Raw genomic sequence first — 230,686 nt, 5'->3', positions numbered from 1 at the left:
CCTCCGTCAACTTACCGAAAAACTACGACAGTTTATCGGTAGCGGTAAATGCACGCTTATCGTCGATGTTGCAATACGTATTGTGTGTTTCTCGCTTTGCGCACTACTTAAAAGTGATGGGGCGAGATCGAGTTGGTTCATTTGATAACGCTAACTTGATTGAGCGTGACCTGCAAAGCTGGTTGCATGCTTATACCACCGCCTCTGATGAAGCCTCCGACGAAATTCGGGCGCGTTACCCGCTTAACGAAGCCAAGATTCAAGTTAAAGAACAAGCCGGTAAACCTGGCCATTATTACTCCATTATCCATTTGCGTCCGCATTTTCAGCTCGACCAAATGATCTCCAGTATTCGCCTGATAACTGAGTTATCTCCAAGCTATAACCAAGCAGGATAAACAGATGCAACAACAAATAAAGCAGTTGATTCAACAAGGACAATTAAGTGAAGCAATCGCCCAAACCATTGCTCACCTAAAAGTGATGCCTAAGGACTTAGATACACGCAGCAGTTTTATTGAATTGTTATGTATTGATGGACAGCTAGAGCGTGCTGATCAGCAGCTGGACTTGTTGGTTAAGCAGCATCCACAGTGTGTTCCTGGTGCTTTAAACATGCGCCAACTAGTGCATGCCGCGCAATCGCGGGTAGATTTTGCAGCTGGTAGAGATACCGCAAGTTTGGTGACGGGCGCGTCGCAAACTTTAGCGCCTTTGGTGGAAGTGCGCTTGGCACAGTTAAGTGACAACAAAACTGAGTTTGAACAAGCTGCTCAGCAACTAGAAAGCTTACGCCAATCAGCTGAAGTAGAGATTAACGGTAAAAACTGTAACGAGCTGCGTGATTTAGATGACAGCTTAGCGGGTTACCTAGAAGTATTTGGCTCTAATGGTTTGTATTACTTTGTGCCGTTCTCTGACATCACTTGGTTAAAGCTACTGCCTGAAACTACTTTGTTTGAGCACATTTGGCGCCGCGCCGAGTTAGATATTAAAGAGGGCCCTTCCGGCGAAGTGTTCCTGCCAATGACCTATGTAAACAGCCAAAGCGATGCAGAAAAGCTGGGGAGAGAAACCGATTGGCAAGCCATTTTAGGCTCTGAATTTTACCAAGGACGAGGGCAAAAAATGTGGTTAGTAAATGATGACGCATTAGCCGTTTCTCAGTTGGAATCGTTCTCTGTAGAAACAGCCACCGAGGCTGCTGAGTAATGAGCACTGTTCAACCCGCTTTGCAGCTTTCATTACTCGACAGGTTAAGTAATAACTTGGATGAGAATGCTGCAAGCAGTGATATCTATTCAAGCTACGGGCGACAAGCTTATCGGCGCAGTATTCGCCGTGATCTAGAGGCTTTGCTTAACGCCAAGTTGCATTGGCATACCTGGCCTGAATGGTACAGCGAGTTGGACAAATCTTTATTTAGTTATGGTTTGCCAGACTTCTCATCTATGCCTTTGAGCAGCCAAGATGGCCGCGAGATGTTGTGTCAAATTGTAGAGCACACCATTCGCAAATTTGAACCTCGTTTTATTGATTTATCGGTGACAACCGTAAGTGAAGAGCAACCGCTTGATCGGGTATTGCGCTTGCGTATTCATGCTCTTTGTCATGCCGATCCTGAGCCAGAGGAAATGACCTTTGACTCTGAAGTTGAACCGGTATGCCTTGGCATAAGAATAGTTGAGTAGAGCATGAGTGACGAGCTGTTAAAGTACTACAACCGCGAACTAGCTTACTTACGCCACATGGGGGCTGAGTTTGCCGAGCGTTATCCCAAGGTGGCCGGCCGTTTGCGCATGAGCGAAGAAAATGTGGAAGACCCACATGTTTCTCGTTTACTCGAAGGAGTGTCGTTACTTACGGCACAGGTAAGACAAAAGCTTGATGACAGTTTTCCAGAGTTAACCGAAGCCTTGTTAGGGCAGCTATATCCCGATTACCACGCGCCAATTCCGTCGATGTCGGTAATCAAAATGAGCACCCAAAATGTTACTGACTATAGCTTAATGATCCCCAAAGGCACCGAGTTAGAAACTCAAGTGCCGGGTTACAAAAGTTGTCGTTTTAATACTTGCTACGATACCGAAATGTGGCCAGTAGAAGTTACTCAAGCGAGCTTTGAAGGCGCGCCTTTTAAAGCGCCACGCCCTAACTTTCAAAACAATGCTGCAGCGGTAATAAAACTGCGCTTAAGTTGTGAATTTGATGATGTGGCCTTTAGTGATGTGGGTGTGCAAAAAATGCGTTTCTACATTCACGGACAACCGCAGCTTAGTTACAAGCTTTATCAACTTATTTTCCAATCTAGTGTGGGATTGGCGTTTGCCTCTCCGGGCAGTTTACAAGCGAATCACTACTTGCAGGCTCGCCATATTAGTGCGGTGGGTTTTGCTGATGATGAAAAAGTGGTGCCTTATGAGCAGCGAACTTTTAATGGCTATCGCTTGCTAGTTGAGCACTTTATTTGCCCTGAAAAGTTCATGTTTTTTGAGCTACAAGATTTAGATCCTAGTTGGTTTGGTGACCAGGATGAGGTGGATTTATACATTTATCTTGATAGCGATTCAGACATATTGGCAAAGCAACTTACCGCCGATAATATTTTGCTGGGCTGTGTGCCAGTGATAAACCTATTTGAAGATGAGCTGGAGCCTTTACGTTTAGATCCCGCTCGTTTTGAGCACCGCTTAGTGCCTCGTTATCGAGATGCAGATATATCCGAAGTGGTTCGAGTGACCGAAGTTGAAGCCTTCGATCAACACGATAACAGTGTTGACGTGACGCCGTTTTACGGTAGCCAGTTACCGCATTACCCTCAAGCGGGTAATTTGTTCTGGACGCTACGACGTGAACTAAATAAATGGGCTGGTGGACACGACGAACCCGGTGTTGAAAGCTACTTAGCAGTGGTTGATGGTGACGCTAAAGCCTTAGATATCGAGCAGCATGAACAATGGTTGGTATCAGCTAAAGCATTATGCAGTAACCGTAATTTGCCAGCGCGCTTGCCTTTTGGTGGTGGACAGCCATCGATAGTGGTGCCAAGCCGTGCCGATTCGCTTAAGAATGTCCGTTGCTTATTGCCCTTTAGCGAGCCTATTCGCCCCGCTATGTTTGATGCTTCTCGTTGGCAGTTGGCTAGTCATCTAACCCTTAATCACTTTGCCCAGCCTAACGCGGTTAAGTTGCTACAAGAGCTATTACAGCTTTACGATTTTAAGCAATCACCACAAACCAAAGTATTGATTGAAGCTATCGCTAAGGTAAACATCGAGCGGGCGACAGCTCGGGTTGTGCAAAATGGCCGGGTGGGTTTTTGCCACGGTTCAGACATTATTTTGGAATTTGTTAATCAAGAGCTATCCGGTATTAACTTGTTCTTTTTTGGCAACGTATTGGCGCACTTTTTCGCTCAGTACACCACCATAAACAGCTTCACCCGTTTATCGATTAAACACTTGGGTGCCAGCAATGTATTACATCGTTGGCCCGCCATGGCTGGTGACAAGGAGCTGATATGAAGCTGTTTGACACCTTAAACAGTGGCAGCGAGCAAGACTTCCACCACAGCGTGGTTGCTATTCAAGCTGGCCGAGGTGCACAGCACAACGGTGTGGGTTCTGATACTTTACCCAAGAATGAGGCCTTACGTTTTAAAGTGCCGCAAAACTTAGGTTTTCCGGGTAAAGCCTTGGAGCGGGTAGAAGCGCCTGTTTCTGAAAATCAGCCTTATTCAGTGTTTGTTAACTTTTTTGGTTTAACTGGGCCAAGTGGTGTGATGCCCCGTCATTACAGTGAATGGGTAATGGATCGTTGCAAGCAGAAAGACGAGTCGATGCGAGACTTTCTGGATATTTTCCATCATCGCCTGATTTCTTTATATCACCGCGCTTGGGAAAAGTATCAGTTCCCTCTGCAGTATCAGCGTCAGCAGCAAACCAACAAGAAAGACCCTATTTCTAGTGCCTTGCACTCTTTATCTGGTACTTCAAATCATACCCAACAATACCTAGGTGGTTTGTTTGCTCAGTCTATTCGTAGTGCTCAAGGTTTAAAGCAAATTGTAGAGCTTATTTCAGGCTGCAAGGTTGTGATTAATGAGCACTTAGGGCAATGGCTATCGCTAAGCGATGAAGAGCAGACCAGCTTAGCGAGCAGGGTTAATCCAGAAGGGCAACATGCGCAACTAGGACGCAGTGCCACCATTGGCAGCAAGGTTTGGGATGTAGGGTCTGCTTTAGAAATTGAAATTCATGCAGCCAATGCACAAGGGGCTCAGCAACTTCTGCCGGGCAGTAAAACACTTTCATTATTACAAGAAACCGTCGCCGAATACTTGCCCGCGCACGTGCGTCCTCGTTGGAGCCTAATGGCCCGTTATCGAGATATGCCTAGTTCGCGTTTAGGTAAAACCGGTTTGGGCTTAGGTCAAGGTAGCGCGCTAACCATTAACAGTAAGCGAATGGACGAACAAACCAAAATCCCCATCGCGTAGTAGATTTTGTTTAAAGGATTATAGGAAATACAGATGTCGACAATGACTTTAAAATCAATGGTTGAGAAGCTATCGCCCACAGCCAAGCAGAGCCTAGAAGCGGCCGCTGCGCTGTCTAATAGCCGCAGTCATTTTAGTGTAGAGATCCAGCATTGGTTATTAGCGATGTGCGAAGGCCAAACCGAAGATCTTATGTTGGTGGCGGAGCATTTTGCGGTAGATATTGATGCATTAACTGCCGATCTAAATCGCAATCTAGAGCGGGCTAAAACCGGTAATCAGCAAACTCCTGGTTTATCGCCGCAAATTGTCAGTTTATTGAGCGCCGCGTGGATGGCCGCCACCATTGAATACAACGCAGACAATATCGCGCCTATCCACATTATTCATGCCTTGCTAAACGACGATACTCTTAGCTTTAGCACCATGCATTTCTTGAAGCAGTTAGAAAACATCGACCCAGCTCAGCTGGCGCATGTATGGCCGACGCTTAATCAAAATGCCGAAGCTGCAACTGCAAGCCAAGTTAAAGGCTCGGGCAAAACACCAAGTTTAGATCAGTTTACTATCGACCTTACCGAGCAAGCACGCTCTGGCAAGCTTGACCCAATACTTGGTCGCGACGAAGAAATTCGCCAGATGATCGACATTTTAACCCGTCGTCGCCAAAACAACCCGATACTTACTGGCGAAGCCGGTGTAGGTAAAACTGCAGTAGTTGAAGGTTTGGCGCAGCGTATTGCTGATAATGATGTGCCCGAATCACTGCAAAACGTAAAGATTCATGTTTTAGATTTAGCCTTGCTACAAGCTGGTGCGGGCATGAAAGGTGAGTTCGAAAATCGTCTTAAGTCAGTAATCAGTGAAGTGAAGAGCTCAGCTACACCTATTATTGTGTTTATCGACGAAGCGCATACCTTAATTGGTAGCGGCGGCCAAGCTGGCCAAAATGATGCAGCCAACCTGCTTAAACCCGCGCTGGCACGTGGTGAACTGCGCACTATTGCGGCGACTACTTGGGCCGAATACAAAAAATACTTTGAGAAAGATGCAGCGTTAACGCGTCGTTTCCAAGTGGTTAAAGTAGAAGAGCCAAGCGAAGAAAAAGCCATTGTGATGTTACGTGGCTTACTACCTGTGATGGAAAAGCACCATCGCGTATCAATTAGCGACCAAGCCTTGCAAGCCGCAGTACGTTTATCTAACCGCTACATTAATGCTCGCCAGTTACCCGACAAAGCCGTTGCTTTGCTTGATACCGCATGTGCCCGCGTGGCGATGAGCCAAGCTGCTACCCCTAGCCAAGTAGAGCGTTTACAGCGTAAACAACAACAGTTGGTTGCGCAAATCGAGCAATTGGAACGCGAGCAGTTAACGGGGTCTGAACATCAAGAATTGCTGCAGCAGCTCAATGTAGAACTGGCCGATACCCAAAGTGCCTTTGAACAAGCAGAAGCTACCTGGCGGGACGAGCAGGGTATGGTGCTTCAAGCTAAGCAACATGCCGATAGCATTCTCAATACCGAGGAAGAAACCGAAGAAAAAGCTCGAGAGCAGCTGGTAGAAATTAAAGCGAGCTTGGCAGAAGTTGCCCAACCAATGGTGTTTTTAGAAGTAGACGAAGTACTAGTCGCTGAAGTTATTGCCGATTGGACTGGTATACCACTGGGTCGCATGCAATCAGACGAAGTGGAAACCATATTAAGTTTGCCGCAAAAAATGGGCGAGCGAATTGTTGGTCAAGACCACGCACTAGAACTCATTAGTAAAGTGGTTCAAACCGCGCGTGCTCAGCTAAGTGATGAGCGCAAGCCAAACGGTGTGTTTTTACTAACCGGGCCAAGTGGTACTGGTAAAACAGAAACAGCCTTAACCCTAGCCGAGCAAGTATACGGCAGCGAAGATAACTTAACGGTTATCAATATGTCGGAATTCAAAGAGGAGCATAAGGTTTCTCTGTTGGTGGGTTCACCTCCTGGTTACGTAGGCTATGGTGAAGGTGGTGTTCTTACTGAAGCCGTGCGCCGCAAGCCATACAGTGTAGTGCTGCTAGACGAAATGGAAAAAGCCCATCCGGGCGTGCAAGACATTTTTTACCAAGTGTTTGATAAAGGCACCATCAAAGATGGCGAAGGTCGAGATATCGACTTTAAAAATACCATCATCATCATGACTTCTAACGTGGGTACCGAAACCACTACTGGTTTATTTGAAGATGAAGAAACTGCTCCTGATATCGAAGGGCTAAAACACGCTCTAAGTGATGATTTGCTCGCAGTATTTAAGCCTGCCTTTATTGGTCGCCTAAACCTCATCCCATTTGTGCCACTTAACCGCGACACGCTAAATCAAATTGTGCGTTTACAGCTGGGTAGAGTTGAGCAGCGATTTGCTCGAAATCACCAAGCAGAATTGAGTTTTTCTGAAGCTGTCATCGAACACCTAAACAGCCAGTCTCAAAATGCTGATGTTGGCGCAAGGGCAATTCAAAATAATATTCAAAATGAATTGTTGCCTGTGATCTCTAATAAGGTATTAGAAGCCATGTCTCAACGTCTTAATATAGAGAAAATTAGCGTAGATTTAGTTGAAGATACTTATTGTGTCGAAATGTTGTAATTAGTGTTTTCACTATTGATTAAAATATTTATAATGTACCACTTAATTGGGTTGTGATTGTTATTCAGTTTTCGATGTTTTTGACATTTATTAAATTGTTTTACGGTTTCGACTAATAAAATTGCGCGTGTTAAAACGCTGCATTAAAACTACCCATCAGGGTTATTTTTACTTAATTAGCTAAAGGAAATTAGCATGCAAGCGAATACTTATTTGAAGTACGGTGATATCAAGGGTGAAGCGACAGCTGAACAGTACAAAGACTTAATTACTCTTTTGTCTGTAGACTGGTCAGTAGCACGTGAAATCTCTTCACACACTGGTACTGCTCAAGATCGTGAAGCGAGTGCAACGCGTTTATGTGACATCAACATCACTAAAATGCAAGATAAAGCTTCTCCAGATCTTTTCAAAGAAGCCACTATTGGTAAGGGTAAGCCAGCGGTTTTCCACATTACTAAGCAAGGTGAGAAAATCGAAGAAATCATGAAAATTGAACTGACTGACGCAATGATTTCTAGCTACTCAGTATCAATTCAAGATGACCGCCCAGTTGAAAACATCACTATTTCTTACACAGAAATGATGATGACTGTTACACCTACCGATGACCAAAACAATGTTCAAGCTCCGCTTGTTTACGGTTACAGCGGTGTTAAAGGCCAACAAATGTAATTGGCTTTCTGCGGGGTAGTTAATCTATCCCGCTTATTTTTTTACTAGCGTGAACATGAAGCATATGGAAAAGGCAAGTCAAAGTAAGAATATCATTCAAATAGAAACACCATTGGGTAAAGATGTATTACATCTTACTCAGTTTGATATTCAGGAAGGTATATCTTCACCTTTCTCTATTAATGTTTATTGTTATACAAATGGACAGATAATATCTGAGTCCGACGTTATTGGAAAACCGGTTACCATTAATTTAGATTATCTAAAAGGTAAAGCCAGTGTTACCCGTTTTTTTAATGGCGTTGTTGCCAGTATTACTTCTCTAGGCAGTCGTGTTCCTAGTGAAGCAGAAGGCGAAAAATACCAAGATTACCAACTACAGATCGTGTCGAATTTACACTTTCTTAAGCAGCGAAGTAATTGCCGAATTTTTCAAAGCTTAAGCGCTGACGAAATCGTAAAAAAGATTTTTGCAGAACACGGCGTGCAAGTAAAAAGTGAACTTAAGGGCAGTTACCCAACTTTGGGTTACAAAGTTCAATACAACGAAAGTGACTTTGCCTTTGTGCATCGTTTGCTTGAAGAAGCAGGCATCTTTTACATTATTGAACACAGCAAGGCCAAGCACAGTGTTGTATTGGCTGATGCTTTGAGTGCCTACCGCGAAGCAGAAGAAAGCAAAGTAGCCTTTACCACCGGCTCATTGTCAGAATCTCACGTGTTCTCTTGGAGTGGTAACCTAAACATCACTCCGGGTATTGCGAGTAAAGGCGGTTACGACTTTATAAAACCAAGCGCAAAACCAAAGGGTGAACAGCAAAATACGGCGTTAACCAAACAACAGCAAAATGGCGAAGTGTTTGAGTATTATGCCGGTTCCGAATTTAACCCTGTTTTGCAAAATGCTGCCAACGTAGCTTTAGAAGCAATGCAGCGAGATGCCTTAGTGTGCCGAGGTGGCAGTACTTGCGCTACTTTTAGCGCTGGTCAGTACTTTGGTTTTAAATCACATGAAGATCCCGCTCAGGTAGGGAAAAGCTACTTAATAACTCAACTTAGTTTAAGTGTTGCCATTACCAGCCAAACTGGCGCAGCTAAAAACAGCGGCCAAGTGCTACACAATCAGTTCTCTTGCATCCCGGCTGACGTATTGTTCAGACCATCCCAAACCACGGCTCGGCCGGTGATTCATGGCGCCCAAACAGCCTTGGTGACGGGTGATCCGGGTGAAGAGATCCATGTAGATAAATATGGCCGTATTAAGGTGCTATTCCACTGGGATCGCGAAGGCAAAAGTGACAGCAACAGCTCGTGTTGGATTCGGGTTTCGCAAAACTGGGCAGGCAGCCGTTACGGCGCATTCTTCTTGCCAAGAGTGGGCCAAGAAGTACTGGTTAGCTTTTTAGAAGGCGACCCTGACCAACCGGTGATTACAGGCGCGCTATACAACGGCGACCAGATGCCACCTTATGGCTTACCCAGTAAGAAATCGCAGTCTGGAATAAAGACTCGCTCAACCAAAGGCGGTGGCGAGAGTAACTTTAACGAAATTCGTTTTGATGACGATGCTGGTAAAGAGCTGCTTTACATCCAGGCAGAGAAAGATCTGCAAACCGAAATCAAACAAAACCAAACTGAAAAAATTGGTAAAGACCTCAGCATTGACGTTGCCGAAAACCAGTCTGAGAAAGTAGGTAAGAACCTAGTAATAGATGTTGGCAAAAATATCGATTTAGTGGCTGGCAGCAAAATCACCATTAAAGCGGGTGGCGCTTCTATCACCCTTTCAAGTGGCGGCAATATTGATATCAAAGGTACCTCGGTATCGATTAACGGCACCTCTATCGCGCTTAAAGCGCCAGCTATTTCACTGAACTAAGGGACATAATGGGTAAGCCAGTAGCAATGCTTGGGTCATTTCACGTATGTCCTAAAGTGCAAAATAAAGTACCGCATGTTGGTGGCCCAGTGGTTGGCGGCAACGGTACGGTAACCGCTGGCGGAATGCCGGTTGCTTGCGTGGGCGATAAGTTGGTGTGCATTGGACCGCCAGATACGATTAAGTCGGGTTCCTCTTCGGTTACGGTTGGTGGTAAAGCAGTTGCGCGATTAGGCGATTCAACCGCCCATGGCGGCAAAATTGTAGTAGGTAACCCTACGGTGTTAATAGGCTAGGCATGAACTTGCAGCTAGACATTGAGGCCCTGCAGCTTGGTGAATACAGCGATTCAAACGCTATTTTCGGTTTAAGCGATGATGAGATTGCTGCAAGCGTAAGCATTAAGGGCGAGCAGGCCCTACGTCACTACAGCTTTAATGAAGTAGAACGAGCCAAGCTAGCCAAGCTGAAAGTCGATGCTGATGCGGTGTTTGTATTGCTGCCAGAAGCGCCTTTAGAACAAGCAAAAAGCCAAGTTTATCAAGATACCTTGGCATTAGTGCCTCAGTTAGCGCAAAGCAAAAAAGTGTATTTATTTCCCTATGGTCGCTGCGCCATGCAATTAGCGCTGCGCCAAGCGCTTAAGTTATTTAATCAGCAGTTGGCAGGCTCAATTCAAGTGCTGGCTTATCATCAAGATGAGCGTTTAGCTGCAACGCAAGCTCTCGAGCAAACCGCTAGCATTGCTAGTGAGTGTTTCATCGCTGCTCGGTTACAGCCGGCTAAGCGTGGTTTTGCTGTGCCTTGGGCCAGCTATGAGGTGCAAACCTCAGATAAAAGCATAGCTGCAACAGTGGCGGCGTTAATCCAACGTTATCGTGGCCAGTGCGGACAAGAGTTAACTCAGTGCTATATGCCAAGTGCCTTAAGCAGTGAGTTAATGGATGGCTGGTTAGCGGCTTTTCAATGTTTTGAAAATAGCGTTGGTTCGCGCAGCCAAGTGATATTTGCTGACGCCAGAGTCGGGGACTTAGCGGCCTGTACTGGCTTGTTTAATTTGTGTCATTTATTTACTCACTATCAGCAGCAAAAACATGCTGGTTTGAGTTTTCAATTGGATATTTCTGATCAGACTTACCGCAGTGCAATGATGCTCGCGTGGGTCGCCTAGTGGTGTAAAACAGCAGTATGGATGGAACCCAAAAAGAAGTAGTCACTGGAATTGACGGCTTTGCTTATGACTTTTTTACTGGCAAACGTAACGTGGGCAACAAGCCTGCCTTTAGTGATGCCCAAAAAGCAGCAGCATTTTTAGCTAACTTTGCAGGTGCTGCTGATAGCAACGGCAAAGGTTTACGCCGTTTATACCGTTTGGTCACTACTACGCCGGCTGGCGATCCGCATCAGAAATTAATTACCGCGTTAACGAATGGTGAGGTGTGGTTTCAGCGCCAAGCTGAAAAAGCTATTCCTCAACATTCTCCAGCTTCGAGGCCCTCTTGGAGTTCATCCGTCCCAAATGAACCCAAAGCTCCAGGAGGGCGCTCGAAGACCCAACAGCAAGGTAAAAACCAAAATAGCAGTGATGACGTCACTCAAGCTGTTGACCATCCCGATATTCAAACTTGCGGTGATCCCATTGTAATGAGCAGCGGTGAAGAAGTGCTGCAATTAGACGATGTGTGCTTGCAAGGTCATCGTGAGTTAGTTTGGCAGCGCACTTATCGCTCAAGTCTTTCGCATCAAGATGTGGGTTTAGGTTTAGGCTGGCGAAGTAATTTTCACTACAGTTTGGAACAGTTACAGGGTGAGCAAGCGGGTTGGTTGTTTACCGATGCACTAGGGCATCAGCAGCATTTTCCTTATGTGGTCGTTGGTGCTAAAAGTAGCCAGGTTAAATCGGGCATGGTGTTGCAACATCAGCTTGAAAACATTGTTATTAGCAGTGCCAATGGCAAAACTTTGCAGTTTTCTAAACAGCAAGAGCAGTGGCTGCTTACTAAAATAAGTGATGGTGTCGATACGCATTATCGACTTAGCTACTCCGTTGCTCCTCGCTTAACCCAGATTGAAATCAACCATAGCCAACAACTTTTCCTGCGTTATGATCTAGAAGGTCGGCTGGTTGAATTACTCAGCTCTAAAGCCGAAACAGCGCAAAGCTATGCAAGTTATACCTATGATGAACAGGGGCATTTAAGCACTGCGACCAACCGTTTGGGTCAGCAAGAACAGTATCGTTACCAGCAAGGTTTATTGATTCAACGAACCCGCGCTTCGGGGTTTTCTCATTACTTTTCTTGGGATGGCCGTGAGCAAAACGCGCGTTGTATCGAACAATGGGGCGATAACGAGCATTATCACTATAGATTTGAGTATGAGCTAGAGCAAGGCCTTAGCCGCAGTTTTGATAGTTACGGAAACTGTTGGACTTACTGGCATAACGCACAAGGTCAAATCCTTAAAAAGATTTCGCCCGACGGTGCTTGTTGGTTATTTGAATACGACGAACTACAACGCAAAATCAGTGAAACAGACCCAAATGGCGCGACAACTCGTTACCATTACAATGCGCACGGCCAGTTAGACGCTGAGCTAGCGCCAAATCAAAATCTTACTCGTTATAGCTATAATCGCTTGGGTTTTGTTACACAAGTCGACTATGCCGATGGCTCATCGCTTAAGCGTGAGTACAACAGCCTTGGTTTGTTAACTTCCGAAGTTGATGTACAAGGTGTGGTCACCGAATACCGCTACGACGCGCAAAGCCGCTTAGTGAGTAAAACTGCTAGTAACCAGCCCAATCAACAATTTTGGTGGAATGAGCAAGGCTTGTTGAGCGCCAAGCAAGTGGGTGATGCGTTAATTCGCTATAGCTATAACGCCATTGGTGAGTGCAATGGCGAAGTAGATGGAAAGGGCTGGGTTGGTCAATACAAACGCGATGAGCGTGGCAATATTGTTGAGGTCTTGTCTTATCATCAGGATTCGCCAGAGCAATGTCAGCGTAGGGCCTATGGCTATGATGAAGCAGGGCGAGTGACTAAAGTGACCGACTCGCTAGGGCGAAGTACAAGCTACGAATATCAAGGCTTGTCGCAGCCAGCTAAACAGATTAACCCCGACGGCTCATGGTTAGCTTTTTGTTACGATAAAGAGCGTAACCTTACCGCCATTACCCGCAGTGACGAGCAGGTTTATCAACTGGAATATGACAGTTGTGAACGTATTAGCAAAACCATTGGTTTTGATGGCCGCGAGCAGCATTACCAATACAACCTAGCGGGTCAGCTTACTCAAGTTGCCGAAAATAGTGAGCGGCTGATTCAGCTAAAACGCAATTCTCTAGGTCAGGTAACCGAGCAGCGCAGCACCGCTAATGGCATTACCCTGATTAACGATTTTGCTTATGACTTACAAGGTAAGTTGAGCCAAGCCAACAATGCTGCGCGCAAACTACGTTTTAGCTACTTCGCTAATGGCCAGTTGCAAGAAAACTGGCAAGACAATTGGCAATCTATTTATCAATTGAATTCACAAGGATTGCGCAGCCACACTCAGCTTCCCGACGGCAATGCCTTAACTTATCACTACGATGAACAAGGGCGTTTATCTGCGATATGGTTTAACCAGCAGCCTGTGATAAGTCGCAGCTTTAACACAGCTGGTGAAGAAGTAAGCCGCGAGCTAAGCAAGCGCCACCAACTGTATCATCACTATGATGCACAAGGCCGTTTGTTAAGCCAGCAATGGCAGTTAGAGCAACCTGAACAAGCGCCAAGCTGTATTGAGCGTCATTATCGTTTTGATGCGGGTGACCAACTTTTAGGCGTGAGTGATAGCGAGCTGGGAGTTAATAACTACAGCTATGATGCACTTAGCCAACTCACCAAGGCTACTAGCCACAATGCTAATAACCAGCAATTTGAGCTGGATAGTTTTGCCAACCCCAAACAAGCCGACATGTTAGGTGACAAGCTGCTAGGTGATGAGCAGTGTAGCTACCGTTATGACCGCTACGGTAACCAAGTACTCGCCAGCCAAAGTAAGGTGCGTCAGCAACGCGTATTTAACGGCTTAAACCAATTGGTTAGGCTTAGCCAAGGCCGTGATAACACCGTTTACCACTACGATGCTTTAGGCCGTCGCAGCTGCAAAATTACTGCCCAAGGGCAAACCGATTATTTATGGGAAGGTAATCAACTAATTGGTGAGCATAGCCAAGGCCAATTTACCTGGTATGTCTACGAGCCCAATAGCCATCGCCCCATAGCGATGATTAAACAGGGTCAGATTTATCATTACCATCTGGACCATATCGGTACCCCAATTCGCTTAAGCGACGAGCAAGGCAAGATAGTATGGCAAGCCCATTACCAAGCCTATGGTTCGATAGAGCAGCTAAGCGTTAAGCAAATAGACAACCCACTGCGCTTTCAGGGCCAATACTTTGATGAAGAAAGCGGTCTTCACTATAACTTTCACCGCTACTACTGCCCGCAGCAGGGCAGGTACATACAACAAGACCCAATTGAATTACTCGGTGGCTTAAATCTTTATCAATACACCCCAAGCCCGACAAATTGGGTAGACCCTTTAGGTTTAGCCTGTAAAGAGGGTAATAAAAAAATTGGCCGAGTACGGAAGCCTAGCAAACCTTACGCGCCAGGTGAAAGCCCCTTAGCTAAAGCAGGCCAAGCAATACTTGATGGCTTAGGTGCGCTAGAAATAGAAGCCCTAAATGAAGTATTAGATGATGCGCTCGATGTTGCCGTTGAACATGGCGCTCAATACCCAGAGGGTAGTTTCGGTAGAGTTGCCACTGGTATTGCTTATGCAAGTTTAGCCGCAGTGATGCCTACTAGTGCTTTAGATGTAGTACCCGGCGGTAAGGCCGCTAAATTGCGTAAAGCGGCTAAAGTCGTTGATACTGGTGGTGATGCAGCGCAAGTAACCAGTAAAACAAGAAAGGCTAGGCGACCAAGAGACATTGCTCATCGGCCAGCCGATAGCCGCTCACCGGATTCATTTGCCGATGAATTTAGTTCACTCAACCACCAAAAAGCGGCGGCGGGTGAGCATAATGCTCATGCCTTGCTAACCGAAAAGGGTTATAAGCCTTTAGGCAACACTGATGGTACATATACGCCGGGTAAGCAGGGCATAGATGGTATTTACCAACACCCCAACCCACCACCAGATTTTGTTATCATCGAAGCCAAGTACGGTAAGTCGAGTTTAGGTAAAACCAGTGATGGTAAACAAATGAATGATAAGTGGGTGAATGATAAACGCTTGGATAATGCAGGGATGACGAGAAAGCAGCGGCGTAAAGTTTTAAGTAGCTTGCGAGATGGTGATGGTAAGGTAGAAAAACTGTTAATTCGCAACAAAGCAGATGGCTCATTGGTTGTTAAAAAATTAGATGCTGATGCAAAGATTGCAAGTAGTGGATTAGAGTTGAATTTTTAAGGAAACGTGATGCTAAGAGAAGCTCTACGAGATAAAGCTTATTATGATGAATACGTTGATTTTGAAGAAGACTGTATTCAAGAGGATTTAGAAAAACTAAGTTCCACCGTTGATAGCCGAATCGTTGTTCAGATGAAGGTTGCTTTTGGTCTAGTTAATTTATTTATGGGGCTGATGCATGTTCGTTATGCGAGAGGCGATGACTTAAGCCTGTTTAAGGCTCACTTGAAAAAGGTTTTACATTGCAGAGAACAGCAAAAATATTTTGCTGATGCTTTACCTGAAAACGAGCAAAAAGAACGCATCAATTGGGAAGAGTTACACCAAAGTGATTTAGAGCAAAGTCTAAAATGGTTTGCTTTTGCTTACTGCCTAAACATGGGCCAAACATACTACCAAGAGGTCTTAGATTTAATTGGAAACCAAGGTCGAGATGCCTTGTTTGATAACATCGCGGTTAGGCTGGGCGATACCGAGCGCGAAGTGGCAGAGAGCGTCTTGTTCAAACGCCGCTTCAATAAACTGTATAAAGTAATTGAAGCAGAGCCTGCGCAGCGCCCTCAGCTGATGTTGGCTTACTTAGAGGCGTGGTACAAGTTAGAAGGTAGCCCTGAGCTACATTTAATGGATACAGATACTTACAAAGGCTACTGGTGCTGGGAAGCGGCATTAGTCACTAAGCTTTATGAGATAGACGATAGCCTCTATATCGACCACCAATACTACCCTAAAGATTTGGTTCACTGGAGTGAGCAGTGATTCGAGACCAACGCCGTGACGAAGCCTATTTTAGCGAGCTGATAAGCGATTTAGATGAAGCCTTAGCAGAAACCCAACAAGCTTTAGATAATGAGGTTTTTACCTCGCTGAGTGAACAAGTTGATGTTACCCAGCAACTCTACCAACTCGCCATCATGCGGGCAGTAAGCCATTACTCTTATGGCAGCGATATGGCCTCGCTTAAGTCATCTGTGTTGGCGATATTGCCTTATCGTCAACAGCTGAGTGCTACTGCAGATAAACTGCCCGCAGCACACCAGTGTTACCGCCATGACTTTGAGTGTTTAGGTGGTGTGGGTGAAGCTTGCGGTTCGGCTAATGTTAATCGCTATGTTTATGTTTTATGGTGGTTAGCCTTGTTGGTTGCTGTAGATGCAGAGAAAGCACATATTCAACAAGCTATAGACATAATTGGTGAACAGGGACGTGATGCACTATTAGATAGTATCGCCAACAAGCTAGGTGATACAGACCGCCCCATGTCTCCCACACTTTATTACCCCACTGTTTATCAACCTTTATTGGATGCCATCAACAGTGATGGAGAGGTTCAGGCAGAGCATCTTAATGTTTTTATTCGACAGTGGTACGACAGCCTAGAAGATGCAGATTGGTATGATAATCATTTGTGCGAGTGCGAATTTGAATATACCGACTATTACGTTGGTTACTGGTGCCTTGAAGCAAGCTTAGTTGCCTCGCTTTTCTGTATTCCAGCAGATGCTATTCGTGAGCATGTGATGGTGCCAGTTGAGCTAGTAAGTAACTAATTTTTAGATAACTAAGGAGATCTATATGTCGGCAGGAAGCTTTTCTTTTAAGAAGCCAAGTAGAAGCGTTCATTCAGTATTTTTGCATTGTAGCGCTTCAGATAACGCCGCTCATGATAACGTAAAAACGATGCAATCTTGGCACGTAAAACGTGGCTTTAGTGAAATTGGGTATCATTTCTTTATTAGTAAGAATGGAGATATTCATGAAGGACGCAGTATAGAAAAAGTACCTGCTGCACAGAAAGGTCATAACACTGGAAGTATTGCTATTTGTTTGCATGGTTTAGATGTAGCAAAATTTACCGAAGCTCAATTTTCTTCACTAAAGTCTTTATGTTCACAAATAGAGAGTAGCTATGGAGAAAAGAAAATAGTGTTCCGAGGACACTGTGAAGTGTCAGCTAAAACATGCCCTGTATTTGATTACAAAAAAGTATTGAGCCTAGATGAGAATGGCAAAATAACTAAGACTTCGGGAACCATCTCAAGTTACTTAAGTAGCCAATTTATCTTCAATGGTATTCTGGAGTTATTTGCGAAAGGACAAAAAGTTCAGGAGCTACAAACCTTCTTAAATGATGCTGGCTTTCCGACAAAAAAAGATGGTGTTTTTGGTCAAGCTACTCAGCAAAGTGTAGAAGCGTACCAGAAATCAGTAGGTTTAAAAGCTGATGGAATAGTAGGACCTAAAACTCTAGAAGCAATGGGGACTCTGAAAAGAGGCTGTAAAGGTAATGCGGTGAAGTTACTACAAAAACAACTAACCGTAAAAGGCTACAAACTGTTGGCGGACGGTAAATTCGGTCTTGGTACAGAAAAACAAGTTAAAGCATTTCAGTTAAGCAACAAGCTAAAGAATGATGGAATTGCAGGGAAGAAAACTAAAGAAAAGCTTTTTGGTCGTTCTGCTGGTCAACTAATTTAAGGTTTATAGTATGAGAAAAGTCGTATCTGTTCTAAGCACTTGTCTAGGACTTGTGGTCCTAAGCTTCATGGGAGTAGCGTCGTCGAGTGCGACCCAATTGCAATGCTTAGGTACTGAGCCTTTTTGGGGTTTAGATGTAGAAGATGGAGTGATTAAATATAGTGACATTGATGACAATATCACCATGTTTGAACTAAAGGAAAAGCTAGCTTCGATCAATCACACTAATCGTTGGATTATACAGGGTGCTGATTCTAAAGAAGGAAAAATTACAATTTCACTTAGTAAAACAGAGCAATGTTCAGATGATATGTCTGATTTTGCTTATGAGTATGATGTTACGTTTGCCATGGGTGAGAACGTCTATAGTGGTTGTTGTAATCGCATGAAATAACAATTGCCCTAGAGCAACAAGTAGTGGTTGCTCTAATTTGATTTTCAGTCAATATGCAAAAACTACAACTAGGTTTTAGCTTTAAGCTAAACAGCGTTTAAAGGCGCTCTACTGTTGGAATATTAAAGTAGGCATCGGGATCGCTGAGGCTGTAACAGATTCTGTGTATCTGCCATCTAGTTAATGTGTTTTTCTAGACGTTCCTCGAACTCGATAATAAACCGACTCATAGCTTGGCGCCAGTTTTGAATGGGCATTGTCCATTTCTTGCTGGCGTCTTTGATTGCTAAGTACACCATCTTGGTTGCGGCCTCATCGTTTGGGAAGAGTTTCCGCTTCTTTAGTGCCTTGCGTATTACGCTGTTGAGAGACTCAATCGCATTGGTGGTGTAAATGGCCCGACGGATATCTTCAGGGTAGTTAAAGAGCGTATTGAGGTTCTGCCAGTGATTGCGCCAAGATTTGGAGATTTGCGGATACTGGCTATCCCAGACTTCGCTAAAGCGCTCCAGCTCAAGTAAAGCTTCATCTTCTGTAGCTGAGCGATACACACGCTTCAGGTCGGCTGTAACCGCCTTGTAGTCTTTCCAGGATACATACTTCAATGAGTTTCGCACCATATGGACTATGCAAAGCTGGATATGTGTTTGGGGGAAGACGGTATTGATCGCATCAGGGAAGCCCTTCAGGCCATCTACACAGGCGATAAGTATATCTTCAACACCACGTTGATTGAGTTCAGTTAGAACACTCAGCCAAAACTTAGCACCCTCGTTTTCGGCTATCCACATGCCCATTAACTCTTTCTGGCCGTCGGTGTTAATGCCCAAAGCAAGGAAGATAGATTTATTGATAATGCGTTTGTCTTGGCGGATTTTGACCACGATGCAGTCGAGATAGACGATAGGATAAATGGCATCGAGTGGTCTAGATTGCCACTCCACAATTTCCTCCATCACCGCATTTGTGACACGCGAAACTAGGCTGGGTGATATCTCGGCCCCGTACCACTCATCGAAAGCATTCACGATGTCACGCGTACTCATACCTTGCGCATAGAGCCACAAGATCTTGTCATCCATGGAGGTAAATCGTGTTTGATGTTTTTTGACCAGCTTGGGGTCAAAAGAGCCAAGGCGATCCCTAGGAGTATCAAGCTCAAACTCTCCGTCTTCGGTTTTTACGCGCTTAGTGCTCTTTCCATTGCGGGTATTATTCGACTTGGAAGGTTTGTGTTTTTCATAACCAAGATGCTCATCCATTTCAGCGTTGAGTGCCGCTTCAACAGTGATTTTTTTGAGCATCTGGCTGAATTCAGTTAAATCATCGGGAGTTTTGATTCCCTTTGCAGCTTCTATAGCAAAAGCTTCAAGTGCTTTCTTATCCATGTGCCTATCCTTAGCCATTACGGCTTTAAGTTTAGACAGTTACACAGAATTTAGGACAGGCTCGGATCGCTTTCTTTTAGCTGCTTGAGTTGAGTTTTGCGCTTGAGCCTTTCGCTAACGCTTTCACCAAATACCGCTTGGTGTTCTGATTCTATTATGGCGTTTGCTTGCTCGGTGCTGAGTAACCCCAGTAACTTTGCTGCGTGAAACAGGCCTTCAACTCGGTACTTTAGTTTGTTATCTGGTTTACCCGCTTTGGTGCTCAAAAACACGCTGCGTAGCTCAGCTTTACAAAATACTAAGTAGTTTTCTTTGTCCATGTTTAGGTCATTCCTAAAATTAATTAGCAATCTAGGCCGCAGGCTACGCCACTGGCCCATGCCCATTGGAAGTTAAAGCCCCCCAGCCAACCGGTTACGTCCATGACTTCGCCAATAAAGTAGAGGCCTTTTACATTATTGGCTTGCATGGTTTTGGAGCTGAGTTCGTTAGTGTCTACGCCGCCAAGGGTGACTTCGGCGGTGCGGTAGCCTTCGGTGCCATTCATGGTGATTTGCCAATTGTTTAGCTTGGCAGCAATACTGTCGCGTTCGCCATGGCCTAGCTGATTAAGCGCTTTGGCTAGCGTGTTTTCGTCAAATAGTGCTTCTACCAGGCGTTTGGGCAGCCATTGGCTTAAGGTGTTTTTTAGGCTTTGTTTGGGATGTTGCGATAATACCTGTTCGATCAAGGAGGCGGCATCTTGCTTGGGTAATAGGTTGATGCTTACCGCTTCACCGGGCTGCCAATAGTTAGATATTTGCAATATGGCAGGGCCTGATAAGCCGCGGTGGGTAAATAATAGCGCTTCGCTAAATTGCTTGCCGTTAGCGGCAGTAATGCAGCTTGGCACCGCGATACCCGAGAGGGCTTCAAAGCGCTCTTTTTGATCGCTATGCCAAGTAAATGGCACTAAACCGGCTCTAGTGGGTAGTACCTTAAGGCCAAACTGTTCTGCCAATTTGTAGCCAAATGGAGTGGCACCCAGTTTAGGCATAGATAGCCCGCCGGTTGCGATTACCAAGGAGCTGGCTTGGTAGCATTGACCGCCAGCGTGCACTTCAAACTGTTGTTCATCGAGTTGTTTTACGTATTTGATTTCGCTACGTAGGCTAATGGTAACGCCCGCCCAATCGCATTCGGTGAGCAGCAAGTCTACGATGTCTTTAGCACTGTCGTTACAGAACAATTGGCCATGATCGCGTTCGTGGTATTCGATGCCGTGGCGCTCGACTAACTCAATAAAATTACTTGAGGGGTAGCGTGCCAGAGCGGATTTAACAAAGTGGGGGTTACCACATAAGAAGTTGTCTGGGCTAACACTCTGATTAGTAAAGTTACAACGACCGCCGCCACTAATAAGGATTTTTCGGCCTGCTTTTTTGGCGTTATCAATCACCAACACCGAGCGCCCACGATAGCCTGCGGTAGCCGCACACATTAAGCCTGCGGCGCCTGCGCCAATAATGATAACGTCGAATTGTTGTGTCATAACTTGCCCCTGAAAAATCAGGGGCATTGTACCGCTAGCCTAGGTATTGAGCTAGCAAATGATGTGAGCTTAGTTTAACGCTCGTCCAGCCCCTTTGCTAAAGGCTTCTGCATAGAAGGTAATCCCGCTTACTGGCGCTGGCTGTGGTGCTTCTGGTTGCAGGCTTGGGTTAAGTGGGTAACTTAGGCCGTCGAAGCGCAGTAAACGTAAACCTGGAGAGGCTCCGCCGCCAGATACTTCTAGTAGCAAGTCTTGCCAGCGAGCATTACTCGAAGTGGCAAGATAAAATGGAGTATGCACCAATGTAGTTTTGCTTAAGAAACGGTGATTGTTATCTTTGGCTTCAAATATCAATAAGCTACATCCACCACTGCCGCACCAGTCTACATAGGTGATGATTTCGTCTTTACCATCGCCATTTAGATCAAACTTCCACCATTGGTATTTGGTGCCGTTTAGTTCGGTGCGGTGCAATTTAAAGTATTGTTTTAAGGCTGCTTCAACTTCAGGGTCGTAGTCGCTACTGGCCATTAAGGTAGCAGGTTCAAAGGTACGTTGGTGGTAGACTTTTTTGCTGGTGCCTAAAGCCACTGGAGGGCCATCCATTTTCATCATGTTTAGCCCAGCACTGCCTTGCTGTAGTGATTCTGGGTTGCGTAAACGCAGTAGTCGCCCGTCCCAGTCAAATATCATGTCGCTTTTTACTTGCTGGTGGTTACTTTGGCTTAAGGTTAAGGCCAAGCTGGATTCATTAAGCGGGTACCAGTAGCCCTTCTCGCTAAAGGTTTTTTCTTCTTCAAGGTAGGTGTTTTGCAGTTCGGCACTAAAGTCGGCGTTTAGGCTTAAATCCACTACGCGACCAGAGCCAGATGCAGTGGGAAGCTTAACTTTGTAGTAGCCAGCAAGTTGCTCCAAATTCTGTTGGAATGGGCGTCGTGCACAACCTTGGTAGATTTTGCCTTTATAGGTTAACTCGGCGCTATAGGAATAAATACTATCCACCATAGTGCCTAAACATTGCTGTTTAGATACGCTAAGGTAGAGTTCGCTGCCGGCTTGCCAATAATGCAAGCCCTTATCAATACCGCTGCGGGTAATGGTTTTATTGGCTGCCCCTGACATGGTGTTGAGCAATAATTTGTTGTCTTCAATATCTATTCTCCAACCTGGCTCATTGCCCCACGCACTAAGCTCGGCAATATCAAGCTTGCAGCCTGGGCCTTCAGAAGCCAAGTATTGCCATTCATCAGGAGTTATTTTGGCTAGGTAGTCGGCTTGTGGAGCTTGCTTGCCCACGTTGGCAAAACGGCCCATAAGCTCTACGTAGATGCTTGCGTTGTTGGCAAAACGGCTCAGTACTTGTTTATCTGCTGAAGACAGCTCAACCCAGTATTGTTTATCCCCCTGACAAGGAGTGAAGATAGCACCTGGTGCGCTAAGGGTGAGGCTCCCTTTTAGCGGAGTAAGCGGGTTAAGTTTTGCCGGTACTTTAACGGGCTCTACTTTTTTTGGGGGTTCCGGCGGAGGCGTTTGGGAGCACCCTAACAATGTGATACAGCTAAAAATTGCTAAGCTAAGTGTTTTAACAAGCCTCATTACCTTTCCTTAAGATGACAATTACAACTTAAAAGTGCCGATCAAATATTCAGCAACTCCATTTTCTTTGTTGCTAAGTGTTTGTTCTAAGTGAGGTAAAGTCAACTTCAAACGGTCATGCGCGTTGGCCATGATCACACCTTTTCCTACTAGACTAAGCATTTCTTTATCATTAAGGCCATCACCAAAGGCAATACAGTGCTCTGGCGCTATCGATTTCTGCGCCAATACCGCTTTTAGCGCCTCGCCTTTATTGGCTTTTTGCGCCATTACCTCTAAGCAATCGGGTAGTGAAAAGGTGATATTTAGGCTATCGCCAAAGGCTTCGATGAAGTCTTTTTCTAGCTTGAGTAATACCTCGTGATCCGCCACAAAAAATAACTTACAAATGTGTTGGTGTTCTAAGGTGGAGAAGTCAGTTAACTGATAATCAAAGCCTGAGTGTTGATTAAACGAGCGGACATAGTCGTTTTCTTGCTCAACGTACCAGTTATCTTCATGGTAAATATTTCGATGGAGTGTGTAGTGGGAAGATATATCCAAAATGCGGTCAATTTCTTGCGAAGTTAAGTCGGCCCTAAATAGCACTTCACCTTGCTTATTATGCACTCTGGCGCCGTTAGAGGTGATTAAGTACATCGGAAAATCAAACTGCTCGGCAATGGGACGCACATCAATGTAATGGCGACCGGTGGCAATTAAAAACTTAACGTTTTGCTGGTACAAGCGGGTAATGGTTTGCAGCGTGTATTCTGAGATTTGGTGCTCGCCGTTGAGCAATGTGCCGTCGAGATCGGTGGCTATAAGCTGATACATAGTGATGCTCCTTAGCTAGCCCGCAAAAGCGACGTAGCCCTTAATTAGCGTGCTGTTCGAAAAAGTTGAGAATACTGCTTAAAGCAGGGTTTCGCATCGAGTCGCTTTCGAACAGTATTTCGTGTTTTGCGCCAGCAATAATCTTGAATTGTGCTGATGCGCTGCTTTTAGTTCCTAGCGCTTGAAAAAAAGCGCGCTGGCCCTCAGCGGTTACAATTTCATCTTGTTCTGCTTGTAATAATAGTAGTGGAACGCTGATTGTGTTGGCGCGTTCAATGATTTGTTGCATGGCGGTAAAGCTTTGGTCTAACCAGCGATTGGTTGGCCCGCCTAGCTGAATCTTGGGGTGGGCTAGATACACGGCTTGCATCTGCTTAAAGCGTTGTTCACTGTGGGTTAAGTGATTATTTTTAAAGCTGCAGTGTTTGTAATCAGATTGGCCAACTGCATAGTAGGGGCCACGCTTAAGTTGCCGTTCAAGCTTGCTCATAATGGCTGCTAAGCGGGTTGCAATTGATTTGGGTAACATGCCTAAATTAATCCCAAACATAGGGGCAGATAAGGCAGCAGCATTAAAGGTGTTGGGAAACTGTTGTAAGTAATGAGCGGCGATAGCGCCGCCCATCGAGTGCGCCAATATAAACCGCTGTTGGTAATTGTGCAGCAAATCGTGCTGTTCAATAAGCGTGGCTAAATCATCAACGTAGTATTGAAAACTGGCTACATCACCGGGTTGCCAGTGGGCGCTTTCACGATCAGATAAACCTTGGCCTCGGTGGTCGATAATGAACACATCGTAGCCTTGTTGGGCGAGGTCATAAGCTAGTTCATGGTACTTTAAATAGGCTTCGGTTCGCCCTGGTGAAACCACAATTACCTTGTTGCTGGGTTCGGCGGCCGTTAGTTTTAGGTACTTTATGCTTAAGCCTTGCACACCAACAAAACTGGCTTCGCTGGCATATTTAGCGCAGTAAGGTTGGATTTTTTGTGGGTACACCGTGGCCAGCTCGTGCTCTTGGCTAAGTTGATAAATGGATGTACTCATGGTGCTAACCTCTGCTGGCTAAATATCAACATTTATCTATACAACAGGCGTATGAATAAGAACAGAAATATCTAGTGATTAACCTTAATACAGGGGCAATCAGTGATTAATCACCAAACCCCGCACGGGCTAGCGTTACTAGCATCGGAATTAACAGTAGCACCCCAAGCTCTAAACGAATTAGCCAGATGACCGAGGAGTGTTGGCGATAGCTAATCATCGATGGTTTGCCTTGTTTTAAGGCTTTGCGCCATCGATAAAAGGTGGCTGAAGGATAAAGGGACAACAATACCACAACAAAAAACAGTAGCATTTTTAAGGCGAAGAATGGGTTGTCGAGGTAAGTATGGCTAGTGCTGTGAAACAAAAACAGCCGTAAAGCGCCGGTGATAAAAATCAATACCGTAGAAAAAGCGTGGGTGGCGTCGGCCAACAGCAACTTTTTTACATCATCTTGGGTCATTCCGCGGCGGAACAAAAAGGCTTCAGAGTACAGCGCACCTGCCAGCAAAATAATTGCTGTCACATGCAGTCCTGCATTAATCGCCTCTATTAGACTCATTGATCGTTATCCATGAAATAGTAATGTTTTAGAAAGCGCTACCGCGCGATGGCGGATAGTACTGCAAATCCCAGCCCGATGCTATACCCTAACAGCCCTAAGTCATTGACGTCTAGAGTGGAGAAGGAAGGTTTTATGAAAGGAAAGCTACTGGCTTATGGCTTGCTGGTTCTACCGCCACTATTCTGGGCCGGAAATTTTGTTACTGGGCGTTATATTTCAGAACAAGTGCCAGCGATGTCTTTGTCTTATTGGCGCTGGACTTTAGCCATGCTGATTGCCATGCCCTTGCTTTATCGCAGTATGTGGCGTCAGCGAGAAGTGATTAGCCAAAATTGGCTACGTATTTCGATTTTGGCATGCTTAGGTGTGGCGGGGTTTAACTCCTGTGTTTATATCGGTTTACAAAATACCACTGCCACCAACGCACTGATTATTAACTCGATGATTCCGATATTTATTTTGCTAGTGAGTTGGGTTTGGCTCAAACAAGGTATTACCCTGCGGCAAATGGCGGGCATTGTATTGTCTTTTGTTGGTGTATTGGCTTTGTTGGTGAAAGGGCAGTGGCAGCAGTTGGCGACTTTTAGCATCAACCAAGGCGATGGTTGGATTGTTTTATCCTCTTTAGTGTGGGCGCTTTATTCCATTGGCTTACGCTATAAACCTGCCGAGCTAGGTGGAGCAGCATTTCTAGGTTGCACGCTGGTTGTTGGGTCCTTAGTGCTGAGTCCATTTTATTGGCTAAATTTACCTGAAGCCGCGTTTGAAGTGTCTAATGATGCTATTGCAGCATTGGCTTATGTAGCGGTTTTTCCTTCTCTGCTGGCTTATTTGGCTTGGAATTATGGCGTTAAAAGCGTGGGAGCCAATATCGCTGGCCAATACATTCACTTAATGCCCTTATTTGGCGCCGTGCTGAGCGTGACTTTTTTGGGTGAGCAACTAGCGGCTTATCATGCTTTAGGGGCACTGCTAATCGCCGCTGGCTTACTGGTAGCGTTACTGCCCTTCGCTGCTATCCGCGGGCGGTTCGCCAGCTTCAAAACTCACTAGTCGGCTTCCTTGAATGGTGAGTTCACCGGTTAAGTCTTGAGTAAGATCTTGAAACTGCTTACGTTTTATTTGAAAACGGCGAGACTCACCGCCTTCCACTGGGGTAAATTCCACAAAATAGCGATAACGCTTATGCCTATCTTCATTTTCTTTACCGGGACGAGTAATGGGGATCTCATCGCGTTTTGATACAGTTACCCAAAGGCTGTGTAGCGGTTGGGCTGAGTCCCAGCGGCGCTGCTGAACGTTACGCCATAATTGATATACCACCATACCCACGATGATGAGCATGACTAAAAACCACCACCAAGGCATTAGCGCTTCCTCCTGCTTTGCTGTGTAATACCAATCGTACTAAGTAACAGTTTCTATCTGGTTAAAATGCTCGATAACTGCCTTAGAATTTTTGATTGTAGAATAACTACTTATCGAAAAATCCTGCCTTGTTCTCGAGTACTTTTCCTGCCTTATTGCTGATCACTTACTTAGTGTGATTGGTATAATCATAGTTGTTTCCTGTTTTGCAGCCTTAGCTGCTGGTTTTACTAAGTTTTTGTCGGATAGCCCCAATTCGTCAAGCCCAAATGCTTATTGTGTTGTTTGTTTTCTCGTTATTCCGCTCAAAAGCGCTTAGTATTCCTGCTAGAGATATAGCAATAAAGGAATCTAGCTTGGGTGGTTGTTACCACAAGCCCCTATTCTTGGGCTTCTCTACATTTTTACAACTAAGCTTGCTGCTTAGCGTGTTGTTTACTGCTGCCTGTTACGCAAACCCTAAAATGGAAGCCGCATTAGGCAAAGGCGCCTGGGGAGCCTGCCCGCAGCTGAATATTGAAGGGCTTAAGGTAAGCAGCTTTCCACTGATATTAAGGATTGAGCATCTAGAGCTTGATGTGAGTTGTTTGCTGGGCTCAGGCAAGCAGGGAAGCGCCACCTTTGAGCCTGCCCAATGGCAAGTACCGGTTAAACAACTATTTACTCAGCTTCTCAGCATTCCTGTGGCGTTTAATGGCAGCCGCATTGAAGTTGAGCACTTAACTGTAAGGCACAGTAAGCAAATTCTTGTTGAAGGAAAGCTAAAGCTAAGACAGCAAGACCAGCAATGGCAGTTGAGTTTAAGCGAAATGCAAGGCAGCCAAATTGAGCTAAGCATTGCTACGCAAGCGCAGACCTTGCAGCTAAGCGGGCAACTAGCGTCGCTTTTGCTGAAAACCTTAGCTCAGCACTTTGAGCAAGCTTGGTTAGCCGACGAGCGCTTAGCCAAGTTGCAGTTTTCTATTGCGGCAAATTTATCGGATGAGCTACTGGTTAACGCCAATCTAAAACTGCCGAGCTTAGCAGCAACACTCGATGCGCAGTTGTCTGGTTGGGAAAACTGGCAGTTAGCTGCTTCCCACTCAGGCTTTAGCTTTGATGAAATAGCACTGCCGGCTGCTGATTGGCAGTTTCAGCAGCATAAATGGCAGCTGAATGTTGCAGAGTGGCAGCTTAAAGGGGAGGGGCGTTGGCAACTGCAGCCTGAGTTGGCGATTACCGGCCGCTTAAACGGTGAAGACTTAATTGCGCTTCAGCAGCACTTTTACACTTTGCCTAAACCAGCCAATCTATTGTCAGCTGCGGCTGAGCTGCGGTTTACTTGGCAAAAAGGGCAACTTAGTGGGGAACTTAAGGCTCAGAATATTAATGCCCTATGGGGAGAGCTTCGCTTTGACGGTGGAAAGTTAACCAGTGAATTTAATTTTCAGCCTCGGTTGGGCTGGCAGCATTCTGGATTATTCACCTTAGCGCAATGGGATATCGGCATACCTTTATCGCAGTTAGCCCTCAATTGGCAGCAAACAGAATTTGCCCCATTGGCGCAGTGGCAGAGTGTAATGATGCGAAATATTGGCTTTAAGGTGTTGGGCGGCGAAGCGAAGATAGCTCAGCTAGCGCTGGCATTACCTAATGTCGCCAATCTTGAGTTGGAAAAGGTGCAACTCGCTGAGTTAGTGAAGCTTTATCCCGAACTAGGCTTAACCATGCAAGGATCGGTATCGGGCAATCTACCAGTACATTTTGCTGAGCAAGGTATCGCGATTGCAGCGGGGAGGCTGGCCGTTGAGGAGCCAAGAGGGCATATTGCACTTACTCACCAATCGCTGGTGGCAGTTAAAGCACAGCACCCGTCGCTCGATTTTGCGTTAAGCTTATTAGAAGACTTTGATTATGAAACACTTGCAGCCGAAGTTGATTTTGCCGAAGATGGGCAACTCGACATGCAGGTAAAACTTATTGGGCGCAATCAGCAGGTTAGCCCACGGTTGGTGACCTTGAACTACCGTCACCAAGAAAATATTTATCAGCTACTACGTAGTTTGCGTATTGGCGAACAACTGTCAGGACAACTGCAGCAATGGATAGACGATACTTCTTCTTCCCCCTCGTTTTAGTGTTAGGCCTAGCGGCCTGTACACCTAAGGTAGAGGTAGCGGTAGATAAGCCGATTACGGTTAATCTAAATGTAAAAATTGATCATGAAATTCGAGTGCGCGTTGATAAGCAACTTGATGATTTATTTAGTGATGAAAGCGGACTGTTTTAGGAGAGCATGATGAAAAGGAATAGCTGGATACTAGCCTTACTGTTAAGCCTTAGCTTTTCTGTAGCGGCCTTGGATTTAGGTGAAGCAAAGAATAATGGTTGGGTGGGTGAGCAAACCAATGGTTTGTTAGGCATAGTTAGCCACAATGCTGAAGTAAAAGCCTTAGTGGATGGTATTAACCAAAAGCGTTTAGCCAAATACAAGCAAATTGCTAAAGAAAACGGTTTAACCGAGCAACAAGTGGCTGCACTGGCGGGCAAAAAAGCAATTGAGCGCAGTGATAGTGGCGCTTATATTCAATCTCCCTCGGGCGATTGGGTAAAGAAACCTTAACTACGACATTTACAGCGTAGTTAGGGTCTGTTGATCTTTGGTGTTGAAATTTTGTTCGAGATAAGCGGGCTTTAATCGCGGCGAGCACTTAGAAGCCTAGTGGGCTAAGCAAGAAGTGCTTAACAAAGAGTAAAGTTCGCTTATCCGAACCCTTCGGGCAGCATTTCTTAGCCATTTATTCAGCGTTAGCGAGTGATTATTAAGACCACTTAACTGCACACTCACTGCCTTGCCTAAATGGCTAATTTATTGCTGCAAAAACCATCAGCAAAGATCAACAGACCCTAGTGTTGCTTGAGGTAGTGAGTGATTTCAGCTACTACCTCAAGGTAGCAAGTTAAGCATTTTTCAAGATCTGCTTGCGGTTGTTCACTCTGCTTCAACTGCTTAACCCAAGTACTAAGCGCAGGGCTACAAACCAAAGCGGCTATGCCTTGAAGCTGTTGTAATAAGCCACTATTTACTTTGCCGTCTTCAATGGCTTGTCTAATTTGTTGAGCTTCTTGTGCGCTGCCATTAACAACATCTGCTAACCACACTTTTAGCAACTGTTCGTTGCCAAACTGCGCTTTTAGTTTAAACCAATCTATAGGGCTCTGTTGGCTCATGGCTTAGGTGTGTAAATGGCAGAAGGAAAGGGCGTTATGTTGCTGGTTTCGTGAATTTTAGATTTGCCCGGTTTGTCCACTTCATCAATGCGTAAGATGTTATGCATAGGTACCATGGTGCGATTTACCCCTGAGAACTCTGTCTTTAACTTTTCTTCGCTGGGGTCAACGACCAACTGGGCGCGAGCATCAAATACAAAATCACCCACTTCAATAAAGCCAAATAAACTGGCTTGATTTACCTGTTTAGCATATAGCTCATAAGTTTTGCCGTTACAGATGAAATTCACTCGATACAGCTGTGACATGAGATACCCGTTTAATCGACTTTTAAAGCAAAGTATTGGTTCAAAATACCTACAAATAGGCATAAATCCAAACGATTGTACCTGTAAAAACAAAAGCAAAGCTAGTGAAGAAGTGCGCTATTTACACTTATTTGCAAATTGAGCTAAGGCTATGTTGTAAAGGCCTTTTAAGTATAAGTTTGTTTAGTAATTGCTCAATTTTTAGGCGGGGGGAATAGGCGGTGTTATAAATGAAAAAGGCAGCTAATGCTGCCTTTTATTTAATTTTCTTGTGAATCTAATCGGTCTTCAGAACCAATTGCAGCTATTTCGTTTGGGTCTACGCCTAATTCTTGGCATGCATCTAAAAACGAGGCTCCTGTATGACACATTAATATGTCGATGGCAGGTAGCATATTGGGTGCTTCTGACATGGCCAACTCCGGCATTTGTTAATAAAAAGATAAGATAGTGGCGACACTCTCCCACAGTTTAGCAGATCTCCCAAGAGAGCTAGATCACGTTATTAGCGATGGATTGATGAATAAAACAGCAGTATTGCCGCTGTGGTGTGATTATTGTCCAGTTATTCTTTTGTTAATCAGCCACCTAGTAGATGTTGTGAGTTTGTTACTCAAGAAAAAGGTTTGTGGTATTAAATGCAAGTTAATACACTGGTCGGACTAAAATTTGCGAATACAGAAAGGACAAGCAATGCTCGAATACTATCCAATGGTAAAACACCTACATATGAGCTTGGCAATGCTAAGCATATTAGGATTTATTTTTCGCTGGATGCTTGCCTTATTTGGTTCGTCATTACTCGAGCGCACTTGGTTAAAAGTGCTACCGCATATTATTGATACTGGTTTGCTGGTTGCGGCTATTTTGCTTTGCGTGATGCTGCAACAATATCCCATCGCTCAAGATTGGCTAACTGCTAAAGTGGTGCTGTTGGTGGTGTATATTGTGTTGGGGATGTTTGCCCTTAAGCGAGCGCCAAATCAGCTAGTGAGATTATTGGCCGGTTTAGCCGCTATTGCGGTATTTGCCCAAATACTCGTAGTGGCTTTTAGTCGTTCTCCGTTGGGCTTATTTGCTTAGGTATTGCTTATGCTGTTTGGTGCTTTGCGTTCACTGTTGCTTACTTTGTGGCGCTTCTCGATTATTTACAGTTCGATTGTGATTGCCTGGCTGTATTGCCACATTATGAACGTTGATTTCGAGATTGTGGATACCGGCGCCAACCAACATAAAACCATAATTGTTGGTTTGTACTTGGTTTACCTTGGCTTATGGTGGTGGTTAAACCCCTATTTGGCGCGAAATCGCCGCCAACATTAACGGTAGCGCCAATAGGCCGGCAGAAACAATACCAGTACAGTTAATACTTCTAATCGCCCTAACAGCATACCTAAAGACAACAGCCACTTGGCTGAATCTGGTAACAGATGAAAGTTATGGTCGGGGCCAATGACTCTACCCAAACCTGGACCTACGTTAGCTAAGGCGGTCATTGCGCCTGACAACGCAGTGACCGGATCCAAACCCAGCAAGGCTAAGCCGCTGGCTAACAAAATTAGAGTGAAGAAAAAGGCAAAAATAAAAGCAACCAATGAGCGGATATGCTGCTCGCTTACCACTCGGCCATTGTAGCGGTGCGGGTAAATACCATTAGGATGAACTAGCTGTTTAAGTTGGCGCGAAAACAAGCCGCTAGCCAGTTGAAAACGGAATATTTTGATTCCTCCAGACGTAGAGCCCGAACAGGCACCAACCAGCATTAAAAAGATAAATAACACGGTGGTGAAGTTTCCCCAGTGGCTAAAGTCGGTGAGTCCGTAACCAGTGGTGGTAACAATTGAAATGATATTAAAAATGCTGATGCGCAGCGCATCTAATAGTGAAAAGGTACCGTGTAACCATAACCAAACGCTCATCATGCCGCCCACCACTAAAATTAAGCTCACAAAACCCCTAACTTGGGCGTCTTTCCAGATGTAATGAGGATCTTTATGGCGAATCGATTGCACCAAAAGCAAGAAAGGCAAGCCGCCGAGTAACATAAATACGCTGCCTACCCAGTGGCTGGCATTGCTAAAATGCGCCATTGATTGATCGGAGGTGGAGTAACCGCCGGTTGAGATGGTGGTCATTGAATGATTAATCGCTTCAAACCAGTCCATGCCAGTTAGGTGATAAGCGCCGGCGCAAAGAATGGATAGTAACAAATACACCTTGAGCATGTTGCTGGCGACATTTTTGGTTTTAGGGGTGTTTTTATCAGACCAGTCAGATGATTCGGTTTGGAATAAACGCATCCCGCCAACATTCAAAAACGGCAAAATCGCCACACTTAAAACAATAAAGCCTATTCCACCGAGCCATTGCAGCATAGAGCGCCATAGCAAGGCACTTTTGGGCATTTGATCCAAGCCAGCCAGTACTGTAGAACCGGTGGTGGTTAGCCCAGACATGGTTTCGAAAAACGCATCGGTAAAGCTTATGTGGTCTATTCGATACAGCGGTAGTGCCCCAAATACAGAAGCGACTAACCAGACCGTGGTGGTGAGCAAAAACATGCCACGCACCGAGAGTTTAAAATTGGGCCGTTTACCCCAGCGAATCAGGGCAAATGCCACCGATTGAGTGATAACGATAGTATAGAAAAACTCGACGTAATCTGGCTCATCATAAGCCATGCCTATGGCTAAGGGCGCTAACATTAGTAGGCTGAGTTTGGACAATACCAAACCCGTCACAAACATGATGGGCCTGAGATCGGGGGCAATCATCATGTGAAAAAACCTACAGGAAGAACGGACTAGGCTGGAATAGACGCTCAACTTCAGGGATAAATTTCTTATCCACTAAGAACATCACTACGTGGTCATCTTGCTCAATCACCGTATCGTCGTGGGCAATGATCACTTCGTTACCGCGCACTACTGCACCAATGGTGGTACCGGGAGGAAGTTTTAACTCACCAACGCTTCGCCCCACCACTTTTGATGTATTGCTATCGCCATGCGCAATCGCTTCAATAGCTTCGGCTGCACCGCGGCGCAGTGAGTAAACATTTACGATATCGGCACGTCGAACATGGGTAAGCAGGGCTGAGATAGTCGCTTGCTGCGGTGAGATAGCAATGTCAATAGTGCCGCCTTGTACCAACTCTACGTAAGCACCACGTTGAATTAGCACCATCACTTTTTTGGCGCCCATGCGTTTGGCTAACATGGCCGACATGATGTTGGCTTCATCATCGTTAGTAACCGCGATAAATACATCAACTTGTTCGATGTTCTCTTCGCTGAGCAACTCTTGATCTGAGGCATCACCACAAAACACGATGGTATTGTTTAGCATTTCTGCCAGTTGCTCGGCGCGGCGTTGGTTACGTTCGATAAGCTTAACGCTGTATTGGCTTTCTAAGCGCTTAGCTAGCGCGGCGCCAATGTTACCGCCGCCAACAATCATCAAGCGACGATAGGGTTTCTCAAGTTTCTGCAATTCGGCCATGACTTTGCGGATATGGTCGCTGGCTGCAACAAAAAAGACCTCATCATCTGCTTCAATCACAGTGGTGCCCTGTGGGCGAATTGCGCGTCCTTGGCGGAAAATTGCTGCTACTCGGGTTTCAATATCAGGCATGTGGTCGCGTAATACCGATAAGGCATTACCTACTAAAGGGCCCCCGTAGTAGGCTTTAATCGCTACCAGACCTACTCGACCTCGGGCAAATTGCATCACCTGCAGTGCGCCAGGGTAGTCAATTAAACGGCTGATGTAGTCGGTAACCAGTTGCTCGGGCGCGATTAAGTGGTCGAGCGGAACCGCCTCATTACAAAATAGCGCTTCTTTCTCGGCAAGCAACTCTTCAGAGCGAATTCGCGCCACTTTGTTTGGGGTATTAAACAGTGTGTAAGCAATCTGGCAAGCCGCCATATTGGTCTCATCGCTGTTCGTTACCGCGACCAACATGTCGGCATCGTGCGCACCCGCCTCACGTAATACGCTGGGGTGGGCGGCATGACCAAATACAACCTGTAAATCAAACTTATCTTGCAGCTCTCGCAAGCGGTCTTGGTTAGTATCTACCAGGGTGATATCTGATTTCTCACCCACTAGGTTTTCTGCTAACGTGCCACCTACTTGGCCCGCTCCAAGAATAATGATTTTCATTTGCTAACAATACCTTAAGCGTTTATTGCTATTTTTTAGTGTTACTCTTGATGGCGCGAAAGGCAAGCCTAAGGAAGGGTTTTCCGTAGTCGAGCATAATAAAAACCATCCATGTTATTGTTGCCGGGTAAAAGTTGCCAACCAGGTTGGGTCGCTGTTTCATCTTGGTTAATTGGCACCAGTTCAGCATCCGCGGTTTGTTGCAAAAATGCCGCAATTTGCTGGCTATTTTCGTCGGGCAACACCGAACAGGTCGCGTAAAGCATGACTCCGCCAGGTTTTAACTGTTGCCAAAGCGCTTCTAAGATGTCTTTTTGTAGTTTCACTAACTCCGCAATATCGCTATCACGGCGTAACCACTTGATGTCGGGATGGCGACGTATAACGCCAGTGGCGGAGCAGGGGGCGTCTAACAAAATCCGGTCGAAAAGCTGATCGTTCCAACGTTCTGGTTTGCTGGCGTCGTTACAATGCAAAGTAGCTGTTAAACCTATTCGCTCAAGGTTCTCTGTAACACGGTTTAAGCGGGCTTGTTCGGTATCTACCGCAACCAGTTCAGCTAATGCTGGTTGTAGTTCTAGAATGTGACAGGTTTTACCGCCTGGTGCGGCGCAGGCATCTAATACACGCTCACCGGGCTGCGCATCCAATAAGCTGGCTGCCATTTGCGCGGCGCCATCTTGAACCGAAGATGCACCTTCGGCGAAGCGTGGTAACTTATGCACGGGCTGTGCTTTGTCTAAACATAAGGCTTGCTGCGCCAGCGTGGAACTTTGGCTGGCGATATCTAAAGCCGCAAGCTCTGCTTGATAAGCATCGCGTTCACCTTGTAGAGCGTTTACCCTTATCCACATCGGAGCATGTTGGTTATTAGCTTCGAGTATTTGCGCCCATTGTTCTGGATAAGCGGCTTTTAAGCGTTTGCTTATCCAGCTTGGGTGGCAATATTGTAAGCTGTCGTTGGCGGTGAGCTGGGGCTCTAATTGCTCGCGTTGGCGCTCGGCATTTCGTAATACGCCATTCACCAGTTTTTTTAGGCTATGCAGTTTTAACTGGCTGGTGGCTGATACAGTCTCCGACACCGCCGCGTGAGCTGGCACTCGCATGTAGAATAGCTGGTACAAGCCAACCATTAGCAAAAAGTGACCATTGCGGATTTTGCCTTTTAAGGGTTTATCCATTAGCTGCTGTAGTACCGCTTCAAAGCGCGGTAGCCAACGCAACACTCCAAAACATAGCTCTTTTACCAAGGCGTGATCGCGCGTCACTACTTGAGGCAATACTCGTGGCAGCATTTGGCTTAGCGACTGGCCTTGGTCTACCACTTGATACAAAATGTTGGCAGCCGCTGCGCGGGCATTTATTTGCTTAGTTTTTGGCTGTTCAGCCATTAGCAGTCTCCAGCTTTGCACCCAGTTCAAACCACTCTTTTCGAGCATTTAGTACGTCTGCGGCGGCTAAGGCCTTTTTACCTGGGATTTGAATTATCTCAAGGCGCAAAGCATCTTTGCCGGTGGCCACTACAATGCCGTGTTTATCTGCCGCAATGATAGTGCCTGGAGCCTGTTGGCCAGAGTGCTGTTGTACGCTAGCTTGCCATACCTTGATGTTTTTATCCGCTAGGGTGAAGTAGCTCATTGGCCAAGGATTAAAGGCGCGAATGCAGCGTTCGATAAATTCGGCATCTTGTTGCCAATCGATACATGCTTCTGCTTTGCTAAGCTTTTTGGCGTAATTTGCTTGGCTATCGTCTTGCGGTGTAGCGCTCAACGCTCCGTTGGCTAAACCTTCAACAGCTTTAACCAGCGAGTGCGGGCCTACTTCGGCCAGTTTGTCATACAGTGATGCACTGGTTTCATCTTTGGCGATTTCAACTTCATCTAATAACAGCATGTCACCGGTATCTAAACCTATGTCCATTTGCATGATGGTCACGCCCGAGTGGCTATCGCCAGCCCAAATTGAGCGCTGAATCGGTGCCGCTCCGCGCCAGCGAGGTAATAAAGAACCATGCACATTAATACAACCTAAACGCGGTGTATCTAAAACAACTTGAGGCAGCAGCAAACCGTAAGCCACTACTACCATTAAATCGGCGTTTAACGCGGCTAACTGCTGTTGTGCTTCTTCGCTCTTAAAGTTTTCCGGTTGGAAAACTGCAATGCCGTGCTCAAGCGCTAGCTGTTTTACCGGGCTAGCTTGCAGCTTTTTACCGCGACCCGCCGGGCGATCTGGCTGGGTGTAGGCGGCAACGACTTGGTGGTCACTGGCAATTAATGCGCTTAGATGGCGCGCCGCAAAATCCGGCGTGCCGGCAAAGATGATCCGCAATGGCGTCATGCTGTGTTGTACCTTTGTGGTTGCTTACTTGCGACGAGCAAGTTTTTCGAGTTTGGTTTTTACTCGTTGGCGCTTAAGAGGCGACAAGTAATCGATAAACAATTTACCTTTTAAGTGGTCTAGTTCGTGTTGCACACAAATAGCCAGTAGGCCTTCAGCCTCAAATATTTGCTCGTTACCGTCGGCATCCAAAGATTTCACTTTGATTTTTTCTGCTCTTGGCACTTGGGCACGATATTCAGGAACCGATAAACAACCTTCTTCATTTAATGCTTCGCCATCAGTTTCGATGATTTCAGGATTAATTAACGCAAGTCGTTGATCTCGCGTATCTGATACGTCAATCACTACAATTTGCTGGTGAATGTTGACCTGTGTCGCAGCTAGGCCAACTCCTTCCTCTTGATACATGGTTTCAAACATGTTTTCGATTATAGTTTTAACTTTATCGTCAATATTATTAACGGGTTGCGCTATAGTACGCAGGCGTTCATCAGGAAAACGCAATACTTCAAGTACAGCCATAACTTCTGTCTTCAATCAGGTTTTGGTAGATTGTCGGTAATTCTAGTCATTTATGTGACTAAAAAACAGCTTTGGATATAGGGATGTCGCTGGGAGACACTATGAAAGGGAAAAAATTAGTTTGGCTTTGGGCCTCTTTGTTGTTTTTAGTGGGAGGTGCTATTGCTGACACACTGAAACTTAAGGAGGATTTTCCCGAAGTCTATGTTGTGAAAAAAGGCGATACCTTATGGGATATCTCTGCCTTGTATTTACATTCTCCGTGGCTTTGGCCGCGCTTGTGGCAATACAACCCACAAGTTGAGAATCCGCACCTGATTTATCCAGGTGATCGCTTATCGTTGGTTTATGAAGATGGTGAGCCTCGTTTAGTGCGTAAGCGTATTGTAAAAGTAACGCCCAAGGCACGTATTGAAGAAAAGGCTAGCCCTATTCCTACGGTGCCACTGGCCTCGATTAGCGCATTTTTATCACATGACCATATTGCCGATGAAAATATGCTGAAAGGCGCACCTTACGTGCTTGGTGACAATGATGCGCAGTCGCGTATTGCCATTGGCCGTGCGATGTATGCCCGTGGTGAAACCAAACCTGGCCAATACTACGGTATCTACCGTATTGGTGATAAATACCGTGATCCTGAAACAAAAGAAGAGCTAGGCCAGGTGCTTAACTTTATTGGCGTTGGAGTGTCTGAGCGTCAGCATGAAGACAACATCACCCAGTTTAAGGTGACGCAGGTATTAAAAGAAATTCGCCAAGGCGATATTATGCTGGAGCTACCAGACCAAGATCGTTTGCCTGCTTATTTCATTCCAAATAACAAACAGTTGGAAAGCAGTGGCTACATTCTTTCTGCTGCTACTGATACCTCGGTAATGAGCCGTTACGATGTAGTGGTGATAAACAAAGGTACTCGCGATAATGTAGCTCCAGGTGATATGTTTGCGGTGGCGCAGCCAGGGAAAGTGATGATTGATAAAGTAAGACGCAAGTCTTACGAGGAAACCGCTAATCACTTCGACCGCGCTTTTAACAGTGATGATCAACGAGTATCGCTGCCTAACGAGAAAGTGGGTGAGCTGATGGTATTTAAGAGCTATGAGAAATTGAGCTACGCAATCATCACCGATAGCAAAGTTATTCTTCGCCCACATTATTTGGTGGAGAACCTATAGTTGCTACCGAAAATATCGGTAGTTCAATATCTTAAACTTGCAGGCGTGCCTCGTTTTTCGGTGGCACGTTTGCAAGCTGCATTAAGCCAATGCAGTATTGAGCAGTTATTTGCTGCTGATGCTAGCCAATTGGCTGCTTGGCAGTTTAGCCCTGAACAAACTTCTGCATTACTGCAACCCAAACAGGCGCGCATTGATCAAGCACTCACCTGGCTTGAACAAGACGATTGCCATTTATTGGGGTGTTTTGATCCTCGCTACCCGGAATGCTTACGCAATATCCAACGCCCGCCTCTGTTGCTATTTGTACGTGGTAATCCCGCACTATTAGATAAACCTCAGCTAGCAATAGTCGGTAGTCGTCATGCTAGTGTTTCGGGTTTAAATCATGCCAAGCGTTTTGCTCAGCAACTTGCAGAGCAAGGAATCACCATTACTAGTGGTATGGCGTTGGGAATTGATGCCGCGGCTCATAAAGGGGCGCTGTTAGCTAGAGCTGATGCCACTATTGCTGTGGTGGCAACGGGCTTGGATAGGGTTTACCCTAAACGACATCAGGCGCTAGCGCATCAAATTAGCGAGCAGGGTGCAATAGTGAGCGAGTTTTGGCCCGGTACCGCCGCCAAAGCCAATCATTTTCCAAGACGTAATCGCATTATTAGTGGCTTAAGTTTGGCAACCTTAGTGGTGCAAGCGGGGTTACCCAGTGGCTCCTTACTGACTGCGAATTACGCCGTTGAACAAGGCCGTGATGTATTTGCTATACCGGGTTCTATTGATGATCCCTTGCATGCCGGTTGTCATCATTTGATTCAACAAGGAGCTAAATTGGTGACTTGCCCGGTCGATATAATAGAAGAGTTGGGTGTTTTTTCTGGGCAAACAGCTTTACCGTTGCATGCGGTGGAGCAAAATATGCAAGAACAAGATTTGCCTTATCGGCAATTGTTGGATAACGTAGCTTATGAGACTACAACAATTGATGATTTAGTCTTAAGCACTCAACAACCTGTTGATGCTGTACTGGCTCAGTTAACTGAGTTAGAGATATTGGGTGTTGTGGCCGTTGTGCCAGGTGGTTACGTCAAGCTGAGGAGGAACTAACTATGTTTGATATCCTCATGTATCTGTTCGAAACCTACATTCATAGTGATGTAGAGCTGTTGATGGATCACGATGAGCTTACAGAAGAGCTTAGTCGCGCAGGGTTTCATAAAGAAGAAATCTATAAGGCACTAGATTGGTTGGAGCAGCTTGCAGCCTTGCAAGATAGCGACAAACAGCCTTATTTAAATCCTTCGGAGATTCCCTCATTACGGGTGTATACCGCACCAGAAATTGCCAAGTTGGATGTACCGTGCCGAGGCTTTTTACTGTTCTTAGAGCAGATGAAGGTACTTAACGCGGAAACCCGTGAAATGGTGATTGACCGCGTAATGGAACTTGATGGACCAGAGTTAGAACTGGAAGATTTAAAATGGGTCATTTTAATGGTGCTATTTAATGTTCCGGGCAGTGAGTCGGCTTATCAGCAAATGGAAGAGTTATTATTCGATTTGGGTGATGGTCCGCTGCACTAAATACTGACTCAACGATAAAAGGTGCGCTGCAATTAAGGCCGTGCACCGATTATTGCTTCGATAAAAGCGGTGCTTGCGTCGAATCAATAGCCTATTCGCGCCATTTTGTTATGCTTAGCAAAGTTTAACGAGGTGTCAGCATGTCAAAGATAGATCCAAAGTTATTTTCTGCCCACGAACACGCCTTAGAAAAAGAATACGATGTTTGTCCCAAATGCGGTGGTGAACTGCAGCATCGAAATAGTAAATCTGGACCGTTTTTAGGTTGCAGCCAATATCCGAGTTGTGATTATAGCCGTGCCTTGCATCAGCAAGATCATTCTTTAGATAAAGTGCTGCCTGGGACCGAGTGTCCAGAATGTGGTGAAGAGTTAATGCTGCGCCAAGGGCGTTACGGCATGTTCATTGGCTGTAGTGCTTTTCCTAGCTGTCAGCATATTGAATCGGCTCAACCGCAGGCACAAAGCACACCTGAAATAAACTGCCCTTCATGCAATAAAGGCAAGTTAGCGGCCAGGCAATCCCGCTATGGTAAAACCTTTTACGCCTGCAACGCTTACCCTAAATGCTCTTATGCGGTGAATGACCAGCCTATCGCCAAGCCTTGCCCGGATTGTGGTTGGGAGCTATTGGTTATAAAGAAAACAGCAGCTGGTAAGCGAGAAGTCTGTCCGCAAAAATCCTGCAGCTATAAAAGTGCGCCTTTGGTGGAGGCTTAACAGCTGAAGTGCTATAAACTGTGCCCACAAAAAAGGAGAACTGATTGTTCTCCTTTTTGCTGCTAGTCGCGCTCTAGGCTTCTACGTCTAGCTCTTTAAGTTTACGGGTAAGGGTATTACGCCCCCAACCAAGCAGTCTGGCTGCTTCTTGCTTATGGCCATGGGTATGTTCTAAGGCGGTAGTTAGCATGATGCGCTCAAAGTCGGGCATCGCTTCACCAAGAATGTCTATTTGGCCGGAAACTAGTTGCTGAGAAACCCAGCTTTTTAACAGCGAACGCCAATTAGCATCGGCTGTCTCACCTGTTTCTGCCGCTACTGGTTGGCTCAACTCTGGCGGTAGGTCTGCTGGCAGCACCTCTTGGCCACTGGCCATTACCGTTAACCAACGACAAACGTTTTCTAGTTGCCTAACGTTACCTGGCCACGCTAACTGCATCATAAAGCGTTGGGTATCTTTGTGTAGTAATTTGCTTTCTACGTTCAATTCTTTTGCGGCTATTTCTAAGAAGTGCTTAGCTAAAGCCGGAATGTCTTCACGGCGCTCACATAACGACGGTAAGTGAATACGAATTACGTTTAGGCGGTGGAATAAGTCTTCTCGGAAATCGCCTTCGGCTACTTTTTTCTCAAGATTTTGGTGGGTTGCAGCGATGATTCGTACATCAACTTGCACTGGTGAATGGCCGCCCACTCGGTAGAACTGTCCGTCGGCTAGAACGCGCAACAAGCGGGTTTGAATATCCAGCGGCATGTCGCCAATTTCATCCAAAAATAGAGTACCACCATTGGCTTGCTCAAAACGGCCATGGCGGATGTTGTTAGCACCAGTAAAAGCGCCTTTTTCATGACCAAATAGCTCTGATTCAATAAGATCTTTAGGAATAGCCGCCATGTTTAACGCAATAAAGCTGCCGCTAGCGCGAGGGCTATGTTTATGTAAAGCGTGGGCTACCAACTCTTTACCGGTACCTGATTGCCCGTTAATCAGCACCGAAATACTTGAGCGTGATAAACGACCAATGGCGCGAAATACTTCCTGCATCGCCGGTGCTTCACCGATGATTTCTGGCGCTGGCGAACTAGGTTTGTTGTTCGCTTTGTTACCTTTCTGTTCTCGAGAAACCGTTACTGCTCGTTCGGTTAAGGCCACCGCTTCATCGATATCAAAAGGTTTTGGCAAGTACTCAAATGCGCCACGTTGGTAAGCGTTTACCGCGCTATCTAAGTCTGAGTGGGCGGTCATAATAATAACCGGCATCTCAGGGAAATGGCTTTGTATCTTTTCTAGTAAGCTTAAACCGTCCATACCAGGCATGCGAATGTCTGATATCACTACGTCGGGTTGTTCATAATCTAACTGCTGAAGCATCATTTCGCCGTCGGCGAAACTCAAGCAGTCGTAACCCGCAGTTTTTAACGCTTTTTCTAACACCCACCGAATGGAGCTGTCGTCATCAACGACCCATATTGTTGCTGCCATGTTAGTACTTCCTTAACGTCTGAGAGGAAGGTGAATGGTAAATTCGGTATGACCTGGCCAACTGGCACATTCAATCTTCCCTTTATGCTGATTAATTAAATTTTGTGCAATCGACAACCCTAAACCGGTACCACCTTCTCGACCTGTCACCATGGGGTAGAATAGTGTGTCGAGCAGTTCGATTGGAATGCCTGGTCCATTGTCGATAATTCGGATTTCTGCCGCTAATTTAAAGCGCTGGCCGGCAATAGTGGCTTGATGAGCGGTGCGGGTAATAATATTAATATTACCGCCTTTCTCTTCTAAAGCTTGAACGGCATTTTGTACGATATTGAGGAAAGCCTGCAGTAGTTGTTCATGATCCATTTCAAAATCAGGAATGCTTGGATCGTAATCGCGCTCAATACTAATACCTGCTGGTAGATCAAGTTTAACCAGTTGGCGTACCTTCTCGAGCACAGAATGCACATTATGCAGTTGATGTAAGCCTGGGCGCTGTGGGCCGAGCAAGCGATCAACTAGCTTTCTTAAGCGGTCAGCTTGCTCGATAATAATGCCGGTGAATTCTTTGAGCTCTGGGTTAACCAGCTCTTTTTCTAGCAACTGTGCCGCGCCACGCAAGCCACCAAGCGGGTTTTTAATTTCATGAGCTAAGCCGCGAACCAGTTCTTTGGCTGCTTGTTGCTGGGCGTGTTGATAAAGTTCTTGAGAGATCTTCTTTTGCTGGCCAATGGCGCGCATTTCCAGCATGAGTAAATTTTTATTTTGGCTGTAGATACGTGTGGCTGATAACTCAACCAGCGCATGGTGGCTATCGAAAACCAGTGTCACCTCATTATCTGTGAAGCTTTGTCCAGAGCTACACACAGTATCCAATTTACTCAGATCCAATGAGCTATGTTTTACTTGAGTAGCAAGCGGCTCATCAATTAGCCGCTTAGCACTTTGACCGAGTAGTTGTTCAGCTGAAGCATTAACGTATTGAATCTTTAGCTCCGCATCAAGCAGCACTATGGCAGTAACTTGATTTTCCAATACTAAGCGCTCGAGCCCAGAAATATCTAACACTACTCTCTCCTGAATGATGCGCACCATTTTGGTGCTTCTGCACTGAGTTTAACCTCAAAAAGCAGAGAGTGACTAATTAGCCTCCCCCTGCAGCGGCCGCTCCAGCGCCAAATGCGTTAGCGCGGTGCAAAAATACGGTTATGGGCTTAGACGATGCAATTTCCTTGCCTGAATCATCAACTAGCTGCACCTGTATTGTATGGGCACCGCGATCAATGTTGGTGAGTTGGAAACTACCCATTTTAGTGATTTGCCCTTGAGGGACGCCATCAAGCACCAATTTGTAGCCCATGCTGTTTAACGGAAGCGGGGTAGAGCTAGCACTAATTGAGATCTTTCCTTCGTTATCTCGAATGGTTTGCTCATGGCTCGGGCTAGTGATGTTAACTTGATACTGAATAGGTTTTTGTTTCTTTTTAATTGGAGTGCGTGGCGTAACAATGGGGCCGTCGGTAGCCGGAGGAGCTACATCAACTTTGAGTTCAGTGGCGCCAACTTGCGGGCGGTCTGAGAAATGCGTTACGCCATTTTCGTCTACCCACTGGTAAATTTTGTCAGCAGCTTGGACGCCAAAAATAGTGCCACAGATTAATAAAGCTAAAGCAAACCATTTGCTCATTGATAAATCCTCCATTCAATTTGCTAAAGGTGGGCAAAAAAGTATTGAAAAGCAATAAAAAAACCCGCTTTAAAGCGGGTTTTTTAAGCCGTGTAACGTTTTGTTTATACGCTGTAGTACAATTCAAACTCAAGTGGGTGAGTTGTCATGTTGATGCGCTCAACGTCAGCAGATTTCAATGCGATGTAAGAATCGATGTAATCGTCGCTGAATACGCCGCCAGCAGTTAAGAATTCACGGTCAGCATCTAGGTTAGCTAGTGCATTTTCAAGTGAAGTTGCCACTTGTGGGATTTCAGCTGCTTCTTCTGCAGGTAGGTCGTACAAATCCTTGTCCATAGCGTCGCCAGGGTGGATTTTGTTTTTGATCCCGTCAAGGCCAGCCATCAACATTGCAGAGAATGCTAGGTATGGGTTAGCTGTTGGGTCAGGGAAACGTACTTCAATACGACGTGCTTTAGGCGATGGTACTACAGGAATACGGATAGACGCTGAACGGTTACGTGCTGAGTAAGCAAGCATAACAGGTGCTTCGAAACCAGGTACTAGACGCTTGTAAGAGTTAGTTGAAGCGTTAGCAAAAGCGTTAATCGCTTTAGCGTGCTTGATGATACCGCCAATGTAGAACAATGCAGTTTCAGATAGACCGCCATACAGGTCGCCAGCAAATAAGTTTTCGCCGTCTTTCCAAATTGATTGGTGAACGTGCATACCGCTACCGTTATCACCAACAACTGGCTTAGGCATGAAAGTAGCTGTTTTACCGTAAGCGTGAGCTACGTTGTGAACAACATACTTAAGAACTTGAGTTTCATCAGCTTTTTCAACGATTGAGTTGAATTTAGTTGCGATTTCGTTCTGACCGGCTGTAGCTACTTCGTGGTGGTGAGCTTCAACAGTTTGACCCATTTCTTCAAGCACTAGACACATTGCTGAGCGAAGGTCTTGTGAAGAGTCAACTGGAGCTACTGGGAAGTAACCGCCTTTAACACCAGGACGGTGACCAGTGTTGCCGTCTTCGAAGTGCTTGTCTGAGTTCCAAGATGCTTCATCAGCATCAATTTTGTACATAGAACCTGACATGTCAGTTTTGTATTTTACATCGTCAAACAAGAAGAACTCTGGCTCTGGACCGAAGTATGCTGCATCAGCAATACCAGTAGAACGCATGTACTCTTCAGCACGCTTAGCTACAGAACGTGGGTCACGGTCGTAACCTTGCATAGTAGAAGGCTCTAGGATGTCACAACGAATGTTTAAAGTAGCTTCTTCTGTGAATGGGTCTAATACAGCAGTAGCGGCGTCAGGCATCAATACCATGTCTGATTCGTTAATGCCTTTCCAACCTGAGATTGAAGAGCCATCAAACATTTTACCGTCTGAGAAGAAATCTTCGTCAACTTGGTGAGATGGAATAGATACGTGTTGCTCTTTACCTTTAGTATCAGTAAAGCGTAGGTCAACAAATTTAACTTCTTGCTCTTTAAGCAAAGCTAAAACTTCTGCAGACATGTTTTTAACCTCCAGTGTCATCAAAATTGATGGTTCAATCGATTTAATAGTTATTTATACGAATAATCGTAGTTGTGTTGCTTCAAGCTAAAACTGTGCCAACACATAAAGTGCTGATTTACCTGGCTAAAAAATACTATGGCATCAATTTAGTGCAGAGCTTTGCCCTAATGTGGTGCTATTCTTGTCCATTTTGGTGCAGTGAGTTTTTGGCCCTTGCTATCATACCCTAATTGGGTAGCGAGAAAACCGTGATCAACTTAAAACTATGAGAATTTGTCGTTTATATGTACAATGGCGCACTTTTTACTTTTACCTCACAATATGAAGGGCTGAAAGCCGTGCTAGATAAGTTAAGAAACATCGCCATTATTGCTCACGTAGACCACGGGAAAACCACCCTGGTAGATAAATTACTGCAGCAATCTGGAACCCTACAAACGCGTGGTGATGCTGAAGAGCGGGTAATGGACTCAAACGATCTTGAAAAAGAACGTGGTATTACCATTTTGGCAAAAAACACGGCGATTGAGTGGAACGATTACCACATCAACATCGTAGATACCCCCGGACACGCCGACTTCGGTGGTGAGGTAGAACGTGTTTTATCTATGGTTGACTCTGTATTGTTGTTGGTAGATGCCCAAGAAGGCCCAATGCCGCAAACCCGTTTTGTTACTCAGAAAGCATTCGCTCAAGGTTTAAAACCTATTCTGGTCATTAACAAAATTGACAAGCCAGGCGCTCGTCCTGATTGGGTAATGGACCAAGTATTTGATTTGTTCGATAACTTAGGTGCTACCGATGACCAGTTAGATTTCCAAGTGGTTTACGCATCTGCGTTAAACGGCTGGGCTAGCTCTGAAGAAGGCGTAGAAACAGATAACATGGAACCTTTGTTCCAAGCTATTGTTGATAATGTTGCTCCTCCTGAAGCTAGAGAAGGTGAAGGTTTGCAAATGCAAATTTCTCAGCTTGATTACAACTCTTATGTTGGTGTTATTGGTGTTGGTCGTGTATCACGTGGCAGTGTTAAACCCAATCAACAAATCACTGTTGTGGGTGCCGACGGCAAAACCCGTAATGGCAAAGTGGGTCAAGTATTAGGTTATCTAGGACTAGATCGCCATGAAGTGAAAGAAGCAAATGCCGGTGACATTATCGCTATCACTGGTTTAGGCGAGCTAAAAATCTCTGACACCATTTGTGACCAAACCAATGTTGAAGCCTTGCCTGCACTGTCAGTAGATGAACCTACCGTAACCATGACTTTCCAAGTAAACACTTCTCCGTTTGCTGGTAAAGAAGGTAAATACGTTACCTCTCGAAACATTCTTGAGCGCTTACAGCAAGAGTTAGTGCATAACGTTGCACTACGTGTTGAAGAGACTGATGATCCAGATAAGTTCCGTGTTTCTGGCCGTGGTGAGCTACATCTAGGTATTTTAATTGAAAACATGCGTCGCGAAGGCTTCGAGCTAGCGGTATCTCGCCCAGAAGTAATTCTGCGCACTGTAGATGGCCAGTTAGAAGAACCTTATGAAGTAGTGACTATCGATGTTGAAGAAGAGCATCAAGGTAGCATTATGGAGCAGCTTGGTTTGCGTAAAGGCGAGCTAACTGACATGGCGCCAGATGGCAAAGGCCGTATTCGTATGGACTTTATGATCCCATCTCGTGGTTTGATTGGTTTCCAAACCGAGTTTATGACCTTAACCTCAGGTTCTGGTCTGCTTTACCATACTTTCGATCATTACGGTCCACACAAAGGTGGTGTAATTGGTCAACGTCAAAACGGTGTGCTTATTTCTAATGCAACCGGTAAAGCCTTAACGTACGCTTTGTTTAACCTTCAAGAGCGCGGCCGTCTGTTTACTAAGCATGCTGATGAAGTATATGAAGGTCAGGTTGTGGGTATTCACGCTCGTGACAACGACCTAACAGTTAACTGTTTGAAAGGTAAGCAGCTAACTAACGTACGTGCATCAGGTACTGATGAAGCGCAAGTTCTTACGCCGCCAATTATCATGACCCTTGAGCAAGCGCTTGAGTTTATTGATGATGACGAGTTAGTTGAAGTAACGCCAGAGAATATCCGTATTCGTAAGCGCCACTTAACTGAAAACGAGCGTAAGCGTGCGGGTCGCCCACCTAAGGCTTAGTCTTGATTTAGTGCTAAAAGGCAGCCTAGGCTGCCTTTTTTGTTGTCTAAAATTTAGCTTCAATACTTAGATATCCTTTGCTAGAGGGGTTAAGCCTATATGTCCAGCTAATAGTGGTGGGCTAGGTTTCACGGTTTGTTTTTATTGACTGGTTATGTGCTTATCCGTCGATTGTTGGTCGTCGAATCTGAATGTTCACCGACAGCTCTACAATAGCGGGCTAACAATATGCACAATGTTCTCTAGCAAGCGGCGGTAGATAGGCCGCTTACGCCATGCGATAGGGTTAATTCGAGTGCTTTGCTTGAGGTAGTGCCGAATGATCCGCTCTAAGTCCTCAGCATAGGATTTATCATCAATAATTGAAGTTACTTCAAAATTTAACCACAAGCTGCGCATGTCTAGATTTACTGTTCCCACTAAGGCAACTTGCCGGTCGATTAATAAGCTTTTGCTGTGCAGCAAGCCACCATTAAATTTGTAGATATTTACCCCTGCATCGAGTAATTGCTGATAGAACGAATGGCTAGCGTAGCGGACCAAAAATGAATCATTCCTAGCGGGAAGAATTAAATTCACTTCAACCCCTCTATTGGCTGCGGTAACTAGCGCCATTTGTAAGCTTTCGTCAGGGACAAAGTAAGGGCTGGTTAATACGATTTGTGTTTTTGCTAGATATAACGAAGTGAGTAGCAGTTGGATGATGTGGTCACCAAAAATGCCAGGCCCAGATGGCATAATTTGCATTCGCTGTTGACCTGCCGGTGCACTGAGAGTGACAAAATCAAGTTGCTCGATAAGTGCCTCTCCGGTTTCCATTTCTATGTCATAGGCAACTACGGCTTGTAAGTTTAGGGCCGCAGGGCCTTCTACTCTCAGCATTAAATCTATCCATTCTCCAACTCCGCTTTGTTGGTTAAAAAAGCGTGGGTCTACCAAATTCATCGAGCCGGTATAGGCAATCTGTTGGTCAATCGCTACAATTTTTCGGTGTAGGCGTAAATCGATGCGTTGCAACAACATTCGCACTGGGTTGGCATGAAGGGCTTCCACTACTTTTACTCCAGCTTCCTCAAGCTGAGATGAAGCAGTAGAATTGAGAAACTCACTCGAGCCCACAGAATCGACAAGTAAGTAAACATTTACTTTACGCTGTGCAGCGTCGCCTAGAGCCTTAAGTAAAGGTTCAACTAAGCCGCCTTGTTGAACAATGTAAAATTCCATGTAAATAGTGGACTGGGCTTGTTGGATATCAGCGGTTAGTTGGGTCAAGGTCTCAAGCGAGTTGTCGTAGTTAATTAGATTATTTCCCCCCAGTATTGGCAAGCCCAATAAACGACGGGTGAGTTGATTTAATGGTTCAGCTACATTGGAACAGGACTGTTTTACGGCGTGTGGGGAGCGATTAAACTGGTGTATACTTTGTTTGTATTTGGTTTCCATTAAGCGAGCACGTTTGGCCCTTAGCCGCCCTAGGTAACGTTCGCCAAACAGTTGATAACAGATAATTCCTACTAGTGGCAGCGCAAATATCAGCAGCAACCAGGTTAAGGTAATACCCACAGGCCGACGTTTTAACATTACTTGCAGTGCCACTGCAATAATTAGCAAGGCATAAATAATTATCCCTAAGTCAGATAGGTAGGTATTAACCACCGCTTAGCCTTTAAACAATAAACCTATAAATAACTTAGCATGAAGGGCGCAAAAAAGCCGCTAACTCAAACGAGCTGCGGCTTAGTGTTTACTCAGCGATAAGAGCTTAGTTATCTAGCGCGTCGGTGGCTACTTTATAGCTTGGGTCTTCAATTAAGTTAACTTCTACCGCACTTCCTGCTTTGGTTAGTAGTTTACGACACTCTGGGCTAAGGTGCTTTAGGTGAAGAGTTTTACCTGCTTTTTCATAGCGTTCTGCTAAGGTATCAATCGCTTCAATGGCTGAGTGATCACTTACCCGAGACTTAGCAAAATCAATCACCACATCTTTAGGATCGTTAGCTGGGTTGAACAGCTCTAAGAAGTTAGCGGTTGAGCCAAAAAACAAGGGGCCATCTAACTCGTAAACTTTATGGTCGTCATCAACGCTCGAGGTTGTTACGTAAATGTGCTTGGCATGGTTCCATGCAAATACCAACGCAGAGACGATTACACCAATGACTACTGCTACCGCTAAGTCGGTAAATACGGTAACTACAGATACCAACACAATCACAAAGAAGTCAGCTTTTGGCACTTTGTTAATCATGCGCAGGCTAGCCCATTCAAAAGTGCCTAGCACAACCATGAACATGACACCGACTAAAGCGGCAAGAGGAATCATTTCTATCAGTGAAGAACCAAATAGAATGAAGCCCAATAGGGCCAAGGCAGCGGTGATGCCCGATAAACGGCCACGACCTCCAGAGCGAATGTTAATCATGCTCTGACCAATCATCGCACAACCGCCCATACCACCAAAGAAGCCAGTGGTTACGTTAGCCACTCCTTGGCCTATACATTCTTTGTTACCGTGTCCACGGGTGCCGGTCATCTCATCAACGACTGTTAGTGTAAGTAGCGATTCAATTAAGCCAATAGCCGCCAGCACGATGGCATAAGGAAAGATGATTTGCAGGGTTTCAAGATTAAAAGGTACGCTTGGAATGGAGAAACTAGGTAAGCCGCCAGCAATAGTTGCGTTAGCGTCACCGGTCATACCGCGGACAAAATCTACCACAGTGCGAGTATCTAGGTTTAATACTTGCACTGCTACGGTCACACCTACAATCGCAACCAGTGAGGCTGGGATTGCACTGGTAAGTTTAGGCAAAAAGTGAATGACCGCCATGGTTATGGCCACTAAACCTAGCATGATCCAAAGTTGGCTGCCTTGCATCCATTCTAGTTCGCCAAAGGCATTTGGCACTTTAAATTGACCAAGTTGGGCTAAGAAAATCACAATTGCTAAGCCGTTAACAAAGCCTAGCATGACCGGGTGTGGCACCATGCGGATAAACTTACCCAAATGGAAGACTCCGGCCAAAACCTGCAAAATCCCCATGAGCACCACGGTGGCAAATAAATACTCCACGCCGTGGTCAGCAACCAAGGCAACCATTACTACCGCTAATGCGCCAGTGGCGCCTGAAATCATACCAGGACGCCCGCCAATTACAGCGGTAATTAAACCCACCATAAACGCTGCATATAAACCCACTAGCGGTTCTACGCCAGCAACAAAGGCAAAGGCAACCGCTTCAGGGACTAAGGCTAGTGCAACTGTTAAACCGGAGAGTAAGTCATTCTTGACTGTCGCTCCCCGAAATTTAGGAAATTCAAACATGTTCTTAGGATCCAATAAAGAACGAAAGGAAATGGGGCGGGAGTCTAGCACTTTATGTGATTCAGTTCAAAAAAACATCAGTTTTTGTTTGGTTTTTTTTAGCTAAGTTTGGGGCTTAAGCCCTTGTTAAACTTGAGTTGCGTCTTTAACTAGTTCATCCTTTAGCGAGATAATGCAAAGGAGTGAAATGAATCATGAGCGGGCAGAAAAACACGCCTAAGTGGCAAGCGCTTTTCCAGCAAAGTAAAGCGTTTGCGCTTTTCTTGTTTGAGCGGATTAAACAAGAAAAACTGACCATGATCGCCGGCTCATTAGCTTACGTTACTTTGCTGTCTTTGGTCCCTTTGGTGGCAGTAACATTTTCTATGATTAGTGCCTTTCCGGTGTTTTCAGGCTTTCAAACCTTAATCGAAGATTTTGTGTTTAGTAATTTTGTGCCTGCCTCTGGCGAGGTGGTGAAACAAAGTTTACGTGGCTTTGTTGAAAACGCCTCAAAAATGACCGCAGTAGGTATTGCGGCCCTGGCTGTTATTGCCCTGATGTTGATTTCGGCGATAGATAATAGCCTTAATATGATTTGGCGGGTTAAGGAAAAACGTCGCTGGCGCAGTGCTTTTCCTATGTATTGGATGATTCTAACTTTGGGTCCCTTGTTAATGGGCGGCAGCTTGGCATTGAGTTCTTACATCTTCTCAGCACAGTTGTTCGACCATGAAACCTTGATAGGTATTTGGAATAAACTGCTACGTATGGTGCCGTTACTATTTTCTATCGGGGCATTTTGTTTGCTTTATTTACTAGTGCCAAATAAGTCGATTCGCTTTGTGCATGGATTAAGTGGTGCAGTAGTGGCAGCCTTGTTATTTGAGCTGGGCAAACGCGGTTTCGCTTTCTATGTGGCCTCATTCCCTTCTTACCAAGTTATTTATGGCGCGATAGCCACTATCCCCATTCTGTTTGTTTGGGTGTATGTGAGTTGGATTGTGGTGTTAATTGGTGCTGAAATTACTGCCGCACTGGGCGAGTTTAGCGAGGCTCAACAACGGGAAGAGGGCAGCAGTACCATCGAGGAGTCTGAATGATTGCATTAATTCAACGGGTGACACAAGCCAGCGTGTGTGTGTCTGATCAAACTATTGGTGAAATAGGCCCCGGTTTATTGGTATTACTTGGAGTAGAGCAAGGAGACGACCAAACCAAAGCCACCAAGCTTTGTGAGAAAGTGATTAAGTACCGCATTTTTGCTGATCAACACGGTAAAACAAATCTTAACGTACAGCAGGCCGGTGGTAGTTTGTTGGTGGTATCGCAATTCACATTAGTTGCCGATACCGATAAAGGTTTGCGTCCAGGTTTTTCCAAAGGCGCGAGTCCCGAGCAGGCAAAATATCTTTATGAGTACTTTGTTAGTGCATGTCGAGAGCGTGGAATGGCCACCGAAACAGGTGAGTTTGCCGCCGATATGCAAGTATCTTTGGTTAATGACGGGCCAATGACATTTTGGTTGCAGTTTTAATTTTCATCAACAAAATCGAAACTTTGCGGCGGCTCACATATCAGATTTGCTGCCTGTAAAGGCAATTGACACAAATGACTTTAATCGGTCATATTAAGAGAAAGCGCTTTCACGGGTGGACTTAAAATCTGATCGTGCCCAGATAGGTTTCATGTGATAGCGCTTACAAATGCAGAGAGGCTAAAGTAACAATGGCAACAATCAAGGAAGTCTCTGATCTAGCGGGTGTTTCACAGGCAACCGTATCCAGAGTAATGAACGGTAACAACAAGGTTTCCGATGTTAATCGCGAGCGAGTGATGGCCGCGATGGATAAATTGGGTTACCAACCGAACTCTTTTGCGCAAGCTCTGGCTACCAACCGTTCTTACAGTGTAGGAATTGTAGTTGGTACTTTATCTGGCCCATTTTTTGGCCCCATGATGCACAGCATTGAATCGGTATTGCGAAAAGAAGGTCAGCACCTTATTGCCACTAGTGGGCATGACAATATTGAGCAAGAACGTGAAGCTATTCGTTTTCTTAACTCACGACGGGTAGATGCCATTTTGCTGGTGGTTCAAGCCATGAGTGATGATGAGTTGATTGAGTTGTGCTCTCGCAACTCCAATGTGTTTGTATTAAACCGTTATGTGCCTGAATTAGCGCACCGCTGTATTTATTTGAACAATGAGTTAGGTGGATATTTGGCCACCAAACATTTAATTGATTTAGGCCATACACGTATCGCATCGATTACTGGTCCTTTAGTGCACTTTGATGCACGAGAGCGTCTGCAAGGTTATCGCAATGCACTTAGTGAAGCTGGCTTAGAGTACGATCCTCAGCTTATTGTTGAAGGTTTGTACCAAGAAGATGGTGGTACCAAAGCGGCGGCTAAGTTGTTTCAACGTGGTATCGATTTTACTGGGGTGGTGTGTGGTAACGATAACATCGCTATTAGTGTTTATGACATTTTGTCGCGCGATAACGAATCACCGGCTGAGCGTATCTCGGTGGTGGGCTACGATGACATGTTCTATTCACGTTATTTGCGACCTAAGCTCACCACCATTCGCTTCCCCATTGAGGAAATGGGCACCATTGCCGCCAATATGGTGCTGCAAAATTTAGCCGATAAAAATTTAGTAAATGGTGTGCAGTTAGAGCCCTCGCTTATTGTGCGTGAGTCTACCGCCCCTCCTGTTAGTTAAGCTTATCAACATGTAAGGAGTTGAATGTGAAATATCCCACCCATCATTAAACGACTCCTTGCTTGGTGTTAGCTATATGCTTTCTCGTAAGTTTATAGCTAACGTCGATCTCCAGTGAAAACTGGTCGTCTTTAAATCCAAAAAATATCAGTAATATGTGACCCATTGGGCGCAGTTAGAGGTTGTTGTATGTCTTTTGATTTTCCAATGTCGTCCCCATTTCGCCGTAGTGATTTCATTTTTGGAGTCGCGACAGCTGCCTTTCAAATTGAAGGCGCTAACCAAGAAGATGAGCGTTGCGAATCTATATGGGATCGCTTTTGTGCCACTCCAGGAAAAGTCGCCAACGGGGATGATGGCACCATAGCTTGTGATCACTACCACCGCTGGGAAGAAGATCTGGAGATGATTGCAGAGTTAGGTGTTGATGCTTATCGCTTATCGATAGCTTGGCCGCGGATTATGCCGGTAGAAGGCCAGGTAAATGATAAGGGTATCGCATTTTACCAACAGTTAATTGCTAAGCTTAATCAGTTAGGCATTAAGCCCTTTGTTACCTTGTATCACTGGGATTTGCCACAATATCTCGAAGATAGAGGTGGCTGGTTGAGTCGTGAAACTGCATATAAATTCGCCGAATTTGCCGACATCATGACCAAAGCACTTGGTGATTCAGTATATAGTTATGCAACCTTTAATGAACCTTTGTGTAGTGCATTTTTAGGTTATCGTTTTGGCCAACATGCGCCGGGTTTAACTGAAGATAAGTTTGGCTTTCAGGCTGCCCACCATATTCTTTTGGCACATGGTTTAGCTCTGCCAAAGATGCGTCAAAATGCTCCAAAATCTGAGCATGGCATCGTTCTTAATTTTACGCCCGCTTATCCAGCAGATCCGAATAATGCTGCAGATGTGTTGGCTGCCGACTTTGATGAACAGCAAGGTATTCATTGGTTTTTACAGCCAATCATCGAAGGGCAATACCCAGAAGCTATTCGCCAGCAGCAACCACTCTGGTGGCCAACTATTCTGCCGGGTGATTTAGCGCTAATAAAACAACCCATCGACTTTTTAGGCATCAATTACTATACCCGCCATGTGATTAAAGCCACCGAAAATGGTCCCAAACATGTCACTCTAGAGGGCGTTGAGCGCACTGATATGGGATGGGAAGTCTGTCCGCAGGCTTTAACGGAGCTACTCACCAAGCTAGATGAACGTTACTCACTACCGCCTATTTTTATTACTGAAAATGGTATGGCAGGGGCAGATACCCTAGAAGACGGCAAGGTGATTGATCAGCAGCGCTGCGATTACTATCAATCGCATTTAAATGCAGTTGCTGATGCAATGGAACAAGGTGTTGAACTTAAAGGTTATTTTGCTTGGAGCTTAATGGACAACTTCGAGTGGGCCTTTGGTTACGAAAAGCGTTTTGGTATCGTTTATGTCGATTACGATACCCAGCAACGAGTACCAAAGCAAAGTGCTACTTACTTTCAGCAGTTTCTAAAACAACGCGCAGGAGCATAATTATGGCATCACTGTCATTTAAAGATCTTCGTAAGAGCTACGGTAAAGTCGAAATCGTTAAAGGTTTCGACATAGAGATGAGTGATGGTGAATTTGTTGTATTACTCGGTGCGTCGGGTTGTGGTAAATCAACCATCTTAAGGATGGTGGCCGGCTTGGAAACCATCACTTCGGGTCAAATTAAAATGGGCGATAAGTGCCTGAATGATGTTGACCCGAAAGATCGCGATTTAGCGATGGTGTTTCAAAGCTACGCGCTTTACCCACATATGACGGTGTACGAAAACATTGCATTTGCACTTAAGGTTCAAGGGGTTAAGAAAGAAGAGATTAAGAAGTCGGTAGAGTGGGCTGCCGAGATGCTGCAGCTAACGGATTACCTTAATCGCAAACCTAAGCAGCTGTCGGGTGGTCAACGCCAGCGAGTTGCTATGGGGCGCGCCATGGTACGCACACCTAAGCTATTTTTGTTTGATGAGCCACTGTCTAACCTAGACGCTAAATTGCGTGGCAAAATGCGTGCAGAAATAAAGGATATGCACAATAAGTTGGGTGTAACCACTTTGTACGTGACTCACGACCAGGTAGAAGCAATGACCCTTGCTGATCGCATTGTGATAATGAACAAAGGGATTACTGCACAAATTGGCACGCCTTATGAAGTATTTACTCAACCTAAAAACCAGTTTGTTGCTGGCTTTATCGGTTCTCCGTCGATGAATATGATCCCAGCTAAGGCCAAGCAGGTGCAAGGTGAGTGGTTTTTGGAGTTAGCAGGCCAAGAGATTAAAGCTCCTGAGAAGTTTGTTGGGAAGTTGCAAGAAGGCCAAGCGCTAACCTTGGGCATTCGCCCTAACGATATTCATTTGCACGAAAAGCAGCTTGAGCCTAGCCATGTGATTGCCGCTAAAGCTACTTTCACAGATAGTGAATTATTGGGCGCAACTATGCATGTTAAAGCGGAGTTTGGTGGGCAAAATATTATTATTGAAGCACCCGCAGAGCACGGTGATTTACCTGGTGCATTAGATATTTTCTTAGATGCCACCTTTGTACACTTGTTTGACGGTGAAACTCAAGAGTCTTTAGCTCAGCCTTAATATTCTCTAAGCAACGATACACAAAATAGAAAAGCCAGCATTGCGCTGGCTTTTTGTGTTTGTTGCGAGGCTTAGCCTAGCACTACTTCTACTTGATGTTCACCATCGTTAAATACCGGAAGCACCTTACCGCTAATTGCTTCACCGTTAACTTTAATGCTTGCTACGCCTGAGCTAACACCTTGAGGGTTACTCACCGTGATATTGTACTGGGCGCCACGGTAGCGACGTTTCACGCTAAAGCTTGGCCAAGCTTTTGGAATACATGGGTCAACTTCTAGGCCTACCAGAGTAGGTTTAATACCTAGTATGTATTGGGTTCCCGCCACGTAAGTCCAAGCTGAGGTGCCAGATAACCAAGCATTGCGCCCCATACCAAATTGTTTGTGCTCTGCACCTAATATGTTTTGTGGGTAACAGTAAGGTTCTGATTGGAACACATCCAAGTTGTCGTTATGGAAAGCCGGGTTAATTTGGTTGTAGTATTCAAATGCTCGGTCACCGTTGCCAGCAATGGTTTCTGCCATCATTACCCAAGGGTTAGAGTGCAGGAAAATGCCGCCATTTTCTTTTGCTCCCGGTGGGTAAGTACTTACCCCACCAAGCTGAGGATCAAAGCCGTTGTAGCCAGGGCCCGATAACATAATGCCGTACTTGGTATTGAGTTTGTGATTTACAGCATCTAGGCCTGCCAGCATTCGGTCGCCTTCGGCAAAACCTGAAATAACCGGCCAAGATTGTCCGTTGGTATACAAGCTACCATGCTGATTTTTATGAGAACCAATCGGCTCGCCTTCGTTGGTAAAGTAGCGTACCCACCATTCACCATCCCAAGCATGTTGGTTCACCCGTTGCTTCATTTCTTGGTAGTAGCCGTTAAGCAGCTCTAAGTTTGCTTTATCATCGATGGCTGACGCAATGTCGATTAGCTCTTTTAAGGCTTTACCAAATAGGTTGGCTACAAATAAAGATTCTGCGCCACTTGGTAAGTTAACCGTATCGTTCCAATCGGCAAACCCTAATAGAGGCAGGCCATGCTCACCAATATTATTCCAAGTAAAATCAATGGATTTTAGTAGGTGCTCGTAAACACTACCTTGGCTGCGGTCGGCCAGCTCTAGGGTTTTGCTGTAGTAAGTAATGGGTTTGTTTAAGAATGCTAAATCACCAGTTTCTTTTAAGTATTGCGCAACGGTAAGCACGATCCATAAGTGGTCATCACCATAGTAATCTGGGCAATCAGGCTCTTCACGTGAATCACCTTCGTTGGCTTCCATAGTGAGCGGGAAGTACTGGTGCATGGCAGAGCCATTTTCTAGCTGCACCGACAGCAAGCGCTCGGCAAACTCGCGTGCTTCTTGCGGCATGTGCGCCATTACCCCAATTAAGTCTTGCGAGGAGTCACGGAAACCAATACCACGAGCACCATAACCTAGCTGGTAAAGCGACAAGTAGCGAGACCAGTTTTTGGTGGTATGGCATTGACGTGGATTGTGCACGTTTAGCATAGAGTTCATGGCGTTGTCTGGGGTGTTTACTTGCATGACATCAAGGTAGTTTTCCCAGAAACCGCTTAGCTCGGCAAAGGCTTGGTCAACGGCTTGTTCATTGCGGTATAAAGCAATGTCCGCTTCGGCCTCTTGCAAGCTAGGTACTTGGCCAAGTTGAGTGATTACTCGCTCTGTTTGCCCTGGTGCCAGTTCGCCCAGCTTAACCAACAATGCGCCCACGTTATCGCCGCGGTCACACTCAGAATTACTTAAGCTTTCTTCCTGTAACGACAAGGGCTTAGACCAAGAACCAAACTCGTTATCGCCTAAAAATACGCGTCGGTCGCCTTCCCATGAATCTACCGGGCGGTTACAGCTTAGGTAGTTCACCGCGCTATCACGTTTCATAAAGGCGTACTGCTCTAACACTACATGGCCGCTATCTTCAGCGTGAGCCTTCAGGGTCATGGTTTGTGGAACCCAGTCGGCGTTAACTAGCTGCTTTAATGCATCGAAGTGGGTGAATTCATACACCGGCGCTACATCAACTGCTTGTGTTTGCTGGCTAATGTTAGTCACCTTAATATCTTGCAATAAGGTGTTAGAGCCTTGTGGTACAAAGATTTTCACATCAATTTGTAGACCTTGTGCTTCCACAACCCAGCGGGTGTACGACAAACCTACTCGGCATTCAAACTTGTCTAAGGCTTCTAAACAGGGCGTATAAAACGGAGAAAATAGCTGGTAGCCCTGCTCAGTTTTACGACGTATGTAAATGGTTGAGCCTTTGAACTCAGACTGAGGCAGCTGAGCAATATACTTGGTGATACGGTTTAACGCCGGATCTTGCTTACATACTACGGTGCCACCAGTGGTATCAATTAAGCCACCAAAGTCTAAAGTTCCTACGTAGTTCGCCCATTTTATCGGCGTTTTTGGCGTAGTTAGAACGTATTCTTTGTTTTGGTCATCGAAGTAACCGTATTGCTTGTTCATATTTACCTCAAATTATTAGGCTGAATGCTGTTCTGATTTGGCTGTTGAGCTAACCAAAGGCAGTGAAAAGATCATCCCAGGGCGGAAGTAGCGACCAGCGGTGTACTTCAATCCGGTATGGTGAAGGGCGTAAAACAGCGTTTGGCTGTCTAACTGAAAGTGTTGACACACAGCGGCACTGCGCAGCTTAAATTCGCTGAGCTGGCGTGGAATATCGGCGGCGATTCGGCCATCTTCATAAAGTAAACCTAGCTCGATAAGCGCTTTGCTAAGCTCGGCTGCTGCGGGCTCATCTAGCTGGGCAAACTGCTTGGCGTCAAAGCGGCAACTGGCGTTAAAGCCCTCTGGTGCCGCAAAAGGAACGCGTGCGTCATGGTACAAATTTCGGTAGCAGGCGCTAAGTAAATCCGCCGCTTGCTGTTGCATGCCTAAGGCAGCCATGGCGTTGACCAAAGAGTATTGCACCCCAATCCACACATCGTGAGCTTGAAAATTATCCCACTCTTTAGTTTCGCCGCTGCGGCTAACTAAATTGGCTGCTCCTACTCGCGCGCTGTTTATTTGGTAGTTGTGTTTATAAACGTACTCTAAGGCGCGGCGTTGTTGTTGCTCGCTAGAAACTGCAGGCAATTGCAACATCCGGCAGTAGCTATCGGCCAATAACTGGTCGGCAAAGCTGTCGTCACTGTCTAGGCTTAGCTTATCTAACCATGAGGGTTGCCAAAAATCGCCCAAGGCAACTAGCGCTAATTTACGAAGTTGGCGGCATAATTTTGGATTTTCGGCGTCAATAGGCCAAGTTTGGCTGCTATGGTGCTTAGCCCACAAGCGCTCAACGCTTGTTGTAAGCTCACCAAGTTCTAACAGTTCAGGAGTAGATAACCAGCGGTTAAGCGCTTCCACCAGTTCCACAGAGCAGCTGTTTTGTTTTAGCTTTAACTGCTGAGCAAATGGGCAGTTGCGTAAGCTGGTGATCAGTTGCTCGCGCCGTTTTTCTGTTACGTCACCAATTTGCAAAGGCGTAACATAAAAGTGGAAGTAGCCGGCTTTTTCATCCCATAAACTGGCCTGAAATTGCTTACGAGCGCGACTGGCAAGGTAGCGGTATTCTTGTGGAATACTGGCTTTGTTTAGCAGTTCTGCAATGCAGGCGTAAGCTTCTAAGCTGGCTATCCACAAAGAACCGCAATATACCGAAATACCGTGCGAAGACAGGTTATCAAAGGTGTCGTCGGTACCACGGGTTAATGGGAAACATTGCCCAGGCTCAACCATTGCTTGTAGGTAATGCATGGCTGCTTGGCAAGCTTCCCAGCAATCTTGCAGCAAAGCCTTATCGCCGTGAAAGCGGTAATGGCGCAACAGCATTAAGATGTATTTGGGGGCTAAATCTTTCCACTCTTTAACGTTGTGCCAATCATAGGCATCGGGTTTAGCATCAAAGGGGCTGCCGAGATCATGAATCACCGCGCCGCGCACTGCGCGAGGACCTTCGGTTTTGCTATTGGGTAGGTCTGCATGCGGCAGGCCTACATACTCGTGGTGGCGACGAACAATGCTGTTCTCCGCTAAAACAGCCTGTGAGAAGTGGCGCATTACTGCCCCATCTAAGCGTGGGAAGCACTGTAACAGCGAGAATGAACCGTAAAAGTAAACATCTAAGGAATTGAAAAATGGATAGTCAGCACACTCTCGTACTAAGAATCGATCTTGTTCATCCCACACTGTAGCTTCAGCCAAAAAAGACAAGGTGTTTAGCGCTAGCGTGCGGGTTTCGGCCTTGCCGCTGGTGGACATGGGTAGCGTATCCAAGCATGCATCGGGCATTAATTGTTGATTAACCGTCGCTAGGGCTGCTTGCACTTGAGGTTCTATTTCAATGGCGTGCTTACAAATGGCTAAGGCGCGGCCTTGCGACTCTGGGTAGAACTGGCGGTATTTTTTCTGGCTGCTTAAGCCGGGTAATTGAATATGCGGGAAGTCGAGAACCAGCGAGAATAAGATCTCAACACTTTCGCCTGGGGCTAGCTCACCGCTAACACACAAGGCGCTCGAGCTTAGTTCGCGCCCGCTATAAATGCCACGGTCAACCGCCTGTGCAAAGCGTCCACTGGCGAGTGCTCCAGCAATCTGTTGGGCACTGGTGTTGCTATAAAAATAAGGTTTTGCACTTACGCAACACTGCGTTGGCGCCGATACCGAGATACAGCTTTGGCCATCAAAGTCCACGCCAGGGCTGGCTTTACCGCTCATTTCTATGGCGCAGTGATGGCTGCTTTCAGTTTGCCAGCTGGTGGCATGGGCTTGCTGAGCATTGGCTGCTCTTACCAAACTACATGCCGCATCTTGAACCCCGGGGCGCTGTTTTATTGCTTGAAAACCAGAAAGATTTTCTAGGCATCTTACTAGGCTAAAGCTTTGGCGCTGGTCGCTGGTGTTGTGTAATACCACTCGGGTATAACTTACTGGTAACGCTGCCCAATCTTCATGATTAGGAATAACCGGACTGTAGTGATACTTACTCACCTGAATTGCTTGCTGGCCGCTAAACTGTTGTTTAGCCACTGGATAAAGAGCGCTGTAATCTATTTGCTCGCAAGGCCAAGCCGCTACACCGTTATATTGCGGGGACTCCCAGTCGCCAATTAAGGCCTGCTGTGATTGCTGCTGCAGGCCTAGGGCACCATCGTAAAAATCTAATAGCCAGCTTATGTTTAGCTGAGTAGGCCGCTGAGCGCTTGCAATCAGTTGTTGAGTCTTGCTGGATAGCTCGACCTGCCAGCGCTCTAAGTTTGCAGCATTCCACTGATAGAACTCTGGTTCACTAAGTAGCTGCTGGAGTGTTGCAAGTTGCGCATCTACACTCATGTCTACTGTAAATAACGGTGCTTGCTCAGCCTTGCTTAGCGGAAAGAATTTTTGCTTTTGTTGGAAATCGCTGAGGTTAACAATAAGCAGCTGTTGCTGGTCGGCCGGAGTTTGGCTTAAGTAGAAGTCTTCTAAACGCAGGCTATCACGCTGTTGGTCGCTTAAATGCAGGCCGGGCAGTATATGTAATAGCGGCGTTGTACCCGCTGGGGTAAAGGTATAAGCACTGCCAATGCCACCTAAAGCAATTCCTGTATCTGCTGGAGTCGTACTTAAAGGTACGTACCAAGGTTGAATAAACTCATCCGCTAACCCTGGGCTCATCAAGTCGTTTACTTGGCCGTGATAACTGGATTGTGCGGTATAACGATGCAACATTGATTTAACCTCTTAAAATACCTAGATGTGTAAGCGCTTTCACATGGCATGTTAACAGTTGCAGTTTGCTTGTTTAGCGCCTCAATTCGAAAAAGTGATCGGCTTCAATAAAAGATTTCGTAATAGGAAAGCTATGAAAGAAGCCGTCATTTTTTGTTAGTTTATATCGATTATTTATGTTCTATGGTTGGCTATGAGCCATATAGATTAGGGGATTTGGGACTTGTTCTGTTAAATGAACTTGGTTTTTCAGCTTGTACATCTATTGGTGAAAACGGTTTGCCTATTAAAAACATGGGTTAAGTTTGTTAATAACTAAATAGTGTGGAGGTCATGAGTATCCAGGTGCCACTTCTGAGGGAGAACTGTGGGCGTTAACATTTGTTTTATGCTTTTTGCTTAACGTTGAAGTAATAACGCAAGTGAGTTTATCGCCAGCCCATTAAATGCCTAGTTTGCATCGCGTGTTTTGGTTTATTGCAGCGTTATATATTGTATAAATGATCACTTTGAAAAAAAATTTTGATACATCTCACATAGTTTGTTTTTTGTAATGAACTTCTCTATGTGAAAAAACATCATTTGTTTCATGAGTATTTCTCTGCCAATTTTGCACGTATTTTTATTTATATAAATCAACCACTTGTGTGTGTAAGTGCTTTCTTGTATTGGCGGTTTTTTGAAGTATATTTCATGAAACAGAACGTATGAAATTTGGTTGAAATGTGATCACTGCTATTTGCAAGCGTTTTCATTAGTGATGAAGGTCACTTATTTATCTTATTTTGAGCTCTATACTGCTAAACCATGGCTAGTTGGCCATATATAAAAAAAGCTTCCAATAAAATTTCAAGATTCACACGGAGTTGAACAAAATGAAAATGAAAGCGCTTACAATTGCAATTGCAGTCGCGTCCGCGGCAACCTCACTTAGCTCATTCGCTGGTACCCCCAATTTCTCTGGTTACGGCCGCTATGCTCTTGAAGCATCTAGCGACCCTATCGTTCAGTTTAAAGGCGAGCACGGCGAAATTAATGGTGCTGGCCGTCTAGGTAACGAAGATAACTGGATGGAGTTTATGCTTACTCAAGGTTTTGAGAATGGCGATGCTAAGTTTGACATGAACGTCATGTTAAACACTCCTGGCTACTCTCCTACTTGGGGCGATACTATCGGCCTAGCTCAATTCTACGGTGGTGGTAAAGGTATCTTTGCTTCTCAACCAGATGCTTATGTATGGGCAGGCAAACGCTTTTACGGTCGTGAGCAAGGTGGCTTAAGTGATTATTTCATGCTTAGTGCCGACGGCTCTGGTGCGGGTGTTGATAACCTCAACTTAGGTTTTGCGCAACTTGATTTGGGTTGGTCGCAAGGTGGTGGCGGTACAGATCCGGGCAATAAAAACGGTTCTGTTAACTCTTTGCATGTGAACCTTCACGACATTAAAGTAGGCGAGCAAGGCGCACTTAAATTCCGCGCTAACTATGCCTTTACCACTTCTGATTTGAATGACCAGATCGAGAATAATGACGCATGGCAAGCATTTGCTTCTTACCGTCAAGGCTTGAGCAATGGTTGGTTCCAAGTGGCGGCTCGTTATGAAACTGACGCAGCAGCACTTATTTCTTCTAACTCTGCCGGCCAAAACTGGTCTAACTATGAAGATAAAGAAGCGGCTTCTTACGGTGTGTTCTTAGATGGTGCAGTTAACTTCGGTGAAATGACAGCTATGGAATACAACGCTAACTACTTGTTAGTTGATTGTAAGGAGACTGGTTGTTCGTTTGATGAAAAAGAAGAGTATTCATTTGCTGTGCGTCCACAGCATCATTGGAATGAATACATGGCTACCGCTATTGAAGCAGGCATGCACTTTACCCAGCGTACAGAAGTTGGTGGCTCTACCAACGACAGTGACGCTTGGAAAATCACCTTGTCGCAAAACTTCCAAGTGGGTCACTTCATGTGGTCACGTCCTGTAGTTCGCTTCTACGCGGTAACAGGCCAAGTGACAACTGATGGTAAAGAAGATGTAGATCTAACAAAAGTTGGTGCCATGGTTGAAGCTTGGTGGTAAGCCGAGCTAAGCTGAGTACTGTTTATTAAGGTACTCAACCAAGGAGTGGGCGCTAAGTGTTTAGCGCCCACAATAAAGAGGTGGTAATTTGAAAAAAGTATTAACGGTAATTGTGGGCTGTATATTAGCTAGCGGCTGTTCAAGCTCTGGTGATGAGAGGCCTTTTGAAGTCACTGATCCGTTTCGCACTTGGAACACTCAATTTGTAGATGAGGCAAAAATTGCTGCCAATCTGCAGTCAAATAATGTTTCTCCATTGCTTCCCGCTCAACTGCAATACCAGTTATTAGCTTTAGATAGAACAAACCGCATCGATATTACCGAAAAATCACCAGTGGTACGTTTCCCTGAAGGCAACTCATATACAGCTGCGTTGTTAATTCCTGAAAACATCACTCAGTTTACCTTTTATTTAGATAGCATTGTTGGCAGAACGGTATTTGTACCTACTGTTATTTTCTATGATGAAAGGCTTAAAGAAGTGCTCAGAGTTGAAGACACTACGCTCAACGAGGAAGGGTTCCTCAGCATAAAGCAAGAATTACAGCCAGAGCAAGCTAAGCGTGCTCGTTATATATTGGTTTATAGTCAGGCCTCCGAGTTTGCTGGTAGAACCGAATTGATTGATCCTAAAACTGTCTATGAAGAAAAAACTGGCGGAGGGTTGCCAGCTACCTTTAAGTATTACTCTAAGCATTCACCAATTGGTAACTTAGATATTCGCTTTGCTGACGTGTTGTTTAGTTCGTCTTTTGTTACTGCACCAGCAAGCACAACCCAACAGAATGTTACGCCCGTTGAGCCAGCGCCAATAAAAGCTGAATCAGCGAGCACTGCCGCGGCAGCAACAGCAACTACAGCAGTAGTAGCTAGCCAAACTAAAGAAGAAATGCTCAGCGATACCGAGAACTTTTATCTTGAGCAGATTAGCAAAGCGGTAGAAAAGAATGACCTCTCTAGGGCCTTAAACCTAGTGGAGGAGGCAGAGCGTGCTGGTTCAACTAAAGCTCAATCCCATTTCATGGAACAGCTAAAGAAACAGCAGCAACAGTAGTGCAGTACACAAGTGTGTTTTTTTCTAATCCCTGTTTATACGGCGCCTAGTGCGCCGTTTTTTTGCTTGAAATTTATCGGGTGATCCCATGAAAGTATTTAGATAGCTTGCTGGATCTTACTATCTGTTTTGGTTGACTATACGGCTTGTACATATTCGTTCGCTGTCAGAAAAGATGGTTTGTTTTATCTGCTAATTAGTTTACCGGCAAGTTATTCATAGTGAATTCACTGTCGTTAAAAATAAGCTTACTTTGGTCTCGGCCATTTTGATTAATCACGTAGCCAGCAGTGCGAAGCGCCATAATGTAGGAGGATAAGGGGCTATAGTTAAACAGAGTATCGTTGGTGTCTAGGGCTACATTTAGGTCTAGGTAGCGTAATAACTGCAGTGGACTGTTCACCGCTGTTAACTCAAATGGCAGTAGTTTAGCGGTACCCGATAAATGTATGTCGCCCACTAAAGCGAGGTTTTGGAAATTGGAATTAACCTTTAATGCTAATTGATCGAGCTGCCATTCGAGACCCTCTGAAACAGCGTGTTGCACCAAGCCATCTAAATTTTGTTCTGAACCTTGTTGTTGGTTAGCGTTTGCTAACGCTACTAGGCTCTGCATCGGCACACCACCGACCTTGGAAGTAAGAATTAGGTCATTCAACTTGAAGCGTTGTTGGGCTTCTTTAAAGCTAAATTGTTCTAAAGAGCTATTTACGCTCATGTATGCACGTTGTTGTTGTTCACTAAATTGGTTGGTTACCGCCAGTTTTTTTAAGTCTAACTCTGTTTCACCTTGCTCTAATTGTAGCTTTAACTCATCAATAGACCACTTTGCGTTTTCGACTAAGGTCCATCCTTGGCGCTGGCTAAAATGTTCCTCGGCTTTTACTTGTCCGAGATGAATATGGTCGCCGTTCTGAGAGTTGTCATCTAGCAGCATCCCTTGCCACAGAACCTCTGCAGTGCCGGCTGAAAAATTTAGGTCACTAGTTGCCGATAGCTGCAGTGATTTGAAGTGAAGTTTTAGCTGGGGATAGGTGTGCTCAAAATCATCAATGCTGAGTGTTTGCTTCAAGGATTGAGTGAGTATGTTAGCCTGCCATTGGCCGAGATGGGGGATCTTGCTTAACTGAAAGTCGCGTAGCCAGTGTTGGTAATCTCCTTGCGAAGCATCTACCTGCCATTCACCACTTAGCCATAAAGGCCAAAACCTTACTTTGTGTTGCAAAACGACACTAAATGGATAGGGCTCTAGGCCTAAGTCTGCAAGATTACCCTCAATCTGCCATTGCTCTTGGCGAGATAACCAGTCTTTGTGGGTTATTGTTTGTTTATACGACCACGAATGTTGTTGGTTGAGTTGAGCGAGTAGCTGAGCGGCCTGTTGTTGATATTGGTACTGGCTAAAAAACTGGCATCCCACAGCGCTGGCTAGCAGAAGAGTTAACAAAACTACGCTTTTTTTGAACATTGAACAGTAACCTACATTAATATCGTTTTGCCTAAGTGAGCATTCTATATGTAATTGCTGGGCAATAGTAAGCTTGTCTACCTAGTTCTTAAGTAAGGAGTTCCTCTAGTTGTCTTACACCTTATTAGCTTTAGTCGCTGACTTATACACGCCGCTGCTAATTATTGCGCTGTTCGGGATGGGGTGGCAGCAATTCAAAACCAATCAAAAGCACCAGCAGCTTAAGCAAGTAGTTGTGTCTTTGTTACTGAGTATATTAACCAGCTATTCGTTGATGATTGCAGATAACTATTGGCAGTGGTGGCCTGCATTCGGTTTGGACTACAGTACTCACACTGCTGTTGCGTTTAGTTTGCAGCTGGCTATTCACCGCGTTGCTAGCAAATTTCGTTGGTTCACTTGGCTTGCTTATCTTAGCTACTTAGTGTTGATGTGGGCATTGAATTACCACAGTGTGATGGACATGCTAACTACCATGTTAAGTGTTGGTTTATTGTTGCAGTTAGGTGCAGTATGTAAAAATGCTAGGGTAAGCAACCATTAATTGTCCACCATGCTTAGTGAATCATTGTTAATGGTAACTGCCGATTATAAAAGCGTTAGGATTAGTGCTAGCAAGCAAGAAGGGAAAAGCCATGTTTAAGGTTGTCTGTCCGGATGCATCGGGTGAAATGGATAAGTATTATCGATTTCGATGGGAAGTATTGAACAAACCTTTGCAACTGCCTTTAGGCAGCGAGCGAGATGCTTACGATGATCATAGTATTCACCGTATGATTCGAGACCGCCAAGGTGAACCTTTAGCGGTAGGGCGTTTGTTTTTAAGTGATAATAAAGAAGCACTTATTCGCCATGTTGCGGTTTGCCCTGAGCAGCGCAAGCTAGGTTTAGGTACTTTATTGATGATGGCACTTGAGGAAGCTGCTCACGATGAAGGCGTGAAGCGAATAGTGGTAAATGCACGAGGTGATGCACAAGCTTTTTTCATTAGTTGTGGCTTTGAACCGGCGGGTAGCCCTACTTTTGACAAGGTGAAAGTCAAAGTTCAGCAAATGGTTAAAGAGTTGTCTCCGGAACATCGCTTTGTCAGGCAGCCCAAGCTATGTACTCAGCTACAGCAGATGTTTAACCAACAAATCCCGTTAAGCGAAAAAATGGGGGTGCGTTTACATCAATACACCGGTAACGAGTTGACCACTAAGTTACCCATTGCCGGAAACGGCAACCCTCATTCCACCATGTTTGCTGGTAGCATATACAGCCAGGCAGTGTTGTCGGGCTGGGGGATGATTTGGTTGATGTTAGAAGAGCATGGGTTTGCTGGTGACATCGTATTAGCCAAAGGGGAAATTAAACATCGTAAAGCGATTGACCAAGATGCTTTAGCAAAGGTGAAGAAGCGCCAAATGAAAGGCAGTTTACTGCCGCTCATCGAAGGCAAAAAGTGCAAAATGACCGTTACTGTACAAGTGTGTAATAACAATCAGGTGGCCGCCGAGTTCAAAGGTTTTTATGTGATTTTACCCCGGCTACAACTTGATGCTTAATTGACCGCATTCCTGCCTAAAACGATCTGCCCTTTTGTATGAATCCAAGTATATTTAGTTTATAAATATACTTGGCTTACTCAATCAGGAAATCTTATATGCAACATCTTTATCGCTTTAGTCTTAAGCAGTTATCGGTGTTTGTATGCATAGCAGAAACACAAAGTGTGAGTGTAGCGGCTCACCAATTGGCGATGACTCAATCTGCTGCCAGCATGGCCTTAAATCAGCTAGAGACGGGCTTAGGCCAAAAACTGTTTGAGCGACAGGGCAAGCGCTTGCGTCTTAATCACTGGGGGCATTGGTTACGCCCTCGCGCCAAGCGGGTTCTAATGGAAAGCCAGCATATTATGCAAGGTTTTGCTGGCCAGCAGGTGATTAGTGGTGAGTTAGCTGTGGGGGCTAGCCAAACCATTGCCGAGTACTTTTTGGCGCAGATTATTGCGGGTTTAGATAAAAATTATCCAGACCTAGCGATTAGTCCACAAATTAGCAACACCGAAGCAGTAATAGCTGGCTTACTCGACTACCGCCTGCAACTTGGCATTATTGAAGGGCATTGTTCAGATAGTCGGATCACTCAGCAAGTATGGTGTGAAGACCAGCTGGTTGTGGTGGCGGGTAAGCAGCACCCTTTAGCCGAACTTGAGCAAGTAAACTTATCGCGATTAAGCCGGGCGCGTTGGGTACTGCGTGAAACAGGCTCTGGAACCAGAGACATATTTAATGGCGCTATTCATGGCAAAATTACCAAGTTAAAAGTATGGCGAGAGTATAGCCACGTGCCTAGCTTAGTGGCGTTGGTGGCCGATGGCGCTTATTTAAGCTGCTTGCCTTTGCGCAGTGTTGCACAGGCGATTAAAGCAGGAGACTTAATTGCTTTAAATACACCAGACTTAGATATGCGCAGAAGCTTTAACTTTGTTTGGCGAAAAGACAGCAGCCAAAACCCACTGCGCGACTGCTTTATCGAATACGCGAACTCGTTGCCACTAGCTTTGCCGAGTTAAACCCTTATCTTTCTCTGTTTTTGCTATTGTACGTTGGAGTCAGCGAGGGGATAACGACACTGCGGTATGCTGGGCGCTCGGATAAAGTCTTGTTGATCAACCGAGAAGCGGCGCGGTGAAAGGTAGTGATCAAAACTTACTTGGGGCTTGCTCCATGCACCATTTACTGTGTGAACTAAACGCCAACAAGGTTGATCGGTGACCACAAGCCTCAATTGATTGTAGCGCTTCTTAGCTAAATCAATTTCGCCTGCCAAGGTGAGTCCATAGCGTAGTCCGGATAACGCTTGAGGAGCTAAACTTAGTCTGCCTTGTTCTAATTCGGCGCGTAGCGCCAAGTTGGTAAATTGGGTGATGCCTTTAGGCAAGCTTTGCGGATCTTGCCAAAACACCGGCCAGCCATTTGCGATAAATGGATTGGGTTTTTCATAATATTGCCTTGGGCTTTCTATTATTTGGTCGAGGGTCACTTCTAAATCGGCACCAGGCAGTTGAATCAATTGACTATGCAAATCGATCGAACCATCAATGTTTGCGCCAAAATCACTAAGTTTACCGCGTAGCTTTCCCGCGAGCTCTAAGTCTCCTACCAAACTAAATTGGTGGTTATTTGCTAAGCGCGCTAAAGGGCTAATGTCTAGTAGTAAGCCAGACAGTTCGGCTTGCCAAGGTTTGTGCTCTTGGTCTAACAAGGCTTGTCCCTGCAACTCAAATTGGCCTAATGGTAATTCACCATACAGATTAAAATAGCCAATATTTTGGTCGGCCCCTAAATCGAAGCTAACATGGCTAAGCAGCATGCCACGATAAGCAAGTTCTGGAGCTTCAATAAATACTTGGCTTTGTGGCTGCCACAGTTGATCGATGTTTTGCCATTGGCCATCGCGAATCAGCTGTAATTGGCGAAGCTCTATATTTAAACCAGTCACCGAGAAAGGGAATTGTTCGGCATAAGACAGCAATTTAACTTGTTGAAGTTCCAGCTGTTCAATATTCAGTTGCTGCAGCGCTGCTGGAGCTTTAGTTGTGTTTTCGTCTAGGTTTTTCTCTTGGTTGCTTGTTGTAGTGCTGTCACTAGCAGGTAACCAATTGGGTTGGATCGGAATTTCATTATTGCTTAGCAGCAATTGGTGGAGAGTCAGCGCTTGCTGTTGCCATTGATAACTGAGTGCTAAACCTAGCTGCCCTTTAAATAGCTGGCTGCGTAAAGCATCTACTGAAAATAGACCGTCGCTAATGTGTCCACTCGCGGTGAGGTCACTGAACTGAATGTGGTCAACGCCTAATTCATCGGCAATAAAGGCATATTCACCACGCAGTTTTTGGGCTTGAAAAGGCCAAGGGCTGACTATGTTTTCTAGCTCTGCCGTTAGTTTGTTCAGAACCACATTGTGGCCTTGCAACTGTGTGGCTACGCTAAGCTGATTTAATAGTAAATTATCAATGTGAATGCTGCTTAACCAAGCAAGCTCAGGCAAGTTATTTAACCAAGTTTGCTCACTGGCTGTTGGGGCTGCAGCTTGATTTTCTTGAGCACTAGGTTCTGGAGCAAAGTGCTCTAGCCTAAAGTTGTTTAAGGCGAGCTCACGTATTGTAAGTTGCTTATTGCTCAGTTCGGCCGAGGCATAAACCGAGCCTTGTAATAGATCGCCACCGATGTGCTCTATTACTAATTGCTGCTGGCCATAGGCAAGGCTTAGCTGTGGCAGCATGATGTCTTGCCATGGGGTGGTAAGTCGCTGAGCCGAACTGTGTAAGGTAAATTGCCAATGGCTTGGCGCGGGTTCGTTAAGATCAATCTGCCAGTCTTCTATCGCCAACTCAAAGCGCTGCAGCTGATAAGACTGTTGTTTATTTTGCCACAGTAAGTCGCCGTCTTTGAGCAATAGTTGTTTAACTTGAATGGTGTTTAACCAGCTAATGTTGCTGGCTTGCTTTGGTGTACTAGTCTCGGAGTCTTCGTTCAATAATTGCTGGGTAAGTGCCAATTGTGGCTGCTCGATTAGTAGGCTATCTATTCGAATTTCGCCTTGCAGCAAGGGCATTAAGGCTAAATTTAGTTTGGCTTGCTTAGTGAGCATGGCGGCTTGACTAGACTTGGCGAGCTCTAGGTCAAATACCTCTATACTAAAAGGTTTGCTCAGTGACCATTGAGTTTTGTTGTAGTTAAGTTGCCAGTCGCTTTGTTGATTGAACCAATGCAAAAAGTCGCTTTTGTAGCGATCGGGATGAAAAGAAAATAAGAAAAAGACCGAGGTTGCCAACAACAGCAATAATACAATGGCAAGCAGGTCGAAAAAGCGTTTCATATTAGCGCAAACTCCATGCGACTTATTAATGATGTATCGTATTTGTTCAACAATACTTGAGTATTCACATATTTAACAGCGCAGGCTTCAACCCTTTTACCGAAAGCGTGGGGCAAACAACATGCTTAGCCTTGCTTGTTGTTTTTACGTGGAAATACCAAATAAATCCCTGCCAGTATAAATAAAATACCTAGGGCTTTGGGCCAGCTAAATGCTTCACCAATCCACGGTAAACTAATGGCTGCTACATACACGATAACATAGCTTAAGCTAAGCATGGGGTAAGCAATGGAAAGCGGCAGGTGTTTTAATGCCATTACCCAGCACAACATGGATAAGGCATAAAAGCTTAAACCGATTATTACGCTGATGTAGTAAGGCAAATAATTTGTTACTAAAGCACTATACTGTGCGGAGTGCCAAAGCTCCTGCAAGTTTGGATATTGCAGGCTTAATTGGGTCATGCCCCATTTCATGGCTAATTGAGCCAGTGAAATAAAGACGACACTTAGTAAGGCCAGCAATAAACTTCGCGGATGGTGTTTCATAAAAGTTGTTCCACTCCACCAAGAAAAGCGACCCCTAATACAATTAGCCCCACGCCACACCACTGACGCGGTGTAACCGTTTCATTAAATGCAAACTTGGAGATGAGCAGCATGATGACAAAATTGCTGCTTAGCAGAGGGTAGGCGACCGATACGTCCCACTGGCTCAATACACCCAGCCAAAAAATAGCCCCCAAGCCCAAGAAAACAATGCCTAATAATAAAGGTTTGGACAGTAGTTTCTCGAGCGTGCTTAAATTTGGTTGAGCGGCAAATAACAAGGCCGCACGTTTCTGCCAATACTGACTTAATGAGCTACAGCCAATCGAGGCCACAATCAGCATTATGTTAAGCATAAATTAGTCAGCAACTGCTTGGTAATAAAGTGCGGTATAGCGACCTTTGTCGATACGTTCAGTGGTTTCGGGCAAACTGCCTTTCATATCAGGTTTGTCGCGATAATAAACCATTACCGGGGCATGCTGGCGTTGTTGCTCAATAAATTCAGCTAAGTGCTTAGTTTCGATAAAGCGATGCTGGGAATCTGGGTATTCCAAGCCATAACGCACCTCGCCTTTTTGGCCAACGAGGTATACATCTTCTCGCTTAAAGTACCAGTTAAGTGCCGACATAGTGTCGGGGTAATCGGCTACTAACACCGTATTGGGTTCGACTAAATGGGCAATCTGCTGCATAAACTTCGCCGGCATTTTTGAGTAGATACTTACATTTGGGAAGGTTGCCCAAGCCAGCATGAATAAGCCCAAAGGCATTAGCATGTAGCTGGCGACTTTGCCGTTTAGGCTGGTGGCTTTGATAGCCACAAAGGCCATGGCCGACCAAAAAGCAAAGATGCTAAATAGTAACCAGGGACGGTAAGCTTCTTCGGCATCTAGTGGCAGTTTGCCCGCGTAATGCAGTACCAAGGTGGTAACGGCAAGGAGTGCAAATAAAATTGCATTTAACCAGCTTCCCCAGGTTAAACCCTTACAAGATTTGGTAAAAGCCTGTTGAATACCAAAGGCAAACAAGATCGCCAGCGGTGCCATTATTGGCAAAATATAGGTAGCGAGTTTGCCCTTAGCCATGGAGAAGAATAGCAGCGGCAATATCGCCCACAACAAGGCGTAGCGTAACAGTGGCAAGTGCATTTGGCCTTTTAAGTGGCCAATTGCACTGGGCGACCAAAATAGCCAAGGTAAAACGCCAGCCGCTAAAAACGGCAGGTAGTACCAAACTGGGGCTGAGTGCTGGGCGTTATCTGCAGCAAAGCGCTGAATATGCTCAATCCAGAAAAAGTAGTGCCAGTAGTCCGGCTCTGCAGCATGAATGGCTAAGCCCCATGGCAGACAAACTAAAACGGCAAGTAGCATTACCCACCAACCCCATTTCAAAATGGTGTTAAATTGCTTATCCCAAATCATGTAGGGAACCACCACCAGTACCGGTAACGCTAGGGCCAAAAAGCCTTTGGTAAGTACCGCACAGCCACAATAAAAACCGGCCAAACCATAATATTTGGTTCGTTGGCGCAGTTCTTCGCTGCGAATGGCAAAGTAAAAAGCAGTAAAACTGGCGGTTAGCCAAAGGTTAAGCATGCTGTCTAATACGCTGTAGGTGCCCACGCCAGACACCATAAACATGCTTAAATAAATGCCGGAGCTTAACCAAGCTACTGGGCGGGAGGCAAAGCGAGCAAGCAGTAGGAATATACAAAAAGCTGCCCCTAAAGCGCTAAAGGCTGAGGCTGCACGCACCGCAAAGTTAGTTTCGCCAAAAACAAGTTGCGAAACCGCGTTCATCCAGTAACCCATGACTGGTTTTTCGAAGTAGCGTAAGTCGTTAAAGCGAGGAACTATCCAGTCGCCACTGCTCACCATTTCTCGAGAGATCTCAGCGTAACGTAGTTCATCGGGAGACCAAAGGTCACGCAGACCCAAAGGTAATAGGTACAAAATGATAAAGAATATCGGCACCCAAGTAGCTAGGTTAATTCGTAAGTGGCGCATGGTACTTCCTGATTTAACTGGTATGAGGACGAACAACCGAGGCTTGATGACTTAACCAGCCTTCGCGCCCATCCATTTCTATATTTAATATGCTGTCTTGTGGCCAAGTGACATAATCTTGATCTAACAACTCACACAGCGGTACAAACTCAATGCCTTGCTGTTTAGCGCTAATGATCAGCTGCTCAAACATCTCTGCGCAAACAATGCCTTCAACCTCAGCATGAATGGTGTAAACATTTAAGGCATCGGCCTTAATTCGATCAAGAATGGCTTGGTTGTAGTTATCTTCGTCTACACCGTCTTGGCCAATTAATTCATCATAGGTCGGCAAAGTAACTGGAATTTGCGGTGCCATTCCAGGTTTGGGAACAAAAATAGATTCACCTCGGCAATCACTATTGTAGCGAAATGGAAAGGCTTCTTTTTCGTCTAGAGTGGTTTCGGTACAGCGCCAACCGGCTACTGCACTGCATTGCACGTCTTTTCCGGTGATTTCTTCAAGCAGTTGGTAACCCTTACGGATTTCGTTACCGAGTTCGGCTTGCGACATGCTGTCGGTTTTCATCTGCCACTTGTGGTGATCCCAAGCGTGCAAGCCAATTTCATGACCCGCTTGGTCGGTATCTTTAATCACCGAAGCAAGCTTTTTACCGATCACAGGGCCAGGCCAAAAGGTGCCTCGAAAGATAATATCCCAACCGTATAAGCTGGCGGCTTTTGAGCGGAGCATCTTCTTTAAGAAAGCAGGACGCAAAAGGCGCCAAATGTGGCGCCCCATGTTGTCGGGTCCAACGGTGAAGAAGAACGACGACTTAATATTGTGGCGTTGAAAGATGTCTAATAACTTGGGCACGCCTAAGCGCGTGCCACGGAAAGTATCAACATCTATACGAAGGCCAACTTTAATGGTGTCTTTCGAACTCATTATTACTCATCAACAGCTGTTTTTAAGAAGAAGTCGAGGGTTTCCTCGATGGTGTCTTCCATCATAATGCTTGGTTCCCAATCAAGTAAACGCTTGGCGTTGCGAATGCTTGGGCGACGATGCTGCACGTCTTGGTAGCCATCACCGTAGAAGGTTTTACTTTCTACCAAATGGTAGCCGGCAAACGGTGGGAATTTTTCACGCAGTGGGTGAGCATCAAACTTCTCAACCAGAGTTTCAGCCATTTGTTTGATACTGGCTTCGTTGTCTGGCGAGCCAATGTTGATGATCTGTCCATCACATAAGCCGTCTTTGTTCTCAATAATCCGGAACAAGGCTTCAATGGCCTCAGAAATATCAGTGAAGCAACGTTTTTGCTCGCCGCCATCAATCAACTTGATGGGTGTGCCTTCAACTAGGTTCAAAATTAGCTGGGTAATCGCGCGGCTAGAGCCAACTCGTGCTGAGTTCAAGCTGTCTAAGCGTGGGCCCATCCAGTTGAATGGACGGAACAAGGTAAACTTAAGGCCGTCTTTTTTACCATAAGCCCAAATAACTCGATCTAATAACTGTTTAGAGGTCGAGTAAATCCAGCGCTGGCGGTTAATTGGACCAGTAATTAGCGGTGAAGTATCTTCATTAAACTCATCATCAGTACACATGCCGTATACTTCAGAGGTAGACGGGAAGATGATGCGCTTGTTGTACTTTACACACTCACGAACAATTTTTAAGTTCTCTTCAAAATCTAATTCAAATACACGTAACGGATTACGGGTATATTCAATCGGAGTCGCAATCGCTACCAGTGGCAATACAATGTCACACTTCTTAATGTGGTATTCGATCCATTCGTTATGAATGGTGATATCACCTTCTACAAAGTGGAAATCTGGGTGGCTTAAGTGCTGTTCAATTTGGTTAGCACTCATGTCCATGGCGTAAATTTCGTATTTACCGTCGTCTAGTAAACGCTTGGTTAAGTGGTTACCAATAAAGCCGTTAGCACCCAAAATAAGCACTTTTTGGCGGCGTTTTGCAGCAATAACAGCGCTGGCTTGTGGACCAAAGCGCATGCCGGCAACTAAGTGCATTTCAGCCGCTAATTGTTCGCCATTTAAGTACAAACCGTTTTCGGTTTGGCCTGCATTAACAATTAAAGAACCTTGAGTACAAGCAATGGTTAATGGCGCGGTGGCAACAATGGTACCTGGCGTTGCATCAAACTCTTGTTCGCTGGCACTGGTGCTCCAAAAAATTACCTTGCGCTCACCTAAAAAGGTAAAGGCACCAGGGAAGGGTTCGGTCACTGCGCGACATAAGTTGAAAATAGTTTGTGCATTGTCGGCCCATTTTATTTCACCGTCTGCTGGTGTGCGGCGACCAAATACCGTGGCTTGGCTTTCATCTTGGGCGCTTAAGCTGTGCGTACCAGCGATTAATTGCGGTAGGGTTGTAGCCAATAGCTGGCTGCTTAGCTCGGTTAAGCGGCTATGCAAGGTGGCCGCAGTGTCGTCAGCATTAATGCTGAGTTTTTCTTGAGCAACAATGTCACCAGCGTCGGCTTTGCTAGTCATGGCATGTAAGGTTACGCCAGTTTCAGTTTCGCCGTTTAATAGCGCCCAGTTTACCGGTGCGCGACCACGGTAGCGTGGTAATAGCGAACCATGTAGGTTAAAGCCGCCTTTTGGTGCTAGCTCTAGTACTGCTTGGCTGATCATTGAGCGGTAGTAGAATGAGAAGAATACCTCAGGCTGCATCGCCTTAATTTTTTCTATCCACAATGGATGATTTACGTCTTCCGGTGCAAATACTGGAATACCGTTGCGTGCCGCTAGTTTGGCTACGGATTCAAAAAATACATTTTCATTGCCATCGTCTAAATGGGTAAACACTGCGGCGATTTCTACACCTGCATCGAGAAGACTTTTAATACCAGCACAACCAATGTTGTGATAGGCAAACACCACTGCTTTCATGGCTTATTCCTTAACTGTAATAGGTAAATTAGTTATCGTTGTTATCAGCGTTAACGTCGTTGTCACGGGCCTGTTTGGTTGCTTCGCCAACCAGCACATCTTGTACGTAGTAGCGTGGCCTTGCCCTTACGTCGGAGTATATACGGCCGATATATTCGCCTAATAAACCTAGGCCAACAAATTGAGCACCAATAAAGATAAACAATAGAGCAAATAGCGGGAATACCCCGTCAACACCCCATTCCGCGCCATAGATTAGGCGCATGAAAAGTAACACTAAACCAAATAGGCCACCTAGTGCGGCAATTGCACCTCCCATGATGCTAAGCATTCTTAATGGGGCGGTAGTCATGCTGGTCAGCAAATCAAACATTAGGTTAATTAAACCCATGATGTTGTATTTTGATTCGCCTTGTTGGCGCTCGCTATGTTCCACATCTATTTCAACGGTGTGGCGAGCAAAGCCATTAGCCAAAATAGGAATAAAGGTACTGCGCTCATGGCACTGCAACATCGCGTCCACTACATGACGACGATAAGCCCGTAACATGCAGCCGTAGTCATTCATCTCTACGCCCGTTGAGCGTTTTACAATCTTGTTGATCAGCATTGAAGGGTAACGGCGTAAACGACTGTCTTGGCGATTTTGGCGTACCGTGCCAACCGAGTCGTAACCCTCTTCGGCTTTCGCCACCAAATTAGGGATCTCTTCTGGTGGGTTTTGTAAATCGGCATCGAGGGTCACAATCAAGTCGCCGCGTACATGTTCAAAGCCCGCCATAATCGCGTTATGCTGGCCATAATTGCGGTTAAGAATAATGCCTACAACATGGCTGCCTTCTTGGGCCGCAGCTGCTTCAATTTGGTCTGCGCTGTTATCTTTACTGCCATCGTCAACCAGCAGTAGTTCATAGTCTTTACCCATGGTATCAGCAGCTGCACAAGTGCGTGTGATTAGCTCTTGTAAACTGTCGGCTTCGTTGTAAACCGGTATTACAATGGATACAAAATTGATGTCTTGCTTATGCCTCATGAGAAGGTCCAATATTTTGTTTGATTGCGGAAACAACACGTTCAACATCACTTAGTTGCATGCCTGGAAATAGTGGCAGCGAACAAATGCGTTGGCTGTTAAATTCGGTATTACTTAAATCTGGGTTAATCTCACCAAAGCGAGTTTGATAATTCTCTCGATAATACTTTTGACTATGGCAGGCTTTAAAATGAATGCCAGCGCCAATGCCCTGTTGTTTTAACATGCTAATGAGCTGGTCGCGGTCAAAGCCACAAATACTTGGCTCTACTCTTACTATCATTAAGTGCCAACAGTGAGTATGCGCATAAGATGGCACGCTCATGGGGCTAATCCCCTCAACTTCAGCTAACAGTTTACGATAATGCGCAACTAAAGCTTGTCGCTGAGCAGTAATGCTGGCTAAGCGCTGCATTTGACCTAAACCTAACACGGCACAAATGTCTGGCATGTTGTATTTGTAGCCCGGCTCTATCACTTCCGCTTGTGGCGCTCGCCCCTGAGTTTCTCTATCAAAGGCATCTACGCCTAAGCCATGAAACTTAAGGCGACGGATCCGCTCAGCTAATTCGGCGTCATTAGTGGTAAAAATACCGCCTTCTGCTGTGGTTACATTTTTTATCGCGTGTAAGGAGAAAATACAGTGACCGGTTTGGCCAATGGGTCGACCTTTATATTCGCAGCCAATAGCATGGGCTGCATCTTCGATCACTGGAATATTGTATTGTTCCGCAAGGGCGTAGATGGCATCTAAATCGAGTGGAGCACCGGCATAGTGAACCGGGATTATCAGTTTGGTTTTGTTGGTGATTTGCGCTTCAATGCGCTCTGCCGTGGTCATTAATGTATCTGCATCAACATCAACAAATACTGGCTTTGCACCCATTAAGGTGATTAGGTTAACCGTTGAAACCCAAGTCATTGAAGGGGTAATCACTTCATCGCCAGGGCCAATGCCCAAAGCCACTAGAGTGAGGTGCAAACCAGCGGTGGCACTGCTTAGCGCTACGGCGTGTTCGGCACCGGTATAGCTTTTTATGGCGTTTTCTAACTCAGCGTTTTTGGGTCCGGTAGTAATCCAACCGGATTTGAGTACCTCAACCACTGCGTCGATTTCTTGTTGTTCAATCGCTGGGCGACTTAGGGGTAAAAATGTTTGTTCCATGACTCTCGGTCAGCATATCTATACCAAAGTGGATGAAGTCTAACCGTGCTGCGGGTTTATTGAAAGGCTCAAACGTCGGTCTTGTGTGTTGATTAGGTAAATATCGGTGTTTTTTGTAAGTGCTTTCTTAATTGGTTTGGTGTTTGGCCGCTTATGCTTAGATTCACCGTCAGCATTTCTAAGGGGATTAGCTTACGGTTTGGTGAGGCATCTATGGGTTTACATGCTGTCGAGCAGGCAAGTGGCAAACCAGAAGCGCTAGCTTTAGCCGAAACGGTTTATCAGAATAACCAGTGCAATATTGACCAAGTGCTAAAAAGTGTAAGTTAAGCTTTTTTGTTTAGACAACCAAGCCTGAGAGCGGAGCAATCAGGCTTGGTATGGTTAAGGCTAGCTAGCTTGCTTGAGCGGTGTTTTCTAGCGATGCCTGCTGAAGATGCTTGTTATTAAGATAACCTTGTAAACGCTGCTGTTGTTCATCGGTAAATGCTAAACCTTGTTTGGTTCTGCGCCACAAAATGTCCTCTTTTCGGTAGGCCCATTCTTGCTCACACAGGTAGTCGACTTCTAATTGATACAAGTTTCCGCCAAATAGCTCACCTAAGCCCTGCTGTTTAGCATTGTGTATTAATTGTTCGGCTTGGCTACCGTAGTGCTTGCACCAGCGGGCTACTAGCGTGGTGGGTAAATCGCTGTTGGCTTGTTGCTGCTTAATATAAGAGTGAATATCTCCGCCAATAGCGCCGCCCGGTAAGAAAGAGGCTTTAGTCCACGCAGGACCAAGATCGTTAATACGGGGAGCCAACATTTCTAAGGCTGCTTCGGCAAGTTTTCGGTAAGTGGTTAACTTGCCGCCAAATACCGATAACAGCGGAGCCCCTTCTGCTTCATCACTTAATTCTAAGGTGTAGTCACGAGTAACCGCCGAAGGATCGTTAGACTCATCTTGGCAAAGTGGTCGTACTCCAGAAAAAGTATGAATCACATCACTTGGCGCTATTTGCTTAGTAAAGTGCTGGTTCACTACATCACACAAGTAACTCACTTCTTTATCGGAGATGACCACCTCGGACGGGTTGCCTTGATATTCCACATCAGTAGTGCCAATTAATGAGTATTGCTGCTGATAAGGGATCACAAACACAATGCGTTTATCGGTGTTTTGTAAAATGTAGGATTGCGGCTCGTCGTGAATTTTTGGCACCACTATATGGCTGCCTTTTACTAGGCGAATGGTGCGTGGTGGTGTTTGTTGCATGTTCTCTTCAATAAATTGCTGAACCCAAGGGCCAGCGGCGTTAACTAAAGTGTTGCAGCGATATTGTTGTTGCACGCCCGTTTGCATGTCTTTTACATCTACCAACCAATGCTTGGCTTCGCGTTTGGCTGCTACTACTTGTTGGCGTGGCGCGATAAACGCGCCGTGTTTAGCTGCTAGCAAAGCATTGCTAATCACTAGTCGAGCATCATCCACCCAACAATCAGAGTATTCAAAGCCTTTGGTAATATCACTTTTTAGTACATCACTGTGAGCGAAGCTTAGGCCCTTACAACCGGGAAGTGTGCCGCGTTTAGCTAGGTTGTCGTACAGAAATAGCCCCATGCGTATCAATATCCAAGGGCGTAGGTGGGGGCGATGTGGCAAACGAAAACGCATCGGCTCAACAAGATGAGGAGCCATATTAAGCAATACTTCACGCTCTTTAAGGGCTTCGCTCACTAAACGAAACTCATAATGCTCTAAATAACGCAGGCCACCGTGAATAAGCTTCGAACTCGCAGAAGAGGTTGCGCTGGCTAAGTCGTTTTGCTCAAACAAAGCAACGCGTTGCCCTCGGCCAGCGGCATCTGCCGCTATGCCCACGCCGTTTATACCACCACCAATGACGATTAGGTCGAAGTTATGCGGGTCATTTGTTTGTGCCATGTTGAGCGATCCTTTCAATAAAGTTCGTTTTGTTTCGTTATCGAGCATAATAGAGCAATTTGTGATCAAAAAACAATTACCGATGTAAAAAAAATGTGCAAAACGCGCTTTTAAGCTTGCCGGCTAGATTTGTCTGCATGGAGTATTTGCTCTAAACTGTTACATCTTGTTAACAATTGTTTGCGGTAAGCTATGAAGATCCATCAGTTGGAAGGCTATATTCAGAATGTTTTTTTGATTGAGTATCCGAACAAGTTGCTGTTGCTGGATGGTTGTTGCCGCGCTGATGTTGCAATGCTTAGGCGTTTTATTTGTGAACAGTTAGCACGACCACTTAGCCAACTAAAGTTGGTGATGGTAAGCCATATGCACCCGGATCATGCCGGCGGGGCCAGTTACCTGCAGCGTCGCTACCAGCTTTCTATTGCAGGTGCAGAGCACCCCGGCGAGTGGTATCAAGGTATTGCTGGAAGGTGTAATCACTTAGTGGATTTAGCCTTAGCGCATTATGTTGCGAAGCGGCATCGGCGGGCTAAAGCCAATTTGTGGTATTCGCCCAAACTCAACTTTACCCATCGGCTTAAAGATGGTCAGAGCTTACCGGGGTTTGAAGACTGGCAAGTGTTGTTTACTCCGGGCCATACCGACCGTGACTTATCGCTTTATCACCCAGCGACTAAAACCTTGTATGTGGCCGACTGTATATTGCGGGTTAAAGGAAAGTTGATTTGTCCCTTTCCGATCAGCAGTCCTCGTCAATATCGAGGCTCAATTGAAAGGTTTAGCCAGCTACAAGTTGATAATTACTTATTGGCTCATGGCGAGGGCGGCAAGATTAGCCAAGCAGAACTCCAACAGTTGCAGCAACTATGTCCTGAACAGGCTACCAGCTATAAAGGCTTTCTTGGTGAACTGCTGCGCAAGCGCTTAACTGCTTAACTGAGTAGGGCAAAGTGTTAACTGTACGTCTTGTTGTTTAAGGATTTCGCTGATGTCTTGTGGCACTGGTCGATCGGTATACAAGTGGTCAATTTGCGCGATATTGCCAATGTTAATCATCGCGTTACGGCCAAACTTACTGTGGTCTGCGGCAAGAATAACGTTGCGAGAACTGGCAATAATGGCCTGAGTCACCCTTACTTCATGGTAGTCAAAGTCTAGTAGCGAACCATCTAAATCAATGCCGCTCACCGTTACTATCCCATAATCTAGGCGAAATTGTTTTATGAAGTCGATGGTGGCTTCACCCACTATGCCGCCATCTTTATTACGCAACGCGCCGCCGGCCATAATCACATTAAAGTCGTCTTTAACCATAAGTAGTGATGCAACATGAATATTGTTGGTGATAATGCGTAAATCGCGGTGCTCCAATAATGCTCTTGCAATCGTTTCGGCGGTGGTACCAATATCCAAAAACAGCGATGCGCCATTAGGAATTTGCTCGGCAATTTTCTGAGCAATGCTTTCTTTTTCAAGATGTTGTTTGATCTTTCTACTGGAATAAGAGTCGTTCACTACGCTACTCGATAGTAACGAAGCACCACCATGGTGGCGGTGAATCAGCTTCTGTTCGGCCAATACATTAAGGTCGCGGCGAATGGTTTGCGGGCTTACATTAAGTGATTCTACTAATTCTTCGGTAGCCACAAAGCCTTGGGTTTTTATCACCTGCAAGATTTGTTGATGGCGTTGAGTCTGCTTCACAACTGGGTTTCTCTTATTGGTATACATTTTATAGCGCAGTCATAAGTCTACTTAAAATGCAGTTTTTGTCACGGTTAACAAAGCGATACCGCAAACTGCATCGCAGCTTTTTAGAGAAATTGCTGAAATGAAATTAAAGTTTTGTCACGCTTTGGTTGAAAAAAATGTTCTAAAATGTTCGTTTTCGAGCATAATAGACATAAATGCTAATCTGGAACCGTAATATCAATGGACACCGCACGATATATAGTTGCCCTTGATCAGGGCACAACAAGCTCAAGAGCGATTATTTTTAACCAAGACTCTGAAATTGTTGGCAGCGTACAGCGCGAATTTAGCCAGTTTTTCCCAAAATCAGGTTGGGTAGAGCACAATCCCATGGAGATATGGGCTAGCCAAAGTGCATCTTTAACCGAGGTTTTGGCAAAAACCGGTATCCGCAGTGACCAAATTGCTGCGATTGGCATTACCAACCAGCGAGAAACCACCATTGTTTGGGACAAAAACACTGGCCAGCCTATTTATAATGCCATTGTCTGGCAGTGTCGCCGCACCACTAAGTTATGTGAAGAGCTAAAAGAGCAAGGCTGGGAAGAGTACATTCAAGATACTACAGGGCTAATCTTAGATGCCTACTTTTCTGGCTCAAAGCTAAAGTGGATTTTAGATAATGTAGAAGGCGCACGCGAAAAAGCCGAAGCGGGTGATTTGCTGTTTGGCACGGTAGATAGCTGGTTAGTTTGGAAGCTTACTAACGGGCGAGTGCATGTCACCGACTATACCAATGCCTCTCGCACCATGATGTTTAACATTCATACCTTGCAATGGGATGACAAGTTGTTAGATATGCTGGGCGTGCCTAAACAAATGCTGCCAGAAGTGAAAGCCTGTTCGGAAATCTACGGCCAAACCAATATTGGCGGTAAAGGTGGAACGCGTATTCCTATCGCCGGTATCGCTGGTGACCAACAAGCGGCGCTATTTGGTCAGCAGTGTTATCGCAAAGGCATGGCAAAAAACACCTACGGCACCGGCTGCTTTTTATTGATGAATACTGGCGAAGTACCGGTTAAATCAACCCATGGTTTGCTCACCACTATCGCTTTTTCTTTAGATGGCAAGGTTAATTACGCCCTAGAAGGTAGTGTATTTATGGGCGGTGCTACCATTCAATGGTTGCGCGACGAGATGGGATTGATTCGCGATGCCTCCGATACCCAATATTTTGCCTCTAAGGTAGATGATACCAACGGGGTATACTTAGTGCCTGCTTTTGTAGGTTTAGGTGCACCTTACTGGGACCCTTATGCACGCGGTACCATTGTAGGGTTAACCCGTGGTGCTAACCGTAACCATATTATTCGTGCGGCGCTTGAATCGATTGCTTATCAAAGCCGAGACTTATTAGAAGCCATGCAAGCCGATGCCGGGATTTCGCTAAAACAATTGCGAGTAGACGGCGGCGCAGTAGCCAATGATTTTTTATTGCAGTTTCAAGCCGATGCACTGGGCACTGAAGTGGTACGCCCCTCACTGATTGAATCCACCGCCTTAGGCGCCGCTTATTTAGCTGGCTTAGCGGTGGGTTACTGGGATAGTGTAGCAAGCTTGACTGAGAGTCATACCCCTGATCGTTGCTTCTCTCCCGATGGTGATGAGGCGAAACGAGAACGTTTATATAAAGGTTGGAAGCGTGCGGTTGATTGTAGCCGAGGCTGGTACGACAAAGAGCTAGACGACTAATCATTTTTAGGGTGTATATTGGCAAAGCCGCTAAGCAGTAGCGGCTTTCTTGTGCCTGCTGCTAAAGTTTATATGTTGATTCTCAGTAAATGCCTAGCTTCTGCGAAAAATGATGAGCTTAGCGTAATTCATTGCTAATGTTTAAGAGACTTAATGGGGAATAATGCTGGAGGAAGTAGGTGACCAATAGTTCCTTTGAGACACTAGATTTAAATTTATTAAAAGTGTTTGTGGTGTTGGCGCAAGAGCTTAATACTCGCCGCACTGCCGAACGTATGAATGTTAGTCAGCCAGCGATTAGTCGCAGCTTACAAAAACTGCGAGAGCATTTTGCAGATGAGCTTTTTGTACGTGCTCAACATGGGCTTATTGCTACCCCAAAAGCCGAACAATTGTCGCTAAGCGTGCCAAGCATTTTAGCCGAGCTTGCCAATGTTGTTGATCACCATAATGACTTTGATCCCGCCAAGTTAGAGGGCATTTTAAAAGTTGCCATGCATCCTATGCTGTTAGCATCGGTGGCTAAGCGCTTGTTTGTTGCACTCCAGCAATATGCGCCCGATTTACGCTTGCAAGTGGCGACTTGGGGCGCCGATACTTGCGAGTTAATTCAGCGCGGGCAAATTGATTTTGGCTTGTGTTTATTGCCAGTCGAAGGTTCGAAAGAGCTTGTGCAACGCCGTTTATGGCGCCAGCCAATCTATGTTTATGCGCGCGAAGCTCATCCTATTGCCGATACCATTGTTACTCCGCAAGATTTTGAACATTACTCTACTGCTTTAATTCATGTTCCAGGTTGGAGTCCTGCTCGCACCGAGGCGGAAAAGTTTCTGGCTGCCTATGGTGTAGAGGTGACTATTGGTTATCGTTCCGAACTGCCGGGGTCGATTATGGATGTATTGCGGGTGAGTGATTTAATTTACCCCAGCGTAACCTATTACCCACCAGAAGATATTCCTGGCATTAGGCAATTACAGTTAAGCGAAGCGTTTAGAAGCTTGGCGCTTAAATATGATGCTGGTTATGTATTCCACTACCGCAATCGACAAAATCCTTTGTACCTATGGTTACAGGAGATTTTGGTGGAAGAGTGTCGCGATGAGATATTTAGCATTACTTAGCAGCGTGTCTCATCCAATTAAGCTTGGACGAATTGCTCACGGCTCGTTAGCCAATGGTTAGTTGAGGGTGCAATGGCGACTGGCGATTGCTGTAAAGCTATTTAGCCAGTCGCATTGGACTATATATCATTGCGTGGTCTCGCGCTCAATCGGCGATGTTAGATTTGGCTAAGCCAGTTTGCTTGGTGCCAAGTCGTTTATTAGGGCCTTTAGTTTTGATGTTGCACAGGGCAATCACCAAGCGAAGCACACAGTTTTAGTTAAGTACGTTATAACCTCTGCCCACCATACAGTTTCTCATCACGCCTTGTTGTTCTTCAGTATACTCTTGCTCTGCGTGATGTTTTTGAGAGCTATGTTTTAGTACGCCGCCAATCAAGCCAATACCTGCACCCACTTTTGCACCTTTAGAGCCACTGCCACCGGCAATTGCCCCACCGGCTGCGCCTAGCGCTGCACCTTTTGCGGTAGAGCCCAGCATATCTCGACCTAAAGAGTCTGTTTGGGTGTGGTCGACTTGTTGTGATAATGCCTGACACTCATACATGTCTGCATGATACTTCTCAGTATCTACATTTTGTGTATCAACAATGATGTTGGCAAAGCTAGGAGCAGATAATGAAAGAAGTAGAGTAGCGACTAAGCATTTATTTTTAACGTACATAACAAGCACCTTTTGATGTAAGACAATAATTAAGTGTGTTAAGCATAATTGAACTTTTTGGTGTCTCACACTCAAGTATGAAGGATGAAGTCCTACGTAGGTATTATTTAGTAATGGTGTTGGCAACAATGATATAGGGGCACGAAAGCTTAAAGCTTGGGATTTGTGACGAATTTAGAGAGATGTGAAGCACAAAATGGCATTAGGCAATTACAGTTAAGCGAAGCGTTTAGAAGCTTGGCGCTTAAATATGATGCTGGTTATGTATTCCACTACCGCAATCGACAAAATCCTTTGTACCTATGGTTACAGGAGATTTTGGTGGAAGAGTGTCGCGATGAGATATTTAGCATTACTTAGCAGCGTGTCTCATCCAATTAAGCTTGGACGAATTGCTCACGGCTCGTTAGCCAATGGTTAGTTGAGGGTGCAATGGCGACTGGCGATTGCTGTAAAGCTATTTAGCCAGTCGCATTGGACTATATATCATTGCGTGGTCTCGCGCTTAATCGGCGATGTTAGATTTGGCTAAGCCAGTTTGCTTGGTGCCAAGTCGTTTATTAGGGCCTTTAGTTTTGATGTTGCACAGGGCAATCACCAAGCAAAGCACGCAGTTTTAGTTAAGTACGTTATAACCTCTGCCCACCATACAATTTCTCATCACGCCTTGTTGTTCTTCAGTATACTCTTGCTCTGCGTGATGTTTTTGAGAGCTATGTTTTAGTACGCCGCCAATCAAGCCAATACCTGCACCCACTTTTGCACCTTTAGAGCCACTGCTACCGGCAATTGCCCCACCGGCTGCGCCTAGCGCTGCACCTTTTGCGGTAGAGCCCAGCATATCTCGACCTAAAGAGTCTGTTTGGGTGTGGTCGACTTGTTGTGATAATGCCTGACACTCATACATGTCTGCATGATACTTCTCAGTATCTACATTTTGTGTATCAACAATGATGTTGGCAAAGCTAGGAGCAGATAATGAAAGAAGTAGAGTAGCGACTAAGCATTTATTTTTAACGTACATAACAAGCACCTTTTGATGTAAGACAATAATTAAGTGTGTTAAGCATAATTGAACTTTTTGGTGTCTCACACTCGAGTATGAAGGATGAAGTCCTACGTAGGTATTAAGTAACGGTGTGAGCAGCAGTGATATAGGGAGTTAACAAAGTTTTTCATTCAGCTAAGCTTGCGCGAATTGCTCGCGGCCGGCTAACCAACGGTCAATTAAAGGTTCAATAGCAACCGGTGTTTGCTGAAGAAGTTGTTTAGCCAGGCGCTGCGCTTCACCTATCATTGCTTGGTCTCGTACTAAATCGGCAATTTTAAATTCTGCTAAACCGGTTTGCTTGGTGCCAAGTAGTTCGCCAGGGCCTCTAATTTCCATATCGCGTTGGGCAATTACAAAACCGTCGGTGCTGTCGCGCAATACACTTAAACGAGAACTGGCGGTTTTAGACAAGGGGCTGTGGTACATCAATACGCAGTGGCTTTCCACTTGGCCTCGACCGACCCTGCCACGTAGCTGGTGGAGCTGAGCTAAACCTAAACGTTCGGGGTTTTCTATAATCATTAAACTGGCGTTAGGTACATCCACACCCACCTCGATTACGGTGGTAGCCACCAGTAAATCAAGCTGATGGTTTTTGAACTGCTCCATTACCCACTGCTTTTCTTGCGGTTTCATGCGGCCATGCACTAAACCAATGCGTAAATCGGGTAATTGTTTCTGTAAAGTATCGGCGGTGTCTTCGGCTGCTTGGCACTGCAGGACTTCTGATTCTTCAATTAAAGTGCAAACCCAATAAGCTTGGCGCCCGTCGTTATGGCAAGCCTGATACACCCGTTCGATCACTTGCTCACGACGGGTATCGGGCAGGGCCACGGTTTTAATTGGGGTTCTGCCCGGTGGCAGCTCATCAATAATCGACAGCTCTAAATCGGCATAGGCCGTCATCGCCAAGGTGCGAGGGATAGGGGTAGCCGTCATAATTAACTGATGCGGTAGAGTAGAGCTGCCATCTACAGCGGCGCCTTTTTCCCGCAAGGCCATGCGTTGATGCACCCCAAAGCGGTGCTGCTCGTCGATAATCACTAAGGCGAGTTTGGCAAATTGTACTTGCTCTTGGAAAATGGCATGAGTGCCCACTACCATTTGCGCTTCGCCGTTGGCTATGCGCTCCATAGCTTCGTTGCGAGCTTTGCCCTTTTGTTTGCCAGCAAGCCAATCAACTTTAATACCTAGGGGTTCGAACCATTTGGCAAAGTTAAGCGCATGCTGCTCGGCCAATATTTCGGTGGGAGCCATCAGTGCCACTTGATAACCATTAGCTAAGGCCTGCAAAGCCGCCATGGCTGCAACTAAGGTTTTGCCGCTGCCTACATCACCTTGTACCAAACGCATCATGGCATGTGGCTGCTGGGTATCGCTTTTAATTTCGGCCACCACCCGTTGTTGGGCATTGGTTGGTTTAAAGGGGAGCTGGGCCAAAAATTGCTGTTCTAAGTCACTGGCAAGCGGTAAAGCAATGGCCGCTTGGCGCTGTTGCTCTTGGCGTAGCTTTAACATGCTGAGCTGGTGGGCGGCTAATTCTTCTAATACCAAACGCTGCTGGGCAGGATGTCGGCCTTCTTCTAACAAGCTGAGCTCGGTATCTGGATCGGGGCGATGCAACTGCATTAAGGCTTGGTTAAGATCTAAACCATGGGGGCGTAATGCGGGTGGTAGCCAATCTACCAAGGGGTATTGTTCTAACAACTTAAAAGCTTGCTCGCTGAGCTTACGCAAATTGAGCTGCTTTAAACCCTCGGTAGTGGGATAAACCGGGGTAAGCTTTTCATCCATTAAGGGTGCACTAGGATCGGCAACAATGCTGTATTCCGGATGGATCATTTCCCAACCATGTTTACCGCGCTTGGCTTCGCCAAAGCAACGCATCCATTTACCTTGTTGCATGGCTGCTTTTTGGCCGTTATTAAAGTTGAAAAAGCGCAGGGTAATACTGCCGCTGCCATCGCTGATGCGACACGTTAGCATGCGCCGACGGGCATGAATGGTTTCTACCTTGGTAATTTCACCATGTACCGAAACATGCGCACCGTGCAGTAAATCGTTAATTGGCCATACGCGAGTGCGGTCTTCATAACGCAGGGGTAAGTGCAGCAGCAAGTCGCCGACATTTCGAATATGTAGGCGCAGGAGCTTTTCGGCAAGTTTGTCACCCACTCCTTTAAGGGCGGTGATGGGTAGGCTGCTTAATTCCACTTAAACCACTGTAATTATGATCATGTAATAAGAGTATATATGAATTTTTCGGCTATTATTACTAATCAAGGGTTTAACTGTAGTTGGGGCGAGAAATGTTAAGGTTTCTTTGTAATATAGGTTTAGCTTTGCTGTTAGCGATTGGCGCTATAGAAGCCTGCATGGCGGAGCAATCCGCGCGCCCAGCACCGCTACACAAACCCGAGCAACCCATAGAGCGGCCAATCCCTAGCCATCCTATTGAACGCCCAATTCGACCTATTTACCCAATTCGCCCGCCTGCTCAGTTACCCCATCGTTGGCAAGGTGCAAGAACCTACTACTGGGTTGCTCCAAGTGATTTGTGGCAACCAGAAGCATTAAAGCCAGAGCAAGTGATAGAGCTAGAAATTGAAGCCGACGACCGAGCCGAATTATTGCTTATTGATGGCCGCGATAAAGTGGTATTTGATGGCTGGTTAGGAATGGGCGATCTGCGCACTTGGCAGGTAATGCACCCAGCATCCTTGTACTTTTCCCAAATCGAGGGTTTTAGCTTAAAACTTAATGGTAGCGAGATTGATTTGTCGGGCTATCCGCAAGATCAACCCTTGTCGTTAACCCTAGCGCCACAAGCCGAGTAGGCCTGGTTAACTTGTTCGCTATAGGTTCAAATTTGTAGCCGCTTCACGTATTATCTAGGCCTTTAGTGGCAGCACTGCTGCATTGTAATTTCACCCATCGAATTCAAAGGTATAAATTTGTTATGGCCAAGTTATCGCTGCAAGAGCAGATGCTTAAAGCTGGTTTAGTTGACAAGAAAAAAGCCAAAAAAGTAGGCAAAACCAATAAAAAATCACGCACCTTGGCCAAGGAAGTAAAAGCAGCAGCCGAGCAAGCCAAGCTTAACCAACAACAACGTGACGCCGAGTTAGCTCAGCAACAAAATGCTGAAAAAGCCAAAAAAGCCGTTGCCGCTCAAATCAAGCAATTGATTGAGATGAACATGTTAGACAGAAAGCGCGGCGAAGAAGCTTACAACTTCACCCATGAAGGCCTAATTAAAAAGATTTATGTTACCGAAGAACTGCGCAAGCAGCTTAGTAACGGCCGCTTAGCCATTGTTACTCTGGGCGAAGCTTATGAAGTAGTCCCTACGATTGTGGCGGAAAAAATCGCCCAACGTGACGAAAGCGTAGTTGTGCTAATTAACGACCCAAGCCAAGATGTGATTGATGAAGACGACCCGTATGCTGATTATCAAATCCCAGATGATTTGATGTGGTAATGGGCTGTTAGTTTGAGAAGAAACCGCTAATTAGCGGTTTTTTTGTATTTGTAAGCTTCCTCTTCTCGTTAATTATTTTGCTTGCTAGGCACTTTGTGGGTTCAGGTTTTGGCTTGGCGGCGATACCCTTTTCTTTGTGCGGCCAAAGAAAAGTGTACAAAAGAAAGGCCGCCCCGCATTCCCTTGAATCATGCGTTTCTCATAAATCAACGCGCCTACGGAAACTCGCTGCGCTCAAACAGTCCTCGGCTTATTCGTTAATTTACTGCGATACTCGGCGGCGATGATGGTGTATTGAAAGCAGAGCTGTGAGCTTGTGTTTATATTCGTTTCATTTGAACCACTGCTTGGTGTTGGTTCAGGTTTCGCCTTGCCGGCGATACCCTTTTCTTTGCTTGGCCAAAGAAAAGGGTACAAAAGAAAGGCCACCCGCATCTCCTTACATCCTCCGTTGCTCGTTAACAAGGGCACCTTCGGAAACTCGCTACGCTCAAACAGTCCTCGGTTTAATCCCTTGATTACTCCGCTACTCGGCGGAGATGATGGTTCTGAAGAGCAAAGAGTGGGAGTGTTAAGTTTTTTCTGTTTATCTAGCTAGCTGCGCTCTTGATCTTCCTTCCCCCTCATCATCGCCGAGTAGCGCAAGCGAGCTGCGGGTATAGGCAAAACCTGTTTGAGCGTAGCGAGTTGTTTTGACGCCGCAGTGAGTGAGCAACGCAGGAAGAAGATGATGCTGGGGCAGCCTTTCTTTTTCCTTAGTTAAGCTTTAGCTGTTTGAAGCTTAAGGAAGTCGCCGTCAGGGCGAAATCCGCAACCGAAGCTGGGTAAAAAGCCAAATAAGTAGGGGCGTATTCAGTTGTAAAGAATTCTATAACTGTTATTAGTTTTTGTTAGTTTATTTTTAACTCTCACTTTGAGAAGTCGCCTTTTGACCAACTTTTCTAAAAACATGTAATGTGTCTTAAGAATTAGAGGTGTTAGGTAACTGATTAAATGAATGAGCTATATCGTTATAGAAGCTACAGCGAAAATACGATCAGGGAGTTGATAGAGAGTGAACTTTGGCATTCTCATGTTCGCCTCCTCAATGATCCCTTTGAGCATCCGTTTGAGTTTGATTGGAATGAGTTTAAGATCGAGAAACTACCCGAAATCAATGAGCACCTTAAATTACTATCTCATAATCAGCTGATGTCATTATATATTCAACAGGAAGAAAATCGGGTTTTGGATTCTTACAAGAAATTTATTAAGACCCAACTTGAGGACCTAGGGAAAAATGCGACTGGAACTTTTATTTGTTGTTTTAGTGGCGCTTGCGATGAGCCGTTGATGTGGTCTCATTATGCGAATGGTATGACAGGCCTTTGTTTTATCTATGATAAAGCAGAGTTATCTAACCATGAGAAAATAAGCCTAAATCAAATTGACTATAACAAAAGAGTTAAAAAGATCACATACAGAGATTTAAACGCATCAGTGACAGAGCGAGCTAAGCAATTCAGCTTCACGAAAGGTAAAATGATGAATCAGGTTTTTGCTAAAACTGAATTATTTAATTTTAACTTTACATATCAAAAGCATATTCGCTGGAATTATGAAGCTGAGATTCGTAGTGTTCTATTTGCTGAAAGTGATGAAGAAAATGCTAAGTCAGGAGTAGTTGAAACTGTTTCTGATAAAGCTCTAATTGGTGTGATTATTGGTTCTAGAATGGATAAAACTAATCGAAAAGTTATCGCTACCCTCTGTAAGGAGCGAGGGATACCAATACATGTTGCTGCTCCCAACAAGAAAGATTACTCAGTAAATATTTATCGCGATGTTGATGACCCTGTTAATTTTGAAGAAAGTTGATGTCACTGCGATATAGAAGATACAAAAAAGCCGCTCAATGAGCGGCTTTCATCATCAACACATCATTTGCTTAGATATGAGAAAGGATCTTCTGAACCGTTTCTTTAGCATCACCAAACAACATGTCTGTATTTTCTTTAAAGAACAATGGGTTTTGAACACCAGCATAACCAGTGGCCATTGAACGTTTAAATACAATCACGTTTTTCGCATCCCATACCTCAAGTACTGGCATACCGGCAATTGGGCTGCCTGGCTCTTTAGCTGCAGGGTTAACCGTGTCGTTAGCACCAATTACTAGTACTACGTCGGTAGAGGCGAAGTCTTCGTTAATCTCGTCCATTTCCATTACGATGTCGTAAGGTACTTTGGCCTCGGCTAACAATACGTTCATGTGGCCAGGTAAGCGACCTGCTACTGGGTGAATAGCAAAACGTACGTTTACGCCTTTATCACGCAGCTTTTTGGTAATTTCGGCTACTGGATACTGGGCTTGCGCAACCGCCATGCCGTAACCAGGTGCGATAATTACTTCGTTAGCATCTTTTAGCATCTCGGCGACTTCTTCAGCCTGTACTTCGGTATGTTCGCCTTGGTCTGCATCGCTGGCTATTACCGTGCCACCTTCGCTACCAAAACCACCTAAGATTACGCTGATGAACGAGCGGTTCATTGCTTTACACATGATGTAAGACAGAATCGCACCCGAGCTACCTACTAGTGCACCAGTTACAATTAGCAAGTCGTTGCCTAGCATGAAACCTGCCGCTGCTGCTGCCCAACCAGAGTATGAGTTAAGCATCGATACAACCACTGGCATATCGGCGCCGCCGATTGCAGATACTAGGTTGTAACCAAATACAAAGGCGATAAAGGTCATGATAACCAGTGGCCACATAGAGCCGCTGTCCATGAATATACTGCCTAGGTAGATTGATACTACAATCATGGCTAAGTTTAACCAGTGAGCGCCTGGTAGGGCTTTAGGGGCACTGCTAATAAGGCCGCGAAGTTTGCCAAAGGCGACTACCGAACCGGTGAAGGTTACAGCACCAATAAAGATACCTAGGAATACTTCTACGTCGTGAATAGATTTTGCTACTGGATCAATTAAGCCAGTAACTGAATCAATTAACGAGCCGTGGTCGATAGCACTTGAGAAACCAACCAATACCGCTGCCATACCTACAAAACTGTGCAAAATAGCAACCAGCTCTGGCATTTCGGTCATTTCAACTTTAAGGGCTAAACGGATACCAATAGCGGCACCAATACCCATGGCTAGGGTAATAATCCAGCTACCGCCGGTTACTTGGGTGCTAGCTAATGTGGCGAGTACGGCGATAACCATACCGATGATGCCAAAGATGTTACCGCGCTGGGCGGTTTCTTGTTTACTTAGGCCGGCTAGGCTGAAGATAAACAATAGGGCAGCGATTAAATACGCTGCAGAAACTATACCTTGAGACATGTGACTATTTCTCCTTAGTCGTCTTTACGGAACATTTTCAGCATCCGCTGAGTCACAGTAAAACCACCGGCGATATTAATAGTGGCGATAAGCACGGCGATACCCGAGAGCAGTAGTACTACCCAGGAAGTGTCGGCTTTCATCTGCACTAAGGCGCCCACAATAATAATGCCGCTAATGGCGTTGGTTACACTCATTAATGGAGTGTGCAAGGCATGTGTTACGTTCCAAACTACGTAGTAACCCACTACACAAGCCAGCAAGAACACAGTGAAGTGCTGTACAAAGTCTGCTGGTGCTGCGTCGGCTACCCAAGCAAAAGCGGCTGCACCGGCTGCTGCTAGCGCTGGTTTTAGCCAAGGCTTGCTTGGTTTTTCTTGTTCCACTGGAGCCGGTTCTGCAGCAGGCGCTTTGGCTTGAGGCTGAGCACTTACTTGAATTGCTGGTGGTGGGAAAGTGATTTCGCCATCTTTAACCGAGGCTACGCCACGTAAAACTTCGTCTTCGAAGTCGATGTTGATTTCGCCATTTTTCTCTGGGCTAAGCAACTTAAGTAGGTTTACTAAGTTGGTGCCGTAAAGTTGGCTAGCTTGAGCAGGCAAACGGCGAGAAATATCGGTTAAGCCAATAATGGTGACGTCGTGTTTAACAGCAATCTTGCCTGGCTCGGTTAACTCACAGTTACCGCCAGTGGCTGCTGCTAAATCAACAATTACGCTACCTGGCTTCATTAATTCAACCATGTCGGCCAAAATTAGCTTAGGTGCTGGGCGGCCTGGAATTAATGCGGTGGTAATAATGATGTCTACGTCTTTGGCTTGTTCGCGGAACAAGGCCATTTCGGCTTCAATAAAGGCTGCGCTCATTTCCTTGGCGTAGCCGTCACCGCTGCCAGTATCTTCTTCTTCGTAATCAAGCTCTAGGAACTCGGCGCCCATAGAGTTAATTTGTTCTTTTACTTCTGGGCGAGTATCAAAGGCGCGAACAATGGCACCTAAGCTACCAGCGGTACCAATGGCTGCCAAACCGGCTACACCTGCACCAATTACCAATACTTTAGCGGGTGGTACCTTACCTGCGGCTGTAATTTGACCGGTAAAGAAACGGCCAAAGTGGTTAGCTGCTTCTACCACTGCGCGGTAGCCGTCTACGTTGGCTAGCGAGCTACGAGCGTCTAAAGATTGAGCACGAGAAATCCGTGGCACCATGTCCATGGCTAATAAGTTAACCTTGGCTGCTTTAAATTTTTCAAGTAATTCTGGATTTTGTGCAGGCCATGCAAAACTGGCTACCGTTGCGCCTTCCTTTATAAGAGAAAGTTCGTCGGTGGTGTTGTCGCTTCCGTCTAGTGGAGCGTTAACCTTAAAGATGAGGTCAGCTTGAAATGCTTGCTCTTTGCTTACAATTTCTGCGCCTGCTTCGCTATAAGCATCATCATTAAAGCTGGCTGCTGTTCCTGCACCGCTTTCCACTGCCACAGAGAAGCCTAGTTTAAGCAACTGCTCTACGGTTTTTGGGGTGGCGGCTACCCGGCTCTCCTGGTCGAAGATCTCCTTAGGTATTCCGATTTGCATAGTGTGTTCCTGCTAATGGTTGTTATGTTGAGTTGCTGTGTTGGCAACACGTCGCTGCATATTAAATGTTTGTTAGCTACTGCATGTTAGCTAATTTTTCGCATTTGGTGTGTATGAAAGAAAACTACGGCCTAACAGTCAAGTAACTTCGCACAAAAGTATCGCTTATTTCCATTGGTCAAACCAATTTGTAAAGTTTATCGGTGTGATAGGTTACGCCTAGGTTGAACAAAGTTAGCAAAATGTAAATCGCCACCTGTGTAAAAACTTAGTAGTGGCATGGAAATAGCAGGAATTCATTAGCTCTACTACTCTTTAATAAAGGTGCTTTAATTATATTGTTAGGGTGCAAGAGGCTAACTAAACCAAAAGAGGAAGTAGTTAACTAATACTTATGGTGCGTTGGAGGTTGTTATGGGTATTGCATTATCGTTAATGATTGCAGTATTGGTGTGGGCAAACATGGTTCAGGCAAAACCTACATTGGCACTTGATTTTAGTGTTGAGAATGAGCTCGAACAACCTCAAGCTGCTAACGATTTATTTAATGATATTAACTGGTTACAAGAGCAACATTTTAGTGCGCTAAGCACTAATCGTAATCAAGTTCCCACGAATACTACAGAGCAATCTAAGTTTTTACGTTACCAGCAAGTGCCGCAATGGCGCGCTAATTGGCGTGGTGGTGTGCGTTGGCAAGCGCAGGGTAATTTACTGTTTCGCGTCAAAGGTAACCGTTTGTCGAGCCACTTAACCTTATCGAACAAAATTTTGTGTGCAATTTGCAAAACGCAAATCGATACCACTGTTTGGAAAGATGGCCACGTGCAACTGCAACTTAAATCTTACTTTGAATAATCCAGCGCTGAGTATAGGATGCCAATAAGCCCTTGGTTATTTGCTTTGTGCTGCCATTGGCGGTGTAATAGCGCTACTTTCACAGTGACTATCATAAGCGCCCAAAAAAACATCTAATTTGATGCCCTACTTTATTCGGAAAAGGTTATTGTATTACCTAATTACGCTTTCATTTTGCTATTTCTTGCCTTAGTTAATATCTCAGTGAAATCGCTCTCAATTACCTACTTTGCAGTAGCTTGGCGGGAATTTCTCAGGATATAATCTAACAAAAAGAGGAGACTATTTTGGGCTATTTGTTGTTGGCCTTGTTGCTTGTATTTGCTTTACCCGTGGTAAGCTTTTTTCTTGGTTATATCCATCTTTATCTAGAATATGGTGTGGTGGTGTCGGCAACCATTATTGCATTATGGCTTTTCTTCGATTTTGTAAAAATCAAAAAGCGCTAAGCCTAGCCTATGAGCGGTCTGCGCTCTAACTTCATAAATATCCTTTATGTCATTAGTCGCTATTTTGAATATTTATTCGCTTCGCTTTGTTTGGATGACTGCTTAGTGTAAGTGACTGATTCAGCTATTGTTATTTTTACTGCAAATGACAAATATAGCCAAATATATATATAGCTCGGTTTTGTCATATCAAATAGCTATAAGTGTTATTTTTCCATATTTTACTGAATTTTTAAGTTGTTGTTTTTAATGGGTATTATTTTTTGTGGATTTGGCTTGCATCCCCAAAGTGGTAAATTAGTACTTCACATTTCTAGCAAAAGCCTATAGATTACCTCCCGCAAGACTGAGCTAGATCAAGAAATGTTTGGCTAAATGGAATTTTTACTGATTATTTCTTGTGCAATTTTTATTCACTAGCTAGCCTTACTTACGCAAGTGGCAATAAGCAAAATATAACGAGAAATTAAACATAACATTTAACTTTTTCACCCTTGCAACAACTTAGGAGATTTATCTAAATGGAACAAGATCAACAACAAACGATGCGTTGTTTTGCAACTGGTAAAGGTTTTTTTGTGCGCCTTCCAATCAGTGAAGATATCGAAGCAAAAGAATGCGAATCAGATGTTGAAGCGGCCGAGTAAACTACCCCGTAGTTGCCTTTTTAACTCGTGACTCGAACTAACGCTTGTTACATCCTAAACCGCTAGCTTTGGCTAGCGGTTTTTTTATACCCGCCATTTTGCAGCATAATTTGTACCTTTTCTAAGCACCAAAACATTAGTTAACGATGAGTTTGCTTTAGGTCAAACTCGTTGGCTTTTTTGGTTTCACTCTCCAGTTAGGTTGCTTTGTCTCAACTAAAATTAGATTGAGTAAGCTGTTGTTTAGTGTTGAGCATAACTAAGGAGCTTATTATGAACATGTTACCTAGAGACCATTGGTTTGGAGAAGACCATTTATGGGAGCAGCTTTTTAGCCCACAATTTGCCATGCGTGATGATGGCTTTTTCCAACCGCGTGTCGATATCATCGACAAAGAAGATAGCTACTTATTTGTTGCCGAGTTGCCTGGTGTGGCTAAGGAAGATATTGATGTGCAGCTACACGATGGTGTTTTGAGTATTCAAGCCAAAATTGAGCAGAAACATCAACAACAGGGCGACAATGTACTGCGCAAAGAACGTCGTAGTGGCTTTTTCCGAAGAAACATTAATGTTGGTAAAGCAATTCAAGCTGAGGATATTAGCGCTGAATTAGTCAACGGCCTGTTAATGCTTAAAGCGCCCAAAGCTGTTGCTAAGGTGAGTGAAAAGCAGCAAATAGAAATTAGTTAAGTGGGAACAGCCTAGGCTGAGCAAAACAAGCTGCCAGTTATTGAAGGTTATTGCTGGCGGCTTGGCTTTGTTCACGTAAGTGCTGTAAAAAGGCGCTGATATTGGGGTTTTCAAAACGCTGAGCCGGATAATAGGCGCATACGCTGCGTTGCTCAGACAATAAGCCAGGCAGTACTTCAATTAACTTCCCGTCTAATAGATGTTGTTGTACCAGATCTTCCGATACTAATACTACGCCCATGTGGTGAACTGCTGCTTGAATGGCCGCCATAGGATCGTGAGTAACAAAGCGACAAGCTTGGTTAAGCACGGTTCCTTCATTTAGTTTTACGCCGCCTGCTTTTATTTGCCCTTGCACCAACAATAGCGGCAGAGCTTGCAGTTGCTTTGCACTTTGTATTGGGCCGCAGCTAGCCAAAAATGTGGGGCTGGCAAAACATTTCACCGCGTAATTGAATAGATGCAGCATGCGATAGCTGGCGCTATCAAAATTGTCTAGCTGGCGCGTCACTACAATATCGAGCGATAAATCTGGAATTTCCCCTGGCTCTACTTCTAATAACTCGATATTGAGGTGTGGGTGCTTGGGTAAAAATGATGCAATTAAGGGCGTTACAAATAAACTGCCCGATACCGCAGGAGCCCCAATAGAGAGGCTACCAGTTAAACCAAGGCTAGAGGGGCCAAGTTGTTGGCGCATATTATTGAACTGGCTTAACCAATCGCAGCTTTGCAAATAAAACTGCTGGCCTTGCTCGGTGGTGCGCACCCTGCGAGTCGTGCGCAATAATAATTGGCAATGCAATTGTGACTCTAACCATGAGATACGTTTACTGCAGGCGGAGGTAGTGATGTTGAGTTGCTGGGCGGCTTGTACAAAGCTGCTGCTTTCTACCACTGCTATGTAGGTTTGCACTGCGTTCAACCAATCCATATTCAGCCTCCTTGATTAATTGTTTCCTGTAAGGAAATAAATCATGTCTTTGATGAATGATTATCCGCTTTTGGCTTTGTTTTACAATGAAGAACGCTGATGTATTGGAGTTTATTAGTGAGCTATTCACGGATCCCGCTGTTTTTTTCTATTGCCTTTATCGCTTGTTCCCAATTAACCAATGGTCTGTTGACTCCTGCCTTACCAGAAATGGCCATGCATTTTGCGGTAGAAGAGCACTTAGTGCAGCGCCTTATCGTGGTGTTTATTTTGGGCTTGGGTATATCCCAACTATTTTATGGCCCGCTAGCAGATAGTTATGGCAGGCGGCGGGTATTTTGGCTGGGGCAGGCTGTTTTCCTGCTGGGTAACCTACTCACATTTTTGGGCTTTAATCATCTTGATTTGTTATTAGCTGGGGTACTTATTCAAGGTTTAGGCGCAGGAAGTAATCAGATATTGGCGCGTTGCTTAATCAGTGACAGTTATCGTGGTAAAGAGCTAAAACATGGTTTTGCTTGGTTGGGCATGGCGGCTTCGGTTATTCCTGTTTTAGGCCCGGTTATTGGTGGCATAGTGACGGCTTATTGGGGCTGGCACTATTTGTTTGTGATCATTGGTATTGCTGGGGCAAGTTTACTGGTAATTGCCGCTAAGCTGTTACCTGAAACACAAACAGAGGTAGGTCCGCCGCTTAATATGAAGCGAGTTCTAAATAACTACTTGAGTCTTGCCATTAATCGCCACTTTATTCATTACTCAAGCTTTGCTTGGATCGCCAGTATTGGTTTGATGTATATGATCAGCAGCGCGCCTTTTATATTGCAGCATGATTTTGGTTTGTCAGCCGATGACTTTGGGTTGGTGATGATAATCCCCGCAGCAGGCTTAGCTTTAGGTAGTGCCTTTACTCGCCGCTTTAATGGTCGCTGGACAGAGCAGAGCATTTTGTTGTTAGCCTCACTGTTGCCCTTTATCGCGGCGTTTATATTGCTCACCCATTCAAGCTCATTAATTTGGGTGATTACAGCAATGAGCTTAATCAGCATTAGTGTTGGGGCTATTTATCCTATTTCTCAATCTGGTTTATTTGGACACTTTTCTGGACAAGCTGGCACGGTATCGGCTTTAAGTGGTACTACCCAAATGACACTCACTGCTTTGGCGGTTGGTGTATTAACCACCGCCTTGATGCCAAGCTCGAGTGCGATGGCGATCATATTTAGCGTGATGGCTTTAGCCTTAATACTTAACATGGTGATCCAGATAGTGAAAGTTAAAGCCCCAACTATGCAATGATTGCTGCCTATTGAGTTATCTGCAGTTTACTTGCCTTAGGGGGTTATGATGACAATTCGCCAATTGGGTAAAACCGAGTCATTGTTTGCTGACTTAACCAGCAGCGGTGCCATGCTGGTAGTAAATGCGGTGACAGTAACAGGTAAGATAAACACTCACTTTATTCCGCGAATCCATCAGTTATTGCAACTTCGCCACCCGTTTTTGTCACTGTGTTTAAAACAAGTCGCGCAGCAATGGCAGTGGCAAGAGTGTGCTAGCCAACCTGAATGTGAGTTTATTCATATAGATGAAACTAAGCTGCCTTTTATGCAAGCATTAAGCGATACCATGCAGCAGCAAACCAATATTCCACTTGAAGTTGGCGGTCCGCTTTGGCGGGTATCGGTTTTGTTAGGTCAGCAGCAGTCGGGGTTAATCATCAGTATGCATCACAGTATTTGTGATGGCCTGTCGGCGGCGTCCTTGCTGGCCGAGTGGTTATTACGGCATGAACAGGTGGCTCAACAGACGGTACCCGAGATCCAAGCTTTGTCAGTGCGCGCTTGTGTGCATGATGCATTGGCACTGGATGAATACGCCATTAATGATAATCCCTTTGCAAAGCCAATTACTGCTGCTCAAGCCGGAGTGTGGTTAAATCAAACTGGCCTTAAGCAAGAGCAGCATAACAAACTAGAGTTGTTAAGCTTTAGCCAAGAGCAATCTCAGCGCTTGTTGGCGGTATGTCGCCAACACCAAGTAAGTCTAACTATAGCTTTGTATGGTGCAGCAGCAGAAGCGGCTATAGCATTGGCTAAGTCGCCTGCCATTGGGGTTAGTGCTGGTGGTAATGCTAACGTTCGGCCAATAGTGGAACCACCGGTCGACCATCAAGAGCTGGCGTGTTACGTATCAATGTTTTCTTTCGAGATTGAAGGCAAAGAACCACTAGACTTTTGGCAGCGTGTGCAGCAAATCAAACAGGCCTATCGTGAAAAAGTCGCGACGGGCTTACATTTGGTGTCGTGCAATGATAATTGGTGGAACGCGCAAGCCCCTCGCCGGGCCGATGATGAAATGCAGCAAGTGGCAGGCCGTTTCAACTGCATGCACTTATCTAACCTAGGCCGCTTAGATTCGATGTTTGCTGAATTAGATTCAATTAACATCGTGCCACAACGATATTATTTTACCGCGGCCCAGCATTTAGTAGGGGCGATTTTTTGGCTGGGTGCCCAAAGCCTTGGCGGTTGTTTAAGCATTACCGTTAATTGTGTTGAACCCATGGTAGATGAAGCGATGCGTAAAAACTTTGCAGGGCTGTTTAAGTCGCGCTTGTTGGCGTTGATAGAGTAATCCCTGGCAGCTGAAAGATTTTGCTAAGTAGTAAGTTCTATTTTCTTTGATAGATTCAACCTATCGCTAGTAATGACATATTCGATTTTTTTATTTGCTGACTAGCCGTTATAGTAAGGCTAATTCACATTGGTTTTGGAGTTTAAGATGTTTGCAGTAATTTTTGGTCGTCCTGGTTGCCCTTATTGTGTTCGTGCCAAGCAGATCGCCGAGCAATTAAGCGAAGCACACGAAGACTATAACTACCGTTATGTTGATATTCATGCTGAAGGCATCTCAAAGGCTGACCTTGAAAAAACTGTAGGTAAACCGGTTGAAACTGTACCGCAGATTTTTGTTGACGAGAAACACGTTGGCGGGTGTACCGAGTATGAAGCACTAATGCGCGAACAGTTTGATATCTAATACAAGGTTATCTCATTAAAGCCCGGCACTCGCCGGGCTTTTTGTTGCTTATCACTTAAGTAAACAAAAAAATACAGCATTGTTGCTAGCGCTTAGCTACAAAAGTGAGGATTGTTTAACTAAGCTCAAATTATCTCTATGCAGCCAATAGATGAGGAGTCGATTATGGATGCAAGCTATATGTTGAACCTTGAAGCCAATATCTTGCTAGGTATTGTAAATGAGAAGTTGCGCTTAGAATGCAATAGCCTTGAAGACTTAGCCTTAACCTTTGGATTTGAAGAGCGTTCTTTAGCCCGCCGCTTAGAAACTATTGGTTATCACTATGATGTGATAACTAATCAATTTAAGGCGATTTGAGCTTGGTTTAAGTTACTGAATGTTAGACACTGTTGATGTGTCTAACAGGAAGTGACTGATGCTAAGAAAAATAGGATTGTTATTGGCGTGCTGTGTTTCGCTGCCCGCACTCGCGGATGTAAGCATTGGTGCTGGCTATACCTTTGGCGGCGAAATGACCCACCTAGACACTGAACAGACCTACTCGGTTCGTTCGGCCCCTTCTTATATGGCCGCCTTTGATTTTGCTACTAGTCGTGGCGAAAACCGCAAGCGTGAGACTTACGAAAACTACGTGGGAGCGCTGGTGTCTTGGCAAAACACCGAGATGGACGACTCGGCTACTACTGATGTTGACGTAGTATATGCTCATTTAACCGCATCTCGCCGTTGGCAATATGAAAACTTTGAAACCTTTGCCAGCGGTGGCGCTGGTGTTACCCACTTTTCCGCTAGCCCAGGTGGTGATACCCAACGCTTTTCTATTAGCTTAGGTGGCGGTTACTTTTATCACCTCACTGAAAACCTCGATTTAAAACTAGAAGGCCGTCTATATGGCACCTTTGTTAACGATGGCTCCAAGATAGAATGCGGGCCTGGTTGCCAAGTTACATTTGTCGGTAGTTATTGGTCGCAATTAGGCCTAAATCTCGGATTGAACTACCGTTTTTAGATTTAGCTCTTGGCTATACTTTATTCTGGCATTGACTGTGACAACTCCAAGGTGTCAAATAAAATCCTTAAAAATTAAACTATTGCAAACTTTTAGATAAAGTTTCGCTGTCATTAATCTTTAATATTTCAGTCACTTCGCTGTCATTTTTCAATCCTAAGATTTGTGCAACTTTTACTTGATGTACTTCACATTTTTTAGGGATTGAAATGAAAAAGCTTACTCTTATCGCTTTGGCGGTTGCTGCTGCTTCTGGTTCTGCTAACGCTGCTAAAGTTTACGAAGATGAAAAACACGCAGTAGATCTATATGGCCGTGTATATGCCGGTTACACAGCGGGTGACGACGAAGGCCGTTCTGACAATTTTGGTGCTGACCAATACGTTCGTTTTGGCGCTAAAGTTAAATCTAAAGTTGGTGAGTCTAACTACGCTCTTGGTCGTTACGAGCTACAAATGGAAAATAACGACGAAAAAGACAACACTTCAGCAACTAAAGCACGTTTAGCTTACGCTGGCTTCGGTGGCAACTTTGGTGAAGTAACGTTCGGTCGTAACTACGGTGCTTTAGAGTTGATCGCTGATTGGACAGATTCAAGCTACGTTAACCCTTACGGTAACTCAGCTATCGGTATCAGCTCTAGCCGTGAAGAAGGTATTGGCCGCTCAAACAGCGTGCTTAAGTACGCTGGCGAGTTCAGCGGTTTTGATATTCACGCTTCTTACAAGTTTAACGATAATGAGAAAGATGACACTGGAGCTAGCCTCGACAACTCTGCTTATGGTGTTGCTTTAGCTTACACTTTTGATTTTGGCCTAGGTTTGGGCGCGGCATACAACATTGCTAATAATGGCGATGTTAAAGATAGTAAAATGGCTCTGGCAGGTATTAACTACGACGCCAACGGCGTTTATGCGGCATTTAACTACGCCAAGGGTGAAAACAACAAAGCCTTTAAATTGCATGGTTCTGATGCGAAAAATAAGCACACTGGTTATGAATTAGTGGCTGGTTACAAATTCACTAAGGATTTCCGCGCTCAAGCTATGTGGAACAAAGCTGAAATTGAGCCAGAAGGCGCCGCCAAATTTGACGAAGTAGATTACTACACCATTGAAGGGCGTTATAACTTAACTAAGCAATTACGTATTGTTGCGGCTTACCAAATTAACAATATTGATGACGCTAAAAACGAGTTCCACTTCGCAGCACGCTACGACTTCTAAGAGAGACACTTACACGCTAAGCGCCTGCTTAGCGTGCTTCCTTATTTTCTTATGTTTGTCATTTTGCCAGCTCTTTATCGAGCTGGTTTTTTGCTTTAGCGGTTTGGCGAAAAGTGAGCGCCGGGGCGCTTATTGAGTGATATCCATTATCAAGATCTTAGAGCGTCGTTGCAGGTTGTAGATAGCCTGCTTTTCAGTAGGAAGATCCTCAAAATCGGCGGGGGCAAAGCCGCGCTCTCTAAACCAATGAATGCTTTTAGTGGTGAGAACAAATAGCTTGCTTAAGCCTTGCTGGCGAGCGCGTTTAACAATTGCTTGCAACAAGCGGTCGCCACGGCTGGCTTGACGATATTGCGGGTGGCTGACTAAACAGGCCAGTTCGCCAATGTTTTCTTGTTCAAAGGCATAGAGTGCAGCACAGCCAATGATCATGCCGTCACGCTCTACAATGGTAAAGCGTTCAATTTCCATCTCCAGTAGTTCGCGTGAGCGACGCACTAAAATGCCTTCTTCTTCTAATGGTCTTATTAATTCGATAATGCCATTAATGTCATCTAGCCTAGCTTCACGTACTCGCTCGTAACTATATTGCACCAACTGCGTTCCGCTGCCATCTCGAGTGTAGAGCTCTTGCAGCAGCGCACCATCTTGCTGGTAGCTCACTAAGTGGCAGCGATCAATGCCTCGGTCGCTACATTGAATGGCGGCACGTAAATAGCGTAAGGTGTCCTTGTCGGTCTCTCGCAGAAAGGGCTCGGAGCGCATCAGTTGATTCGCAGTGTCTGGTAGTAATTCACTAACTAATTGCCCTTGGTCATCGTGTATACCTTGCTCAGGGCAGAAATAAATCACCTTATCAGCTTTTAAGGAAACAGCTATTTCAGTAGTGATGTCTTCCGAACAAATATTAAATAGTTCGCCAGTAACTGAAACGCCTAATGGCGACACCATGACTATTTCACCATGATCCAACTGGCGTTTAATACTTTGGTGGTTAATGCGGCGTACTTTTCCGGTGTGTAAAAAGTCGATGCCGTCTTCTACGCCTATCGGTTGGGCGACGACAAAATTTCCACGAACCACATTAATATGCGCTTGATGCAGGGGGGAATTAACCAAGCCCATGGATAACTGAGCTTCGATATCCATTTGAATTTGGCCAACAGCCTGCTTAATAATATTTAGGCTACGCTCGTCGGTTATGCGTTGTTCACCTGCAAATAAACAGCTGTGTTGGTGAGCGGCAATCAGGCTGTCGATTTGCGGACGGGCTCCGCATACCAAAACAATTTTAACGCCAAGAGTTTTAAGTAGTGCGATATCTTGGATGATGTTGCTAAAATTACTGCTACTGCTGGCTTCGCCGCTAAGCATTACAACAAAGGTTTTACCCCGATGGGCATTAATATAGGGTGCCGACTGACGAAACCAGTTGACTAAATCTTCGGCCGAGCGGTCCAAATTCTTCTCCGTGAATAACTAGTTGTTAGATCTGACTAATGAGTCAAATATTTTCGTATTGTTGCATATTCCTTAGCATTGTCGAGCAATAAGTTTTTCATGTTGACAAAACTTATACACAGTTATGCTGCGTAAGAGTTGTTTAGTTTGGGTTTGTGGAGTATAAGCTGCTGTATTATCTCAGCTAGGCTTGATTAAATCTGGATTAGCTGACGAAAATTGGTTTATGTTATTTATCAATAAGAGGTGTCTATGGAAAACTATGTCGTACCTGACCATTTGGCGATGCGCAAGCAGCCAAGCCAAGAGCGAACCAGGCGGCTAGTGGAACATATCTTAGACAGTACCTTGTCTCTGATTAAAGAGCAGGGCATGGCATCGGTAAATACCAATTTAATTGCACAGCATGCTCAGATTGATATCGCATCGTTATATCGTTTCTTTAAGAACAAGGAAGCGATTTTTTTTGAATTGGCTCTTCGCTGGTTTAAGAAAGTGCAAACAGTGGTAGAGGAACGTAACCTTCGCCAAGCTAATGGTAATATCGTTGAATATAAAGACAGTGCTCAAATACTCATTAATGAATTACCAGAAACTGAAATAATGTTAGTCAGTTTTCATGAGTTGTTTACACATGATAAAGATTTTAAGGCCATGGAAAGTTGGCATCGCGATATTGTTATGCAGCATACTAAACTTTCGTTCAGAGAAAATGGTTCAACATGGGATGACGAAGCGCTAACCAGTATTTGTTTGTATTTGTATAGCTTTACTCGAAACTTTATGGCGGGAACGATTGGTTGTAGTCCAGAAGAGCACTTACACCAGTTCACTTGGTATCAAGTAAATTTAAATCAAATACGTAAAATGGTGTTGTTAGAAGATGTGCCTGAGCAGTTTTTACGCTAAGGCATCACTGACAATATGCGCTTGGCTGGCACTGGGGTATTCTTGCTCGTCAACCAAGCGCTCTGCACCTAAGCAATGTAGCCATGAACCATAATCTAAGGTTTTGTTTCCTAAAATTAATTCTTTTAGTTCCTGTTGTGATAAACCTTGCGTAATAGGTTTACAGCTCGGCCAAGTTTTCCTGTCATTTTGTGCGATCGTCACTGTATTTTCTGCGCCTATAAGGTCAAACTAATCTGCATATAAGATTCAGTGTGGGTCAATTTGGTGATAAACAAGTCAACTTGTTGCACCGATGTGAAATGACGCTTATTTTTTGACCAATTGGTACGTGAAAGCATGCAGTGCTTCACATTATTTTTAGGGAGTATTCCATGGAACTGGAAGCCTTTTTCCAGCAGGTAAAAAAACTACCGGTGATGCCGCAAATTATGCAGGAATTGCTAACCAGCATTAACGACGAGAATGTCGATTTACATCAATTAGGTAAAAAGCTGGCGACGGACCAATCTTTAGGCGCGAATGTTTTGAAGATGGCTAATTCGGCAGCATTTCGTGGCATTAAGCAGATAGATTCTATTGAAGCTGCAGCGATTCGCCTTGGCTTAAAGCGGGTCCGTTCATTAGTGGTTGCAGCGGGTTTAAATGGCATGATGCCAAGTAAAAACTTTGATCAACAGCAATTCTGGAGCCAAGCCATGTATGTGGCGTTGTTGGCGCAAGCCTTGGCGAAAAGCACTGATATAGAACCAGAAATGGCTTTTACCTGCGGCATGTTACACAACTTTGGTGAGCTACTAATAGCCAGTGCAACACCCGAAGAAGCGGGCTTAATTGAGTTGAGCTTAGAAACTGGAGAAACGCGGGTGTCGGCGCAACGCCAAACCCTAGGTTTAGATTACGCGCAAATTGGAGGAGAACTTGCGCGTCGTTGGAACTTTTCTCCAGTCATCACTGATGCTATCGAGCAGCAGCTTAATCCTATGGATTTTGAAGAGGTGTCTAAGCCAGCAGTATTGATTCGCCTCGCCATTTTCGCTCACCACGCACTCAATGCAGGGTTAAGTAGTGAGTTGGTGGCTAATAATTTGCCCGCACCTTTATGTGAAGTTGTTGGTGTGAATAAAGATAAAGTAGCTGAATTTATTGCAGAGGCGGTGGAGCAAGGTCAGCAAATGGTTGCAAGCAGCTTGGCTTAAGTACTTGCCACTTAAAATTAAAAAGGGATTAGGGTCTGTTGATCTTTGCTGATGGTTTTTGCAGCAATTTATTAGCCATTTAGGCAAGGCAGTGAGTGGTGCAGTTAAGTGTGCTTAATAATCACTCGCTAACGCTGAATAAATGGCTAAGAAATGCTGCCCGAAGGGTTCGGGTAAGCGAACTTTACTCTTTGTTAAGCACTTCTTGCTTAGCCCACTAGGCTTCTAAGTGCTCGCCGCGATTAAAGCCCGCTTATCTCGAGCAAAACTTCAACACCAAAGTTCAACAGACCCTAGTTAAGCTAATTCCTTTTTTGCTTGAGCTGCGCCATTTGGTTTAATTACTTGGAGATTCAAATCCGCGCAGCCACCACTGCTTGGCTTGTTTCAGTGCTCGTTGGGCGTCTTCTAACAACAGGTAGTTAACTGGCACAATCAACAAAGTGATCATGGTGGCGAAGATAATGCCAAAGCCTAATGATACCGCCATAGGGATCAAAAATTGAGCTTGGGTACTTTTCTCGAAAATCAGCGGCATCAAACCTGCAAAAGTGGTGAGCGAGGTGAGTATTACTGCTCTAAAACGGGCCACGCCGGCATTGGCTACCGCGCTCATTAAGTCCACCCCTTTTTTACGTTGGCGATTAATGTAGTCCACCAATACTAGGCTGTCGTTTACTACTACACCGGTCAGTGCCAACATGCCCATCATGCTCATAATGGTTAATGGCATGCCCATAATCATGTGACCTAATACTGCACCCACTGCGCCATAGGGGATGATCGACATAACTACTAAGGGTTGCCAGTAGGAGCCAAATGGAATCGCTAGTAAACCGTAGATAACAAACAGCACAAACAACAAGCCAAAGCCTAAACTGGTAAAGGATTCTCGTTGTTCTTTGGCTTCGCCTTCTAGGCTAGCGTTTACCTGTGGATAGGCTACTAAGGTTTGGTTTAGCCACTGCTGTAGTTCTGTTTTTATCACCTCAATATTGGCTTGCTCTTTGTTCACATCGGCCCGAATGTTTTGGGTGCGTAAGCGGTCTATGCGAGTAATGGTAGCTGGGCTTTGCGAAGGAGTGACGCTGGCTACTTCACTAAACGGTAACTCGGCCCCATCTGGGGTGCGAATAAGCATGTTATTGAGGTTGTATTGAGAGCGGCGTTCGCTGGCGGGGTAGCGAACGTATACTTTTACATCCTCACGGCCACGCTGAATGCGCTGTACTTGATAACCAAAAAACGCACTTCTTACTTGCTGGGCTAAATCATTTAAGCTCAAGCCTAACGCTTGGGCTTGCGGCTTAATGTTGAGTTGTAGTTCTAGTTTACCGTCGGCCAAGCTGTCTTCTACATCAAATACCGCGGGGTATTCTTGTAGTTTTTGTTTGGTAAGCTTGGCCACCTGCGCCATCGCTGCAAAATCGTTACTGCTGAATTGCACATCTAAGGGCGAACCTCCGCGGCCTATTTCGGCTCTAAAGGTCAAACTTTCTGCGCCAGGCAGGCTACCGATAAGTTGTCGCCATTCTCTGACTAAATCGCCACTGCTAATTGGGTTGGTGCGTGATTCGGGCGGTTCTATTTCAAATATCACTCGGCCTCTATTGCTTTGGCCACTGCCCGAGCCACCGCTAGAACCACTGGTGGCCAAAATATTCAAAATAACGCTATCGCCAGTCTCTTGGTCACGGTATTTTTCTTGTAACGCTAAGGCAGCCGTTAGCATTCGATTAACGTAATCGTCGGTGGTATTAAAGGCGGTTCCCGCAGGCATAACTAAGGTGGCGCGGGCGGTTTCACTAGGCACCCTAGGGAAGAAAATAAAACGCACCCAGCCAGCGGTGGCTAAAGATAACACCACTACAAAAATACTAATGGCAATGGCGGCGCTTAGTAGTCGTCGAGATAGGGCGGCCTTTAGCAGCGGTTTATAAAACTTTAAAATAGCCGCTTCAAAGCCGTTGGCGAAACGGTTTTGCCAATAACTAAAGCGCCCGGGATTTTTACTGGCAGGTTTTATGTGTTTTAGATGGGCGGGCAGAATTAATTTTGATTCCACCAAAGAAAACAGTAGCACCGGAATAACAATCAGTGGGATTTGCGCAAATATTTTGCCTCGCACCCCATCAATCATCATCAATGGCATAAAGGCGGCAATGGTGGTAAGCACGCCAAAAGTCACTGGTACGGCGACTTCTTGGGTGCCTTTAATGGCAGCGTGTAGCGGTTCTTCACCCGCTTTTAGGTGGGTATAAATATTCTCGCCGGTGACAATGGCATCGTCTACTAAGATCCCCAATACCATGATAAAGGCAAACAGCGAGATGATATTGATGGTAACGTCCAGGGTCGGCATGAGCAATAAGCCACCCATAAAGCTAATGGGAATGCCGATACACACCCATACTGCGATGGCGGGTCGCAGGAAAATAGCCAGCAATAAGGCCACTAATAAACAACCTTGAATGGCACTATTTTTTAAGGTGTTCAAACGTGCTTTTACTATTTTAGCGCTGTCTCGCCAATAGTTTAGTGAGATCCCCTGCGGTAAATACGGTTGCTTGTTGCTAATGTATTGCTTCACTGCATCCGAGATGGCAATAGCACTTTGGTCGCCAACTCGGTAAACCTCGATCATCACCGCGGGTTGGTTATTGAAGCGGTTCTCGATGGGGGTTTCTTCAAAACCATCCACCACCGTGGCAATGTCGGATAAGCGAATGCGGGTGCCGTCGGCGCGGCTAATAATTAGCAAGTTGGCAAACTCATCACCTACATAAGCTTGGCCTTTGGTGCGCAGTAGTATCTCACCGCCTTGGGTTTTTACTGAACCTGCAGATAAATCGAACGAGGCTTGGCTAATGGTTTGAGCAACTTTACTTAGCTCTAGACCATATTCGCGTAGCTTTTGCTCTGAGACTTCGATGGAGATTTCGTAAGGAGCTACCGAATCCAATTCAACTTGGGTTAGCTCAGGCAGCTGCAATAATTCATCACGAATCGATTCTGCTACTAAGCGCAATTCGCTATGAGTTAAGTCCCCAGATACGGCCACGGTAATGGTTTCTCGCTTACGCTGGGTAAGGCTAACCACGGGGCGCTCAGCATCACTGGGAAAGGTATTAATGGCATCGATGCGTGATTTAATATCGTTCATTACATCACGAGTGTCGTAGTGAGAGTTGATCTCGGCGCTCACCCGCGCAGCGCCTTCTTGTGAAACCGAAGATATTTGATCAATCCCTTCAATATCGCTGATCGCTTCTTCAATTCGAATGGCTAAGCTTTCTTCGCTTTCTTCTGGGCTGGAGCCGGGCAGAGCAATGCTCACATTGACCATATCAAGTTCGAATTCTGGGAAAACTTCTAGCGGTAATCGAAATTTAGCCGAGTACAAACCTAGTCCAACAATTAGCACCATTAGCAAATTAGCTGCAACGTGATTACGGGTGAACCAAGCTATTAGTCCATGCATAGTAGGTGACCCCCTAATCGCTTAAGCAAGGCTGCACGTATTCGAGTTTGCTGCATGCTTTAGGCTCCTATGGGCTTGGCTGGTGTGCCACTAATGACTCTGCCAAGTGGTGTGGTTACTAACAACTGGCCAGCTTCAATGCCGCCTTTCACAATATAACTTTGCTGGTCTTGCCACAGAATATTGACTGATTTTCTTTGTAGTAATCCGTCTTCCAATACAATCACTTGTTGCCCCGAATAGAGAGCGCTGCGAGGGATAATAAATACCTCATCTAAGATTTTCCCCTTGATTTTTGCACTAACAAATTGGCCAATTTTAAGCGCCGGTTTGTTTTCGTTGGCTGGGCCGAAGGGGTCATCAATTTTTGCCACAACAAAGAGTTGTCTGCTGGCGCTGTCAAGTGCGGCTTCACTGCGCTCTACTTGCGCCTGCCAATGATATTCTTGGGCACCAACGTTGCTACTTAAATCTACCAGTGGTTTATTGCTTGGATTTTGTTTACGGCGATAGTTTTCGGGAATGTTTAATACACTTTGCTGGTTTAAGCTAAGTGGCAATCGTACTTCCAAATAATCGACAGCGTAGCTGCTGGCGAGGTTTTTACCGCTACTTACGTATTCACCCAGCTCGACATTCCTTGCTAAAATCCTTCCGGCGTAGCTGGCACGAATTACGGTGCGCTCTAGATCTAACTTGGCGCGGGTTAACTTGGCTTTAGCTGAGGCGACTAAAGCTTCTTGAGCGGCCAATTGGGGTTTGCGTAATACTAAATCATTAGCCGGTTTTCCTTTACCAAGGCGTTTCCAGTCACGCAGTGCTTGTTCTACTTTGGCTTGCTCTTCGACTAATTGTAGCTGGCTGGTTTGTAACTCTGCTTCGGCGATGGTAATGGCATTTTGGTAATCTCTGGCATCAATTTTAAGTAGCACTTCGTCTTTTTCGAAAAACGCGCCTTCACGAAAATTATCCGAGACATAGGTGATGCTACCTGAAACCTGAGCAACTAGGTTGCTTTCGGTGTGCGGGCGAATCGTGCCAAACGAGCTTACGCTGGCTTGATAACTTTGCAAGGTTAGTGGGCTTACCTCTACAGCAAGTTTAGCGATTTCCGCTTGCGGTTTACGTTGAGCCTGTGGCTTGTTTGCCTTGATATACTGGCTAATCATTATGCCAGCAATAATTACCAGCAGTGGCAGGCTAAGTCGTATCAGTTTGGCCATATATAGCAATGCTCCATTAAAATAAAGGCTCGGAGGCAAAAGCCTCACGCGTGGTTTGCGCTTGTTCGAGATGACCGCCTAAGGCGAGATAAAGCGCTATGCGATTTTGAAGCTGCAAATTAAGTGCGCTAATGGCGCTACTTTGCGCATCAAAGGCGCGCCGTTGAGACTCCAGCACCGTGACGTATCCATTTAAACCCGCTAGGTAATTTTCAAAGGCCAGAGACTCCGCTTGTTTGGAGTCTTCCGCTGCCGTGGCTAACAACAGGGCATTTTGGTAAAGATTTGGCTCTAGTGAGAGGCTTTTTTCTACTTCGCCAAAACTAGCTAGTACTTTTTCTAAATAAGCAGAGTTTAGACCCTGGGCTATTGCATATTGCTTGAGTTGTTGGTTTTCGCGGCGGGCTGCATCAAAAATTGGTGCGGCAACGCCAGCAAACAAAGACCACACTAATGATTCGCCATTAACTAGCTGATTGAGTTGGCTGCTTTGCCCACCGCCGCTGGCGGTGAGGGTGAGGCTAGGGAAGCGATCTCTATAAGCGGCATAAACCCGCAAGTCAGCCGCAGCGAGTTGATATTGAGCGGCTTTAATGTCGTGTCGACGTTGCAACAACTCAGAAGGTACACCGGCAGGAATGGTGTTTAATGGAACGTTAAGCTGACCAGTAACAGTAATTTCGCCAGCTGGATAGCGACCAAGCAGCAGCTCTAGCTCGCGCTGTGCTTGAATGAGTTGATTGTTTCGAGAGTTTAGCTGAGCTTGAGAAGCACTTAAGTCAGCGCGCGCTAAGTAAACATCTAAGGCCTTGTTTAAACCGCTTTGGTAACTTTCTTCAATAATTTGCAGGTTGGCTTTGAGGTTGTGGTAACGCTCTTCAATGAGCTGTTGCTGCTGCTGAGCCTCAATTACGTTATACCACTGTTGCGCGGTATTTGCCGCTAAACGAATTTGCGCTTGTTGCCATTGCTCAAAGCTTACTTTGGCATCTAATACTGCAGCTTGTTGCAAGGCATCAAGTTTACCTAGCCAATCGATTTCCCAGCTTATATCTAGGCCTACTCGCAGTTGAGTGGCAGTGTTGGTATCGCTGCCACTGCGCTGGCCGGTTAAAAAGGCTTCAACAATGGGCCAGCTTTGCGAGGTTTGAATTTTTACTTGGTACAGTTGTTGATCAAGGGCAAATCCTTGTTGCTGTAATCCGGGATTGTTGACCAATGCTTCGCTAATTAGCGTTTGTAGGGCAGAAGGTAAGGCTTTTTCAAAGCGCTGTTGGTTGAATTCCCCTTGCTGATATTCGCTTGTCCAGCTAGTCGCTGTTAAGTTAACAACGGGCTCGTGGGCGGGAGTATCGTGCATACTGCAAGCACCTAAACTTGTAATAACTAGCGCTATCCAAGTCCATTTAGCCAAACGCATTCCATTTCCTATTATTCGATCCGTGTTAATACTGTTATTTAACGTTGCTTGGATTGCCTTGTCGAGTCTTGGGGCACTGCTTTTACCTTTATTTACAGTTGGTTTGCTTAAGCTTGTTGGTTATTTATGCCTGAGCGGTAAAGTTGCAGGATCCACGAGAATACTAACTCGGCATCTACCGGACGTTTTAAACTTGTTTTAGCTAGAACGAACTGAGTTGGCGATAAGATCATTTGTCGTTTGTCGACTAATGCTTCGGCATAGCCCGAGGAAAACTCCGGATGTCCTTGTATTGCAAAAGTATGTTGACCAAGCTCAAACATAAAGTACGGGCAAAAATCGCTACTGGCAAGCAACTTGGCCTGTTTAGGAAGGGCTGTTACTTGGTCTTGATGACTAACTAATATCGATAAGCTATCTTGCTCAACGGGGTTTGCCCAAGAAGGTGCAGCAATTAGGGTGTTTTTAGCCACGCCCAAACCCCAGCCAGCGCTTGATTTCTCTACTTTCCCACCCATTGCTCGAGCGATAATTTGATGGCCGAAACAAATTCCTGCAAGGGGGCGCTGTAATTGTTCACATTGTTGCACCCAAGCCATTAATTGCAAAATCCACGGTTGTTGATCGTAGGCATTGTGTCTGCTTCCGGTAATCAAAAAACCATCGAATTGGTTTAGCTTAGGTAGCTCACTGTTCAGTACATTGAACACTTCGAACTGTAGCTGTGCATCCTGTGCGCTTAAATGTTCAATGAACATATCGGGATATTCACCATAACTTTCAGCTAGTTGCTTATCAACTCTGTCACAGTTAAGAATTGCTATTTGCATAGTAAACACCTAAAGAATAGTTATATACAGAACACTGAATGTTAAATAAACTGTATCAAGTATGGAATAAAATTTAATATTTGTGTAGTTTTGTTCATTATTGGGTAACAGTTGATGGATTCATCCGGAGGGAACATGGCGCAGCAGGATCTAGCTTATTGGCAACAACAAGCGCGGGAATTGGAATTCCCCACTAAGGCATTTATTAACGGAGCGTTTGTGGATGCGCAATCAGGAAAAACCTTTAGCAGCATTAACCCCGCGACCGGTCAAGTGCTAGCTGAGGTGGCTGAGTGTGATGCCGCCGATGTTGAATTGGCGGTAAGCGCTGCACGGGCTGCTTATCAAAGCGGGGTGTGGTCAAGCCTTGCTCCGGCCGAGCGCAAGCAAGTGCTACAAGCTTTTGCTCAGCTAATTGAACAACATCAAGCACAATTAGCACTGTTAGAAAGCTTAGACATGGGCAAACCGATTGGCGATGCGCTCTCTTACGACGCGCCCGCCACCGCCCGTTGTATTGCTTGGAATGGTGAAGCGATAGATAAGGTTTATGATGAAGTCGCGCCAGTTACCACCGATGCTCTTGCTTTAGTGACACGAGAGGCCTTGGGTGTAGTGGCTGCCATTGTGCCGTGGAATTTTCCCTTAGTGATGGCCTCGTGGAAGATCGGACCTGCCTTGGCCACCGGTAATTCGGTTATTTTAAAACCTTCGGAAAAATCCCCCTTAAGTGCGTTGTATTTAGCGCAGCTGGCGAAGCAAGCGGGCATTCCCGATGGCGTGTTTAATGTGTTGCCGGGTTATGGGCACACCGCTGGGCAGGCTTTAGCACTGCACATGGATGTGGATTGCATTACCTTCACTGGCTCTACTGCTGTGGGTAAAAAGCTGGTGGAGTTTTCCGGGCAATCGAACTTAAAACGTGCTTTTATGGAGTGTGGTGGTAAAAGCCCGAATTTGGTGTGTGCTGATGTTGCCGATTTAGATAAAGCCGCCGCCACTGCGGTTGCAGCGATTTTTTATAATCAAGGTGAAGTTTGCACTGCGGGCTCTCGGCTTATCGTGCATCGCAGTGTGCATAAAGCCTTAGTAGATAAAATGCTGACCCTTGTTGATAACTGGCAACCGGGCAACCCATTGGATCCCAATACCAGCATGGGGGCAATGGTTGACGAAGTACAGATGCAGCGAGTACTGGGCTTTATAGACCAAGCAAAAGCTCAAGGTGCGAAGTTGTTATGTGGCGGTGAGCAAGCCTTACAGGAAAGTGGTGGCTACTTCCTTAAACCGACTATTTTTGATGATGTAGATGCCAAGCTGGATATCGTTAAGCAAGAGATCTTTGGCCCAGTATTAGTGATTCAAGTGTTTGACGAGCTTGAGCAGGGCATTGCCTTAGCCAATGATACTGAATACGGCCTAGCCGCCGGAGTGTGGACCAGTGACATTAATACTGCGGTGCGCACTTCACGCGCCCTGCGGGCGGGTACAGTATTTGTGAACAATTGGGATGGCGGTGATATGACCATGCCCTTTGGTGGATTTAAGCAGTCGGGGAATGGGCGCGACAAATCCTTGCATGCGCTAGAAAAATACACCGAGCTTAAGTCTACTTGGATTGATTTGACTTAGCGTTAATGGGATCGGGCTGCTCGATAAAGTGGTCCAAAATGAACTGTTGATCCAGAGGGTTCAAGTCAAAGCGAAACGCTACATCGTTTAAGGAGCGAGCATCATGACAATGGTGCTCGCCGATATACTTAACCGCTCTAATCAGATCGGTGCCCTTAGGCAATAAACAACAATCACTCATAGCGTCCTCCTATACATCCTAATGAGGTGGCTAAACCAAGATGTTACTGGCAACTAAAGTATTGCCAGTTATCTTAGCTTGTCACTACAAGTATAGCTGTATTGGCCAGAGAGCTAGTTACGGGCGGTTTTTAGCAGCCCAAAGGTGTAATAATTCCACTGCAATGGTCGCTGCGGCCAATGCTGTCACTTCGCTATTATCATAAGCGGGCGCGACTTCTACTACGTCCATGCCGACAATGTTTAAACCCTTTAAACCACGCAAGATTTGCAGAATTCGATTGCTGCTTAAACCGCCAGCAACTGGCGTACCGGTGCCTGGCGCGTAGGCGGGGTCTAAACAATCTATGTCGAAGCTAAGATAAATTGGCAAATCCGCCACTTGCTTACGGATGCTATCTACCACTTGCTCAATGCTTAGGTTATTGGCTTGGTCAGCATCGATGACTGTGAATGGGTGGCCCACTCGCTGATACTCAGTGCGAATACCTACCTGTACTGAGTGCGTAGGGTCGATTAAACCTTCTTTGGGCGCATGGTAAAACATGGTGCCGTGGTCGTAGCGGCTACCTTCGCTGTAGGTATCAGTGTGCGCGTCAAAATGTATTAGCGCCATTTTCCCGAATTGTTTTGCGTGAGCGCGCAATAGTGGCAGCGTAACAAAGTGATCGCCACCAAAGCTAAGCATGGTTTTGCCTGTTTTTAGTAGTTGTTTGGCGTAGACTTCGAGTCTTTCTACAAATTGTGCTTGCTCACCACAATCAAAGACTAAGTCTCCAGCATCCACTAAACGGATTCGTTCGAGCAATGTAAAATCCCAAGGCCAGCGTTTTTCTTCCCAAGCGATGTTGACTGACGCGCGGCGAATGGCATCAGGACCCAATCGCGCACCGGAGCGCCCGGTTGTGGCTAAGTCAAAAGGAAGGCCCGTTATCACCACGTCGGCATCACTTTGCTCGGGACGATGATCTAAGCGCTGTCGTAAAAAGGTATTTGCGTTGGAGTACAGCGAGTAATCAGGATGATCGGCAAGCGTGCTCATTATTTATTCCTTGCTATGAAATAGTTAACAATTCATTGTGAATTGCTTCTCTAATTACTACAAGTGTTTTGTATAAAATGACATAGCTAGCCTGTTAGTAGAAAATAGCAGGCTAATTGAGCAAGCAAACACTAGACACTAAAGAGCACTCTTCCTACACTGAATGAAGCTCTCACTACTTTTTGTTACACGGACGTTTATATGCCTAGGCCATTATTTTCATTCACCTTTTTACTCATATCCCTTGTTTTTTGGGGGATGGCAGTGAATGCATTGAGTCAGCATGCTGTTGCCGCAGATGACGAACTGTTTGCCGATACTTCGGTGAATGTGCAACAAGTACAAACTTTTGTGCCGGTATTAAGTGAGGACTATGCAGTTGAACGGCAGTTTGTTGGGCAAGTTATTGCTAAACAGCGTGCCGATATTGGTTTTGAACTGGCTGGTAAAATATCCAAAATATTCGTAGATGAAGGCGAACGTGTTTTGCAAGGTGATGTGCTGATGCAGCTAGACACCGAGCTGCTAGAAATTGAATACATAGACTTACAAGCACAACTACAACAAATAGCAGCCGATGCTGCTCTAGTTCAAGCTAACTTAAAACGGGTTAAATCCCTTAAGAGCGACGGATATGCCTCGGCGCAAAGTGTTGATGAACTGGTAGCTCAGCAAAAATCCTTAAAAGCCAATAAAGCACGTATCGACGCTTCAATTAAAGCTAATCGCACCCGCATCGAAAAATCTACATTACTGGCTCCTTATAACGGTATTATTGATAAACGAACGGTGTCTGAAGGTGCGGTAGTGGGGGCATCTCAACCGGTGCTTACGGTGTTGCAGCAAGGTGCAAATGAAGTAAAAGTGGGCGTGCCAGTGCGTTTGCTTGAGCACGTAGATTTGGTTACCCCAAAATCGGTAACGGTGGCAAAACGCAATTATTCGGTGGATTTAGTGGCTGCGGGCGGTCAGGTAGATCCGGTTACGCGTACTGTGCAATTACGTTTTGCGTTACCAGATAACGATCGCTTAGTGAGTGGCCAGTTGGCCTATCTAAATGTAGTGGAAACCGTTAAAGAACCGGGTTATTGGGTGCCAGTGAGCGCGATTACCGACGGGGTAAGAGGCTTGTGGAATGTATATGCCATTGTGGCGCAAAGTGATGGAAGCTTTAAGTTAGAACGCCGTGATGTAAGTGTGCGTTATGCCACCGAAGAGCAAGCTTTTGTGAGAGGCGCGCTGCAAGCTGGCGAAGCCATTGTTGCTACAGGAATGCACCGTTATGTGCCCGGTCAAACGGTTAACCCAAGCAAGGCGCACAGCCAATGATTGCAGCCATTTATAACAATGGGCGTTTAATTGCCCTGCTTATTGCGCTGATTGTGGTGGCTGGCATGGGGGCGGTTAGCACCTTACCGCGCAGCGAAGATCCTAAAATTACCAGTCGCTTTGCCAGTATTGTGACTCAATATCCCGGCGCCTCAGCAGAACGGGTTGAAGCCTTGGTCACTGAGCTCATCGAAAATAAAATTCGTAAGTTGCCGGAAATTAAACGGGTTCAATCCTCTTCTCGTCCTGGCTTTTCGGTGCTGCAAGTTGAGCTTAAAGATGAAGTGATAGATGTTGTTCCCGTATGGGCAAGGGTGCGCGATTTGGTGGGAGAGCTCCCCCCCTTGTTGCCCTTGGGGAGTTCTGAGCCAGTAGTCGATGATGACCGAGGTTATGCGTTTACCACCTTGGTTGCACTGCGTTGGACAGGCCCCGGAGATACCGATTTAGCTATTCTTGGTCGCTATGCTAAAGAGTTACAAAACCGTTTGCGCAATGTGGCAGGAACCGACTTTGTTGACTTACAAGGGCAGGGTGAAGAAGAAATACTGGTAGAAATTGAACCCTACCAAGCGGGCGCCATGCAGCTAACCACCGAGCAAGTGTCGCAAATTATCGCCGGAGCCGATGCCAAAGTATCGGCAGGCGAACTGACCAACGACAATACGCGAATGCAACTGGAGCTGGAAGGGGAGCTTAACTCGCTAGAGCGGATTAAGAATATCCCAGTAAGCAGCGCCGAAAATGGTTATGTATTCCGCTTAGGTGATTTGGCCAAAGTAACACGCCAGCTTAAATCTCCACCCGAGCAAATTGCTGTAGTAGAGCGCGATTATGCGGTGGTAGTGGGCATAAGAATGCTCTCTGAATATCGGGTCGATTTGTGGAGCGCTCGAGTGAACCAAGCACTGGATGACTACCGTACCATTTTGCCCAGTAATGTCAGCGCCGAGGTTATCTTTGAACAAGATGGTTATACCGCTAAACGTCTTGGTGAGTTAGTGGTTAACGTGCTGATTGGTTTTGCCATTATTGTGGTGGTGTTGCTGCTTACTTTAGGTTGGCGTTCGGCGCTTATTGTTGGTTTGTCCTTGCCACTAACGGTAATGTTCACCTTAGCCTGTATGAAGTTTTACGGCTTGCCCATTCACCAAATGTCAGTAACCGGCCTAGTGGTAGCCTTGGGTATTATGGTGGATAACGCCATTGTGATGGCCGACACCATTGCCCAAAAGCGCCAGCAGGGCAAGAGCGGTTTACAGGCGGTTAAAGAGTCTTTAGCTCATTTGTGGCTGCCATTGCTGGGGTCTACTTTAACCACCATTCTTGCTTTCTTACCGATTGTATTAATGCCAGGACCTGCCGGTGAGTTTGTTGGTGGTATTGCACTTAGCGTGATTTTCTCGCTAATTGGTTCTTACTTTATTTCGCATACCCTAGTGGCGATTTTCTCTGGGCATTTTTTGCCTTCACAACAAACTGCCGATCATTGGTACGAAAAAGGCGTGCAAGTTACTTGGCTCAGCGGTGCCTTTAAAGCCTGTTTACGTACTAGTCTACGCTACCCTAAACTAGCAATTATTGTGGTATCTAGCCTGCCAATTTTGGGTTTCTACAGCGCTGGCAGTTTAACCGAGCAATTCTTTCCGCCGTCTGATCGTGACATGTTCCAAATTGAAGTGTACATGGCGCCACAATCGAGTATCTACGCCACCGAACGTTTAACCGAAAAGTTAACCGAGCATTTATATGCCAAAGAGGGCATCAGCTCGGTGAGTTGGTTTGTAGGCAATAATGCCCCCTCGTTTTACTACAACTTGATGCTGCGCCAGCAGGGTGCCAAAAACTACGCCCAAGCAATGATTAAGACTGACGACTTTAGAGCTGCTAATGATTTGATTCCTAAGTTACAAGTCGAGTTTGATTTGCTCTATCCCGAGGCGCAAATTTTAGTCCGGAAGCTAGAGCAGGGGCCTCCTTTTAACGCGCCAATTGAGCTGCGGGTTTACGGCCCCAATCTAGATAAACTTAAAGAACTGGGTGATCAATACCGGCGCATTCTTTCCGAGATCCCCCACGTTACGCATACGCGCGCTACTTTGTTGGCGGGTACACCCAAGGTGTGGTTAAAGGTTAATGAAGAAGCATCTCGCTTAAGCGGCATTGTATTAACTGATATTGCCGGTCAGTTACAGGCAAACCTGCAGGGTCGGATCAACGGTAGCGTGCTCGAGGCCAGTGAGTCTTTGCCGGTAAGGATCCGTTTGGCCGATGAGCAACGTAAACACGTTGAGAACTTAGGTGATATAACCCTTACCAGCCAAGTGGCCGGGAATATACCGCTAGCATCTATCGCAGAACTAGATATTCGCCCCAGTCGCGGCGAAATACCGCGTCGTAATGGTAAGCGAGTAAACACCGTAGAAGGTTATTTGCAAACCGATATTCTGCCTGAGCAAGTGCTAGAAGTATTTCGGGAGCGTTTAGAACAAGCCGATATTCCGCTTCCTGCTGGATATAGCTTAGAGTTCGGTGGTGAAGGTGCCGAGCGTAATGAGGCGGTGGGCAATTTATTGGCCAGTGTTGGCATTATCGCGGTATTGCTGATTACTGTGGTGGTGCTGTCGTTTAACTCCTTCCGTTTAAGCTTCTTAATTATGATTACTGCTATTCAAGCGGCAGGTTTAGGCTTGTTAAGTGTATTTGTATTTAATTACCCCTTCGGTTTTACCGTGATTATTGGTTTATTAGGTCTGGTGGGCTTAGCGATTAATGCGGCCATTGTGATTGTTGCCGAGCTTAAATCTGATGCTAAAGCCTGTGCTGGCGATCATGAAGCGATATGTTTTGGGGTGCTCAGTTGCACTCGGCATATTATTTCTACCACTATCACCACTGTGGGTGGCTTCTTACCGCTAATTTTAGAAGGTGGCGGCTTTTGGCCGCCGTTTGCGGTAGCCATTGCAGGTGGTACGGTGCTTACCACTATGCTGTCATTCTTCTTTGTGCCAGTGGTCTTTTCGATAATTGCCAAAGGCAAGCGCAAAATCCCATCGGTAGGTGAGCCCACCGTAGCGCATTAATACTTAGCCATGTTGTTTACCAATAAAAAAGCCGCATCAGCGGCCTTTTTATTACAGCCCTTAGAAAGTAGGTGGCGTCGCGGCGCTGATGAGCTCACACTCTTCCTTACTTTTATTGCGAAAGCGATGTGGCTTACGGGTTTCAAAGTAATAAGAATCCCCAGCTTTTAGTACTTTAGATTTGCTGCCTACGGTAATTTCAATTTCTCCGCGGATTACAATGCCACCTTCTTCACCTTCGTGTTGAATAAATTCGGTGCCAGTATCTGCGCCTGGCGGGTAAATCTCGCGCAAAATTGCCAGTTGTCGACCATTTTGTTTACTACCAACCAGCAGCATTTTTACTTTGCCATCGCCCAAGTCGGTAAGCTCTTCGGCACTATAAAAAATCTTATCGTCACTTTCCATTTCAAGGGTGAAAAACTCACCCATAGAAATGGGGATCGCATCGAGGATCTTTTTTAAGGAGCCAACCGAGGGGTTGACTTGGTTTTGCTCAATTTGCGAGATCATACTGTTGGTGACCCCACTGAGCTTGGCTAGTTCGCGCTGCGAAATACCGCGCATTAGGCGAATACTTTTAAGGCGTTTTCCAACATCCATTAAATTTGTTCCTCAAATATCAACGCCTATTGACTATTGCGAACTCTTAATTCCAGCAAGCGGCGTTTTTCTGCTTTGGCCATTAACCACCAAGCAATAAAAGTAGCGACAGATACTACACCAATAATCAGGGTAGCTAGGGCATTAATTTTGGGACTTACCCCTAACCTTACGCTAGAAAACACCACCATCGGTAAGGTAGTTGCACTAGGGCCAGATACAAAGCTGGCAATTACTAGGTCGTCTAAGGATAAGGTAAAGGCCAATAACCAGCCTGCAACCAAGGCTGGAAGAATAGTGGGCAGGGTGATTACAAAAAACACCTTAAATGGGGTAGCCCCTAAATCCATGGCGGCTTCTTCAATACTCTTGTCTAGTTCGCGTAAGCGCGAACTCACCACCACCGAAACATAAGCGGTACAAAAGGTGACGTGAGCAATCCAAATGGTTAGCATGCCGCGCTGGCTAAATAGATCAAATACTTGGCCTAAAGAAATAAACAGCAATAGCAAGCTTAAGCCAGTGATCACTTCTGGCATAACTAAGGGCGCGGTAATCATGAAGGCAAAGCTAGTTTCACCTCTAAACTTACTATAGCGGGTCATCACAAAGGCGGCGAGAGTTCCCAACACAACCGCTGCTGATGCAGACAAAAAACCAATGAGTAAGCTTAAGCTAATGCCATTCATCAGTAGCGAATCGTTGAACAGTGCCCCATACCACTTGGTAGAAAAGCCACTCCAAACCGTCACTAAGCGGTTAGCGTTAAACGAATAAGCAATTAGGCTTAAAATAGGCAGATATAGAAAGGCTAAGCCAAGGCTGAGGATCAGCCACTTCCACTTGGTTTTGTAAACCGGGATCGCATCCATTAGCTGGCCTCCAATTCACGTTTTTGATAACGGTAAAAGAACATAATTGGCACCATTAATAGTAATAGCATTACCGAAGCTACTGCAGCGGCAACAGGCCAGTCACGGTTATTAAAGAACTCTTGCCACAGCACCTTACCAATTAGGATTGAGTCAGGCCCACCGAGTAACTCAGGGATAACAAACTCACCTACTGCGGGAATAAATACCAACATTGAGCCTGCAATAATGCCAGCTTTAGTTAGCGGTAATAGCACTTTGAATAACACCGTTAGGGTCGAGGCACCTAAATCACGTGCCGCTTCTATTAGCGAATAATCAACTCGCATAAGTGCGGTGTATAAGGGCAGGATCATAAACGGCAAATAGGTATACACAATGCCAATATAAACGGCTGTGTCGGTGTGCAGTATTTGCAGCGGTTCATCGATAACACCTAGGTAGAGCAAGATGTTGTTTAAGAAACCGTTGTTTTTAAGAATGCCTATCCATGCATAAACCCGAATTAAAAAGCTGGTCCACGAGGGTAGAATGATCAGCATTAGCAGGATATTTCTGTTAGCAGGGCTTGAATGCACGATGGCCCAAGCCATTGGGAAGCCAATCACAAAACACAAAAAGGTGGAAATCGCGGCAATGCGTAGCGACTGCAAATAGGAACTAATGTAGAGATCGTCTTCGATTAAGTAACCATAGTTGCCTAAATTGAGCAGTATTTGCACTTGCTCATCCACCATAGTGATTAACTCACTATAGGGAGGAATGGCAATCATTGCCTCGGCAAAACTGATTTTAAAGACAATAAAGAACGGCATTAAAAAGAATAAAAATAGCCAAAAGTAAGGCACCGCCATAATGGTGCAGCGCCCACTTGGCACCCAGCGATTAAGCCTTTGTTTAAGTTTGTCGCTAAGCATGGTCATATTTTGAGTACCACGCAGCTGTCGGCTTGCCAGCACAAGTACACTTGGTCTTCCCAGGTTGGCATATTGTTGCGGTGGCGGCTGCTATTGGGCATAGCCGCGGTGACCCGTTTACCACTGGCTAAACGCACATAGTAAATAGACTGATCGCCAAGATAGGCTATGTCTTCTACCTTGCCTTGACATACATTGTTATGGCGCCCTTTAAGGGTTTTGAAAATACTCATTTTTTCGGGGCGAACTGCCACCATGAACGGAACGCCAGGAGCCGATGATACGCCGTGATTTAAGCTAATCGGATAACCAAGTTCTGGGCTGTCGATAGTTGCGCTGTCGTTATCATTGTCACGCAACACCCCTTCAAATACGTTTACAGAGCCAATAAACTCGGCACTAAAACGTGAGTTGGGGTATTCGTAAATTTCTTCCGGCTCGCCCACTTGAATAAACTGGCCGCGATTCATAATGGCAATGCGGCTTGCCATGGTCATGGCTTCTTCTTGGTCGTGGGTTACCATTACGCAGGTAACGCCAACCTTTTCTAGAATATCCACTACTTCAAGCTGCATTTGACCACGCAGGTTTTTATCTAGTGCACCCATCGGTTCGTCTAACAATAACAGTTTTGGGCGTTTAGCTAGGCTACGAGCCAGTGCCACGCGTTGACGCTGTCCACCCGACAATTGATGCGGTTTGCGGCGAGCGTAGTCTTTCATGCGCACTAGCTCGAGCATCTTAGCTACGGTTGCGCCAATTTCATCTTTGGGCAGCTTATCTTGTTTTAGGCCAAAGGCGATATTTTGTTCCACGGTCATGTGGGGAAATAGCGCATAGGATTGAAACATCATATTCACAGGGCGCTGATGAGGAGGCACGCCAATCAGCTCTTGGCCATCGAGAATAATTTTGCCAGCGCTGGGCTTTTCGAAGCCAGCTAACAACCTTAGTAAAGTGGATTTACCACAACCCGATGCACCCAATAGGGCAAAAATTTCGCCCTTGTTTATGGTCAGGCTTACGTTGTCTACGGCTATTGCGCCGTCGTAGTCTTTACTTAAATTTTCAATGTGTAACAAAGGTTCTGGGGCTTTCTCGCCATCAACCGGAAGCTTTGAAATGTGTGACACCGCAGCCATTGCGGATCCTCCATAAAGAATCAAAAACGCACTTGCCACCCTTGGGTGGCAAGTGATTACTTAGTTTTGAAGAAACTTAGTCCAAGAGCGTGTCAGAGTTCGAGACGCTTTTGCTGGCATTACCTTGGCTCCATATAATTTAGCTAAGGTTTCGTCACTTGGATAGATACCCGGATGTTCAATAATTTCTGGATCAATAAACTCTTTAGAGGCAGGCGTTGGGTTGGCATACCATACGTAGTTAGAGATCTCCGAAATCACTTTTGGCTGTAGCAAGAAGTTAATAAATTTGTGTGCATTATCTTTATGTGGTGCATCCGCTGGAATGGCCATTAGGTCAAACCAGGCTAAGGCTCCTTCTTGCGGGATAACGTACTCAACCACTACACCGTTATCGGCTTCGGCAGCGCGATCTGAGGCTTGTAATACATCACCAGACCAGCCAATGGCCACACAAATGTCACCGTTCGCTAAGTCGTTAATGTATTGCGAAGAGTGAAAATAAGTCACATAAGGGCGTACTGATTTGAGCAGTTTGTATGCCTCGCCAGTGTCTTTGTAGTCGTTAGGATCAACACTGTTTGGATCTTTACCTACGTAATGCAGCGCAGCTGCAAATAACTCGGTAGGCGCATTTAAAAATGCTACTCCACAGCTTTGTAGTTTTTCCATATTCTCTGGTTTAAATACCAGATCCCAACTATCTACTGGGGCGTTGTCGCCTAATACTTCTTTAACTTTGTCTACGTTGTAACCTATACCCGTGGTTCCCCATAGGTAAGGCACTGCATATTGATTATCCGGATCTGCAGTTTCATCAAGCATAGACATAATTTTATCATCTAAATTGCCGTAATTGCTCAGTTTTGTTTTGTCTAATTTGATAAACGCACCAGCCTGAACTTGGCGGGCTAAAAAGTCTGAAGTTGGCACCACAATGTCAAAACCGGTTGAGCCGGAAAGAATCTTGGCTTCTAGCACTTCGTTTGAATCGAATACATCGTAAACCACTTTAATACCGGTTTCGGCTTCAAACTGGGCGATGGTGTCTTCGGCGATATAATCAGACCAGTTGTACACATTAAGTACTTTTTCTTCGGCTGCCTGCAGGGTAAATGCGCTGGCAGTTAACAGGGAGGCTAGGGTTAGGGTAAAGCTAGCGTTTTTCATGTTGTTCTCCAAATCCTTGTGGTGATTGCTCGTACTGCTTCGCGGATTAACTCAATGCCTGCAGAGTGTCATCCAAACTTTGTTTTGCCAGTGTAATTAACTGATCGACTTGTTGTTTTGTAATAACCAATGGGGGTGAAATAATCATGGTATCGCCGCAAGCGCGCATGATAAGCCCATTGTTTATGCATATATCGCGACACACACCGCCAGCGCCTTGCTCTTTGCTAAAGCGTTGTAGGGTGTTTTTATCGGCAACCAGCTCTATGGCTGCCACCATGCCTTTACTGCGCGCCTCGCCTACCAGGGGGTGGCTAGCCAGTTCTTGCCAGCGTTGGGCTAAATAAGGGGCGATTTCATCACGTACGCGGCTAATAATGTTCTCTTGCTGCATGATGCGAATGTTTTCAATGGCTACCGCGCAAGCTGCTGGGTGGCCAGAATAGGTAAAGCCATGGGCAAATTCGGTATCGGCCTCGGTTAGGCCTTTAGCCACCTTATCTGACACCATTACCGCGCCAAGTGGCAGATAACCCGAGGTAATGCCTTTAGCCAAGCACATTAAATCGGGTTTAATATTATAGGTTTGGCTGGCAAACCATTCACCAGTGCGGCCAAATCCACAGATCACTTCGTCTACTACCAATAAAATATCGTATTTGTCACAAATACGTTGAATCTCAGGCCAGTAGGAATCTGGTGGAATAATTACGCCACCTGCACCTTGGATAGGTTCGGCGATAAATGCTGCCACCTTGTCTTCACCTAACTCTAGAATTTTTTGCTCTAGCTGCTGGGCGCGTTCTAAACCAAACTGTTGCGGATCTTGACCTTGGCCTTCTTCAAACCAATAAGGTTGATCGATGTGGCTAATATTGGGCAATGGTAAGCCACCTTGGGCATGCATAAAGCCCATGCCACCTAAGCTAGCACCTGCCATGGTGCTACCATGGTAAGCATTGTTGCGACTAATTATTTCTAACTTATCGGGCTGTCCTTTACTGGTCCAATAGTGGCGTACCATGCGCACTACCGTATCGTTACATTCTGAACCCGAGCCGGTAAAAAAGGCCTGATTTAAACCCTCTGGCGCGAGTTCTGCCAACAGTGCTGATAGCTCAACAGCAGGGCTATGAGTAGTTTGAAAAAACAGATTGTAGTAAGGCAGCTGTTGCATTTGTTTGGCTGCAGCATCAACTAATTCTTGGCGACCATAACCTAGATTTACACACCACAAGCCGGCCATGGCATCGAGCAACTTATTGCCCTCACTGTCGAATACAAACACACCGTCGCCTCGTTCTATCACTCTAGCTCCCTTGGCATTTAACTCTTTAAAGTTAGTGAAAGGGTGTAAACAGTGGGCGCTGTCTTGTTGTTGTATCGTCAATGTTGCTGTGCTCATTTCGCCTCCTTGTGGCTGAGTTAACTCTGGGTTTATACGTTGAGTAACAAAAACTCACGTTCCCAAGAACTAATGACCTTGAAGTAGGTTTGGTATTCCTTACGTTTTACTGCCACGTAACAGTTCACAAAGCGTTCACCTAGTATTTCTTTTAGTTCGTCGCATTGCTCTAACTCAACCAATGCTTCCTCTAAAGTGCCGGGTAGAGTGTAGCGATCCTCGCTTACATCACCGGTTTCTTCGGCCGAAGGTGTCAATTGTTTTTTCATGCCGATGTAGCCGCAGGCTAAGGTAAGCGCCATGGCTAGATAAGGGTTGGCGTCGGCGCCGGCAAAGCGGTTTTCTACGCGGCGATTTTGCGGATCTGATAGTGGCACACGTAAACCCACGGTGCGATTGTCGATGCCCCATTGCAAATTAATCGGCGCCGAGTCGCCAAACATTAAGCGTCGATAGCTGTTCACGTTAGGGGCATAAAAGGCAATGCTAGCGGGAGTAAATTGCTGTAAACCGGCGATAAAACTTAAAAACAACTGGCTATTGCTGCCATCTTCGTTAGCAAACAAGTTGTTGCCATTAAAGTCTTCTAGGCTTTGGTGAATATGCATGGCGCTACCAGGTTCATCTTCCATTGGCTTAGCCATGAACGTGGCATAGGTATCATGCTGTAAGGCTGCTTCGCGCATGGTGCGTTTGAAAAGAAATACTTGGTCACAGGCTAACGTTGGCTCGCCGTGATCAAAGTTAATTTCCATTTGCGCTGCACCAGATTCATGGACCAAGGTATCTACATCTAGGTTCTGTGCTTCGCAGTAGTCGTACATGTCTTCAAACAGCGGATCAAACTCATTTACCGCATCAATGCTAAAAGACTGACGTGCAGTTTCTGGACGACCATTACGCCCAATGGGTGGCTCTAGTGGATAGTCCCAGTCGAGGTTTTTCTTCACTAAGAAAAACTCTAGCTCTGGCGCTACAATCGGCTTCCAGCCTTCTTTCTCATACAGTGCGAGTACTTTTTTCAGAACAGAGCGTGGCGCCATGCCAATCAACTCGCCTTGGCTGTCGTAACAATCGTGAATAAGCTGAGCAGTAGGCTCTTTGGCCCAAGGTACAAAACGCAGGCTGTCGGTATCTGGCTCCAAGCGCATGTCTTTTTCGGTCCAATCGAATAAGTCGTCATCGTCAGGCCAGTCACCAGTCACTGTTTGGTAAAAAATTGATTCAGGCAGGCGCATACCGCCTTCTTTCAGATATTTGTTAGCGGGGATAATTTTGCCGCGAGCATTACCGGTTATATCGGGGATGAGACACTCAACTTCGGTTATTCGGTTTTGCTCAAACCACTTCCTGACGTTATCCATAATCACCTGTCATAAATCTGTTAAGTAAATTGGGGCAGCTTCTTACTTTGCCTAATTTTCACCCCGCACTATTAACAATTGTCATGATTTTTCATTAAAGTCAACAGAGTGTTAAATAAAAACTAAATATAGTCCCTTTTTCAGCTTATTGTTCAATTTAATTTGCATTATACTTAACACTGTGTTGTAAATTTATAGGGATTAGGGGACGATTTAGCCAAGGGACTGTTAATTATGTTGAAACACCAATCACAGATTCAACCCATCAGCATGCTTCAACAAGTAGAGGATTTTTTGGCGGCTCATCCGCAATTAGAAAGTATTGATCTAATGCTTTCTGACATGAATGGTGTGATTCGCGGAAAGCGCATTGAGCCTGCGGCTTTAGCCAAAATTGCCCAAGAGGGAATGTGTTTACCCGCTTCGGTATTTGCGCTAGATATTTGTGGCGATACCGTGGAGGAAACCGGATTAGGTTTTGAGCAAGGTGATGGCGACCGAATTTGTCACTTGTTACCACATAGCTTGTCGATGATCCCTTGGAAGAAAAACGCTGCGCAAGCTTTGTTAACCATGCATGAAGTTGATGGTTCGCCATTTTTTGCAGACCCGCGACAATTACTTAGTAAAGTATTGCAAGAATTGTATCAGCAAAATTTATTTCCCTGTGTGGCCATTGAGTGGGAGTTTTACTTACTTGATGCTCGCAGCGAAAATCGTCAGCCTCAAGCACCATTATTGCCAAAGTCGCAGCAGCGAATGCAGCAAACCCAAGTATACTCTCTTGATGAGTTAGATGAGTTTGATGCGTTTATTCGGGATATCCAAGACTATTGCCACACTCAAAATATTCCTAGCGACAATGTTATTGCCGAATATGCCCCTGGGCAATTCGAGGTGACTTTACAGCATCAAACCGATCCTTTGCTAGCTTGTGATCAAGCTATTTTGCTAAAGAGAGCCATAAAGGCCGTGGCTAAACAGCACGGTTACCTCGCGACATTTATGGCCAAACCTTATGCCGAACACTCCGGCAATGGCTGCCATGTGCATATTAGTATGTTGGATAAGCACGGGCATAACCTTTTTGCTACTGACCAAGGCTTGCTTGAATATGCTTTGGCGGGTTTGTTGAACACTATGCCGCAGGCAATTGCCTTGCTGGCACCTAATGCCAATTCTTATCGTCGTTTTCAACCCGACATGTTTGTGCCGCTGCAGGCTAATTGGGGCTGGGACAACCGCACTGTTGCCTTGCGCATACCCTCTGGCAGCGCTGAGAATACCCGCATTGAACATCGCGTAGCAGGCGCTGATTGTAATCCTTATATTGTTATGTCGGCCTTATTGGCCGGGATTACCCATGGCTTAGACCAGCAGCTGGATTGCCCTGAAGCGGTAACTGGCGATGCCAGCAAAGTGCCAGCTCCTGCCTTACCAAGCTCTTGGGAACAGGCCTTAGCCGAATTTGAGCACTCCACCTTGTGGTCGCTACTAGGTGCAGATTTTAGCCATGTATACCATGCCAATAAACTTAATGAGTGGCAGCGCTTTGAAGCGCAAGTAACACCTTTAGAGCAGAAGTGGTATCAGCAAATGGTGTAGTGCAACAGCAGATTTGTTTTTTAGTTTAAGGTGAGAAAATGAAAGCGCAGCATGCAAATTCATATTATGCGGCGAGTGCAAATGTGCACTTAGATTATCCGCAGCTACAAGGCGAGCATCAGGCTGATGTATGTGTAGTGGGTGCCGGTATAACTGGCGCTAGCACCGCACTAGAGTTAGCCAGCCAAGGTTATAAGGTTATTTTGCTGGAAGGTAGTCGCGTGGGCTGGGGAGCCTCGGGACGAAGTGGCGGGCAAGCTATTTTTGGCTGGGCCAGTGAACAGTCCACCCTAGAGAAATTAGTGGGTAAAGATGATGCCAAAAAATTGTGGGATCTCTCGGTTGAATCGCTAGCTGTTACTAAAGACAACATTCGCAAACACCAAATCGATTGTGATTGGCAAGATGGCCAAATTCACGTAGCGATTAAAGATCGTCATGTTCGCGAGTTAAAAGCATGGCAGCAGCAGCTGAGTGAAGACTACGGCTATGAGCATTTACAGTATTGGTCGCAAGAGCAACTCGCCAGCCAACTTAATAGTCCACGTTACTTGGGTGGGATGTTTGATTCAAATAGCGGTCACTTACATCCGCTTAATTACACCTTAGGCTTGGTAAAGGCTGCCGAACAAGCTGGCGCTAGCATTTATGAAGACAGCAAGGTCATCAAAATTGAACACGGCGCTAAAGTTAAACTTCATACCGCGCAGGCTAGCGTGAGTTGCCAACACGTGGTGTTGGCCTGTAATGCCTATATGGAAGGACTAAACAGTAAGCTAGAAAGCAAAGTAATGCCGGTAGGGACTTATATTTGTGCCACGAAACCCTTAGGTGAAGAGCGTGCACGCGAACTGATCGCCAACAACATGGCGGTATGCGACATCAACTTTGTACTGGATTATTACCGCTGTTCTGGCGATCACCGCATGTTGTTTGGTGGCCGAGTGAGTTATTCAGGTATTGAACCACGTAATTTAGCGCAAACCATGAAACAACGCATGGATTGGGTATTTCCTCAATTAAGCGATGAACCGGTGGAGTTTGCCTGGGGCGGTAATGTCGGCATCACTATTAACCGTGCGCCTCACTTTGGCCGAATAGCGCCAAATGTGTATTTTGCCCAAGGCTTCTCCGGCCACGGCATTGCAGCTACGGGTTTGGCGGGCAAGCTAATGGCGGAATCGATTATGGCCACCTCTGAGCGCTTTGACATATTCGATAAAATTCCACACATGCCTTTTCCTGGTGGGCGCTTATTACGTACTCCCGCCTTAGTGCTTGCCATGACCTATTACCGAATTCGAGATTTGCTTTAGTGCTATCGGCTGGCCAAGCGCCAGCCGTTCAATCCTTGTTTCTCGTACTATAGTTCGTATTTTCTGCCTATAAACCTATTAGCGCCCGCTGATTTATCGTTATACTTGCCTAATATTCGTAATCATAAAGGTAAGCACGTAATGGCTGCATCACCGATTAATCGGGTTTTTCCTAAGGCAAGTCGTTTGGTATATGGCTGTATGGGTTTAGGCGGAAACTGGGATAACTCACCTGTAACGCAAGATCACTTAAACCAAGCGCATACCGCTATTGATGCGGCCTTAGAAATAGGCATTAACTATTTTGACCACGCCGACATCTATACCATGGGTAAGGCTGAGCAAGTATTTGGTCAAGTATTGGCACAGCGCCCAGAGCTGCGTGAGCAAATTATTCTGCAAACTAAGGCGGCAATTCGTTTTGGTGATGAGCAGTGGTGTGGTCGTTACGATTGGTCGGCAGATTACATTCGTCAAAGTGTTGAAGATTCGCTGCGCCGCTTACAAAGTGAAACCATTGATGTGATGATGCTGCACCGCCCCGATCCTTTGGCCGAAATGGACGAAGTGGCCGCGGTGCTTAGCGAACTTAAAGATAGCGGTAAAGTGCAGCACTTTGGTGTATCTAACATGAGTGGAGCACAAATTGCGCATTTGCAATCGCTGCTGAGTTTTCCGCTAGTGGCTAATCAGTTAGAGATGAGCTTGTCTAAAATAGATTGGCTTGATCACAACATTGCAGTAAATGACGAGCAAGTAAAAGGCCACAGTTTTACTGCTGGAACCCTAGAATACTGCGCTATGAATAAGGTGCAAATTCAGGCCTGGGGTAGTTTATCGCGTGGCTTGTTTAGTGGCGCCGATTTATCAAATGCCAGTCAAGCCCAGCGTGATACTGCGCAGCTCGTTCGCCAATACGCCGATCAAAACTCAAGTTCGCCAGAGGCCGTTGTACTCGCGTGGCTAATGCGCCACCCCGCTGGGATTCAGCCAGTTATAGGCAGTGTAAACCCAGACCGGATTCGCGCCTGTGGAGATGCCACTAAACTACAGCTTAGTCGCGAGCAATGGTATCAGCTGTATGTCACATCGCGTGGCAAAGCTTTACCTTAAACACTGCATATTCAGGAAGAACGCCGAGCTAATGCTCGGCGTTTTTGTTTGTAAAGCTACGCTGCTGGTGGCGTGAACTCTGCTTTAAGTTGTTTTACCAAACTTACCAGCCACCACGCTACTACTGCGCTAAGTATTACCGTAGATAGCGGCATTACCAGCCAGATCCCCACCACGCCATAAGTGGCGGGCAGCAGCAACATAAACGGCAGTTGAATAGCCATGTTGCCGACCGAAATAAAGCTAGCGCGATTGGCGCGGTTTATCGACTGAAATACCACCGCACCGGTAAAAATTAAGCCGTCTAATGGCATGGCCCACAGGTGTAAACGAATACCGCTTACCGTGGCGTCTAATAATACAGGGTCATCGTTGTTAAATATTGACACGCTTAGTTCGCTAAATAGGTTCATCAAAAACACCGCCGCTACACCGCTGCCTAGGATAATGCTAAAGCCTAGCGCCATCACTTTTAGTACATTGTCGTAGCGTTTAGCGCCAAAGTTATAGGAGATGAGAGGCTGCATGCCGTTAGCAAACCCTTCGGCAATAAAGTAATAAATAACGCTTAAGTACAACACAATGGCATAGGCGCCGGTGTCGGTCACACTGCCATAACGTAAGAATAAGTAATTGTGCACCAAGGTAATAAAGGCGGTATATACCGTAGTAAAAAAGCTGCTTAAACCTAAATTACTTATATTGGCGAGGTACTTTGGCTTTAAGCAAAAACCGCTAACTTGAAAACTCAAGCTGCTGTAGCGAGAGAAAAAGTATGCAATCGCCAAGAACATTACCAGAGCTTGTGCGCCTAAAGTGGCGTAAGCCGCCCCCGCTAGTTGCCAATCCCACTTTACAATAAACAAATAGTCGAGGCCGATGTTGGCCAATGCTCCCACTATCATCAATAGGGTGGCAAAGTTGGGAGAGTTGTCGTTTCTAATCAATATGGGTAGGGCGCAGCTAAACAATACAACCAGCGCGCCGTTACCTAAAATGCCTAGGTAGCTCTCGGCCATAACTTGAATATTGCCGCTGGCTCCTTGCAAGGTAATGGGTTTGGCGCCTAATAAAGCTAAAATGGCGCTAAACAGCACTGCCATTATTAGCATGAGCAAGAAGGCGTGGCTTAACAGGCTCTGCGCCTTGCTGGTTTTGCCCTCACCACTGGCAATAGAGATTAACGCACCGCCACCTACACCCACCATTAAACCTAAGCCGGTGACCAAAAATATAATCGGCCAAGCTAGGTTAATGGCTGCTAATCCTTCTGCACCGAGCACTTGGCCAATGAACATGCCATCAACAATTAGGTAAATGCCACTCACAATCATGGCTACAACCGAAGGAATGGAATAGCGCCAAAATTGTAAGGTAATGTTTTTACTAAGCATGATTGGCCAAGGTTAAGGAATAGAAAGTACTCAGTGAGCACCGAATTGCAGCTCCATCATATTCACTTTAATGGATCTGACAAGAGGGAAAGCTAACAAATAAGGGCTATGCTTATTGTTTGTGCAAATGCTGCTGGAGTATCTAGGGTCTGTTGATCTTTGCTGATGGTTTTTGCAGCAATTTGTTAGCCATTTAGGCAAGGCTGAGAGTGTGCGGTTAATGGGCTGGGCTTAATAATCACTCGCTAACGCTGGATAAATGGCTAAGAAATGCTGCCCGAAGGGTTCGGATAAGCGAACTTTACTCTTTGTTAAGCACTTCTTGCTTAGCCCACTAGGCTTCTAAGTGCTCGCCGCGATTAAAGCCCGCTTATCTCGAACAAAACTTCAACACCAAAGATCAACAGACCCTAGTTCAAGCTTTGGTTTTTACGAGGAAAACAAGTGAATTCATATGTAACCATCCGAGCTGCCAAAGTGGAGGACGCTGCGGCCATTAGCCAATTACTTTGCGATTTGTCTCGTCGTTTCTTGCTGGATGATTTTACCGAGCAAGCAGCAAAGCGCTTGCTGAGATCGATGAGCGAAAAAGCAATTCGTTCTTATATCCGCGAGGGTTTTTGTTATCACCTCGCCGAGCAAAAACAGGCAGGTAAGGTGGAGTTATTAGGTGTGGTTGCCACTCGGGATAACAGTCACCTTTATCACCTTTTTGTTGCCGAGCTTGCTCAAGGAAAAGGCTTGGCAAGTCGCCTTTGGAAACACGCTAAAGCCCTATGTATAGCAAACGGCAATAAGGGCGAATTTACGGTTAATGCGTCGTTATCTGCTAAAGCGATGTATCAGGCTTGGGGCTTTGTTGCCGAGCAAGAACAGCGCAATACCAAGGGCATTATAGATGTGCCAATGCGCCTAACACTTAATGAGCAAACTAAGGAGAAAACATGCAACTAGCGCAGTTAAATATAGCTACCGCCAAAGATGATTTAGATTCACCCCTGCTCAAAGATTTTGTCGATAATTTAGATCCCATTAATGCCATTGCTGATGCGAGCGAGGGCTTTATTTGGCGGCTTAAAGACGACACCGGCAATGCGACTGATGTGCAAGCTTTTGATAACCCAAGGATGATTGTCAATTTATCGGTATGGGAGTCTTTAGCTAGTCTGCAGCACTTTATGTTTAAAACACATCACATCGACATTATGAAACGCCGGGCAGAGTGGTTTGATAAATCGCCGTTGGCAACTTACGTATTGTGGTGGGTGGAAGATGGCCATGTTCCCAGCACCGCTGAGGCACTTGAGCGTTTAGAATTATTAAGGAAGCACGGAGATACTGCTCAGGCCTTTAGTTTTAAAAAAACATTTAGCGCAGAAGACGCCTTACAGCGCTAATCTAGGCTGTCATTTAATAGCCTTTAGCATCTTTTGCTACTCAGGTTTTGTTGCTCCCCTTTGGAGAGAAAGCGTCTAAGCTAAGTAAATGCAGGGCGAGTATGCCCCGCCATTTTTGCGCAAGGAGAGGGTATGACTAAGCCGATTATTGCCGATGACAAACCCAACAAGGTGAGTTTAACTAAGGGAGACCAATACTACTTTTGCAGCTGTGGTCGTTCTAAATCCCAACCCTTTTGTGATGGTAGCCATGCAGGTACTGGCCTTAGCCCCAAGGCTTTTACCGCAGAAGAAAGTGGTGATGCTTATTTATGTGCTTGTAAAACCACGGGGAATAGCCCATTTTGTGATGGCAGCCATAAGCAGTTTAGCGCCGAGCAAATAGGCCAAGAAGCCCCACAGCCTCAAACAAAAAGTGCTGCACCTCAAGCCACTGCTACCACTGAAGAACCCACCGTTGCCTTTATTCATCAATTGGCGCGTGAAGGTTTATCAAAACTGGGTCACCATGGAGCAATGACCTCGATGGGAGTACCTAGGCATCTTCTGCCACATTGGGACGACATTCAAGTGATGGTGGCACAAATGGCCAAAAAGCCTTTGATGGAAGATCAATCTGTGGCCACAGAACTGATTATCGGCCCAGAGGCGAAAAAGCCACTGCAGCTAAAGATACCTCTGTTTGTCTCTGATATGAGTTTTGGTGCCTTATCGGAAGAAGCTAAAATCGCGTTGGCTAAAGGCGCCGAGTTGGCTGGAACTGGTATTTGCTCTGGCGAAGGCGGCATGCTGGCTGAAGAGCAGCAACAAAATTCCCGTTACCTTTATGAGTTAGCCAGCGCCAAATTTGGTTATCAAGAATCACTGCTAACTCAAGTTCAAGCTTTTCACTTTAAAGGAGGGCAAGGTGCCAAAACCGGCACCGGAGGGCATTTACCTGGCAATAAAAACCATGGCAAAATTTCTTTAGTTCGTGGCATAGCTGAAGGGCAACCGGCAATCTCCCCGCCCACCTTTGCTGATTTACACAGTAGCAAAGACTTTAAACATTTTGCCGATCGGGTGCGTGAAATAAGCGGCGGCATTCCCCTTGGTTTTAAGTTAAGTGCTAACCATATCGAGCGAGATATTCAATTTGCTTTAGATAGCAGCGCTGACTACATCATATTAGATGGGCGTGGCGGCGGTACTGGGGCAGCACCAGAAATATTTAGGGACCATATTAGTGTGCCTACCATTCCGGCCTTAGCCAGAGCGCGACGCTATCTTGACCAACAAGGTGCCAGTGGCAGGGTGAGTTTGATTATAACAGGCGGTTTGCGCTTACCTATGGATTTTGTCAAAGCCATGGCTTTAGGAGCCGATGGTGTAGCGGTATCTAATAGTGCCATGCAAGCCATAGGTTGTGTGGCAGCGCGGATCTGTAATACCAATAATTGCCCAGCTGGGATTGCCACCCAAAATGCCGATTTACGCCAGCGTTTAAAGGTGGACAAATCGGCTCAGCAATTGGCTAATTTCTTTGATGCATCGGTAGCGCTAATGCAGGTTATGGCACGTGCGTGTGGGCATCATCATCTTAATCAATTCACTAAAGACGACTTGGCAACGTGGCATCGAGAAATGGCTTATTTAAGCGGAATAGCTTACGCAGGTTTTAGCACGATTTAGGAGTGCATTGTTAAATTGACAAAGCTGATTTTGGTGGTTTAGCTAGCCTTAAAATTGCTGGTTTTTGCAAGGCTTGCTGGAAAAGTCAGCAATTACCAGTTTTTTTCTAAAATGTCTTTACAGGGCGGGGCTAAAACCCTAATATACGCCTCCGCCAGCGTTGAGCACCCGTAGCTCAGCTGGATAGAGCGTCGCCCTCCGGAGGCGAAGGTCACAGGTTCGACTCCTGTCGGGTGCGCCATTGCTTCGGAAACGCTCGAAATACTCAGTGGTGGGTATAGCTCAGTTGGTAGAGCCCCGGATTGTGATTCCGGTTGTCGTGGGTTCAAATCCCATTACTCACCCCATTATTTAGATGCAACGAGATTCGTTGTTATCGCAATAGTTTGATTATTGTTAAGAGCTTGCTCTACAATAATTAAGATGACAAGCGCAACTTGGTAGCGCATCGTCACGAAGCTCATAAAGAGTGGGACCAGAGGGTTTAGTCCTCTGAAATATCAAGAAAATCGGTGATTAGCGCAGCTTGATAGCGCATCATCGCGAAGCTCATAAAGAGCGGGACCAGAGGGTTTAGTCTTCTGAAATATCAAGAAAATCGGTGATTAGCGCAGCTTGGTAGCGCATCTGGTTTGGGACCAGAGGGTCGGGAGTTCGAATCTCTCATCACCGACCACCTTCTAAAAAGCCTGCTCATCGAGCAGGCTTTTTGCTTTCTTTAGCTTGGAATTGAGCAATGAATGGGGAGTTCGCCTTTTAACCTTGGCGCATCACCGACCACAATTAGAAAGCCCCGTCAGTTATGACGGGGCTTTTTTTTATGGCTGAATAATAAGTAAGAGCTGTGGGAGTTCGACGTTTAACCTCGGCTCATCACCTAACTTTAGAAAACGCTTATTTCCCGTAGGCGTCTGCGGTGACCAATATACAGCGTTTAGCGTAGCCAATTCCCCATTGCGTAACGTCACTAATACTAAGGTCGGTTAGCATTAGGGTGGAGTCTTGAGATTGCTTTGCTTGCGCTAAGGCGAGTGCTGTTGATGGGTTTTGCTTTAATGGAAATAGATATAAAGCATACGTTTGGCAGTGTTTGCCACTGGCGGGACCAATATATCTTAAGTTACTAGGGTCTGTTGATCTTTGGTGTTGAAATTTTGTTCGAAATAAGCGGGCTTTAATCGCGGCGAGCACTTAGAAGCCTAGTGGGCTAAGCAAGAAGTGCTTAACAAAGAGTAAAGTTCGCTTATCCGAACCCTTCGGGCAGCATTTCTTAGCCATTTATTCAGCGTTAGCGAGTGATTATTAAGCCCACTTAACTGCACACTCACTGCCTTGCCTAAATGGCTAATAAATTGCTGCAAAAACCATCAGAAAAGATCAACAGCCCCTAGTATTTCCTTGATAAAAGCTCCGCTCGGCATAGGAGCCATGGTTCCCTGTGGAGCAAGCAGTGAGCACTAATATACTTAAAGCTATAACGCTGTTGTTGAGTAATGAATGCAGCAAAGCTAATCCTTATTGTTGAGGTTAAGCCAAGTATAAACCTTAGTGGTAAGCTTATGATACATAGCTTACGTCACTGGTAAGTATTAAAGAGTTTGACTATCTATTTGTTGAGTCGTTTTGCAGTCATTAACACAAAGGCTATTGCAGATTGTGTTTACCAGTCTATCGCTTTGCTCGATATCTATTGCCGCTGAGCTAAGCCCTCAGCTGGTACGCCATATTGCGCCGCAAGGCGAAAGACTTACGAAATCGCTACTTTATCGATTTACTCGACTTGGTCTTGTCTAAAACTGAGCAGGAGCTTGGGCCGTTTCGTCTCGAGAGCAATAAAGCCAAAATGCGCCCAAATCGCTCTTTGCTGCAGCTGTAAAATAACCACGGTATTGATATGGTGTGGACAATGAGCACCGCAGCGCGTATCGAACAAAGTTTATGGATCGCCTTTAGCGATAGTAGCTTTGATGCACTGTTTTCTCGCTATCGATACGACAATCTAGTTAACGAGCTAAGATCTCGCACGGTGATTAAACTAAATAAGCCCTATTTACACGCTAGCACACCTAGCGAGCAAAGCCCGCTTTGGCTCACTATTAACTAAGAATTACTCTCGCTGTCTCATTTTATGAAAAATTGGTTTTATTGGTGAGTTATCATTTCATAGCTGTTGATGTTTTGTTGATCTGTTTGCTTGCTGCTTGACTCGCCGATTTCATACAATTAGCGAATGAGTTAATGATGGATGATTCCTATGCCTTGCCGCTATTTATGGATATTAGTCATTTTTGTGATTGCTTTAGCGAAAGTCCATGCAGCAAATATCGTGGTGAGACATGCTCAACCCGAAAGCGATAACGATAAACGCCAACAATATTTCGTAGAATTGCTGAACTTAGCTTTGAGTAAAACTGAAGCGGGTTTTGGGGCCTACCAAACGCAAACTTGCGCAGTGCGGATGATGCAAGATAGGGCGCTACAGCAGTTACAGCGCAAGCGTTGTATAGATGTAGTTTGGACCATGACCAGCCTTGAGCGTGAGTCAAAACTGCTGGCTGTACGCATTCCTTTATTGAAGGGCTTATTAGGCCAGCGGGTATTGATGATCCGCCGAGAAGACCTTCGTCGATTTAGAGACATTCAACAGCTTAGTGAATTGGCTCAAATGCGCGCAGGGCAAGGTATGGGCTGGCCTGATATTGAGATACTAGAATACAATCGTTTGCCAGTAATTGAAGGCAAAACCTATGAAGGTTTGTTTGGCATGTTAGAGCGCGGCCGCTTTGATTATTTTCCTCGAGGTATTAGCGAAGTAGGTGCCGAATTAAAACAGCATCAACGGGAAGGTTTTGTTGCAGAGCCAAGAATATTACTCAGTTATCCCGCACCCATTTATTACTTTGTAAACCCAGAAAACACCGTGTTAGCCGAGCGTTTAGAGCAAGGTTTAAGGCTAGCCATTGATGATGGTAGTTTTGAAGCGCTATTTAAAAAATTTAATTACCACAAATTGGCAGATTTAATGGAAAATCGCTTGGTGTTTAAACTACGCAATCCGTCTTTACATCCAAAGACGCCGATTGATGAAGATAAACTTTGGGTGCTCCCTAACCTTGTTAAAAACTTGCGGTAAGCGCATGTATTTAGCTGTTTAATTACTTCAAACAGTAATATTGGTTGTGAAAACATCGTCATTTCGCCTAGTATAAAAGGTGATTAAGTTCACTTTTTTGTTGTTAAGGCTATTACGTTTTTTGCGTCTTATGTTGAACTGTGGACTGCATCAAAAATCTTCCGTTAAGCTAGGCTAGTATCGCCTTATTTAGCGGGTTGCAGAGGTTTCCCACCTTTTTGTTACTCTCATTGTATTGAATTAGTTTTAGGAGTTTTTCATGCCTTTCGCACAGCAAGATAAAAAAGTGCAAACGTTTACCCTTAGGAATGCTAAGGGGAGTGAGGCCACGGTATTGGCATGGGGAGCTACCCTAGCCAGTTTAAAAATAAAACTTAGTAGCGGTGAGTTACGTGAAGTGGTTCTGGGTTGTGACAGCTTTGAGGATTACCTAAAACAAGACGCTTACTTAGGTGCTACGGTGGGGCGCTATGCTAACCGCATCAAGCAAGCGCGCTTTGAGTACCAAGGGCAGGTTTATGCCTTAAGTGCCAATCAAGATGAGCACCAATTACATGGCGCCAATGATTTTAGCCATCGCGATTGGCTAGGCGAGCAGCTGGCAGACAACAAAGTTCGTTTTACTATTAGCTCAGCCGATGGAGAGTGTGGATTTCCTGGTAATATGCAAGCGCAGCTTGATTACACCTTAGATGAAGATAATCAGTTAGTACTGGATTACTCAGCTACTGTAGATAAAGCCTGTCCAGTAAATCTCACCGACCATAGTTATTTTAATTTGAATGCCGCGAGCTCAACGGTATTACAGCACCACTTATACATTGCAGCAGATCATTACCTGCCAGTAGCAGCTGATGGTATTCCGGTTGATGGCTTAAAACCTGTAGAAGGAACTGGCTTTGATTTTAGGCAAGCTAAGCTGATTGCTAAAGATCTTAAGAAAGATCCCGATCAGCAGCTAGTGGGCGGATACGATCATAGTTACTTGCTGCAAGAACAGGTGGTGAGTGATGGCAAGCCAGTAGCCCGTATTATTGCCGATGACGCGTCGCTAGCAATGGAAGTGTATACCAATAAACCTGCGATCCAGCTTTATACTGGTAATTTCCTAACCGGTAATCCGGGGCACAACGGCGAAGTGTATCAGGCTCATAGTGGCGTTGCTTTAGAAACCCAATTTTTGCCAGACTCTCCCAACCGCCCAGATTGGCCACACCAAAGCTGTTGGTTAAAGCCAGGCGAACGTTATCAATATCAAACCTGTTATCGCGTGTATCAACCCACGGCATAAATTTTCCAATATTGAAGTTTTTGTAGGCAGCGTACCGATTTTCACATACATCGTGTATGCTGCTTGCACCATACTCCAAATCTAGGGATGTTTATTTATGAAGAAATGGTTGGCACTGTGCGTTGGTGTGCTTGTATTAAGCTTTCAAGCCGTCGCAGACGATTATCAAGCTACGATTCAGCAGTTCAAAAAATCTGATCGAACCACCCCATTTTTTAACAATGCTTATGGCTATGCGGTGTTTCCTACCATTGGTAAGGGTGGCATTGGTATTGGTGGCGCTTACGGTGAGGGTAAAGTCTACCGAGGCGGAGCATCTACAGGCAGCGTAAATATGGGCCAAGTTACACTTGGTTTCCAACTCGGTGGGCAAGCGTTTAGCCAAATCATTTTCCTTCAAGATAAACGCGCTTACGACGAGTTTACTAGCGGCAGCTTCGAGTTTGGTGCTCAAGCGAGCGCAGTGGCTTTAACCGTTGGCGCTTCTGCTCAAGCAGGTACTTCTGGCACTGGAGCAGCCGCGGGTGAAACCCAATCTAAAGCGCATTATGTAAGTGGTTATGCAGTATTCACCTTAGCTAAAGGTGGTTTAATGTATGAAGCCAGTATTGGCGGACAGAAATTTAACTTTACCGCTAACTAGGGTCTTAGGTATAGGTACTAAAAAAAGGACCTGTTAGGTCCGTTTTTTTATACGCTGTTAAAGCGCCTTCTAGCCGATTACTTGTCGTTTACTCAGCCTAAAATGAACAATGTTTAATTAGCTTAGCTGGTTGACGCTGAACCAGTATCTCGCCATTACGCACCGATAACAGTACTTCGCCTTGGCGTTGAATCACCGATAAATCGTCTTCTCCTTCCAGCAAAATAAAGTTTGCAGGTTTGCCTACCTCAATACCGTATTCAGCTTCTATTTGTAAGGTTTTGGCGCCATTGTTGGTAATAAGATCTAAGGCTTTAGATAGCTCTTTATAACCCATCATGTGGCAGATGTGTAAGCCAGCGTCTAATACTCGTAGCAGTTTACCGTTGCCTAAGGTATACCAAGGGTCTTGAATAGAATCTTGGGCGAAGCAGACATTCATGCCGGCTTCGCATAACTCTTTCACTCGCGTTACGCCGCGTCGTTTAGGATAGGTATCAAAGCGGCCTTGTAAGTGAATGCTCTCGGTAGGACAAGAAACAAAGTTTATTTTAGATTTTTTGAGTAGCCTAAATAACTTAGAACAATAGGCGTTGTTGTAAGAATGCATCGCGGTGGTGTGGCTGGCGGTAACACGCTCGCCCATATCAAGCTCTAAGGCTGCGGTGGCTAATACCTCCAAAAAGCGCGATGCTTCGTCGTCTATTTCGTCGCAGTGCACATCTACCAATAGATCATGTTGTTTGGCGAGCTTCACCACCCAGCGCATCGACTCTACCCCATATTCGCGGGTAAATTCGAAGTGGGGAATACCTCCTATCACATCTGCCCCCTCTTCAATGGCTTGCTCCATTAAGGTTTTGCCATTGGGAAAAGACCAGATCCCTTCTTGGGGAAAGGCAACAATTTGTAAATTAATTGCAGAAGACAGCTTAGGTTTTAGCTTAGCAATGGTTTTAAGCGCGGTGAGTTGTGGATCGGTCACATCAACATGGGTGCGAATGTACTGCACCCCATTTTCAACCAACAGTTGCACGGTTTTTAACACCCGTTGTTCAATGTCTTCGGGAGTGAGCAGCGGTTTGCGTTCGCTCCAGCGTTCAATGCCTTCAAATAAGGTTCCGCTCATGTTCCAAGAGGGCTGCCCGGCAGTGAGCACTGCGTCTAAGTGAATATGCGGCTCAACAAAAGGAGCAGATAATAAATTACCTGCCGCATCTATCGCTTCTTCATATTTTGGCAAGTTAGCTGATAAAGCCGCGGCTTGCGGAGTGATATGAGTAATTAGCCCTTGGGCAACAGATAGACTAAACAGCTCTGTTTGCCCTCTTAAACGTGCGTTAATAATTTTCATGATAATCCTTGAACAGAATGTTGTTGCCGTTGGATTGTTATTGGCTCCATCAGCAGGGCATTTTGTAATTCTAGACGTTGCTGCGCTTGTTCTAGGTCACAACCAGTGAGCGTTTGTACCTTGGCGAGACGATTGCTGAGCGTATTTCGGTGAATATTTAGCTCTTTGGCGGTCTGTCTTAGGCTAGCTAAATTGTCAAAGTAGCAGCGCAGCGTATGCTTAAGGGTGATTAAGCTAGGTTCTTGGCAATGGAATAAGGGCCCGAGTTTGTCGCAGCAAAAATTCAGTAAAATTTGCGGATCTTCTATGGCGGCAAATACTCGGCTCACCCCTAAATCTAAGTAGTGCACAATGGCGGAATGATGGCTTTGTAATTGGCTAAACTCTGCTGCTTGTCTAGCCTGCAAAGCAGCATTGGCCAACTGGTTTAAGCCTTGTGGGCTAACACTCACACCCAAATTGTATTTAAGCTTTTGTTGCATTAAATACTGATTGAGTTGCTGCCAAAGGCTACGTTGTTGCTCTAAAGAGTCTTGGGCTTGAATGGGCAATAATAAATACCAGCCATGATGATCTTCAATTAGCGGGTAGGGGCTTCGCATGCGATTTAGCCACTGGCGAAGTTGAAATACCCAAACATTTAAGTCACTTGCATCGCTAACTTGTGGTTGTAGCTGGGCAATACTAATGGCCGCATCAAAGTTTAAGCCTAATTCTTTGGCGCGGTGTCGAGACAACAACGACAGTTGGTTGGGGCTATTAATCACATGGCTAATAAAATGCTGTAGCGAGTGGCTAGATAGGTTGTCTTGAATTAAGGCCTTACAAATTAGCTCGGTCACTTTAACCATAGGCAAGCTGTAAGGTTGCTCTAGTACAGCAAATTGATGTTGGTTGGCGTAGCTAATCACGCACTCGGGAATGGTGTCGATAAACTCTGAGTGGGTCAGAATAACCATGCCTGCTGCCGACTTTTCTAAAGCTTCATCTATAAGTTGATAATACTCTTGTTCACTTCGTTGCAAATTTATGCCGGTAACAAAGACGAGTTCACCACCGGTTAACCAAGGTGCTAGCTCTTTGTTCTCGGCTAAGTATGGCCAGCGAATAGCTTGTTGAGAAGCTTCCCCGGTAAGCAAGTTAATGCTCTCTAAACCGGGGATTAGGGGAATATCTTTAGCGCGAATAGCCAAGCACTACCTCCTTAACTGGCCGTTTGTTTGGCTAAGGGCTGAGCCGAGCTAATGTGCAGCAATACACCATAGAAACTGGCCGACACAACAATCCCAACTAACGGCGCTATCCAAGGGGAATAGTAGGCTGCAGCCGAACCAACCGCGTATGCGGCTAAACCACATTTATCGAAACTAGGCAGCTTAATTTGCTCTAATGCTGGTGGGTTCCCACGATGTTTAAACCAAAAATCAGCCATGATGATGGCGCCAATGGGTGGAATAAAGGTGCCCAAAAGGATTAAAAATGGGATAAGCAGGTTGTACATGCCAAATACTGCTAGCAGGGTGCCGATGGCTGCACCAACTAAAGTAATTAAGCGGCGCTTGTCGGTTCTCATCAAGTTACAGCCGGCAGCGGCAAAGTTGTAAATAGTGTTGTCTTGGGTTGTCCAGATATTGGCAAATAACATCAAAATGGCAACCAAAATAAAGCCTTGGCTTACTAGTACGTCTACGATGTCGGCTTGTTGGTAAACCATCGCGCCGAACGCGCCGACAAATACCATTAAGCCATTGCCAATAAAGAAAGCTAACAAAGTAGTGATAACCGCTATGCGGCCAGACTTAGCAAAACGGCTCCAATTGGTTGCTTGGGTTCCGCCACTTACAAAGGTCCCAAATACCAACGTAATTGCCGCAGAGAATGCCATGGTATCGCTTGGCGCAATGTTGCTAAGTTGGGATAAGCCACCTATATCAATACTGCCTTGGTAAATCGACAGGCCGATAAATGCCAGCATGGCGGGGACAGATATTTTGGAAAGAACTTCTAAGGCTTTGTAGCCAATAAACGCGGTAATACAAAAGCCAAAGCCAAACAGCACCATTAAAGGTGTTGCGTAGCTTTCGGGTAAATTGAGCAGCTTAAGCAGAATAATCGCTATGGTGGCGGTACCCCAGGCGTACCAGCCTATCTGGGTAAAACCTAAGATAATGTCAGACAGCTTGCTACCATGCTCTCCAAAACAGTATCGCCCTAGCAACACCGAGTTTAAGCCGGTTTTATACGCCACATAAGCCAGCCCAGCGGCATAGCTACCTAATAGCAAATTACCTATTAGTATGATCCACAGCAGCTCGGTGAAACTAAATGAGGTGCCAAGTGTGCCACCTGCCCACATGGTGGAAGTGAAGAAAGTAAACCCTAAAAGTACAAAAGCGGTAGACCAAAAACCTTTACGGGCGTCTTGTGGAACCGCCGAGAGTGGAAAATCGTTAGTTTGGCTCATTGTGTTAACTCCATCTATTGGTGACAACAATCGCTATATTGGTGGTCACGCTAGTTATTCCATCGTGTTAAGCGTTCCAAAAGATGTGCCAAATATGCTGTTCTTTTGGCTTGAGTTTTGTTGTGCAAATGGGTGATTTTTGTTCTGCACGAAATGTACCGTTTGCACATAAAATTGCTGTAGGTAGGGCTGGAGAAATTTGTTTCAAAAAAGATTGCAATTAAACGCACTACTATGGCGCGTATCTGATGGTTTTTGGGGCGTAACTATGCCTAGGGTCTGTTGATCTTTGCTGATGGTTTTTGCAGCAATTTATTAGCTATTTAGGCAAGGCAGTGAGTGTGCAGTTAAATGGGCTTAATAATCACTCGCTAACGTTAAATAAATGGCTAAGAAATGCTGCCCGAAGGGTTCGGATAAGCGAACTTTACTCTTTGTTAAGCACTTTTTGCTTAGCCCACTAGGCTTCTAAGTGCTCGCCGCGATTAAAGCCCGCTTATCTCGAACAAAATTTCAACACCAAAGATCAACAGACCCTAGTATAGTGCTGTTTCTGCTAGCACTTGCTCAATGAAAAGTTAGCCCCTTTTTAAGCACTAAATCTGATTACTGGTGCTTTTCTTTTTTAAGTCCGCGCTTGCAAACTACCTTTTAAACCATAATCTGCCTGAATTTCACCTTTTCATGGTTTTATTATCTAAGTTATTTTTATTTTTTAGAATAAAATAGTGACGCGGGTAGATAAATGAGAAATCGATTGATTGATATTTGAACGCTTAAGCCTTAGCTAGGCATATCTCACAGTTTTGGCTTAATTAGATGTATAGGCTGAAAAATGAAAGTTTCAAAGCATTAAACACTATAAAAATAAAACTAATGAGGTTATCTCGGAATGGAATTATCTAAAGTGGCAAGGTTAACGTTGCCAGTGCTGGCTGCAGTTTCGTTGGCTGCCTGTAATAGCAGCAGTAACAATGACAATGGTGATCAAAACGGTCTTGTAGACCTAAAAGACGGTCAAATTGCCATTTATTACCGTTTAAACGATGCCAAAGCAAGCAATCAGTCTTTAGAAGAATACTACCAAGGTTGGACTATTCACGGCTGGAACGATGCCAGTTGTAATGGTTGGGGCGATGGCACTGACGGTGACGCTACAGGTGGTTGGGATGCTGGCATGGCATACACCGGCATTAACGAAACTTACGGCGCTTACTGGGTGATTGACGCTTATCATGCTGGTGAGTGTATCAATATGATCCCGCGTAATTTAGAGCAAGGTGGTCAAACTGGCGACCTGCGCTTCTACTACACAGACTACAAACATGGCTTGATAAAGGCGGGCGATGACAAGGTGTATGTAGATACCGATTATACCGAGGTAAACCAACCTCCAGTTGGCATTGTTGGCGCAAGTGCACATTGGGTGCGTGATAACCTCATTCTATGGGATGCAAATGGTAGCCAATTTAAACTGTACCATTCTGCCAATGCTGGCATTTCGGTGAATATCGAAGATAAGACAATAGAGGGTGGCGAAGCCCTAGAATTAAACATTACTGAGATGCCAGCAGAGGTGAAAGCTCAATTCCCTCATTTAGCGCATTTACAAGCTTACGAATTAAATGCAGAACAAGCTGCCGAGGTGATAAAAGGCCAGCTAGTGGCTGCGGCGTATAATCAAGATGAAGAAGTGGTTGCTGCTACCTTGTTGCAAATTCCTGGGGCGCTAGATGACCTATATTGGGAAAATGCTAAAGATGAGCCACTGGGTGCGGTGATTCAAGACAGCTTAACAACTTTCCGTCTTTGGGCACCTACGGCTAAAGATGTAAAGCTGGCCTTGTACGATGAAGACTTAAGCGCACGCGCCGATCAAGGCTTTGTGGCTATGGAGTTTGATCCTGCAACGGGTATTTGGTCTAGCGATGCGATGCCTAATATGGTGGATGTTTTTTACCGCTATCAAGTGGAGGTATACCATCCAAATAGTCAGCGTATTGAAACGTTAATGGTGACCGACCCTTACTCACTCAGTTTATCGGCTAATAGCACCCATTCGCAGGTCGTTGATTTACAAAATGACAGTGAATTGTTCCCAAGTGGTTGGGACAGCATTGTTCCGCCAACCATTGACTCACCGACCGATTACGTATTGTACGAAACACAGGTACGAGATTTTAGTTTTGCCGATGAAGATGGTAATCCAGAATATACCGGTAAGTACTTAGCCTTTACCGATGAAGAACGCGCCAGTTATAAGCATTTAATGCAGTTACGCGATCGCGGTTTAAATAATGTGCACCTGTTACCAGTGTTTGATATTGCTACGGTTGATGAAGTAAATCGCGTAGACATTGATGGCACCATTGGTGAGCTGTGTGAGCTAAATGCCAATGCTGGCGTGTGTGAAGACGGTACCGATAAGTCGGCGGTGATTGAAGATGTGCTGCAAGCTTATGTTGATGAAAATCCTGCCACTGAAAAAGTACAGGCTTTAGTGAACGATTTACGCCAGTACGATAGCTTTAACTGGGGTTACGACCCGTTCCACTTTAATGTGCCAGAAGGCAGCTATGCTACTGATGCACATGGCAAACAGCGTATTCTAGAATTCCGCCAAATGGTGAAGCATTTACATCAGCAAGATATGCGAGTGATTATGGATGTGGTGTATAACCATACCCATGGTTCTGGCCCTAGCAACGATAAGTCGGTGTTGGATAAAATTGTACCGGGATACTACCAACGCTTAACCATTGATACCGGTGTAGTGGAAAACTCAACCTGTTGTGACAACACCGCTACCGAACACAAAATGATGGGTAAGCTGATGGTTGACTCGTTAATTGTGTGGGCGCGTGATTACCAAATTGACGGTTTCCGTTTTGACTTAATGGGTCACCAACCAAAAGACTTAATGATCGAAGCACTAGAAGAAGTGCAAAAAGTATCGCCAGATAATTACTTTTACGGCGAAGGCTGGACCTTTGGTGAAGTGCAAGATGACGCTCGTTTTGTTCAAGCAAACCAGCTAAACATGGCGGGCACTGGAATAGGTACTTTCTCTGACCGTTTACGTGATGGTATTCGTGGTGGTAGTCCATTTGATGATGGTGAGCAGCTACGTAAGCAGCAAGGTTTTGCCAATGCGGTTTTAGCCAATGAACTCAATGCCGATACGCCTGACAGCACTTACAACGAAACTTGGATGTACAACGCCGACCTTATCCGTGTAGGCATGGCGGGTAACTTGGCCGATTTCCAATTTGTTGACCGTAATGGCGATCGCATCAAGGGCAGTGAATTGCTTTATGGTGGTGATGAGCAACCAGCGGGCTACACCGAAAGTGCCCAAGAGAATATTTCTTACGTATCTAAGCACGATAACCAAACTCTGTGGGACATTAATCAGTACAAATTGGCCGAAGAGTTAACGCCAGAGCAACGTGCACGTATGCAAACCGTTGCTTTATCTACGGTGATGACAGGTCAAGGTATACCGTTTATCCACATGGGCTCAGAGTTGCTGCGTTCTAAGTCAATGGAGCGTGATAGTTATGACTCGGGTGATTGGTACAACCGTGTTGATTTCACCGCCCAAGATAACAACTGGAACAAGGGCTTGCCGATGAAACACATCGATGGCGCAAACTATGATGTGATTAAGAAAATCATTGCTAACCCTGAAACTCAAGCCGAGCCGCAACATATTGAAGATGCCAAACTACGCTTCTTTGATTTAATGGAAATGCGCACCAGCTCAACGCTATTCCGCATGAATGCTAAGCAAGACATTATGGCGCGTATCGACTTCCACAATACTGGGCTAGACCAAATACCGGGTGTGATTGTGCAATCAATCGACAATGGTATTCATTCAGGCGCTGACTTAGACAGTAACTATGATGCGATTGTGGTGATGGTAAACGCAACAGCAGAAACCCAGCAAGTTAGCATTAACAATGCACAGGGATTTGAGTTGCACCCTGTACAGCAACGTTCAACTGACTTAGTGGTTAAAGGCGCTGAGTTTGCTGATGGCACTTTTGAAGTACCTGCTATGACCACTGCAGTATTCGTTCAGCCTCGTTTGGCTGCACGTGGTGATGGCTTACCAGTGAAGGGATAAATCTGGTAAACACTGCAGCCGATACTGCAGCAGCAACAACGGCTATCTTCGGGTAGCCGTTTTTCTTTGCGAGTCTTTGTAGTAGGGGAAAGGCACAAGCAGAAATGGAGGCTTTGCACTTAGCGGTTTAGCCAATCAATGTGTGGCGCATGCTTTGTCAAAACTAGCCACCCGTTCAGCTCGAACAGGTGCAAGTTACCAGCTCTTATCTAGACAATAGTTCGATTAATTCGTTTTCGGTGGTGGGAATGCTTTGCAACTCTATGCCCGAAGACGCTCCACCTTTAAGCATATAAGCAGAAGTGCCGCAATGGTCGTAGTGGTACCATTGGCCGTCTATACAAACGTCGGTATAACAACGCGGATCTTGTATTAATTCCATTTTTATTACCTCTATTTATTGTTGTTACACTTTCAACATAACCAGCGAGTAGCCTACAAAAAATGATCTACATCAATTGAGGGTTAGAGCTACCTCCATAGTATTAGAGAATTTTGCTTATTTAGTGAGCTGGATCTAGCTATGCACTATAAGCTTGCATTGGTAAATATGGGTGAATGGCGTCTTCACATTGACTTAATTGTTAGTAATGATGCTGGAAATGAGTAAGATAGCGTTGAGTGAATGGTAAGTCATCGATAGGGAGTATTATGTTTAGGTTGGTGTTGTTGCTAGTAGGCGTGGTTTCATTACCGGTGCTTGGCAGCACTTTTTCGCAACAGTTGGTTGATGCTGCCTTGACGCGAACAGAGCACACGGTGATTTACAATGGTGCCTACTTTGCGCTGGATTACCCTAATGGTGATGTGCCCGAACACTTTGGGGTGTGCACCGATGTGCTTATTCGTTCCTACCGTGCACTTGGCATTGATCTACAGGTTCTAGTACATGAAGACATGAAGCAGCATTTTGCGCAGTATCCATCTAAACGTATCTGGGGCTTAAGCCGCACCGATCGTAATATTGACCATCGCAGAGTGCCTAATCTTCAGGTGTTTTTTACCCGCCATGGTGAATCGGTAGCTGTAAGTGATAGCGCTAGCAGCTATTTGCCAGGTGATATTGTGACTTGGATGCTCCCCGGTAATCTGCCCCATATCGGCATTGTGAGTGACCAATACACAGCAGCTGGCGTTCCAAAAATTGTTCATAACATTGGCCTGGGGCCGCAACTAAACGACATGCTGTTTAGTTACCAAATAACCGGCCATTACCGTTATTTGCCTGAGGTAGACTAAGCACTTCAATTAGTTGGCTAGCGCATTAAAACGTTGCTTCAAAAACTGCGTGAAGGCCTGAACTTTACTGGTGCGGTGCATATCTACATGGGTGGTAAGCCATTGTGGAATGGCCCAGTGTTCTGGTGGTGCCATTAGCGGCAGCAGGTCTGGGTAGGCCTTGGCGGTTTCAAAATTGAGTGGTGCTGCGCCAAACCCAGCTTTTATGGCCGGAATAAAGGCATTAAAGTCGTTTACCCGCAAAGCAATTTGTTGCGGATCTAACTCGCTATTCATCCAGTTAATAAAGCTAATCTGCGAGTAGGGCTCAATGGTTGAAATAAACTTATGTCCAGCCACCTTGTTTAAGCTTTTTATTTTTCCGTATTTTTTAAGATAAGCACTTGAGCCATACAGAGTTACGGGGCTATCGGCTAAGTGCTGCACCACGTAGTCTAGATCTTTAGGCTTTTTACCAGGGCGAATGCTTACGTGAGCTTCGCCGTGTTCTAGTTTCAAAATTCTACTGTCGGCGGCATATTCCAATTTGATGTTGGGATAAAGCGCTTGGAAGTCGGCCAGCATTGGCAATAGCAGCTCGGCCATATTGTTCACTGTGGTTAATACCAAGGTCCCGGAAAGCTGATTGTCGGTGCCGGCCAGTTTGCCCAATAAACGGTTAAAGTCGTTTTGGGTGCTTTCGGCGGTTTGGGTAAGTAATAAACCTGCTTCGGTGACTTGGTAGCCGCGGGCATGGCGATGAAACAAGCGGGTGCCTAGGCGCTCTTCCAAGGCATTTATTCGCCGTAATACCGTACTGTGGTGTACATCCAGTGCTTCTGCGGCAGCGGTAAGCGTGCCTAAGGTTGCAACCTTATAAGCTATATGGATGTCGTTCCAATCATTCTTGTGTGCATTCATGCACAGAAGTGTTGCACAGGTGTTGTTTTTCTTCAAATTTGCTTGTGTAAGAATGCTCTCAAATCGAAAATAAATTCCATTTTCAGGCTAGGCCTAGGAGCACAACATGACTAAATTAATTGCTATTGCAGGCAGCTTACGCGCTCAATCGTTCAATAAAAACTTGGTAAAAATTGCGGCCAAAGGTGCCGAGGAAGCTGGCGCTGAAGTTCGCTATGTGGACTTACCTGATTTTGCCATCCCTCTTTACTCAGAAGATTTAGAAGCCGAGGGCACGCCTGCTTCAGTTAACGATTTAAAACACCTTTTTGCGCAGGCCGATGGCATGTTGATCGCCAGCCCGGAGTACAATGGCTCAATTTCAGGCGTATTAAAAAATGCTTTAGATTGGTTATCTCGCCCTTCCAAGGATGCCGATATTGGCTCAGCCTTCCAAGGAAAAGTGGCAGGTATCATGGCAACTTCTCCCGGTGGTTTAGGTGGCATTCGTGGCTTGGCACATACCCGTGATATTTTGTTCAACTTAGGAGTAATGGTTAGCCCAAACCAAGTGGCTGTTGGTTCTTCCTATCAGGCATTCAATAGTGAAGGGCAATTAACCGATACAGATATGGAGCAGCGCGTAAAAGCCTTAGGCGCTGGGGTTGCTGAAACCGCAAAACGTTTGGCTAAATAAAATGGCCTTAAAAGCTCCGGCAATGGCAGGAGCTATTAATACCAAGCCTTAAAACAAGGTAGCAAAAGATTGGCTTTGCTTAATGCTGGCAAGCTGACTTTCTAGATGTTGCTGCATGTTGTTAAATACAAAGTTACCCATACTGATGCGTTTAACCCCAGCAGCATGCAGTTGAGCAAAGTTAGCTAAATGCGGCATGCACATTACATTTAGCGGCACGCTGCAGTGTTGACTTAGTTCTTCAATATGTTCCAGTTGTTCTATACCGGGTAAAAAGATCCCATCTGCACCGGCGTCGATGTAAAGTTGCATACGTAGCTTGGCTAGCCTTACGGCATCTTTGCAGCCAACAAGGAAAACATCACTTCTGGCATTGATGAAGATTTCTATCTCTCTCTGCATCAGCTGGTTTTTTATAAAGGAAAGCGTGGCTGCAAAGTCGTTCGCAGACAGCAATTCTCGCTGCTGTTTTACCACGCTGTCTTCAATGTTTATTCCAACTACACCGAGTTTGTTGAGTGACAGTATGTTGTCGACAATAGTTTGAGGGTGTTGGCTATAACCCGCTTCTATATCGACACTTAAGGGTAAACTGCAGTGTTGCTTTATTTGCGCAACAACTTGGATTAGATCGTTAAACGAAAGCTGTTCACCGTCATCTAAACCTCGGGCAGCAGCAATTGCCGCGCTTGATGTTCCTATTGCGGTAAAACCAAGCTTTTTGGCTATATTCGCACTGGCAACATCCCAAACATTGCAGAGTAGTAGTGGTGATTGTTGATGGTGTAAGTCATTGAATGTCATAGCTGTTGTCTCAGAATCTAAAGCTAAAAGGTACATTGAGTGGAAATACTCAACAACCGAAAACTGAACAAGTATTTGTTTTTTAGTCCGTTTGAGTAGACCGTGATATGCAGTTTTAAGAAACTACTCTTTACTGATTTTAACCAGCCCAGTTGGGCTAATGGCAATTCGAACGCTCAGGCTAAGCGTGGTTGAAATTGAGATACTTAGCATGACAAAAATAGCAATTAGAATCACTAGTTGATACTTCACCGCTACCATTGGGTCACTGCCTGCGAGTATTTGACCGGTCATCATACCTGGAAGGGTGACCAAACCTACGGTACTCATAGAGGCGAGTACAGGTGCAAAAGCTTGCTGCATAGCATTTTGCACAAAGCCTTGAGTTGCTTGTACTCTATTAGCGCCAAGCGCTAAATAAGCGTGGTATTCGGCGGTTTTTTCATCCAGTGCGCTAAATAGGCGCTGCAAAGCCACAATGTTTCCACTAAGGCTGTTGCCTAAAAGCATGCCTGCTAGGGGAATGAGGTACTGAGCGCTATAGCTAGGGCTCGGCTTTAGTAAGGCGAATAGCAGCAGTGTCAGTAAAGGACTTAAGCCCAGCACCAGCCCCAACAAGACTGGTATAAACAAGTTTCTTTTAGGTAATTTGGCTTTGCCAAGAATGGCGCTGGCACCCACAATTAACATCACTGTCAGCCACAGTAAATTTACCCACAAATTGTTTAAATCAAACAAAAACTGCAGATACAAGCCGAGCAATACAAGCTGCAGCAGCATTCGCACTAAACTGCTGGCTATGTCTTTACCTAGGCTAAGTTTAAAGCGCCAATTAAGCCCAATCGGAATCAACAGTATTAGCGAAAAGGTGGCAAGTGCTGGCCAGCTAATAGCTATGGTCATGGCAGGTTTCCTATAACAAGAGCGCTAATCTAAGGGGCTTAGAATAATCAGTTTAACCTGAGTGGATTTTTCTGTCTTGTTAGAAAAGGTTAGGGGCTGTTTATCTTTTGAGCTGATTTTTTCGCGAACAACATTTAACCGCGAAAGATAAACAGCCCGTAGTGCTTAGCAGGCTTGTTGCTTGGATACATCCTCATAGCTACGTACGCAGTTTTTACCCTCTGCCTTGGCTTTATAAACCGCTTTATCGGCTGCTTTCATAATCGCTTCGTGGTGCTGCATGTCTTTGCTACGACTTGCAATACCTACACTTACGGTAATGCTATAGCGCTGGTGGTTGAGTTGCATATTAGCAATACGTTCACGAATGCTGTGCCCAAGGTTTAATGCACCTTCTGAGCTGGTATTGGGGCAAATTAATAAGAACTCATCGCCACCTAAACGGGCTACTACATCATCGTTACGCACCGATTCGCGCAATGCGCGCGCCAGTAGCATTAACACCGCATCGCCAGCATCGTGACCATTTCGGTCATTAATTTGTTTAAAGTGATCAGCATCTATCATCATGCAAGCTAATGGACTGTTGCTTTCAAGCGATTGCTTCCAAAGCTCCATGAGTTGAATCATTGCATGGCGGCGGTTAGGCAATCCCGTGAGCACATCGGTATGCGCTAAAGATTGTAAATGCTGATTGGTTTTTTGCAGTGCTAGAGTGCGTTCTTGTACTTTTTGCTCAAGATTTTGATTGAGTTCTAGCAGCTCGTTATTACGCACGCTAACTTGGTGAAATAAACCGCGTAAGGCGGTGATTAGAGGCTCGGTGGCCAAATCTTTAGGCTGCTCAATTTTACTATAGGCAGATGCAGGGCTGTCGCCGGCTTCGATGTAACGCAGCTGTTTACTGAGCACTTGGTCGATGCCTAGAATATGATAGGCCAACCATTGAATGAGATAATCAAGCAGGTGTTTAATTTTGCTTTGCTTATTGTCGTGGTTAAATTGGCTGAGCTTAGCGACTTCGCCTAAAAATTCTCTGTGAGCTTTTACGTGAGCTTGGCAATGGCGCGGATCCACTTTGTGCTTGGCCATAAGCAATTCTTCTTCACGAAAGTGTTCTTTAACGTAATTGTTTAGTTCTTGGCTAAGCGACTCGATCGCGGATTGTTGCAGGGGGTGGCTGTCGGTGAGCTGTTCACCAATTTGATTAATGAGATCAATTAAGTGGCGATGCTGCTCGTCAACAACAGAGATCCCTGTTTCAAAATCTGATGTCCAACGAAATGATTCCATACTATGTTGCGTCCAGCTTCACCTTATTAAAAAACCACTCTTGTACTGTATGCATCTGACGTCTATTTGAGTGGGTGACCACCTTAACCAGTAATCAGATCAGTAGAACTAATCTACATCAAAAAAAGCTCAAATAAGAGTGTTTGTTGTATAAAATTTAGCCGAGAAAGTGAGGGCTTAGCATATCGAATTGCGGAGCTTTCAGAAACATGTGACAAGCAGCTGCTTCTATTGTGAGATTAACGTATTCTTAAGCGATTAATGAGAAAACTTACGTTTCGTTATTGTTTTAAAGAGGTGAAGAGTGGAACAGAATTTAAGCTTAGAGCAAACCCGTGTTATTGGTGCGCTGCTAGAAAAAGAAACAACTACCCCAGATCAATACCCTCTATCACTTAACGCTCTCACTTTAGCGTGTAATCAAAAGAGTAATCGCGAACCGGTTATGGCGTTGAGTGAAGCAGAAGTTCAAGATGTATTGGTGCAACTGCAAGACTTACGCATTGTTACCGAAGCACCAATGGCAGGCCGAGTGGTGCGTTATCAACACCGTTTCTGTAACAGCCAATTTGGTGGTTTGCAGTTAACAGAGGGGCAACGAGCCATTATCTGTTTGCTGTTTTTGCGTGGACCGCAAACTCCCGGTGAGCTGCGTACCCGTAGCCAGCGCTTAGCCAACTTTACCAATGTGCAAGAAGTAGAGCAAAGCTTGCTTGAGTTAACCGAGCATGATGCAGGTAAGCTGGTGCTTAAGCTTGAAAGAGAACCGGGTAAGCGAGAGTCTCGTTATGCTCATTTGTTTTCCGGTGAGCCTGCTTTGCCAGCAGCAAGTCTTAAGGAGGCTAGCGCTCCGGTGGCCGCTCAGCAAAACGCTGAATTACAGCAACAAATAGATGCGCTGCGCCAAGAATTGGCCGACTTAACACTGCGGGTTAGAGAATTAGAGCAATAATAAAATAGGCCAGCAACTCGCTGGCCTTTTTAATGATAAAGATTACTACTCTTAGTGGAAGGGGAAGATGTAGTTCACCCAACCTTGCATGCGTAACAATACTTTTCTAATCATTGATACATGATGGAAGTGCTCGGTGTAAATGGCGACTTGCCCACTAATACCCATAGGGAAATCAAATTCATCAAAACGCGGTTCGGGGTCAATAATCACTAAGCTGCGACTATGAACAAAAAAGGCCTCTGCACCTCGTAAGCTGCCGTTAGCTTGGAATTCACCTTCGGCAATAGTTGGTAATACTTGAAGTACGGTACCTTTAAATACAATGCCAGGCTGAGCTGTGACAATAAACTCAGCATCGTCGCCCTCTTGTAAGCGTTTGATGGAGTTTTCCCAAAAAGCCCCTACAAAAATACTCTCTTCTTTAGGAATAAAGGTCATCACTGGGCGTAGTGGCATAGGTACTGCGATCATGCCTTTACGCAAACCGAGTTGGGTGACATAACCATCTGTTGGTGCACGAACAACAGTTTGTTCCAGATCGAACAAGGCTTTGTCTAATTGGCTTTGAAGTCGCGCAACATTAGTATTCACACCATTAATTTGTGAATCGTAAGCTAATTGAGCATTGGTTTGGTTAGCCTGAGCTACCTGCAGTTGAGCCTCGGCTGCTAAATACGCTTGTTGGCGGTTCTCTACTTCTAGTTCGGTAAATGGACTATTTTTGCCGCCTTTCTTACGGCCCTCAGCATAACGTTGATAAGCCTTTTGGGTGCGGTCTCGCTCGGCTTTCGCTGCATTGGTGGTGGCTTGGGCGCTGGCCAATTGAGCTAGCAATTGCGGTACTTGTTGCTGGGCTGCCGCTACTTCTGCTTCGCGCTGCTCTACTACCGCTTCAAACGGCTCGGGGTCAAGTTTAAACAATACATCGCCAGCTTTAATCAACTGGTTGGGTTTTACTGGCACCTCTATAACTTTTCCGCGCACCAAGGGCATAATAGGCACGGAGGTATATACTTGACGGGCGTTAGCTGTGTAAGGATGGTTGTAATTCATTAAAATGATTAGAGTGCCAATAAGCAAAATACCACCTAATACCGCTGTTGGCACAGTCCATTTAGTTAACGGGATATTGAATATTTTGAAAATAGCAATACAAATGCCGGTGTAGGTGAGAATAAGCAATAAATCCATTATTGATTCCCCTGTTGTTGCTCTAGTTGTTGCACATGTTTACTGATGATGGCGACTTGGCGCTTTAATTTGGTGATTTCTGCACTTAACTCTTCGTTCTGACCTTCCAATTGCTGTTCTTTTTGCTCTAGTTCGTGTTCTTGCTGTTGCAACTGCTTAAAACCCCAACCTCGGTCTTCCCGATACAAGGTGGCCCATATCCACAAAAAGGGCCAAATAGCATGGAGGGTGAATAAACTTATCCAACCGGCCACATGGATGGCGTCTTGGTGAGGGTGATTGCGATGTTTAGATATTTCATAAGGAATGTCGTGAATGGCAATGATGCCGTAGAACAAGGTTAAACCTACGAAAAACAGCAGCCCTAAAGCGAAAAAATCCAAAAACATGGTCCCTCCTTGGGATATTTTTGCGATTAAGAGAATCTATTGTTTAGCTTAAACGATAATAGTCGATAACGATACTAAGTTGCTAAGCTTTAACTCAATGTAAGTAAAAAGTGAGTTTGCCAAATAAATCATATATTTATCTTGGTATAAATAAACAGTGGAGAGAATGTAGATGAAGTTGCGATCAGTAGAGCGAGTATGGGACGGCGGAGAGCATAACGCGTTTACTGACTTGTGCGAGTTTAAAAATTCACTTTGGCTATGTTTTCGCGAAGCTGAGGCCCATGTTAGTGATGAGGGCGATATTCGTATCTTACGACGTGTAGCAGATGACACTCGCTTTGAGTCGGCAGCGTTAATTCATCTACCAGGTATTGATTTACGTGACCCGAAATTGGTTGAAAGCCCTGACGGACGGTTGTTATTGACTTGCGCAGGGGTAAACCGCAGCAGCGAGAAGTTTGATTTACAAAGTTATATCGCATGGTCAGATGATGGTGAAACTTGGAGCGTTCTAAGTGCTCAAGGTGATGCTGGGATGTGGTTATGGCGTAGCCGTTACTTAGCCGATACTGCTTATTCAGTCGCTTATAATTATAGTTTAGATAAGGTAAGTCTTTATCGAATGGACCAACCGGGTAACTATCAGTTGTACTTGGATCCTTTATTCAGCTTGCAGCAAAATGGTTTGGCGTATCCCAATGAACATGACTTGTGTTTATTGGATGATGGTTCAGCATTGTGTTTATTGCGTCGTGATAAAGATACCGGTACCGGGCAGCTGGGTTATGCCAAGCCACCGTATCTAGATTGGCAATGGCAAGATTTACAGCAGCAAATTGGTGGCCCAGTGATGATAAAACTTGATGATGGCCGTTTGCTCTGTGCTATGCGTTTATATCAACCCGTGCGTACTAGCTTGTGTTGGTTAGACGCCGATAAGGCTCTGCTAAAAGAGTTTCAAGTGCTGCCTTCCGATGGCGATACTAGTTACCCTGGTTTGGTGCAGCGGGGCAACACGGTATATTGCAGCTACTACTCTAGTCATGAAGAGAAAACCGCTATCTATTTTGCGGAGTTGGATTTAGCTGATTTCTGATACAAAAAGGCAGCTCAACTGCCTTTTGTATCTCTAAGCATTTGCGATAGGTCTACTTAAATTTGTAACCAAAGCCAAGGGCTGCAATGCCGCCTTTGCTGTCGTAAAAGTTTATATTTGAGTCGGTATCGTTGTAACCACCTAGTAGGTTAAACATAGTGTTTTTCCAGCCAAAAGGTTCGTTAAATACATAAATACCAAATACTGATAATTTATCATCTTTCTGGGTCTGGTTATTAAACACAGGGTTACTACCTGAAAATTTGGTTTGACCATATTCCGTATTTAATGTGAATACATGTGGACCCGAACGGTAAATACTGGTTATACGTAAAGTATATTGGTCGAAATCATTGGCGCTGCCGTCGGCTTTAGCGGTCGTATAAGCCACCGCGGGAGCTAAAAACCACTTTCTTGATAGTGGAACAAAGGTTTCTGCAATCAATCGATGCAAGTCGGCATCGCGTTTTAGTGACTCAATATCGCTTTGGCTTAAATCTGAAATGCTCACACCGCTCTGTTCGTTATCTACAGTGCGGTTGGCGTAAACATATTCAAGTGTTAGTGGGCTGTCGGCAATGGATTCAAAACGCAGGCGGCCACCTTGATAGTTCTCATCGGTTTTTTGGCGCGCTTGACCGGTTAAGTAAGGATCGCTCCAAGTATCGTTAAGCAAAGGAAGTTCTGGAAAGTAAGCAGCAGTAACTTTGCTGCGCTCGCTGATAACACGGGTATAACCTAGTTCGTATTGAAACTGTGCTCGACCTAAGTTCTCACGACTGTTACCCAAGAAAAACTGATTCTTTAAGTCTTGAGTTGTGTAGTCTACCCGCAATAATGGATAGGCAATCGCAGAGCTTGTGCTTTTCCCATTGTTGTTTAGGTCGTCGGTAATTTGATTATCGTCATCAGTCGAAAACTGATTTTTACCACTTACGTAACCCACGTTTAAGTTAATTGTAGCAGACCAGCCCGGCTCATCTGCTAAAGGGCGGGCGTCGACAGTGAAACTAAATAGCATACTACAACAGAGCAGCGAACTTACTCGTTTGAACATTAGTCACATCCTTGTATCAGGTAATCTTAGCTAAATCATTAGTTTGAATTACTCTATTTACGTTGATAGTTGTTAAATAGATCAAGATATTTATAGCTTAACCATAACGTAAGCTAAGCACTTTGTAACAGTAATATTTGTGAAGCTTGTATTTAGAATGAGCACTTAGAACAGAACATGCTTGGTTTTTAGCAGTTTTTGATTTATTAATGATTAAAAGGCGAATTTTATTGGTGGCTTGGTGGCAAAACAGAGTGATAAATGCTCTGTTTTGCTTTTATAATAAGCGATTAATCTAGCTCTGAGAATAGGCTTCGATCGAAACTCTTTTCGCAGTAATGGCATTTTAGCTTGATGTCTTGCTGCTGGTGGCGCACATAAAAGTTGCTGTCGATAGGTTCGTTATGGCTAATGCAGTTACTATTTGGGCAGGCAAATACACCTTTTACCTGTTCAGGTGTAGACACATGAAACTTACGCACTACTTCAAAATCTTCAATCACATTAATGGTGGCATTGGGCGCAAACAAAGCTAATTGGTTGGCTTGGTTCTCGTCAAACACCGTATTTTCAACTTTAATTAGGTCTTTTTGTTGTTGCTCGCCACTGGGTAAGTTAAGGCCTACTGTGATTCGCTCTTGCGCAGCCGAGAGTTGAAAGAACTTAAGAATTTTAATGCCTTGGCCAGCAGGAACGTGGTCAATTACGGTGCCATGCGCAATGGCTTCTACTTGCAGCTTCTTCTTCATTATTGCGCTCCAAATTCATTGGTCATGATTAATGCGAGTAAGGCTTGGCGAGCGTAAACGCCATTTTCTGCTTGCTCGAAGTAATAGGCATAAGGTGTGGTATCTACATCGGTAGTAATTTCGTCTACCCGTGGCAATGGGTGCAAAATTTTCAGATTATCTTTTACTTGTTCAAGCATGTTGGCTCGTAAAATGAAGCTAGATTTCATGTGCTGGTATTCGGTTTCGTCGAAGCGCTCTTTTTGCACCCGTGTCATGTAAAGAATATCTAGCTCGTTGACTACTTCTTCTATGCTGTCGTGCAGGCTGTAGGTGATTTCACGTTCATTCAGCTCTTCGATAATGTAATCAGGCATTGCCAGTGCTTTAGGTGCAATAAAGTAGAACTCGCAACCAAATAGTGACAGAGCTTGAGTGAGAGAGTGCACGGTGCGGCCATATTTTAAGTCGCCAACAAAGGCCACTTTTAAGCCCTCAAGTGAGCCTTGGGTTTCGTAAATGGTAAATAAGTCGAGCAAGGTTTGGGTGGGATGCTGGTTGGAGCCATCTCCGCCATTCACAACTGGTACGCTAGAGAATTCACTGGCTAAACGGGCTGCGCCTTCTTGTGGGTGGCGCATAAAAAACGCGTCACTGTATGACGAAATCACTTTTACCGAATCCACTAAGGTTTCGCCTTTTTTACCCAGCGAGGTATTTCCGCCATCGGCAAAACCAATCACACTGCCACCTAAGCGCTGAACGGCGGTCTCAAATGACAAGCGAGTACGGGTTGAGGCTTCAAAAAAACAGCTAGCAACAACTTTGTTTTTTAATAACTCAGGACGGGGTTGTTGCTTAATACTTTGGGCGGTGTCGACGATTAATTCGAGTTCCTGACGGGATAAATCAGGGATGGAGATAATATGCTTCTGATAAAGCGGGTTGTTCATGCTCGCAGATCCTAATCCGATGTGAAATCGGAACAGAATTATAACAGCGAGCAGAGTCAGTGAATATGATCTTAATGAGGAATACTAAGATTATTTAGCTAAATGGCTCAATTAAGCGTATTGGCTGTTCTTACGTTCGCGATAATCTTGGCAATCGATGCAGTAGCGAGACTCTGGACGGGCATTTAAACGGGCAACGCTAATGTCTTCGCCACAGCCCTCACAAAATCCGTAGTCTTGTTCTTCAATCCTGCGTAATGCATCTTTAATGCTTTTAACATGGGCAAGGTCGTGTTGGCGACGGTTCAACTGCAGTTGTTGAGACTCTTCCTGATTGGCGCGGTCTACGTCATCACCAGAATCTTCTTTGTCTTTAAATAGCTGGCTGTCTTGCTCAAGACGTTGTTCAGTTTCGTTCAATTGCTCGACGAGTTGCAGACGAATAGTCTCTATTTGTTGGTCGCTAATCATTGTTTTGAAAGTCTTCCTTCCTATATGTGTTAAGCGCGACTTAGTCCTGTATGCACGCAGTTAACTCAAAAATTTAGTTAATCGTCAATTTTAGCGGTGTGTAAAGCCTTTTCAAAGCGCTTTTTTGGATAATTGTTAGCCAGCCAGCACTTGGGTTTAGATAAATTTACCGTTACTATCTCGCGAGATTTCATTACAGGCTAAATTTAACTGGTTTTGCCTGAGGTGAAAGCTTTACTACACTAAATTAACTATTGCGTGATTAGGGGGCTGTTGATCTTTCGAGCTGGTTTTTCTCACACAATGTTTAAGCGCGAAGATCTACAGACAATAATTATCACACCACCACGAGGATTGCATGAGTGAATAAACTAAACATGTTGCTGGTAAGCCTGTTGGCTATTAATGCTGGCGGAGTAATTGCTCAAGAAGAGAAAGTACTAAATGTTTATAATTGGACTGATTATATTGCCGAAGACACCATTGCTGAGTTTGAAAAAGAAACCGGTATTAAAGTTGTGTATGATGTATTTGATTCCAATGAAGTATTAGAAGCTAAGTTACTATCTGGCAGTACTGGCTTTGATATTGTTTCACCGTCGCACGATTTTTATGCTCGTCAAATTACGGCAGGGGTTTATCAAAAGCTAGATCGCAGCCTGCTAAGCAATTGGGACAACCTTGATCCTAAATTGCTCGCTACCTTAGAAGCTTACGATCCGGGTAATCTATACGGTATTCCTTATATGTGGGGTACCACCGGCATTGGTTACAACGTGAATAAGGTGAAAGAGATTTTAGGTGAAGATGCAGAGCTAGATTCTTGGTCTTTAGTGTTTGACCCTGAAATTGCCGCTAAGTTAAGCCAGTGTGGTATTGCTTATTTAGATGCGCCAAGTGAAGTAGTGGCGTCTATGCTCAACTACATGGGCAAAGAGCCAAACAGCAGTAAATCGGCCGATTACAAAGGTGAGATTGAAAGCTTAATGGAGCAACTACGCCCGAGCATTCGATACTTCCACTCTTCGCAGTACATTAACGATTTAGCCAGTGGCGACATTTGTGTCGCGATTGGTTGGTCTGGCGATGTATTAATGGCTGGCGACCGTGCTGCCGAAGCAAACAATGGTGTTGAGCTTGAATACATCATTCCTAAAGAAGGCGCAGGTGTGTGGTTTGATATGTTTGCCATTCCTAAAGATGCCAAGCACCCAGAAAATGCTCATGCCTTTATTAACTATGTATTACGCCCAGAAGTGATTGCCAAGGTGACTGATTACGTTTGGTATGCCAATCCTAATCTTAAAGCGACAGCCTTAATTGACCCAGAAATTGCCGGCCACGAAGGCATTTACCCAACCGAAGAAGCGTCTGAGCACTTGTTTGGTTTTGTGAGTATCCCACCAAAAGTTGAGCGCACTCGTACCCGTTTGTGGACCAAATTTAAATCGGGTCGTTAAGATTCGGATATAAAAAACCAGCCTGCGGGCTGGTTTTTTATGCTTAGCGTTTAACTAGTCCAGTTGTGGTCCAGCAGCTACTAGTGCTTGACCTTCGGCATTGTCGGTGTACTTAGCAAAGTTTTTGATAAAGCGCTGGGCTAAATCTTCTGCTTTGCTTTCCCACTGCAATGGATCTTGGTAAGTATCGCGAGGGTCGAGGATCTCGCTATCTGCACCAGGAAGGGCTGTAGGTATTTCTAGATTAAAGATTGGCAACTGCTTGGTTTCTTGCTGTTCAATCGAACCATCCAAAATGGCGTCAATAATTGCGCGAGTATCTTGAATTGAAATACGTTTGCCTGTGCCATTCCAACCGGTATTTACTAAGTAAGCTTCTGCTCCTGCGGCTTCCATACGTTTAACTAATACTTCGGCGTATTTAGTTGGGTGTAATGTAAGGAAGGCTGCGCCAAAACATGCCGAGAAGGTAGGGGTTGGCTCAGTGATGCCGCGCTCTGTACCCGCTAATTTGGCAGTAAAGCCAGATAAGAAGTGGTACTTTGTTTGCTCTGGAGTAAGTTTCGCTACTGGCGGTAATACACCAAAGGCATCGGCGGTTAAGAAAATAACTTTCTTCGCATGGCCTGCTTTAGACACTGGCTTAACGATATTTTCGATGTGATGAATGGGGTAAGAAACTCGTGTATTTTCGGTTTTAGAACCGTCATCGTAGTTTACGCTACCATCATTGCGCACCGTCACGTTTTCTAACAAAGCATCTCGCTTGATGGCGTTGTAGATATCGGGCTCGGCTTCTTTACTTAACTTAATGGTTTTAGCGTAGCAGCCCCCTTCAAAGTTAAATACACCTTCGTCATCCCAACCGTGCTCATCATCACCAATCAATTGGCGTTTCGGATCGGTAGATAGAGTGGTTTTACCGGTACCAGATAAACCAAAGAAAATAGCCGTGTCGCCGGCCTCTCCGACGTTGGCCGAGCAGTGCATGGAGGCCATACCCTTGAGTGGTAAGTAGTAGTTCATCATGGCGAACATGCCTTTCTTCATTTCGCCGCCGTACCATGTACCACCAATCACTTGCATTTTCTCTGTCATGTTAAATACAGTGAAGTTTTCAGAATTTAGGCCGTGTTCTTTCCACTTTTTGTTGGTGGTTTTAGATCCGTTCATTACTACGAAGTCTGGCTCATAGTCTTCTAGCTCTGCAGCGCTTGGGCGAATGAACATATTGGTCACAAAGTGAGCTTGCCATGCCACTTCAACAATAAAGCGTACTTTTAAACGAGTATCTGGATTAGCACCACAGAAGGTGTCTACCACAAACAAACGTTTGCCAGAGAGTTGGTCGGTCACGGTTTTTTTAAGGTCGGCCCAAACCGCGGGATCTATTGGCTTGTTGTCGTTTTTAGCTTGTTCAGAGGTCCACCACATGCTGTCGCGGGTGGTATCGTCAAGTACGATGTATTTATCTTTTGGCGAGCGCCCAGTGAAGATCCCTGTGTCTACAGCAACAGCACCTGTTTTAGTAACAATACCGCGTTCGTAGCCCGTGAGCTCTGGTCGAGTTTCTTCCTTGAATAGTTCTTCGTATGAGGGGTTGTACACCACGTCCGACACATCTTTAATGCCGTATTGAGCCAGGTCGATAACCTGATCTTTTTCTGCAACGTCAAGCATAGCAGTCTCCTGTAGGTAGAGAGGTAAGATTTATATTGTTTTTTTATTGGGTGTTGGCTCTGATTCTATCCCTTTAGTGGTACCAAAAAGAGAGGGGGGTCAAATTACCAGCACTTTTTTTATGGTTATTAGGGTTCTATTTAGGAAATGCGATTGCCACCGCACTTCCTAAGGTCAGTTTAATGAATTTTGGCAGGGTTTGTCGATATATTGCGCGTGAAAATGTTTTCAATGTCGGCTTCGTTAAAACTATAGTCGTGTCCGCAGTAGTCACAATGCATCGAAATATGGCCTCTTTCATGGCAAATTTCGAGCAATTCTTTGTGATCAATATTAGCTAAAGCGGTTTCGCAACGTTCTTGTGAACAGCTGCATTTGAAGCAAACATCTTGTGGCTCGTAAACGCGCACTTTGTGTTCGTGATACAGGCGGAATAGAAGTTGTTCTGCATCTAATTCAAAACTCTCTTGAGCGGTGGTTGTTTCACTTAAGGTGGATATGAGTTCAAAGTGCTCTGCATCTTCTTCTTTGCTGGCTGGCAATGCTTGTAAAAACAAACCGCTAGCGTGAGGGCGGCCATCAAACATGCCAGTGAATAACCAAAGCTTAGTATTTAGTTGCTCTGATTGCTGGAAGTAGGCTTCGATGCTGGCTGCAACGCCTTGTGGATTGATTTCTACGATGCCTTGGTAGCGCTCGCCTTGAGTAGGGGTGATAGTAATCACAATGTGCCCTTGACCCACTAAATCGGCAAAGCCAATAGTTGGGTCGATAGCGCCTTCATAACGTGCAATGCCGCGCATTTGTTGTTGGTCGGTACCACTTACAGCTAGCACACTTAGTGGGCCATTACCTTGTAATTGCACGGTTATATCGCCTTCAAACTTTAAGGTTGCGGTTAGCAAGCAAGTTGCTGCTAGCATTTCGCCTAATAAGGTTTGCACAGGCGCTGGGTAATTTTGTTGTTCGATGATTTCTTGGTAGCTTTGTTGCAATTGCACCAATTCGCCACGTAGATTGTAATCTTCGAATAAGTAACGATTTAGAATGTCTTGCTTCATGATTTAGGCCTGACTACTGTTGTTTAAACTGAATAATTTGCCGACGTTGCTTTTTATCGGGTCGACGTTCTGGGCTGGCGTTTTGTGCCATGAGCTTGCGTTGCATTGCATATTGCTCGCGCTTTTTAAGGCTTTGTTCTGTCTCTTGATATAGTAGCTGTGCTTGAGGCGCTGGGCCTCGTTTATCACTTAGCTGCTGCACAACTACTTCTATTTGTTGTTGGCCTTGCCACAAACTAATAGTAGCACCCACTTCTACATTTCTACTTGGCTTACAACGCTGCTGGTTATAGTGCACTTTTCCGCCCATCACCATATCTCGAGCTAAGCCGCGGGTTTTATAAAATCGTGCTGCCCACAACCACTTGTCGATGCGTGGTGCAGAGTTGTTAGAGTTTTGTGAATTCATGCTAAGTCTTGGCTGGCTTATATACTATCTATTAAATTATATCAGTTTTATGCGTGCTAGCTATGGCTTGGATTAGTGCGTTAACTAGCAGAAAACTGATAAAAGTCCAATTAAATGCAAAATTTACACTTGCGGCTCTTGTTCTACGCCTAAGTCCCTTTAGAATGAAGAACCCTCTGTATGAGGTGCCTTGCCATAGTTTTTTCATAAGGATGATCGAGAATCGGTTAACGATGACAGATGTATTATAACGAATAAATGGATATTAAATCTTTTTCTACTCAACTTGCTCGTTACGTTCCTTCGCAAAAGAGCAGCGCAGTTATCACATTACTATTGATGTGTTTTGCCGCTTATCAGTTGGCGTCTATTACTTGGTTATTAGTGCCAACGCCTTCACCAGCTTTTCGTTGGGTTCCGCTGCAGGTTCAATCTAGTAATAAAGCAGCTCAAGTAGACTTATCTGGCCTAACCAAGTTACATTTGTTCGGTGAGTATCAAGCTAAAAAGGCTGCGCCAGTTGTTAAAGCGCCTGCTTCAACTGATGCACCCAAAACCTCATTAAAGCTAACTCTTTCAGGTTTGGTTGCAAGCAGTGACCAAACTAAAGCGCTTGCCATTATAGAACACCGTGGCAAGCAACAGACCTATGGTGTAGATGAATCGATTAACGGTACTCAAGCTGTCATAAAAGAGATTCAGACTGATCGTGTTATTTTACTGCATCGTGGGGTGTACGAGAGTTTATTGCTCGATCCTGAAGACAAAACGTCACAATCTAGGTCTAATACAAACACTGCTAAGCGCAATCCTAAGGCCGCTAACAATAGCAGTTCAGCTACTGTCGACGTAAAAGAAGTATTAAAAGACCCTTCAAAGCTAACCGATTACATTCGTATTTCGCCGGTTCGTAAAGATGGCTCTTTAAGTGGTTATCGGATTAATCCCGGTAAAGATGCTGCTTTGTTTAAACAAGTGGGCTTGAAGGCAAATGATTTAGCTGTAGCTCTTAATGGATATGACCTGCGCGACAATGCGCAAGCAATGCAAGTGATGCAAGAAATGGCGGAGCTAACGGATATAACTGTTACCGTAGAGCGCAATGGCCAGTTGCAGGATGTATTTTTCAGCCTGCCAGATGAATAGTACCGGAGATTTTTTAAACATGAAGTTGCAAGCCTTACGCTTTGTTCGCCACAGCCTTGTTGGCCTAATTGGATTAGGTCTTTGTGGTGTCGTGAGTGCCACCGAGTTCTCTGCCAATTTTAAAGGCGCTGATATTAGTGAATTCATTACCACGGTTGGACGTAATCTCAACAAAACTATCATCGTAGACCCTGCGGTACGCGGTAAGGTTAATGTGCGTAGTTACGATTTATTGACCGAAGAACAGTACTATCAGTTTTTCTTAAGTGTGTTAGACGTTTATGGCTTTGCGGTTATTGATATGCCAAACGGCGTAACCAAAGTTGTGCGAGCTAAAGACGCTAAAGCCGGAGCGATTCCGGTGGTTGACCGTGATGATCAAGCCTTGGGCGATGAAATGGTTACCCGAGTGGTACCAGTACTCAATGTATCGGTACGTGAACTAGCGCCTTTGTTGCGCCAGCTAAATGATAATGCTGGTGGCGGTAACGTGGTGCACTACGATCCATCAAACGTAATTATGCTTACTGGCCGCGCAGCCGTGGTTAATCGTTTAGTTGAAATTATTCGCCGAGTAGATAAAGCCGGGGACCAAGAGGTGGATATTGTTCGCCTTAAGTTTGCCTCAGCGGGAGAATTAGTCAGAATTATCGAGTCACTTACCGCAAGTACCGGTGCAAAAGGCGCTACTGCTAGTTTGCTAATCCCAAAAGTGGTAGCGGATGAACGCACCAACAGTATTGTGGTATCGGGTGAACCTAGCGCGCGAGCACGAATTGTTCGCTTAGTGGCAAAACTTGATAGTGAATTAGAAACCTACGGTAATACCCGTGTTTTTTACTTGAAGTATGCCAAAGCAGGCGACTTGGTTGATGTACTTAAAGGTGTTAGTGAGACCGTCGCGGCGGAAGCTGCTGGTGGGAGTAAGAAAACCAATGCCAGCAACTCACGTGGCAACTTCTCAATTGAAGCCCACGAAGATACCAATACTTTGGTAATTACCGCTCAGCCAGACAACATGCGAACCCTTGAGGGCGTGATTAACCAGTTAGATATTCGCCGTGCCCAAGTAAACGTGGAAGCGATTATTGTAGAAGTAGCCGAAGGTGATGGTATTAGCCTTGGTGTGCAATGGGCCACTAAAGCTGGTGGTGTTCAGTTTAATGATGCTGGCGTATCCATTAGTGAAGTAGGGGCTGGTATTTATGATGCTCAGCCAACGCCAGGATCTACTGTTTGTACTGGTGAAACCTGTACCGTTAATCCAGAAACTCCCGGTGACATCTCTGGCTTAGCTAGTGCTTTGGCCAAAATCTCCGGCGCTGCTTTCGGTTTTAATGGTGCAGACTGGGGCCTATTAGTTCAAGCGGCTGCTAATGATTCGCGCTCTAACTTGCTAGCAACACCATCGATTACCACGCTAGACAACAAAGAAGCTTTTTTTACTGTTGGCGAAGAGGTGCCAGTATTAACCGGATCTGCGTCTAGCAGTAGTAACGATAATCCTTTTACTACGGTTGATCGTAAAGAAGTGGGTATCAAGCTAAAAGTCACCCCGCAAATTAACGAAGGTAATGCGGTTCAACTGACCATTGAACAAGAAGTCTCTAAGGTGCAAGGCCAAACGTCAGTGGATGTGGTATTTGCAAAACGTCAATTGCAAACTACAGTGCTAGTCGATAGTGGCGATACTGTTATTTTAGGCGGTTTGTTAGACGATCAAATTGAAGAGAGTGAGTCTAAAGTTCCGCTACTGGGTGATATTCCAGTATTAGGGCACTTATTCCGTTCAACTAACTCGAAAAAAGTTAAACGTAATTTAATGATCTTTATTCGTCCAACTATTATTCGTGACTCTGTCACCATGCAAAACATTAGTTCGCGTAAATATAGTCAAATCCGAGCCCAACAGTTGTTACGTGAAGAGTTAGGTGTGGTTCTCATGCCTGAAACTAAAGTGCCGGTACTGCCAGAATTCAACTCAACCGATGATGTTTCGCCAGAAGTGCAAGAGTACATCGATTACTTAAAAGAAAAGAACGAACGCCTAAAGAAAGAAGAAGCTGAAAAAGCACTAAAAGAAGCGCAAACAAACAAAGAGCAAGTGAGTGCCGAGTAATGGACTTAGATGCTGAGCTAAATGTATTAGAAGATGAAAAGGCCTTGGTATCTGATACCCCGCACATGGAAGGAGTAGAAGGATGGCAGCTGCCTTATATGTTTGCCAAAACTTACGGCGTTATGTTGGAGAAAAAACAAGACGCTTGGCAGGTCTACCATAACTCTAAGGTGGAGTTAGAAGCCTTATTAGAAATACGTCGGGTATTACAGCAAACATTTTCTTGCGAACAACTGTCTGATGAAGAGTTTGAACAGCGCCTAACCGAAGGTTACCAGCGAGATTCATCGCAAGCTCGTCAGCTAATGGAAGATATCGGCAACGATATGGACTTCTATACCTTGGCCGAAGAGCTTCCGGAAAATGAAGACTTATTAGAAACCGAAGACGATGCACCAATCATTAAATTGATTAACGCCATGTTAGGTGAAGCGATTAAAGAAGGGGCCAGTGATATTCACATTGAAACCTTTGAAGCAGCCCTGGTGATTCGTTTTCGTATTGATGGCGTATTGCGTGAAATTTTACGCCCGCACCGCAAGCTTGCCGCTTTGTTGGTTTCGCGTATTAAAGTAATGGCGCGCTTAGACATTGCTGAGAAGCGGGTACCGCAAGATGGTCGTATTTCTTTGCGTATTGCTGGCCGTGCCGTAGATGTGCGGGTTTCAACCATGCCATCTAGCCATGGCGAGCGTGTTGTACTGCGTTTACTAGATAAAAATAATTCGCGTTTGAAACTTGAAAGCCTAGGCTTGGCAGAAAACTACCGCGAAGTGATTAGCGATCTACTAAAAAAACCACACGGTATTATTTTAGTTACTGGGCCAACTGGTTCTGGTAAAAGTACTACCTTATACGCTGGCCTTAACGACATTAATACCAAAGATCGGAACATTCTCACCGTAGAAGACCCGGTGGAATTTAATATTGAAGGCATCGGTCAAACCCAAGTTAATACCAAAGTGGATATGACTTTTGCACGCGGTTTGCGGGCTATTCTTCGTCAAGACCCAGACGTAGTAATGATTGGTGAGATCCGTGACTTAGAAACCGCGCAAATTGCGGTGCAAGCTAGTTTAACTGGTCACTTAGTATTATCTACTCTGCACACCAATACTGCGATTGGTTCGGTGACCCGTTTACGCGATATGGGAGTTGAACCGTTTTTATTATCATCGAGTTTATTGGCAGTGTTGGCGCAGCGTTTAGTACGTACTTTATGTCAAGATTGCTGCGAAGCCCATCTGGTGAGTGAGCACGAGCATCAGCTGTTAGGTATTGCAAAAGATGCCACAGTTTACCGCCCAGTAGGCTGTGAAAGTTGTAATAACACAGGCTATCGCGGACGAACTGGTATTCATGAATTATTACCGGTTACCGATGAAGTGCGCGATATGATCCACTCTGGTAGCAGCGAACAAGAAATTGAAAATGCAGTGCGCTCTAGTTGCCCAAGTATTCGACAAGATGGGGTAAATAAAGTGCTGAAGGGCATTACTAGCCTAGAAGAAGTATTGCGGGTCACCCGCGAAGGATAGTTAGTCTAATGCCAGCATTTGAGTATCAAGCCTTTAATAAAAAGGGCAAAAAATCTAACGGAGTTCATGAAGCTGAATCGGCGCGTCAGGTTCGCGCTCATCTACGTGAGCAAGGCTTAACCCCGCTCAAAATTGAGCAAGTGGCTGAGCGTGCTCAAAAAGCCAGCGCTGGTTTTCGTTTGCGAAGCAAAGTTAGCACCTCAGATTTAGCCCTATTAACTCGCCAACTCGCGACTTTGGTTGCGGCCGCAATGCCTATTGAAGAGTCGCTCAAGGCGGTGGGGCAGCAATGCGACAAACCCAAGCTTAAAAGTATCATTCTTGGGGTGCGCTCTAAAGTTGTAGAAGGTTACAGCTTGGCCGATAGCATGGCCGAATTCCCCGACGTATTCGAAAAACTATATTGCGCCATGGTGGCCGCAGGCGAAAAATCAGGCCACCTAGATAAAGTGCTTGATCGTTTAGCCGACTACACCGAGCAGCGCCAAGCGATGCGCATGAAAACCATGCAAGCTTTAATCTACCCAGCAGTACTTACCTTTGTGTGTTTAGGTGTTATTGCGATTCTGTTGGTATCGGTAGTACCTAAGGTTGTAGCGCAGTTTGAACACATGGGACAGGAGCTGCCCAACGCCACTAAGTTTTTGATTTATGTGAGTGAACTAGTGAGTGATTATGGCCTGTTCTTCTTAATTGGCGGCATGCTAGCGATGGTGCTTTGGCAGCGTTTATTGCAGAAAGACAGCATAAGAATGAAATGGCACCAGCGAATTTTAGGCATGCCAGTGGTGGGTAAGGTGAGCAAGGGGCTTAATACCGCGCGCTTTGCTAGAACCTTAAGTATTTTGAATGCCAGTGCCGTGCCTTTGTTAGAAGGTATGGGCATTGCCGGTGAAGTACTTACCAATGATTACGCACGTGCTCAGGTATTGGATGCCGCCTCTAAAGTACGCGAAGGCGGCAGTTTGCACTCTTCACTAGAAGCCACCAAATTGTTCCCACCGATGATGCTACACATGATCGCCAGTGGTGAGCGTTCAGGGGAATTGGAAGGAATGTTAGAACGCGCGGCAGATAACCAAGACCGCCAGTTCGAAACACAAGTGAACATAGCATTAGGGATATTCGAGCCTGCCTTGATCGTGACTATGGCGGGTATCGTGCTATTTATCGTAATGGCAATTCTATTGCCGATTTTGGAACTTAATAACATGGTGGGGCTATAGCACCTGCCGGTATTTCGGAGTAAGTAACATGCAAAAGTCGACGCACACTCAAGCAACTAGCCGAGGTTTTACCTTGCTAGAGGTGATGGTGGTGATTGTAATTCTAGGTATATTGGCCGGTTTAGTTGTTCCTAACCTATTAGGGAACAAAGAAAAAGCCGATATTCAAAAGGCAAAAACCGATATTATCGCTCTAGAAAATGCCTTAGACATGTACCGTCTGGATAACTCGCGTTACCCCACTACTGAGCAAGGTCTAGAAGCCTTGGTCACTAAACCAAGTTCTGGTCCAGAGCCGCGTAATTATCCAGAAGACGGCTACTTACGTCGTCTACAAAAAGACCCATGGGGTAATGATTACATTTTAATTAGCCCAGGTGAAAAGGGGCGTATTGATATCTTTAGTGCTGGTTTAGACGGCGAAGAAGGTACCAGTGACGATATTGGTAACTGGAACTTAGATCAGTAAATTGCTTAAGTCTCGCTTAGCTCATCGCAATCGCCAGCAAGGTTTTACCTTGCTGGAGGTTATTTTGGTATTGTTATTAATGTCGATGGGCATCTATTCGGTTGTTATGTCAGTATCGGGTTCGAGCGAGCAAAAGATCGTTGAACAACAAGCCAAGCGTTTAGCCGCTTTGATTCAATATGCTCAAGAGCAGGCGCTGCTTACTGGCTATGATTATGGCATTTACAGTGATGCCGAAAAGTACCAGTTTGTGCGGATGGAAAAACAGCGCTGGGTAAAACTTAACGATCGAATTTTTAAAGAAAAAGTATTTGAAGAACCGTATTTTCTAGAGTTAAGCCTAGAAAATGTGGAGCTCGAAGAACAAGGTTATGGCAGTGGTACCTTAGGTTTCGAAGGTGATGGCTTGTTTGAAAAAGACTTCATCACCGAGGAAGTTGAACAAACCATAGTGCCACAAGTATTGCTGCTAAGTAGTGGTGAAGTGACGCCCTTTAAACTGGTGTTTGCTTATGAAGATAGCCTTAATCGCTGGCAAGTAAGCAGCGATGATTTAGGTCAGCTCACCATCGCTCGAGATCTAGAGCAATGAATAAGCAACGGGGGATGACCTTACTAGAAGTGATGGTGGCTTTAGCGGTGCTAGCCATTGCAGGTACGGCGGTCATGAAAAGTGCCTCAGAAAACCTGCGCAGTTTAACTTACATTCAAGATAAAACCTTTGCCCTATGGATTGCCGACAATCAAATGGCCGAGCTTAAGCTCAGTAAGACCTGGCCCGGCACGTCTAGTCGAAAAGGAACTACAAAATTTGGTGATACTGATTGGCATTGGCGCTCACAAGGAGTAGCTACTGGCGATCCTAATTTTGTGGCAGTGACTATTTCGGTTTATCGCAATGCCGAGGAAAAATCCGCCTTGGCCGAAATAACTAGCTATGTGAGCCGTTGATGAAGCAGCGCGGTTTTACCTTATTAGAAATGCTGGTGGCAATTGTTATTTTTGCTTTGCTTACTATGGCTGCTTACCAAGTATTGCAAGGGGTTATGCGTAGCGATGAGATTTCGCAGCGCCATGGCGAAAGCCTGCAAGCCTTGCAACGCGCGATGTTTTTTATGCAACGCGATTTTACTCAGCTGGCACCGCGTTCGGTGAGAGATGAAACCGAAGAGCAGCGCCCCTTAATCATGGCTGAGAAGTATTTGTTAGAAAGCGATGACATGGGCATTGAAATGCTGGTGTTAGGCTGGCGTAACCCGCAATCGGTGATTCGTCGTTCGCAACTGCAACGCGTGGCATATTTGTTAAAAGACGAAAAATTGATTAAACGCTTTTACAACCATCCCGATGCTGTTGTGGGTTACGAACCCCGCGAAATGGTGTTGCTTAACGATGTTGAAGAGCTCAACTTTCGCTTTCATGGTTCTAGTGGTTGGAGCCAGCAAGTGTCAGATAGCAATCAACTACCGCGTGCGGTAGAAGTGACCTTGCGACATAAAGATTATGGTGAATTACGCAGGGTGTTTTTAAGCCCAGAAGGTAGCAGATCGCCAGTGGCCAGTCAGGCTCAAGAGGATGCGAGTAATAGCCAAGGCGGCAACGGTGGTAGCGACGGTAGTAATAATAGCGGTGGCAATAACTCGGGAAGTCAGCCTCCACCGGAGGGCAGCTAATGGCTATCGAAAGCCTACCGACAAAACAACGTGGAGTTGCCCTGCTTACCGTAATGCTCATTTTAGCGGTAATGGTGGTAGTGGCGGCGCAGTTTAGTCAGCGCTTGCAACTAGATTTAGCTAGAGCGACTAACTTGCAGCATTCGTTACGCTCAAACTGGATGCTATCGGGCGCCGAAGCTTTTGCCTTAAAAGTGATAAAGCAAGATTTAGAGGATGATGATAGGGTGCATCTTGGCCAATATTGGGCCACCGAAGGTATGGTGTTCCCGGTTGAAGATTCGGTGATTAAAGGCCAAATTGTAGATATGCAGGCCTGTTTTAATCTAAATGCGTTAGGGCAACCAAATAAAACTGACGGGCAACCACCTAAAGTGGCTGATCAGTTTATTGGCTTGTTGGTGGCGGTTGGTGTTGATGCCTATAGCGCAGAGCAAATAACTGATGCGACTAGAGATTGGATTGATGCAGATACTATTCCTTTGCCACAAGGGGCTGAAGACGGTGTATATGAAGGTTTAAACCCTTCTTACCTGCCAGCGAATATGCCGATGGTAGATAAAAGTGAATTTAGAGCGGTTTATGGCGTTACTGCAGGAATATATCGCCGGGTTGCACCTTTTATCTGCGCGATACCCGAGACTGGCTTAGCGATAAATGTGAATACGGTAGCAGCCGATCAGCCGCAACTTTTAGAAGCGCTATTTTATCCCAATTTGGATAACACCGGCGCACAGCAGGTCTTGAATGACCGTCCCGATGAGGGGTATCGTACCTTGGATGAGATGATGACTCATCCAGCGTTAGCGGGGATCCCGCTTACTCAACCGGGTTTACAGCAAACAATGTCGCTGCAATCGAACTACTTTAAGGCTCAACTGTTAGTGGAAAATGAACAAGGACAAGCACAAATGACCAGCGTTATTCAGCGCAGTGGTACTTCTGATCTTAAAGTGATTAGACGTTCTTACGGAGACGAACTGTGAACGAACAACTCATCATTCGCCTGCCGAGCACCGGCAAAGAAGTTATTAACTGGATGGTTTGGTCTGACAGCGAGCAGGAGCTTATTGCTGCCGGTGAATTGTCCAGTAGTGCCGAATTAGGTTTGCTACAAGACAAGACCGAACAGCGCCGTGTTATCGTATTGATTCCGGCTAGTGATATTAGCCAGCACCGCTTAGATTTGCCTAAGTCGGCACAGCGCTCATGGCAGCAGGTTGCGCCTTTTATGCTCGAAGAGCAGTTGGCGCAAGACCCCGACAATCTACATATTTGCTTGCTAGACAAAGGCAAAGATAGCATTGATGTTGCTTGCGTAAGCCATCAGCAGATGGAAAGCTGGCTAGACATGCTTGAAACTGCCGGCATAGCAAGCCAAACTTGGTGTGTTGACGCTCTATGTTTACCTGAAGCCGAAGCAGGCCAAGCGACAGCCATTCAGCTTAACCAACAATGGTTATTCCGTTTCGCCGATGGGCGAGTAATGAGTGTTGATGAAACATGGCTTCCCACCGCTTTTCCGCTTATCGCTAAACAGTATCCTGAGTTAGTGATTCAACACTATAGCCCTGCACCTAAGTTGGATGAAGAATCAATAAAGTGGCAAGCGGGGGCTCCCGAACTGCCGATGAAGCTATTAAGTGACGGGGCGAAAAAAGCCAAGCTGAATTTGCTTCAAGGGCGCTATGCGGCGGCTAACCCTCTTGCGCAACTTTGGCTGCAGTGGCGAAAAGTGGCTATTGCCGCCGGAGTGTGTTTTGTATTGGCCTTGGCCTATCAACTTATTGATACCCACAAAACAGAACAACAAATTGCCCGTGTTGATGAAAACATTCGAACTGTTTACAAAAGGGTATTTCCTGAAGTTTCACGCGTTCGTGATAGTCGTATCCGTAGTGATTTTCGCAAAGCTCTTGCCGGAATTGGCGAGGCTCCCCAGCAAGATTTCTTGATGATGATGATTCATCTCTCTACTGCTTTTGACAAAAACAAAGATCTGAACCCGATTAGCCTGCGCTATGACCATGAAAAAGGTGAAATACGTTTGCAGGCACAAGCCAAAAATTTCCAAACTTTTGAGCAGTTTCGCCAGTCGGTTCAGCCTTTCGAAAGTGAACAAGGTACCTTGAGCAATAAAGCAGGTGCGGTGGTTGGCACGTTAGTCATAAGGAACGCATCATGAAGCAGTGGTGGCAAAGTTTAAATAAGCGTGAACAAAACCTGGTTACGGCTGCCACGGTATTAGTGGCGATAGCCGTTTTGTATTGGGGTATTTGGTCTCCTATTGCAAGTGCAAATGCGCAAGCTAAACAGCGCTTAGAGAATCAACAGCAAACTTTGCAGTGGGTTCAAGAGAAAGGATCGTTAATTATTGCTAATGGACGTCCGCAGCAAACCAACAGCGATGTAAAAGTAAGCCAAGCGGTTAGCAGTTCAGCACGCCAGCAGCGGATTACGATCAGCCGCATTCAACCTAAGGGTGATGAGGTAGAGGTGTGGATTGAAAGTGTGCCGTTTAATCAGTTGATGATTTGGTTAAAAATGCTTAGTCAGCGCTATGGCATTATTGTTGAAAATGTAGATTTAGATGAAGGTAAACCAGAGGGCATTGTTGGTGTTCGACGTTTACGTTTAGGAAAAGCTGAATGAAGAAGTACCTCGCTTTAGCGCTATTACTTATATTGGTGTATTTGGTTAGTTTGATAGCTACCACGCCCTTGGCCGTAGTACTCAATTATGCACCATTGCCAAAAGGTATTGCGCTTAATCAACCCAGTGGCAGCTTATGGAATGGCAAGTTGAGCAGTGTTGATACGCCAAACTTAAGCCTAAACCAAGTAAGTTGGCAGTTAAAACCCAGCGCCTTATTGTTGGGGCGAATTGCTGCTGACGTGCAGCTTGGTACTGGTCAAGAGCTACATGGAGAAGGGCAAGTAGGTTTGAGCTTTTCCGGTTGGTATGTCAAAGATTGGCAATTAGAAGCCCCTGCCAGTTGGGTAGTTGAACAGGTGCCAATGCCGCTGCCCTTATCTATTGAAGGTGATATTCAATTAAACCTTGCCGAAGCCAGCCAAGGCAGCCCGTGGTGTGAGAAATTAGCCGGGCAACTGCTTTGGCTAGGTCCGTTAATTGGTACCCCATTAGGCGAATTACGCTTAGATAACGCAAATGCACAGCTAAGCTGTAATGAAGGGCAACCTACTATTCAGCTCAAGCATAGCGATTCTCAGCTAGAGTTGGAATTGCTAGCCTCTGTTGGACAGCCAAATTGGTTGGCCGAAGGTAAAATTAAAGCGGGCGCAGAAATGCCTAACACCATGAGTGGGAACCTTAAGTACATAGGCCGCCCCGACCCCCAAGGTTTTTATCGCTTTAAGCAACAAGGCCGCCTGCCTCGGTAAAGTAAAAGCTAGCTCTTAGAGCTAGCTTTTTTGTTTGCTTAGTTCTGCTAGCCTAATAGTTCTTTAGTGAAATGATGGTAGTTATCTATAGACGGGTAGTGGGTAAATTCTTTACTGGCCTGTTTTGAATCAGGATTATTAATCCCTAACAGATACTTAATGCCAAACTTGTTGGCTTGATCGAGCACGGTTTCGTTGTCGTCAATAAACAAAGTACGTTCAGGGTCAAAAGGATGGTGCTCTATTAAAGCCTGCCAAAGCTTGGGATCTTCTTTAGGGTAACCAAACTGGTGGGCACTAAACAAAGTATCAAGGTATTGATCTAGGCCGGTTACTTTAATTTTGGTAGTCAGCCCGTCGGGGTGACAGTTGGTCAGCAATACCCGTTTCTTCCCCGCTGTAGCGAGCGCTTCTAAGAAGGGTTTTACATCGTCTCGCCATTGAATCTTATGTTCAACTTCTGTTTTTAAGTTGCGAATATCAATATTGGTTTTATTGCTCCAATAATCGAAGCAATACCAATCTAGAGTGCCGGATACGGTTTCGTAGTCGGCGAACAAACGCTCACGCGCCTCATCTAAACTTAAGTTATTTTGGTGGGCGAAGGAGATGGGCAGATAATGCATCCAAAAGTAATTATCGTAATGCAGATCTAATAAAGTGCCATCCATATCTAATAAAACAGTATCGATTTTAGTCCAGTCAAACATTCTTAGTCGCTAATCCTTGAGTGCTTCTAACAGCAATGTAACAATGACATTACGTTAATGATAGCAGGAAGATAGATGAGCAAGCATCATCCGCCTCGATTATTAGACAGCGCCATCGCTGCCGAAAGTCGCTTCTTCAAAATTGAAGAACTACATCTCGAGTTTAGCAATGGTGAACGACGGATTTATGAACGCTTAGTCGGCTCAGGACGGGGCGCAGTAATGGTATTACCGATTACTGAGCAAAATGAGCTGCTGCTTATTAGTGAATATGCTGCCGGAACAGAGCGCTATGAACTAGGCTTTGTTAAAGGCTTGGTTGATCGTGGTGAAGCGGCTATTGATGCTGCTAACCGCGAATTACAAGAAGAAGTGGGATTTAAAGCGCAAGATTTGCAACTACTCACCGAATTATCGGTAGCACCGGGATATTTCTCTAGTCATATGTCGGTGTATGTAGCGCAGGGTTTGCTGCCCAGTGTGTTGGAAGGCGATGAGCCAGAACCCTTAGAAGTGATAAAGCTACCACTTGATGAGATAGATAATTTGTACGCAAATCCAGCCTTTTCTGAAGCGCGTAGTGTTGCGTCATTGTTACTCCTTGAGAAATGGTTAAAGCAGAACAAGGTGAGAAGTATATAGGATGATAGACCCTGCTAGTGTGTTGTCAGAGGTGATTGAAATTGCTCGTGGTGCTGGCGAAATTATTCGTAAAATCTATGAAGAAGGTGATTTTGTTAGCGAAGTAAAAGATGATGCTACGCCGGTAACCTCGGCGGATTATGCTGCGCACCATTACATTATGGACGCACTTAGCAAGCTTACCCCAGAGATCCCGATTTTATCTGAAGAACAAGCCGATATTAGCTTAGCGGACAGAGAGGCTTGGCAATGTTATTGGTTAGTTGACCCGCTTGATGGTACTCAAGAGTTTGTTTCTGGTAGTGGCGATTTTGCTACCGAGATTGCCTTAGTCCAAAACAACCAACCAGTGCTTGGCGTGGTGTATGGCCCCATTGTGCAAATCTTGTATGCTGCGGTAAAAGGTCAGGGTGCTTTTAAAGAGCAAAACGGTACACGTACTTCAATAAAAAGTCGCCATTACCCCGATAAGCCAGAGCATATTCGAGTAGCGACGAGCCGCGTTCAGCGTCCAGCTTTACTGCAGGCAATATTAAACTGTAACTATCATTACAAGTTGTACCCCTTAGGCAGTGCCAGTTTAAAAAGTTGCATGGTGGCAGAAGGTGCAGCTGATTGCTATATAAGGGTTGGTCCCACTGGTGAGTGGGATACCGGAGCACCGCAAATTATTTTACAAGAAGCCGGCGGTACCTTGCTTGATCTGCATTTACGAGAGTTAAGTTATAACCGACGAGAGTCTTTAGAGAACCCCAATTTTATTTCTTTGGGTGACCCACAACTACCATGGCAAGATATTTTAAAAAATCCTAGCTAGTAGAGGTAAAGCTCAACAGGAACGCTAGGCTTATAAACTTGGTTTAACTAACAACTCGGACACATCTGGCTAATATTCGTTTTTACAATGGTTTAACCTCAAGGTAATAGCGGGTATAATTTTGCCAATAATGACAAGGATGCCTAATACTGCGGTCAGTAGGCACGATGAGGAGAGATAAGGGTGAAGCTTTTGAACTGGAAAACACTGGTACTATCTATTTGCTTAACAATTGTGCCGAATGCTTTTGCGGCTGATATGTCTGATGAGGCGATTGCCGAGCGTATTAAGCCAGTGGGTGAAGTTTATCTAGATGGCGAGTTAGAAGTTGCCAAAGCACCTGCTGCTTCAAGCGGCCCTCGTGCTGGCGACGCGGTATATAATACTTTCTGTACTGCCTGTCACAGCACTGGCGCTGCGGGTGCTCCGAAGAAAGGCGACAGCGCCGCTTGGGCACCACGTATTGCCCAAGGCGATCAAACTATGTTTGACCATGCATGGAAGGGCTTTAACGCAATGCCAGCAAAAGGTACTTGTGGCGACTGTAGTGAAGACGAAATTAAAGCAGCTATTGCTTACATGATTGAGTAAGCGAACACTTAAATCAAAAAAACACCACGCATTGCGTGGTGTTTTTGTTTGTACTGCAAAATGATAGCCGCTTAAGTGCTTAACTGTTTTTTCTGCGGCGTTGGCGTTTCTTAGCTTTTTGTAACTCTTCCACCATCTTTTTACGCTCTTCTTTTTCTGCCACAATTTTCGCGGTTTCTACTTTCTCTACTGCAACCATTTCAGGTGTTTCTAAGGTGATACGACCAATAGTGGCATCGCGTAATTCATTAAGAATAATGGTGGCTGCTTTAACATAATCGACCTGTCCGCCACGCACTAAACAGCCTCGTTTTCGACCAATCTCTTCCATTAATACAACTTCAGATTCAGGTAGTTCTTCGAGTTTATAACGTGCCTTAAGCTGCTCTGGGTAGGCTTGTAGCAAGTACTCACAGGTAAAGGCGGCAACGTCATCGTATTCCATAGCGGTGTCTTTAACTGCACCGGTGGCGGCTAAGCGGTAACCACTGGCTACGTTATCGAACTTTGGCCACAGAATACCAGGTGTATCCGAGAGGATAATATTGCCATCTAAACGGATCCGCTGTTGCGCCTTAGTTACCGCAGGCTCGTTGCCAGTTTTGGCTATTTGGCGGCCGGCTAAGGCATTAATTAAGGTAGACTTACCCACATTAGGAATACCACATATCATGGTGTGAATAGGTTTATCTACGCCGCCTTTGTTAGGCAACATGCTTCGGCACAGCTTAAGTAAGTCTTGGGTTTGATTACCTTGAATGGTGCATAGAGGGATCGCTTTTACTCCTTGCTCTTGTTCAAAGTATTCTTGCCAAAGGGCAGTTGTTTTGGGGTCGGCTAAGTCGCTTTTATTTAATACCTTGATACAAGGTTTGTCGCCACGCAGGCTAGCAACCATTGGATTTTCACTGCTGTAGGGAATACGCGCATCCAATACTTCGATGATTAGATCGATTTTAGGCATCACTTCTTTAATTTGTTTTTGGGCCTTGTGCATGTGCCCTGGATACCATTGAATAGCCATTTTATCCCACCTCAACTGCGTAATTGGCGCTCATTGTACTTGCTAAATCGTTAAAGTGTAGTGCTTTGTGATCTAACAATTAGTTCAGATAGCTTAATTTAAGTACATTTATTAAGCAGATAGAAAAATCTTTCAGTATTCTTTGCAACTAGCTGCTATGGTTTTAGCATCGATTAATTCAACTGCTGGTTTGTTATCGCTAGCAGTGTAAAAGGACAATCTTAGGGAAGAGATAATGTCTAGCAGTGAACTACCTAGTGATATTGATTTGGAACCTCAGCAGCCGGTGGAACAGCAAACATCTGCCAATCATCGTTCCGGCATCAGCTTACAAGCGCGCTATGAGCATCATAAAGCACGGCATAAATATTATAAAAAAGGCTACAAACACCTGCGCCGCTATCGCTGGATTAGCCTTGGTTTAGGTATTGTGAGTTTTAGCGCGGTATTCTCTTTAATAGCAGTACTACCTACTTACAACGAAGTGAAAAATGATTATGACGATAGCTTGGTTGAACTAAAGATTATTGAGGATCAAAATCGTCAGTTAAAAGCAGCCTTGCTTAGCGAGCGCCGAAACAATTTTGAACTGAATAAAGAAAATCATCCAGAGCTGCGTATTTTCGCCTTTAATACACTTATCGCAACAGACCAGAGCAACATTCGTTCTGCTTTTTTTGAAGCTTCAGACGATACGGGGAAAAAAGTCGCCATTAGTTACCAGTTATTGGCGAAAGGTCCGGTAGAACATCAATTAGCGCTAGTTCTGATTGACCAAACTGGCGAGCAAGTGTTTCAACAAATTATTGATTTTGGTGAAACCCCACCTAAACAAGATGAATCATTAACCTTAGAAAACACCATTAACTTGGATAAAAGCTTAGATGTTCGTTACTTCAGAATTGTTGAACTAAAGGATGAATAGGCCTTATCTGCCTGCTTAACTAAAGGAGCGTAAAGTTCCTTTTTTACGGCTATTTAGCGCTATACTGCCAGCTAATCGATTAACTTTGCTGTGAGGGCAAGTATGTATATCAGCGATAAATTTGATAGTGGCAATATTCGTGTTGTAGAACTCAATGATCCTCTAAATATTAAACTAGAGATAAAACACGACAATCAATCGGAATTTTTCCAATGGTTTCACTTTCGTTTTGAAGGGCCTTTGGAGCAACAATATCGTTTTTCTCTGATTAATGCGGGCAAATCGGCCTATGCAAAAGGCTGGCAAGGTTATCAAGTTGTCGCCTCTTACGACCGAGAAGAGTGGTTTAGAATTGATACCGACTTTGACGGCGAGCAGTTGCATTTCTCTTTGCTCCTTGAGCAGCCTAGTGTTTATTTTGCTTACTTCGCGCCCTATAGCTACGAGCGTCATCAGGATTTACTGCATACCATGCAGCAGGATTATCGGGTAAATCTAAATACCCTAGGCCAAACCATAGATGGTCGAGATATGAGTTTGCTTACTGTTGGCGATGCCGAGAGCGCCAAATATAAAGTTTGGGTTATGGCTCGCCAACATCCGGGTGAAACGATGGCCGAATGGTTTGTTGAAGGCTTGTTAGGCAACTTGCTGGACCAAGACAATCCCCTAGCAATAAAGCTGTTAGAAGACACCGTGTTTTATGTGGTGCCGAATATGAACCCAGATGGTTCGGTTCGTGGACATTTAAGAACTAACGCTGTCGGCACTAACCTAAACCGAGAATGGCAGAATCCTACAATGGAACGCAGTCCCGAAGTGTTTCTAGTAAGAGAGAAGATGCTAGAGCTAGGTGGTGACTTGTTTTTAGATATTCATGGCGATGAAGATTTACCCTATAACTTTGTAGCGGGATGTGAAGGTATTCCTTCTTACAACGAGCGCCATAAACTGCTCGAAGACACCTTTAAAGAGGCGTTTATGGCAATATCTCCTGATTTTCAAGATACCTATGGTTACGCCAAAGACGAGCCAGGACAAGCTAACTTAACCATTGCTGCGGCCTGGTTAGGCGAACAGTTTAAAACCCTGTCTTACACCATCGAAATGCCCTTTAAAGATAATGCCGACATGCCCGAAGAAGCCTTTGGCTGGTCGCCAGAGCGTGCTATGCAACTAGGCTGTGACGTATTGTTCCCAATAAAACAAACCCTAGCCAAGCTTTAGATAAACTATGAGTACCCGGTTAGTAGCTGGGTGCTTGTCGGCTTTTTTTACACTGTTAACTTGCGATAATTCATCATACCAATCATCTTTTCTCGGCTTTGTTCATTGATAGGCCATCAAATTGTGAACAAGCTCACTATGCATCTATCTAATGTTTGTCAAATATCTATACAAATATAACTGTTTGATTTGTAAATAAATAATGGCGCTAAATCTAACCTCATGAAAAGTATGCAGTTCCTTTCGTGGGAGCAATTTATGCATGCAAAGCTCATGTAATAGAACATCTAACAAACCGCATGGAGTGCTAAATGAGAATAATAAAAGCAAGCATGGTTAGTATTGGCTTCGGTCTTTTGCTTTTAACGCAAACGGCTACAGCTACAGTGATGTATGACCAAAATGTAACTAACGATGTGATATTTGGAAGTGGTAATGCCAACGGTGCTTTTACCGTTGATAGACAAAATGGCATCGAGCTGGGCTTAAGAGCAAAGCTACGTTTTGACGAGTTTAATAACCCGCAAAATATCTTTAATAGCAACGGTGATGGTACTTACCAATTCGACAACATTGCACCGCCTACGGGCTTTGGTTTTGCGCCGGGTTCTCTGGCTACTGCCATTTGGAACTTTGAATGGTCGATAAACAGCAACTTTGACGGTAGCGGTGGCACCTTAGATAGCCTTTCATATTTGTTAGAAATTGATTTTGACCCTAGCGCGGCCACTAACTTTATTGGTTTCGATCCGGTCAATGTACCGAACTCTGACAACGCTTTAGGCGATAACAGCACTGGCAATGGTGGAGGTTTGGTAGACTCAACTAATTACGCTAGTTTGCTCAGCGTGTATAACTTGGCGCAAAACTCATGGAATATGGAGTTCGCCACGGGCGATTTCATCTCAACTGAAGTAGGGATTTATGATTTTGTACTAACTGCTTTTGGGCCGCAAGATGAGGTGCTAGCGCGCACTTCCATGCAGGTGATTAACGCGACGGTTGCTGAGCCGCAAACCTTGCTTATTATGTTGTTGTCATTAGCGGGTTTAGCGTGGATTAGACGTAAAACAAGCTAATAAACATCAAGCAAAAAAGGAGCTCAATCGAGCTCCTTTTTATTGCCTGTTTGGCTAATCTCTTAGCTAAGAAAGCTAATATAAGTTTGTAGCACGATCAGGTTCACGATATCTATGAAGAAAGCGCCGACTATAGGCACTACCATAAACGCCGGTGGCGAAGGCCCATTTCGAGACACTAGAGCGCTCATATTCATTACTGCAGTAGGCGTTGCCCCTAAGCCGAAGCCGCAGTGACCACCTGCTATGACAGCGGAATCGTAACCACCGCCCATAAAGCGATAGCTAACATAACTGGCAAACAAAGCAATCATAATGGTTTGGCAAAGCAAGATAATTAGCAGTGGTAGGGCTAAGTCAAAAATTTCCCATAATCTTAAACTCATCAAGGCCATGGACAAGAATAATGATAAAGAGAGTGTGCCGAGCAAATCTACACATTCATGGTTAATCTCATAGCGCCCACTAAATTCACTTGCATTGGCGATTACCACCCCAAAAAATAGTGCGTATACAAAATCAGGCATTTTTAGCCAAGACAGCGCGAGTTCGGTTTCTAGGCCTTTAGCAATCTTGGCCATCACCACGCAAATCAGTAATATAAACAGTACTTCAATCACCGATGTCGGGGTAACTAAATCCTCTTCCTTTCGGCTATAAGTGACTAGATCGGGGTGAGTTCTATGGTGGTTTTTGCCTTTAGAAAAAGGCGATTCTAAATTATTTTTGTTGATCAGGCGTTGCCCAACTGGTCCGCCAATTATACCTCCCATTACCAGCCCAAAAGTGGCGGCTGCCATGGCAAATTCCAAGGTTTGGATGCCATATTCTTCGGCAAAAATTTGTGACCATGCAGCGCCCGTCCCATGGCCTCCAGAGAGGGTGATTGAACCCGCAAACAAGCCCATCATAGGCTCTAAGCCTAGCAAACTGGCTAGCGCCACTCCTAAACCATTTTGTAGAACGATATAGATAGAAGCAACTATAAGAAATATAAAGACTTTTCTACCACCTTTAACTAAGAGCTTATAATTGGCGGCCAACCCAATGGTACTAAAGAACATCAGCATGAGGGTGTTTTGTAGAGGAAGAGAAAACTGGAGTTCAACTCCTTGCATCTTTAGCACTGTAATAACAATGGCTACAACCAAACCGCCTACAATGGGTTCTGGAATATTGTACTTTTTTAGTACAGCAACATAGTGACAAATGATACGCCCGATAAACAATACAGTAAGGGCAACCAGAAAAGACTCCAATTCTCCAACCGAGTACACGGTATCCATATATTTAAAACCTTACAACTAACTCGGCCATTTATTTAGCGTAGCTGGTTGATTGTTATGAGAGATGACTTTGTTATTAATACTGCTGGATAAGTGAGCGAAATGCAAGGTAAGGCAAGGAGCTAAAGAGAGTAGGGGAAGCCAATAAAAACTAAAGCTAAGCATTTTTATGCTTAGCTTTATAGAGGCTGCTAACGCAGAGTAACAAATTCCTCTGCACTGGTCGGGTGAATAGCTACACAAGCATCAAAGTCTGCTTTGGTTGCGCCCATTTTCATGGCTACACCGAACCCTTGCAGAATCTCGTCCATGCCTAAACCAATGCCGTGCAAGCCAACCACTTTTTGCTCATCGCCTGCACAGATGAGTTTCATCTTGGTTACTTGGCGGTGCTGCGTAACTGCAGTGTACATGGCGCCAAAGCTAGAGTTGTACACCTTAATGTTATTTTCACCGTATTTAGCCATTGCTTCTGGTTCTGTTAAGCCAATGGTACCGATGGCTGGGTGGCTAAATACTACAGTAGGGATTAAGTCATAATCCATTTTTGCGTTAGTTTGTCCGTTAAATAGGCGCTCTGATAATAACCGGCCGGCTTTTACAGCAACCGGCGTTAACTCAACTTTGCCAATATTATCGCCTACAGCATAAACCCCAGCAACGTTGGTATTTGAGTACTCATCAACCTTAATGTAACCGTAGTCATCGGTCTCAACACCAATGCCTTCAAGGTTGATCTTGTCGTTGGCTGGTTCGCGGCCAATTGCCCAAATTACGCTATCTACTTGCAAGCTATTACCATTTTCAAAGCTTACAACTAGGCTCCCATCAGCCTGTTTTTCAATGGCTTTAGGAGTGCTGTTGGTATGTAATGTTGGCCCGTCTTCGGCCATTATCTCCACTAAGGTTTCGCTTAGCATCGGGTCAAAGTTACGCAGCGGAGCATGCTTGCGAACGGCTAAGTGAGTTTCGCTACCTAGCGAGTGCAATACGCCAGCGAGCTCAACCGCGATATAACCAGCTCCTAGTACCAATACTCGCTTGGGTTGCTCGGTAAGAGCAAAGAAACCATCGGAATCAATGCCCAGCTCTGCGCCGGGAATATTAGGAATCGTCGGGCGGCCACCGGTAGCAATAAGAATGTGTTTTGCGCGGATTTGTTCGCCGTTTACTTCAACAGTATTAGCATCGACAAACTTGGCAAAGCCGTTGATAACGGTCACGCCATTATTGCCTAACACGCGGTCATAAGAGCCATGGATTCGTTTAATGTAGGCTTCGCGGCTTGCCACTAGCGTAGACCAATCGAACTTATTTACCTGAACATCAAAGCCATAGTCTGGAGCATAGCGGTGAATAGCTTCTGCAACTTGAGCGCCAAACCACATGGCTTTTTTGGGTACACAACCCACATTTACACAGGTGCCGCCAACATGGCGGGCTTCAACTAAGGCAACTTTTTGTCCGTACATAGAGGCACGGTTTGCCGAGGCGATGCCGCCGCTGCCTGCACCAATGCATAGGTAGTCGAATTCTCTCATTAAGGTACTCCGAATTGGGCCGAAAACTTGCAGCAGTATAGCCTGTACTAAAGACCGATGTTAATCAGCTTTTTGCGCTTGGTAAGGCAAACGGATAGAAAAGTGCACGCCTTCGTTGGGTTTGCTATCAAAAGCGATGTGTCCTTTAAGCAATTGAACCACTAAGTTGTATACGATATGCGTACCTAAGCCGCTGCCGCCTTGGCCACGTTTTGAGGTAACGAAGGGGTCAAAAATGCGGTGGGCAATATTGCTATCAACGCCACGGCCAGAGTCGCGATAGTCAATGTGTAGCTGGTCGTCTTCTCGGTGGATCGAAATATCGATACGTTTTTCGCCTTCCCAGCTATCAAAGCCATGTTTTACCGAGTTTAAAATAAGGTTGGAATAGATTTGAGTAAAGCTGCCCGGGAAACTATAGAGCTCGATGTCGTCATCACAGTCGACCACAATTTCGCAGCCAGAACGTCTGATCTTATGGCCCAAAGAAGTAATAACTTGGTTAACATTTTCTTTAAGATTAAAGGTGTAACATGCCTCTGAGCTTTGGTCCACTGCCACCTGTTTGAAGCTGCTGATGAGGTCGGATGCTCGGCGTAAATTGTTTAGCAGTAATTCAGTAGATTGGTTGAGGTTTTGAATCAATTCTTCCATAAACTTGCGGCTAAGCTTACCGCTTTCTATGTTTTTCTTTAGCTGATTGCCTTGCTCTTGTAGATAAGATGCAGCGGTCACGCTTATACCTATTGGGGTATTAATTTCATGCGCCACACCAGCAACTAAGCCTCCCAGCGATGCCATTTTTTCTGCTTCCACTAATGACTGCTGAGCGTTTTTAAGCTTGTCGAAGGCACTGGCAAGTTGCAGGTTGCTTTCTTCTAGTCGCTCGGTACGAGATTGCACTTTTTGTTCAAGCTCGTCGTTGAGCTCTTTAATTTCTTTCTCTACTCGCTTGAGTGGAGTTACGTCGTAACCAAAGGCGATCATGCGTGATACGTGATTTCCTTCGTAAAACGGCACAAAGGTCCATAACAGGGTATATTGATTGTTAGCTTGATCCGTTAGAGTTAACTCTTGATCTTGAATAACCCGCAATTGACGTAGATCGGTTTCGATTTTTTCACGCATGTCATTATCAATAAATACGCTAAGCCAGTTTTGTCCTTCTAATTCTTCTTGATGGAAGCCTGTGAGCATCACGCCTGCTGGGTTGGCAGTGAGCACATTTAGTTGGTTATCTAGGGTCACAATAACTGCGTTACTGGCGTTAATTACCGTGGCTGAAAAGTCACGCTCGTGAGCCAATTGTTCGGTAGCTTTGAGTTTTTGAGCAAATTCATGATCGATTTTTTGAGTCATTTGGTTAAGGGTATTAACCAGTTCTCCCAGTTCATCGTTGCGTATTTTATTGTCGGTATCAATTTTTAGCGGCGCGCCTAAATTATCTAAATCTAAGTTTCGGGTATACTCCACAATAGTATTTAAGTGGCGCACAATTACGTAATAAATAATGAACAAAATGCCAATGGATACCACTAGGGTTTTTACCGTTTGACTGATCAATATCAGCATGGCTTTTTGCCACAAGCGCTCGTAAACCTGCTCAAGCGAAGCGGCTACAAACAGTTTTCCAACCATTTCACCCTGGTAAATCAGCTCAAATTCTTGGGATAAGTCGTAGCGGTCAGCAGAGCGACCTCGCGCCAGCAAAGGTACCTCAGAAGAACCCAGGATTTCTTTTACCAACACATATTGCATATTGGGCAAATTCATAATGCCCTCAATTTGCACCTCAACTTGCTCTTCATCTAAGTTCCACAAACTGGCTGCGATGGGTTGCAAAAAACTGACTTCAATTTGATCAATGCTTTCTTCGATAACTTGAACGTCTTGTTTGTAGTCGTAGCGAAGTTGGATAAGAGTGATGATAAGAGCAAGCAGGGTAGAACAGATAAGAATGTAGGACAGCATCCGCAAAGACAGGCTGTTAGTGCCTTTGTTTAAGGCCAGTTTATGCCACAGCCCTGAGTTTTCAACTTTTGGGGTATTGTTATTATTGTCCATTAATCGATGAGTCCTGTTGGCCTAGGTTATTGATAAACCTAGAACCAAAATAATCCCTAAGGAAATCATAGTCTAATTCAAAGCTATGTAAACTGTCGAAATCACTAAACGTGGGTTGATTTACAAATTTTTAGCCCCAGATTAAGCTATTCATAGCTAGGGTCTGTTGATCTTTCGAGCTGATTTTTGCAGCTGTTCGTGGATTATTTATACAAGGCAGAGGCTTTGAAGTGTAGCTAGCCTACAGGAGAAGCCGATAACGCAGTAGAAATGAACCACAAACGCTGCCCGAAGGGTTCGGCTAAAATCGTTTTATGCTTTGTTAAGGCGGATTTGCTTAGAATAACTAAGCTACACACTTCTTGTCGCGCCTAAAACGATTTTATCTCGAACAAAATTTAACCGCGAAAGGTCAACAGACCCAAGCATTTCTCAATCTTTAAGGATCCCCTATGAGTAACCCTTTACTTGATTTACCTGGATTACCTCCGTTTAGCAAAATTAAACCTGAACATGTGCAGCCTGCAGTAGAGCAAGTGATTGAGGAATGCCGCACCACCATTGATGAGGTGCTTCAGCACGAGACTCCAACTTGGCAAAACTTTATCTTGCCTTTGGATGAAGTGAATGACCGTTTAAGCCGTTTGTGGTCACCAGTGAGCCACTGTAACTCGGTGGTAAATAGCCCAGAGTTGCGCGAAGCTTATGAAGCGTGTTTACCGCTATTGTCTGAATACAGCACCTTTGTAGGCCAACATAAAGGTTTGTATCAAGCCTACAAACAACTCGCCGATAGCGATGCATTTGCCAGTTATAATCTAGCCCAACAAAAATCGATTAGTGACGCGCTGCGTGACTTTGAATTGTCGGGCATTGGCTTAGAAGCCGAGCAGCAAAGCCGTTATGGTGAGATTGTGAAGCGCTTGTCTGAACTGTCTTCGCAATTTTCTAACAATGTATTAGATGCCACTTTAGCTTGGCAAAAACAGATTAGCGATGTAAATGACCTCGCCGGTCTGCCAGAGTCTGCTTTAGCTGCCGCTAAACAAGCCGCAGAAGCCAAAGAACTTGATGGCTACTTACTAACCTTAGAGTTTCCAAGTTACTTGCCGGTGATGACCTATGCCGACAGCCGTGAGCTGCGTGAAGAAATGTACCGCGCTTTTAGCACCCGCGCCTCGGAGCAAGCAAGTACCGAAGAAAAATTCGATAACACCGCGATTATTGATGAAGAACTAGAGCTGCGTAGCGAGCTAGCAAAACTGCTGGGTTTTGATAGTTACGCTGATAAATCGTTAGCCACTAAAATGGCTGAGTCACCCTCTCAAGTATTAGGCTTTTTGAATGACCTTGCTGCGCGTTCTAAACCGCAAGCTGAGCGCGAGTTAGCCGAGCTAGAAGCCTTTGCCAAAGAGCAGCATAATGTATCTGACTTAGCTGCTTGGGATATGGCTTATTACTCTGAGAAACTAAAACAACATACTTACGCTATTTCTGATGAACAGTTACGCCCTTACTTCCCAGAAGACAAGGTACTTGGCGGTTTGTTCGAAGTGGTTAAACGCCTATTTAAGGTCGAGGTAAGCGAGAAGCAAAACGTAGATACTTGGCATTCTGACGTACGCTTTTTTGAAATTAGCGATCAAAGTGGAGAGTTGCGCGGCTCGTTCTATCTAGATTTATATGCCCGCGAACATAAACGTGGCGGCGCTTGGATGGATGGTTGTATCGACCGTCGTGTCGACGCCAAGGGTGAACTGATTAAACCCGTTGCTTACTTAACCTGTAACTTCAATAAACCGATAGGTGATAAACCAGCGCTATTCACTCACGATGAAGTGATTACCTTGTTCCACGAGTTTGGTCACGGTATTCACCATATGTTGACTAAGGTGGATGAAGCAGCGGTTTCTGGTATTAACGGTGTGGCTTGGGATGCTGTAGAGCTACCTAGCCAGTTTTTAGAAAACTGGTGTTGGCAAAGTGATGCTTTGGCCTTTATTTCTGGCCATTACGAAACGGGTGAGCCACTGCCACAAGCCTTGTTAGATAAAATGTTAGCGGCTCGCAACTTCCAATCGGCGATGACCATGGTGCGCCAATTAGAGTTTTCGTTATTTGACTTCCGCTTACACCACGAGCCAGCCAATGGCCGCAGTGTATTAGATCTATTAAACGAAGTGCGTGCACAGGTATCGGTAATTAAGCCTCCTAGCTTTAACCGCTTTCAGAATAGCTTTAGCCATATTTTTGCTGGTGGTTACAGTGCGGGTTACTACAGCTACAAATGGGCTGAAGTATTGTCGGCTGATGCCTTCTCTAAATTTGAGGATGAAGGTATTTTCAACCCTGAAACTGGCGCGCATTTCTTGAGCAATATTCTTGAGAAAGGTGGCTCGCAAGAACCTATGGAGCTGTTTAAAGCTTTTAGGGGGCGCGAGCCGAAAGTTGATGCTTTGTTGCGTCATTCTGGAATTGCCGCCTAATCTTGCAGGTAAAAGATCAGTTAAAACGCGGCTAAGGCCGCGTTTTGTTTATTAAGTCTCGTATAGACTTTTTTCAAAAGCGAGTACTTATAGAGTTATCAAGTAAAGAGATGGATTAATGTTTGAAGAATTTGCCCAGTGGTTAGAGCAGGAGCAAGCTCAGTTAGCCACGTCTAATTGGTTATTTGATGTATTTGTGGTGTTAAGCATCACCCTGGTGGCCTTTTTGGTTTGGCGTATTTTAGCCTCACGCATGAGCCGCCTAACCGAGAAAACCAAAACCGTATGGGACGACGCTATTTGGTTTTCACTTTGGAAACCGATTAACTGGATGATTGCGGTAGTGGGTTTGTCATTAGTGGCGGTGGCCTTTGCTAATGCCTTGGAGTCAGACTTTAAGCCTTACATTCCCATTATTCGCCAAGTGCTAGTGGTGTTTATGGTGGCTTGGGCGGCCATGCGCTTTGTGCGCAGAGCCGAAGAGCAGTTGATAGTGGTGGGTAAAGATAAAACCACCGTGCAGGCATTGGCAAAGTTATGCCGTGCAGCTGTAATCATTTTGTTTTTATTAGCGGTGTTTCAAACTTTAGGCTTTAGTATTTCTGGTGTATTAGCCTTTGGCGGTATGGGCGGATTAATTGTTGGTATGGCCGCCAAAGACCTATTGGCTAACTTTTTTGGTGCGCTGTTGGTCTACTTTGATAAACCTTTTAAAGTGGGGGATTGGATCCGCTCGCCCGATCGCAGTATAGAAGGCACGGTTGAAAACATAGGCTGGCGAGTGACTAAAATTCGCACCTTCGACAAACGGCCTTTGTACGTGCCTAACTCTATATTTTCTAGCATTGCCGTGGAAAACCCCAGTCGAATGAGCCATCGGCGAATCAAAGAAACCATTGGTATTCGTTATGATGACGCGAGCAAGATGAGTAAGGTAGTGGCTGAAGTAGAGCAAATGTTACGTAACCATCCCGAGATAGATACTAGCCAAACCTTGATGGTAAATTTTGACAGCTTTAATGCTTCGTCACTGGACTTCTTTATCTACACCTTTACTAAAACCACCAACTGGGTGAAATATCACGAAGTGAAGCAAGATGTGTTGAATAAGATCGTAGAGATTGTGGAAGCTAACGGTGCCGAGTTTGCCTTCCCTACTCGTACTCTTCATTTAAATTCTAGCCCGGTAGATTTAGAAGCATAATCAAGATAGCAGAAACAGCAGCTGTGCTGTTTCTGCTAACGTTGATATTTGTCTATTAATCCTTGCATATTTATTCTTTGTTTGAGCGTAAAACATCAAAAAGTTACTGGTGATACCAGCCTATTCTTATGGCTTTAGGCCAAATGGCTTTATTTTTATCCTGTAAAATTTAATTTAACCTTATCAAAATTTAGTAATTCAGCAGAGCAGTAGCATATTTGAGATAAATAAGGTTTAAATTTTGAAATTAGATCTGTTTGTAGTTCAATAGTTTGGTTGGGCGAGATTTTTTACTGCATGTGATCGGTGTATTGTTTTTTGTATAGGCAAATAAGTTGTTAAATCACTATGTGACAGAGTCGGCAGCGTAAAGCTGACTTGTGAAACACCACAAACTTAGGGTAAAACAACAGCCACTGGGGTGAAATCTGCATTATGGTTTAATGCGGCACTTCTGCAAACACACTCAATATAACAAAAAGCTAACATGGAGTTATCAATGACTAAATGGACAAAATCAGCTTCAGGGCTAGCAGTTTCGCTAGCTCTATTCGGCGCTGCTACTTTCGCACAAGCAGCAGACACAATTAAAGTGGCAATTGCTGGTCCAGTAACTGGTCCAGTGGCGCAATACGGTGACATGCAATTTGCCGGTGGTGGTATTGCGGTAGAGCTGCTTAACCAAGCTGGCGCACTGTCTGGCAAGCAAATTGAAGCAGTAGTTTACGATGATGCTTGTGAGCCAAAACAGGCCGTGGCCGTAGCTAACAAAATCATTAACGATGGTGTTAAATACGTAATTGGTCACCTTTGTTCAGGTGCAACTCAGCCTGCGTCAGACGTATATGAAGATGAAGGTGTATTGATGATCACACCAGCTTCTACTAATCCAGATATCACCACTCGTGATTACCAACTTGTTTTTCGTACTATTGGTTTAGACAGCGACCAAGGTCCAACGGCTGCTCGTTACATTATCGAAAAGGTTAAGCCGCAGCGCGTAGCGGTTATCCACGATAAGCAACAATATGGAGAAGGTATTGCTACTTCTGTGAAAAATGAGCTAGAAGCTGCTGGCACTAAAGTGGTGGCTTTTGAAGGTGTAACAGCTGGCGATAAAGATTTTTCTGCGCTTATTTCTAAGCTGAATAAAGAGAAGGTTGATTTTGTTTACTACGGTGGTTACCACCCTGAGCTAGGCGCGATTTTGCGTCAGTCTGCTGAAAAGGGGCTAGAAGCAACCTTCATGGGGCCTGAAGGTGTAGGTAATAAAGACATTTCTGCGATTGCTGGTGCAGCTTCAGAAGGTTTATTGGTTACGCTTCCTAAGAAATACGACTTAGATCCTGCCAATAAACCAGTGGTAGATGCTCTAGTTAAAAATGGCGACGATCCTACTGGTCCATTCGTATGGACGGCCTTTGCTGCCATGCAAAGTATTGTTGCTGGCGTAAATGCCGCGGGTGATGATCCAGAAGCTGTAGCCGAATTCCTACGTAATAACACCGTTGAAACGGTTATGGGCCCCCTACAATGGGACGCTAAAGGCGATCTTAAAGGCTTCGACTTTGGTGTATTCACTTGGCACGCTGACGGTTCTTCTTCAGCAGCTAAGTAAGCGCGTAATACCACACCGGCTAGCGATAAGTTAGTCGGTGTTTCTGTTTTTAAGACACTAAATATACCAAACAAGATAAGTCAGCTGGGTAACAAGGTTATCAGCGGTTTGGGCCGCAACACTGAATACACTTACTTGCCGGTATAGGTGGCGTTGGCCACTAGATTGGGGCAGTTATGTCTGAGCAATTTTTCTATTTCTTTCAGCAGCTAGTTAATGGTTTAACCATTGGTAGCACCTACGCACTTATCGCCATTGGTTACACCATGGTGTACGGCATTATTGGCATGATTAACTTCGCGCATGGTGAAGTGTATATGATCGGTAGTTACGTGGCGTTTATTGTGTTAGCTGCATTGGCCTTAATGGGCCTAGATTCCTTACCTATTTTGTTATTTGGTGCGTTTGCAATAAGCATCATTATTACCAGCGCCTATGGCTGGACCATTGAAAAGGTCGCTTACCGGCCGGTACGCGGCGGTAATCGCCTAATTGCGCTCATTTCGGCCATTGGTATGTCTATCTTCTTGCAGAACTTGGTGCGACTGTCGCAGGGTAGCCGAGACATTGCTATGCCCAGTTTAATTACTGGCGGTTGGACATTTGGTCCAGAAGACGGCTTTAACCTAACTATTTCCTACATGCAGTTAGTTATTTTTGTAGTGACCTTTGTCACTATGATTGCACTAACCACCTTTATTACTCACTCGCGCATGGGACGTGCCTGTCGCGCTTGTTCTGAAGATATCGGCATGGCCAATTTGTTGGGTATCGATACCAATAAAGTTATCTCTCTCACCTTTGTTATTGGTGCTGCATTGGCCGCAGTAGCGGGTGTGCTATTGGGTATTTATTACGGTGTAATTAACCCTTACATTGGCTTTATGGCAGGCTTAAAAGCCTTTACTGCAGCGGTATTGGGCGGCATTGGTTCTATTCCTGGCGCAGTGGTAGGTGGTTTGTTGTTAGGCATTACCGAGGCAATTACCGCAGGTTACTTTAGTACGGAATACAAAGACGTGGTGTCGTTTGGTCTATTGTGTTTTGTATTGTTATTTATGCCTACAGGTTTGTTAGGTAAGCCGGAGGTTGAGAAAGTATGAGTAAGCTCAATCTCTCTGGTGCATTAATTTCTACCATCACTTTTATGCTGTTGGCCGGCTGGCTATTGGGCATTCGTATGGAGCCAAGCAGCAGTGGCTTAAACTTGGCTTTGGCCGATGAAGCTCATCTAAAATGGTTATTCATTGGCATGGCGGCAGTATTTGTTAGCCAGTTACTTCATCCGCTGTTATTTAAGAAAAAAATCGGAAAAGCCCCAAGCAAGGGTTTTAACTTTAAACTTCCTAGTCCTGAGCAAAACCCAAAGGCTTATCGCTTGCTGGTGTCCTTTGCCTTGGCTGGCGCAATTATTTGGCCCTTTATGGTAAGCCGCGGCTCGGTGGATTTGGCCACACTCACGCTTATTTACGTGATGCTAGGCTTGGGCCTAAATGTGGTGGTTGGCTTAGCCGGCTTACTGGATTTAGGTTATGTAGGCTTTTATGCGGTAGGTGCATACACTTATGCGCTGCTAAGTGCCGATGGCTTTGGTTTTTGGGTTTGTTTGCCTATTGCTGGTGCTATGGCGGCCTTGTTTGGCTTTTTATTGGGGTTCCCAGTATTGCGCCTACGGGGTGATTACTTAGCTATTGTAACGCTAGGTTTTGGTGAAATTATTCGCCTACTGCTGAATAACTTAACTCACCTTACCGGTGGCCCAAACGGGATCAGTGGTATTCCTAAGCCTACCTTGTTTGGTTTGGAGTTTAACCGCCGCCTGAAAGGCGAGGGTTTTGATACCTTCCACAACTTTTTTGGTATTAGCTACAACTCGCAATACAAAGTGATTTTCTTGTATCTAATGGCCTTGTTATTGGTGGTGCTAACGGTAATTGTGATTAACCGTTTATTAAGAATGCCAATTGGCCGCGCATGGGAAGCACTGCGTGAGGACGAAATTGCCTGTCGCTCATTAGGCTTAAACCCTACTGTAGTTAAGTTGAGTGCCTTTACTATTGGTGCTGCGTTTGCGGGTTTTGCCGGTAGCTTTTTTGCTGCACGTCAGGGCTTTATTAGCCCCGAATCTTTCACCTTTATTGAATCGGCAATTATTTTGGCGATTGTGGTACTGGGCGGCATGGGCTCGCAAATTGGTGTTGTTTTGGCGGCAATTATTATGACGGTATTGCCAGAGATGGCGCGCGAATTTAATGAATATCGCATGTTGATGTTTGGTTTGATGATGGTATTTATGATGGTTTGGCGACCACAGGGCTTATTGCCAATGTCTCGTCCTCATATTGAGTTAAAAGAGGAGGCCAAGGCATGAGTGCTTTATTAGATGTAAACGGCCTTACCATGCGTTTTGGTGGCTTATTGGCGGTAAACAATGTTGCCCTTAAGTTAAACGAGAAAGAAGTGGTGTCGGTAATTGGCCCAAATGGGGCGGGTAAAACCACAGTATTTAACTGTTTAACCGGTTTCTACCAACCCACGGCTGGACAAATACTTTATCGCGGTGAAGCACTGCAAGGTTTAGCGGGGCACCAAATTGCCCGTAAAGGCATAGTGCGTACCTTCCAGCATGTTCGTTTGTTTAAAGATATGAGTGTGGTTGAAAACTTATTGGTAGCACAGCACCGCCATTTAAATACCAACTTCTTAGCAGGCTTATTAAAAACGCCAAGTTTTAAAAAGAGTGAGGCGGATGCCTTAGCCTTTGCTGAATATTGGCTTGATAAGGTTGATCTAAAAGAGTTTGCCAATCGCAAAGCGGGTAATTTGGCTTATGGTCAGCAGCGCCGCTTAGAGATTGCTCGTTGCATGGTAACACGTCCAGAAATTTTGATGCTTGATGAGCCTGCCGCTGGTTTAAACCCTAAGGAAACCGACGATCTAGATCGCTTGATTATGGACTTGCGTGACAAGGAAAATGTATCGGTATTGCTGATTGAGCACGATATGAAGTTGGTGATGGGCATATCAGATCGTATTTACGTGGTTAACCAAGGCTGTCCTTTAGCCAACGGTACGCCAGAAGAAATTCGCAATAACCCCGAGGTGATTAAAGCCTACTTGGGCGAGTTTTAGGCTGAGGTAGAAAATAACAATGTTAGAGTTAAAAAATGTTTCAACCCACTACGGCCCAATTCAAGCTCTGCACGATGTAAGTGTAAAAGTGAACCAAGGCGAGATTGTCAGTTTAATTGGTGCCAATGGCGCCGGTAAAACCACTTTGCTAATGACTTTGTGTGGCGACCCGCGAGCCAGCAGTGGCCAAGTTTTGTTTGACGGTAAAGACATTACCAATAGCCAAACTCACGACATTATGCGTGGCGACATTGCTGTGGTACCAGAGGGCCGCCGAATTTTCTCGCGTTTAACCGTTGAAGAAAACCTGCACATGGGCGCGTTTTTTGCCACTAAGCAAGAAACTGCAGAGCGTATTGAAGAAGTATATAGCTTGTTCCCGCGTTTGTTAGAACGGGTGAGTCAGCGTGCGGGTACTATGTCTGGTGGTGAGCAACAAATGTTAGCCATTGGCCGCGCCTTAATGAGCAACCCTCGTTTGCTGCTATTAGATGAGCCTTCGCTTGGTTTAGCGCCAATTATCATTCAGCAGATTTTTGATATTGTGGAGCAGTTGCGCCAACGTGGAATGACGGTGTTTTTAGTAGAACAGAATGCTAACCAAGCGTTACGCTTAGCCGACCGCGGTTATGTTCTGGAAAATGGCAGGATTGTTCTTGAAGACACAGGTGATAACTTGCTGGTGAACGAGGATGTGCGTAAAGCCTATCTTGGCGCTTAATCCTTTTCCAGAACTAATTTAAGCAAGCTTCGGCTTCAATGCCGTTCACTTAAGGTGAACGGCATTTTTGTTTCTAGCGTATCGCTGCAGTCTGGGCTTTACGCATCTTGGAAAGGTTCGTTCTCGCCTTGGCGGAAGAATGAGGCTTTCTGCCATCCCATAAAAATGCTTGAGCTGCCGAGGAATTGCCCCTGGGCTGGAATAAGGCAGTCCTACCAATAACCTCATGACATGCGCTAACGCGCCATTGAAACTCAGCTGGTAAGGTAAGTAGCTCCCTTTCAACACAAAGCACATTTCAACCATTTGATACCGTATCAAATTATAGCTCAGCAAAATGCCCCATAGCTCTTGGCGCACCAGCTCCGGTTTACGGCTTCTGAGTGTCAAACGCCTTCCCAACATAAACTGTTTTTGCTCTCGGTATCCCAGTTCGATTTCCCAACGGTGTCCATACAATGAACCAATATCTGCTGCTGGAAAGCGCATCGGGTCAATCATGGAGGTGAGTACCTCAAATGTCTTGCCATTGATTTTGCGGGTCACGAGACGAGCAGTCATCGTTTCGGATAGTTCTGGCCATAACTTACGCGCTCTAGGATTACTAGTAAGGGTGACAAGTTTATCGTTACGCCCAAAGCTTCTCTGCACGGTATATTGAGTGTTTTTCTTTAATGGCAGAAGCCAGTGGCGCTCTGTACCTGCACTCTGCCAAGCATGCAGTAACCCCATCGAATAAAAGCCACGGTCGAACATCGTTAGGCTATGGTCTGGCGTATCTTTAATCAGCTTTTCGGCTAACACCATTTCGTTGACGTTGTAGTCGTCGAAAGCACTGGCGGTGATGAGATGTGTGCTTAACTCCATCTGACACACCATGCGCACTTGTGGGTATTGTGTGCCTTTAGGTCGAGAAAATGCATCGCTGTTCTCTTTAGAATCATCAGTACGCCAAGTGACACCATCAACACCGAGTAATGTTAAACCATTCCAGTGAGCGAAGTTGGCTTGTTGGCACCAGCGCTTTGACATGAGTTGAAAGACATCGTGTATCGCTTGTTCGCCTAGCTGTTTACGCCGTTGCGTGAGTGCACTTGGCGCAACGAAAGGCTTACCTTCACGGTCAACAATATCGAGCTGATTCACGATATTGGCTATCGATTTGTCATTATAAAGCGCCATTCCAACAAGCAACCAGACCAGTGACTCAAGCGACAGTTTGCGTTTTCTCAGCGTAACCGTATCGGACAAAGCATAGGCATCATTAATGAGCTCAAGGGGTAACAAATCAGCCAGTGTTTCAATTTGATTGGGCTTCCAGTCATTGATGATGTTGAGTGCTTGTGAGACGTCCATAAACGAAAAAATCCGATGCCATTAATAACATCGGATTTTGCTATACCTAGAAAGATCGTCAATGGATCTGTCTTAACTGATCGGCATTAAAGCTTCGGCTTTAATTAGATGGTCCGCCTCACCTCTAAGCTAGTCTTAGAGTTTGGCAAACAAAGAGGCGAACCATCATGTCTACAATTAAAGTTCTTGGTATCGATTTAGGCAAATCATCTTTTCACGTGATAGGCCGTGATTATTCTGATAATCAAGTTATCCGCAAAAAGTTTTCTCGTTCAGCCTTAATTCACTATCTTCACCAATTAACGCCCTGCACCATTGCTTTCGAAGCTTGTGGCGGTGCGCATTGGCTTGGCAGACAATGTGAGTTAATGGGACATAAAGTGAGATTAATCCCTCCGCAATATGTAAAGCCCTTCGTTAAAAGTAATAAGAATGACTTCATTGATGCAGAAGCCATATGTGAAGCATCAATAAGACCTAATATGCGCTTTGTCAGTGTAAAGTCAGAAGAAGCTCAAGTTATTTCAGCGATTCATAAAGCTAGACGCGGCTATATCAAAGACCGAACAGCCTGCATGTCCCGCATCGGTTCATTACTTCTGGAGTTTGGTATTGCTCTTCCTACAGGCCATAGCGTGATGAAGCAACTGTTCAACTGGCTTGCTCAGCAAAGGCGGGAGCTGCCAATGTTACTGATGCAAGAGCTTATGGAGCTGCATGAGTATTATCTATTTCTCAATGGCAACATAGAGAAACAAGATAAAAAGCTAAAGCAACTGGTTGAAACGAACGCGATAGGTCAGCTCCTAAAAACCATACCGGGTATTGGAGATATGACAGCCAGTCTTTGTCTTGCCAACATCGGCAGTGCTACAGATTTTAAAAGCGGTAGAAACATGGCTGCGTGGTTAGGACTCGTTCCAGGGCAACACTCAACAGGTGGTAAGCCCAAATTATTAGGGATAAGCAAGCGAGGAAATAAAGCACTTCGAACCTTGTTTATCCATGCCGCCAGAGCGGTGATGTCGAGACCGGATAAGACGGGGAAGGTTTATGGCGAGTGGCTAATAAACTTGCGAGCGACCAAGCCATTCAATGTTGTTACAGTTGCATTGGCGAATAAGCTTGCCCGAATAGCCTGGGCGGTCATGAAGACGAAACAAGCATTTAACAGCAAGGCGTTAACACCGAGTTTGCAATGAAGAAGAGAGATGACGAAAACGGTAGAACCACTGGATTAAAACCTGACATAAAAAACAGCTTATAAAAGCTTTCGGCTTTTTTGAGGATAATCCAGCGCGGAACTCATCGTGGAGCGGGTGGCGAGAGCGTCTAATTAGACTCCGAATACATTAGCGCATAACCAACCCCGTTATCGAAATTTATCATTGCAATAACGAGGCGGACCATACATTTTTTATGCTTACAGCTAGGGTCTGTTGATCTTTGCTGATGGATTTTGCAGCAATTTATTAGCCATTTAGGCAAGGCTGTGTGTGTGCAGTTAAGTGGTCTTAATAATCACTCGCTAACGCTGAATAAATGGCTAAGAAATGCTGCCTGAAGGGTTCGGATAAGCGAATTTTACTCTTTGTTAAGCACTTCTTGCTTAGCCCACTAGGCTTCTAAGTGCTCGCCGCGATTAAAGCCCGCTTATCTTGAACAAAATTTCAACACCAAAGTTCAACAGACCCTAGTAATCTCCCTATGGTTTGTGGCTTTTTCTTTGCCCTTAAACCAGTTAAAGTGAAACAAAAATTACCGCGGTGAAAAAGATGATGGAACAGTTTGAACAAATTGATGTAAATGGCGCTCAGCAAAAGCTCGCTTCAGGGGGCGCGGTATTGCTAGATATGCGCGACCCGCAGTCTTTTTCTCAAGCTCATCCCGTTAATGCATTTCATTTAAGCGATGGCAGTTTAAATCAGCTTATTTCGGAAACCGAGTTTGATACGCCACTTATCGTAATGTGTTACCACGGTATTTCTAGCCAAGGTGCTGCACAATATTTAATTCACCAAGGCTTTGAAGAAGTATATAGTCTGCAAGGTGGCTTTGAAGCCTGGCGTCAAGTCGCACCAGTTGAATCAGGTGATGCTGAGTGAAGCAATTAATCGTAATGGGCAACCCTAGAGTCGCTCAAGCTTTTGTAGATTATATGGCAGTGCTAAAAATTGAGTGCCAATTGGCACCAGCTGATCAAGGTGTGGCGGTTTTCTTAATTGATGAGCAACACCTTGATAAAGCTGAATACGAACTCAAGCAGTTTATTGAAAACCCTAATGATGAAAAATACTTAGCCGCTTCTTGGACTGTGGCCGATAGCCGTAAAGCTAAATTCTCTTATGGCGGAAAGGGCTTAGTTAAAAGTGCTTTTTTTGCGCATGCTGGTCCAGTTACTTTGGCGGTGTTACTGATTTCCGCCGTGGTTTATTTGCTGATGAACATTGGCTTTGAGCGCTATTTGATGCTTAATCTCACCATTCCACCGCAGCTAAGCATGTTAGCCTCAGATCAGTTTTGGCGAGTGATAACACCTATTTTTTTGCACTTTTCGGTTATCCATATTGTCTTTAATGGCTTGTGGTGGTGGCAGTTGGGGGGAGAAATTGAACGCCAGCTGGGTAGCTCTAAATTATTACTAATTACGCTTGTAGCAGCGGTTATTCCTAATGTGGCACAGCTACTAGCAACCGGCCCTTACTTTGGTGGTTTGTCGGGAGTAGTGTACGCCTTACTGGGATATTGTTGGTTTACCGGTTGGTTGCGCCCGCAGGCTGGCTTACAGCTTAGCCCGGCAATTGTTGGCTTTATGTTAGTCTGGCTGGTCATTGGCTTTATGGATGTGGTGGGGCCTTCTACCGCTAACTTGGCTCACTTATTTGGTTTGTTTGTAGGTTGCGCTCAGGCCTTGTTAGATAAATTTTTCGACAAGCACCAGCCTAATTAACGTTAGCTATTAATAAGCAAAAAGCCCATCATCGATGGGCTTTTTTAGTTTTATCTATCAATTAACTTTATTGGTATAAGTACTTAGTGAACAGCAATTTACTCACTAATTTTTTACCGGTTTCTTGAACTAATAAATCATTTACCGCTTCTTGGCATAACATGCGAATTTCTTCGCGGCCTTTTAATGACTTTATATCTTCTTCACGTTGGTGGCCCAGTATTTCGATAATCGCGTCGCGAATGAGTGGAGCATGGTGCTCTATACTGCTTAAGGCACTTTGGTTCTCAACCATTACTTCAGCACTAATACGCACGTAACCGAGTTTTTTGCCTGTGCTAATGTAATTAGTAATGATATCGGGTTCGAAGCCAAAATATGCATAACTAGAGGTTCCTGCCTCTTGGCTGGAGGCTAACGAGGAGAAGAATAAGCTGCAACATAACAGCAAGCTGTGAACAAATTTCATGCGACGGTGTATTTCCTTGGTAGTCCTAGCTTTATTGTTTCTGTTAGCGGGCACTAGGTCAAGCTGGTGATGGAAAATAATACAAGACTTGTTAGCCAAGTGACTCAGTGTATGAGCTTAACCAAAGTGCATTTATTGATAACCGGTGTCTGAATCAGTACGGCATCCATACAAAGGAGAGTTTACTTTAAACTGCAGTTTACTGGATAATGCCTGTCTAATTCTTTGCAATGTGATCGCGTGAAACCAAAACAAGTGCAGCCTTGCGGGGCCGATGGTAAGTGGCTGTTGCCACAGCAAATAACGATACCTGCGCCATTGTTGCGCGATTGGCTAGAATACCCTGGCTCGTTAACTGCGCGCTTACGTCAACATTGCCAGCAATTCTCAATTCGAGTGTTGTTTGAGGACTACGCCGAGATAGCTAACCATGAGTTAGCCACTTTGGCTTGTGCTGGCCCCTATTGGGTGCGTGAAGTACTGTTATGCTGCGATGGTGAACCTTGGGTATTTGCCCGTAGTGTGATCCCTAAAAGCTCTTTAGAAGGCGATGCTGCTGAGGTGAGTCGCCTCGCTACTAAGCCGCTCGGTGAGTTATTGTTTACTGACAAAGGGCTACGCCAAACCATAGAGTTGGCTAAGATTGCTCAAGACTCTGCTATTTATCAGCATGCTGCAGTTTCACAGCCCTTATGGGGGCGGCGTTCTCGTTTTTTGTTGGCCTCTGCGCCTTTGTTGGTATCAGAGATTTTTTTGCCATCTTGTATCGCCTATCAAGGAGAAAGCGGTGTTGCAGCTAGCTAACGTAAAACCTTACTGGCAATTAATGCGAGCAGATAAACCTATTGGCACTTTGTTACTGTTATGGCCGGCGCTTTGGGCACTTTGGTTAGCTGCCGAAGGATTACCCGATCTTTCTATTTTACTAGTATTTGTACTAGGCGTATTTTTTATGCGCTCAGCTGGCTGTGTGATTAATGATTTTGCTGATCGCAAGGTGGATGCTCATGTAAAACGCACCGCTCAGCGCCCCTTAGCGACTGGGGTGGTGAGCACGCGTGAGGCACTTACTTTATTTGCGGTATTGGTTAGTGTTTCGTTTTTGCTGGTATTAAGCCAAAACACCCTCACGATTTTGTTGTCCTTTGCTGCCCTTGGTTTGGCGGCAATTTACCCTTTTATGAAACGCTATACTCACTTACCGCAGCTGTTTTTGGGAATGGCGTTTAGTTGGTGTATTCCTATGGCTTACGCTGCGCAAACCAACACAGTGCCTGCCGAGGCGTGGTTGCTATTAGTGGCTAATGTATGTTGGACAGTGGCCTACGACACCAAGTATGCAATGGTTGATCGTGATGACGACTTAAAAGTGGGCATTAAATCTACGGCGATATTGTTTGGCCGCTTCGACAAGTTGGTGGTGGCACTCTTGCAAGTCGCTAGTTTAACCTGTTTGGCGATAATCGGAGATATTAAGCAACTAGGTTTGCCCTTTGATCTTGGCCTATTAGCAGCAGCAGTGTTGTTCGTCTACCAACAAAAGTTGATTCGTTATCGCGAACGAGAAGCGTGTTTCCAAGCTTTTTTAAACAATAACTACGTGGGCTTGGCGGTATTTGTAGGTATAGCCAGCCATTATGCATGGCTGGCTATTAGTAAGGCTTAAGTGTCTAGATCTAATAATTCACTGATCGATTGGTATACCCCATCGGCCAGCAATGGCGAGAGTTGCTTAAACAAATCCTCAGCAGATTGGCTGTCGTTTATGCCTTGCTCACGCATTAGCGAGAGCAAGTTGGTGGTAATGCGCTTGTCGTAATATTCCGGCGCGTCGATATTGTGCAATTGCGCTAAACGTTGTGCGCCGGCCAATGCTTGTTGTTCTAACTCTGCACGCTCTAAGTGAGGGCGCTTGGCTAACAACGCCGCAACAATGGCGTAGCGGTGCAAACTTTCTTGAGCCACTTGAGCTAGCAGCAACAAACGCCCGCGACGTTGGCTGTCAATGTTAAAGCAATCGCCTTGATCACTAATTAGTTTTAGCGCGGCAAATTCTTCTAAGTAGCGCTCCGCCAGATCGCTCATATCACTGACTTGATAACGCAGGAATAATTCACCTTTTAACAAAGGATAAAGCTGCTCAAGTAAGGTGACTAATTGGCTACGGCACAGGCTACGATGTTGCAATAACGCGGTAGCGATAAAGGCTGGAATAATCAGTAAGTGGATAATGTTATTGCGATAAAAGTTAAGCAGTACCTGCTGTTTTTCATCTAGACCAATAATTTCGCCTAGGTAGTCGCTGCGAATTTCAAACTTGTCGAGGCTAATAGCCTGATCCAACAGTGTTTCTGCATCTACTTCCGGTAGCGTTACATGATCACTATAAGGCACGTTTTCGATTAACGATGTGTATAAACTTATCTGCTTAACCAGCTGTTTACGGGGTAAGGCTCGGTTCTCGGCGGCCAATAAAATAGTAGCACTTAAACACAAACCATTCACCGCAGCAGCGCTGTTAATATTCATCATTAATTGCTTGGATATATCGTTAACCGCTGGCACTAGCCAGCTAGGTTTCAAACCTTGTTCTGGATGTTCTCGCCACTCTGGCGCTAGTTTGTTTAAGCTTTGGTTTACGTTAATCGGCTCGCCAAAGTTTACGTAGCCGTGGCCAAAGTTGCGTAATTTACGCAGCATGCCAAACAGTGAAAATAACGACTCTTTATCTTTAGATTTGCCTTTTAGCTCTTTGTAGTAAGTGCCCACTTCCATTACGTGTTCGTAACCAAAGTAGACCGGAACAATCGTTACCGGACGCTCTAAGCCTTTTAGCATGGCTTGAACGGTCATGGCTAACATGCCGGTTTTAGGTGGCAATAAACGCCCTGTGCGGCTGCGGCCCCCCTCGGTAAAGTACTCTACCGAGTAACCTCGGCTAAACAATTGCCCCAAGTATTCTCTAAATACCGTGGAGTAGAGTTTATTGCCTTTAAAGCTGCGGCGAATGAAAAATGCACCAGAGCGGCGGAAAAATGGACCTGCCGGCCAGAAATTTAAATTAACCCCAGCTGCAATGTGCGGTGGTACCATGCCTTGATGGTACAGAACATAAGACAGCAGTAGGTAGTCCATGTGGCTACGGTGACAGGGTGCGTAGACAATTTCATGGCCTTCTTGAGCAAGTTGGCGAACCTTCTCTGCGTGGTTTACTTCAATACCGGAATAGATTTTGTTCCACACCCAACTCAGCACTGCATCAGCCATGCGTAAGTTACGGTACGAGAAGTCAGCGGCAATTTCTTCTAAGTACTTCAATGCCGCTTGGCGTGCAGCGGCATTGCTTATGTTCTTGGCCTTTGCCTCTTCATTAATCGCTTCGCGAATGGTTGCCGAAGCCAGTAGTTGCTCAAACATGTGCCGACGATTCGGTAACTTGGGGCCGGTGGCGATCATTTGCATGCGGCTAAAGTGTATTCGAGCAACACGCGCCAGTTTATGGCCAATACGTTTGTCTGAGCCTTGGCGTTGTGCCATGTCTTTAAGTGATACCGGCGGGCTGAAACGGACCAAGTTTTCGCGGCCTTTAAAGATAACCTGCCAGGTTTTCTTTAACACCCCAGCAGGGCGTTCTGGCTTGCCGCCCATTAAGTCATCCACACTCTCGCGCCCGGGGTAACGATCCCAAAACAACTTAACTGGCACCAGCTGTGCGTTGTGGCTTTCGTCGCTGCGGTGAATGGCCAAGGCAGAGGTAAATTGCTCAATGGTTTGCTCTAGGGTCTCGCCGTTGCCATCAACTAAAAATGCCACTCGTTTATGTGCTTCGCCAGCAAACATTACCGGTTCGAAGGGATCGGGTAAGCCAAGTTCTTTACAGGCTAATTGTAGAGTTAAAACATCGGCCAAAGAATTGCTCGGAATAACGTAAATAATCGGCTGAGATAAATCTAAATTGAACTCAGTGATGGGGTTGTCTGGGACAAATTTTCCGCGCGTAAAAAAGCCAATTATTGCTCGCAAAACGGCTAATACTGGAGAGGGTAAATGTAACATCTCAAGAGCTTATAGTGGTGAATGAATACAGTGCATAGGGTAGCAGACTTATCTAAATTTGGCTTTGATTTGATGCAATATCTCAAATAATTCAGCACTTATATAAAGAACTAAATTGAGGCTCAATAGTTACTCTGGGTAGATTAAACTTGCTGCAAAAATTCGTTTATTTAGTCGTGGATGCTATTGTTAATAATATGTTACTTGAGGTTTCATTAGGCTTACCATGCTAAGGAATGTGTTATGACTCTGACCACAAAAAACTCATTATTCGCCCTATTGCTATTTATTTCATCAATGGCTCAGGCGGCCTTTATTACCACCAATGAAGCTGCATTGGATGAAATATATTCGCAAGCTAGCTTTGGCCAAAACATCATCGATATTCGTATTGGCACTGCCAGCGAGTTGGTGTTTCCGGAGCTGCTTGATATAACCACTAGCGCAGAAGTCACCCAGCTATTCAATCAGCACGTTGGTCCAGCCAATGTAGTTAACTTCTATTTCATCGATACCATTAGTGCCTGTGGCAGCTTTGTTCTTACTGGTATTGTTGGTTGTGGTGAGTATTTTGGTAACGACTTTGTGGTTGAGTCTTCCTATGCTGCAGGGTCTTTTGGTGGAGAGCTATTAGCACATGAACTCGGTCATAACTTAGGTTTGCCGCATAAGGATGGTGCGTTTTTGATGAACCCATCTTTGAACAATCAAACCCTGATTACGCCTGATGAAGTCACGCGTATTTTTAACAGCCCCTTGGTGCAAGGTGATGAAGATTACTATTGGATAGACATTAATCCAGTGCTGATTGTGGCAGAGGCTACCAGAGTTAGTGAGCCGCTATCGGCAGGTTTGTTTGCCAGTATTCTGTTGATGCTAGCATGGAGAAATGCTGGCTTTAAAACAAACAAGGGTGTAACAGTTTGACTGTTACACCCTTGTCACGAGGAGCTCGAGTTACTTTTCTAGTTTAAGAAAGTAATCGAAAATCTCTGGTACATTGCCGTTGCCTAGGCCTGCATCTAATGCAGCGGCTAAGTTTGCAGAAGAACCTTCAGCAATTTTAGATTCTGTGCCTAAGTCTTTTACCATTTCTAAGAAGTAGCCAAGGTCTTTGTTTGCGTTAGCAATAGAGAAACCTAAGTCACTTACACCATCTACTGCGTAGTTTTTACAAAACTGCATGAACGGTGAGTTAGAAGGACCTGCTGACATAATGTCGAATAACTGTTGGCGGTTTACACCAGCGCGATCGGCTACAGCAAATGCTTGCGACATAGCAACAACAGTAGTCATACCCATAAAGTTATTTACTAACTTAGTAGTGTGACCAGCGCCAAGAGCACCTAGGTGGAATACATTTTCACCTTGCTCGTCTAATACCGGTTTAACTTTGTTAAAGGTATCGATATCGCCAGCTGCCATAATGTTTAGCAAGCCATCTTTAGCGTGAGCAGGAGTACGACCTAATGGTGCGTCAATCATGCCGGCACCTTTAGCAGCTAAGTCTTCACCAATCTTACGGGTAGAGGCTGGAATAGAGGTTCCAAAGTCTACTAATACTGCGCCTTCTTTAATGCCGGCTAAAATCCCGTCGTCAGCGTAGATAAGTTTTTCAACTACTGCAGAAGTGGTTAAACAAAGCATTACAATGTCACTAGCTTCTGCTAGTTCTTTTGCTGAGCTTGCTTCTTTAGCACCACGAGCAACACACGTTGCAACAGCCTCTTTATTTAAGTCCATTACATTTAGTTGGTAACCGCGCTTTTGCAGGTTTTCAACCATGTTGCCGCCCATAAGACCAAGGCCGATGAAACCGATGACAGGCTTTGTCATATTCAACTCCAGTAAATCATATTGTATTATTAATTAGCCTAAGCATATACCTCAGTCACTTTTTAAGCAATTGGCTAGTGGCTTTTATTTGTCTTAAAGTATTAATAATTTGATTTTGATCGTGCTAACGATAAATCCTTGCTTCATTGCTCATGCTGTATATACTAACAGTGTGCTGTATAAACTTACAGGTAGACTATGAAGCCCTTAACACCCCGTCAAACAGAAGTATTTGAATTAATTCGTCGTCATATTTCCGAAACGGGTATGCCGCCAACCCGTGCAGAGATCGCTAAAGAATTAGGCTTTCGCTCCGCTAATGCGGCGGAGGAGCACCTACGAGCTCTTGCTAAGAAAGGGGCTATTGAGATGATCCCTGGTGCTTCGCGTGGTATTCGCATTAGTGAAGAGTATTTGCCAGCCAGCGCTAATGAGTCAGTAGCCGAAGACTTAGAACCCGGTTTACCTTTAATTGGCCAAGTGGCTGCAGGCGAGCCTATTTTGGCGCAGGAGCATGTAGAGTCACACTATGCGGTAGATGCTAACTTGTTTAATCCTCATGCTGATTATTTACTGCGGGTGCAGGGAATGAGTATGAAAGACATCGGTATTATGGATGGTGACCTGTTAGCAGTGCATAAAACCAATGATGTTCATAATGGGCAAGTGGTGGTGGCACGTTTAGAAGACGATGTTACGGTTAAGCGTTTTGAGCGCGACGGTAAAATGGTTTACTTGCACCCAGAGAATGAAGAGCTCTCAACTATTGAAGTTGATTTAGAGTATCAAAGCATCGAAATCGAAGGCTTGGCGGTAGGTATTATTCGCACTGCCGATTGGATGTAAGCCTTACATAGCAATAAGTTCCGCCCTTTTTAAGCCCAAATCAGCCCGATTTGGGCTTTTGTCGTTAGCATCACATCTTTTGTGTTTATCTATAAAAATTTCAACAATATATTTACATTTCTTTAACTTAGGGGTTAATTTATAAGCAGTAGCTTGTATTTAGCTGTTGCTGTCTACTACTTTTTGGGGGGAGATTTCCCTTTTTCTGCAGCTACTTTCCTAGTTTGGAAAGTTGTTGTCGTTGGCTACTAGCAAAGGAGAGCGCTGTGGGCCGATGGATTCAGCTAATAATGCTGACATTCTTTTCGTCGCAAGTATTTGCGCAAGAAATGTCATTCAACTTACGTCCGGGTGTTACCGCCATTAGTGAGCAGGTTTATGGCCTGCACATGACAATTTTTTATATTTGTTGTGCTATTGGGGTGCTGGTGTTTGGCGCCATGTTCTGGGCTATTTTTCATCATCGCAAGTCTAAAGGGGCCAAGCCGGCTCAATTTCATGAAAGTACCAAAGTAGAAATTATTTGGACCATCGTTCCTTTCATTATTTTGATTGGCATGGCGATTCCTGCCACTAAAACTCTTTTGGCCATGGAAGATCCTTCCGATGCCGATATCACCATTCAAGTAACAGGGTCCCAGTGGAAGTGGCATTACAAATACTTTGACCGTGAACTGGAATTCTATAGCGTGCTGGCTTCTGATATGGATGAAGTTAACGGCAAGCTGGAAAAACGCAAAAACTACTTGCTTGAAGTAGACCGACCGCTGGTATTGCCCATCGATAAAAAAGTACGCTTTTTGATGACTTCGGAAGATGTTATCCACTCTTGGTGGGTACCCGATTTTGCAGTTAAAAAAGACGCCAACCCAGGCTTTATTAATGAAGCTTGGACCATCATTGATAAACCCGGCATATACCGCGGCCAGTGTGCAGAGTTGTGTGGTAAGGACCACGGCTTTATGCCGATTGTGGTTATTGCTAAAACGCAGGCCGATTACGATGTTTGGTTAGCCGAAGAAGAAGCCGCTTATCAAGCCAAACAGGCCCAAGAGTTAGAGCTGGTTGCTATGACTATGGAGCAAGACGAACTGATGTCGCTGGGCAAAAAAGTCTACGACAAAAGCTGTGCGGCTTGCCACCAAGTTAACGGTGAAGGCTTACCAGGTGTGTTCCCTGGCTTGAAAGACAGCCCAATCGCTATTGGTGATGTGGGCAAACATATTGAAGTAGTTGTGAATGGTGTACCGGGCACTGCGATGCAAGCCTTTGGTAAACAGCTAGGTTTAAAAGAGCTGGCTGCCGTAATTACTTACGAGCGTAACGCTTGGGGTAATGATACCGGTGATTTAGTGCAGGCCAAGGATGTTGTGGCCGTGCAAAACGCAGCGCAGTAGGGAGAGAGATAATGAGCACGATTAGTGACGTTCATGCTGACCATGATGAGCACCATCACGGTGCCCCGCGCGGTTTAATGCGTTGGGTATTAACCACTAACCATAAAGACATTGGTTCAATGTATTTGTGGTTTAGTTTTGCCATGTTTATTACCGGTGGCGCAATGGCGATGGTGATCCGCGCCGAGCTGTTCCAACCAGGTTTACAATTAGTTGAACCTAACTTTTTCAATCAAATGACCACCATGCACGGCTTAATCATGGTGTTTGGTGCAGTAATGCCGGCCTTTACCGGTTTGGCTAATTGGCTGATTCCGATGATGATTGGCGCGCCAGATATGGCCTTGCCACGCATGAATAACTGGAGCTTTTGGATTTTACCTTTTGCTTTCACCATGCTGTTAGCCTCGCTGTTTATGGAAGGTGGTGGCCCTAACTTTGGCTGGACTTTCTACGCACCGCTCTCTACTAACTACAGCCCTGATAGTACTGCCTTGTTTGTATTCTCGGTGCATATTATGGGGATTAGTTCGATTATGGGGGCGATCAATGTGATTGTGACCATTATGAACTTACGTGCACCCGGCATGACTTACATGAAGCTGCCGCTATTTGTGTGGACTTGGTTTATCACTGCATTTTTGTTGATTGCTGTGATGCCGGTATTAGCGGGTGCAGTGACCATGGTGCTTACCGATAAGTATTTTGGCACGTCATTTTTTGATGCCGCCGGTGGGGGAGACCCTGTACTGTTCCAGCACATATTTTGGTTTTTTGGCCACCCCGAAGTTTACATTATGATTTTGCCGTCATTCGGCATTATCTCGGCGATTGTTCCTGCCTTCTCTCGTAAAAGATTGTTTGGTTATGCCTCGATGGTTTACGCCACTGCATCTATTGCTGGTTTAAGCTTCATTGTGTGGGCGCACCATATGTTTACTACTGGTATGCCTGTTGCGGCTGAGTTGTTCTTCATGTTTTGCACCATGCTGATCTCGGTGCCTACTGGGGTGAAGGTATTTAACTGGGTGGCCACTATGTGGCGCGGCTCAATGACCTTTGAAACGCCGATGTTATTTGCACTGGCCTTTATTGTGCTGTTCACCATTGGTGGTTTCTCGGGATTAATGCTGGCGATTACGCCAGTAGATTTCCAATATCACGACACTTATTTTGTGGTGGCGCACTTCCATTATGTACTGGTAACAGGCGCAGTATTCTCGATTATGGCTGCTGCTTATTATTGGCTACCTAAGTGGACCGGTAATATGTACGACGAAGGCCTGGGCCGGCTACATTTCTGGTGTTCGCTTATCTCGGTAAATGTGTTGTTCTTCCCTATGCACTTCTTAGGCTTAGGTGGCATGCCACGGCGTATTCCAGACTATGCGCTGCAGTTTGCCGATGTTAACGCCATAGTGAGTATTGGTGGTTTTGCCTTTGGTTTGTCGCAGTTCATCTTCTTGTACATGGTGATTAAATGTATTCGTAGTGGTGAACCTGCTCCGGCTAAACCTTGGGAAGGCGCAGAGGGCTTAGAATGGGATGCATTGCCATCGCCAGCGCCTTACCACAGTTTCTCTACTCCGCCGGAGATTAAATAATATGCTTGGCCATGGCCGTTTAGTCACAAAGCTGCTGCTTGTAGTAGTGGCTATGTTCGGCTTTGGTTACGCCTTGGTGCCGCTGTATGACGTATTTTGTCAGGTTACCGGCATTAACGGCAAAACTGCTACAGAAGCCAGCGAACTAAGCCTTGTTACTGACCAACAGCGCACCGTAACCGTGGAGTTTATTAGCTATGTGCCGCAAGGGCTTAATTGGAAGTTTGGCCCTAAGGTTAACCAAGTAAAAGTCCATCCAGGTGAGACGCTACAGGTTGATTTTAGTGCTAGTAACCTTACTCCCAAACGTGGCACGGTGCAGGCGGTTCCTTCGGTTAGCCCTGGTTTGGCGGCCAATCATCTGAAAAAAGTCAGCTGTTTTTGTTTTGAGCAGCAAACCCTAGCTCCGGGTCAACAACAAGACATGCCATTGTTCTTCTACGTAGATCCTGAGTTACCTAAAGACATAAATACCTTAACTTTGGCTTACACCTTATTTGCCGTAGAGGGCGAGCCGATTGAATCTGAAACTGCACAACTAAGTGCCGATGGAGAGGTGAGCAATGACGCAGCCTTATGAGAAGTATTACGTTCCTGCGCAAAGTATATGGCCAATTGTTGGCGCGGTGGGTTTATTCCTAATCGCCATGGGCGCAGGTTTTTCTGTTCAACAAATGGGCAGTGAGCAAAGCTACGGCCTTTGGATATTGTCATGTGGCTTTGTGGTAATTGTTACCATGATGTTTGGTTGGTTTGGCAATGTTATCCAAGAGAGCATGGATGGCTTATATAGTGCCCAAATGGACCGCTCTTTTCGCCAAGGCATGAGTTGGTTCATTTTCTCTGAGGTAATGTTCTTTGGTGCATTTTTCGGAGCGTTATTCTACGCCAGAATGATTGCTGTGCCTTGGTTGGGCGGTGCTGGTAATAATGAAATGACTGGCGCGGTGTTATGGCCAGAGTTTACTGCCATGTGGCCACTAGTTGAAACGCCCGGCGGTACAACAACCCAAGCGATGGGCTGGTTCGGCTTGCCATTGTTGAATACCGTAATACTGGTGATTTCGTCAGTAACTTTGCACTTTGCTCATGTGAGTTTAGAGAAAGATAAACGTGGGCCACTTAAAATGTGGTTAGCCATTACCTTGGTGCTAGGTTTTGCTTTCTTGTTTTTCCAAATTGAAGAATACATTCATGCATATCAGGAATTAGGCTTGCGCCTTGATTCAGGTATTTATGGCAATACCTTTTTCTTACTCACTGGTTTTCACGGCTTACACGTTACGTTAGGCGCCATCATGCTTACGGTGATGTTTTTGCGGGTACTAAAAGGCCACTTTACCGGTAAGAGTCACTTTGCATTTATGGCATCGAGTTGGTATTGGCACTTTGTAGATGTGGTGTGGTTGTGTCTGTTTATTTTTGTCTATGTGCTTTAGTAAGGGCGTGGGTTGGGCTGAATAATGCCCAACGCCATGGCGAGTAAAACTAATAGGATAACCAATACGCTAAAGATTAAGCGTTTTCCCAAATAATGGGTCATTGGTTTTTCTCCGCCCTTTAGCATTACCCGTAAAGCAAACAGCATGTTCACCACCACAAACAGGATTAACGCGGTAATTAGCAGTTTTATGACCATAACTAAGCTCTCTCAACAGGCTGATAAAAAAACAGTTTCTTACCGCTTGATACTGTTTGTTGTGCTTATGGTTGCGCTGATAGGGCTAATGGTCAAGCTTTCCTTGTGGCAATGGCAACGCAGTGAACAAAAACAGCAGTTATTAGACCAATACCAGCAGCAATCAATTATCGAAACCAGTTTAGAACAGGCCCTTGCTTCGGGTGTGCAGCCGTTTCAATTAGTTACGCTAAGTGACATTGCAAGCACGGATAAGTTTTTGTGGTTAGACAATAAAGTAAATGAAGGAGTAGTGGGGTACGACGCCTATACCTTAGCTGATACCCCGCAAGGCAATGTATTAGTGCGTCTTGCTTGGCAGGCCGCTGGAGCAGATAGGCGTTTGTTACCAGATGCCATAACTGCTCAAGAGCTGCCTTTGCGCTATCGATTAAGAGAAATTAGCTTGCCAGTGGTACTTAATCAGCAGCACTGGTTAGAAGAGCTGCCGCAGGGACTGCGGGTTCAGCAAATCAATATTGCGGCTTTGTCCGATTATTGGAATCTTGAATTATTGCCTTTTGTGCTAGATAGCCAAGTTGAGCATAGTTCTGAACAGCTAGTGTCAATATCGCCGCAAAAGCACCAAGGTTATGCGCTGCAATGGTTGTTAATGGCCTTAGTTGCCACTGGCTTAACCGTTTATTTTTGCGTGCAGAATGGAAACAAGGAAGGTTTATGAGAAGTCACCAAAAAACCATGTTGTTACTTGCTTCGGTATTTTTAGTGCCGCTTATTTTGGCTTGGGTGGTACTTAAAATGGGCTGGTATGAACCGGGTGCACTTAGTCATGGGGAGTGGATGGAGCCGCCAAGACAGTTGGAAAACTATCCCATAGGTAAGTGGTCGATTGCTCAGGTTATTGATGGCGACTGCTCGCAAGCTTGTTTGCAACAGCTTAGCAAACTCAATAATGCTTGGTTAGCTTTGGGCATCGCCAAACAGCAAACTCAAAAAGTTGCGCTTACTTCCGGCGAACAGCTTAGTCAAATAAACGACGGCCTTGAGCAAATGAGGCTGGGACAAGCTAATCAACAACTGACCGATTACGATCAACAGTGGTTAGTGATAGACCCAACAGGTTGGGTGATATTGAGCTACCAACCCGCTCAAGGTGATGAGCAGATCAAAGGGCTAATCACCGATTTGAAGCGACTGATTAAAAACTCTCGGTTTCAATAGAGTCTAAGGACAGCGTATGCAAAAGGGATTAATTGCCGCTATTTTACTTGCCGTTGTTGTCATTGGTTTAGGGGCGTTTACCCGCTTAACTGATGCTGGTTTAGGTTGCCCCGATTGGCCTGGCTGTTATGGGCAGTTTGCGGTTCCACAAAGTGAAGAACATATTCAACACGCGGCTAGTGCTTACCCTGAGCGGCCGCTAGAAGCCCACAAAGCCTGGAACGAAATGATCCATCGTTATTTTGCGGGAGCATTGGGTTTGCTGGTGGTGGGATTAGCTGCCTTGGCATTTTGGCAAAAGCAAAACCGCTTAATTGCGCTGGCCTCAGTGCTGCTTATTGGCTTTCAAGCCATATTAGGCATGCTTACGGTGACACTTGGTTTAATGCCCATTGTGGTTATGGGGCACCTATTGGGTGGTTTTTCGATGCTAGCTTTATTGTTTACTTGGCTAATGATTGCCAAGCGCCCTATTGGTAAGCCTCAACGCAGTGGTCGTTGGTTGTGGCTAGGTTTGTTGGTATTAGTTGTGCAAATAGCATTAGGTGGTTGGACATCGGCTAACTACTCGGCCATTTCTTGTCAGGGCTTGCCGCTTTGCCATGAAGAGTGGTTAAGCTCTTACCAGCTGGATGCATTTGATCCGCTGCCTCATGCTACTGGCAATGATTACGAATTTGGTGTGCTTAGTCATGAACAGCGTAAAACCATTCATGTCACTCATCGTATTTGGGCAGGCGTAACAGCCATTTACTTGTTCATTCTGGCGCTAAGTTACATTCAGCGACGACATAGTGATATGGAACGAGGACGTGCCTCTAGGCTGATTTTTATATTGTTTACTCAAGTCGGTTTAGGCGTTGCCAATGTGCTTTGGCAAGTCCCCTTGGCGATAGCGGTGGCGCATAACTTAGTGGCTGCCATGCTGTTGTTAAGTCTAATAAGTTTAATCTTGGCTCACTATCAGGGTGCGGCCGTAGCAACATTCGTTGAGCAAAAGGAGACGCATTATGGCGAAGTTGAACACGCTTAACCCGCCAAGTTCACTCAACAAAGGCATTAATTGGCGCGCCTTATACAAACTCACCAAACCCAAAGTGGTCGCCCTTATTGTGCTCACCGCGGTGGTAGGAGCATGCTTGGCAACTTCTGGTTTGCCGCCTTGGCAAGCTCTGCTAGTAGGTAACTTAGGCATAGGTTTTATGGCTGCGGGCGCTGCCGCCTTTAATCACTACATTGATAGTGAAGCAGATGCCGCAATGGCACGCACTCACAAACGCCCTTTACCTACTGGTGCTATAGCTAATTGGCAGGCTTTGTTATGGGCCTCACTGTTATCGGTGGTGGGCTTTGCCATGCTGTATTGGTGGGTTAATCCACTGACTGCTTGGTTAACTGCAGCTAGCTTAGTCGGGTATGCGGTGATTTATACCCTTTGGCTTAAACGAGCAACGCCGCAAAACATAGTGATTGGCGGCTTAGCAGGTGCTATGCCTCCATTGTTGGGATGGACGGCAGTAAACAACGCCATATCGGCTGAGCCCTTATTGCTAGTCATGCTGATATTCACTTGGACTCCGCCACACTTTTGGGCCTTGGCAATTGCTCGCCGTGAAGATTACGCCAAGGTTAATATTCCAATGCTGCCGGTTACCCACGGTGTTGGCTTTACCAAAAAGTTGATAGTTCTTTATTCTCTGCTGCTGTTCGCCGTTGCTTGGCTACCCTTTTTAGTAGGCATGAGTGGGGTGCTTTATCTCGTATTAAGTTGTGCACTTAACCTGCGTTTTATGCACTTAGCTTGGCGGCTGTATAAGGGGGATAACCAGCGTGACGCAATGCGCCTATTTGCCTTTTCGATAGTGTATTTGATGTTGTTGTTTGTTGCCTTGTTGGCAGACCATTGGTTGTTTGCTTTGCTATAAACAGCCCCTAGCTTTTAAAGGCTTGCCGAGAGTGTAACTAACTCTTACACTCTCGCTATAGCCTGCTTAGTTTCCCTTTCATGTCTGTTTCGCGTTTTTCCGCCATTGCGGCCATTGCCGTGCCAATGATTTTATCTAACATCACTATTCCTTTATTAGGGCTGGTGGACACGGCTGTTATTGGCCATTTAGATCATGCTTATTATCTTGGTGGAGTCGCTTTAGGCTCAATGATGATTAGCTTGGTGTATTGGTTATGTGGCTTTTTACGCATGTCGACCACAGGCTTAAGTGCGCAAGCTTTTGGTGCAGATGATCGGCAAGCTTTGCAAAGGGTGGGATTTAACTCTGCCTGTATTGCGTTAATCATTGGCCTGGCTTTGCTTTTGTTAAAACAGCCGATATTGCAACTTGGTTTGGCTTTAGCCGGAGGCAGTGAACAAGTTCAATATTATGCGGCGCAGTATTTTTCTACCCGCATTTGGGGCGCGCCTGCGGCATTGTTAAACCTGGTGTTGCTGGGGTGGTTATTGGGCATGCAAAATGCTCGAGCCCCCATGTTACTGCTGATTGTGGCTAATACCACCAACATTGCCTTGGATGTGCTGTTTGTTGTGGGGCTAGATTGGAAAGTGCAGGGTGCTGCTTTAGCCAGTGTGATTGCCGATTATTTTTCATTGGCAGTTGGCTTGGCGTTGTGCCGCAAGCAGTTTTTAACACGATTTAATGCCTTACCGTCATTAAAGGATTGTTGGGCCGATTTTAATCGCCAGCATTTGGCGGGACTATTCTCGCTAAACCGAGACATATTTTTGCGCTCACTGGCCTTGCAAGCTTGTTTTGCCTTCATCACTTTTCAAGGCTCGCGTTTGGGCGACCACATTGTTGCGGCCAACGCAGTATTACTTAACTTCTTGATGTTTGTTTCTTTTGCTTTAGATGGTTTAGCTTACGCCGTAGAAGCCTTAGCGGGTAAAGCAAAGGGCAAAAATGACCGCGCCTTGTTTGTGGTAACTATTAAACAGTGTTTGCAGTTAGCCTTAGTGGCGGGCATTGGCTTTAGTTTGGTATTTGGAGTACTGGGTGAGCAATTAGTTGCGTTGCTTACCGATATACCTGAAATTCGCAACACTGCGGCTAGCTATCTTTATTGGATGATTTTGCTGCCGTTAGTCTCGGTGTGGTGCTTTATCTTAGATGGGGTTTTCATTGCTACTTCTGAGGGGCGGATTATGCGTAACTCGATGCTGTTGGCCAGTCTCGCCGGGTTCTTTCCGCTTTGGTGGTTTACTCAAAGTTGGGGGAACCATGCCCTATGGTTAGCGATGTGCGGTTTTATGGCTATTAGAGGATTGAGCTTGGGGTGGGTTTATTACCAGGCTCTAAAGAGCCAGCGCTGGTTTAAGCATGAAGCTTAACTGAGCGCAGCATTTCGTTGGCAATTACAGCAACGCCATTGTAGCTGGTTTGAAAGGTTGTAAATGTTAATAATGGTGTTCAGATCGCTGTGTTGGTAATTACGTATTTGCACGGCCTGAACACCTTTAGTATTAGCTTAGTTATACACCGTCTACATAGCCTAGTTGGCGCCAAGCTTCGTAAACAAATACCGATACTGCATTAGATAAGTTCATGCTGCGGCTATCGGCCAACATTGGAATGCGCAGCCTAAATTGACCATCTATCTCATTTAGCACTTCATCGGGTAGGCCGCGTGTTTCAGGGCCAAACATTAGATAATCACCCGCTTCAAAAGCAAAGTCACTATGAAAACCGCTGCCTTTGGTGGTACAAGCAAGCAAGCGCTTAGGCTGTTCGCTGTTTAAGAAGGCTTGGTAGTCGGGGTGGCGTTTTACCTCGGCAAACTCGTGGTAGTCCAAGCCGGCACGTTTAACTTTTTTATCATCCCAGGCGAAACCTAAAGGCTCGATAAGATGTAAGTTACAACCGCTGTTCGCCGCTAAACGGATAATTGCGCCGGTGTTTTGCGGTATTTCTGGTTGATATAGCACAATGTTAATCATGATTAATCCAAGTGGCTGCGAAAAGCGCTATTGTAGTGGCAAGCGTAGGCTAACTTCTAGCCCTTTACGCGAATGATTGTTGGCACTAATGCTACCACCGTGTTGGCGAATCGCCGATTCGGCAATCGCCAAGCCTAAACCCACCCCGCCACTGTCACGGTCTCGTGCTTCACCGCTACGATAAAATGGTCGAAAAATGCTATTTAATTCGTCATCTGGAAGGCCTGGGCCATCATCTCGCACAATCAAGGTAAGTAGGTTGTCTTGCACACTAGCGCTTAGTTTAACCTTACGTTCTGCGTATTTAAGGGCATTGCGACAAACGTTCTCAAGTGCCGATGCGAGTAGCTCTGGGTAACAAATTACACTCAGTTGCTGGGGATAGTTGGCACTAAACCGTTTGTTTAACTGTTCTGCTTCAAACTCACAATCGCTAACTAAGTCTTCAATGAGTTCCTGCAAAGTCATTTTTTGTTGTTTGGCGTTAACTTGCATGCGCGATAAAGATAGCAAGGCGTCAATCATCTCGGCTAGGCGTTGCGATTCTCGCTCTATTCGCTCCACTTCGGGGGTCACTTGCTGGCGCTTTTTATGTAGCGCGAGAGCCATGTTTAAGCGAGTCAGTGGCGAGCGCAGCTCGTGAGAAATATCACTAAGCAGGCGTTGTTGGTTGCTAATGGCTTGATTAAGGGTGTCCACCATTCTCTGCAAGCTATCAGACAGTTGGCCAATTTCATCACCACGATTGATCTCCGGCAACGGTGTATCTAGATACCCGAGTGACACCTTATTCGCGGCAGATTGCAGTTTTTTAAGTGGTCTTACGATGTGACGAGTAAGTAAGAAACAAAGCGCTAAACTCAAGCCCACGGCTACTAGCGATAAAAACCACGGCGATATGCCAAAGTTACGGATAGCATGCAGCTGTTCTGGGTTACTTCGGCGTTCTATGTAGAGCAGGTAACGCTGGTTATCGATGGTAAGCGCTTGCGGACCAATCAAAATATGCTTTTTATCGAGCATTATTCGAGGATCTGCAACATTATCGTGGTTAACTAAAAAGCGTCGCATCCCCCGGCTGATGTTTTCATGATTTACCACTTCGCCTTCGCTATTAACGATAAACGGCTTTCCAAAACGTGATTTAAGATGAGGCTCTAAACGCGGGCTTAACATGCGTTCAGGGTTACGCTCTATTCGTAGGGCAAACTCCTGTAGGTTTTTTACTGCCCATTTAGGCGCCTTGAAGTTGTCTTCACTAAGCATTCTGGAAAGGTTAATCGACACAAAGGCCGTAACCAGTAAAATCATCCAAAATGAGATGAAGATTTTTACAAATAGGTTGTTGATTAAGCGCTTCATGATTACCACTCTAACCACATGTAACCTTTGCCTCTAACGGTCTTGATCCGCGGAAGTTGGTCTTTTCTAGCAGGGATCTTTTTGCGTAAGTTACTAATATGCATATCTAAACTGCGATCAAATGCTTGTAGGCGCTTGCCCAATACTTTTTGATTTAGGCTGTCTTTTTCCAACAGTTGACCTGGCTGCTCAAGAAGTTGCTGTAGGAGTAAAAGCTCTGTACTGGTAAGTTCAAGCTCCCGACCGTTACAGTGCACCTGCTGTTTAGCAACCGATAAACTTAAATCTTGGTGGCTAATCAGCTCTTGGTTAGGATCTGTTGGTTGCGTAGTTTGGGTGCGGCGTAAAATAGCCCTAATGCGTGCCAGTAGTTCGCGTTCACTAAAAGGTTTGGCCAGGTAATCGTCGGCGCCTAACTCTAAACCCAACACTCGGTCTATCTCATCACCTTTGGCGGTAAGCATTAATACCGGTTGCTGGTTGTCTTTACGTAATTCTTTTAATACTTCGAAGCCGTTTTTACCCGGCATCATTACATCGAGCAGTACTAAGTCGTAGCGTTTTTCCGCTAGCTTGGCTAGGCCGCTTAAACCATCGTTGCATACCTCGCAACTAAATCCTTCTAGCTCTAAGAGTTCGCCGAGTAACTCGGTAAGTTCTTTGTCATCATCTATAAGTAGTAAATTCACAGGGCGATTCTCTATTCAACATCAATAAGCAAATTGTACAAAACTCACAGCGCTTTGCCGTGCTTGAGGTTCGGCTTTTACATAGCTTTACACTTCATTGCCATTACTTTGCGTTTACTCTCGTAGACTATAAATGACCGAATAGACCCGAGGAAAGAAAATGAAAAAGTTACTCGTTACTACCCTTGTTAGTGCTTTAGTTATCGCGCCTGCTGCTTTTGCTGCCAAAGGAGATAAGCAGGAAGGAATGCAGCGTGGCGGCCATCCAGCGATGAAGATGATGAAGCAGCTAGATTTAACTGCTGAGCAAAAGGCCCAAGTAAAAGAGATTATGCAACAGCATAAACCTAAGGCTGATCCAGAACAGCGCCAAGCAATGTACCAGCAACGCATGGAAGTGATTACAGCCGCCACATTTGATGAGGGTGCAGCGCAGGCTTTAATTGATATCCAGCAAGCTAAACATCAAGCACGGATGATGAGTATGTTGCAAGCACAGCAGCAAATTTATCAACTATTAAGCCCTGAGCAGCAGCAGAAATATCAAGAGTTAAGCGCTAAAAAGATGGAAAAACAGCAAAAGCGTATGCAGAAGGGCGATAAAAAAGCTCAACTTTAACATGCACTAAACGTTATACTTTGCAAAACCTTTCAAAGAATTTGTAAAGTGGAAAAGCAACGTTATCAGCGCTTGGTCACCTTAGCTACATGGGTTGCAACTTGTGTAGCGGTGACCTTGCTTGTTATTAAAAGCGCCGCATTTTTATATACTGGCGCGGTAAGTATTCTTGCTTCCTTAATTGATTCACTAATGGACATAGCCATGTCTTTAGTGAACCTACTCGCGGTGCGTTATGCCCTGCAACCTCCCGACAAGGAACATAGTTTTGGCCATGGTAAAGCGGAACATTTAGCCGGCCTTGCGCAAGCAGCCTTTATTGCTGGCTCAGCCTTAATGCTAATGTTTGGTGGTGTTAGCGAACTGTTGCACCCTAAAGCCATTGAACACAGTACTGTGGGTATTACGGTCATGATTGTTTCTACCGTGATTACCTTTGCTTTGGTGATGTTCCAACGCTACGTAATTGCTAAAACCAATAACGCGGTGATTAAAGCTGATTCTATGCACTACGCCATGGATATATATATGAATATTGCAGTGCTGGTGGCTTTATTGCTTAGTTTCTATGGTTGGTTCTGGGCAGATGGTTTATTTGCTGTGCTGATCGCCCTGTATATTTGTTATGGCGCTTTTGGTATCGGTAAAGAGTCAGTGCAGAATTTATTGGATAGGCAGCTTCCAGAGGCCTTTCAGAAACAGGTAATTGACTCTGCGTTAGCGGTTGATGGCGTATTGGGGGCTCATGATATTCGCACCCGTCAGTCTGGACAGACTAAATTTATACAACTTCATTTGGAGCTAGATGATAAACTTAGCCTGTACGACGCGCATAAAATTGCCGATGAGGTAGAGGATGCAATGATGGCCGAGTGGCCAGAAGCTGATGTATTAATCCACCAAGACCCTCAATCGGTGGTTCCGCAAGAAAAGAAATTAGAGCTCGAGTAAGGTGAGGCAGTGGTAAAGGTAATGGACTATCAAATAAAGCAAACACTAGCAGACACGGTTTGGTTGCAAATCCGCGACGAAGCGCGTCGTATGGCTGAAGACGAGCCAATGCTATCGAGTTTTTTTTACTCTACTATTCTTAATCATTACAGCTTAGCCTCGGCGCTAAGTTTTCAGCTTGCCAGTAAGCTAGATAGCTCAACAGTTCAAGCGATTTTGTTGCGTGAGTTTATTGAAGAGGCCTTACAGGCCAATCCTAGTATTTTAGAGGCGGTTGCTGCCGATATTGTGGCGGTTAAAGACCGAGATCCAGCGGTGAAGTATTACGCTATTCCTTTGCTTTACTTAAAAGGCTTTCATGCTTTGCAAGGATATCGGGTAGCAAATTGGTTGTGGCAGCAAGGGCGGTTAGCCTTAGCCCGTTATATGCAAAACCAAATATCGGCAGTGTTTGCAGTAGATATTCACCCTGCGGCTACTATTGGTAAAGGCATAATGCTCGATCATGCCACCGGTATTGTAGTGGGTGAAACAGCTGTAATTGAAGACGATGTCTCTATTTTGCAGTCGGTAACTCTAGGTGGCACCGGTAAAGAGCGTGGTGACCGTCACCCGAAAATTCGCCAAGGGGTTTTGATTGGTGCAGGAGCCAAAATTCTCGGTAACATCGAGGTAGGTCGCGGCGCTAAAGTTGGCGCAGGGAGTGTGGTTCTTGAGGCTGTGCCTGCTCATACCACTGTAGCTGGCGTACCAGCAAAAGTGGTTGGCACACCAAGTTGTGAAATGCCAGCCATCGATATGGGGCAAAATATTTAGCCTGCCTACTCTAGGGGCTGTTTCTCTTTCGCGGTTAAGTTTTGTTCGTGAAAAAATCAGCTCGAAAGGTCAACTGCTCCTAGCGCCTCGATAAATGCAAACCGAGGCACTTGCTTACCTTCAAACTCTACGTTTTCAAAAAACATATCGTAAGGCCTTACCCACAATTTTCCTTCGCCGTATAAAGGCTTGTAAAGCACTAACAGTTCTTCGGTTTCAGAATGAATCGCAGTATCAATAACTTGGTATTCTGGGCCTTTGTAGTGGCGATAACGACCTTTTTGTAAATTCATGATTATTTATTCAACAACTAGTTAGGGAAATACATTTCTACTCTTGTTGGCTATAGATGACAAGAGTATGCTGCTTTAAAAGCAGCCATCATCAGTAGGTGAACACTAACTAGCGTTCATATATCCATGATGACTGACTTAACAAAAACAAGCTAAGTTGGCTTTGAGACGGAATTAACGGGAGAAATATTAATGTCTTTTGATGTATTAGAAAAATTAGAAGCAAAAGTTCAGGTTGCAGTTGATAGCATCGAACTATTACGTATGGAAATTGATGAGCTTAAAGAGCAAAACAGCAAGTTAAACGACGAAAACGGCCGTTTAGTGCAGGAGCAACAAGCTTGGCAAGAACGTCTTAAAGCCTTACTAGGCCGTATTGAAGACGTTCACGCCGAATAATGAGTTGCTTGAGCGCTTATTCTATATCTAGCGGCTCTGGCGATAAAATTACCCCGGTGGTGTCAGCATAAATGTGATCTTCTGGAAGGAAGGTCACGCCACCAAAGTTAACTGGAATGTTTACATCGCCAGTTTCATTTTCGGCATCCGCACCTACTGGAATAGAGGCTAGCGCTTGAATGCCTATATCTAGGTCTTCGAGTGCATCTACATCGCGCACACAACCGTAAACAATAATACCGTCCCATTCGTTGTCGGCTGCCGTTTCGGCGATGCTTTCGTCCACCAAGGCGCGGCGTAAGGAACCTCCGCCATCAATTAATAATACTCGGCCAGTTCCAGACTCTTGAACTACCTGAGCAATTAAGCCGGCATTTTCAAAACACTTAATGGTGGTAATTTCGCCCCCAAAAGCGTTTCTGCCACCGTAGCTGGCAAACATAGGTTCAACAACGTCAACCGTATCTGCATAAAGGTCACAAAGTTCAGAGGTATTATATTCCATGGTCTGGATCCTAAATTGGCCCGAATAATCGCTACCAGTATAAACCCTAAGTTGCGGTTTTCAATTAAGAAATATTAAGTCTTTTACTTAGGGCTGTTTATCTTGCGCGGTTGAATTTTGTTCATCGAAAAATCGAATTGGGCGCGGCAAGGGGTTTGCGGCCTAGCGTTCTAGGTAAAACGCCTTAACTTAAATTCAACTTAACACAGCATAAAACGATTTTATGCGATCCCTTCGGGCAGCGTTTGTGGCTTATTTCTAATGGGTTATCAGCTTTTCATGTAGGCTCACTGCATATTAAAGCTTCTGCCTTGTATGAATAAGCCACAAAGCGCTGCAAAAATCAGCCCGAAAGATAAACAGTCCCTTGGACTTAATGAACGCTGATGTAAATGGCAGGTGCAAAAAAGCCGCCAATCTGGCGGCTTGGTAAATAGCTAAAGTAGATGCTTACAAAATAAAGCGGCTTAAATCTTCATCGGCTACTAGGTCGTCTAAGTGCTTAGTCACGTAGTCAGCATCAATTACAATGGTTTGGCCAGAATTGTCTGAGGCTACAAAGCTGAGTTCTTCCATCAGTTTTTCCATGACGGTGTGCAAACGGCGAGCACCAATGTTTTCGGTACGCTCGTTGACTTGCCATGCAGCATTAGCAATCCGGCGAATACCGTCTTCGGTAAATTCGATATCTAAACCTTCGGTGGCCATTAAGGCTTTGTACTGCTCAGTTAAAGAGGCATTTGGCTCGGTAAGAATACGCACAAAATCTTCGGCGCTTAGTGCGCTAAGGTTCACGCGTATCGGCAAACGACCTTGTAGTTCAGGGATTAGATCTGAAGGTTTGGCCACTTGGAAAGCACCAGAGGCAATAAACAATATGTGGTCGGTTTTCACCATGCCGTGTTTGGTACTTACCGTTGAACCTTCTACCAAAGGTAATAGGTCTCGCTGCACACCTTCGCGGCTTACATCTGGGCCTGAGGTATCGGCGCGTTTACAAATCTTATCAATTTCATCTAGAAACACGATGCCGTTGTTTTCTACCGCATGCAGGGCTTTTTCTTTAAGCTCTTCTGGGTTAACCATTTTGGCTGCTTCTTCTTCAACCAACAGCTTAAAGGCTTCTTTGATCTTGAGTTTGCGCTTCTTGCGGTCTTTGTTGCCTGAAAGGTTTTGGAACATACCTTGCAGCTGGTTGGTCATTTCTTCCATACCAGGAGGCGCCATGATCTCTACACCAACCTGTGGTTGAGCAAGGTCAATTTCGATCTCTTTATCATCTAACTGGCCTTCGCGCAGTTTTTTGCGAAATGCTTGTCTAGTCGAGTTTTCTTTGGTGTCGTCTTCGTGACCAAAGGTATCTTTCGCGGGGGGAAGTAAGGCATCTAGGATGCGGTCTTCGGCTTGATCTTCGGCGCGGAAACGGAATTTTTCAGTTTCTTGTTCGCGGGTAATTTTAAATGCTACATCTGCTAAATCGCGAATAATAGTTTCAACTTCTTTACCCACGTAGCCCACTTCGGTGAACTTAGTCGCTTCTACTTTGATAAACGGCGCGTTGGCTAGTTTGGCTAAACGACGAGCTATTTCGGTCTTACCTACGCCAGTTGGACCAATCATTAAGATGTTTTTTGGGGTCACTTCTTGGCGCAACTCGTTATCAAGTTGCATACGACGCCAGCGATTACGCAGGGCAATTGCTACCGCACGCTTAGCGTCACTTTGGCCAATAATGTGGTTGTCTAATTCTGAGACAATTTCTCTTGGGGTCATTTCCGACATAATTTCTTCCTGCAAAGCCTTAGGCTTTGGCGTCTAATTCTTCAATAGTGTGATTTAAGTTGGTAAACACACAAATGTTTCCGGCGATGGTAAGGCTTTTTTCCGCAATTTCGCGTGCGCCTAGCTCGGTATTTTCAAGTAGTGCTAATGCAGCAGACTGGGCAAATGGACCGCCAGAGCCGATGGCAATCAGGTCATGTTCTGGCTGCACTACGTCACCGTTACCGGTAATAATTAGTGACGCTTCGCTGTCGGCTACTGCAAGCAGCGCTTCTAACTTGCGTAGCATACGGTCGGTGCGCCAGTCTTTGGCAAGCTCTACTGCTGCTTTTGTTAAGTGGCCTTGGTGCATTTCTAGCTTAGCTTCAAAACGCTCAAATAGGGTAAAGGCATCTGCAGTACCACCTGCAAATCCAGCGAGTACTTTTCCGTGGTATAGGCGGCGCACTTTTTTGGCATTGCCTTTCATTACGGTGTTGCCAAGGGAGACTTGGCCATCGCCAGCAATGATCACTTTGCCGTTGCGGCGTACGGAGACGATAGTAGTCACATTATTTCCTCAGTTTGTTGAGCTAACTTGCTGCGTTAGCTTGGTTATAACTGTGAAGTGGGGGGGGCGAGCAGGATTTTCAAGGTGTAATCTAAAAAACAGCAAGGTTTTAGCGCTATTGGCTCTCGTCTAATAGGGCTTGTTGCTGTTCATGGCTAAGAGAGTTGAATTGCTTTAGTAGCATTCTCAGTAGCTTAGACTTAGCCACTTTGTGTTGCTCGGAGGCGTGCTGTAAGTGGGCAATTGCCGATGCATCAAAGGTAAAAGTGCAGTGGCGGAAGTTAGTTGTTGGTTTCGCCGTGGTAGTGAGTTTATCTACAGCGCTAGGTTTACCCTGTGCATAGTTATCAGCGTCTTCAATAAACTGGTCAACACTGACCTTATTGCGCTTAACGGTTTGTTTAGTGCGCTTTTTTAAATCAGTTAAACTCATGAGAGTCTTCTTGTTGGATCGCAAATAACTCATCAACTATGGCGGCAATTTCTGTTGCGGCTTTACCATCTTGTTCTATTTCAATCACCGAGCGGCCACTTTCTTCG

Annotated in this window: 214 protein-coding genes and 3 tRNA genes (2 of these 217 only partly in view); 124 read left to right on the top strand and 93 right to left on the bottom strand. The window is 45.2% G+C overall.

Features of this window, described 5'->3' with window-relative positions:
• The 15 genes from tssC to K5L93_RS09095 all read left to right on the top strand — a co-directional run.
• Nucleotides 1–398: the final stretch of a type VI secretion system contractile sheath large subunit gene (gene tssC / locus K5L93_RS09165; protein ID WP_152783829.1), read on the top strand. 1,159 nt of this gene lie to the left of the window's left edge; 398 of the gene's 1,557 nt are visible here — the last part of the coding sequence; the start codon falls outside the window, past its left edge; the stop codon is at nt 396–398.
• A gap of 4 nt (nt 399–402) precedes the next feature.
• Nucleotides 403–1,212 (top strand): type VI secretion system accessory protein TagJ, encoded by an 810-nt coding sequence (locus K5L93_RS09160; RefSeq protein ID WP_220719464.1) that lies wholly within the window; start codon nt 403–405, stop codon nt 1,210–1,212.
• Entirely contained in the window at nt 1,212–1,691 is a 480-nt protein-coding gene (tssE, locus tag K5L93_RS09155; protein ID WP_220719462.1) for a type VI secretion system baseplate subunit TssE, read from the top strand. The genes K5L93_RS09160 and tssE overlap by 1 nt, the downstream gene beginning before the upstream one ends.
• 3 nt (nt 1,692–1,694) lie before the next feature.
• Nucleotides 1,695–3,524: a type VI secretion system baseplate subunit TssF gene (tssF, locus tag K5L93_RS09150; protein WP_220719460.1), complete on the top strand. Its 1,830-nt coding sequence runs from the start codon at nt 1,695–1,697 to the stop codon at nt 3,522–3,524.
• Complete coding sequence (gene tssG / locus K5L93_RS09145) at nt 3,521–4,498, top strand: type VI secretion system baseplate subunit TssG (RefSeq protein WP_016399936.1); 978 nt, start codon at nt 3,521–3,523, stop codon at nt 4,496–4,498. The genes tssF and tssG overlap by 4 nt, the downstream gene beginning before the upstream one ends.
• 33 nt (nt 4,499–4,531) lie before the next feature.
• On the top strand, nt 4,532–7,117 hold the full coding sequence (gene tssH, locus K5L93_RS09140; protein WP_220719458.1) for a type VI secretion system ATPase TssH: 2,586 nt from the start codon (nt 4,532–4,534) through the stop codon (nt 7,115–7,117).
• A gap of 195 nt (nt 7,118–7,312) precedes the next feature.
• Nucleotides 7,313–7,792 carry an Hcp family type VI secretion system effector gene (locus K5L93_RS09135; RefSeq protein WP_016399934.1) on the top strand — a complete coding sequence of 160 codons (480 nt, stop codon included), beginning with the start codon at nt 7,313–7,315 and terminating at the stop codon, nt 7,790–7,792.
• Between the two features lie 64 nt (nt 7,793–7,856).
• Complete coding sequence (gene tssI / locus K5L93_RS09130; protein WP_220719456.1) at nt 7,857–9,671, top strand: type VI secretion system tip protein TssI/VgrG; 1,815 nt, start codon at nt 7,857–7,859, stop codon at nt 9,669–9,671.
• An 8-nt stretch (nt 9,672–9,679) separates the two neighbouring features.
• Nucleotides 9,680–9,967, top strand: coding sequence for a PAAR domain-containing protein (locus K5L93_RS09125; protein WP_016399932.1), 288 nt, complete (start codon nt 9,680–9,682; stop codon nt 9,965–9,967).
• Between the two features lie 2 nt (nt 9,968–9,969).
• Nucleotides 9,970–10,842: a hypothetical protein gene (locus K5L93_RS09120; RefSeq protein ID WP_220719454.1), complete on the top strand. Its 873-nt coding sequence runs from the start codon at nt 9,970–9,972 to the stop codon at nt 10,840–10,842.
• 17 nt (nt 10,843–10,859) lie between these two features.
• Entirely contained in the window at nt 10,860–15,143 is a 4,284-nt protein-coding gene (locus K5L93_RS09115) for an RHS repeat-associated core domain-containing protein (RefSeq protein WP_220719452.1), read from the top strand.
• A 9-nt stretch (nt 15,144–15,152) separates the two neighbouring features.
• Nucleotides 15,153–15,902 (top strand): PoNe immunity protein domain-containing protein, encoded by a 750-nt coding sequence (locus K5L93_RS09110; protein ID WP_220719450.1) that lies wholly within the window; start codon nt 15,153–15,155, stop codon nt 15,900–15,902.
• On the top strand, nt 15,899–16,693 hold the full coding sequence (locus K5L93_RS09105) for a PoNe immunity protein domain-containing protein (RefSeq protein WP_220719448.1): 795 nt from the start codon (nt 15,899–15,901) through the stop codon (nt 16,691–16,693). Before K5L93_RS09110 ends, K5L93_RS09105 begins: the two co-directional genes overlap by 4 nt.
• A 25-nt stretch (nt 16,694–16,718) precedes the next feature.
• Complete coding sequence (locus K5L93_RS09100; protein ID WP_220719446.1) at nt 16,719–17,621, top strand: peptidoglycan recognition protein family protein; 903 nt, start codon at nt 16,719–16,721, stop codon at nt 17,619–17,621.
• 10 nt (nt 17,622–17,631) lie between these two features.
• Complete coding sequence (locus K5L93_RS09095) at nt 17,632–18,015, top strand: hypothetical protein (RefSeq protein ID WP_220719444.1); 384 nt, start codon at nt 17,632–17,634, stop codon at nt 18,013–18,015.
• A 176-nt stretch (nt 18,016–18,191) separates the two neighbouring features.
• Here K5L93_RS09095 and K5L93_RS09090 read toward each other — a convergent pair whose 3' ends face one another.
• The 7 genes from K5L93_RS09090 to K5L93_RS09060 form a co-directional block, all read right to left on the bottom strand.
• A complete protein-coding gene (locus tag K5L93_RS09090; RefSeq protein WP_220718244.1) occupies nt 18,192–19,403 on the bottom strand; it encodes an IS256 family transposase in 1,212 nt (403 codons plus the stop codon).
• A 50-nt stretch (nt 19,404–19,453) separates the two neighbouring features.
• Nucleotides 19,454–19,723: a hypothetical protein gene (locus K5L93_RS09085; RefSeq protein WP_220719442.1), complete on the bottom strand. Its 270-nt coding sequence runs from the start codon at nt 19,721–19,723 to the stop codon at nt 19,454–19,456.
• 23 nt (nt 19,724–19,746) lie between these two features.
• Nucleotides 19,747–20,934 carry a BaiN/RdsA family NAD(P)/FAD-dependent oxidoreductase gene (locus tag K5L93_RS09080; protein ID WP_246615023.1) on the bottom strand — a complete coding sequence of 396 codons (1,188 nt, stop codon included), beginning with the start codon at nt 20,932–20,934 and terminating at the stop codon, nt 19,747–19,749.
• A 69-nt stretch (nt 20,935–21,003) separates the two neighbouring features.
• Nucleotides 21,004–22,530 carry a COG3650 family protein gene (locus K5L93_RS09075; RefSeq protein ID WP_220719438.1) on the bottom strand — a complete coding sequence of 509 codons (1,527 nt, stop codon included), beginning with the start codon at nt 22,528–22,530 and terminating at the stop codon, nt 21,004–21,006.
• 21 nt (nt 22,531–22,551) lie between these two features.
• On the bottom strand, nt 22,552–23,346 hold the full coding sequence (locus tag K5L93_RS09070) for a Cof-type HAD-IIB family hydrolase (protein ID WP_220719437.1): 795 nt from the start codon (nt 23,344–23,346) through the stop codon (nt 22,552–22,554).
• A 40-nt stretch (nt 23,347–23,386) separates the two neighbouring features.
• Entirely contained in the window at nt 23,387–24,391 is a 1,005-nt protein-coding gene (locus K5L93_RS09065; RefSeq protein ID WP_220719436.1) for an alpha/beta fold hydrolase, read from the bottom strand.
• Nucleotides 24,392–24,497: 106 nt separating this feature from the next.
• On the bottom strand, nt 24,498–24,953 hold the full coding sequence (locus K5L93_RS09060) for a DUF2214 family protein (RefSeq protein WP_220719435.1): 456 nt from the start codon (nt 24,951–24,953) through the stop codon (nt 24,498–24,500).
• Between the two features lie 135 nt (nt 24,954–25,088).
• Between K5L93_RS09060 and K5L93_RS09055 the strand changes: the two genes are divergently transcribed.
• The gene (locus tag K5L93_RS09055; protein ID WP_220719434.1) at nt 25,089–26,009 is read left to right on the top strand and encodes a DMT family transporter; all 921 of its coding nucleotides are present in this window, start codon (nt 25,089–25,091) and stop codon (nt 26,007–26,009) included.
• Here K5L93_RS09055 and K5L93_RS09050 read toward each other — a convergent pair.
• Entirely contained in the window at nt 25,956–26,324 is a 369-nt protein-coding gene (locus tag K5L93_RS09050; RefSeq protein WP_040306597.1) for a DUF2500 family protein, read from the bottom strand. The two genes, K5L93_RS09055 and K5L93_RS09050, sit on opposite strands and share 54 nt — an antisense overlap.
• 356 nt (nt 26,325–26,680) lie before the next feature.
• Between K5L93_RS09050 and K5L93_RS09045 the strand changes: the two genes are divergently transcribed.
• The 3 genes from K5L93_RS09045 to K5L93_RS09035 are packed head-to-tail and all read left to right on the top strand — an operon-like array spanning nt 26,681 to nt 28,926.
• Nucleotides 26,681–28,441 (top strand): intermembrane phospholipid transport protein YdbH family protein, encoded by a 1,761-nt coding sequence (locus K5L93_RS09045; RefSeq protein WP_220719433.1) that lies wholly within the window; start codon nt 26,681–26,683, stop codon nt 28,439–28,441.
• Nucleotides 28,405–28,593 carry a YnbE family lipoprotein gene (locus K5L93_RS09040; protein WP_016399913.1) on the top strand — a complete coding sequence of 63 codons (189 nt, stop codon included), beginning with the start codon at nt 28,405–28,407 and terminating at the stop codon, nt 28,591–28,593. Before K5L93_RS09045 ends, K5L93_RS09040 begins: the two co-directional genes overlap by 37 nt.
• Nucleotides 28,594–28,602: 9 nt before the next feature.
• The gene (locus tag K5L93_RS09035) at nt 28,603–28,926 is read left to right on the top strand and encodes a YdbL family probable chaperone protein (protein ID WP_152783789.1); all 324 of its coding nucleotides are present in this window, start codon (nt 28,603–28,605) and stop codon (nt 28,924–28,926) included.
• 284 nt (nt 28,927–29,210) lie between these two features.
• Here K5L93_RS09035 and K5L93_RS09030 read toward each other — a convergent pair whose 3' ends face one another.
• The 3 genes from K5L93_RS09030 to K5L93_RS09020 form a co-directional block, all read right to left on the bottom strand.
• Nucleotides 29,211–29,534 carry a hypothetical protein gene (locus K5L93_RS09030; RefSeq protein WP_220719432.1) on the bottom strand — a complete coding sequence of 108 codons (324 nt, stop codon included), beginning with the start codon at nt 29,532–29,534 and terminating at the stop codon, nt 29,211–29,213.
• Complete coding sequence (locus tag K5L93_RS09025; RefSeq protein WP_220719431.1) at nt 29,531–29,842, bottom strand: DUF1820 family protein; 312 nt, start codon at nt 29,840–29,842, stop codon at nt 29,531–29,533. The genes K5L93_RS09030 and K5L93_RS09025 overlap by 4 nt, the downstream gene beginning before the upstream one ends.
• A gap of 260 nt (nt 29,843–30,102) precedes the next feature.
• Nucleotides 30,103–30,255, bottom strand: coding sequence for a hypothetical protein (locus tag K5L93_RS09020; protein ID WP_220719430.1), 153 nt, complete (start codon nt 30,253–30,255; stop codon nt 30,103–30,105).
• A gap of 280 nt (nt 30,256–30,535) precedes the next feature.
• Between K5L93_RS09020 and K5L93_RS09015 the strand changes: the two genes are divergently transcribed.
• Together K5L93_RS09015 and K5L93_RS09010 are read left to right on the top strand one after the other, a co-directional pair.
• Nucleotides 30,536–30,925: a SirB2 family protein gene (locus K5L93_RS09015; protein WP_220719428.1), complete on the top strand. Its 390-nt coding sequence runs from the start codon at nt 30,536–30,538 to the stop codon at nt 30,923–30,925.
• A gap of 9 nt (nt 30,926–30,934) precedes the next feature.
• Entirely contained in the window at nt 30,935–31,165 is a 231-nt protein-coding gene (locus K5L93_RS09010) for a hypothetical protein (protein WP_220719427.1), read from the top strand.
• Here K5L93_RS09010 and K5L93_RS09005 read toward each other — a convergent pair.
• From K5L93_RS09005 to def, 5 genes are all read right to left on the bottom strand, one after another.
• Nucleotides 31,162–32,619, bottom strand: a complete 1,458-nt coding sequence (locus K5L93_RS09005; protein WP_373869973.1) for a TrkH family potassium uptake protein — start codon at nt 32,617–32,619, stop codon at nt 31,162–31,164. The genes K5L93_RS09010 and K5L93_RS09005 overlap by 4 nt on opposite strands.
• Nucleotides 32,620–32,629: 10 nt before the next feature.
• A complete protein-coding gene (gene trkA / locus K5L93_RS09000) occupies nt 32,630–34,006 on the bottom strand; it encodes a Trk system potassium transporter TrkA (RefSeq protein ID WP_152783785.1) in 1,377 nt (458 codons plus the stop codon).
• 68 nt (nt 34,007–34,074) lie between these two features.
• A complete protein-coding gene (rsmB, locus tag K5L93_RS08995; RefSeq protein ID WP_220719425.1) occupies nt 34,075–35,397 on the bottom strand; it encodes a 16S rRNA (cytosine(967)-C(5))-methyltransferase RsmB in 1,323 nt (440 codons plus the stop codon).
• Nucleotides 35,390–36,346, bottom strand: a complete 957-nt coding sequence (gene fmt, locus K5L93_RS08990) for a methionyl-tRNA formyltransferase (RefSeq protein WP_220719423.1) — start codon at nt 36,344–36,346, stop codon at nt 35,390–35,392. The genes rsmB and fmt overlap by 8 nt, the downstream gene beginning before the upstream one ends.
• A gap of 24 nt (nt 36,347–36,370) precedes the next feature.
• Nucleotides 36,371–36,871, bottom strand: coding sequence for a peptide deformylase (gene def / locus K5L93_RS08985; RefSeq protein ID WP_220719421.1), 501 nt, complete (start codon nt 36,869–36,871; stop codon nt 36,371–36,373).
• Between the two features lie 101 nt (nt 36,872–36,972).
• Here def and K5L93_RS08980 point away from each other — a divergent pair, with 101 nt between their 5' ends.
• The 4 genes from K5L93_RS08980 (at nt 36,973) to K5L93_RS08965 (ending at nt 40,348) form a co-directional block, all read left to right on the top strand.
• Complete coding sequence (locus K5L93_RS08980; protein WP_220719419.1) at nt 36,973–38,049, top strand: LysM peptidoglycan-binding domain-containing protein; 1,077 nt, start codon at nt 36,973–36,975, stop codon at nt 38,047–38,049.
• Nucleotides 38,050–39,153, top strand: a complete 1,104-nt coding sequence (gene dprA, locus K5L93_RS08975; protein WP_220719418.1) for a DNA-processing protein DprA — start codon at nt 38,050–38,052, stop codon at nt 39,151–39,153.
• A 2-nt stretch (nt 39,154–39,155) separates the two neighbouring features.
• Nucleotides 39,156–39,629, top strand: a complete 474-nt coding sequence (locus K5L93_RS08970; protein ID WP_016399899.1) for a DUF494 family protein — start codon at nt 39,156–39,158, stop codon at nt 39,627–39,629.
• 140 nt (nt 39,630–39,769) lie between these two features.
• Nucleotides 39,770–40,348, top strand: coding sequence for a DNA topoisomerase family protein (locus K5L93_RS08965; RefSeq protein ID WP_220719417.1), 579 nt, complete (start codon nt 39,770–39,772; stop codon nt 40,346–40,348).
• 73 nt (nt 40,349–40,421) lie between these two features.
• Here K5L93_RS08965 and glnG read toward each other — a convergent pair whose 3' ends face one another.
• From glnG to glnA, 4 genes are all read right to left on the bottom strand, one after another.
• On the bottom strand, nt 40,422–41,831 hold the full coding sequence (gene glnG, locus K5L93_RS08960) for a nitrogen regulation protein NR(I) (protein ID WP_220719416.1): 1,410 nt from the start codon (nt 41,829–41,831) through the stop codon (nt 40,422–40,424).
• Nucleotides 41,832–41,843: 12 nt separating this feature from the next.
• The gene (gene glnL, locus K5L93_RS08955) at nt 41,844–42,926 is read right to left on the bottom strand and encodes a nitrogen regulation protein NR(II) (RefSeq protein WP_220719415.1); all 1,083 of its coding nucleotides are present in this window, start codon (nt 42,924–42,926) and stop codon (nt 41,844–41,846) included.
• 49 nt (nt 42,927–42,975) lie between these two features.
• Nucleotides 42,976–43,518, bottom strand: a complete 543-nt coding sequence (locus tag K5L93_RS08950) for a DUF4124 domain-containing protein (RefSeq protein WP_220719413.1) — start codon at nt 43,516–43,518, stop codon at nt 42,976–42,978.
• A gap of 104 nt (nt 43,519–43,622) precedes the next feature.
• Entirely contained in the window at nt 43,623–45,029 is a 1,407-nt protein-coding gene (gene glnA / locus K5L93_RS08945; RefSeq protein WP_220719411.1) for a glutamate--ammonia ligase, read from the bottom strand.
• Between the two features lie 341 nt (nt 45,030–45,370).
• On the opposite strand from glnA, the gene typA reads away from it, so the two are divergent.
• On the top strand, nt 45,371–47,191 hold the full coding sequence (typA, locus tag K5L93_RS08940; protein ID WP_220719409.1) for a translational GTPase TypA: 1,821 nt from the start codon (nt 45,371–45,373) through the stop codon (nt 47,189–47,191).
• 207 nt (nt 47,192–47,398) lie between these two features.
• On the opposite strand, the gene cls is transcribed toward typA, so the two are convergent.
• Together cls and K5L93_RS08930 are read right to left on the bottom strand one after the other, a co-directional pair.
• Nucleotides 47,399–48,847: a cardiolipin synthase gene (cls, locus tag K5L93_RS08935; protein WP_220719408.1), complete on the bottom strand. Its 1,449-nt coding sequence runs from the start codon at nt 48,845–48,847 to the stop codon at nt 47,399–47,401.
• A gap of 106 nt (nt 48,848–48,953) precedes the next feature.
• Nucleotides 48,954–50,513: a SulP family inorganic anion transporter gene (locus K5L93_RS08930; protein WP_220719405.1), complete on the bottom strand. Its 1,560-nt coding sequence runs from the start codon at nt 50,511–50,513 to the stop codon at nt 48,954–48,956.
• A gap of 194 nt (nt 50,514–50,707) precedes the next feature.
• Between K5L93_RS08930 and K5L93_RS08925 the strand changes: the two genes are divergently transcribed.
• From K5L93_RS08925 to K5L93_RS08905, 5 genes are all read left to right on the top strand, one after another.
• Complete coding sequence (locus K5L93_RS08925; RefSeq protein WP_220719403.1) at nt 50,708–51,595, top strand: virulence factor BrkB family protein; 888 nt, start codon at nt 50,708–50,710, stop codon at nt 51,593–51,595.
• A complete protein-coding gene (dtd, locus tag K5L93_RS08920; protein WP_220719401.1) occupies nt 51,592–52,029 on the top strand; it encodes a D-aminoacyl-tRNA deacylase in 438 nt (145 codons plus the stop codon). The genes K5L93_RS08925 and dtd overlap by 4 nt, the downstream gene beginning before the upstream one ends.
• 191 nt (nt 52,030–52,220) lie before the next feature.
• Nucleotides 52,221–53,222: a LacI family DNA-binding transcriptional regulator gene (locus K5L93_RS08915; protein ID WP_220719399.1), complete on the top strand. Its 1,002-nt coding sequence runs from the start codon at nt 52,221–52,223 to the stop codon at nt 53,220–53,222.
• Nucleotides 53,223–53,411: 189 nt separating this feature from the next.
• A complete protein-coding gene (locus tag K5L93_RS08910) occupies nt 53,412–54,755 on the top strand; it encodes a GH1 family beta-glucosidase (protein ID WP_220719397.1) in 1,344 nt (447 codons plus the stop codon).
• A gap of 2 nt (nt 54,756–54,757) precedes the next feature.
• Nucleotides 54,758–55,855, top strand: coding sequence for an ABC transporter ATP-binding protein (locus K5L93_RS08905; RefSeq protein ID WP_220719396.1), 1,098 nt, complete (start codon nt 54,758–54,760; stop codon nt 55,853–55,855).
• Between the two features lie 71 nt (nt 55,856–55,926).
• Here the strand turns inward: K5L93_RS08905 and K5L93_RS08900 are convergent, their stop codons facing one another.
• Both K5L93_RS08900 and K5L93_RS08895 read right to left on the bottom strand, forming a co-directional pair.
• A complete protein-coding gene (locus K5L93_RS08900; protein WP_220719394.1) occupies nt 55,927–58,341 on the bottom strand; it encodes a glycoside hydrolase family 94 protein in 2,415 nt (804 codons plus the stop codon).
• Nucleotides 58,342–58,356: 15 nt separating this feature from the next.
• On the bottom strand, nt 58,357–61,587 hold the full coding sequence (locus K5L93_RS08895) for a GH116 family glycosyl hydrolase (protein ID WP_220719392.1): 3,231 nt from the start codon (nt 61,585–61,587) through the stop codon (nt 58,357–58,359).
• An 875-nt stretch (nt 61,588–62,462) separates the two neighbouring features.
• On the opposite strand from K5L93_RS08895, the gene K5L93_RS08890 reads away from it, so the two are divergent.
• Together K5L93_RS08890 and K5L93_RS08885 are read left to right on the top strand one after the other, a co-directional pair.
• Nucleotides 62,463–63,665, top strand: coding sequence for a carbohydrate porin (locus K5L93_RS08890; protein ID WP_220719391.1), 1,203 nt, complete (start codon nt 62,463–62,465; stop codon nt 63,663–63,665).
• An 88-nt stretch (nt 63,666–63,753) separates the two neighbouring features.
• A complete protein-coding gene (locus K5L93_RS08885; RefSeq protein WP_220719390.1) occupies nt 63,754–64,719 on the top strand; it encodes a MalM family protein in 966 nt (321 codons plus the stop codon).
• Between the two features lie 196 nt (nt 64,720–64,915).
• Here the strand turns inward: K5L93_RS08885 and K5L93_RS08880 are convergent, their stop codons facing one another.
• The gene (locus tag K5L93_RS08880) at nt 64,916–66,187 is read right to left on the bottom strand and encodes a YdgA family protein (RefSeq protein WP_220719389.1); all 1,272 of its coding nucleotides are present in this window, start codon (nt 66,185–66,187) and stop codon (nt 64,916–64,918) included.
• Nucleotides 66,188–66,296: 109 nt separating this feature from the next.
• Here K5L93_RS08880 and K5L93_RS08875 point away from each other — a divergent pair, with 109 nt between their 5' ends.
• From K5L93_RS08875 to K5L93_RS08865, 3 genes are all read left to right on the top strand, one after another.
• On the top strand, nt 66,297–66,731 hold the full coding sequence (locus tag K5L93_RS08875) for a hypothetical protein (protein ID WP_220719388.1): 435 nt from the start codon (nt 66,297–66,299) through the stop codon (nt 66,729–66,731).
• Nucleotides 66,732–66,822: 91 nt separating this feature from the next.
• Nucleotides 66,823–67,734, top strand: coding sequence for a bifunctional GNAT family N-acetyltransferase/hotdog fold thioesterase (locus K5L93_RS08870; protein ID WP_220719387.1), 912 nt, complete (start codon nt 66,823–66,825; stop codon nt 67,732–67,734).
• Between the two features lie 98 nt (nt 67,735–67,832).
• The gene (locus K5L93_RS08865; RefSeq protein WP_220719386.1) at nt 67,833–68,744 is read left to right on the top strand and encodes a LysR substrate-binding domain-containing protein; all 912 of its coding nucleotides are present in this window, start codon (nt 67,833–67,835) and stop codon (nt 68,742–68,744) included.
• 23 nt (nt 68,745–68,767) lie between these two features.
• On the opposite strand, the gene K5L93_RS08860 is transcribed toward K5L93_RS08865, so the two are convergent.
• From K5L93_RS08860 to arnB, 8 genes are all read right to left on the bottom strand, one after another.
• Nucleotides 68,768–71,053: an AsmA family protein gene (locus tag K5L93_RS08860; protein ID WP_220719385.1), complete on the bottom strand. Its 2,286-nt coding sequence runs from the start codon at nt 71,051–71,053 to the stop codon at nt 68,768–68,770.
• 125 nt (nt 71,054–71,178) lie between these two features.
• Complete coding sequence (gene arnF, locus K5L93_RS08855) at nt 71,179–71,601, bottom strand: 4-amino-4-deoxy-L-arabinose-phosphoundecaprenol flippase subunit ArnF (RefSeq protein ID WP_220719384.1); 423 nt, start codon at nt 71,599–71,601, stop codon at nt 71,179–71,181.
• Nucleotides 71,598–71,957: an EamA family transporter gene (locus K5L93_RS08850; protein WP_220719383.1), complete on the bottom strand. Its 360-nt coding sequence runs from the start codon at nt 71,955–71,957 to the stop codon at nt 71,598–71,600. Before K5L93_RS08850 ends, arnF begins: the two co-directional genes overlap by 4 nt.
• A gap of 3 nt (nt 71,958–71,960) precedes the next feature.
• Nucleotides 71,961–73,610 carry a lipid IV(A) 4-amino-4-deoxy-L-arabinosyltransferase gene (gene arnT, locus K5L93_RS08845; RefSeq protein WP_220719381.1) on the bottom strand — a complete coding sequence of 550 codons (1,650 nt, stop codon included), beginning with the start codon at nt 73,608–73,610 and terminating at the stop codon, nt 71,961–71,963.
• 13 nt (nt 73,611–73,623) lie between these two features.
• Nucleotides 73,624–74,538 carry a 4-deoxy-4-formamido-L-arabinose-phosphoundecaprenol deformylase gene (arnD, locus tag K5L93_RS08840; protein WP_220719380.1) on the bottom strand — a complete coding sequence of 305 codons (915 nt, stop codon included), beginning with the start codon at nt 74,536–74,538 and terminating at the stop codon, nt 73,624–73,626.
• A gap of 2 nt (nt 74,539–74,540) precedes the next feature.
• On the bottom strand, nt 74,541–76,517 hold the full coding sequence (arnA, locus tag K5L93_RS08835; RefSeq protein ID WP_220719378.1) for a bifunctional UDP-4-amino-4-deoxy-L-arabinose formyltransferase/UDP-glucuronic acid oxidase ArnA: 1,977 nt from the start codon (nt 76,515–76,517) through the stop codon (nt 74,541–74,543).
• 28 nt (nt 76,518–76,545) lie between these two features.
• Nucleotides 76,546–77,550 (bottom strand): undecaprenyl-phosphate 4-deoxy-4-formamido-L-arabinose transferase, encoded by a 1,005-nt coding sequence (gene arnC / locus K5L93_RS08830; protein ID WP_220719376.1) that lies wholly within the window; start codon nt 77,548–77,550, stop codon nt 76,546–76,548.
• The gene (arnB, locus tag K5L93_RS08825) at nt 77,540–78,715 is read right to left on the bottom strand and encodes a UDP-4-amino-4-deoxy-L-arabinose aminotransferase (RefSeq protein WP_220719375.1); all 1,176 of its coding nucleotides are present in this window, start codon (nt 78,713–78,715) and stop codon (nt 77,540–77,542) included. Before arnB ends, arnC begins: the two co-directional genes overlap by 11 nt.
• Before the next feature lie 153 nt (nt 78,716–78,868).
• On the opposite strand from arnB, the gene K5L93_RS08820 reads away from it, so the two are divergent.
• Nucleotides 78,869–79,045, top strand: coding sequence for a hypothetical protein (locus K5L93_RS08820; protein WP_220719374.1), 177 nt, complete (start codon nt 78,869–78,871; stop codon nt 79,043–79,045).
• 64 nt (nt 79,046–79,109) lie between these two features.
• Here the strand turns inward: K5L93_RS08820 and glpD are convergent, their stop codons facing one another.
• On the bottom strand, nt 79,110–80,642 hold the full coding sequence (gene glpD / locus K5L93_RS08815) for a glycerol-3-phosphate dehydrogenase (RefSeq protein ID WP_220719373.1): 1,533 nt from the start codon (nt 80,640–80,642) through the stop codon (nt 79,110–79,112).
• A 192-nt stretch (nt 80,643–80,834) separates the two neighbouring features.
• On the opposite strand from glpD, the gene K5L93_RS08810 reads away from it, so the two are divergent.
• Nucleotides 80,835–81,581: an MBL fold metallo-hydrolase gene (locus tag K5L93_RS08810; protein ID WP_220719372.1), complete on the top strand. Its 747-nt coding sequence runs from the start codon at nt 80,835–80,837 to the stop codon at nt 81,579–81,581.
• On the opposite strand, the gene K5L93_RS08805 is transcribed toward K5L93_RS08810, so the two are convergent.
• Nucleotides 81,570–82,349, bottom strand: coding sequence for a DeoR/GlpR family transcriptional regulator (locus tag K5L93_RS08805; protein WP_246615022.1), 780 nt, complete (start codon nt 82,347–82,349; stop codon nt 81,570–81,572). The two genes, K5L93_RS08810 and K5L93_RS08805, sit on opposite strands and share 12 nt — an antisense overlap.
• A gap of 228 nt (nt 82,350–82,577) precedes the next feature.
• On the opposite strand from K5L93_RS08805, the gene glpK reads away from it, so the two are divergent.
• Entirely contained in the window at nt 82,578–84,092 is a 1,515-nt protein-coding gene (gene glpK / locus K5L93_RS08800) for a glycerol kinase GlpK (RefSeq protein WP_220719370.1), read from the top strand.
• A gap of 179 nt (nt 84,093–84,271) precedes the next feature.
• Nucleotides 84,272–85,213: a LysR family transcriptional regulator gene (locus K5L93_RS08795; RefSeq protein ID WP_220719368.1), complete on the top strand. Its 942-nt coding sequence runs from the start codon at nt 84,272–84,274 to the stop codon at nt 85,211–85,213.
• Between the two features lie 256 nt (nt 85,214–85,469).
• Here K5L93_RS08795 and K5L93_RS08790 read toward each other — a convergent pair whose 3' ends face one another.
• The gene (locus K5L93_RS08790) at nt 85,470–85,877 is read right to left on the bottom strand and encodes a glycine zipper family protein (RefSeq protein WP_220719366.1); all 408 of its coding nucleotides are present in this window, start codon (nt 85,875–85,877) and stop codon (nt 85,470–85,472) included.
• 165 nt (nt 85,878–86,042) lie between these two features.
• On the opposite strand from K5L93_RS08790, the gene K5L93_RS08785 reads away from it, so the two are divergent.
• Nucleotides 86,043–86,237: a hypothetical protein gene (locus K5L93_RS08785; protein WP_220719364.1), complete on the top strand. Its 195-nt coding sequence runs from the start codon at nt 86,043–86,045 to the stop codon at nt 86,235–86,237.
• Between the two features lie 256 nt (nt 86,238–86,493).
• Here the strand turns inward: K5L93_RS08785 and K5L93_RS08780 are convergent, their stop codons facing one another.
• Nucleotides 86,494–86,901 carry a glycine zipper family protein gene (locus tag K5L93_RS08780; protein ID WP_220719363.1) on the bottom strand — a complete coding sequence of 136 codons (408 nt, stop codon included), beginning with the start codon at nt 86,899–86,901 and terminating at the stop codon, nt 86,494–86,496.
• A 159-nt stretch (nt 86,902–87,060) separates the two neighbouring features.
• A complete protein-coding gene (gene recG / locus K5L93_RS08775) occupies nt 87,061–89,142 on the bottom strand; it encodes an ATP-dependent DNA helicase RecG (protein ID WP_220719362.1) in 2,082 nt (693 codons plus the stop codon).
• A 95-nt stretch (nt 89,143–89,237) separates the two neighbouring features.
• Between recG and K5L93_RS08770 the strand changes: the two genes are divergently transcribed.
• The 3 genes from K5L93_RS08770 to K5L93_RS08760 all read left to right on the top strand — a co-directional run bounded on the left by K5L93_RS08770 (nt 89,238) and on the right by K5L93_RS08760 (nt 92,266).
• Nucleotides 89,238–89,765 (top strand): RodZ domain-containing protein, encoded by a 528-nt coding sequence (locus tag K5L93_RS08770; protein ID WP_220719361.1) that lies wholly within the window; start codon nt 89,238–89,240, stop codon nt 89,763–89,765.
• Between the two features lie 122 nt (nt 89,766–89,887).
• Nucleotides 89,888–90,409 carry a DUF2058 domain-containing protein gene (locus K5L93_RS08765; protein ID WP_220719360.1) on the top strand — a complete coding sequence of 174 codons (522 nt, stop codon included), beginning with the start codon at nt 89,888–89,890 and terminating at the stop codon, nt 90,407–90,409.
• A 993-nt stretch (nt 90,410–91,402) separates the two neighbouring features.
• Nucleotides 91,403–92,266, top strand: a complete 864-nt coding sequence (locus K5L93_RS08760; protein WP_220719359.1) for a DUF2971 domain-containing protein — start codon at nt 91,403–91,405, stop codon at nt 92,264–92,266.
• 70 nt (nt 92,267–92,336) lie between these two features.
• Here the strand turns inward: K5L93_RS08760 and pntB are convergent, their stop codons facing one another.
• Together pntB and K5L93_RS08750 are read right to left on the bottom strand one after the other, a co-directional pair.
• Complete coding sequence (gene pntB, locus K5L93_RS08755) at nt 92,337–93,737, bottom strand: Re/Si-specific NAD(P)(+) transhydrogenase subunit beta (protein WP_220719358.1); 1,401 nt, start codon at nt 93,735–93,737, stop codon at nt 92,337–92,339.
• A gap of 14 nt (nt 93,738–93,751) precedes the next feature.
• Entirely contained in the window at nt 93,752–95,311 is a 1,560-nt protein-coding gene (locus K5L93_RS08750) for a Re/Si-specific NAD(P)(+) transhydrogenase subunit alpha (protein ID WP_220719357.1), read from the bottom strand.
• Nucleotides 95,312–95,725: 414 nt separating this feature from the next.
• Here K5L93_RS08750 and K5L93_RS08745 point away from each other — a divergent pair, with 414 nt between their 5' ends.
• The 4 genes from K5L93_RS08745 to K5L93_RS08735 all read left to right on the top strand — a co-directional run bounded on the left by K5L93_RS08745 (nt 95,726) and on the right by K5L93_RS08735 (nt 97,958).
• Complete coding sequence (locus K5L93_RS08745; protein WP_220719356.1) at nt 95,726–96,169, top strand: hypothetical protein; 444 nt, start codon at nt 95,726–95,728, stop codon at nt 96,167–96,169.
• Between the two features lie 287 nt (nt 96,170–96,456).
• Complete coding sequence (locus tag K5L93_RS08740; protein ID WP_220719355.1) at nt 96,457–96,618, top strand: hypothetical protein; 162 nt, start codon at nt 96,457–96,459, stop codon at nt 96,616–96,618.
• Nucleotides 96,619–97,139: 521 nt separating this feature from the next.
• Nucleotides 97,140–97,265, top strand: a complete 126-nt coding sequence (locus tag K5L93_RS20170) for a hypothetical protein (protein ID WP_016399851.1) — start codon at nt 97,140–97,142, stop codon at nt 97,263–97,265.
• 273 nt (nt 97,266–97,538) lie between these two features.
• Nucleotides 97,539–97,958, top strand: coding sequence for an Hsp20/alpha crystallin family protein (locus K5L93_RS08735; RefSeq protein ID WP_220719353.1), 420 nt, complete (start codon nt 97,539–97,541; stop codon nt 97,956–97,958).
• Nucleotides 97,959–97,995: 37 nt separating this feature from the next.
• Here the strand turns inward: K5L93_RS08735 and K5L93_RS08730 are convergent, their stop codons facing one another.
• Nucleotides 97,996–98,892, bottom strand: a complete 897-nt coding sequence (locus tag K5L93_RS08730; protein ID WP_220719352.1) for a LysR family transcriptional regulator — start codon at nt 98,890–98,892, stop codon at nt 97,996–97,998.
• A gap of 99 nt (nt 98,893–98,991) precedes the next feature.
• On the opposite strand from K5L93_RS08730, the gene K5L93_RS08725 reads away from it, so the two are divergent.
• From K5L93_RS08725 to K5L93_RS08700, 6 genes are all read left to right on the top strand, one after another.
• A complete protein-coding gene (locus K5L93_RS08725) occupies nt 98,992–100,191 on the top strand; it encodes an MFS transporter (RefSeq protein ID WP_220719350.1) in 1,200 nt (399 codons plus the stop codon).
• 48 nt (nt 100,192–100,239) lie between these two features.
• Complete coding sequence (locus tag K5L93_RS08720; RefSeq protein WP_220719349.1) at nt 100,240–101,529, top strand: condensation domain-containing protein; 1,290 nt, start codon at nt 100,240–100,242, stop codon at nt 101,527–101,529.
• Between the two features lie 147 nt (nt 101,530–101,676).
• A complete protein-coding gene (locus tag K5L93_RS08715) occupies nt 101,677–101,934 on the top strand; it encodes a GrxA family glutaredoxin (protein ID WP_016399846.1) in 258 nt (85 codons plus the stop codon).
• Nucleotides 101,935–102,099: 165 nt separating this feature from the next.
• On the top strand, nt 102,100–102,294 hold the full coding sequence (locus tag K5L93_RS08710) for a DUF4250 domain-containing protein (RefSeq protein ID WP_016399845.1): 195 nt from the start codon (nt 102,100–102,102) through the stop codon (nt 102,292–102,294).
• A 58-nt stretch (nt 102,295–102,352) separates the two neighbouring features.
• Nucleotides 102,353–102,946: a hypothetical protein gene (locus K5L93_RS08705; protein ID WP_220719347.1), complete on the top strand. Its 594-nt coding sequence runs from the start codon at nt 102,353–102,355 to the stop codon at nt 102,944–102,946.
• A gap of 209 nt (nt 102,947–103,155) precedes the next feature.
• The gene (locus tag K5L93_RS08700) at nt 103,156–104,172 is read left to right on the top strand and encodes a porin (RefSeq protein ID WP_220719345.1); all 1,017 of its coding nucleotides are present in this window, start codon (nt 103,156–103,158) and stop codon (nt 104,170–104,172) included.
• A gap of 129 nt (nt 104,173–104,301) precedes the next feature.
• Here the strand turns inward: K5L93_RS08700 and argA are convergent, their stop codons facing one another.
• On the bottom strand, nt 104,302–105,633 hold the full coding sequence (gene argA / locus K5L93_RS08695) for an amino-acid N-acetyltransferase (RefSeq protein ID WP_220719343.1): 1,332 nt from the start codon (nt 105,631–105,633) through the stop codon (nt 104,302–104,304).
• 252 nt (nt 105,634–105,885) lie between these two features.
• On the opposite strand from argA, the gene K5L93_RS08690 reads away from it, so the two are divergent.
• Entirely contained in the window at nt 105,886–106,542 is a 657-nt protein-coding gene (locus K5L93_RS08690; RefSeq protein ID WP_220719341.1) for a TetR/AcrR family transcriptional regulator, read from the top strand.
• Here K5L93_RS08690 and K5L93_RS08685 read toward each other — a convergent pair.
• Complete coding sequence (locus tag K5L93_RS08685) at nt 106,534–106,746, bottom strand: hypothetical protein (RefSeq protein ID WP_220719340.1); 213 nt, start codon at nt 106,744–106,746, stop codon at nt 106,534–106,536. The two genes, K5L93_RS08690 and K5L93_RS08685, sit on opposite strands and share 9 nt — an antisense overlap.
• A 170-nt stretch (nt 106,747–106,916) precedes the next feature.
• Between K5L93_RS08685 and K5L93_RS08680 the strand changes: the two genes are divergently transcribed.
• Nucleotides 106,917–107,741, top strand: coding sequence for an HDOD domain-containing protein (locus K5L93_RS08680; protein ID WP_220719338.1), 825 nt, complete (start codon nt 106,917–106,919; stop codon nt 107,739–107,741).
• A gap of 337 nt (nt 107,742–108,078) precedes the next feature.
• Here K5L93_RS08680 and K5L93_RS08675 read toward each other — a convergent pair whose 3' ends face one another.
• The 4 genes from K5L93_RS08675 to K5L93_RS08660 form a co-directional block, all read right to left on the bottom strand.
• A complete protein-coding gene (locus tag K5L93_RS08675; protein WP_220719337.1) occupies nt 108,079–111,222 on the bottom strand; it encodes an efflux RND transporter permease subunit in 3,144 nt (1,047 codons plus the stop codon).
• Between the two features lie 59 nt (nt 111,223–111,281).
• Entirely contained in the window at nt 111,282–112,445 is a 1,164-nt protein-coding gene (locus K5L93_RS08670) for an efflux RND transporter periplasmic adaptor subunit (RefSeq protein WP_220719335.1), read from the bottom strand.
• 16 nt (nt 112,446–112,461) lie between these two features.
• Entirely contained in the window at nt 112,462–113,865 is a 1,404-nt protein-coding gene (locus K5L93_RS08665; RefSeq protein WP_220719333.1) for an efflux transporter outer membrane subunit, read from the bottom strand.
• 107 nt (nt 113,866–113,972) lie between these two features.
• The gene (locus K5L93_RS08660) at nt 113,973–114,695 is read right to left on the bottom strand and encodes a glutamine amidotransferase-related protein (protein ID WP_220719332.1); all 723 of its coding nucleotides are present in this window, start codon (nt 114,693–114,695) and stop codon (nt 113,973–113,975) included.
• Nucleotides 114,696–114,809: 114 nt separating this feature from the next.
• Here K5L93_RS08660 and K5L93_RS08655 point away from each other — a divergent pair, with 114 nt between their 5' ends.
• Nucleotides 114,810–116,327: an aldehyde dehydrogenase gene (locus tag K5L93_RS08655; RefSeq protein WP_246615021.1), complete on the top strand. Its 1,518-nt coding sequence runs from the start codon at nt 114,810–114,812 to the stop codon at nt 116,325–116,327.
• Here the strand turns inward: K5L93_RS08655 and K5L93_RS08650 are convergent.
• Nucleotides 116,305–116,508, bottom strand: a complete 204-nt coding sequence (locus K5L93_RS08650; protein ID WP_220719331.1) for a hypothetical protein — start codon at nt 116,506–116,508, stop codon at nt 116,305–116,307. The two genes, K5L93_RS08655 and K5L93_RS08650, sit on opposite strands and share 23 nt — an antisense overlap.
• Before the next feature lie 117 nt (nt 116,509–116,625).
• Nucleotides 116,626–117,549, bottom strand: a complete 924-nt coding sequence (gene speB / locus K5L93_RS08645) for an agmatinase (RefSeq protein ID WP_220719330.1) — start codon at nt 117,547–117,549, stop codon at nt 116,626–116,628.
• Nucleotides 117,550–117,813: 264 nt separating this feature from the next.
• Here speB and K5L93_RS08640 point away from each other — a divergent pair, with 264 nt between their 5' ends.
• Together K5L93_RS08640 and K5L93_RS08635 are read left to right on the top strand one after the other, a co-directional pair.
• Nucleotides 117,814–118,878 carry an efflux RND transporter periplasmic adaptor subunit gene (locus K5L93_RS08640; RefSeq protein WP_220719329.1) on the top strand — a complete coding sequence of 355 codons (1,065 nt, stop codon included), beginning with the start codon at nt 117,814–117,816 and terminating at the stop codon, nt 118,876–118,878.
• The gene (locus K5L93_RS08635; RefSeq protein ID WP_220719328.1) at nt 118,875–121,961 is read left to right on the top strand and encodes an efflux RND transporter permease subunit; all 3,087 of its coding nucleotides are present in this window, start codon (nt 118,875–118,877) and stop codon (nt 121,959–121,961) included. The genes K5L93_RS08640 and K5L93_RS08635 overlap by 4 nt, the downstream gene beginning before the upstream one ends.
• A gap of 60 nt (nt 121,962–122,021) precedes the next feature.
• On the opposite strand, the gene K5L93_RS08630 is transcribed toward K5L93_RS08635, so the two are convergent.
• The 7 genes from K5L93_RS08630 to K5L93_RS08600 are packed head-to-tail and all read right to left on the bottom strand — an operon-like array spanning nt 122,022 to nt 129,434.
• The gene (locus K5L93_RS08630) at nt 122,022–122,564 is read right to left on the bottom strand and encodes a cupin domain-containing protein (RefSeq protein ID WP_220719327.1); all 543 of its coding nucleotides are present in this window, start codon (nt 122,562–122,564) and stop codon (nt 122,022–122,024) included.
• 26 nt (nt 122,565–122,590) lie between these two features.
• Complete coding sequence (locus K5L93_RS08625; protein WP_220719326.1) at nt 122,591–123,436, bottom strand: ABC transporter permease subunit; 846 nt, start codon at nt 123,434–123,436, stop codon at nt 122,591–122,593.
• A complete protein-coding gene (gene potH / locus K5L93_RS08620) occupies nt 123,436–124,359 on the bottom strand; it encodes a putrescine ABC transporter permease PotH (protein ID WP_220719325.1) in 924 nt (307 codons plus the stop codon). The genes K5L93_RS08625 and potH overlap by 1 nt, the downstream gene beginning before the upstream one ends.
• On the bottom strand, nt 124,356–125,495 hold the full coding sequence (gene potG / locus K5L93_RS08615; RefSeq protein ID WP_016399826.1) for a putrescine ABC transporter ATP-binding subunit PotG: 1,140 nt from the start codon (nt 125,493–125,495) through the stop codon (nt 124,356–124,358). The genes potH and potG overlap by 4 nt, the downstream gene beginning before the upstream one ends.
• A 60-nt stretch (nt 125,496–125,555) precedes the next feature.
• Entirely contained in the window at nt 125,556–126,665 is a 1,110-nt protein-coding gene (locus K5L93_RS08610) for an extracellular solute-binding protein (protein ID WP_220719324.1), read from the bottom strand.
• 46 nt (nt 126,666–126,711) lie between these two features.
• Entirely contained in the window at nt 126,712–128,070 is a 1,359-nt protein-coding gene (locus K5L93_RS08605; RefSeq protein ID WP_220719323.1) for an aspartate aminotransferase family protein, read from the bottom strand.
• A 32-nt stretch (nt 128,071–128,102) separates the two neighbouring features.
• Nucleotides 128,103–129,434 carry a glutamine synthetase family protein gene (locus K5L93_RS08600; RefSeq protein WP_220719322.1) on the bottom strand — a complete coding sequence of 444 codons (1,332 nt, stop codon included), beginning with the start codon at nt 129,432–129,434 and terminating at the stop codon, nt 128,103–128,105.
• Between the two features lie 234 nt (nt 129,435–129,668).
• On the opposite strand from K5L93_RS08600, the gene K5L93_RS08595 reads away from it, so the two are divergent.
• The 3 genes from K5L93_RS08595 (at nt 129,669) to K5L93_RS08585 (ending at nt 133,468) form a co-directional block, all read left to right on the top strand.
• Entirely contained in the window at nt 129,669–131,039 is a 1,371-nt protein-coding gene (locus tag K5L93_RS08595) for a glutamine synthetase family protein (protein WP_220719321.1), read from the top strand.
• Nucleotides 131,040–131,077: 38 nt separating this feature from the next.
• Nucleotides 131,078–132,355, top strand: a complete 1,278-nt coding sequence (locus K5L93_RS08590; protein ID WP_220719320.1) for an NAD(P)/FAD-dependent oxidoreductase — start codon at nt 131,078–131,080, stop codon at nt 132,353–132,355.
• A gap of 141 nt (nt 132,356–132,496) precedes the next feature.
• Entirely contained in the window at nt 132,497–133,468 is a 972-nt protein-coding gene (locus K5L93_RS08585) for an aldo/keto reductase (RefSeq protein WP_220719319.1), read from the top strand.
• 56 nt (nt 133,469–133,524) lie between these two features.
• Here K5L93_RS08585 and K5L93_RS08580 read toward each other — a convergent pair whose 3' ends face one another.
• Nucleotides 133,525–134,862 (bottom strand): MATE family efflux transporter, encoded by a 1,338-nt coding sequence (locus K5L93_RS08580; RefSeq protein ID WP_220719318.1) that lies wholly within the window; start codon nt 134,860–134,862, stop codon nt 133,525–133,527.
• Nucleotides 134,863–135,306: 444 nt separating this feature from the next.
• Here K5L93_RS08580 and K5L93_RS08575 point away from each other — a divergent pair, with 444 nt between their 5' ends.
• From K5L93_RS08575 to K5L93_RS08525, 11 genes are all read left to right on the top strand, one after another.
• Nucleotides 135,307–135,816: a GNAT family N-acetyltransferase gene (locus K5L93_RS08575; RefSeq protein WP_220719317.1), complete on the top strand. Its 510-nt coding sequence runs from the start codon at nt 135,307–135,309 to the stop codon at nt 135,814–135,816.
• The gene (locus K5L93_RS08570) at nt 135,807–136,259 is read left to right on the top strand and encodes a DUF3291 domain-containing protein (protein WP_152783671.1); all 453 of its coding nucleotides are present in this window, start codon (nt 135,807–135,809) and stop codon (nt 136,257–136,259) included. Before K5L93_RS08575 ends, K5L93_RS08570 begins: the two co-directional genes overlap by 10 nt.
• Before the next feature lie 132 nt (nt 136,260–136,391).
• Complete coding sequence (locus K5L93_RS08565) at nt 136,392–137,930, top strand: glutamate synthase-related protein (RefSeq protein WP_220719316.1); 1,539 nt, start codon at nt 136,392–136,394, stop codon at nt 137,928–137,930.
• Between the two features lie 164 nt (nt 137,931–138,094).
• Nucleotides 138,095–138,171 (top strand) — tRNA-Arg (locus tag K5L93_RS08560).
• A 30-nt stretch (nt 138,172–138,201) separates the two neighbouring features.
• Nucleotides 138,202–138,277: transfer RNA gene (locus K5L93_RS08555), tRNA-His, on the top strand.
• 252 nt (nt 138,278–138,529) lie between these two features.
• Nucleotides 138,530–138,606 (top strand) — tRNA-Pro (locus K5L93_RS08550).
• A gap of 1,050 nt (nt 138,607–139,656) precedes the next feature.
• Nucleotides 139,657–139,806: a hypothetical protein gene (locus K5L93_RS08545; protein WP_220719315.1), complete on the top strand. Its 150-nt coding sequence runs from the start codon at nt 139,657–139,659 to the stop codon at nt 139,804–139,806.
• A 30-nt stretch (nt 139,807–139,836) separates the two neighbouring features.
• The gene (locus K5L93_RS08540; RefSeq protein WP_220719314.1) at nt 139,837–140,034 is read left to right on the top strand and encodes a hypothetical protein; all 198 of its coding nucleotides are present in this window, start codon (nt 139,837–139,839) and stop codon (nt 140,032–140,034) included.
• A gap of 150 nt (nt 140,035–140,184) precedes the next feature.
• Entirely contained in the window at nt 140,185–141,063 is an 879-nt protein-coding gene (locus tag K5L93_RS08535; protein ID WP_246615020.1) for a substrate-binding periplasmic protein, read from the top strand.
• A 259-nt stretch (nt 141,064–141,322) separates the two neighbouring features.
• Nucleotides 141,323–142,354: a galactose-1-epimerase gene (galM, locus tag K5L93_RS08530; RefSeq protein WP_220719313.1), complete on the top strand. Its 1,032-nt coding sequence runs from the start codon at nt 141,323–141,325 to the stop codon at nt 142,352–142,354.
• A 97-nt stretch (nt 142,355–142,451) separates the two neighbouring features.
• Nucleotides 142,452–142,997: a lipid-binding SYLF domain-containing protein gene (locus K5L93_RS08525; protein WP_220719312.1), complete on the top strand. Its 546-nt coding sequence runs from the start codon at nt 142,452–142,454 to the stop codon at nt 142,995–142,997.
• A 97-nt stretch (nt 142,998–143,094) separates the two neighbouring features.
• Here the strand turns inward: K5L93_RS08525 and codA are convergent, their stop codons facing one another.
• Genes codA through codB form a run of 3 tightly spaced genes read right to left on the bottom strand, consistent with a single transcriptional unit; the run spans nt 143,095 to nt 146,815 of the window.
• Nucleotides 143,095–144,351 carry a cytosine deaminase gene (gene codA / locus K5L93_RS08520; protein ID WP_220719311.1) on the bottom strand — a complete coding sequence of 419 codons (1,257 nt, stop codon included), beginning with the start codon at nt 144,349–144,351 and terminating at the stop codon, nt 143,095–143,097.
• On the bottom strand, nt 144,348–145,544 hold the full coding sequence (locus tag K5L93_RS08515) for a PucR family transcriptional regulator (RefSeq protein ID WP_220719310.1): 1,197 nt from the start codon (nt 145,542–145,544) through the stop codon (nt 144,348–144,350). The genes codA and K5L93_RS08515 overlap by 4 nt, the downstream gene beginning before the upstream one ends.
• Before the next feature lie 11 nt (nt 145,545–145,555).
• Complete coding sequence (gene codB, locus K5L93_RS08510) at nt 145,556–146,815, bottom strand: cytosine permease (RefSeq protein ID WP_220719309.1); 1,260 nt, start codon at nt 146,813–146,815, stop codon at nt 145,556–145,558.
• An 892-nt stretch (nt 146,816–147,707) separates the two neighbouring features.
• Here codB and pulA point away from each other — a divergent pair.
• Nucleotides 147,708–150,947 (top strand): pullulanase-type alpha-1,6-glucosidase, encoded by a 3,240-nt coding sequence (gene pulA / locus K5L93_RS08505; RefSeq protein ID WP_220719308.1) that lies wholly within the window; start codon nt 147,708–147,710, stop codon nt 150,945–150,947.
• A 205-nt stretch (nt 150,948–151,152) separates the two neighbouring features.
• On the opposite strand, the gene K5L93_RS08500 is transcribed toward pulA, so the two are convergent.
• The gene (locus K5L93_RS08500) at nt 151,153–151,329 is read right to left on the bottom strand and encodes a hypothetical protein (protein ID WP_016399804.1); all 177 of its coding nucleotides are present in this window, start codon (nt 151,327–151,329) and stop codon (nt 151,153–151,155) included.
• Between the two features lie 269 nt (nt 151,330–151,598).
• On the opposite strand from K5L93_RS08500, the gene K5L93_RS08495 reads away from it, so the two are divergent.
• On the top strand, nt 151,599–152,186 hold the full coding sequence (locus K5L93_RS08495; RefSeq protein ID WP_220719307.1) for a DUF1287 domain-containing protein: 588 nt from the start codon (nt 151,599–151,601) through the stop codon (nt 152,184–152,186).
• Nucleotides 152,187–152,195: 9 nt separating this feature from the next.
• Here the strand turns inward: K5L93_RS08495 and K5L93_RS08490 are convergent, their stop codons facing one another.
• Nucleotides 152,196–153,086, bottom strand: coding sequence for a LysR family transcriptional regulator (locus K5L93_RS08490; RefSeq protein WP_220719306.1), 891 nt, complete (start codon nt 153,084–153,086; stop codon nt 152,196–152,198).
• Between the two features lie 106 nt (nt 153,087–153,192).
• On the opposite strand from K5L93_RS08490, the gene K5L93_RS08485 reads away from it, so the two are divergent.
• Complete coding sequence (locus K5L93_RS08485; protein WP_220719305.1) at nt 153,193–153,762, top strand: NADPH-dependent FMN reductase; 570 nt, start codon at nt 153,193–153,195, stop codon at nt 153,760–153,762.
• A gap of 48 nt (nt 153,763–153,810) precedes the next feature.
• Here K5L93_RS08485 and K5L93_RS08480 read toward each other — a convergent pair whose 3' ends face one another.
• The 3 genes from K5L93_RS08480 to K5L93_RS08470 form a co-directional block, all read right to left on the bottom strand.
• The gene (locus tag K5L93_RS08480) at nt 153,811–154,566 is read right to left on the bottom strand and encodes an isocitrate lyase/PEP mutase family protein (protein ID WP_246615019.1); all 756 of its coding nucleotides are present in this window, start codon (nt 154,564–154,566) and stop codon (nt 153,811–153,813) included.
• A 123-nt stretch (nt 154,567–154,689) separates the two neighbouring features.
• Nucleotides 154,690–155,469, bottom strand: a complete 780-nt coding sequence (locus K5L93_RS08475; RefSeq protein ID WP_220719303.1) for an ABC transporter permease — start codon at nt 155,467–155,469, stop codon at nt 154,690–154,692.
• Nucleotides 155,470–155,634: 165 nt separating this feature from the next.
• Entirely contained in the window at nt 155,635–156,762 is a 1,128-nt protein-coding gene (locus tag K5L93_RS08470; protein ID WP_220719302.1) for a GGDEF domain-containing protein, read from the bottom strand.
• Between the two features lie 304 nt (nt 156,763–157,066).
• On the opposite strand from K5L93_RS08470, the gene K5L93_RS08465 reads away from it, so the two are divergent.
• Nucleotides 157,067–157,714: a YceH family protein gene (locus K5L93_RS08465; RefSeq protein ID WP_220719301.1), complete on the top strand. Its 648-nt coding sequence runs from the start codon at nt 157,067–157,069 to the stop codon at nt 157,712–157,714.
• A gap of 51 nt (nt 157,715–157,765) precedes the next feature.
• On the opposite strand, the gene K5L93_RS08460 is transcribed toward K5L93_RS08465, so the two are convergent.
• Both K5L93_RS08460 and K5L93_RS08455 read right to left on the bottom strand, forming a co-directional pair.
• The gene (locus K5L93_RS08460; protein ID WP_220719300.1) at nt 157,766–158,908 is read right to left on the bottom strand and encodes an HlyD family secretion protein; all 1,143 of its coding nucleotides are present in this window, start codon (nt 158,906–158,908) and stop codon (nt 157,766–157,768) included.
• Nucleotides 158,908–159,297 carry a DUF3302 domain-containing protein gene (locus tag K5L93_RS08455; RefSeq protein ID WP_220719299.1) on the bottom strand — a complete coding sequence of 130 codons (390 nt, stop codon included), beginning with the start codon at nt 159,295–159,297 and terminating at the stop codon, nt 158,908–158,910. The genes K5L93_RS08460 and K5L93_RS08455 overlap by 1 nt, the downstream gene beginning before the upstream one ends.
• Nucleotides 159,298–159,469: 172 nt before the next feature.
• On the opposite strand from K5L93_RS08455, the gene K5L93_RS08450 reads away from it, so the two are divergent.
• Complete coding sequence (locus tag K5L93_RS08450) at nt 159,470–160,396, top strand: exo-alpha-sialidase (RefSeq protein WP_220719298.1); 927 nt, start codon at nt 159,470–159,472, stop codon at nt 160,394–160,396.
• Nucleotides 160,397–160,448: 52 nt separating this feature from the next.
• Here K5L93_RS08450 and K5L93_RS08445 read toward each other — a convergent pair whose 3' ends face one another.
• The 4 genes from K5L93_RS08445 to K5L93_RS08430 form a co-directional block, all read right to left on the bottom strand.
• Nucleotides 160,449–161,453: a DUF2860 domain-containing protein gene (locus K5L93_RS08445; RefSeq protein ID WP_220719297.1), complete on the bottom strand. Its 1,005-nt coding sequence runs from the start codon at nt 161,451–161,453 to the stop codon at nt 160,449–160,451.
• Nucleotides 161,454–161,743: 290 nt separating this feature from the next.
• A complete protein-coding gene (gene pyrI, locus K5L93_RS08440; protein ID WP_220719296.1) occupies nt 161,744–162,202 on the bottom strand; it encodes an aspartate carbamoyltransferase regulatory subunit in 459 nt (152 codons plus the stop codon).
• Nucleotides 162,202–163,134 carry an aspartate carbamoyltransferase gene (gene pyrB / locus K5L93_RS08435; protein WP_152783631.1) on the bottom strand — a complete coding sequence of 311 codons (933 nt, stop codon included), beginning with the start codon at nt 163,132–163,134 and terminating at the stop codon, nt 162,202–162,204. The genes pyrI and pyrB overlap by 1 nt, the downstream gene beginning before the upstream one ends.
• Before the next feature lie 111 nt (nt 163,135–163,245).
• Nucleotides 163,246–163,605 carry a TraR/DksA family transcriptional regulator gene (locus K5L93_RS08430; protein WP_016399790.1) on the bottom strand — a complete coding sequence of 120 codons (360 nt, stop codon included), beginning with the start codon at nt 163,603–163,605 and terminating at the stop codon, nt 163,246–163,248.
• 377 nt (nt 163,606–163,982) lie between these two features.
• Here K5L93_RS08430 and K5L93_RS08425 point away from each other — a divergent pair, with 377 nt between their 5' ends.
• Complete coding sequence (locus K5L93_RS08425; RefSeq protein ID WP_220721484.1) at nt 163,983–165,065, top strand: extracellular solute-binding protein; 1,083 nt, start codon at nt 163,983–163,985, stop codon at nt 165,063–165,065.
• A 54-nt stretch (nt 165,066–165,119) separates the two neighbouring features.
• Here K5L93_RS08425 and pckA read toward each other — a convergent pair whose 3' ends face one another.
• The 3 genes from pckA to hslR form a co-directional block, all read right to left on the bottom strand.
• Nucleotides 165,120–166,745, bottom strand: coding sequence for a phosphoenolpyruvate carboxykinase (ATP) (pckA, locus tag K5L93_RS08420; protein ID WP_220719295.1), 1,626 nt, complete (start codon nt 166,743–166,745; stop codon nt 165,120–165,122).
• Nucleotides 166,746–166,924: 179 nt separating this feature from the next.
• The gene (gene hslO, locus K5L93_RS08415) at nt 166,925–167,806 is read right to left on the bottom strand and encodes an Hsp33 family molecular chaperone HslO (protein ID WP_220719294.1); all 882 of its coding nucleotides are present in this window, start codon (nt 167,804–167,806) and stop codon (nt 166,925–166,927) included.
• Nucleotides 167,807–167,819: 13 nt separating this feature from the next.
• Nucleotides 167,820–168,215 carry a ribosome-associated heat shock protein Hsp15 gene (gene hslR, locus K5L93_RS08410; RefSeq protein ID WP_152783629.1) on the bottom strand — a complete coding sequence of 132 codons (396 nt, stop codon included), beginning with the start codon at nt 168,213–168,215 and terminating at the stop codon, nt 167,820–167,822.
• 258 nt (nt 168,216–168,473) lie between these two features.
• Between hslR and gspC the strand changes: the two genes are divergently transcribed.
• Genes gspC through K5L93_RS08350 form a run of 12 tightly spaced genes read left to right on the top strand, consistent with a single transcriptional unit; the run spans nt 168,474 to nt 179,790 of the window.
• Complete coding sequence (gene gspC, locus K5L93_RS08405; RefSeq protein WP_220719293.1) at nt 168,474–169,361, top strand: type II secretion system protein GspC; 888 nt, start codon at nt 168,474–168,476, stop codon at nt 169,359–169,361.
• Nucleotides 169,362–169,380: 19 nt separating this feature from the next.
• Entirely contained in the window at nt 169,381–171,480 is a 2,100-nt protein-coding gene (gene gspD / locus K5L93_RS08400) for a type II secretion system secretin GspD (protein WP_220719292.1), read from the top strand.
• Nucleotides 171,480–173,018, top strand: coding sequence for a type II secretion system ATPase GspE (gene gspE, locus K5L93_RS08395; protein WP_373869972.1), 1,539 nt, complete (start codon nt 171,480–171,482; stop codon nt 173,016–173,018). The genes gspD and gspE overlap by 1 nt, the downstream gene beginning before the upstream one ends.
• Before the next feature lie 8 nt (nt 173,019–173,026).
• A complete protein-coding gene (gene gspF / locus K5L93_RS08390; protein WP_220719291.1) occupies nt 173,027–174,244 on the top strand; it encodes a type II secretion system inner membrane protein GspF in 1,218 nt (405 codons plus the stop codon).
• 28 nt (nt 174,245–174,272) lie between these two features.
• Nucleotides 174,273–174,713 (top strand): type II secretion system major pseudopilin GspG, encoded by a 441-nt coding sequence (gene gspG / locus K5L93_RS08385; protein ID WP_220719290.1) that lies wholly within the window; start codon nt 174,273–174,275, stop codon nt 174,711–174,713.
• 1 nt (nt 174,714) lies between these two features.
• Nucleotides 174,715–175,305: a type II secretion system minor pseudopilin GspH gene (gspH, locus tag K5L93_RS08380; protein ID WP_220719289.1), complete on the top strand. Its 591-nt coding sequence runs from the start codon at nt 174,715–174,717 to the stop codon at nt 175,303–175,305.
• Nucleotides 175,302–175,664, top strand: a complete 363-nt coding sequence (gene gspI, locus K5L93_RS08375) for a type II secretion system minor pseudopilin GspI (protein ID WP_220719288.1) — start codon at nt 175,302–175,304, stop codon at nt 175,662–175,664. Before gspH ends, gspI begins: the two co-directional genes overlap by 4 nt.
• A complete protein-coding gene (gene gspJ, locus K5L93_RS08370; protein WP_220719287.1) occupies nt 175,664–176,386 on the top strand; it encodes a type II secretion system minor pseudopilin GspJ in 723 nt (240 codons plus the stop codon). Before gspI ends, gspJ begins: the two co-directional genes overlap by 1 nt.
• Complete coding sequence (gene gspK, locus K5L93_RS08365; RefSeq protein WP_220719286.1) at nt 176,386–177,372, top strand: type II secretion system minor pseudopilin GspK; 987 nt, start codon at nt 176,386–176,388, stop codon at nt 177,370–177,372. The genes gspJ and gspK overlap by 1 nt, the downstream gene beginning before the upstream one ends.
• Entirely contained in the window at nt 177,369–178,571 is a 1,203-nt protein-coding gene (gene gspL / locus K5L93_RS08360; protein ID WP_220719285.1) for a type II secretion system protein GspL, read from the top strand. Before gspK ends, gspL begins: the two co-directional genes overlap by 4 nt.
• Nucleotides 178,568–179,038 carry a type II secretion system protein M gene (locus tag K5L93_RS08355; RefSeq protein WP_220719284.1) on the top strand — a complete coding sequence of 157 codons (471 nt, stop codon included), beginning with the start codon at nt 178,568–178,570 and terminating at the stop codon, nt 179,036–179,038. The genes gspL and K5L93_RS08355 overlap by 4 nt, the downstream gene beginning before the upstream one ends.
• The gene (locus K5L93_RS08350) at nt 179,035–179,790 is read left to right on the top strand and encodes a type II secretion system protein N (protein WP_220719283.1); all 756 of its coding nucleotides are present in this window, start codon (nt 179,035–179,037) and stop codon (nt 179,788–179,790) included. Before K5L93_RS08355 ends, K5L93_RS08350 begins: the two co-directional genes overlap by 4 nt.
• A gap of 47 nt (nt 179,791–179,837) precedes the next feature.
• On the opposite strand, the gene yrfG is transcribed toward K5L93_RS08350, so the two are convergent.
• Nucleotides 179,838–180,500, bottom strand: a complete 663-nt coding sequence (yrfG, locus tag K5L93_RS08345; protein WP_220719282.1) for a GMP/IMP nucleotidase — start codon at nt 180,498–180,500, stop codon at nt 179,838–179,840.
• A 75-nt stretch (nt 180,501–180,575) separates the two neighbouring features.
• Between yrfG and nudE the strand changes: the two genes are divergently transcribed.
• The 3 genes from nudE (at nt 180,576) to K5L93_RS08330 (ending at nt 182,550) form a co-directional block, all read left to right on the top strand.
• Nucleotides 180,576–181,142: an ADP compounds hydrolase NudE gene (nudE, locus tag K5L93_RS08340; protein ID WP_220719281.1), complete on the top strand. Its 567-nt coding sequence runs from the start codon at nt 180,576–180,578 to the stop codon at nt 181,140–181,142.
• A 1-nt stretch (nt 181,143) separates the two neighbouring features.
• Nucleotides 181,144–181,959, top strand: a complete 816-nt coding sequence (gene cysQ / locus K5L93_RS08335; protein ID WP_373869971.1) for a 3'(2'),5'-bisphosphate nucleotidase CysQ — start codon at nt 181,144–181,146, stop codon at nt 181,957–181,959.
• A 183-nt stretch (nt 181,960–182,142) separates the two neighbouring features.
• Nucleotides 182,143–182,550, top strand: a complete 408-nt coding sequence (locus K5L93_RS08330) for a c-type cytochrome (RefSeq protein ID WP_016399769.1) — start codon at nt 182,143–182,145, stop codon at nt 182,548–182,550.
• Between the two features lie 79 nt (nt 182,551–182,629).
• Here the strand turns inward: K5L93_RS08330 and ylqF are convergent, their stop codons facing one another.
• Entirely contained in the window at nt 182,630–183,574 is a 945-nt protein-coding gene (gene ylqF / locus K5L93_RS08325) for a ribosome biogenesis GTPase YlqF (RefSeq protein WP_220719280.1), read from the bottom strand.
• A 235-nt stretch (nt 183,575–183,809) separates the two neighbouring features.
• On the opposite strand from ylqF, the gene K5L93_RS08320 reads away from it, so the two are divergent.
• From K5L93_RS08320 to K5L93_RS08310, 3 genes are all read left to right on the top strand, one after another.
• Nucleotides 183,810–184,499 (top strand): hypothetical protein, encoded by a 690-nt coding sequence (locus K5L93_RS08320; RefSeq protein WP_220719279.1) that lies wholly within the window; start codon nt 183,810–183,812, stop codon nt 184,497–184,499.
• Nucleotides 184,500–184,601: 102 nt separating this feature from the next.
• Nucleotides 184,602–185,726 (top strand): M14 family metallopeptidase, encoded by a 1,125-nt coding sequence (locus K5L93_RS08315; RefSeq protein WP_220719278.1) that lies wholly within the window; start codon nt 184,602–184,604, stop codon nt 185,724–185,726.
• A 311-nt stretch (nt 185,727–186,037) separates the two neighbouring features.
• Nucleotides 186,038–186,805 carry a hypothetical protein gene (locus tag K5L93_RS08310; RefSeq protein WP_220719277.1) on the top strand — a complete coding sequence of 256 codons (768 nt, stop codon included), beginning with the start codon at nt 186,038–186,040 and terminating at the stop codon, nt 186,803–186,805.
• Between the two features lie 62 nt (nt 186,806–186,867).
• Here the strand turns inward: K5L93_RS08310 and gltS are convergent, their stop codons facing one another.
• From gltS to K5L93_RS08295, 3 genes are all read right to left on the bottom strand, one after another.
• Nucleotides 186,868–188,091, bottom strand: a complete 1,224-nt coding sequence (gene gltS, locus K5L93_RS08305; protein ID WP_220719276.1) for a sodium/glutamate symporter — start codon at nt 188,089–188,091, stop codon at nt 186,868–186,870.
• 191 nt (nt 188,092–188,282) lie between these two features.
• Complete coding sequence (gene gorA, locus K5L93_RS08300) at nt 188,283–189,632, bottom strand: glutathione-disulfide reductase (protein ID WP_220719275.1); 1,350 nt, start codon at nt 189,630–189,632, stop codon at nt 188,283–188,285.
• A gap of 60 nt (nt 189,633–189,692) precedes the next feature.
• The gene (locus K5L93_RS08295) at nt 189,693–191,696 is read right to left on the bottom strand and encodes an ATP-binding protein (protein ID WP_220719274.1); all 2,004 of its coding nucleotides are present in this window, start codon (nt 191,694–191,696) and stop codon (nt 189,693–189,695) included.
• Between the two features lie 452 nt (nt 191,697–192,148).
• Between K5L93_RS08295 and prlC the strand changes: the two genes are divergently transcribed.
• The 7 genes from prlC (at nt 192,149) to K5L93_RS08260 (ending at nt 200,857) form a co-directional block, all read left to right on the top strand.
• Complete coding sequence (gene prlC / locus K5L93_RS08290; protein WP_220719273.1) at nt 192,149–194,182, top strand: oligopeptidase A; 2,034 nt, start codon at nt 192,149–192,151, stop codon at nt 194,180–194,182.
• A 118-nt stretch (nt 194,183–194,300) separates the two neighbouring features.
• Nucleotides 194,301–195,386, top strand: a complete 1,086-nt coding sequence (locus tag K5L93_RS08285; RefSeq protein WP_220719272.1) for a mechanosensitive ion channel family protein — start codon at nt 194,301–194,303, stop codon at nt 195,384–195,386.
• Nucleotides 195,387–195,885: 499 nt separating this feature from the next.
• Complete coding sequence (locus tag K5L93_RS08280; RefSeq protein ID WP_220719271.1) at nt 195,886–197,004, top strand: branched-chain amino acid ABC transporter substrate-binding protein; 1,119 nt, start codon at nt 195,886–195,888, stop codon at nt 197,002–197,004.
• A gap of 176 nt (nt 197,005–197,180) precedes the next feature.
• Nucleotides 197,181–198,107 carry a high-affinity branched-chain amino acid ABC transporter permease LivH gene (livH, locus tag K5L93_RS08275; protein WP_220719270.1) on the top strand — a complete coding sequence of 309 codons (927 nt, stop codon included), beginning with the start codon at nt 197,181–197,183 and terminating at the stop codon, nt 198,105–198,107.
• Nucleotides 198,104–199,375 carry a high-affinity branched-chain amino acid ABC transporter permease LivM gene (locus tag K5L93_RS08270; RefSeq protein ID WP_220719269.1) on the top strand — a complete coding sequence of 424 codons (1,272 nt, stop codon included), beginning with the start codon at nt 198,104–198,106 and terminating at the stop codon, nt 199,373–199,375. Before livH ends, K5L93_RS08270 begins: the two co-directional genes overlap by 4 nt.
• Nucleotides 199,372–200,136, top strand: coding sequence for a high-affinity branched-chain amino acid ABC transporter ATP-binding protein LivG (livG, locus tag K5L93_RS08265; protein ID WP_220719268.1), 765 nt, complete (start codon nt 199,372–199,374; stop codon nt 200,134–200,136). Before K5L93_RS08270 ends, livG begins: the two co-directional genes overlap by 4 nt.
• Before the next feature lie 19 nt (nt 200,137–200,155).
• The gene (locus tag K5L93_RS08260) at nt 200,156–200,857 is read left to right on the top strand and encodes an ATP-binding cassette domain-containing protein (protein WP_016399754.1); all 702 of its coding nucleotides are present in this window, start codon (nt 200,156–200,158) and stop codon (nt 200,855–200,857) included.
• A gap of 45 nt (nt 200,858–200,902) precedes the next feature.
• Here the strand turns inward: K5L93_RS08260 and K5L93_RS08255 are convergent, their stop codons facing one another.
• Nucleotides 200,903–202,213, bottom strand: coding sequence for an IS4 family transposase (locus K5L93_RS08255; protein ID WP_220719267.1), 1,311 nt, complete (start codon nt 202,211–202,213; stop codon nt 200,903–200,905).
• 167 nt (nt 202,214–202,380) lie between these two features.
• On the opposite strand from K5L93_RS08255, the gene K5L93_RS08250 reads away from it, so the two are divergent.
• The 3 genes from K5L93_RS08250 to glpG all read left to right on the top strand — a co-directional run bounded on the left by K5L93_RS08250 (nt 202,381) and on the right by glpG (nt 205,163).
• A complete protein-coding gene (locus K5L93_RS08250; RefSeq protein ID WP_220719266.1) occupies nt 202,381–203,415 on the top strand; it encodes an IS110 family RNA-guided transposase in 1,035 nt (344 codons plus the stop codon).
• A gap of 576 nt (nt 203,416–203,991) precedes the next feature.
• A complete protein-coding gene (gene glpE / locus K5L93_RS08245) occupies nt 203,992–204,318 on the top strand; it encodes a thiosulfate sulfurtransferase GlpE (RefSeq protein ID WP_220721481.1) in 327 nt (108 codons plus the stop codon).
• Nucleotides 204,315–205,163 (top strand): rhomboid family intramembrane serine protease GlpG, encoded by an 849-nt coding sequence (gene glpG, locus K5L93_RS08240; protein ID WP_246615018.1) that lies wholly within the window; start codon nt 204,315–204,317, stop codon nt 205,161–205,163. Before glpE ends, glpG begins: the two co-directional genes overlap by 4 nt.
• Before the next feature lie 67 nt (nt 205,164–205,230).
• Here glpG and K5L93_RS08235 read toward each other — a convergent pair whose 3' ends face one another.
• Nucleotides 205,231–205,632: a flagellar basal body-associated protein FliL gene (locus K5L93_RS08235; RefSeq protein ID WP_220719265.1), complete on the bottom strand. Its 402-nt coding sequence runs from the start codon at nt 205,630–205,632 to the stop codon at nt 205,231–205,233.
• A 240-nt stretch (nt 205,633–205,872) separates the two neighbouring features.
• Between K5L93_RS08235 and K5L93_RS08230 the strand changes: the two genes are divergently transcribed.
• Together K5L93_RS08230 and ubiA are read left to right on the top strand one after the other, a co-directional pair.
• Nucleotides 205,873–206,436, top strand: a complete 564-nt coding sequence (locus tag K5L93_RS08230) for a chorismate--pyruvate lyase family protein (RefSeq protein ID WP_220719264.1) — start codon at nt 205,873–205,875, stop codon at nt 206,434–206,436.
• Nucleotides 206,423–207,298: a 4-hydroxybenzoate octaprenyltransferase gene (gene ubiA / locus K5L93_RS08225; RefSeq protein ID WP_220721479.1), complete on the top strand. Its 876-nt coding sequence runs from the start codon at nt 206,423–206,425 to the stop codon at nt 207,296–207,298. The genes K5L93_RS08230 and ubiA overlap by 14 nt, the downstream gene beginning before the upstream one ends.
• Here ubiA and plsB read toward each other — a convergent pair.
• Nucleotides 207,295–209,688, bottom strand: a complete 2,394-nt coding sequence (gene plsB / locus K5L93_RS08220) for a glycerol-3-phosphate 1-O-acyltransferase PlsB (protein ID WP_220719263.1) — start codon at nt 209,686–209,688, stop codon at nt 207,295–207,297. The genes ubiA and plsB overlap by 4 nt on opposite strands.
• 243 nt (nt 209,689–209,931) lie before the next feature.
• Here plsB and K5L93_RS08215 point away from each other — a divergent pair, with 243 nt between their 5' ends.
• Entirely contained in the window at nt 209,932–210,615 is a 684-nt protein-coding gene (locus K5L93_RS08215; protein ID WP_220719262.1) for a zinc metalloprotease, read from the top strand.
• Between the two features lie 30 nt (nt 210,616–210,645).
• On the opposite strand, the gene K5L93_RS08210 is transcribed toward K5L93_RS08215, so the two are convergent.
• Nucleotides 210,646–211,524, bottom strand: a complete 879-nt coding sequence (locus K5L93_RS08210; protein WP_220719261.1) for an NAD(P)-dependent oxidoreductase — start codon at nt 211,522–211,524, stop codon at nt 210,646–210,648.
• A gap of 198 nt (nt 211,525–211,722) precedes the next feature.
• On the opposite strand from K5L93_RS08210, the gene lexA reads away from it, so the two are divergent.
• The 5 genes from lexA to K5L93_RS08185 all read left to right on the top strand — a co-directional run bounded on the left by lexA (nt 211,723) and on the right by K5L93_RS08185 (nt 216,810).
• Complete coding sequence (gene lexA, locus K5L93_RS08205) at nt 211,723–212,370, top strand: transcriptional repressor LexA (protein ID WP_220719260.1); 648 nt, start codon at nt 211,723–211,725, stop codon at nt 212,368–212,370.
• Nucleotides 212,371–212,660: 290 nt separating this feature from the next.
• Nucleotides 212,661–213,767, top strand: coding sequence for a cytochrome c oxidase subunit II (gene coxB, locus K5L93_RS08200; protein ID WP_040306634.1), 1,107 nt, complete (start codon nt 212,661–212,663; stop codon nt 213,765–213,767).
• Nucleotides 213,768–213,778: 11 nt separating this feature from the next.
• A complete protein-coding gene (gene ctaD / locus K5L93_RS08195; protein ID WP_016399731.1) occupies nt 213,779–215,371 on the top strand; it encodes a cytochrome c oxidase subunit I in 1,593 nt (530 codons plus the stop codon).
• Between the two features lies 1 nt (nt 215,372).
• Nucleotides 215,373–215,951 (top strand): cytochrome c oxidase assembly protein, encoded by a 579-nt coding sequence (locus tag K5L93_RS08190; RefSeq protein WP_220719259.1) that lies wholly within the window; start codon nt 215,373–215,375, stop codon nt 215,949–215,951.
• Nucleotides 215,935–216,810: a cytochrome c oxidase subunit 3 gene (locus tag K5L93_RS08185; RefSeq protein WP_152783580.1), complete on the top strand. Its 876-nt coding sequence runs from the start codon at nt 215,935–215,937 to the stop codon at nt 216,808–216,810. The genes K5L93_RS08190 and K5L93_RS08185 overlap by 17 nt, the downstream gene beginning before the upstream one ends.
• On the opposite strand, the gene K5L93_RS08180 is transcribed toward K5L93_RS08185, so the two are convergent.
• Nucleotides 216,807–217,010, bottom strand: a complete 204-nt coding sequence (locus K5L93_RS08180) for a DUF2909 family protein (protein ID WP_016399728.1) — start codon at nt 217,008–217,010, stop codon at nt 216,807–216,809. The genes K5L93_RS08185 and K5L93_RS08180 overlap by 4 nt on opposite strands.
• On the opposite strand from K5L93_RS08180, the gene K5L93_RS08175 reads away from it, so the two are divergent.
• From K5L93_RS08175 to dinF, 5 genes are all read left to right on the top strand, one after another.
• Nucleotides 217,003–217,731 (top strand): SURF1 family protein, encoded by a 729-nt coding sequence (locus K5L93_RS08175; RefSeq protein WP_220719258.1) that lies wholly within the window; start codon nt 217,003–217,005, stop codon nt 217,729–217,731. The genes K5L93_RS08180 and K5L93_RS08175 overlap by 8 nt on opposite strands.
• Nucleotides 217,728–218,231: a redox-active disulfide-containing membrane protein gene (locus K5L93_RS08170; protein ID WP_220719257.1), complete on the top strand. Its 504-nt coding sequence runs from the start codon at nt 217,728–217,730 to the stop codon at nt 218,229–218,231. Before K5L93_RS08175 ends, K5L93_RS08170 begins: the two co-directional genes overlap by 4 nt.
• A gap of 16 nt (nt 218,232–218,247) precedes the next feature.
• The gene (locus K5L93_RS08165; protein ID WP_220719256.1) at nt 218,248–219,264 is read left to right on the top strand and encodes a COX15/CtaA family protein; all 1,017 of its coding nucleotides are present in this window, start codon (nt 218,248–218,250) and stop codon (nt 219,262–219,264) included.
• Nucleotides 219,242–220,156 carry a heme o synthase gene (gene cyoE, locus K5L93_RS08160; protein ID WP_220719255.1) on the top strand — a complete coding sequence of 305 codons (915 nt, stop codon included), beginning with the start codon at nt 219,242–219,244 and terminating at the stop codon, nt 220,154–220,156. The genes K5L93_RS08165 and cyoE overlap by 23 nt, the downstream gene beginning before the upstream one ends.
• Nucleotides 220,157–220,236: 80 nt before the next feature.
• Nucleotides 220,237–221,574 carry an MATE family efflux transporter DinF gene (gene dinF, locus K5L93_RS08155; RefSeq protein ID WP_220719254.1) on the top strand — a complete coding sequence of 446 codons (1,338 nt, stop codon included), beginning with the start codon at nt 220,237–220,239 and terminating at the stop codon, nt 221,572–221,574.
• Between the two features lie 141 nt (nt 221,575–221,715).
• On the opposite strand, the gene trmL is transcribed toward dinF, so the two are convergent.
• Genes trmL through K5L93_RS08140 form a run of 3 tightly spaced genes read right to left on the bottom strand, consistent with a single transcriptional unit; the run spans nt 221,716 to nt 224,231 of the window.
• Entirely contained in the window at nt 221,716–222,180 is a 465-nt protein-coding gene (trmL, locus tag K5L93_RS08150; RefSeq protein WP_220719253.1) for a tRNA (uridine(34)/cytosine(34)/5-carboxymethylaminomethyluridine(34)-2'-O)-methyltransferase TrmL, read from the bottom strand.
• A 27-nt stretch (nt 222,181–222,207) separates the two neighbouring features.
• Nucleotides 222,208–223,542 carry an ATP-binding protein gene (locus tag K5L93_RS08145; protein ID WP_220719252.1) on the bottom strand — a complete coding sequence of 445 codons (1,335 nt, stop codon included), beginning with the start codon at nt 223,540–223,542 and terminating at the stop codon, nt 222,208–222,210.
• A 2-nt stretch (nt 223,543–223,544) separates the two neighbouring features.
• Nucleotides 223,545–224,231 (bottom strand): response regulator, encoded by a 687-nt coding sequence (locus K5L93_RS08140; RefSeq protein WP_220719251.1) that lies wholly within the window; start codon nt 224,229–224,231, stop codon nt 223,545–223,547.
• Nucleotides 224,232–224,391: 160 nt separating this feature from the next.
• On the opposite strand from K5L93_RS08140, the gene K5L93_RS08135 reads away from it, so the two are divergent.
• From K5L93_RS08135 to cysE, 3 genes are read left to right on the top strand one after another with little or no spacing between them, the layout of a single operon-like run.
• Nucleotides 224,392–224,850 (top strand): Spy/CpxP family protein refolding chaperone, encoded by a 459-nt coding sequence (locus K5L93_RS08135; RefSeq protein ID WP_220719250.1) that lies wholly within the window; start codon nt 224,392–224,394, stop codon nt 224,848–224,850.
• Between the two features lie 48 nt (nt 224,851–224,898).
• Nucleotides 224,899–225,801 (top strand): cation diffusion facilitator family transporter, encoded by a 903-nt coding sequence (locus tag K5L93_RS08130; protein ID WP_220719249.1) that lies wholly within the window; start codon nt 224,899–224,901, stop codon nt 225,799–225,801.
• 21 nt (nt 225,802–225,822) lie between these two features.
• The gene (gene cysE / locus K5L93_RS08125) at nt 225,823–226,617 is read left to right on the top strand and encodes a serine O-acetyltransferase (protein WP_220719248.1); all 795 of its coding nucleotides are present in this window, start codon (nt 225,823–225,825) and stop codon (nt 226,615–226,617) included.
• Between the two features lie 56 nt (nt 226,618–226,673).
• Here cysE and K5L93_RS08120 read toward each other — a convergent pair whose 3' ends face one another.
• Nucleotides 226,674–226,910: a DUF1653 domain-containing protein gene (locus K5L93_RS08120; protein ID WP_220719247.1), complete on the bottom strand. Its 237-nt coding sequence runs from the start codon at nt 226,908–226,910 to the stop codon at nt 226,674–226,676.
• A 192-nt stretch (nt 226,911–227,102) separates the two neighbouring features.
• On the opposite strand from K5L93_RS08120, the gene K5L93_RS08115 reads away from it, so the two are divergent.
• Nucleotides 227,103–227,309, top strand: a complete 207-nt coding sequence (locus K5L93_RS08115; RefSeq protein WP_016399714.1) for a cell division protein ZapB — start codon at nt 227,103–227,105, stop codon at nt 227,307–227,309.
• A 16-nt stretch (nt 227,310–227,325) separates the two neighbouring features.
• Here the strand turns inward: K5L93_RS08115 and rraA are convergent, their stop codons facing one another.
• The 5 genes from rraA to K5L93_RS08090 all read right to left on the bottom strand — a co-directional run.
• Complete coding sequence (gene rraA / locus K5L93_RS08110) at nt 227,326–227,814, bottom strand: ribonuclease E activity regulator RraA (protein WP_220719246.1); 489 nt, start codon at nt 227,812–227,814, stop codon at nt 227,326–227,328.
• Nucleotides 227,815–228,264: 450 nt separating this feature from the next.
• Nucleotides 228,265–229,596, bottom strand: coding sequence for an ATP-dependent protease ATPase subunit HslU (gene hslU, locus K5L93_RS08105; protein WP_220719245.1), 1,332 nt, complete (start codon nt 229,594–229,596; stop codon nt 228,265–228,267).
• Nucleotides 229,597–229,615: 19 nt separating this feature from the next.
• Nucleotides 229,616–230,146, bottom strand: coding sequence for an ATP-dependent protease subunit HslV (gene hslV, locus K5L93_RS08100; protein WP_016399711.1), 531 nt, complete (start codon nt 230,144–230,146; stop codon nt 229,616–229,618).
• Nucleotides 230,147–230,261: 115 nt separating this feature from the next.
• Nucleotides 230,262–230,579, bottom strand: coding sequence for a replication protein RepA (locus K5L93_RS08095; protein ID WP_220719244.1), 318 nt, complete (start codon nt 230,577–230,579; stop codon nt 230,262–230,264).
• Nucleotides 230,566–230,686, bottom strand: the 3' end of a protein-coding gene (locus K5L93_RS08090; RefSeq protein WP_220719243.1) for an AAA family ATPase. The gene runs 548 nt beyond the window's last position; 121 of the gene's 669 nt are visible here — the last part of the coding sequence; its start codon lies beyond the right edge, outside the window — the gene reads right to left on this strand; the stop codon is at nt 230,566–230,568. Before K5L93_RS08090 ends, K5L93_RS08095 begins: the two co-directional genes overlap by 14 nt.

Origin of the sequence: Agarivorans litoreus, assembly GCF_019649015.1 — a bacterium.
GTDB classification, from domain to species: domain Bacteria; phylum Pseudomonadota; class Gammaproteobacteria; order Enterobacterales; family Celerinatantimonadaceae; genus Agarivorans; species Agarivorans litoreus.
This window is presented reverse-complemented; position numbering and strand designations above follow the sequence as displayed.

Excerpts from the sequence above, each read along its gene's own strand:
- gspC (WP_220719293.1), top strand. The coding sequence starts at position 168,474 with ATGGATATTAAATCTTTTTCTACTCAACTTGCTCGTTACGTTCCTTCG.
- K5L93_RS08745 (WP_220719356.1), top strand. The coding sequence starts at position 95,726 with ATGGGTATTGCATTATCGTTAATGATTGCAGTATTGGTGTGGGCAAAC.
- K5L93_RS08210 (WP_220719261.1), bottom strand. The coding sequence starts at position 211,524 with ATGACAAAGCCTGTCATCGGTTTCATCGGCCTTGGTCTTATGGGCGGC.
- K5L93_RS08725 (WP_220719350.1), top strand. The coding sequence starts at position 98,992 with ATGTATTGGAGTTTATTAGTGAGCTATTCACGGATCCCGCTGTTTTTT.
- K5L93_RS08910 (WP_220719397.1), top strand. The coding sequence starts at position 53,412 with ATGTCTTTTGATTTTCCAATGTCGTCCCCATTTCGCCGTAGTGATTTC.
- gorA (WP_220719275.1), bottom strand. The coding sequence starts at position 189,632 with ATGAGAGAATTCGACTACCTATGCATTGGTGCAGGCAGCGGCGGCATC.
- gltS (WP_220719276.1), bottom strand. The coding sequence starts at position 188,091 with ATGGATACCGTGTACTCGGTTGGAGAATTGGAGTCTTTTCTGGTTGCC.
- K5L93_RS09005 (WP_373869973.1), bottom strand. The coding sequence starts at position 32,619 with ATGATGATTGCCCCCGATCTCAGGCCCATCATGTTTGTGACGGGTTTG.
- arnF (WP_220719384.1), bottom strand. The coding sequence starts at position 71,601 with ATGAAACACCATCCGCGAAGTTTATTGCTGGCCTTACTAAGTGTCGTC.
- livG (WP_220719268.1), top strand. The coding sequence starts at position 199,372 with ATGAGTGCTTTATTAGATGTAAACGGCCTTACCATGCGTTTTGGTGGC.
- K5L93_RS08540 (WP_220719314.1), top strand. The coding sequence starts at position 139,837 with ATGAGCACCGCAGCGCGTATCGAACAAAGTTTATGGATCGCCTTTAGC.
- K5L93_RS08455 (WP_220719299.1), bottom strand. The coding sequence starts at position 159,297 with ATGTTTTTGGATTTTTTCGCTTTAGGGCTGCTGTTTTTCGTAGGTTTA.
- fmt (WP_220719423.1), bottom strand. The coding sequence starts at position 36,346 with ATGACGCCATTGCGGATCATCTTTGCCGGCACGCCGGATTTTGCGGCG.
- K5L93_RS08980 (WP_220719419.1), top strand. The coding sequence starts at position 36,973 with ATGAAAGGGAAAAAATTAGTTTGGCTTTGGGCCTCTTTGTTGTTTTTA.
- K5L93_RS08765 (WP_220719360.1), top strand. The coding sequence starts at position 89,888 with ATGGCCAAGTTATCGCTGCAAGAGCAGATGCTTAAAGCTGGTTTAGTT.
- prlC (WP_220719273.1), top strand. The coding sequence starts at position 192,149 with ATGAGTAACCCTTTACTTGATTTACCTGGATTACCTCCGTTTAGCAAA.
- K5L93_RS09090 (WP_220718244.1), bottom strand. The coding sequence starts at position 19,403 with ATGGATAAGAAAGCACTTGAAGCTTTTGCTATAGAAGCTGCAAAGGGA.
- K5L93_RS08535 (WP_246615020.1), top strand. The coding sequence starts at position 140,185 with ATGCCTTGCCGCTATTTATGGATATTAGTCATTTTTGTGATTGCTTTA.
- K5L93_RS08450 (WP_220719298.1), top strand. The coding sequence starts at position 159,470 with ATGAAGTTGCGATCAGTAGAGCGAGTATGGGACGGCGGAGAGCATAAC.
- hslU (WP_220719245.1), bottom strand. The coding sequence starts at position 229,596 with ATGTCGGAAATGACCCCAAGAGAAATTGTCTCAGAATTAGACAACCAC.
- K5L93_RS08315 (WP_220719278.1), top strand. The coding sequence starts at position 184,602 with ATGTATATCAGCGATAAATTTGATAGTGGCAATATTCGTGTTGTAGAA.
- K5L93_RS08930 (WP_220719405.1), bottom strand. The coding sequence starts at position 50,513 with ATGTTTGAATTTCCTAAATTTCGGGGAGCGACAGTCAAGAATGACTTA.
- gspE (WP_373869972.1), top strand. The coding sequence starts at position 171,480 with ATGGACTTAGATGCTGAGCTAAATGTATTAGAAGATGAAAAGGCCTTG.
- K5L93_RS08610 (WP_220719324.1), bottom strand. The coding sequence starts at position 126,665 with ATGAAAAACGCTAGCTTTACCCTAACCCTAGCCTCCCTGTTAACTGCC.
- pyrB (WP_152783631.1), bottom strand. The coding sequence starts at position 163,134 with ATGAACAACCCGCTTTATCAGAAGCATATTATCTCCATCCCTGATTTA.
- K5L93_RS08675 (WP_220719337.1), bottom strand. The coding sequence starts at position 111,222 with ATGCATGGACTAATAGCTTGGTTCACCCGTAATCACGTTGCAGCTAAT.
- K5L93_RS09030 (WP_220719432.1), bottom strand. The coding sequence starts at position 29,534 with ATGAGCCAACAGAGCCCTATAGATTGGTTTAAACTAAAAGCGCAGTTT.
- K5L93_RS09100 (WP_220719446.1), top strand. The coding sequence starts at position 16,719 with ATGTCGGCAGGAAGCTTTTCTTTTAAGAAGCCAAGTAGAAGCGTTCAT.
- K5L93_RS08925 (WP_220719403.1), top strand. The coding sequence starts at position 50,708 with ATGAGCGGGCAGAAAAACACGCCTAAGTGGCAAGCGCTTTTCCAGCAA.
- K5L93_RS09075 (WP_220719438.1), bottom strand. The coding sequence starts at position 22,530 with ATGAGGCTTGTTAAAACACTTAGCTTAGCAATTTTTAGCTGTATCACA.
- potG (WP_016399826.1), bottom strand. The coding sequence starts at position 125,495 with ATGGCTGCGGTGTCACACATTTCAAAGCTTCCGGTTGATGGCGAGAAA.
- K5L93_RS08570 (WP_152783671.1), top strand. The coding sequence starts at position 135,807 with ATGCAACTAGCGCAGTTAAATATAGCTACCGCCAAAGATGATTTAGAT.
- glnL (WP_220719415.1), bottom strand. The coding sequence starts at position 42,926 with ATGGTGCGCATCATTCAGGAGAGAGTAGTGTTAGATATTTCTGGGCTC.
- yrfG (WP_220719282.1), bottom strand. The coding sequence starts at position 180,500 with ATGTTTGACTGGACTAAAATCGATACTGTTTTATTAGATATGGATGGC.
- K5L93_RS08880 (WP_220719389.1), bottom strand. The coding sequence starts at position 66,187 with ATGTTCAAAAAAAGCGTAGTTTTGTTAACTCTTCTGCTAGCCAGCGCT.
- K5L93_RS08715 (WP_016399846.1), top strand. The coding sequence starts at position 101,677 with ATGTTTGCAGTAATTTTTGGTCGTCCTGGTTGCCCTTATTGTGTTCGT.
- K5L93_RS09135 (WP_016399934.1), top strand. The coding sequence starts at position 7,313 with ATGCAAGCGAATACTTATTTGAAGTACGGTGATATCAAGGGTGAAGCG.
- K5L93_RS08135 (WP_220719250.1), top strand. The coding sequence starts at position 224,392 with ATGAAAAAGTTACTCGTTACTACCCTTGTTAGTGCTTTAGTTATCGCG.
- K5L93_RS08790 (WP_220719366.1), bottom strand. The coding sequence starts at position 85,877 with ATGTACGTTAAAAATAAATGCTTAGTCGCTACTCTACTTCTTTCATTA.
- gspJ (WP_220719287.1), top strand. The coding sequence starts at position 175,664 with ATGAAGCAGCGCGGTTTTACCTTATTAGAAATGCTGGTGGCAATTGTT.
- K5L93_RS09050 (WP_040306597.1), bottom strand. The coding sequence starts at position 26,324 with ATGCCTTGGTGGTGGTTTTTAGTCATGCTCATCATCGTGGGTATGGTG.
- cyoE (WP_220719255.1), top strand. The coding sequence starts at position 219,242 with ATGGCGAAGTTGAACACGCTTAACCCGCCAAGTTCACTCAACAAAGGC.
- K5L93_RS08350 (WP_220719283.1), top strand. The coding sequence starts at position 179,035 with ATGAAGAAGTACCTCGCTTTAGCGCTATTACTTATATTGGTGTATTTG.
- K5L93_RS08170 (WP_220719257.1), top strand. The coding sequence starts at position 217,728 with ATGAGAAGTCACCAAAAAACCATGTTGTTACTTGCTTCGGTATTTTTA.
- K5L93_RS09160 (WP_220719464.1), top strand. The coding sequence starts at position 403 with ATGCAACAACAAATAAAGCAGTTGATTCAACAAGGACAATTAAGTGAA.
- rraA (WP_220719246.1), bottom strand. The coding sequence starts at position 227,814 with ATGGAATATAATACCTCTGAACTTTGTGACCTTTATGCAGATACGGTT.
- codB (WP_220719309.1), bottom strand. The coding sequence starts at position 146,815 with ATGAGCCAAACTAACGATTTTCCACTCTCGGCGGTTCCACAAGACGCC.
- K5L93_RS08525 (WP_220719312.1), top strand. The coding sequence starts at position 142,452 with ATGAAGAAATGGTTGGCACTGTGCGTTGGTGTGCTTGTATTAAGCTTT.
- plsB (WP_220719263.1), bottom strand. The coding sequence starts at position 209,688 with ATGTTACATTTACCCTCTCCAGTATTAGCCGTTTTGCGAGCAATAATT.
- trmL (WP_220719253.1), bottom strand. The coding sequence starts at position 222,180 with ATGATTAACATTGTGCTATATCAACCAGAAATACCGCAAAACACCGGC.
- K5L93_RS09125 (WP_016399932.1), top strand. The coding sequence starts at position 9,680 with ATGGGTAAGCCAGTAGCAATGCTTGGGTCATTTCACGTATGTCCTAAA.
- K5L93_RS08590 (WP_220719320.1), top strand. The coding sequence starts at position 131,078 with ATGAAAGCGCAGCATGCAAATTCATATTATGCGGCGAGTGCAAATGTG.
- K5L93_RS08780 (WP_220719363.1), bottom strand. The coding sequence starts at position 86,901 with ATGTACGTTAAAAATAAATGCTTAGTCGCTACTCTACTTCTTTCATTA.
- K5L93_RS08310 (WP_220719277.1), top strand. The coding sequence starts at position 186,038 with ATGAGAATAATAAAAGCAAGCATGGTTAGTATTGGCTTCGGTCTTTTG.
- tssF (WP_220719460.1), top strand. The coding sequence starts at position 1,695 with ATGAGTGACGAGCTGTTAAAGTACTACAACCGCGAACTAGCTTACTTA.
- K5L93_RS08115 (WP_016399714.1), top strand. The coding sequence starts at position 227,103 with ATGTCTTTTGATGTATTAGAAAAATTAGAAGCAAAAGTTCAGGTTGCA.
- K5L93_RS08095 (WP_220719244.1), bottom strand. The coding sequence starts at position 230,579 with ATGAGTTTAACTGATTTAAAAAAGCGCACTAAACAAACCGTTAAGCGC.
- galM (WP_220719313.1), top strand. The coding sequence starts at position 141,323 with ATGCCTTTCGCACAGCAAGATAAAAAAGTGCAAACGTTTACCCTTAGG.
- K5L93_RS09095 (WP_220719444.1), top strand. The coding sequence starts at position 17,632 with ATGAGAAAAGTCGTATCTGTTCTAAGCACTTGTCTAGGACTTGTGGTC.
- K5L93_RS08705 (WP_220719347.1), top strand. The coding sequence starts at position 102,353 with ATGCTAAGAAAAATAGGATTGTTATTGGCGTGCTGTGTTTCGCTGCCC.
- K5L93_RS08625 (WP_220719326.1), bottom strand. The coding sequence starts at position 123,436 with ATGGATGCGATCCCGGTTTACAAAACCAAGTGGAAGTGGCTGATCCTC.
- K5L93_RS08870 (WP_220719387.1), top strand. The coding sequence starts at position 66,823 with ATGTTTAAGGTTGTCTGTCCGGATGCATCGGGTGAAATGGATAAGTAT.
- K5L93_RS08580 (WP_220719318.1), bottom strand. The coding sequence starts at position 134,862 with ATGCTTAGTAAAAACATTACCTTACAATTTTGGCGCTATTCCATTCCT.
- tssI (WP_220719456.1), top strand. The coding sequence starts at position 7,857 with ATGGAAAAGGCAAGTCAAAGTAAGAATATCATTCAAATAGAAACACCA.
- K5L93_RS08185 (WP_152783580.1), top strand. The coding sequence starts at position 215,935 with ATGACGCAGCCTTATGAGAAGTATTACGTTCCTGCGCAAAGTATATGG.
- hslO (WP_220719294.1), bottom strand. The coding sequence starts at position 167,806 with ATGAAGCAAGACATTCTAAATCGTTACTTATTCGAAGATTACAATCTA.
- K5L93_RS09120 (WP_220719454.1), top strand. The coding sequence starts at position 9,970 with ATGAACTTGCAGCTAGACATTGAGGCCCTGCAGCTTGGTGAATACAGC.
- K5L93_RS08890 (WP_220719391.1), top strand. The coding sequence starts at position 62,463 with ATGAAAATGAAAGCGCTTACAATTGCAATTGCAGTCGCGTCCGCGGCA.
- K5L93_RS08965 (WP_220719417.1), top strand. The coding sequence starts at position 39,770 with ATGTCAAAGATAGATCCAAAGTTATTTTCTGCCCACGAACACGCCTTA.
- K5L93_RS08680 (WP_220719338.1), top strand. The coding sequence starts at position 106,917 with ATGGAACTGGAAGCCTTTTTCCAGCAGGTAAAAAAACTACCGGTGATG.
- K5L93_RS09055 (WP_220719434.1), top strand. The coding sequence starts at position 25,089 with ATGAAAGGAAAGCTACTGGCTTATGGCTTGCTGGTTCTACCGCCACTA.
- arnC (WP_220719376.1), bottom strand. The coding sequence starts at position 77,550 with ATGAGGCATAAGCAAGACATCAATTTTGTATCCATTGTAATACCGGTT.
- K5L93_RS08120 (WP_220719247.1), bottom strand. The coding sequence starts at position 226,910 with ATGAATTTACAAAAAGGTCGTTATCGCCACTACAAAGGCCCAGAATAC.
- ylqF (WP_220719280.1), bottom strand. The coding sequence starts at position 183,574 with ATGGCTATTCAATGGTATCCAGGGCACATGCACAAGGCCCAAAAACAA.
- K5L93_RS08485 (WP_220719305.1), top strand. The coding sequence starts at position 153,193 with ATGACTAAATTAATTGCTATTGCAGGCAGCTTACGCGCTCAATCGTTC.
- dinF (WP_220719254.1), top strand. The coding sequence starts at position 220,237 with ATGTCTGTTTCGCGTTTTTCCGCCATTGCGGCCATTGCCGTGCCAATG.
- K5L93_RS08355 (WP_220719284.1), top strand. The coding sequence starts at position 178,568 with ATGAAGCAGTGGTGGCAAAGTTTAAATAAGCGTGAACAAAACCTGGTT.
- K5L93_RS09115 (WP_220719452.1), top strand. The coding sequence starts at position 10,860 with ATGGATGGAACCCAAAAAGAAGTAGTCACTGGAATTGACGGCTTTGCT.
- K5L93_RS08665 (WP_220719333.1), bottom strand. The coding sequence starts at position 113,865 with ATGCGTTTGGCTAAATGGACTTGGATAGCGCTAGTTATTACAAGTTTA.
- K5L93_RS09085 (WP_220719442.1), bottom strand. The coding sequence starts at position 19,723 with ATGGACAAAGAAAACTACTTAGTATTTTGTAAAGCTGAGCTACGCAGC.
- K5L93_RS08605 (WP_220719323.1), bottom strand. The coding sequence starts at position 128,070 with ATGAGCACAGCAACATTGACGATACAACAACAAGACAGCGCCCACTGT.
- arnB (WP_220719375.1), bottom strand. The coding sequence starts at position 78,715 with ATGGAACAAACATTTTTACCCCTAAGTCGCCCAGCGATTGAACAACAA.
- arnT (WP_220719381.1), bottom strand. The coding sequence starts at position 73,610 with ATGCGCCACTTACGAATTAACCTAGCTACTTGGGTGCCGATATTCTTT.
- K5L93_RS08255 (WP_220719267.1), bottom strand. The coding sequence starts at position 202,213 with ATGGACGTCTCACAAGCACTCAACATCATCAATGACTGGAAGCCCAAT.
- coxB (WP_040306634.1), top strand. The coding sequence starts at position 212,661 with ATGCTGACATTCTTTTCGTCGCAAGTATTTGCGCAAGAAATGTCATTC.
- K5L93_RS08425 (WP_220721484.1), top strand. The coding sequence starts at position 163,983 with ATGTTGCTGGTAAGCCTGTTGGCTATTAATGCTGGCGGAGTAATTGCT.
- K5L93_RS08145 (WP_220719252.1), bottom strand. The coding sequence starts at position 223,542 with ATGAAGCGCTTAATCAACAACCTATTTGTAAAAATCTTCATCTCATTT.
- tssG (WP_016399936.1), top strand. The coding sequence starts at position 3,521 with ATGAAGCTGTTTGACACCTTAAACAGTGGCAGCGAGCAAGACTTCCAC.
- K5L93_RS08470 (WP_220719302.1), bottom strand. The coding sequence starts at position 156,762 with ATGGAATCATTTCGTTGGACATCAGATTTTGAAACAGGGATCTCTGTT.
- cysE (WP_220719248.1), top strand. The coding sequence starts at position 225,823 with ATGGACTATCAAATAAAGCAAACACTAGCAGACACGGTTTGGTTGCAA.
- K5L93_RS08490 (WP_220719306.1), bottom strand. The coding sequence starts at position 153,086 with ATGAATGCACACAAGAATGATTGGAACGACATCCATATAGCTTATAAG.
- K5L93_RS08650 (WP_220719331.1), bottom strand. The coding sequence starts at position 116,508 with ATGAGTGATTGTTGTTTATTGCCTAAGGGCACCGATCTGATTAGAGCG.
- K5L93_RS08460 (WP_220719300.1), bottom strand. The coding sequence starts at position 158,908 with ATGGATTTATTGCTTATTCTCACCTACACCGGCATTTGTATTGCTATT.
- K5L93_RS08480 (WP_246615019.1), bottom strand. The coding sequence starts at position 154,566 with ATGACATTCAATGACTTACACCATCAACAATCACCACTACTACTCTGC.
- arnD (WP_220719380.1), bottom strand. The coding sequence starts at position 74,538 with ATGAGTTCGAAAGACACCATTAAAGTTGGCCTTCGTATAGATGTTGAT.
- glpD (WP_220719373.1), bottom strand. The coding sequence starts at position 80,642 with ATGGCACAAACAAATGACCCGCATAACTTCGACCTAATCGTCATTGGT.
- K5L93_RS08655 (WP_246615021.1), top strand. The coding sequence starts at position 114,810 with ATGGATTCATCCGGAGGGAACATGGCGCAGCAGGATCTAGCTTATTGG.
- def (WP_220719421.1), bottom strand. The coding sequence starts at position 36,871 with ATGGCTGTACTTGAAGTATTGCGTTTTCCTGATGAACGCCTGCGTACT.
- K5L93_RS08495 (WP_220719307.1), top strand. The coding sequence starts at position 151,599 with ATGTTTAGGTTGGTGTTGTTGCTAGTAGGCGTGGTTTCATTACCGGTG.
- K5L93_RS09020 (WP_220719430.1), bottom strand. The coding sequence starts at position 30,255 with ATGTCAGAAGCACCCAATATGCTACCTGCCATCGACATATTAATGTGT.
- K5L93_RS08730 (WP_220719352.1), bottom strand. The coding sequence starts at position 98,892 with ATGGATTGGTTGAACGCAGTGCAAACCTACATAGCAGTGGTAGAAAGC.
- K5L93_RS08165 (WP_220719256.1), top strand. The coding sequence starts at position 218,248 with ATGCAAAAGGGATTAATTGCCGCTATTTTACTTGCCGTTGTTGTCATT.
- pulA (WP_220719308.1), top strand. The coding sequence starts at position 147,708 with ATGGAATTATCTAAAGTGGCAAGGTTAACGTTGCCAGTGCTGGCTGCA.
- K5L93_RS08770 (WP_220719361.1), top strand. The coding sequence starts at position 89,238 with ATGTTAAGGTTTCTTTGTAATATAGGTTTAGCTTTGCTGTTAGCGATT.
- gspI (WP_220719288.1), top strand. The coding sequence starts at position 175,302 with ATGAATAAGCAACGGGGGATGACCTTACTAGAAGTGATGGTGGCTTTA.
- K5L93_RS09035 (WP_152783789.1), top strand. The coding sequence starts at position 28,603 with ATGAAAAGGAATAGCTGGATACTAGCCTTACTGTTAAGCCTTAGCTTT.
- K5L93_RS09060 (WP_220719435.1), bottom strand. The coding sequence starts at position 24,953 with ATGAGTCTAATAGAGGCGATTAATGCAGGACTGCATGTGACAGCAATT.
- lexA (WP_220719260.1), top strand. The coding sequence starts at position 211,723 with ATGAAGCCCTTAACACCCCGTCAAACAGAAGTATTTGAATTAATTCGT.
- glnG (WP_220719416.1), bottom strand. The coding sequence starts at position 41,831 with ATGGCAGCAACAATATGGGTCGTTGATGACGACAGCTCCATTCGGTGG.
- K5L93_RS08690 (WP_220719341.1), top strand. The coding sequence starts at position 105,886 with ATGGAAAACTATGTCGTACCTGACCATTTGGCGATGCGCAAGCAGCCA.
- trkA (WP_152783785.1), bottom strand. The coding sequence starts at position 34,006 with ATGAAAATCATTATTCTTGGAGCGGGCCAAGTAGGTGGCACGTTAGCA.
- K5L93_RS08270 (WP_220719269.1), top strand. The coding sequence starts at position 198,104 with ATGAGTAAGCTCAATCTCTCTGGTGCATTAATTTCTACCATCACTTTT.
- dtd (WP_220719401.1), top strand. The coding sequence starts at position 51,592 with ATGATTGCATTAATTCAACGGGTGACACAAGCCAGCGTGTGTGTGTCT.
- pckA (WP_220719295.1), bottom strand. The coding sequence starts at position 166,745 with ATGCTTGACGTTGCAGAAAAAGATCAGGTTATCGACCTGGCTCAATAC.
- K5L93_RS09040 (WP_016399913.1), top strand. The coding sequence starts at position 28,405 with ATGGATAGACGATACTTCTTCTTCCCCCTCGTTTTAGTGTTAGGCCTA.
- gspK (WP_220719286.1), top strand. The coding sequence starts at position 176,386 with ATGGCTATCGAAAGCCTACCGACAAAACAACGTGGAGTTGCCCTGCTT.
- K5L93_RS08905 (WP_220719396.1), top strand. The coding sequence starts at position 54,758 with ATGGCATCACTGTCATTTAAAGATCTTCGTAAGAGCTACGGTAAAGTC.
- cysQ (WP_373869971.1), top strand. The coding sequence starts at position 181,144 with ATGATAGACCCTGCTAGTGTGTTGTCAGAGGTGATTGAAATTGCTCGT.
- pyrI (WP_220719296.1), bottom strand. The coding sequence starts at position 162,202 with ATGAAGAAGAAGCTGCAAGTAGAAGCCATTGCGCATGGCACCGTAATT.
- K5L93_RS08215 (WP_220719262.1), top strand. The coding sequence starts at position 209,932 with ATGACTCTGACCACAAAAAACTCATTATTCGCCCTATTGCTATTTATT.
- K5L93_RS08280 (WP_220719271.1), top strand. The coding sequence starts at position 195,886 with ATGACTAAATGGACAAAATCAGCTTCAGGGCTAGCAGTTTCGCTAGCT.
- K5L93_RS08860 (WP_220719385.1), bottom strand. The coding sequence starts at position 71,053 with ATGAAACGCTTTTTCGACCTGCTTGCCATTGTATTATTGCTGTTGTTG.
- K5L93_RS08320 (WP_220719279.1), top strand. The coding sequence starts at position 183,810 with ATGTCTAGCAGTGAACTACCTAGTGATATTGATTTGGAACCTCAGCAG.
- K5L93_RS08865 (WP_220719386.1), top strand. The coding sequence starts at position 67,833 with ATGCAACATCTTTATCGCTTTAGTCTTAAGCAGTTATCGGTGTTTGTA.
- K5L93_RS08700 (WP_220719345.1), top strand. The coding sequence starts at position 103,156 with ATGAAAAAGCTTACTCTTATCGCTTTGGCGGTTGCTGCTGCTTCTGGT.
- glpE (WP_220721481.1), top strand. The coding sequence starts at position 203,992 with ATGGAACAGTTTGAACAAATTGATGTAAATGGCGCTCAGCAAAAGCTC.
- gspD (WP_220719292.1), top strand. The coding sequence starts at position 169,381 with ATGAAGTTGCAAGCCTTACGCTTTGTTCGCCACAGCCTTGTTGGCCTA.
- K5L93_RS08660 (WP_220719332.1), bottom strand. The coding sequence starts at position 114,695 with ATGCAAATAGCAATTCTTAACTGTGACAGAGTTGATAAGCAACTAGCT.
- K5L93_RS08430 (WP_016399790.1), bottom strand. The coding sequence starts at position 163,605 with ATGATTAGCGACCAACAAATAGAGACTATTCGTCTGCAACTCGTCGAG.
- K5L93_RS08175 (WP_220719258.1), top strand. The coding sequence starts at position 217,003 with ATGACCATAACTAAGCTCTCTCAACAGGCTGATAAAAAAACAGTTTCT.
- arnA (WP_220719378.1), bottom strand. The coding sequence starts at position 76,517 with ATGAAAGCAGTGGTGTTTGCCTATCACAACATTGGTTGTGCTGGTATT.
- K5L93_RS09070 (WP_220719437.1), bottom strand. The coding sequence starts at position 23,346 with ATGTATCAGCTTATAGCCACCGATCTCGACGGCACATTGCTCAACGGC.
- K5L93_RS09110 (WP_220719450.1), top strand. The coding sequence starts at position 15,153 with ATGCTAAGAGAAGCTCTACGAGATAAAGCTTATTATGATGAATACGTT.
- hslR (WP_152783629.1), bottom strand. The coding sequence starts at position 168,215 with ATGAATTCACAAAACTCTAACAACTCTGCACCACGCATCGACAAGTGG.
- K5L93_RS08285 (WP_220719272.1), top strand. The coding sequence starts at position 194,301 with ATGTTTGAAGAATTTGCCCAGTGGTTAGAGCAGGAGCAAGCTCAGTTA.
- gspF (WP_220719291.1), top strand. The coding sequence starts at position 173,027 with ATGCCAGCATTTGAGTATCAAGCCTTTAATAAAAAGGGCAAAAAATCT.
- nudE (WP_220719281.1), top strand. The coding sequence starts at position 180,576 with ATGAGCAAGCATCATCCGCCTCGATTATTAGACAGCGCCATCGCTGCC.
- K5L93_RS09065 (WP_220719436.1), bottom strand. The coding sequence starts at position 24,391 with ATGAGTACATCCATTTATCAACTTAGCCAAGAGCACGAGCTGGCCACG.
- K5L93_RS20170 (WP_016399851.1), top strand. The coding sequence starts at position 97,140 with ATGGAACAAGATCAACAACAAACGATGCGTTGTTTTGCAACTGGTAAA.
- K5L93_RS08710 (WP_016399845.1), top strand. The coding sequence starts at position 102,100 with ATGGATGCAAGCTATATGTTGAACCTTGAAGCCAATATCTTGCTAGGT.
- speB (WP_220719330.1), bottom strand. The coding sequence starts at position 117,549 with ATGAGCACGCTTGCCGATCATCCTGATTACTCGCTGTACTCCAACGCA.
- K5L93_RS08915 (WP_220719399.1), top strand. The coding sequence starts at position 52,221 with ATGGCAACAATCAAGGAAGTCTCTGATCTAGCGGGTGTTTCACAGGCA.
- K5L93_RS08500 (WP_016399804.1), bottom strand. The coding sequence starts at position 151,329 with ATGGAATTAATACAAGATCCGCGTTGTTATACCGACGTTTGTATAGAC.
- K5L93_RS09080 (WP_246615023.1), bottom strand. The coding sequence starts at position 20,934 with ATGACACAACAATTCGACGTTATCATTATTGGCGCAGGCGCCGCAGGC.
- tssH (WP_220719458.1), top strand. The coding sequence starts at position 4,532 with ATGTCGACAATGACTTTAAAATCAATGGTTGAGAAGCTATCGCCCACA.
- K5L93_RS08750 (WP_220719357.1), bottom strand. The coding sequence starts at position 95,311 with ATGCAAATCGGAATACCTAAGGAGATCTTCGACCAGGAGAGCCGGGTA.
- livH (WP_220719270.1), top strand. The coding sequence starts at position 197,181 with ATGTCTGAGCAATTTTTCTATTTCTTTCAGCAGCTAGTTAATGGTTTA.
- K5L93_RS08585 (WP_220719319.1), top strand. The coding sequence starts at position 132,497 with ATGGCTGCATCACCGATTAATCGGGTTTTTCCTAAGGCAAGTCGTTTG.
- K5L93_RS08190 (WP_220719259.1), top strand. The coding sequence starts at position 215,373 with ATGCTTGGCCATGGCCGTTTAGTCACAAAGCTGCTGCTTGTAGTAGTG.
- K5L93_RS08635 (WP_220719328.1), top strand. The coding sequence starts at position 118,875 with ATGATTGCAGCCATTTATAACAATGGGCGTTTAATTGCCCTGCTTATT.
- K5L93_RS08180 (WP_016399728.1), bottom strand. The coding sequence starts at position 217,010 with ATGGTCATAAAACTGCTAATTACCGCGTTAATCCTGTTTGTGGTGGTG.
- K5L93_RS08595 (WP_220719321.1), top strand. The coding sequence starts at position 129,669 with ATGTTGAAACACCAATCACAGATTCAACCCATCAGCATGCTTCAACAA.
- tssE (WP_220719462.1), top strand. The coding sequence starts at position 1,212 with ATGAGCACTGTTCAACCCGCTTTGCAGCTTTCATTACTCGACAGGTTA.
- K5L93_RS08260 (WP_016399754.1), top strand. The coding sequence starts at position 200,156 with ATGTTAGAGTTAAAAAATGTTTCAACCCACTACGGCCCAATTCAAGCT.
- K5L93_RS08295 (WP_220719274.1), bottom strand. The coding sequence starts at position 191,696 with ATGGACAATAATAACAATACCCCAAAAGTTGAAAACTCAGGGCTGTGG.
- codA (WP_220719311.1), bottom strand. The coding sequence starts at position 144,351 with ATGAAAATTATTAACGCACGTTTAAGAGGGCAAACAGAGCTGTTTAGT.
- glpK (WP_220719370.1), top strand. The coding sequence starts at position 82,578 with ATGGACACCGCACGATATATAGTTGCCCTTGATCAGGGCACAACAAGC.
- K5L93_RS08445 (WP_220719297.1), bottom strand. The coding sequence starts at position 161,453 with ATGTTCAAACGAGTAAGTTCGCTGCTCTGTTGTAGTATGCTATTTAGT.
- K5L93_RS09015 (WP_220719428.1), top strand. The coding sequence starts at position 30,536 with ATGCTCGAATACTATCCAATGGTAAAACACCTACATATGAGCTTGGCA.
- K5L93_RS08810 (WP_220719372.1), top strand. The coding sequence starts at position 80,835 with ATGAAGATCCATCAGTTGGAAGGCTATATTCAGAATGTTTTTTTGATT.
- K5L93_RS08720 (WP_220719349.1), top strand. The coding sequence starts at position 100,240 with ATGACAATTCGCCAATTGGGTAAAACCGAGTCATTGTTTGCTGACTTA.
- K5L93_RS08630 (WP_220719327.1), bottom strand. The coding sequence starts at position 122,564 with ATGGATGTTGGAAAACGCCTTAAAAGTATTCGCCTAATGCGCGGTATT.
- K5L93_RS08670 (WP_220719335.1), bottom strand. The coding sequence starts at position 112,445 with ATGGCCAAACTGATACGACTTAGCCTGCCACTGCTGGTAATTATTGCT.
- K5L93_RS08820 (WP_220719374.1), top strand. The coding sequence starts at position 78,869 with ATGCTTAGATTCACCGTCAGCATTTCTAAGGGGATTAGCTTACGGTTT.
- K5L93_RS08735 (WP_220719353.1), top strand. The coding sequence starts at position 97,539 with ATGAACATGTTACCTAGAGACCATTGGTTTGGAGAAGACCATTTATGG.
- rsmB (WP_220719425.1), bottom strand. The coding sequence starts at position 35,397 with ATGGCTGAACAGCCAAAAACTAAGCAAATAAATGCCCGCGCAGCGGCT.
- K5L93_RS09010 (WP_220719427.1), top strand. The coding sequence starts at position 30,935 with ATGCTGTTTGGTGCTTTGCGTTCACTGTTGCTTACTTTGTGGCGCTTC.
- K5L93_RS08850 (WP_220719383.1), bottom strand. The coding sequence starts at position 71,957 with ATGCTTAACATAATGCTGATTGTGGCCTCGATTGGCTGTAGCTCATTA.
- K5L93_RS08760 (WP_220719359.1), top strand. The coding sequence starts at position 91,403 with ATGAATGAGCTATATCGTTATAGAAGCTACAGCGAAAATACGATCAGG.
- ctaD (WP_016399731.1), top strand. The coding sequence starts at position 213,779 with ATGAGCACGATTAGTGACGTTCATGCTGACCATGATGAGCACCATCAC.
- K5L93_RS08970 (WP_016399899.1), top strand. The coding sequence starts at position 39,156 with ATGTTTGATATCCTCATGTATCTGTTCGAAACCTACATTCATAGTGAT.
- K5L93_RS08565 (WP_220719316.1), top strand. The coding sequence starts at position 136,392 with ATGACTAAGCCGATTATTGCCGATGACAAACCCAACAAGGTGAGTTTA.
- pntB (WP_220719358.1), bottom strand. The coding sequence starts at position 93,737 with ATGTCTCAAGGTATAGTTTCTGCAGCGTATTTAATCGCTGCCCTATTG.
- K5L93_RS09025 (WP_220719431.1), bottom strand. The coding sequence starts at position 29,842 with ATGTCACAGCTGTATCGAGTGAATTTCATCTGTAACGGCAAAACTTAT.
- K5L93_RS08600 (WP_220719322.1), bottom strand. The coding sequence starts at position 129,434 with ATGGATAACGTCAGGAAGTGGTTTGAGCAAAACCGAATAACCGAAGTT.
- K5L93_RS08235 (WP_220719265.1), bottom strand. The coding sequence starts at position 205,632 with ATGAAATTTGTTCACAGCTTGCTGTTATGTTGCAGCTTATTCTTCTCC.
- K5L93_RS08250 (WP_220719266.1), top strand. The coding sequence starts at position 202,381 with ATGTCTACAATTAAAGTTCTTGGTATCGATTTAGGCAAATCATCTTTT.
- K5L93_RS08950 (WP_220719413.1), bottom strand. The coding sequence starts at position 43,518 with ATGAGCAAATGGTTTGCTTTAGCTTTATTAATCTGTGGCACTATTTTT.
- K5L93_RS08900 (WP_220719394.1), bottom strand. The coding sequence starts at position 58,341 with ATGAACAAGCAATACGGTTACTTCGATGACCAAAACAAAGAATACGTT.
- glnA (WP_220719411.1), bottom strand. The coding sequence starts at position 45,029 with ATGTCTGCAGAAGTTTTAGCTTTGCTTAAAGAGCAAGAAGTTAAATTT.
- K5L93_RS08895 (WP_220719392.1), bottom strand. The coding sequence starts at position 61,587 with ATGTTGCATCGTTATACCGCACAATCCAGTTATCACGGCCAAGTAAAC.
- potH (WP_220719325.1), bottom strand. The coding sequence starts at position 124,359 with ATGACCATGCTTAGCGACAAACTTAAACAAAGGCTTAATCGCTGGGTG.
- gspG (WP_220719290.1), top strand. The coding sequence starts at position 174,273 with ATGCAAAAGTCGACGCACACTCAAGCAACTAGCCGAGGTTTTACCTTG.
- K5L93_RS08475 (WP_220719303.1), bottom strand. The coding sequence starts at position 155,469 with ATGACCATAGCTATTAGCTGGCCAGCACTTGCCACCTTTTCGCTAATA.